At 51.2% G+C, this 230,686-nt stretch carries 222 protein-coding genes, 1 pseudogene, 3 riboswitches and 1 other annotated feature (1 of these 227 cut by a window edge); of the genes and pseudogenes, 70 read left to right on the top strand and 153 right to left on the bottom strand.

All coding sequences use genetic code 11. The annotated features are described in order from the left end of the window. Window positions 1-191: 191 nt before the first annotated feature. Window positions 192-695: a ferritin gene (locus AC4G46_RS15150; protein ID WP_068726194.1), complete on the bottom strand. Its 504-nt coding sequence runs from the start codon at window positions 693-695 to the stop codon at window positions 192-194. 116 nt (window positions 696-811) lie between these two features. Between AC4G46_RS15150 and nagZ the strand changes: the two genes are divergently transcribed. After that, complete coding sequence (nagZ, locus tag AC4G46_RS15145) at window positions 812-2,170, top strand: beta-N-acetylhexosaminidase (RefSeq protein WP_491128655.1); 1,359 nt, start codon at window positions 812-814, stop codon at window positions 2,168-2,170. Window positions 2,171-2,241: 71 nt separating this feature from the next. Here nagZ and AC4G46_RS15140 read toward each other — a convergent pair whose 3' ends face one another. The 5 genes from AC4G46_RS15140 to AC4G46_RS15120 all read right to left on the bottom strand — a co-directional run bounded on the left by AC4G46_RS15140 (window position 2,242) and on the right by AC4G46_RS15120 (window position 9,106). Next, the gene (locus AC4G46_RS15140; protein ID WP_491128654.1) at window positions 2,242-3,339 is read right to left on the bottom strand and encodes an efflux RND transporter periplasmic adaptor subunit; all 1,098 of its coding nucleotides are present in this window, start codon (window positions 3,337-3,339) and stop codon (window positions 2,242-2,244) included. Between the two features lie 47 nt (window positions 3,340-3,386). Continuing rightward, window positions 3,387-4,766, bottom strand: coding sequence for an ABC transporter permease (locus AC4G46_RS15135; RefSeq protein WP_491128653.1), 1,380 nt, complete (start codon window positions 4,764-4,766; stop codon window positions 3,387-3,389). Beyond that, window positions 4,763-5,476 (bottom strand): ABC transporter ATP-binding protein, encoded by a 714-nt coding sequence (locus AC4G46_RS15130; protein ID WP_491128652.1) that lies wholly within the window; start codon window positions 5,474-5,476, stop codon window positions 4,763-4,765. The genes AC4G46_RS15135 and AC4G46_RS15130 overlap by 4 nt, the downstream gene beginning before the upstream one ends. 34 nt (window positions 5,477-5,510) lie before the next feature. Further along, window positions 5,511-8,084, bottom strand: a complete 2,574-nt coding sequence (locus tag AC4G46_RS15125) for a hypothetical protein (RefSeq protein WP_491128651.1) — start codon at window positions 8,082-8,084, stop codon at window positions 5,511-5,513. 188 nt (window positions 8,085-8,272) lie between these two features. Next, window positions 8,273-9,106 (bottom strand): helix-turn-helix transcriptional regulator, encoded by an 834-nt coding sequence (locus AC4G46_RS15120; RefSeq protein WP_491128650.1) that lies wholly within the window; start codon window positions 9,104-9,106, stop codon window positions 8,273-8,275. A 144-nt stretch (window positions 9,107-9,250) separates the two neighbouring features. Between AC4G46_RS15120 and AC4G46_RS15115 the strand changes: the two genes are divergently transcribed. The 4 genes from AC4G46_RS15115 to AC4G46_RS15100 all read left to right on the top strand — a co-directional run bounded on the left by AC4G46_RS15115 (window position 9,251) and on the right by AC4G46_RS15100 (window position 14,537). Continuing rightward, window positions 9,251-11,305: a beta-galactosidase gene (locus AC4G46_RS15115; protein ID WP_491128886.1), complete on the top strand. Its 2,055-nt coding sequence runs from the start codon at window positions 9,251-9,253 to the stop codon at window positions 11,303-11,305. A gap of 450 nt (window positions 11,306-11,755) precedes the next feature. Continuing rightward, entirely contained in the window at window positions 11,756-12,946 is a 1,191-nt protein-coding gene (locus AC4G46_RS15110) for an IS256 family transposase (RefSeq protein ID WP_491125291.1), read from the top strand. A gap of 536 nt (window positions 12,947-13,482) precedes the next feature. Beyond that, window positions 13,483-14,220: an AzlC family ABC transporter permease gene (locus tag AC4G46_RS15105; RefSeq protein WP_491128649.1), complete on the top strand. Its 738-nt coding sequence runs from the start codon at window positions 13,483-13,485 to the stop codon at window positions 14,218-14,220. Further along, window positions 14,211-14,537, top strand: coding sequence for an AzlD domain-containing protein (locus tag AC4G46_RS15100; RefSeq protein WP_221799892.1), 327 nt, complete (start codon window positions 14,211-14,213; stop codon window positions 14,535-14,537). The genes AC4G46_RS15105 and AC4G46_RS15100 overlap by 10 nt, the downstream gene beginning before the upstream one ends. A gap of 57 nt (window positions 14,538-14,594) precedes the next feature. On the opposite strand, the gene AC4G46_RS15095 is transcribed toward AC4G46_RS15100, so the two are convergent. From AC4G46_RS15095 to AC4G46_RS15065, 7 genes are all read right to left on the bottom strand, one after another. Further along, a complete protein-coding gene (locus AC4G46_RS15095; RefSeq protein ID WP_491128648.1) occupies window positions 14,595-15,938 on the bottom strand; it encodes a DUF4129 domain-containing protein in 1,344 nt (447 codons plus the stop codon). Continuing rightward, window positions 15,935-17,017 (bottom strand): DUF58 domain-containing protein, encoded by a 1,083-nt coding sequence (locus AC4G46_RS15090; protein WP_491128647.1) that lies wholly within the window; start codon window positions 17,015-17,017, stop codon window positions 15,935-15,937. Before AC4G46_RS15090 ends, AC4G46_RS15095 begins: the two co-directional genes overlap by 4 nt. Window positions 17,018-17,020: 3 nt before the next feature. Then, entirely contained in the window at window positions 17,021-17,998 is a 978-nt protein-coding gene (locus tag AC4G46_RS15085; protein WP_491128646.1) for an AAA family ATPase, read from the bottom strand. Window positions 17,999-18,092: 94 nt separating this feature from the next. After that, window positions 18,093-19,184, bottom strand: a complete 1,092-nt coding sequence (locus tag AC4G46_RS15080; protein ID WP_491128645.1) for a GerAB/ArcD/ProY family transporter — start codon at window positions 19,182-19,184, stop codon at window positions 18,093-18,095. 22 nt (window positions 19,185-19,206) lie between these two features. Then, complete coding sequence (locus tag AC4G46_RS15075) at window positions 19,207-20,364, bottom strand: Ger(x)C family spore germination protein (RefSeq protein ID WP_491128644.1); 1,158 nt, start codon at window positions 20,362-20,364, stop codon at window positions 19,207-19,209. Further along, entirely contained in the window at window positions 20,361-21,809 is a 1,449-nt protein-coding gene (locus AC4G46_RS15070) for a spore germination protein (protein WP_491128643.1), read from the bottom strand. Before AC4G46_RS15070 ends, AC4G46_RS15075 begins: the two co-directional genes overlap by 4 nt. Window positions 21,810-21,846: 37 nt before the next feature. Next, window positions 21,847-22,710: a DUF421 domain-containing protein gene (locus AC4G46_RS15065; protein WP_491128642.1), complete on the bottom strand. Its 864-nt coding sequence runs from the start codon at window positions 22,708-22,710 to the stop codon at window positions 21,847-21,849. A 218-nt stretch (window positions 22,711-22,928) separates the two neighbouring features. On the opposite strand from AC4G46_RS15065, the gene AC4G46_RS15060 reads away from it, so the two are divergent. Continuing rightward, window positions 22,929-23,135 (top strand): DUF1657 domain-containing protein, encoded by a 207-nt coding sequence (locus AC4G46_RS15060; RefSeq protein ID WP_491128641.1) that lies wholly within the window; start codon window positions 22,929-22,931, stop codon window positions 23,133-23,135. Window positions 23,136-23,219: 84 nt separating this feature from the next. On the opposite strand, the gene AC4G46_RS15055 is transcribed toward AC4G46_RS15060, so the two are convergent. Continuing rightward, window positions 23,220-24,293, bottom strand: coding sequence for a Gfo/Idh/MocA family protein (locus AC4G46_RS15055; protein ID WP_491128640.1), 1,074 nt, complete (start codon window positions 24,291-24,293; stop codon window positions 23,220-23,222). A 12-nt stretch (window positions 24,294-24,305) separates the two neighbouring features. Further along, on the bottom strand, window positions 24,306-25,193 hold the full coding sequence (locus AC4G46_RS15050) for a sugar phosphate isomerase/epimerase family protein (RefSeq protein WP_491128639.1): 888 nt from the start codon (window positions 25,191-25,193) through the stop codon (window positions 24,306-24,308). Between the two features lie 124 nt (window positions 25,194-25,317). On the opposite strand from AC4G46_RS15050, the gene AC4G46_RS15045 reads away from it, so the two are divergent. Beyond that, window positions 25,318-26,205 carry a helix-turn-helix domain-containing protein gene (locus tag AC4G46_RS15045; protein WP_491128638.1) on the top strand — a complete coding sequence of 296 codons (888 nt, stop codon included), beginning with the start codon at window positions 25,318-25,320 and terminating at the stop codon, window positions 26,203-26,205. A 72-nt stretch (window positions 26,206-26,277) separates the two neighbouring features. Here the strand turns inward: AC4G46_RS15045 and AC4G46_RS15040 are convergent, their stop codons facing one another. From AC4G46_RS15040 to AC4G46_RS15030, 3 genes are all read right to left on the bottom strand, one after another. Then, window positions 26,278-27,075, bottom strand: a complete 798-nt coding sequence (locus tag AC4G46_RS15040) for a DUF3221 domain-containing protein (protein ID WP_491128637.1) — start codon at window positions 27,073-27,075, stop codon at window positions 26,278-26,280. A 101-nt stretch (window positions 27,076-27,176) separates the two neighbouring features. Continuing rightward, complete coding sequence (locus tag AC4G46_RS15035; protein ID WP_491128636.1) at window positions 27,177-28,337, bottom strand: Gfo/Idh/MocA family protein; 1,161 nt, start codon at window positions 28,335-28,337, stop codon at window positions 27,177-27,179. 74 nt (window positions 28,338-28,411) lie between these two features. Beyond that, window positions 28,412-29,290, bottom strand: coding sequence for a LysR family transcriptional regulator (locus AC4G46_RS15030; RefSeq protein ID WP_491128635.1), 879 nt, complete (start codon window positions 29,288-29,290; stop codon window positions 28,412-28,414). 127 nt (window positions 29,291-29,417) lie between these two features. Between AC4G46_RS15030 and AC4G46_RS15025 the strand changes: the two genes are divergently transcribed. After that, a complete protein-coding gene (locus AC4G46_RS15025) occupies window positions 29,418-30,320 on the top strand; it encodes a DMT family transporter (RefSeq protein WP_491128634.1) in 903 nt (300 codons plus the stop codon). A 75-nt stretch (window positions 30,321-30,395) separates the two neighbouring features. On the opposite strand, the gene AC4G46_RS15020 is transcribed toward AC4G46_RS15025, so the two are convergent. Then, complete coding sequence (locus AC4G46_RS15020; protein WP_491128633.1) at window positions 30,396-31,166, bottom strand: stalk domain-containing protein; 771 nt, start codon at window positions 31,164-31,166, stop codon at window positions 30,396-30,398. Between the two features lie 235 nt (window positions 31,167-31,401). On the opposite strand from AC4G46_RS15020, the gene AC4G46_RS15015 reads away from it, so the two are divergent. Next, the gene (locus tag AC4G46_RS15015) at window positions 31,402-32,412 is read left to right on the top strand and encodes an ABC transporter substrate-binding protein (protein WP_491128632.1); all 1,011 of its coding nucleotides are present in this window, start codon (window positions 31,402-31,404) and stop codon (window positions 32,410-32,412) included. Window positions 32,413-32,437: 25 nt separating this feature from the next. Here AC4G46_RS15015 and AC4G46_RS15010 read toward each other — a convergent pair whose 3' ends face one another. From AC4G46_RS15010 to AC4G46_RS14995, 4 genes are all read right to left on the bottom strand, one after another. Further along, on the bottom strand, window positions 32,438-33,208 hold the full coding sequence (locus AC4G46_RS15010) for a M15 family metallopeptidase (protein WP_491128631.1): 771 nt from the start codon (window positions 33,206-33,208) through the stop codon (window positions 32,438-32,440). Window positions 33,209-33,228: 20 nt separating this feature from the next. Next, entirely contained in the window at window positions 33,229-34,179 is a 951-nt protein-coding gene (locus AC4G46_RS15005) for a hypothetical protein (RefSeq protein ID WP_491128630.1), read from the bottom strand. A gap of 122 nt (window positions 34,180-34,301) precedes the next feature. After that, entirely contained in the window at window positions 34,302-35,756 is a 1,455-nt protein-coding gene (locus AC4G46_RS15000; protein ID WP_491128885.1) for a DHA2 family efflux MFS transporter permease subunit, read from the bottom strand. Window positions 35,757-35,817: 61 nt separating this feature from the next. Next, window positions 35,818-36,387 (bottom strand): TetR/AcrR family transcriptional regulator, encoded by a 570-nt coding sequence (locus tag AC4G46_RS14995; protein WP_491128629.1) that lies wholly within the window; start codon window positions 36,385-36,387, stop codon window positions 35,818-35,820. A gap of 206 nt (window positions 36,388-36,593) precedes the next feature. On the opposite strand from AC4G46_RS14995, the gene AC4G46_RS14990 reads away from it, so the two are divergent. Continuing rightward, window positions 36,594-37,037: a DUF4395 domain-containing protein gene (locus AC4G46_RS14990; RefSeq protein ID WP_491128628.1), complete on the top strand. Its 444-nt coding sequence runs from the start codon at window positions 36,594-36,596 to the stop codon at window positions 37,035-37,037. Between the two features lie 27 nt (window positions 37,038-37,064). Here AC4G46_RS14990 and AC4G46_RS14985 read toward each other — a convergent pair whose 3' ends face one another. The 7 genes from AC4G46_RS14985 to AC4G46_RS14955 all read right to left on the bottom strand — a co-directional run bounded on the left by AC4G46_RS14985 (window position 37,065) and on the right by AC4G46_RS14955 (window position 42,756). Beyond that, on the bottom strand, window positions 37,065-37,403 hold the full coding sequence (locus AC4G46_RS14985; protein WP_491128627.1) for a DUF6054 family protein: 339 nt from the start codon (window positions 37,401-37,403) through the stop codon (window positions 37,065-37,067). 49 nt (window positions 37,404-37,452) lie between these two features. Next, window positions 37,453-37,989 (bottom strand): hypothetical protein, encoded by a 537-nt coding sequence (locus AC4G46_RS14980; protein ID WP_491128626.1) that lies wholly within the window; start codon window positions 37,987-37,989, stop codon window positions 37,453-37,455. A gap of 25 nt (window positions 37,990-38,014) precedes the next feature. After that, window positions 38,015-39,013 (bottom strand): ROK family protein, encoded by a 999-nt coding sequence (locus AC4G46_RS14975; protein ID WP_491128625.1) that lies wholly within the window; start codon window positions 39,011-39,013, stop codon window positions 38,015-38,017. Between the two features lie 202 nt (window positions 39,014-39,215). After that, window positions 39,216-40,001 carry an ABC transporter permease gene (locus AC4G46_RS14970; RefSeq protein ID WP_221799849.1) on the bottom strand — a complete coding sequence of 262 codons (786 nt, stop codon included), beginning with the start codon at window positions 39,999-40,001 and terminating at the stop codon, window positions 39,216-39,218. A 4-nt stretch (window positions 40,002-40,005) separates the two neighbouring features. After that, window positions 40,006-40,800 (bottom strand): ABC transporter permease, encoded by a 795-nt coding sequence (locus AC4G46_RS14965; protein ID WP_491128884.1) that lies wholly within the window; start codon window positions 40,798-40,800, stop codon window positions 40,006-40,008. A gap of 43 nt (window positions 40,801-40,843) precedes the next feature. After that, window positions 40,844-41,899, bottom strand: coding sequence for an ABC transporter ATP-binding protein (locus tag AC4G46_RS14960; protein ID WP_491128624.1), 1,056 nt, complete (start codon window positions 41,897-41,899; stop codon window positions 40,844-40,846). A gap of 74 nt (window positions 41,900-41,973) precedes the next feature. Next, window positions 41,974-42,756, bottom strand: a complete 783-nt coding sequence (locus tag AC4G46_RS14955) for a GTP cyclohydrolase II (protein WP_491128623.1) — start codon at window positions 42,754-42,756, stop codon at window positions 41,974-41,976. Between the two features lie 161 nt (window positions 42,757-42,917). Between AC4G46_RS14955 and catR the strand changes: the two genes are divergently transcribed. Beyond that, window positions 42,918-43,244 (top strand): catDE operon transcriptional regulator CatR, encoded by a 327-nt coding sequence (gene catR, locus AC4G46_RS14950; protein ID WP_090715774.1) that lies wholly within the window; start codon window positions 42,918-42,920, stop codon window positions 43,242-43,244. Window positions 43,245-43,399: 155 nt separating this feature from the next. On the opposite strand, the gene AC4G46_RS14945 is transcribed toward catR, so the two are convergent. Next, window positions 43,400-43,714, bottom strand: coding sequence for a hypothetical protein (locus AC4G46_RS14945; RefSeq protein WP_491128622.1), 315 nt, complete (start codon window positions 43,712-43,714; stop codon window positions 43,400-43,402). Between the two features lie 221 nt (window positions 43,715-43,935). On the opposite strand from AC4G46_RS14945, the gene AC4G46_RS14940 reads away from it, so the two are divergent. Further along, the gene (locus tag AC4G46_RS14940) at window positions 43,936-44,817 is read left to right on the top strand and encodes a glycosyltransferase family 2 protein (RefSeq protein ID WP_491128621.1); all 882 of its coding nucleotides are present in this window, start codon (window positions 43,936-43,938) and stop codon (window positions 44,815-44,817) included. 109 nt (window positions 44,818-44,926) lie between these two features. Here the strand turns inward: AC4G46_RS14940 and nagE are convergent, their stop codons facing one another. The 5 genes from nagE to AC4G46_RS14915 form a co-directional block, all read right to left on the bottom strand. Continuing rightward, window positions 44,927-46,381 (bottom strand): N-acetylglucosamine-specific PTS transporter subunit IIBC, encoded by a 1,455-nt coding sequence (gene nagE / locus AC4G46_RS14935; protein ID WP_491128620.1) that lies wholly within the window; start codon window positions 46,379-46,381, stop codon window positions 44,927-44,929. A 47-nt stretch (window positions 46,382-46,428) separates the two neighbouring features. Next, entirely contained in the window at window positions 46,429-46,935 is a 507-nt protein-coding gene (locus tag AC4G46_RS14930; protein ID WP_491128619.1) for a PTS sugar transporter subunit IIA, read from the bottom strand. A gap of 22 nt (window positions 46,936-46,957) precedes the next feature. After that, window positions 46,958-47,824: a PRD domain-containing protein gene (locus AC4G46_RS14925; RefSeq protein WP_491128618.1), complete on the bottom strand. Its 867-nt coding sequence runs from the start codon at window positions 47,822-47,824 to the stop codon at window positions 46,958-46,960. 204 nt (window positions 47,825-48,028) lie between these two features. Continuing rightward, a complete protein-coding gene (locus tag AC4G46_RS14920) occupies window positions 48,029-50,806 on the bottom strand; it encodes a CHASE3 domain-containing protein (protein ID WP_491128617.1) in 2,778 nt (925 codons plus the stop codon). Between the two features lie 114 nt (window positions 50,807-50,920). Further along, the gene (locus AC4G46_RS14915) at window positions 50,921-51,304 is read right to left on the bottom strand and encodes a DivIVA domain-containing protein (RefSeq protein ID WP_491128616.1); all 384 of its coding nucleotides are present in this window, start codon (window positions 51,302-51,304) and stop codon (window positions 50,921-50,923) included. A 188-nt stretch (window positions 51,305-51,492) separates the two neighbouring features. Here AC4G46_RS14915 and AC4G46_RS14910 point away from each other — a divergent pair, with 188 nt between their 5' ends. Further along, on the top strand, window positions 51,493-52,056 hold the full coding sequence (locus tag AC4G46_RS14910) for a TraR/DksA C4-type zinc finger protein (protein WP_491128615.1): 564 nt from the start codon (window positions 51,493-51,495) through the stop codon (window positions 52,054-52,056). A 2-nt stretch (window positions 52,057-52,058) separates the two neighbouring features. Here the strand turns inward: AC4G46_RS14910 and AC4G46_RS14905 are convergent, their stop codons facing one another. The 24 genes from AC4G46_RS14905 to AC4G46_RS14790 form a co-directional block, all read right to left on the bottom strand. After that, window positions 52,059-52,418 (bottom strand): replication termination protein, encoded by a 360-nt coding sequence (locus AC4G46_RS14905; RefSeq protein ID WP_068726179.1) that lies wholly within the window; start codon window positions 52,416-52,418, stop codon window positions 52,059-52,061. A 718-nt stretch (window positions 52,419-53,136) separates the two neighbouring features. Beyond that, a complete protein-coding gene (locus AC4G46_RS14900; protein WP_491128614.1) occupies window positions 53,137-53,796 on the bottom strand; it encodes a general stress protein in 660 nt (219 codons plus the stop codon). Between the two features lie 445 nt (window positions 53,797-54,241). Then, on the bottom strand, window positions 54,242-56,737 hold the full coding sequence (gene hrpB, locus AC4G46_RS14895) for an ATP-dependent helicase HrpB (protein ID WP_491128613.1): 2,496 nt from the start codon (window positions 56,735-56,737) through the stop codon (window positions 54,242-54,244). Window positions 56,738-56,826: 89 nt separating this feature from the next. Beyond that, complete coding sequence (locus tag AC4G46_RS14890; protein WP_491128612.1) at window positions 56,827-57,669, bottom strand: methyltransferase domain-containing protein; 843 nt, start codon at window positions 57,667-57,669, stop codon at window positions 56,827-56,829. Window positions 57,670-57,751: 82 nt separating this feature from the next. Then, window positions 57,752-58,141, bottom strand: coding sequence for a DnaJ family domain-containing protein (locus tag AC4G46_RS14885; protein WP_491128611.1), 390 nt, complete (start codon window positions 58,139-58,141; stop codon window positions 57,752-57,754). A gap of 27 nt (window positions 58,142-58,168) precedes the next feature. Further along, window positions 58,169-58,513 (bottom strand): DUF1801 domain-containing protein, encoded by a 345-nt coding sequence (locus AC4G46_RS14880; RefSeq protein ID WP_491128610.1) that lies wholly within the window; start codon window positions 58,511-58,513, stop codon window positions 58,169-58,171. 151 nt (window positions 58,514-58,664) lie between these two features. After that, the gene (locus tag AC4G46_RS14875) at window positions 58,665-59,474 is read right to left on the bottom strand and encodes an SDR family oxidoreductase (RefSeq protein ID WP_068725881.1); all 810 of its coding nucleotides are present in this window, start codon (window positions 59,472-59,474) and stop codon (window positions 58,665-58,667) included. A 294-nt stretch (window positions 59,475-59,768) separates the two neighbouring features. Then, on the bottom strand, window positions 59,769-60,959 hold the full coding sequence (locus AC4G46_RS14870; protein WP_491128609.1) for an IS256 family transposase: 1,191 nt from the start codon (window positions 60,957-60,959) through the stop codon (window positions 59,769-59,771). Between the two features lie 94 nt (window positions 60,960-61,053). After that, entirely contained in the window at window positions 61,054-61,416 is a 363-nt protein-coding gene (locus AC4G46_RS14865; protein WP_491128608.1) for a hypothetical protein, read from the bottom strand. Window positions 61,417-61,514: 98 nt separating this feature from the next. Continuing rightward, window positions 61,515-62,381 (bottom strand): transglutaminase family protein, encoded by an 867-nt coding sequence (locus tag AC4G46_RS14860; protein WP_221799817.1) that lies wholly within the window; start codon window positions 62,379-62,381, stop codon window positions 61,515-61,517. Further along, on the bottom strand, window positions 62,378-63,331 hold the full coding sequence (locus tag AC4G46_RS14855; RefSeq protein WP_491128607.1) for an alpha-E domain-containing protein: 954 nt from the start codon (window positions 63,329-63,331) through the stop codon (window positions 62,378-62,380). Before AC4G46_RS14855 ends, AC4G46_RS14860 begins: the two co-directional genes overlap by 4 nt. Before the next feature lie 72 nt (window positions 63,332-63,403). Next, entirely contained in the window at window positions 63,404-64,867 is a 1,464-nt protein-coding gene (locus tag AC4G46_RS14850) for a circularly permuted type 2 ATP-grasp protein (RefSeq protein WP_090715747.1), read from the bottom strand. Window positions 64,868-65,252: 385 nt separating this feature from the next. Beyond that, a complete protein-coding gene (gene ftsY, locus AC4G46_RS14845) occupies window positions 65,253-66,257 on the bottom strand; it encodes a signal recognition particle-docking protein FtsY (protein ID WP_491128606.1) in 1,005 nt (334 codons plus the stop codon). 29 nt (window positions 66,258-66,286) lie between these two features. Beyond that, a complete protein-coding gene (smc, locus tag AC4G46_RS14840) occupies window positions 66,287-69,856 on the bottom strand; it encodes a chromosome segregation protein SMC (protein WP_491128605.1) in 3,570 nt (1,189 codons plus the stop codon). Window positions 69,857-70,060: 204 nt separating this feature from the next. Further along, entirely contained in the window at window positions 70,061-70,765 is a 705-nt protein-coding gene (gene rnc / locus AC4G46_RS14835) for a ribonuclease III (RefSeq protein WP_491128604.1), read from the bottom strand. 15 nt (window positions 70,766-70,780) lie between these two features. Beyond that, complete coding sequence (gene fabF, locus AC4G46_RS14830; RefSeq protein WP_491128603.1) at window positions 70,781-72,019, bottom strand: beta-ketoacyl-ACP synthase II; 1,239 nt, start codon at window positions 72,017-72,019, stop codon at window positions 70,781-70,783. 223 nt (window positions 72,020-72,242) lie between these two features. Next, a complete protein-coding gene (locus AC4G46_RS14825; RefSeq protein ID WP_019911228.1) occupies window positions 72,243-72,476 on the bottom strand; it encodes an acyl carrier protein in 234 nt (77 codons plus the stop codon). A gap of 122 nt (window positions 72,477-72,598) precedes the next feature. Next, entirely contained in the window at window positions 72,599-73,348 is a 750-nt protein-coding gene (gene fabG / locus AC4G46_RS14820) for a 3-oxoacyl-[acyl-carrier-protein] reductase (protein WP_221799805.1), read from the bottom strand. Window positions 73,349-73,390: 42 nt separating this feature from the next. Beyond that, window positions 73,391-74,314, bottom strand: coding sequence for an ACP S-malonyltransferase (fabD, locus tag AC4G46_RS14815; protein WP_491128602.1), 924 nt, complete (start codon window positions 74,312-74,314; stop codon window positions 73,391-73,393). Window positions 74,315-74,387: 73 nt separating this feature from the next. Beyond that, window positions 74,388-75,377, bottom strand: coding sequence for a beta-ketoacyl-ACP synthase III (locus AC4G46_RS14810; protein ID WP_491128601.1), 990 nt, complete (start codon window positions 75,375-75,377; stop codon window positions 74,388-74,390). A gap of 8 nt (window positions 75,378-75,385) precedes the next feature. Continuing rightward, the gene (gene plsX / locus AC4G46_RS14805; protein WP_068725864.1) at window positions 75,386-76,375 is read right to left on the bottom strand and encodes a phosphate acyltransferase PlsX; all 990 of its coding nucleotides are present in this window, start codon (window positions 76,373-76,375) and stop codon (window positions 75,386-75,388) included. Further along, window positions 76,359-76,955, bottom strand: a complete 597-nt coding sequence (gene fapR, locus AC4G46_RS14800; RefSeq protein ID WP_221799799.1) for a transcription factor FapR — start codon at window positions 76,953-76,955, stop codon at window positions 76,359-76,361. Before fapR ends, plsX begins: the two co-directional genes overlap by 17 nt. 882 nt (window positions 76,956-77,837) lie before the next feature. Then, a complete protein-coding gene (gene rpmF / locus AC4G46_RS14795) occupies window positions 77,838-78,011 on the bottom strand; it encodes a 50S ribosomal protein L32 (protein WP_019911234.1) in 174 nt (57 codons plus the stop codon). Between the two features lie 53 nt (window positions 78,012-78,064). Further along, window positions 78,065-78,592: a YceD family protein gene (locus AC4G46_RS14790; protein WP_491128600.1), complete on the bottom strand. Its 528-nt coding sequence runs from the start codon at window positions 78,590-78,592 to the stop codon at window positions 78,065-78,067. A 144-nt stretch (window positions 78,593-78,736) separates the two neighbouring features. On the opposite strand from AC4G46_RS14790, the gene AC4G46_RS14785 reads away from it, so the two are divergent. Beyond that, window positions 78,737-79,975, top strand: a complete 1,239-nt coding sequence (locus AC4G46_RS14785; RefSeq protein WP_491128599.1) for a nucleotidyltransferase — start codon at window positions 78,737-78,739, stop codon at window positions 79,973-79,975. Here AC4G46_RS14785 and AC4G46_RS14780 read toward each other — a convergent pair. Further along, window positions 79,953-81,002: a SepM family pheromone-processing serine protease gene (locus tag AC4G46_RS14780; protein WP_491128598.1), complete on the bottom strand. Its 1,050-nt coding sequence runs from the start codon at window positions 81,000-81,002 to the stop codon at window positions 79,953-79,955. The two genes, AC4G46_RS14785 and AC4G46_RS14780, sit on opposite strands and share 23 nt — an antisense overlap. An 86-nt stretch (window positions 81,003-81,088) precedes the next feature. Between AC4G46_RS14780 and AC4G46_RS14775 the strand changes: the two genes are divergently transcribed. After that, the gene (locus tag AC4G46_RS14775) at window positions 81,089-82,369 is read left to right on the top strand and encodes a nucleoside recognition domain-containing protein (RefSeq protein ID WP_491128597.1); all 1,281 of its coding nucleotides are present in this window, start codon (window positions 81,089-81,091) and stop codon (window positions 82,367-82,369) included. On the opposite strand, the gene coaD is transcribed toward AC4G46_RS14775, so the two are convergent. The 14 genes and pseudogenes from coaD to AC4G46_RS14705 all read right to left on the bottom strand — a co-directional run bounded on the left by coaD (window position 82,341) and on the right by AC4G46_RS14705 (window position 91,551). After that, on the bottom strand, window positions 82,341-82,859 hold the full coding sequence (gene coaD / locus AC4G46_RS14770; protein WP_221799791.1) for a pantetheine-phosphate adenylyltransferase: 519 nt from the start codon (window positions 82,857-82,859) through the stop codon (window positions 82,341-82,343). The two genes, AC4G46_RS14775 and coaD, sit on opposite strands and share 29 nt — an antisense overlap. Further along, window positions 82,843-83,457, bottom strand: a pseudogene (rsmD, locus tag AC4G46_RS14765) (16S rRNA (guanine(966)-N(2))-methyltransferase RsmD); the annotation flags it as partial. The pseudogene rsmD and the gene coaD, both read right to left, overlap by 17 nt. A 433-nt stretch (window positions 83,458-83,890) precedes the next feature. Next, on the bottom strand, window positions 83,891-84,277 hold the full coding sequence (locus tag AC4G46_RS14760) for a hypothetical protein (RefSeq protein WP_491128596.1): 387 nt from the start codon (window positions 84,275-84,277) through the stop codon (window positions 83,891-83,893). A 535-nt stretch (window positions 84,278-84,812) separates the two neighbouring features. Beyond that, complete coding sequence (locus tag AC4G46_RS14755; RefSeq protein ID WP_491128595.1) at window positions 84,813-85,472, bottom strand: stalk domain-containing protein; 660 nt, start codon at window positions 85,470-85,472, stop codon at window positions 84,813-84,815. A gap of 13 nt (window positions 85,473-85,485) precedes the next feature. Beyond that, on the bottom strand, window positions 85,486-85,872 hold the full coding sequence (locus AC4G46_RS14750) for a LytTR family transcriptional regulator DNA-binding domain-containing protein (RefSeq protein WP_491128594.1): 387 nt from the start codon (window positions 85,870-85,872) through the stop codon (window positions 85,486-85,488). A gap of 26 nt (window positions 85,873-85,898) precedes the next feature. Beyond that, the gene (locus AC4G46_RS14745; RefSeq protein ID WP_491128593.1) at window positions 85,899-86,060 is read right to left on the bottom strand and encodes a cyclic lactone autoinducer peptide; all 162 of its coding nucleotides are present in this window, start codon (window positions 86,058-86,060) and stop codon (window positions 85,899-85,901) included. Then, a complete protein-coding gene (locus tag AC4G46_RS14740; protein ID WP_491128592.1) occupies window positions 86,002-86,550 on the bottom strand; it encodes an accessory gene regulator B family protein in 549 nt (182 codons plus the stop codon). The genes AC4G46_RS14745 and AC4G46_RS14740 overlap by 59 nt, the downstream gene beginning before the upstream one ends. Window positions 86,551-86,554: 4 nt before the next feature. Next, entirely contained in the window at window positions 86,555-87,067 is a 513-nt protein-coding gene (locus tag AC4G46_RS14735; protein WP_491128591.1) for a hypothetical protein, read from the bottom strand. Between the two features lie 243 nt (window positions 87,068-87,310). Further along, window positions 87,311-89,023 carry an alpha/beta fold hydrolase gene (locus AC4G46_RS14730; protein WP_491128590.1) on the bottom strand — a complete coding sequence of 571 codons (1,713 nt, stop codon included), beginning with the start codon at window positions 89,021-89,023 and terminating at the stop codon, window positions 87,311-87,313. Window positions 89,024-89,037: 14 nt separating this feature from the next. After that, complete coding sequence (locus AC4G46_RS14725) at window positions 89,038-89,496, bottom strand: GNAT family N-acetyltransferase (RefSeq protein ID WP_491128589.1); 459 nt, start codon at window positions 89,494-89,496, stop codon at window positions 89,038-89,040. A 147-nt stretch (window positions 89,497-89,643) separates the two neighbouring features. Beyond that, on the bottom strand, window positions 89,644-89,778 hold the full coding sequence (locus tag AC4G46_RS14720) for a sporulation protein YjcZ (protein ID WP_197071804.1): 135 nt from the start codon (window positions 89,776-89,778) through the stop codon (window positions 89,644-89,646). Between the two features lie 149 nt (window positions 89,779-89,927). Next, window positions 89,928-90,350: a hypothetical protein gene (locus AC4G46_RS14715; protein WP_491128588.1), complete on the bottom strand. Its 423-nt coding sequence runs from the start codon at window positions 90,348-90,350 to the stop codon at window positions 89,928-89,930. Window positions 90,351-90,466: 116 nt separating this feature from the next. After that, on the bottom strand, window positions 90,467-90,748 hold the full coding sequence (locus AC4G46_RS14710) for a holin (RefSeq protein ID WP_491128587.1): 282 nt from the start codon (window positions 90,746-90,748) through the stop codon (window positions 90,467-90,469). A 5-nt stretch (window positions 90,749-90,753) separates the two neighbouring features. After that, window positions 90,754-91,551 (bottom strand): glycoside hydrolase family 73 protein, encoded by a 798-nt coding sequence (locus AC4G46_RS14705; protein ID WP_491128586.1) that lies wholly within the window; start codon window positions 91,549-91,551, stop codon window positions 90,754-90,756. Window positions 91,552-91,803: 252 nt separating this feature from the next. Here AC4G46_RS14705 and AC4G46_RS14700 point away from each other — a divergent pair, with 252 nt between their 5' ends. Next, window positions 91,804-91,929 (top strand): hypothetical protein, encoded by a 126-nt coding sequence (locus tag AC4G46_RS14700; RefSeq protein WP_277815823.1) that lies wholly within the window; start codon window positions 91,804-91,806, stop codon window positions 91,927-91,929. Between the two features lie 125 nt (window positions 91,930-92,054). Here the strand turns inward: AC4G46_RS14700 and AC4G46_RS14695 are convergent, their stop codons facing one another. Then, window positions 92,055-93,686 (bottom strand): sensor domain-containing diguanylate cyclase, encoded by a 1,632-nt coding sequence (locus AC4G46_RS14695; protein ID WP_491128585.1) that lies wholly within the window; start codon window positions 93,684-93,686, stop codon window positions 92,055-92,057. Window positions 93,687-93,897: 211 nt separating this feature from the next. Between AC4G46_RS14695 and AC4G46_RS14690 the strand changes: the two genes are divergently transcribed. Beyond that, window positions 93,898-94,182, top strand: a complete 285-nt coding sequence (locus AC4G46_RS14690; RefSeq protein ID WP_491128584.1) for a hypothetical protein — start codon at window positions 93,898-93,900, stop codon at window positions 94,180-94,182. A gap of 87 nt (window positions 94,183-94,269) precedes the next feature. On the opposite strand, the gene AC4G46_RS14685 is transcribed toward AC4G46_RS14690, so the two are convergent. Then, on the bottom strand, window positions 94,270-94,875 hold the full coding sequence (locus AC4G46_RS14685; protein WP_491128583.1) for a pentapeptide repeat-containing protein: 606 nt from the start codon (window positions 94,873-94,875) through the stop codon (window positions 94,270-94,272). A gap of 126 nt (window positions 94,876-95,001) precedes the next feature. On the opposite strand from AC4G46_RS14685, the gene AC4G46_RS14680 reads away from it, so the two are divergent. Next, on the top strand, window positions 95,002-95,379 hold the full coding sequence (locus AC4G46_RS14680) for a PilZ domain-containing protein (RefSeq protein WP_491128582.1): 378 nt from the start codon (window positions 95,002-95,004) through the stop codon (window positions 95,377-95,379). Between the two features lie 84 nt (window positions 95,380-95,463). Here AC4G46_RS14680 and AC4G46_RS14675 read toward each other — a convergent pair whose 3' ends face one another. Genes AC4G46_RS14675 through AC4G46_RS14655 form a run of 5 tightly spaced genes read right to left on the bottom strand, consistent with a single transcriptional unit; the run spans window position 95,464 to window position 98,989 of the window. Further along, window positions 95,464-96,198, bottom strand: coding sequence for a hypothetical protein (locus tag AC4G46_RS14675; RefSeq protein ID WP_491128581.1), 735 nt, complete (start codon window positions 96,196-96,198; stop codon window positions 95,464-95,466). Continuing rightward, complete coding sequence (locus AC4G46_RS14670) at window positions 96,192-96,893, bottom strand: ABC transporter ATP-binding protein (protein WP_491128580.1); 702 nt, start codon at window positions 96,891-96,893, stop codon at window positions 96,192-96,194. The genes AC4G46_RS14675 and AC4G46_RS14670 overlap by 7 nt, the downstream gene beginning before the upstream one ends. Before the next feature lie 2 nt (window positions 96,894-96,895). After that, entirely contained in the window at window positions 96,896-97,276 is a 381-nt protein-coding gene (locus AC4G46_RS14665) for a GntR family transcriptional regulator (RefSeq protein ID WP_039872902.1), read from the bottom strand. Next, window positions 97,276-98,025, bottom strand: coding sequence for a DUF2705 family protein (locus AC4G46_RS14660; RefSeq protein WP_491128579.1), 750 nt, complete (start codon window positions 98,023-98,025; stop codon window positions 97,276-97,278). The genes AC4G46_RS14665 and AC4G46_RS14660 overlap by 1 nt, the downstream gene beginning before the upstream one ends. Further along, on the bottom strand, window positions 98,018-98,989 hold the full coding sequence (locus tag AC4G46_RS14655; protein WP_491128578.1) for an ABC transporter ATP-binding protein: 972 nt from the start codon (window positions 98,987-98,989) through the stop codon (window positions 98,018-98,020). Before AC4G46_RS14655 ends, AC4G46_RS14660 begins: the two co-directional genes overlap by 8 nt. A gap of 211 nt (window positions 98,990-99,200) precedes the next feature. Between AC4G46_RS14655 and AC4G46_RS14650 the strand changes: the two genes are divergently transcribed. Then, the gene (locus AC4G46_RS14650) at window positions 99,201-99,572 is read left to right on the top strand and encodes a hypothetical protein (protein WP_491128577.1); all 372 of its coding nucleotides are present in this window, start codon (window positions 99,201-99,203) and stop codon (window positions 99,570-99,572) included. A 100-nt stretch (window positions 99,573-99,672) separates the two neighbouring features. Continuing rightward, complete coding sequence (locus AC4G46_RS14645) at window positions 99,673-101,043, top strand: cryptochrome/photolyase family protein (RefSeq protein WP_491128576.1); 1,371 nt, start codon at window positions 99,673-99,675, stop codon at window positions 101,041-101,043. 371 nt (window positions 101,044-101,414) lie between these two features. Here AC4G46_RS14645 and AC4G46_RS14640 read toward each other — a convergent pair whose 3' ends face one another. Next, window positions 101,415-102,428, bottom strand: a complete 1,014-nt coding sequence (locus AC4G46_RS14640; RefSeq protein WP_491128575.1) for a phosphotransferase enzyme family protein — start codon at window positions 102,426-102,428, stop codon at window positions 101,415-101,417. 238 nt (window positions 102,429-102,666) lie between these two features. Between AC4G46_RS14640 and AC4G46_RS14635 the strand changes: the two genes are divergently transcribed. After that, a complete protein-coding gene (locus AC4G46_RS14635) occupies window positions 102,667-103,554 on the top strand; it encodes a sulfurtransferase (RefSeq protein WP_491128574.1) in 888 nt (295 codons plus the stop codon). A gap of 235 nt (window positions 103,555-103,789) precedes the next feature. On the opposite strand, the gene AC4G46_RS14630 is transcribed toward AC4G46_RS14635, so the two are convergent. The 5 genes from AC4G46_RS14630 to AC4G46_RS14610 are packed head-to-tail and all read right to left on the bottom strand — an operon-like array spanning window position 103,790 to window position 107,120. Beyond that, a complete protein-coding gene (locus AC4G46_RS14630) occupies window positions 103,790-104,224 on the bottom strand; it encodes an OsmC family protein (protein WP_491128573.1) in 435 nt (144 codons plus the stop codon). 16 nt (window positions 104,225-104,240) lie between these two features. Next, complete coding sequence (locus AC4G46_RS14625) at window positions 104,241-104,987, bottom strand: amino acid ABC transporter ATP-binding protein (RefSeq protein WP_491128572.1); 747 nt, start codon at window positions 104,985-104,987, stop codon at window positions 104,241-104,243. Between the two features lie 19 nt (window positions 104,988-105,006). Beyond that, on the bottom strand, window positions 105,007-105,651 hold the full coding sequence (locus AC4G46_RS14620; RefSeq protein WP_491128571.1) for an amino acid ABC transporter permease: 645 nt from the start codon (window positions 105,649-105,651) through the stop codon (window positions 105,007-105,009). A gap of 42 nt (window positions 105,652-105,693) precedes the next feature. Further along, window positions 105,694-106,515, bottom strand: a complete 822-nt coding sequence (locus AC4G46_RS14615; protein ID WP_491128570.1) for a substrate-binding periplasmic protein — start codon at window positions 106,513-106,515, stop codon at window positions 105,694-105,696. A 20-nt stretch (window positions 106,516-106,535) separates the two neighbouring features. Continuing rightward, complete coding sequence (locus tag AC4G46_RS14610) at window positions 106,536-107,120, bottom strand: TetR/AcrR family transcriptional regulator (RefSeq protein ID WP_491128883.1); 585 nt, start codon at window positions 107,118-107,120, stop codon at window positions 106,536-106,538. Between the two features lie 364 nt (window positions 107,121-107,484). On the opposite strand from AC4G46_RS14610, the gene AC4G46_RS14605 reads away from it, so the two are divergent. Both AC4G46_RS14605 and AC4G46_RS14600 read left to right on the top strand, forming a co-directional pair. Then, the gene (locus AC4G46_RS14605; protein WP_491128569.1) at window positions 107,485-107,862 is read left to right on the top strand and encodes a PilZ domain-containing protein; all 378 of its coding nucleotides are present in this window, start codon (window positions 107,485-107,487) and stop codon (window positions 107,860-107,862) included. Window positions 107,863-108,195: 333 nt separating this feature from the next. Beyond that, window positions 108,196-109,482 (top strand): hypothetical protein, encoded by a 1,287-nt coding sequence (locus tag AC4G46_RS14600; protein WP_491128568.1) that lies wholly within the window; start codon window positions 108,196-108,198, stop codon window positions 109,480-109,482. Between the two features lie 347 nt (window positions 109,483-109,829). Here the strand turns inward: AC4G46_RS14600 and AC4G46_RS14595 are convergent, their stop codons facing one another. The 5 genes from AC4G46_RS14595 to AC4G46_RS14575 all read right to left on the bottom strand — a co-directional run bounded on the left by AC4G46_RS14595 (window position 109,830) and on the right by AC4G46_RS14575 (window position 113,373). Then, window positions 109,830-110,099: a hypothetical protein gene (locus AC4G46_RS14595; RefSeq protein WP_491128567.1), complete on the bottom strand. Its 270-nt coding sequence runs from the start codon at window positions 110,097-110,099 to the stop codon at window positions 109,830-109,832. Window positions 110,100-110,266: 167 nt separating this feature from the next. Beyond that, on the bottom strand, window positions 110,267-111,094 hold the full coding sequence (locus AC4G46_RS14590) for a DUF2971 domain-containing protein (protein WP_491128566.1): 828 nt from the start codon (window positions 111,092-111,094) through the stop codon (window positions 110,267-110,269). Further along, on the bottom strand, window positions 111,095-111,499 hold the full coding sequence (locus AC4G46_RS14585) for a hypothetical protein (protein WP_491128565.1): 405 nt from the start codon (window positions 111,497-111,499) through the stop codon (window positions 111,095-111,097). A gap of 776 nt (window positions 111,500-112,275) precedes the next feature. Beyond that, entirely contained in the window at window positions 112,276-112,617 is a 342-nt protein-coding gene (locus tag AC4G46_RS14580) for a hypothetical protein (protein ID WP_491128564.1), read from the bottom strand. A 63-nt stretch (window positions 112,618-112,680) separates the two neighbouring features. Further along, on the bottom strand, window positions 112,681-113,373 hold the full coding sequence (locus AC4G46_RS14575) for a DUF4253 domain-containing protein (RefSeq protein ID WP_491128882.1): 693 nt from the start codon (window positions 113,371-113,373) through the stop codon (window positions 112,681-112,683). 45 nt (window positions 113,374-113,418) lie between these two features. On the opposite strand from AC4G46_RS14575, the gene AC4G46_RS14570 reads away from it, so the two are divergent. Next, complete coding sequence (locus AC4G46_RS14570; RefSeq protein ID WP_491128563.1) at window positions 113,419-115,476, top strand: methyl-accepting chemotaxis protein; 2,058 nt, start codon at window positions 113,419-113,421, stop codon at window positions 115,474-115,476. A gap of 7 nt (window positions 115,477-115,483) precedes the next feature. Here the strand turns inward: AC4G46_RS14570 and AC4G46_RS14565 are convergent, their stop codons facing one another. Then, the gene (locus AC4G46_RS14565; RefSeq protein WP_491128562.1) at window positions 115,484-117,325 is read right to left on the bottom strand and encodes a serine hydrolase domain-containing protein; all 1,842 of its coding nucleotides are present in this window, start codon (window positions 117,323-117,325) and stop codon (window positions 115,484-115,486) included. 408 nt (window positions 117,326-117,733) lie between these two features. Here AC4G46_RS14565 and AC4G46_RS14560 point away from each other — a divergent pair, with 408 nt between their 5' ends. The 3 genes from AC4G46_RS14560 (at window position 117,734) to AC4G46_RS14550 (ending at window position 120,705) form a co-directional block, all read left to right on the top strand. Continuing rightward, window positions 117,734-117,946, top strand: a complete 213-nt coding sequence (locus AC4G46_RS14560; protein WP_491128561.1) for a hypothetical protein — start codon at window positions 117,734-117,736, stop codon at window positions 117,944-117,946. A gap of 228 nt (window positions 117,947-118,174) precedes the next feature. Then, on the top strand, window positions 118,175-118,381 hold the full coding sequence (locus AC4G46_RS14555; RefSeq protein WP_491128560.1) for a helix-turn-helix transcriptional regulator: 207 nt from the start codon (window positions 118,175-118,177) through the stop codon (window positions 118,379-118,381). A gap of 35 nt (window positions 118,382-118,416) precedes the next feature. Then, window positions 118,417-120,705: a preprotein translocase subunit SecA gene (locus AC4G46_RS14550; protein ID WP_491128559.1), complete on the top strand. Its 2,289-nt coding sequence runs from the start codon at window positions 118,417-118,419 to the stop codon at window positions 120,703-120,705. Window positions 120,706-120,743: 38 nt separating this feature from the next. Here the strand turns inward: AC4G46_RS14550 and AC4G46_RS14545 are convergent, their stop codons facing one another. After that, complete coding sequence (locus AC4G46_RS14545; RefSeq protein ID WP_491128558.1) at window positions 120,744-121,736, bottom strand: amidohydrolase family protein; 993 nt, start codon at window positions 121,734-121,736, stop codon at window positions 120,744-120,746. A gap of 385 nt (window positions 121,737-122,121) precedes the next feature. Further along, window positions 122,122-124,098 (bottom strand): methyl-accepting chemotaxis protein, encoded by a 1,977-nt coding sequence (locus tag AC4G46_RS14540; protein ID WP_491128557.1) that lies wholly within the window; start codon window positions 124,096-124,098, stop codon window positions 122,122-122,124. Between the two features lie 255 nt (window positions 124,099-124,353). Between AC4G46_RS14540 and AC4G46_RS14535 the strand changes: the two genes are divergently transcribed. Beyond that, entirely contained in the window at window positions 124,354-125,115 is a 762-nt protein-coding gene (locus AC4G46_RS14535) for a DUF975 family protein (RefSeq protein ID WP_491128556.1), read from the top strand. 69 nt (window positions 125,116-125,184) lie between these two features. On the opposite strand, the gene AC4G46_RS14530 is transcribed toward AC4G46_RS14535, so the two are convergent. Next, on the bottom strand, window positions 125,185-126,288 hold the full coding sequence (locus AC4G46_RS14530) for a metallophosphoesterase (RefSeq protein WP_491128555.1): 1,104 nt from the start codon (window positions 126,286-126,288) through the stop codon (window positions 125,185-125,187). A 265-nt stretch (window positions 126,289-126,553) separates the two neighbouring features. Here AC4G46_RS14530 and AC4G46_RS14525 point away from each other — a divergent pair, with 265 nt between their 5' ends. Next, a complete protein-coding gene (locus AC4G46_RS14525; protein ID WP_491128554.1) occupies window positions 126,554-127,801 on the top strand; it encodes an MFS transporter in 1,248 nt (415 codons plus the stop codon). 108 nt (window positions 127,802-127,909) lie between these two features. On the opposite strand, the gene mnhG is transcribed toward AC4G46_RS14525, so the two are convergent. From mnhG to AC4G46_RS14490, 7 genes are all read right to left on the bottom strand, one after another. Next, window positions 127,910-128,290, bottom strand: coding sequence for a monovalent cation/H(+) antiporter subunit G (mnhG, locus tag AC4G46_RS14520; RefSeq protein ID WP_491128881.1), 381 nt, complete (start codon window positions 128,288-128,290; stop codon window positions 127,910-127,912). Continuing rightward, window positions 128,265-128,558 (bottom strand): Na(+)/H(+) antiporter subunit F1, encoded by a 294-nt coding sequence (locus AC4G46_RS14515; RefSeq protein WP_491128553.1) that lies wholly within the window; start codon window positions 128,556-128,558, stop codon window positions 128,265-128,267. The genes mnhG and AC4G46_RS14515 overlap by 26 nt, the downstream gene beginning before the upstream one ends. Next, entirely contained in the window at window positions 128,555-129,007 is a 453-nt protein-coding gene (locus AC4G46_RS14510) for a Na+/H+ antiporter subunit E (RefSeq protein ID WP_491128552.1), read from the bottom strand. Before AC4G46_RS14510 ends, AC4G46_RS14515 begins: the two co-directional genes overlap by 4 nt. Before the next feature lie 33 nt (window positions 129,008-129,040). Continuing rightward, window positions 129,041-130,519 (bottom strand): Na+/H+ antiporter subunit D, encoded by a 1,479-nt coding sequence (locus AC4G46_RS14505; RefSeq protein ID WP_491128551.1) that lies wholly within the window; start codon window positions 130,517-130,519, stop codon window positions 129,041-129,043. Continuing rightward, on the bottom strand, window positions 130,516-130,851 hold the full coding sequence (locus AC4G46_RS14500) for a Na(+)/H(+) antiporter subunit C (protein ID WP_342566002.1): 336 nt from the start codon (window positions 130,849-130,851) through the stop codon (window positions 130,516-130,518). The genes AC4G46_RS14505 and AC4G46_RS14500 overlap by 4 nt, the downstream gene beginning before the upstream one ends. Continuing rightward, window positions 130,851-133,721 carry a Na+/H+ antiporter subunit A gene (locus AC4G46_RS14495; protein ID WP_491128550.1) on the bottom strand — a complete coding sequence of 957 codons (2,871 nt, stop codon included), beginning with the start codon at window positions 133,719-133,721 and terminating at the stop codon, window positions 130,851-130,853. Before AC4G46_RS14495 ends, AC4G46_RS14500 begins: the two co-directional genes overlap by 1 nt. Window positions 133,722-133,788: 67 nt before the next feature. Continuing rightward, window positions 133,789-134,397 carry a universal stress protein gene (locus AC4G46_RS14490; protein ID WP_491128549.1) on the bottom strand — a complete coding sequence of 203 codons (609 nt, stop codon included), beginning with the start codon at window positions 134,395-134,397 and terminating at the stop codon, window positions 133,789-133,791. A gap of 192 nt (window positions 134,398-134,589) precedes the next feature. Between AC4G46_RS14490 and AC4G46_RS14485 the strand changes: the two genes are divergently transcribed. Continuing rightward, entirely contained in the window at window positions 134,590-135,144 is a 555-nt protein-coding gene (locus tag AC4G46_RS14485; protein WP_491128548.1) for a DUF1697 domain-containing protein, read from the top strand. Here the strand turns inward: AC4G46_RS14485 and AC4G46_RS14480 are convergent. Further along, complete coding sequence (locus tag AC4G46_RS14480) at window positions 135,141-136,067, bottom strand: dihydrodipicolinate synthase family protein (protein WP_491128547.1); 927 nt, start codon at window positions 136,065-136,067, stop codon at window positions 135,141-135,143. The genes AC4G46_RS14485 and AC4G46_RS14480 overlap by 4 nt on opposite strands. A gap of 187 nt (window positions 136,068-136,254) precedes the next feature. On the opposite strand from AC4G46_RS14480, the gene AC4G46_RS14475 reads away from it, so the two are divergent. Next, window positions 136,255-137,079, top strand: coding sequence for an AraC family transcriptional regulator (locus tag AC4G46_RS14475; protein WP_491128546.1), 825 nt, complete (start codon window positions 136,255-136,257; stop codon window positions 137,077-137,079). Window positions 137,080-137,218: 139 nt separating this feature from the next. Here the strand turns inward: AC4G46_RS14475 and AC4G46_RS14470 are convergent, their stop codons facing one another. Next, window positions 137,219-139,369: a M56 family metallopeptidase gene (locus tag AC4G46_RS14470; RefSeq protein ID WP_491128545.1), complete on the bottom strand. Its 2,151-nt coding sequence runs from the start codon at window positions 139,367-139,369 to the stop codon at window positions 137,219-137,221. Between the two features lie 2 nt (window positions 139,370-139,371). Then, window positions 139,372-139,734: a BlaI/MecI/CopY family transcriptional regulator gene (locus AC4G46_RS14465; RefSeq protein WP_491128544.1), complete on the bottom strand. Its 363-nt coding sequence runs from the start codon at window positions 139,732-139,734 to the stop codon at window positions 139,372-139,374. A 389-nt stretch (window positions 139,735-140,123) separates the two neighbouring features. On the opposite strand from AC4G46_RS14465, the gene nikA reads away from it, so the two are divergent. From nikA to AC4G46_RS14435, 6 genes are all read left to right on the top strand, one after another. Beyond that, entirely contained in the window at window positions 140,124-141,632 is a 1,509-nt protein-coding gene (gene nikA, locus AC4G46_RS14460) for a nickel ABC transporter substrate-binding protein (RefSeq protein ID WP_491128880.1), read from the top strand. Beyond that, the gene (gene nikB, locus AC4G46_RS14455) at window positions 141,632-142,573 is read left to right on the top strand and encodes a nickel ABC transporter permease (protein ID WP_491128543.1); all 942 of its coding nucleotides are present in this window, start codon (window positions 141,632-141,634) and stop codon (window positions 142,571-142,573) included. Before nikA ends, nikB begins: the two co-directional genes overlap by 1 nt. Window positions 142,574-142,575: 2 nt before the next feature. Then, window positions 142,576-143,424, top strand: a complete 849-nt coding sequence (gene nikC / locus AC4G46_RS14450) for a nickel transporter permease (RefSeq protein WP_491128542.1) — start codon at window positions 142,576-142,578, stop codon at window positions 143,422-143,424. Then, window positions 143,424-144,215, top strand: a complete 792-nt coding sequence (locus AC4G46_RS14445) for an ATP-binding cassette domain-containing protein (RefSeq protein WP_491128541.1) — start codon at window positions 143,424-143,426, stop codon at window positions 144,213-144,215. The genes nikC and AC4G46_RS14445 overlap by 1 nt, the downstream gene beginning before the upstream one ends. Beyond that, window positions 144,212-144,979 (top strand): ABC transporter ATP-binding protein, encoded by a 768-nt coding sequence (locus tag AC4G46_RS14440; protein WP_491128540.1) that lies wholly within the window; start codon window positions 144,212-144,214, stop codon window positions 144,977-144,979. Before AC4G46_RS14445 ends, AC4G46_RS14440 begins: the two co-directional genes overlap by 4 nt. Window positions 144,980-145,096: 117 nt before the next feature. After that, on the top strand, window positions 145,097-145,951 hold the full coding sequence (locus AC4G46_RS14435; protein WP_491128539.1) for an alpha/beta fold hydrolase: 855 nt from the start codon (window positions 145,097-145,099) through the stop codon (window positions 145,949-145,951). Between the two features lie 67 nt (window positions 145,952-146,018). On the opposite strand, the gene AC4G46_RS14430 is transcribed toward AC4G46_RS14435, so the two are convergent. Further along, window positions 146,019-148,412 carry a polyprenyl synthetase family protein gene (locus AC4G46_RS14430; protein ID WP_491128538.1) on the bottom strand — a complete coding sequence of 798 codons (2,394 nt, stop codon included), beginning with the start codon at window positions 148,410-148,412 and terminating at the stop codon, window positions 146,019-146,021. A gap of 276 nt (window positions 148,413-148,688) precedes the next feature. Here AC4G46_RS14430 and AC4G46_RS14425 point away from each other — a divergent pair. Then, window positions 148,689-150,049, top strand: a protein-coding gene (locus AC4G46_RS14425; protein WP_491123567.1) for an IS1182 family transposase whose coding sequence is annotated in 2 segments (ribosomal slippage) — window positions 148,689-149,259 and window positions 149,259-150,049 — 1,362 coding nt in all. Because the reading frame shifts where the segments join, the coding sequence is not laid out codon by codon here. A 120-nt stretch (window positions 150,050-150,169) separates the two neighbouring features. Here the strand turns inward: AC4G46_RS14425 and AC4G46_RS14420 are convergent. From AC4G46_RS14420 to AC4G46_RS14390, 7 genes are all read right to left on the bottom strand, one after another. Further along, window positions 150,170-150,529: a hypothetical protein gene (locus AC4G46_RS14420; RefSeq protein WP_491128537.1), complete on the bottom strand. Its 360-nt coding sequence runs from the start codon at window positions 150,527-150,529 to the stop codon at window positions 150,170-150,172. A 134-nt stretch (window positions 150,530-150,663) separates the two neighbouring features. Further along, a complete protein-coding gene (locus AC4G46_RS14415) occupies window positions 150,664-151,431 on the bottom strand; it encodes an SDR family NAD(P)-dependent oxidoreductase (protein ID WP_277467170.1) in 768 nt (255 codons plus the stop codon). 314 nt (window positions 151,432-151,745) lie between these two features. Then, window positions 151,746-152,705 carry an ABC transporter substrate-binding protein gene (locus AC4G46_RS14410; protein WP_491128536.1) on the bottom strand — a complete coding sequence of 320 codons (960 nt, stop codon included), beginning with the start codon at window positions 152,703-152,705 and terminating at the stop codon, window positions 151,746-151,748. A gap of 144 nt (window positions 152,706-152,849) precedes the next feature. After that, window positions 152,850-153,764 carry a class I SAM-dependent methyltransferase gene (locus AC4G46_RS14405; RefSeq protein WP_491128535.1) on the bottom strand — a complete coding sequence of 305 codons (915 nt, stop codon included), beginning with the start codon at window positions 153,762-153,764 and terminating at the stop codon, window positions 152,850-152,852. Window positions 153,765-153,990: 226 nt separating this feature from the next. Continuing rightward, window positions 153,991-154,500, bottom strand: a complete 510-nt coding sequence (locus tag AC4G46_RS14400; RefSeq protein WP_491128534.1) for a hypothetical protein — start codon at window positions 154,498-154,500, stop codon at window positions 153,991-153,993. A 188-nt stretch (window positions 154,501-154,688) separates the two neighbouring features. Next, on the bottom strand, window positions 154,689-155,621 hold the full coding sequence (locus AC4G46_RS14395) for a hypothetical protein (protein WP_491128533.1): 933 nt from the start codon (window positions 155,619-155,621) through the stop codon (window positions 154,689-154,691). Between the two features lie 78 nt (window positions 155,622-155,699). Continuing rightward, the gene (locus AC4G46_RS14390; RefSeq protein WP_491128532.1) at window positions 155,700-156,338 is read right to left on the bottom strand and encodes a Crp/Fnr family transcriptional regulator; all 639 of its coding nucleotides are present in this window, start codon (window positions 156,336-156,338) and stop codon (window positions 155,700-155,702) included. Between the two features lie 169 nt (window positions 156,339-156,507). Here AC4G46_RS14390 and AC4G46_RS14385 point away from each other — a divergent pair, with 169 nt between their 5' ends. The 3 genes from AC4G46_RS14385 to AC4G46_RS14375 are packed head-to-tail and all read left to right on the top strand — an operon-like array spanning window position 156,508 to window position 157,980. Then, window positions 156,508-156,846, top strand: coding sequence for a cupin domain-containing protein (locus AC4G46_RS14385; protein ID WP_491128531.1), 339 nt, complete (start codon window positions 156,508-156,510; stop codon window positions 156,844-156,846). 17 nt (window positions 156,847-156,863) lie between these two features. Then, window positions 156,864-157,247, top strand: coding sequence for a cupin domain-containing protein (locus AC4G46_RS14380; protein WP_068725763.1), 384 nt, complete (start codon window positions 156,864-156,866; stop codon window positions 157,245-157,247). Beyond that, the gene (locus tag AC4G46_RS14375; RefSeq protein ID WP_491128530.1) at window positions 157,225-157,980 is read left to right on the top strand and encodes a class I SAM-dependent methyltransferase; all 756 of its coding nucleotides are present in this window, start codon (window positions 157,225-157,227) and stop codon (window positions 157,978-157,980) included. Before AC4G46_RS14380 ends, AC4G46_RS14375 begins: the two co-directional genes overlap by 23 nt. A 79-nt stretch (window positions 157,981-158,059) precedes the next feature. On the opposite strand, the gene AC4G46_RS14370 is transcribed toward AC4G46_RS14375, so the two are convergent. Continuing rightward, entirely contained in the window at window positions 158,060-159,007 is a 948-nt protein-coding gene (locus AC4G46_RS14370; protein WP_491128879.1) for an EamA family transporter, read from the bottom strand. Window positions 159,008-159,104: 97 nt separating this feature from the next. Further along, a riboswitch (purine riboswitch) is annotated at window positions 159,105-159,216 on the bottom strand. A 154-nt stretch (window positions 159,217-159,370) separates the two neighbouring features. After that, a complete protein-coding gene (locus AC4G46_RS14365) occupies window positions 159,371-160,843 on the bottom strand; it encodes a stalk domain-containing protein (protein ID WP_491128529.1) in 1,473 nt (490 codons plus the stop codon). 261 nt (window positions 160,844-161,104) lie between these two features. Here AC4G46_RS14365 and AC4G46_RS14360 point away from each other — a divergent pair, with 261 nt between their 5' ends. Both AC4G46_RS14360 and gdhA read left to right on the top strand, forming a co-directional pair. Next, entirely contained in the window at window positions 161,105-162,292 is a 1,188-nt protein-coding gene (locus AC4G46_RS14360) for an L-threonylcarbamoyladenylate synthase (protein ID WP_491128528.1), read from the top strand. A gap of 245 nt (window positions 162,293-162,537) precedes the next feature. Continuing rightward, entirely contained in the window at window positions 162,538-163,917 is a 1,380-nt protein-coding gene (gdhA, locus tag AC4G46_RS14355; protein WP_491128527.1) for an NADP-specific glutamate dehydrogenase, read from the top strand. Between the two features lie 362 nt (window positions 163,918-164,279). Here gdhA and AC4G46_RS14350 read toward each other — a convergent pair whose 3' ends face one another. Further along, window positions 164,280-165,263 carry a diaminopimelate dehydrogenase gene (locus AC4G46_RS14350; RefSeq protein ID WP_491128526.1) on the bottom strand — a complete coding sequence of 328 codons (984 nt, stop codon included), beginning with the start codon at window positions 165,261-165,263 and terminating at the stop codon, window positions 164,280-164,282. A 183-nt stretch (window positions 165,264-165,446) separates the two neighbouring features. Here AC4G46_RS14350 and AC4G46_RS14345 point away from each other — a divergent pair, with 183 nt between their 5' ends. The 5 genes from AC4G46_RS14345 (at window position 165,447) to AC4G46_RS14325 (ending at window position 169,832) form a co-directional block, all read left to right on the top strand. Beyond that, a complete protein-coding gene (locus AC4G46_RS14345; protein WP_491128525.1) occupies window positions 165,447-166,196 on the top strand; it encodes a hypothetical protein in 750 nt (249 codons plus the stop codon). 13 nt (window positions 166,197-166,209) lie between these two features. Beyond that, a complete protein-coding gene (locus AC4G46_RS14340) occupies window positions 166,210-167,898 on the top strand; it encodes a VWA domain-containing protein (RefSeq protein ID WP_491128524.1) in 1,689 nt (562 codons plus the stop codon). 24 nt (window positions 167,899-167,922) lie between these two features. Then, the gene (locus tag AC4G46_RS14335; protein WP_491128523.1) at window positions 167,923-169,062 is read left to right on the top strand and encodes a toxic anion resistance protein; all 1,140 of its coding nucleotides are present in this window, start codon (window positions 167,923-167,925) and stop codon (window positions 169,060-169,062) included. Between the two features lie 62 nt (window positions 169,063-169,124). Next, complete coding sequence (locus AC4G46_RS14330; RefSeq protein ID WP_491128522.1) at window positions 169,125-169,658, top strand: hypothetical protein; 534 nt, start codon at window positions 169,125-169,127, stop codon at window positions 169,656-169,658. A gap of 15 nt (window positions 169,659-169,673) precedes the next feature. After that, on the top strand, window positions 169,674-169,832 hold the full coding sequence (locus tag AC4G46_RS14325; protein WP_491128521.1) for a hypothetical protein: 159 nt from the start codon (window positions 169,674-169,676) through the stop codon (window positions 169,830-169,832). 86 nt (window positions 169,833-169,918) lie between these two features. Here the strand turns inward: AC4G46_RS14325 and AC4G46_RS14320 are convergent, their stop codons facing one another. Both AC4G46_RS14320 and AC4G46_RS14315 read right to left on the bottom strand, forming a co-directional pair. Continuing rightward, on the bottom strand, window positions 169,919-170,917 hold the full coding sequence (locus AC4G46_RS14320) for a ketoacyl-ACP synthase III (protein ID WP_491128520.1): 999 nt from the start codon (window positions 170,915-170,917) through the stop codon (window positions 169,919-169,921). 79 nt (window positions 170,918-170,996) lie between these two features. After that, complete coding sequence (locus AC4G46_RS14315) at window positions 170,997-171,356, bottom strand: hypothetical protein (protein ID WP_491128519.1); 360 nt, start codon at window positions 171,354-171,356, stop codon at window positions 170,997-170,999. Window positions 171,357-171,404: 48 nt separating this feature from the next. On the opposite strand from AC4G46_RS14315, the gene AC4G46_RS14310 reads away from it, so the two are divergent. Together AC4G46_RS14310 and trpS are read left to right on the top strand one after the other, a co-directional pair. Next, window positions 171,405-171,587, top strand: coding sequence for a hypothetical protein (locus AC4G46_RS14310; protein WP_491128518.1), 183 nt, complete (start codon window positions 171,405-171,407; stop codon window positions 171,585-171,587). Beyond that, window positions 171,547-171,637, bottom strand: a riboswitch (cyclic di-GMP riboswitch). (Overlaps the previous gene by 41 nt.) A gap of 161 nt (window positions 171,638-171,798) precedes the next feature. Further along, window positions 171,799-172,086, top strand: a binding site (T-box leader). 96 nt (window positions 172,087-172,182) lie between these two features. Continuing rightward, the gene (trpS, locus tag AC4G46_RS14305) at window positions 172,183-173,181 is read left to right on the top strand and encodes a tryptophan--tRNA ligase (RefSeq protein ID WP_491128517.1); all 999 of its coding nucleotides are present in this window, start codon (window positions 172,183-172,185) and stop codon (window positions 173,179-173,181) included. 100 nt (window positions 173,182-173,281) lie between these two features. Here trpS and AC4G46_RS14300 read toward each other — a convergent pair whose 3' ends face one another. Further along, window positions 173,282-174,049: an SDR family NAD(P)-dependent oxidoreductase gene (locus AC4G46_RS14300; protein WP_491128516.1), complete on the bottom strand. Its 768-nt coding sequence runs from the start codon at window positions 174,047-174,049 to the stop codon at window positions 173,282-173,284. Window positions 174,050-174,328: 279 nt separating this feature from the next. On the opposite strand from AC4G46_RS14300, the gene AC4G46_RS14295 reads away from it, so the two are divergent. Continuing rightward, the gene (locus AC4G46_RS14295) at window positions 174,329-174,934 is read left to right on the top strand and encodes a TetR/AcrR family transcriptional regulator (RefSeq protein ID WP_491128515.1); all 606 of its coding nucleotides are present in this window, start codon (window positions 174,329-174,331) and stop codon (window positions 174,932-174,934) included. Window positions 174,935-175,011: 77 nt separating this feature from the next. Here the strand turns inward: AC4G46_RS14295 and AC4G46_RS14290 are convergent, their stop codons facing one another. The 9 genes from AC4G46_RS14290 to AC4G46_RS14250 all read right to left on the bottom strand — a co-directional run bounded on the left by AC4G46_RS14290 (window position 175,012) and on the right by AC4G46_RS14250 (window position 188,555). Further along, window positions 175,012-178,395 (bottom strand): GH36-type glycosyl hydrolase domain-containing protein, encoded by a 3,384-nt coding sequence (locus tag AC4G46_RS14290; protein ID WP_491128514.1) that lies wholly within the window; start codon window positions 178,393-178,395, stop codon window positions 175,012-175,014. A 54-nt stretch (window positions 178,396-178,449) separates the two neighbouring features. Continuing rightward, window positions 178,450-180,618 (bottom strand): beta-glucosidase BglX, encoded by a 2,169-nt coding sequence (gene bglX / locus AC4G46_RS14285; RefSeq protein WP_491128513.1) that lies wholly within the window; start codon window positions 180,616-180,618, stop codon window positions 178,450-178,452. A 157-nt stretch (window positions 180,619-180,775) separates the two neighbouring features. Continuing rightward, on the bottom strand, window positions 180,776-181,534 hold the full coding sequence (locus tag AC4G46_RS14280) for an alpha/beta hydrolase (protein WP_491128512.1): 759 nt from the start codon (window positions 181,532-181,534) through the stop codon (window positions 180,776-180,778). Between the two features lie 15 nt (window positions 181,535-181,549). After that, window positions 181,550-182,542 carry a LacI family DNA-binding transcriptional regulator gene (locus AC4G46_RS14275; RefSeq protein ID WP_491128511.1) on the bottom strand — a complete coding sequence of 331 codons (993 nt, stop codon included), beginning with the start codon at window positions 182,540-182,542 and terminating at the stop codon, window positions 181,550-181,552. Window positions 182,543-182,583: 41 nt separating this feature from the next. Continuing rightward, complete coding sequence (locus AC4G46_RS14270; protein WP_491128510.1) at window positions 182,584-183,408, bottom strand: carbohydrate ABC transporter permease; 825 nt, start codon at window positions 183,406-183,408, stop codon at window positions 182,584-182,586. Between the two features lie 41 nt (window positions 183,409-183,449). Further along, on the bottom strand, window positions 183,450-184,349 hold the full coding sequence (locus tag AC4G46_RS14265; RefSeq protein ID WP_221799655.1) for a carbohydrate ABC transporter permease: 900 nt from the start codon (window positions 184,347-184,349) through the stop codon (window positions 183,450-183,452). A gap of 121 nt (window positions 184,350-184,470) precedes the next feature. Beyond that, on the bottom strand, window positions 184,471-185,712 hold the full coding sequence (locus AC4G46_RS14260; protein ID WP_491128509.1) for a sugar ABC transporter substrate-binding protein: 1,242 nt from the start codon (window positions 185,710-185,712) through the stop codon (window positions 184,471-184,473). A gap of 415 nt (window positions 185,713-186,127) precedes the next feature. Next, on the bottom strand, window positions 186,128-188,077 hold the full coding sequence (locus AC4G46_RS14255; RefSeq protein ID WP_491128508.1) for a copper amine oxidase N-terminal domain-containing protein: 1,950 nt from the start codon (window positions 188,075-188,077) through the stop codon (window positions 186,128-186,130). 148 nt (window positions 188,078-188,225) lie between these two features. After that, window positions 188,226-188,555 carry an antibiotic biosynthesis monooxygenase gene (locus tag AC4G46_RS14250; RefSeq protein ID WP_491128507.1) on the bottom strand — a complete coding sequence of 110 codons (330 nt, stop codon included), beginning with the start codon at window positions 188,553-188,555 and terminating at the stop codon, window positions 188,226-188,228. A gap of 224 nt (window positions 188,556-188,779) precedes the next feature. Between AC4G46_RS14250 and AC4G46_RS14245 the strand changes: the two genes are divergently transcribed. Together AC4G46_RS14245 and AC4G46_RS14240 are read left to right on the top strand one after the other, a co-directional pair. After that, on the top strand, window positions 188,780-189,328 hold the full coding sequence (locus AC4G46_RS14245; RefSeq protein WP_491128506.1) for a hypothetical protein: 549 nt from the start codon (window positions 188,780-188,782) through the stop codon (window positions 189,326-189,328). Window positions 189,329-189,346: 18 nt separating this feature from the next. Beyond that, window positions 189,347-189,898, top strand: coding sequence for a GNAT family N-acetyltransferase (locus AC4G46_RS14240; protein ID WP_491128505.1), 552 nt, complete (start codon window positions 189,347-189,349; stop codon window positions 189,896-189,898). A gap of 332 nt (window positions 189,899-190,230) precedes the next feature. Here AC4G46_RS14240 and AC4G46_RS14235 read toward each other — a convergent pair whose 3' ends face one another. From AC4G46_RS14235 to AC4G46_RS14220, 4 genes are all read right to left on the bottom strand, one after another. Next, on the bottom strand, window positions 190,231-191,358 hold the full coding sequence (locus AC4G46_RS14235; protein ID WP_491128504.1) for a DUF4179 domain-containing protein: 1,128 nt from the start codon (window positions 191,356-191,358) through the stop codon (window positions 190,231-190,233). Further along, on the bottom strand, window positions 191,351-191,884 hold the full coding sequence (locus AC4G46_RS14230) for a sigma-70 family RNA polymerase sigma factor (protein ID WP_491128503.1): 534 nt from the start codon (window positions 191,882-191,884) through the stop codon (window positions 191,351-191,353). The genes AC4G46_RS14235 and AC4G46_RS14230 overlap by 8 nt, the downstream gene beginning before the upstream one ends. Before the next feature lie 169 nt (window positions 191,885-192,053). Further along, window positions 192,054-193,286 (bottom strand): aminopeptidase, encoded by a 1,233-nt coding sequence (locus AC4G46_RS14225; protein WP_491128502.1) that lies wholly within the window; start codon window positions 193,284-193,286, stop codon window positions 192,054-192,056. 196 nt (window positions 193,287-193,482) lie between these two features. Further along, window positions 193,483-193,830 carry a hypothetical protein gene (locus tag AC4G46_RS14220; protein ID WP_491128501.1) on the bottom strand — a complete coding sequence of 116 codons (348 nt, stop codon included), beginning with the start codon at window positions 193,828-193,830 and terminating at the stop codon, window positions 193,483-193,485. A gap of 323 nt (window positions 193,831-194,153) precedes the next feature. Between AC4G46_RS14220 and AC4G46_RS14215 the strand changes: the two genes are divergently transcribed. Genes AC4G46_RS14215 through AC4G46_RS14205 form a run of 3 tightly spaced genes read left to right on the top strand, consistent with a single transcriptional unit; the run spans window position 194,154 to window position 198,296 of the window. After that, on the top strand, window positions 194,154-195,248 hold the full coding sequence (locus AC4G46_RS14215; RefSeq protein ID WP_491128500.1) for a VanZ family protein: 1,095 nt from the start codon (window positions 194,154-194,156) through the stop codon (window positions 195,246-195,248). A 14-nt stretch (window positions 195,249-195,262) separates the two neighbouring features. Beyond that, entirely contained in the window at window positions 195,263-196,783 is a 1,521-nt protein-coding gene (locus tag AC4G46_RS14210; protein WP_491128499.1) for an amidase family protein, read from the top strand. A gap of 43 nt (window positions 196,784-196,826) precedes the next feature. Further along, window positions 196,827-198,296 (top strand): serine hydrolase domain-containing protein, encoded by a 1,470-nt coding sequence (locus tag AC4G46_RS14205; RefSeq protein WP_491128498.1) that lies wholly within the window; start codon window positions 196,827-196,829, stop codon window positions 198,294-198,296. Window positions 198,297-198,382: 86 nt separating this feature from the next. Here AC4G46_RS14205 and AC4G46_RS14200 read toward each other — a convergent pair whose 3' ends face one another. From AC4G46_RS14200 to AC4G46_RS14190, 3 genes are all read right to left on the bottom strand, one after another. Continuing rightward, entirely contained in the window at window positions 198,383-199,147 is a 765-nt protein-coding gene (locus AC4G46_RS14200) for an exodeoxyribonuclease III (protein WP_491128878.1), read from the bottom strand. A 341-nt stretch (window positions 199,148-199,488) separates the two neighbouring features. Next, complete coding sequence (locus tag AC4G46_RS14195; protein ID WP_491128497.1) at window positions 199,489-200,601, bottom strand: citrate/2-methylcitrate synthase; 1,113 nt, start codon at window positions 200,599-200,601, stop codon at window positions 199,489-199,491. Between the two features lie 129 nt (window positions 200,602-200,730). After that, window positions 200,731-201,567, bottom strand: coding sequence for a helix-turn-helix transcriptional regulator (locus tag AC4G46_RS14190; RefSeq protein WP_491128496.1), 837 nt, complete (start codon window positions 201,565-201,567; stop codon window positions 200,731-200,733). 147 nt (window positions 201,568-201,714) lie between these two features. Between AC4G46_RS14190 and fabF (AC4G46_RS14185) the strand changes: the two genes are divergently transcribed. Further along, on the top strand, window positions 201,715-202,950 hold the full coding sequence (gene fabF / locus AC4G46_RS14185) for a beta-ketoacyl-ACP synthase II (protein ID WP_491128495.1): 1,236 nt from the start codon (window positions 201,715-201,717) through the stop codon (window positions 202,948-202,950). A 97-nt stretch (window positions 202,951-203,047) separates the two neighbouring features. On the opposite strand, the gene abnB is transcribed toward fabF (AC4G46_RS14185), so the two are convergent. Continuing rightward, window positions 203,048-204,481 carry an arabinan endo-1,5-alpha-L-arabinosidase AbnB gene (abnB, locus tag AC4G46_RS14180; protein WP_491128494.1) on the bottom strand — a complete coding sequence of 478 codons (1,434 nt, stop codon included), beginning with the start codon at window positions 204,479-204,481 and terminating at the stop codon, window positions 203,048-203,050. Between the two features lie 221 nt (window positions 204,482-204,702). After that, the gene (locus AC4G46_RS14175; protein WP_068727342.1) at window positions 204,703-205,761 is read right to left on the bottom strand and encodes an ABC transporter ATP-binding protein; all 1,059 of its coding nucleotides are present in this window, start codon (window positions 205,759-205,761) and stop codon (window positions 204,703-204,705) included. A 315-nt stretch (window positions 205,762-206,076) separates the two neighbouring features. Here AC4G46_RS14175 and fabV point away from each other — a divergent pair, with 315 nt between their 5' ends. Then, window positions 206,077-207,267: an enoyl-ACP reductase FabV gene (gene fabV / locus AC4G46_RS14170; protein WP_491128493.1), complete on the top strand. Its 1,191-nt coding sequence runs from the start codon at window positions 206,077-206,079 to the stop codon at window positions 207,265-207,267. Window positions 207,268-207,342: 75 nt separating this feature from the next. Here fabV and AC4G46_RS14165 read toward each other — a convergent pair whose 3' ends face one another. From AC4G46_RS14165 to AC4G46_RS14145, 5 genes are all read right to left on the bottom strand, one after another. After that, window positions 207,343-208,326 carry a phosphotransferase family protein gene (locus AC4G46_RS14165; protein WP_491128492.1) on the bottom strand — a complete coding sequence of 328 codons (984 nt, stop codon included), beginning with the start codon at window positions 208,324-208,326 and terminating at the stop codon, window positions 207,343-207,345. A 6-nt stretch (window positions 208,327-208,332) separates the two neighbouring features. Beyond that, a complete protein-coding gene (locus AC4G46_RS14160; protein WP_491128491.1) occupies window positions 208,333-209,301 on the bottom strand; it encodes a sugar phosphate isomerase/epimerase family protein in 969 nt (322 codons plus the stop codon). A gap of 36 nt (window positions 209,302-209,337) precedes the next feature. Beyond that, a complete protein-coding gene (locus AC4G46_RS14155) occupies window positions 209,338-210,408 on the bottom strand; it encodes a Gfo/Idh/MocA family protein (RefSeq protein ID WP_491128490.1) in 1,071 nt (356 codons plus the stop codon). 86 nt (window positions 210,409-210,494) lie between these two features. Then, entirely contained in the window at window positions 210,495-211,598 is a 1,104-nt protein-coding gene (locus AC4G46_RS14150) for a Gfo/Idh/MocA family protein (protein WP_491128489.1), read from the bottom strand. After that, entirely contained in the window at window positions 211,591-212,358 is a 768-nt protein-coding gene (locus AC4G46_RS14145) for a sugar phosphate isomerase/epimerase family protein (protein ID WP_491128488.1), read from the bottom strand. Before AC4G46_RS14145 ends, AC4G46_RS14150 begins: the two co-directional genes overlap by 8 nt. A gap of 315 nt (window positions 212,359-212,673) precedes the next feature. On the opposite strand from AC4G46_RS14145, the gene AC4G46_RS14140 reads away from it, so the two are divergent. Further along, window positions 212,674-213,492 (top strand): AraC family transcriptional regulator, encoded by an 819-nt coding sequence (locus tag AC4G46_RS14140; protein ID WP_068727355.1) that lies wholly within the window; start codon window positions 212,674-212,676, stop codon window positions 213,490-213,492. Window positions 213,493-213,508: 16 nt separating this feature from the next. Here AC4G46_RS14140 and brfA read toward each other — a convergent pair whose 3' ends face one another. Then, a complete protein-coding gene (gene brfA / locus AC4G46_RS14135) occupies window positions 213,509-213,727 on the bottom strand; it encodes a ribosome rescue factor BrfA (protein WP_491128487.1) in 219 nt (72 codons plus the stop codon). Window positions 213,728-213,912: 185 nt separating this feature from the next. On the opposite strand from brfA, the gene AC4G46_RS14130 reads away from it, so the two are divergent. Further along, window positions 213,913-214,593, top strand: a complete 681-nt coding sequence (locus tag AC4G46_RS14130) for a TIGR00266 family protein (protein ID WP_068727359.1) — start codon at window positions 213,913-213,915, stop codon at window positions 214,591-214,593. Window positions 214,594-214,686: 93 nt separating this feature from the next. On the opposite strand, the gene AC4G46_RS14125 is transcribed toward AC4G46_RS14130, so the two are convergent. Beyond that, the gene (locus tag AC4G46_RS14125; protein ID WP_491128486.1) at window positions 214,687-215,160 is read right to left on the bottom strand and encodes a Fur family transcriptional regulator; all 474 of its coding nucleotides are present in this window, start codon (window positions 215,158-215,160) and stop codon (window positions 214,687-214,689) included. 279 nt (window positions 215,161-215,439) lie between these two features. On the opposite strand from AC4G46_RS14125, the gene AC4G46_RS14120 reads away from it, so the two are divergent. Both AC4G46_RS14120 and AC4G46_RS14115 read left to right on the top strand, forming a co-directional pair. Next, window positions 215,440-216,018, top strand: a complete 579-nt coding sequence (locus tag AC4G46_RS14120; protein ID WP_491128485.1) for a hypothetical protein — start codon at window positions 215,440-215,442, stop codon at window positions 216,016-216,018. A gap of 112 nt (window positions 216,019-216,130) precedes the next feature. Further along, on the top strand, window positions 216,131-216,796 hold the full coding sequence (locus AC4G46_RS14115) for an S-layer homology domain-containing protein (protein WP_491128877.1): 666 nt from the start codon (window positions 216,131-216,133) through the stop codon (window positions 216,794-216,796). Window positions 216,797-216,873: 77 nt separating this feature from the next. Here AC4G46_RS14115 and AC4G46_RS14110 read toward each other — a convergent pair whose 3' ends face one another. The 4 genes from AC4G46_RS14110 to AC4G46_RS14095 form a co-directional block, all read right to left on the bottom strand. Further along, on the bottom strand, window positions 216,874-217,626 hold the full coding sequence (locus tag AC4G46_RS14110) for an amino acid ABC transporter ATP-binding protein (RefSeq protein ID WP_491128484.1): 753 nt from the start codon (window positions 217,624-217,626) through the stop codon (window positions 216,874-216,876). A 13-nt stretch (window positions 217,627-217,639) separates the two neighbouring features. Beyond that, complete coding sequence (locus tag AC4G46_RS14105) at window positions 217,640-218,308, bottom strand: amino acid ABC transporter permease (protein WP_491128483.1); 669 nt, start codon at window positions 218,306-218,308, stop codon at window positions 217,640-217,642. 22 nt (window positions 218,309-218,330) lie between these two features. Then, window positions 218,331-219,164 (bottom strand): amino acid ABC transporter substrate-binding protein, encoded by an 834-nt coding sequence (locus AC4G46_RS14100; protein ID WP_491128482.1) that lies wholly within the window; start codon window positions 219,162-219,164, stop codon window positions 218,331-218,333. 154 nt (window positions 219,165-219,318) lie between these two features. Continuing rightward, window positions 219,319-220,833 (bottom strand): DHA2 family efflux MFS transporter permease subunit, encoded by a 1,515-nt coding sequence (locus tag AC4G46_RS14095; protein ID WP_491128481.1) that lies wholly within the window; start codon window positions 220,831-220,833, stop codon window positions 219,319-219,321. A 165-nt stretch (window positions 220,834-220,998) separates the two neighbouring features. On the opposite strand from AC4G46_RS14095, the gene AC4G46_RS14090 reads away from it, so the two are divergent. The 7 genes from AC4G46_RS14090 (at window position 220,999) to thiE (ending at window position 227,209) form a co-directional block, all read left to right on the top strand. Continuing rightward, window positions 220,999-221,634: a TetR/AcrR family transcriptional regulator gene (locus AC4G46_RS14090; protein ID WP_491128480.1), complete on the top strand. Its 636-nt coding sequence runs from the start codon at window positions 220,999-221,001 to the stop codon at window positions 221,632-221,634. Between the two features lie 66 nt (window positions 221,635-221,700). Further along, a riboswitch (TPP riboswitch) is annotated at window positions 221,701-221,802 on the top strand. 122 nt (window positions 221,803-221,924) lie between these two features. Beyond that, complete coding sequence (locus AC4G46_RS14085; RefSeq protein ID WP_491128479.1) at window positions 221,925-222,683, top strand: ABC transporter ATP-binding protein; 759 nt, start codon at window positions 221,925-221,927, stop codon at window positions 222,681-222,683. Then, entirely contained in the window at window positions 222,664-223,440 is a 777-nt protein-coding gene (locus tag AC4G46_RS14080; protein WP_491128478.1) for an ABC transporter permease, read from the top strand. Before AC4G46_RS14085 ends, AC4G46_RS14080 begins: the two co-directional genes overlap by 20 nt. Further along, window positions 223,437-224,495: an ABC transporter substrate-binding protein gene (locus tag AC4G46_RS14075; RefSeq protein WP_491128477.1), complete on the top strand. Its 1,059-nt coding sequence runs from the start codon at window positions 223,437-223,439 to the stop codon at window positions 224,493-224,495. Before AC4G46_RS14080 ends, AC4G46_RS14075 begins: the two co-directional genes overlap by 4 nt. Window positions 224,496-224,896: 401 nt before the next feature. Then, on the top strand, window positions 224,897-225,697 hold the full coding sequence (gene thiM, locus AC4G46_RS14070; protein WP_491128876.1) for a hydroxyethylthiazole kinase: 801 nt from the start codon (window positions 224,897-224,899) through the stop codon (window positions 225,695-225,697). A gap of 35 nt (window positions 225,698-225,732) precedes the next feature. Further along, window positions 225,733-226,551 carry a bifunctional hydroxymethylpyrimidine kinase/phosphomethylpyrimidine kinase gene (thiD, locus tag AC4G46_RS14065; RefSeq protein WP_491128875.1) on the top strand — a complete coding sequence of 273 codons (819 nt, stop codon included), beginning with the start codon at window positions 225,733-225,735 and terminating at the stop codon, window positions 226,549-226,551. Next, window positions 226,544-227,209 carry a thiamine phosphate synthase gene (gene thiE / locus AC4G46_RS14060; protein ID WP_491128476.1) on the top strand — a complete coding sequence of 222 codons (666 nt, stop codon included), beginning with the start codon at window positions 226,544-226,546 and terminating at the stop codon, window positions 227,207-227,209. The genes thiD and thiE overlap by 8 nt, the downstream gene beginning before the upstream one ends. 77 nt (window positions 227,210-227,286) lie before the next feature. Here thiE and AC4G46_RS14055 read toward each other — a convergent pair whose 3' ends face one another. Beyond that, entirely contained in the window at window positions 227,287-227,844 is a 558-nt protein-coding gene (locus AC4G46_RS14055; protein ID WP_491128475.1) for a GNAT family N-acetyltransferase, read from the bottom strand. 117 nt (window positions 227,845-227,961) lie between these two features. Here AC4G46_RS14055 and AC4G46_RS14050 point away from each other — a divergent pair, with 117 nt between their 5' ends. Further along, on the top strand, window positions 227,962-229,812 hold the full coding sequence (locus AC4G46_RS14050) for an ABC transporter ATP-binding protein (RefSeq protein WP_491128474.1): 1,851 nt from the start codon (window positions 227,962-227,964) through the stop codon (window positions 229,810-229,812). A gap of 92 nt (window positions 229,813-229,904) precedes the next feature. Here the strand turns inward: AC4G46_RS14050 and AC4G46_RS14045 are convergent, their stop codons facing one another. Beyond that, a complete protein-coding gene (locus AC4G46_RS14045; RefSeq protein ID WP_491128473.1) occupies window positions 229,905-230,600 on the bottom strand; it encodes a pseudouridine synthase in 696 nt (231 codons plus the stop codon). A gap of 9 nt (window positions 230,601-230,609) precedes the next feature. Continuing rightward, window positions 230,610-230,686, bottom strand: the 3' end of a protein-coding gene (locus tag AC4G46_RS14040) for a DUF3934 family protein (RefSeq protein ID WP_491128472.1). The gene runs 94 nt beyond the window's last position; the window shows 77 of its 171 coding nt (coding positions 95-171); the start codon falls outside the window, past its right edge; it ends in the stop codon at window positions 230,610-230,612.

Below are 230,686 nucleotides of genomic sequence, written 5' to 3'. Positions count from 1 at the left end.
GCTGCATGCAACAACCTTTGCATTAGATCAACTTTTAACGATTAGACAGGCTGCTGGATACGCTAACTAAGGCTGTACTGTAACTTTTTCATCTTGGCTGAGTCTATTACATATGTAAAAAACGGGACGTATTCTGTTAAAGAATACATCCCGCATATGGCTAGAGTATGGCGAAGCTTTGGTTCCGCAGCTTATTCCGCAGGCGGCGTAAAGGAACGGGCGGCAAATTCCGCATCCAGCATGTAGAAGGCGTTGCTGTCCGTCTCAATCCGTTTGAGCTTGGCGATAATATTGCTGAACAGCGCTTCTTCCTCCACCTGCTCATCAATGAACCACTTCAGGAAATAGATGGTTGCATGCTCACGCGCATCCAGCGCCAGGTCCGCGAGATGATAGAATTTCTTGGTATTCTGCTGCTCATGGGCATAGGCATGCTCAAAAGCATCCAGCATGGAGGTGTAGTTGTTGTTAGGCTCCGGCATTGCTGCCAGTGTGGCGCGGTAATCACGGTCATTGAGGAATTTGTAGATCTTCATGGCATGGAACCGTTCCTCCTCGGCCTGTACCAGGAAAAAGTTGGCGAAGCCGTCCAGGCTCTCACCGGAACAATATGCAGCCATTGCCAGATAGACATGAGCGGAATAAAACTCAAAATTCATCTGTTCATTAAGTGTCTTCATCAAATCTTCCTTCATGAACACGTCACCTCATCCTTGTAATATGAATTGCTTGTTAAGTCTATGTACTGCTTATTCCCATACATCTTATCATCCCGGGATGTGAATCTGCAAACGAAAGGAAGGCCCCCTATATGATCAATACCGGCCGATATACCTCGATAATTACAGCTATAACCTTGATGCTGCTAACCGGCTGCAGTACGGGTAACAGCGCAGCAGACGGCCCTCCGCCGTCACAAGCGTCTGCCGCCTCTGCCTCACCCGCAACAGCTGCAGGCGGCGGATCAGTTCCTGCAAAGCCCCCTACACCGCAGCCTGCCGCTCCTGAACCCTCTGTAACACCGGCAGCGGCTCCTTCAATTTCTCCGTCCGCAGAATCTGACGGCAGCAATGACATTCTTGCAGCGAAGATTGCCGGAATGTCGCTGGAGCAAAAAATCGGACAGATGCTGCTGGCCGGTATCGACGGTACCAGACTGGACAAAGAGGCCAAGCGGATGATTGCGGAAGACGAGATCGGCGGAATCATCCTCTATAAAGACAATATCAGCAGCCTAAAAAGCATGATCTCCCTGATCAACGCACTGAAGCAGAGCAATAGCACAAACAAAGTGCCGCTGTTTATAAGCGTCGATCAGGAAGGCGGCAAGGTGAGCCGGATGCCTGAAGAATATGCTGCTATTCCGGCAAACAGCAAGGTCGGAGCCGCCAACAAAACGGAAATCGCCGCGGAGATGGGCAGTCTGCTGGCAAGGGAAGTTCTGTCAGCCGGCTTTAATATGAATTTTGCCCCTGTGCTGGACATCAACAGCAATCCGGATAATCCGGTCATCGGTGAGCGTTCCTTCGGAAATAATGCTGAGCTTGTAACCCGTCTTGGCATTGCCGAGATGAAAGGTATCGCTTCAGAAGGCGCCATTCCGGTGATCAAGCATTTTCCCGGCCATGGCGATACCTCTGTGGACTCTCACCTTGAGCTGCCCGTCGTGAACAAAAGCGCCGCAGGGCTTGCTAAGCTGGAGTGGCTGCCGTTTCAGGCAGCGGTCAAGGAAGGTGCGGATGCTGTGATGGTGGCCCATATTCTTTATCCGCAGCTTGATCCGGACAAGCCGGCCTCCCTCTCTGCTGAAATTATTGGCGGGCTGCTCCGGAAGCAGATGGGCTTCGGCGGGGTTGTCATTACGGACGATCTGACAATGGGCGCGATTACGGATCACTATACGCTGCCTGCTGCAGCAGTAGATACTGTCCTAGCCGGCAGTGACATCCTGCTGATCGCCCACGAATATTCCAATGAACGGAAGGTGCGGGCCGCGCTGCTGAAGAGTGTCCGCAGCGGAGTGATCCCGGAATCACGGATCGACGAAAGCGTGTACCGTATTCTGGCACTTAAAGAAAAATATAAGCTTACCGATAAACCGGCTGCCATCCCCGATCTGACCGATCTGAACAACGATATCAAGGCATGGCGCAAGACGCTGGCAAAGTAAGTCCGACATAAGCAGATAATAGCAAAGGGAGCTGCGGCATCAACAGCCGCAGCTCCCTTGTTCATTGAAATCTATTGCAGAACGACCGTATCTCCGGCCTTCAGCCCGCTTAGAACTTCTGTTTTATCCGAAGTCTCCAGCCCGATCTTGATCTCCTGGCGTTCATAAACCCCGTCACCTTTATCCAGCATAACAAAGCTCTGTTCGCCTTCGTGTATTACTGCCATGCTGGATACCACCACCGCATTCTCCCGGCGCGAAGTCTCGATATCTCCGCTCAGGCTTAACCCGCCAATCAGATGCTCGTCAGGCTGCAGCGATATGACCACATCAAATTGCGGAACCTGGCCGGCCGAATTTTGTCCGGTCGTGTTGGTCGCAAACTTGGAGACCTCTGTCACTTCTCCGCTCAGAATCAGATCCTTCATTGCAGTCAATTTAACTTTAACTTTCATTCCCTGCTTAATCTTGAAAATGTCCTGCTCTCCGACTGAAGCAATGAACTCCAGCTTGTTCAAATCAACGATTTTGCCGATATACTGGTTGTCCGTCACCGTCTGGGGCCGTTCAGTGCTGCTGTCATACAGGAAAATCCCTGAAGCCGGCGCATGATATACAGCCGTGTTCAGCTTAGATTTTTTGTCCTTCAGCTCCTGCTGCTGGATTTCTGCGTTGACCTGATTCAGCTCATCGTTCAGCCGGGCAGCCTCTTCGGCAGCCAGCGCCTTCAAACGTTCTGCCTCCGTACCGATCGGAGCTGCACTCTCATCCTCCTGCTGGCTGACAAAAGCGTTAAGCTCCTTCTCCAGCTCAGCCTTGCGGATTGCCGCCTCTGTCTGTGCAATCTCATTTTTGAGTGTAGACTGGTCCAGGGTAAACAGCACATCCCCCTTTTTGACCTGCCCGCCGTTCTCCACCTTCCATCCGGTTACCTTGGAGGCAAACGGTGCATAGACCAGTGTTTCCTCCTGGTACTTGGATTTCCCCTTGACCTGAACTGAACTGGTCATTGTTTCCTGGGTCACCGGGAAGCTGATCACCTGCGGCGGCTCCATCACCATTTCCGCTTCCTCGCCCTTAAACATTTTGCCGTACAGCATATACCCTGCGCCTAGAATGATTGCTGCGATAATAATCCATTTCAGGCTCCGCTTGATTATTCTTTTCATTGTGGGCTTCCTTTCAGCTTGAAATACAATAACTATAGTGCTAACCGCTAATCCCGTTTAATCGCTGTAAGCGCGTCGGTTCTGGAGGCACTGATTGCCGGGTAAATCCCTGACAGCACGCCTGTCATAATGGCAAAGGCCAGTCCCACCGGAATGGTCGTTAACGGAATAAAGAAGTTCAGGCTGTCACCTGCTGTACCAACCAGCTTATTAAGCCCCATGATAATCAGATACGAGAAAAGCACACCCAGAAGTCCCCCGAGAAGTCCGAGCAAAGCCGCTTCCGTAATGAACATGTTGCGGATTTGCCCCATGTTGGCGCCCAGTACCTTCATAATGCCGATCTGCCGTCTGCGCTGATGCGTGGACATCGTCATGGCTACAATGATGGAGATTGATGCGATCACCAGAATGAATACCCCGATGCCGAGCGCAGCCATTTTTATCATATCGAACTGCTCCTTGAGCATCTCCTGCTGATACAGATTATCCGTGGCGTTCAAATTTAGCTTCTGGATCATGGCTTCCACTGATTTGATGTTGTCTGTGCTGTCCACCTTTACCGTAACGGTTTTGTAGCTGTTCTCTTCTACATTCGGTGTCATGCCGTTATTATTGCCAAAAGACAATTGCTCGGTCAGCTGGGCAGCTGTTTCAAGCGATACATACATGATCTTTTCGTAAGAGGCCCGCAGGTCATCTGTTCCTTCCGCCGTAGCCAGAATACCCCCCACCTGAAGCGCCGAGCTGAGCTTGACTTTGCCCTCAGTGGTTGAATAATCTGTAGCCTGAAGCTGCACCTGCTGTCTGTACATCTCTGAAGGAAGCACAGACATGCTGTTATACTGGTTCATCAGGTCCGAATTAAACGGGTCTGACCCCATTTGCTCGTACAGCTTCTGCCGTGTCTCATTGTCTATCAGGCCGAGAGTCGCCCCGTAATTGAGCACCACCATGCCCGGAAGATCGGTGACACCGCCTTGTTTGAACTTAAAGCCGAACTCCTTAAGCGTCCGCAGGTCTGTTGCCTTCACTTGAACATCAGCAATTTTATTATCGACCGTCAGCATCTGCATATAGCCGGCGTCTTCAAAAGGTGCAGCCGCCACAACATGATCCAGACTCTTTATAATTTCCAGCTTCTGGGCCGTGAGCTTGCCTGGGTCCAGGTTTTCATTGTTCTGTGCAGCACCTCCGCTGCCTCCGCCCCGGGATGGAATCCCGCCACCTGGAGTAACAGTGATTTCATCCATTTTAAAATTCCGGTTCACTTCGTCTGTTACATAGGTCTGGGCAGACTGGCCGATGCTTAGCGCGACAATAATGGACGCACAGCCGATGGAAATCCCTGTCATGCACAGACCGGTAACCACCTTCCGCCGTTTGACCTGATCCCAGGCCATCCGTGAAATATCCCTGATCTTCATCCCGTACCTCCTTCTGCGGACTCCGCATCTGCTGCTGCCGGAGGATTATTAATCAGATAGCCGTCACGCAGGGAGAATGTGCGCTGCATCTGCTCTGCAACCTCCAGTTCATGTGTGACGACAATAAAGGTCGTCTTCAGGGACTGGTTCAGCTTCAGCAGAATGGCAATAATCTCTTCCTCTGTCCGGGTATCCAGATTACCGGTCGGCTCATCCGCAAAGATAACGGAGGGCTCGGTAATCAGCGAACGGGCGATACTGACCCGCTGCTGCTGACCGCCTGAGAGCTGCGACGGGAACAAATCCGCTTTATCCGGGATGCCGACCTGATCCAGCAGATCCAGCGCTTTTTGCTTGCGCACCGAGGGGGATATAGACTGGAATACGAGCGGTAGCTCAACATTTTCTCGTACTGTAAGGCTTGTAATCAGCTCGTAAGCCTGAAAGATAAAGCCGATGTGCTTGCGGCGGAATTCCGCCAGCTTGTTCTCACCCATCTGGACTATATCATGATCGGCAATGTAAATATGGCCTTCCGTCGGTTTCATCAGCCCCGCCATCAGGTTCAACATGGTGGATTTACCCGAACCGGAGCTGCCGAGCAGCGCGACCATCTCACCTTTGTTGACTGTAAAATTGATATCGTGCAGAACCGTAGTCCATTCATTGCCGGTTTTGAATGAATGCTTGATATTTTCAACTCGCAACATGGAAGCTGCTCCTTTGTGGAATTAGAATAGACCGTTATTTCTCTGTCTCTTTCTCATCGTCTGCAGGCTTGGGCAGCGGTTCAAACCGCATAGTGAAGAGTTGGCTGCCCAGCTCCTGCCGCTCGCCCTGGAACTCATCGTAGACGGTCAGTTTGTAGGAGCCGCCGGTCAACTGCTTGTATTGATTGCGGGTAAAGGATAGGGAATAAGTATGGTTATTCCCTTCACTTAGCTCTGTACCGATTGCCAGTACTTTGTCCTGGATTTGGCCGAACGGATCGGTAATCCGCAGCACCAGCTTATGCTCGGAATCTCCTGCGTCATAGCTGTTTTCCCGCGTCAGATTATAGATGATATTCAGATTAACCGTATCGCTTGCTTCCACATGACGCCCATCGGAGCTGAGCACATTTAATGTATAAGGATAAAGGACAATATTTTGCAGATTGGCTGCCGGAACAACCGCTCTTGGAGTAAGCGGAAGCGAAGCTACATTAATAAATCCGGTCGGCTGTTCACTGCTTTCACTGAGCTTGCTGCCGGTCACGCCCGATCCGAGATAAGCTGATACATCCGTTGTCGCAACTGTTTTGGGCAGCTTGGCCCACAGTGTGATCAGCTGCTTGCCGCCCGGTGTCGCCAGATTGTCTGACTGGTTCACCTTGGCTTCATAAAATTGTCCGTCCGCTGTTTTGAAATACGCCTGCAGGCGGACCATCTTGCTCTGCCGTTTCTCGGCGCTGCTCATCAGAACCTCGGTGTACAGGATGTTGAAATTGCTGCCTTCATAGACTGTTGTTTTGTTTTCCTGAACGGCAGCATTTTTCCCTTTGCCTGTAATAACATAGCTGTCTCCGCGCTTAAGCTGGTTCACACTGCTTATGAAGCTGGTTGTGCTGAAGTCCAGGAACGGAATACTCTCGGTTTCCGATTTGACAGACAGATTAACACGCACATTGTTGAACTCATCCGTATACGGAATTTTGGTCAGCAAGGAAATGTCCGTATACTGGCCCGGTGCAAGCACCGCCGCATCCTTATCCATCAGCAGGTCGGTTGTTGCTGCCAGATTGTCAGTATCCAGCTTCAAGGCACCCTTGAGATCAGGAATTGTAAGATTAACGGACTGGTTATTGGTAATTCTCACTTTGGCCAGGACAATATCATCATCCTTCCACGGGTAACGCTGCAGCGACTGCAGGCTGTAGGAGAATGTTCCGTATTGGTTCGTAGTCCCGTACTCCTGACCGCTGCGTACATCGGCCCGCAAGGTATACGGAATTGTAAAATAGGCAACCGGAAAAACAAGCTTTGCCGACGTATCGCCTGCAGCCTCTCCTGCTCCCGCGCCTCCCGCATCTGTTCCGGCAGAGGTTGTAACGGCCTCTATCATCTGCAGCTGCAGTGAAGACTGCTCCACCTGAAGCGGAATTTCCGCAGACAGCGGAACGACCTTGGTCTCAAGCGGCTTCAGGGTAAGACCGCTCAGACCCTTGGCATTCACCGGGAACGCTGTACCCTTGGCCGATTTGACCGCAAGCTCATAAGCAGGCAGTGTCACCGCCTTGTTGCCGGTATTTTTGAGCTGCAGCTGGAAGGACCAGACTGCTTTGTCATCCTCTGAATAGACAGCGGCTCCGGTAAGCTTTGTATCTACAGTGTTGCTGTTTATGAGCATCTTTTTGACAGCACCGCTTGCCACTACAAGATCGGGAGTGGTCGCGGCCGGCAGTTTGAAGGAAGATTTGGCCAGTTCGAGCTTAAGGGTTTCATCCTTCTGGGTGAACTGCAGCTTCATATTCGCCGTATTCAGATAAGCCGGGATTTCGGTCAGATAATAAATAGTCCTTTTCTCCTGCGGCTGTATCTTATAGCCGTTCTGGGAACTGCTTAAGGCAAGATCAAAGGAGGTTCCGCTTGCTGTAACCAGATATGCCGAGTAACCCGTATCACCGAGTACTTTACTGCCCTTATTGGTAATGTTAATGCCCACCTTGGCGTAAACTTTGCCGCCGTACTTATATAGCTGCAGGGAGTCGGCGCTTGCCGAGACCGGGATGTCGTTCATCTTGGTATTGATACTTTTGCCCAAGCCCGCTGTTGCGGAATAAGCTGCAGGAATAGCGAAGGAACCGGCATGCTTCAGGTAGCCCTTGCTTTTGGTGTCCCACACATACATGGCAATCTTGACACCTGAGAGGGACTTGGTTTGTCCGATATTCACATAGTATGTAATACTCATGCTGTTCTTGGCAGCGATCTTTTTCTTCGTCGCATCTGCGGTTACCGGATTGCCTGGAATAATGGAACCGCCCGGTGTTACGACTCTTGAAAAGTAACGCTGAAGATTCACAGTCGAGCTGCTGTTATTGGTAATCTTCAGGGTGTAAGACAATATGTTACCGCCGGACTGCGTCCAAATATTCACATCTTCAAGTGCTGCGGTTACTCCCGCCGACATTGTAACCGGGCTTATCTTGACTGCAGCTGCGGCTGACGCTTGTGTACCTGCAGCCTGAACAGCAGGCACCGCCAGGCTTCCTGCCAGCTGGGCAACGGTCAAGGTGCCCAAGAGCAGGGCAACCGATCTTTTTCTGAACTGTCTCATTGATTTCCTCCCAGAAATATTTGCTAGAGTTATTATAGTTGCTAACACACAGGGATTTGTATCCAATTTGTAACTCTTCCAGTCACGTTGTAACCTTTTTTGCACAAACATGCCATTAAACAGCGCGGTCAGCGCTGTTTAATGAATAAGGTTTGTTAACATTTCATTCCGCTTAGCGCTTAGCAGGCCTATGAACGGAACGAGCGGCGGTATTGGCTGGGAGGCAGGCCTTCTGCTTCTTTGAATACCTTGATAAAATAGCTGGACTGCTGGAAGCCGCTCTGGAGCGCGATTCTCTCAACCGGAAATTCTGTAGAGACCAGCAGCAGCTTGGCTCTGGCCAGACGGCATTCACTCAAATAACGGTTAGGCGTCTTCCCCATGGTAGAGCGGAACAGCCGCAGAAAATGATAGCTGCTGTATCCTGCAAGCCGCGACATGCTTTCCAGCGTCCACGGCCGTTCACATTCATTATGGATAATATCAGCAGTACGGCGGATCGAATGGCGGATTTCCAGTGGAACTGATCCGTGCAGAGGCTCTGAGTTCTGCAGCAGGGTGACAAGAATTTCATAGAGCACAGCTGACAAGCGGGGCTCGTTCTGTGTCTCGTAGGCTGCACTGAGGCGGTACATCTCCTCAAACAAATTTTCAAGTCCGGCATTCAGGTCGAATGTGAAAAAGTATCCCTGTGACTGGTCAGCTTCCTCCAATAATGGCAGGGAAAGCGAGGTGCTGAAGTGGACCCAGCGCACCTCCCACGGCTGCACGGGATCTGAGCCATACTGCTGATACGCACCCCGGGGATAGAGAAAACCTCTGCCCATGCCCATCGGTATCCTTATTCCATTCTGAAACACATACCCCGAGCCGTCAAAAACCAGATGCAGATTGTAGCTGTTCAGCATCCCTTCGCTCCTTCGCTCCGCATGTTGCGGAAAATCGCTGTAATGCCCGATAAACTCCGGATAGCAGACATAATGAGCATAAGCCGGAGCAGGAAGTACCCGTTGTTTCATCATTGCCTTTCTCCTTTTCCCTTTGGATCTTCAGCACGCAATATAATCATATAATAGCAAGATTATGTTATATAAGACACCTTAGTGCGGCTATTACAATAGATTTATAGATTGTATAAAGCATCTTTTTACATTTTGGAGGTTATGATGAAGAAACCTGTTGCTGACCAGAAGTTTGAGCTTGGCGTTTGTTATTATCCGGAGCACTGGCCGGAGGAAATGTGGGATGACGATTACCGCCGCATGGTAGAGACAGGCTTTACCATTGTCCGGATGGGCGAGTTTGCCTGGTCCATCTTCGAACCGGAGGAAGGCCGCTTTCAGTTCGGGCTGTTCGATAGAGCCATAGATCTGGCGCATAGCCATGGACTCAAGGTGATCCTTGGAACGCCAACGGCTACACCTCCCGCCTGGCTGACAGAAAAATATCCTGAAGTGCTTAACGTAACTCAAGAAGGCGTAACCCTGCAGCATGGCATGCGCCGGCATTATAATTACAGCAGTCCGAAGTACCGTGAGCTGTGTGCCCGGATCGTGACTCAAATGGCTGAGCGTTACAGCAGCCATCCCGGTGTTGCAGGCTGGCAGATTGACAATGAACTGAATTGTGAAATTAACGTATTCTACTCTGAAAGCGATCACACTGCTTTCCGTGAATGGCTGCAGCAGAAATATGGCACGCTGGATAAGCTGAACGAAGCCTGGGGTGCGGTTTTCTGGAACCAGAGCTATACGAGCTGGTCCCAGGTTTTCCTTCCGCGTCCTACGCCAGTTCCCGGACAGCCCAATCCGCATCAGGCACTGGACGAGAAGCGTTTTATCTCCGACAATGCCATTTCATTTGCCAAAGTACAGGCTGACATCCTCCGTAAGAAGGCCCCTGGACAATGGGTGACTACCAACGGCTTATTCGGTCATCTCGACAGCCATGAGCTGAACGATGAAATGCTCGATTTCTTCAGCTATGATTCCTATCCGCAGTTCTCCAGCATCTCTAATGATTTGAATGAGCGGAATCCGCTTGCTGACCGCAGCTGGAGCTTATCGTTATCGGTAGTGCGTTCGGTCAGCCCTAACTATTGCATCATGGAGCAACAGTCCGGACCGGGCGGCTGGGTTAACCGGATGGATATGCCATCCCCTAAACCCGGGCAGATGCGGCTTTGGACATACCAGTCCATTGCCCACGGCGCCGATATGGTACTCTACTTCCGCTGGAGAACAGCTACCATGGGCAACGAGATTTACTGGCACGGCATCAACGACTATCATAATCTGCCGAACCGCAGAGTACGGGAAGCAGCAGAGATCGGCAAGGAGCTTGGCGCGGCGGGCAAGAGCATTATCGGCACAACAGCCAAGGCATCCATCGCCATCGTGCGCGATTACGATAATGAGTGGGACGGCGAATACGACATCTGGCACGGGCCGTTCATGTGGCAGAGCAACAAAGAGTGGTTCAAGGCGCTGCAGCATAAGCACATTCCAACAGACATTTTGTATATACGAAGTAAGACAACCGCTGAGGAATTGTCCCGCTATGAGGTGCTGGTCTATCCGCATCCCGCCATCATGACTGATGAAACAGCAGCTCTGCTGGATGAGTACGTGCAGCAGGGCGGCAAGCTGATCTTCGGCTGCCGGACTGGTTACAAGGATTCCCGGGGCCAATGCTATATGCGCGCTTTCCCGGGAGCAGCCAAAGAGCTGTGCGGTATTACCGTTGAAGAATTCACTATGGTCAAAGGCAGACGCCTTCCGACAGCCATTAAGTGGGCCCATGGAAGTGATGAGCTGACCGGCGCTGATTCCTTCAATGATATTCTGCATGTGGAAGCCGATACTGTAGAGGTGATGGGTACCTACGCCAGCGATTATTATGCCGGCAAACCTGCGGTTACACGAAACAAACGCGGACGCGGCGAGGTATGGTACTACGGGGCTGTATTCAATGAGGAAGCAGCTGTGAGAATAATAGACAGCCTGGAGCTGGCTTCTCCTGCTGCCGGATGGCTGGAGCTGCCGGCCGAGGTGGAGCTGCAGATCCGCAGCAGCGAGTCCTCCAGCCTGACCTTCCTGCTCAACTATAACGAGCTGCCTGTGGAAATCCTGCTCAAAGAGGCCCGTACAGATGTACTGACCGGCCGAACGCTGGAAGGTAAGTTCATTATGGACGGATTTGGCGTCCTGGTGCTGCAATAAACGGATGTCCAAACTGGGCAGCTGTAACTTAAAGCCAATCAACTGCAACAATAAACCAATCAGAACAAAATAATGAACCTCTCAGCCACAGTGCTCTTTACTTAAAATCGCACGGTGGCTGAGAGGCCTTCACGTTTAGGCAGCTGAGTGGCTTACACGTTTAGGCTGGACAATGGCTTACACGTTTAGCTTCACAGCGGCTCACTCATTTACGCTGGACAGTTACTCCCACGTATACGCTTCAATATTTAGTTGGATTTTCAACACCTAAATTCATCAAATCTCAGCATTTAAACTGTTTAGTTGGAAAATCAGCACTTAGTTAGCCCTAAATGTCCCCTTAAGTGATGGCGTAAAGTAAGTTGTGTACCAGGATTTGGAGCCTAGTCAGGCAACAAAAAAGTAGGGTATTCTCGGGATTACGACACCACCAAGAAGGGACCCTACTCGATGACTATTCTACCCGAAAACATGTTAAATAATCTATTTGAAAATCTTGTCACCCAATTTGTAAAAGACAATCTGGAGTCCATTATGAAGGCGGAAATCCAGCAATTCATGACCAGTGAGGAAGCCGGGAACCACAACAGTCGCAACGGATACTACACACGAAACCTGCACACCAAGTACGGCAATGTGGAGGAGTTAGAGGTCCCCCGCGACCGTCAGGGTCTGTTCCAAACGCAATTATTTGAGCCCTACCAAAGACGGGATGGATGGCTTGAGGAAGCTGTCATCCAGATGTACAAAAGTGGCATGGGAACGCGAGATGTGGCCCGGTTCATTGAAAGTATGTTCGGCAGCCACTACTCTCCCACGACCGTTAGCAACATTACAGCTACGGTACTTGACGACATTCATCAGTGGCAGAAACGCCCGTTAAACAAACGCTACTCCGTCATCTACCTGGACGGCTTATATGTGAAGCTCAAGCGCAGCACCGTGAGCGGAGAAGTCGTTTATTTCGCCATGGGGATCGACGAAGACGGTCACCGCCAGATCCTTGGCTTTTACGTAGGCGGCCAAGAGAGCGCAAACGGCTGGCGCGAGGTGCTCAAAGACCTCTACGACCGTGGTGTCCAGGAAGTCTTGCTGGGTGTGTTTGATGGACTGCCGGGACTGGGTGCAGCGTTCCGTGAAACCTATCCGAAGGCGGATGTGCAGCATTGTATCGTCCACAAAGTGCGTTCGACCTTTCCGAAAATTCGGGTTCAGCACAAAACGGAAGTCATTGAAGATCTGAAGACGATCTACACGGCTGCAGACCACGATCTGGCCCGGGCTGCGTTTGACACGGTGAAGGCCAAATGGGGCAAGCTCTACCCGAAAGAAATGCGGTCTTGGGAAGAACAGTTGCCCACGCTGTTGACCTTTTATAAGTATCCCGCGCTCATAAAAGAAGCCATCTACACGTCCAATCCAATTGAACGAATGAACAAGGAAATCCGAAAACGCCTGAAGCCGATGAACAGTCTCACCAATATGGATGCGGCAGAGAAAATTGTCTACCTGGATGTAATAGACTACAATGAACGTTTTGCCGAACGGGTCATTCGCGGCTTCGGTGATCTGGAGGTAAAGAAGAAACTGAACGAGATGTTTGAAGTGCGATACCCGGTGCGGGAAGGGCAAGAGAAGTAGTCCAATTCCCCTTGTTCTTTGGGGCGGGGTTCCCCCGCCCCAAAGAACACTTGCACTCACTAACGGACACCCGAGAAGTTACTTTCTACTCTCTTACACAAACTTCTTGACGCTACCCCTTAAGTCCGAAAATAGCTAAATTAAGTGTCGTTTTTCCAATTAGCTCTTCCTCTCCGGTCATTTTCCAAGGAAATAGATGACGAATGTCCACTTAGATTATATTTGGAAAGCCACGTATCCTCCTGAATAGTACTTCCCATCCTTGAGCAGCAGGATAGTTGTATCCGGTGCAGCTAAACAGGCGAACCCGCAGTTAGCCTCAGATCCCATTAGCTGCAGATCCCATTAGCCGCAGATCAAGCAAATACATAAAAGGTCCCGTCCGCATGAAACTATGCGGCGGGACCTTTTTACACTTATAGTTGAATAGCCAATGAAGATTCCCCTTGCCAACCAGTGCAATTTATAAGATATTTAGATAATGCGTTTTTCCTGCAATGCGTTAAATAAAGACAGGCTGAAAGGAGGCCGTTCTCATGAAAACCGATACTGTACAGGCGGAACTTGCTGCTGCTCCAGACGACAACGAAGAAAGCTTCCTCCAGGGAGTCAAGGATTGTATCCCTACTCTGCTGGGTTATCTGAGCATCGGCTTTGCCGCCGGTGTTGTCGAGAAAACTGCCGGACTCTCTCTGGCCGAAATCGCCTTGATTTCCATTATTCTGTACGCCGGGTCCGCCCAGTTTATTGCTGCCGGAATGATTGCTGCCGGCAGCACGGCGACCAGCATTATTATTACAATCCTGCTGGTCAATCTCCGGCATCTGCTGCTCAGTGCAGCCCTCTCACCATACTTCCGCCATCTGACACCGCTGCGCAATCTGCTGATCGGCACACTGCTGACGGATGAAACCTTTGGTGTTGCCATTCAGAGAAGTGCACGCAAGAAAGCAATCAGTGAGAAATGGATGCACGGCCTGAACATTACCGCTTACCTTAACTGGATCGTTGCTAATCTGGCCGGTGCGGTGCTTGGGCAATGGATTTCAAGTCCGGAGGAATGGGGCCTGGACTTTGCCCTTCCGGCCATGTTCATCGGACTGCTGGTGCTTACGCTTATCAGCAGAAGCAAATATGCCCTTGATATTACGGTCGGCCTCATTGCCATGATTATTGCAGTCGGCCTGTCCATCCTCTGGTCCCCCAGTATCGGGGTCATCGCCGCAGCGGTTATAGCCTCAACGATAGGAGCTGTGATGGAAAAATGGAAGTAAGACCTGATATATTCCTGATTATACTGGGAGCGGCTCTCGTTACATTTATTCCTCGTGTGCTCCCGCTGATGCTGCTCAGCCGGATAACCATCCCCGAATGGGGAATGCGCTGGCTGAATTACATGCCGATCGCCGTCATGTCCGCACTGGTCGCCCAGGAGCTGTTCATTGACGGCGGGCAGTTCTCGGCTCTGAACACGAATGTAGAGCTGATCGCCGCCCTGCCGGCTTTCTGGGTTGCCATCAAAACCCGCAGCCTGCTGGGCACCGTCCTAACCGGTGTATTGGCGCTGATGCTGCTCAGACTGCTGTTCTGATAATGATTCAATCGAAAGTCCTCAGCCCCGGAAGCGCTCAATGCCGCTCCGGGGCTATTAGAGCTTTAGCTGTTTTTTGAGCTGGTCCAACTGCCCGGGTTCCTTGCCGGAAGCAGATGCCGGAGACTGTCCGTATCTGGCCTCATTATACAATTGCAGCAATTCTGCAGCCTGAGCTTCACTACCGCTGCCTTCCCCCTTACGGGCCTGCTTCCGGTCTCCTGACCATTCCGCCACATCCGCTGCCGTCTCCCGGGGGGTCAGATGGCTTTTGATCTTGTAGCCTTCAGCCGCTCTGGCATTCAGCCAGTGGCGGTAGAGCCAGCGTACACGCTCATTGCTGCCGTCCATAGTCTCCCAGCGGTCGCTCCTCCCCCCCAGCTTCAGCCGGTTTTTTACAAACTTCCGGAGGCTTTCCATGGTCTGCTCCCAGGCAAAAACGCTCTCCTCTTCATCCTTGAATCCAGTCTGTTCCCGGGCGTTCTCCCTCCGCAGTATAGACAGGATAGAATCGACTGCACGGCGGAAGATGCCGCTGCTGTTTCTGTACAGCCAACGCCCGCCGAAATAGAGTACTGCAAGCGCAATACCCGCCGCAAGTCCATAAAACACCACATCAAGAATCGCAGACAACAGTCCCGGCTCTTTAATTTCGGTCTGAAGGAATTCCTGGGTTGCCGGCATGTCCTGCCCTCTGATGGGTATTTCTTCTGATTTCGAGAACAGCCTGGAAAGCAAACCAAAAATCAGGTAGAACACGCCCAATATCAGGGTTGCAATGGCCTTGAGCGCACCTGATGCAAGTAAGGCTGCTGCGGCAACAAACAGCACCAGGGACAGCCGGTTATACCGCTTCATCCCGAATGGCAGCCGTTCAGCTCCGGCTGCGAAGGAATTGTAACGCATAAAATTGAGGTTGGAATTCAGCAGGGCAAGGATAAGGCAGCCGCAGCCGCACCAGGTCAGCAGAGTCAGGCTATGCTGAAACTCAGGCATCCGTGCATATATAATGACCGCAGCGAAATACACTATAAGCCCTATGGCATAAGTCTTTATGCCAAGCTCCCGGTCTGCCGAATTCATTCCCAGATAGGCGAACAAGGCGCAGACCAGCATGATCGGTAATGTATTAAACTCTGCTCCCCCCAGAATAAATCCGGCAGCAGCCCCAATCGGCAGTGAAGCCAGAATCTGCATCCACCTGCGATTGACCATATGCCGCAATATCACCCCTGACAGGGATAATACAGGCAGAATCAAATACCATGGAAACGGAGCCTGCCCTGGCTGTAAATAAACCTCAAGGAAAATCCATAGCGGGAGAAACAGTAACCCCTCAATCAGGCACGCCATCCACAACCCAAGAGAAAACTTCAGCCCTTTGCCGAATTCGCTGTTCATGCGCTGTCCCTCCCTTCTCCGGGAATATCCAGCCAGGCAACACCATTGCCGAGCAGCCGCAGCTCCTCTGCCGCATGCATCAGCTCGGCTCCGCGGTGGCAGCTGATAATCAGGTAATCGTTATCGGCCGCCCCGTTCTCAGCCTCAAGCTCCAGCAGACGCGACATCGGCAGAGTACGGTCCAGTTGCAGACGTGCAAGCAGGCCCAGCAGATCCAGCAGGCTTCCCGCCTTGCCGGCGTTCACAGCATCCGACTCACCGTCCAGTCTTCCATTGGATATTAATCCGGTCTCCAGACCGTGTCCGTCTGCATACTCCGCCACCGTTGCCGCATAACGGATGCCAAGTTCAATCCGCTCCGTGTCCGTAATATTGCGCCACATGTTATCACTGTTCTCCACGTTCAGGCAAATGATCAGCCTGGCATCGGCGGTGTGATCCTTTTGATGCACCTGCATCACTCCGGTCCGGGCGGTGGCCTTCCAGTTCATCCCGCCGAGCGAATCTCCCGGCCTGTACTCCCGGGTACCTGCGGTCAGAAACGGGTCCTCCACGATCCAGCGTTTGACCGGAAGCTCACCAAGCCAGCTGTGGACGGGCAGCGGCAGCTCATAGATATCCACCATCTGCGGGTAGACCAGCAGCTCCAGCTGCAGCGGATACATTTTACTGTTCCGGCTCATTCCGAACAGATCACCGGTTGTCATCGTTACCGATTCCAGACGGAACAGGCCGCGCTGCGTACAGCGGATCTGATGCCGGCGTCTGATGTGCCGGTAAGACCGCAGATAGAACAGGCTGGTATGATTCTGATAAATCTCGCCGCTGCTGACACCTAGATTCTCCAGGCTGCCGAATTCAAGCCCCCGGGCAAGGCTGGATTCCAGCCTCAGCCAGGGGAGCGGCAGCAGCTTGCGGTTGACAATCTCCTCTACCATCTCTATCTGCTCCCCTTGATAGACGGCAGAGGCAGAGAAATAACGGGAATAGCTAAGGTTTTTTAATGCATTACGCTGGTAAATAACAGAGATAAACACGAGCAGCGCAAGCGTGCTCATAATAAACCAGGGAAGGGACATGAACTATGCTCCCCTTCCGCCTCTGGCAGCTGATACGGGCTCGGCCGGAACCTCCACTTCGCGCAGGATCTGCTGGACAGCTTCTGCAGCCTGTCCCTCACGCGCTCCCGGTCCGCGATGGAGGACCAGCCGGTGTGCCAATACCGGCCCGGCCACTGCCTTGATATCATCAGGGATGACATAATCCCTGCCTTTAATCAGGGCATAGCCCTGGGACGCACGCAGCAGTGCGAAGCCTGCACGCGGGCTGGCACCGAGCTTGACGGACGGCGCCTTGCGGGTTGCCTCCACAATCTGCATCAGATAAGCCAGCAAATCGTCGCTGATGTTCACTGCCGCTGCCAGGCGCTGTGCCTCCTGAATCTGCCGGGCATCCGCAACTGCGGCTGTGTCCTCCAGCGGATTGTTCAGGCGGAAACGCTGTAGAATCCGCACTCCTTCCTCAAAAGCGGGATATCCCGTCGTTATCCGCAGCAGGAACCGGTCCAGCTGGGCTTCCGGGAGCGGGAAGGTTCCCTGGCTGTCGACCGGATTCTGTGTGGCAATTACAAGAAAAGGAGCTTCCAGCCTATGGGTCACACCGTCGATGGTAATCTGGCGCTCCTCCATGCATTCCAGCAGACTGGATTGCGTCCGCGGAGTAGCACGGTTGATCTCGTCCGCCAGCAGAATGCTGGCAAATACCGGCCCCGGCCGGAATTCAAACTCTCCCGTTTTCTGATTGTAATAATTGATGCCGCTCAGATCAGAGGGCAATAAATCCGGGGTGAACTGGATCCGTTTGAACGGGCAGTCCAGGGAGCGTGCCAGAGTCTTGGCCAGCAGGGTTTTCCCCGTACCGGGCACATCCTCCAGCAGCACGTGGCCGTTGGCCAGCAGCGCTGTTAGCAGCAGGTCTACTCCGGCCTCTTTTCCAACTATAACCTTTGAGAGATTGTTTCGGATTGAGCTGATGAGCCCTCCAGCCTCTTGAATATTCATGAAGCATTCCACCATCCTATCGTCTATAAGGTATGTACTAAAGCTTAATCATACCAGAAAGCGCATCCAAAATATAATAAATAAGTCGCAGCATTCAGCTTGCGGGCTTATTTATCTTGGATTTAAAGAAGGCTGCCACAGAGTAATAGACGGGAATGCATTCAACAGCCAGCCAGAGGATCACCACAAGGTATGAGCTGAAATCCTCATGGTATCTGCTGATGCTGCGGGAATAGAGAAAGGCGATTAGGACCGAGCACAGCGTAAGGCCCGGAACCATCAGCTTCTTCCCCTTCTGCTTGGTCAAATACAGGGCGCATTTGCCGGCCACATAGATCAGGAATGAGCTGTGAATGAACATGGAAGCGGACCAGATACCGATCAGGATGGGGTCCAGATTTCCCAGAATATCATCATGGGATGAGCTGCGCACCATATCGAGGTAAGGATATTGCAGATCTTTTCCCAGATGCGGTCCGAAATTCAGAAGGGTGAGTGCCCACCCGGCCACCACAAGCACAGTCAAAACCACCTCGGAGAACAGCACCTTTTTCAACATATTGGTATTAATCTTTAGCTCCGGTGCCACAAACAGAAATACAACCCACTCTGCAAACCATGAGCTTACTGCAATGGAGCCCTTAAGGGTGGTACCCGGATCAAAGTAGTGGATGAACGCCGGAAGCATCTGGAAATTGGCATATGGCAAAAACAAATACAATGAAAAGAATGTGGTGAGAATCAGCAGCAGAAAAACACCGTCCGCCATATAGACTATCGTAGTTAAACCCTTGGCAGCTGTATAAGCAATGACCGTACCGATTACCAGTTGAATAAAGAGATGAGGGGTCCCCCGCATATAATTCGATCCGAAGAACAGCACAAAATTCTCAATATCATAAGAAGCATAGTAAACACACCAGCCTAACAGCAAAAACACCAGTATACTATGCATCCACTTCCCCATATAATGCTCCCCGAATTGGACCCAGGGCTGCCCGGGCTTCTGCTTCCCTACATAAATCATGAAGAGCAACAGGACAATCGAAAACGCACTGCCTATTAATATTGATGTCCAGCCCTGATATCCTGATTTTGAAACGATGATGGGTATCAGAAAAATGGAGGTTTGAGAGTTGAAATAGACCATGCTGAAACGGAACATCTGCCAGTTGGTTGTACGCATAGGCCCTCCTTATCCCGATCCTTTATTTGCTCGCCCCAAAATCTACAATCTTTAAATCTGATGTTACAACGATCTCGGCCTGGGTATAGTATTCCTTCCAGCGTTCTTTAAGCTTCATCCATTCCCTAGGGTGATTCCATTCCAGCAACATCCCGAGCTGAAGAACATCTGCTCCCGCTTCCTGGGTATGCTCTATTGCTTTTTTCACTTCAGAAGTGAGCCTCTCCTCAAGCTTGCGCCGAATCAGACTGTTATGATCCACTGCCTCGTCCGTAGTATTGTCATCAAAAAGAGTGACACTCGCCTTTCCCTTCAAGCTGATGTGGAAAACAGGCCCTTGTGCCGTCATCCGTACTTTTTTGTTTACAGTGTCACTATAGAAAAGAGCACTGGCCTTTCCTTTGCTTTCCTGCTCGTTCCATATTACAGTGTACATGGGAAGCGACAGATGCCCGGACAGATGTCCGGCGGCCCAGGACAGCGCCCTGCTCTCGTCGCTGTTCAGTGTTCCAGCCATTTTCATGCCGCTGAAAAGCATCACACCCTGGACACCTGCCCATTTCACCGGCTCGCCGAGCTCCTTCTCCTCCGGCTTCTCGCCAAACGAAAGATAGTTCATGGCATATCCCATATTGTTGGACTCCGCGAGCAGACAATCCCGGATGGTTGTGGCGTACGTCAGATTCAGCTCGGAAAAGTTTCTCAGCACCTGATCCGGCAGCTGCTCGAAGATCGCAGACAATCCGGCTATCTCCTTGGCCTTGCCGGGAGCTGCCATGATGTAGGTACCCATTGGAATCTCCGGCTGCCGCTTGCACCATTCAAGCAGCTCATGTATTCCGTTAGCCGCATACTCTTTGCCAATGACAACCGCTTTTATATGCGAAATTTCCAGCCGGCGGGACAGATCCTTTTGAATCAGAATAATAGCATCCGTAATGGTGTTGGCCGTTTTAGTGACGGTGGAATAGCTTTTACCTTGGGCCGTTCCGGTTTGTGTTCCGGAGACCAGGCGGTTGGGCAGCGGCGTGCTGATGGACAGTTCAACCGTTCCGGGCTCCGCTCCGGCATCCACATACATGCCGAAAATAAACGTCAGTTCATCCATCTCAAACTTGGACCAGCAGCCGGTCAGGCCAAGCATCAGCAGTAGTGCAAGTCCCAGCTTGAACAGCTTCATTTTGTTCTCTGCCTCCTGTCATTTCTACTGCCGGTAAAGGAGGTACTCCGTTTGGTCATGAACGGATTAGGCACACGCAGCAGGGTGTCCTTCCAGTCCTCCAGAATCAGCGGTGCTAACGGCTGCAGGTACGGGGTACCAAACGATTTTAAATGCGTCAGATGCCCGTAAATGATAAATACCGCTACGATAACCCCCAGCAGGCCCATAGTGCCTCCAAGCACCAGCAGCACAAACCGCAGCAGCCGGAAAGTCAGCCCCAGCTCCAGATGGGGAATAATGTACGACGCAATCCCGGTTATCGAGACGACAATAACCATCGGGGCAGACACTATGCCCGCCTGCACCGCCGCCTGCCCGATGACAATACCTCCGATAATGGAAACGGTCTGTCCGACAGGCTTCGGAATCCGTGTGCCGGCCTCTCTTAACGCCTCAAAGGTAAGCTCCATGATGAGGGCTTCCGTAAGGGCAGAGAAGGGAATGTTTTCACGTGCAGCCGCAATCGTCAGCAGTAAGTCGGACGGGATAATCTGCGAATGAAATGTAGTAACCGCGACGTAAAAGGCCGGCAGCACCATGGAAATCAGCGAGAAGAAAAAGCGGACAAGCCGGATCCAGCTTGCTGCGTAAAAGCTTTGATAGTAATCTTCCGACGACTGCAGCAGCGATAAAAGAGTCACCGGCGTCAGCAGCGCAGAAGGAGTACCGTCCTGCATAATGCCGACACGGCCCTCCATCAGCGAGGCAGCCACAGAGTCGGGACGCTCCGTATACTGGAATACCGGAAATGGCGAGAATTTGCCCTGTTTGATATGCTCAGCGATGTAGCTGATGCCTAGTACGCCGTCCATATTCAGATTAACCAGAACCTCCTCTATTTCAGCGAGGATTTCCGGCTTGTAGAGGCCTTCAATATAGACCAGGTACACGTCGGTCTTTGTGTATTTCCCGAGAGAAAAATGCTTGGTTTTCAGGTCAGCATGCTTGATCTTGTGGCGCAGCAGCGACAGATTGGTGGCCACATCCTCAATGAAGGCCTCCTGGGGACCGATTACGACCAGCTCATTCTGCGACTCGGAGACCGCTCTTTTCTGATAATGGGTGATCTCGAAGTAGTACAGAAACGGCAGCCCTTCAATGCAGAGCACGGCATTGCCGCTGACTGCCAGCTCCACCGCCCTGTCTATCTCATATACCTTGATATAGGGAATGGCAAAGGCTGAACCGTGATCCAGCCGCTTTAGAAAGCCGGACCAGTCCGGCTCTCCATTGGCCTCGGACTTCAGCGGGGAAGCGACAAATTCCTGCAGGCTGAGGGTATCCACGATAGACGGGATATAGACCAGCATGCAGGGATGCCCGTGAATGTTAATAGACTGGTATACAGCATCGCTGCAGCCATGCAGCTGCTCCTGTATGGCATCCAGAACGCTTTCCGCCATTTCTTCCCGCCTCCTCCGGATAAATGGTGAATCTGACTTAGTTTGCCTGAATATAAGGCTTTAATTCCTGCAGCAGCTCCTGCAGTCTGGCCGAGCTGTCCCCGTACATTTGCTTTGCCTCCTGATTGCTGGTAGACAGGCTGAACAGCTCCAGATCCGCTTCGCATTTTTTGAGGAGGGCATAGAGCTGCGGCTTGTCCTGGGGCTGCGGCACCTGCACCTTGTCGGCATACAGATCAACCGTCAGCTCCCCGTAGGAATCCACCTGCCCCAGAAAAACATTCTCCACCGTAAGACCCTGCTTTTCCAGCTCCCCCTTCAGCCAGTTGCGCGACAAATTGAGATCATCCAGCGGTTTATCCAGTATTTTGCCGTCCATGATGACTGCCTGCGTCTCCTTTTCAGGCGCCACCTTCATCCCCAAATCCTTGGGGGTCAGCGGTTGGTTTTCCTTTTTAAGCAGAACATTAACGGCACCGTCCGACTCCATAATCGCAAACTCCACATTGGCCACCGTAAAAACATCCTTCTTGCGCAGCTCCTCCAGCAGCTCATCCGTAGTCAGCTTTTCTTTACGCAGCGTATCCTCCATAATCTTGCCGTCCTTGATCAGTACGCTTGATTTGAAGTCAATGAAATCACGGGCCTTTTTGCTTTTAATCTGCAGATATTCGATCCCCAGAGAAAAGGCCACCCACACGATCAGGGCAATTATCCCCAGATGCCATGTCTTGTCCGTATCCAGCGAAATATAAGCTGCCACACTACCTATGGTAATTCCCGTAATATACTCAAAAAAAGAAAGCTGTGAAACCTGTCTTTTGCCAAGCAGCTTGGTCAAAAAGAACAAGACCACAACAGCAAATATAGTTCTTACAATGACCTCTAGCCATTCCGGCATGCTGATCCCCCCGTAAATTCCAGTTATGTTCGTGCTTGTGCTTATTCATTATTTGTCAAAAGAGGGGGGAATTACTCGCTTTCCATCCAACTTCTGATGATTCCTCAACCTTTTTTTACTGTACATGCTGCTTAAAATTACCTGAATTGCCTGCGGTCAGGCCGTTAATACTAGTTGACAGTCAATTGTAAATCTAGAGATGTGGAGGGAAACAAATTATGACTGTTGCTTCGCAAGTAAAAACCTGTCTGTCTTCGCTGAAGAGTGCCCAGGCCAGCCTCGAGCAGTTTGCAATGGAAACCCAGAATGAGGAAGCCAAAACCCTGTTTACCAGTGCAGCTGAACAGACCCAGCAGATTGTTACGCAGGTTGAAGGCCGGGTAGCCCAGCTGGAGAAGGAAGAGCCGCAGTACAGAGGCTTCTAACCTGATTCGGGTGTAAAAAAGAGGCCGTCCCCCCTGCAGCATCTGCAGAACACGGGACAGCCTCTTTGTCATTATCATTATCGCCTAGATTCCGGCTTCCTGCCGCAGCGCTTGGCCTGTGTGGTTCAACAAGCTGGCGATTTCCAGCTTGCGGCCCGTCCTGGCACTCTCCAGTGCACCGAAGACCATAGCCATACTGTAAATATTGTCGCGGCAGTCCGTTTCAGCCGGGCGCTGCTCCTGGAGCGACTGGAACATTTCGCGAAGGCAGCCGTGATGGAAAGTCTCTTCCATCGGTATCTCCGCCCCCTCAACCCGGTCATAATTACGCAGGAACTGATCAGCATCTCCGCTGTCCCGGACTACCTCGGCATAAGGCATTCCTGTCCCATCCCACAGGATAGCACCGCGTTCACCCTGCACCCGCCAGGAAGCCTCCCAGGAGGTCGGGGCCCCTTCGGCACACCATGATCCCTGATAACAAAAGACGGAGCCGTCCGACATCTCAAAAATACAGACAGCCGCGGCATTGCCGGCATACCAGGAGCCTGGAGGATTGAACTCCTGGCAGTACACGGTAACCGGGTCTGCTCCGCTGATGAACCGTGCCTGGTCAAAGGTATGAATCGCCATATCCAGCAGCAGCGGGCTGTCCATGGCATCCCGGAAACCGCCGAAATGCGGCGCCAGGAAAAAGCTTGCACCCACATAACCAATCCGGCCGATCGTACCGGCTTCAGCCAGCCCTTTAAGCGAGCGGATGCGCGGGTCATAGCGGCGGTTCTGCATAACCGCATGTGAGCGGCCGGTCCGTCCGGCAACCGCTACAATCTCGCTGCACTGCTCCAGCGATTCCGCCAGTGGCTTCTCACTGAACACGTTGCAGCCCAGCTCAAGCGCAGAAGAAGCAATTTGATAATGACTTGAGGGAACGGTCACATCAATTACCAGATTCGCTCCAGTCTCCAGTATTGCCTGCTTAATATCCGTAAACGCAGCTGCGGAAAGACCGTGCTTGCCGGCCATTGCTTCAGCTGCCTCCAGCCGGATATCCACCAGAGCTACAATTTCTGTATCCGGCCGCTTTAAAGCATAACTGATCCATTCATTAGACATGGCTCCGCAGCCGGCCACCGCCACCCGATATTGTGCTGTCATCTTAAGCCTCCTTTAGACCGGATTGGGGACAAAGCTGCCGCCCCGGCACGATTTCAGATAGTTCAGCGCATGAACCTGTCCGGTCATTTCCAGATGGTCACGGTAAACCGGGTCATGCCAGCCTTCAATGTCAATGGTGCCCTTGTATCCGGCCTGACGAAGGATGCTGATCACATCGGTCCAGTTGGTATCCCCGAAGCCCGGAGTGCGGTGCCACACATAGTCCTTGGGTCCGTGGATGCCATATTCCTTCACGATGTCCCAGGCAATTGTTGCGTCTTTTCCGTGTACATGGAATATCTTATCCGTCCATTTGCGCAGCTGCGGAATGGGATCAATCAGCTGTACCATCTGATGGCACGGCTCCCATTCCAGGCCGATATTGTCAGCCGGTACGGCATTGAACATCTTCTCCCAGGCGGTAGGGTTGTGTGCAATGTTCCAGTCGCCGGTCTTCCAGCTGCCGTCCATGGAACAATTTTCAAAAGCGATTCTGACTCCTTTATCTGCCGCTCTTTTGGTCAGCTCTCCGAATACTTCAGCAAATTTGGGCAGTGATTCATCTATGGACAGGCCGGTCAGACGTCCGGTGAAACCGTTTACGATATCGGTCCCGAATAAATGGGCATGATCAATCAGCCGTTCCCAGCTTGCCAGTGTATCTGCATTATCGCCGGTGCCGGTTAGCGGATTGCCGAATACCCCGATCGCTGAAATGACAAACTGGTGCTCCTCAGCCAGCTCCCGCACCCGCGCTGCCGTGTCTGCCAGATCCGTCTTGCCTGTAGTCTGCCAGAAGGTCAGGCTGTAGGATTCAAAGCCGTGACGTGCAATCTGAGGAATCACTCTTACTGCGTCTCCTCCTCCGACCAGTGTACCGATTCTCAATGTATCTTCCATCTTGTCTACCACTCCAATATTGGTTTATAGTTAACTGAATAAACCAAGTATAAGGCTCATTATAAGCAAAATCTCTCCTTATCTTGTGCTAATATAGCTGAATCTTGTGGGAGTTGATACTGGCGTGTCCTATCCGAAAGAGCTCAAGGAATACCCCCAGCTTGAAGAGAAAACCTATCCCTTCCGTGTATTCTTCAACGGTTGCAGGGATGCCCGGCCGGAGCAGAATATCCTGTTCCTGCACTGGCATGAGCATTTTGAAATTATTGTTATGCAAAAAGGCAGCGCTATCTTTCATGTTGACAGCAAGCCATATCATGCTTCGGCGGGCGACGTCATTATTGTGCCTTCCGGCGGGCTTCATGTCGGCTATAGTCTCACAGGCGGAGATATTGATTTTGTATCCATCGTGTTCCATGCCTCATTGTTCAAGGACAGGAACCAGGACTCCCAGCATGAGCAGTTTGTGGCTCCTTACCTGAATAACCGCTACCAGTTTCCTGTAAAGCCGGCGGATAATCTATCTGCCTGCTCTGCTTACTATACGCTGCTGGAATCAGTGATTCATGAAGTGCAGCTTAAGGGTCCGGCTTTTCAACTGGTGGTCAAGAACCAGCTGCATTTGTTCTTTACCCTGTTGGCCCGCTCCTTTCCCCCGCAGCAGGTGGAGGGCAGGCAGCAGAGTGAACGCTATTCGGTCAACCGGGAGCGCTTTAAGCCGCTGCTGGAGTATCTGGACAGCCATTATGACGAGAAAATCAGCATCGAATTTGCAGCAAAGTTCGTAAATCTTAACCCCTATCATTTCTGCAAAACATTCAAAAAGCTGACCGGCCGCACCTTCATCGATTACGTGAACCTGTGCAGGGTAAATGAGGCCGAACGTCTGCTGCTGGAGACGGATCATACCATTACTGAAATTGCCGGCAAAGTAGGCTGTGACAACCCCAATTATTTCACTAAGCTGTATAAGCAATATAAAGGGATAACGCCTTCTGCGGCGAGAAAATAATGGACTTTTCAGCTCAAAAAGAGCACCATTCGGCAGTTGTGAATGGTGCTCTTTCCTATTGCATATATGCGGTTACTCCATCAGTTCAATCCTCCGGACGGTGGCCTGGGCTGGCAGCGAATCCAGAACAGTTCCCGTCCCCCAGATGTGCACCTGCTGTCCCTTTTCTAGTCCGGCAAACTCTATTTTTTGCCCGGCAGCATCATACAGCTCCGAGCGGCCATTGAAGGAGAACCAGTAGGTCGGGTCCTCTTTACCCGGTTCCAGGATCAGAATACTGTCCACAGTCCCTGACTTCACTTCAACAATAGTTCCGGTTACACTCGGCTCCCCCAGTTCCTGCACCTCAAAGCGCAGCATTCCGGGATCAATCAGCTTATTCAGGGTCTGTTCGGCAGCCTCCAGGTAATCGTCGGGTACGGTAATGCCAAGCTTATTCTGCTTGACATCAATCCATGAACCGTAGAGATTAAGCTGATTATGCAAATCCTTGTCTGCCAGCAATTTCTGTGCTGCTTCAAGCTCACCGGCAGAATATTTCACATCGTGCAGAATATAGCTGCCGGAGGTGAATTTTTCGGCAAAATGCTGCTCAAGCCCGCTGTCGAGCCCCACAATATTTATATGGACCAGATTGTCCTCCAGATATATATCCCCGTTAAGTATGCTTTCCTCTGTCAGGAAGAGCTGTACCTTCTCGGGATCAGCCGCAACCGTTCCTGCGGATGGAGATAGTGCCCCTTGTGCCGGCGCCGGAGAAGAGCTTGCAGCAGGTGAAGCCGTGCTGGTCACATCCCCTGCATCTGTGCAGCCTGCAAGCAGCAGGCTAATCAGACCAAAGCCGATTCCTGCCATTTTCCATCTGGACATATTCAGCCGCCTTTCCATGATTTCTACTTCTCTAAACGCGCTGAATCATGGAAAGGTTGCTGCTGACAGGTAAACGCTGATTTGTCCCCAAGGTCTGCTGTCTACATCTCAGATACCTGAACCCAGCGCCGTTCCTCAATCGAGCGCTCTACTGCTTCCAGCACTGCCTGGCATTTCACGCCGTCATTAAAATTCGGCTCCGGCTGGCGGTCTTCGGCGATGGCCGAGGACAGCTCCAGCATTTCATGGATGAACGTATGCTCGAAGCCGATCGTATGGCCCGGCGGCCACCAGGCCTCCGCATAATCATGCGCCGGATCCGTAGCGAGCACACGGCGGAAGCCCTGTACATCCTCAGCGTCAGAAGTAAGATAGACCTCCAGCTCATTCATCCGCTCGAAGTCGAATTTCACGCTGCCCAGGCTGCCGTTGATTTCAAAAGCATTCGTCGAACGGTGCCCTGCAGCAAACCGTGTAGCCTCAAAGCTCCCGATAGCTCCGCCGTTGAAGCGGGCAAGAAACAGTGTCGCATCATCTACAGTGACAGGACCTCTCGGCGCATCCTTCCCGGCTCTCGCGCTGAGTCCGGTCATTTCTGAGGCCAGCGGGCGCTCCTTGACGAACGTTTCGCTCATCCCGATTACCTCCTGAACATCTCCAACCAGGAAATGCGCCAGATCAATCAGATGGGCGCCCAGATCCCCGTGTGAACCGGAGCCGGCTACCTCCTTCTGCAGCCTCCAGACGAGCGGAAATTCCGGATCCAGAATCCAATCCTGCAAAAACCAGGCGCGAAAATGATAGATTTGCCCGAGCCGTCCGCTCTCGATCAGCCTTTTCGCCAGCCGTACTGCAGGTGAGAAGCGGTAATTGAAGCCAATCATATGTTTAACACCGGCTGCGTCCGCTGCTTCCAGCATCTCACGTGAATCTGCCAGATTCAGCGCCAGCGGTTTTTCACAGAAAATATGCTTGCCCGCCTTAGCCGCTGCCAGAGCAATTTCCTTATGGGCGTTGCTTGGCGCATTGATATCAATAAGGTCGATATCTTCTCTTGCGACCAGCTCTTTCCAGTCAGTGACACTCTCGGACCATCCCAGCTGGCCGGCTGCCGCGGACACCGCCTCTTCATTGCGGCCACAAATGACTGCCATCTCAGGCTTCAGCGCCTGCGGAAAAAACATCGGCAGACTGCGGTACGCATTGCTGTGCGCCTTGCCCATAAACTTGTAACCGATCATTCCAATGCGAAGCTGTTTCATCTAACTCCTCCTTGAATGAATTCGCTTTCATATGAAACTTTTAATATTGTACCATATCCAGTCTGTCACAATCATCACCCCGGCTCTTGCCTCAGCCAATCCTGCGCATGCTTAAGAAATCTGCGGGTTGCAGGCGAAGCATATTTTAGTGAATGAACAGCTATTCCCAGCGAACGAAAGCTGCGCTCCTCCAGCTCCAGCATGGCTACATTATGGTTCTGGCGGGTGATGATCATTTCCGGCAGGATACTGATGCCCAGCCCGTTCTCCACCATGGCAATAATCGCCGAATCGTCGCCTACCGTAAATTTTATATTCGGCTTGATCCCCGCCTTGTCCAGCACCCGTCTCGCATCATAATCGGAGCCCGGCTTCTGGATGATAAAGTCTTCATGGGCGATCTGTGCAAGCGGCATATAGGGAGCATTCGACAGCGGGTGCTCCTTGGAGAGAACCGCGAGCATGCGGTCCTGCTTCAGCGGAAACACCTCGAATTTGTCCCGCGTCGGCAAAGAGATGAATCCGCAGTCAATCATTCCCGACTCGATCCACTGTTCAATTTCGTAGTACCCTCCTTCCATCAGCTTGAACTCGATATACGGATACTCCTTGCGGAATTCCTTAATCATACCCGGCAGCCAATATACAGACACGCTGGTGAAGGTACCGATCGTAATCGTCCCTGTCTCAAGGCCGTGAATATCGGCAACCTGCTGCTTAAGCTGCTCATTCCACTTGAGGATTTCCCGCATCGCCGGAACCACCTGCTCCCCACCCCCCGTCAGCCTTACACCGGAACGGCTTCTAAGCAGTAAAGGGAAACCAAACTCATTTTCCAGGCTGCTGATGGTGTGGCTGATTCCCGACTGCGTAAAACCCAGCACTTCAGCCGCTCTTGTTAAACTCCCCAGCTCCACTACGCTCAAGAAAACCTCATATTTGTTTAGACTCAAAAAAATCAGCTCCTGTACCATCTATGAATTTCTCTCATATATCCCATGATAAACATTCAGTTAACTTATGTATTTGGCAGTATTATACTATACTCACACGATAAGAAAAAGGATGCTGATGATACGAATGAAGCCGCTTAAGGCCGAGCTGCTGCTCATAATGGTAACGCTGATCTGGGGTTCCTCCTACATTTTTATGAAAATGGGCCTTGATTCTATGGGAGAGTTTAATCTGATCGCTCTGCGTTTCGGTCTCGCCTTCATACTGGCAGCAATTCTGTTTCATAAACGGCTGCGCAGCATCAATCTGCAGACGATAAAATACGGGGCATTATTAGGATTTCTGCTCCTCGGCGTGTTTACCTGCATCACCTTCGGGCTTCAGACAACCACAACCTCCAATGCCGGTTTCCTGGTTGCGCTGACCGTAGTGTTTGTACCGCTGTTAGAAGTCCTTGTTTTCCGCAAAAAAGTAGCCCCGCCGCAGATTTTTGGCGCTGTTCTTGCAATCGCAGGCATCGGGCTGCTCACGCTGAACGGCTCACTGCATATCCGGCCCGGTGATTTCCTCTGCATTCTGGCCGCCCTGTTCTATGCCGTGCAGATTCTGGTCACGTCCAAAGCCGTCAAGCGCTGTGACTCCCTGAATATCGGTATTCTTCAGCTAGGGTTTGCAGGCGGCTATGCGCTGGTATTATCCGCTATATTTGAAACACCTGCTCTGCCGTCCTCCATGCCCGGCTGGATTGCTATTCTGGCTCTCGGAATTCTCTGCAGCGCCTGCGGGTTCATTCTGCAGCCCGTTGCCCAGCAGTACACGACTCCGACACGCACCGGGCTCATCTTCTCACTGGAGCCGGTATTCGCCGCTTTCTTCGGCTACTGTTTCGCGGGGGAGCAGCTGTCGATGCAGGGCTATGCCGGCGCTGCTCTGGTAATGCTGGGTATAGTCGCTTCCGAGCTGCTGGGCAAAATGCCTGCAGCACCTCACCCGCTGCGCGGCTTCAAGAAGCGCAGGGCAGATTTATAGAATATTACACGAACAGCCCCGGCAGGAAACCTCCGGGGCTGTTTTTAATATCCAATTCGATCAGGGAATCTGCACTTACTGCTGACCTGCTACTGCCTTCTCAGCCGCAGCCGGTGCAAGCTTCAGCCCGGTTAATTTACCGGTACTGTCTACTATCAGCGTCAATACAGCCTCTGACGCAGAGAAGGTCAGTGTGCTCTGAATAATGAATGTACCCTCTTTCCACTCACTGACAGCTGATTTAACCCCGAGATAGTTCCCTGCAACGCCAGCAACCTGCTCCCAGTTCTGCCGGATCACCGGCAGGGCAAGAGCCTGACTGCTGCTGCCTCCGATATACCTTTTTTGCAGCTCCTCATACTGGCCTGTTGCAAGCAACGTAGTCACTGCTCCAGCTGTTACTTCAGGCGAATAAATCTCTACCCGATTATCTGCCGGATTGTATCCGGCAATCAGTCCGAGTGAGGTCAGAAAAGACAGCGGCACATACAGCCGTCCCTGTCTGGTTTCAATTGAGCCTTCGTAAGATACCTTTTGCTTGTCGGCCAGCAAGATTTCCCGGCTGCTTAGCTTAAATTCGATCACTTCGTTGACCCGGCTTAATTTTACCGTACCTGTACTTCCTTCATAAGTGATTTTGTACTTCAGCACCTCAGCGACTTCCCGCAAGGGTACCAATACATTCGCACCGTTCTTGTAGGTAGACGAATCTGCCAGCTGCAGGGCTTGTCCGTTAACAACAACACTCAGGCTTGCGGCTGCTTTTGCCTCATTTACCGTCCATAACCCTGTTCCTGCTGCCAATAACAGAATACTGAGGATAACGGCTGCGACTCTGCTCTTCATCCTGATCACACCTCTCCTGTATTAGAATTATTATGCACGCTGCCTGCAGGGAATAGTCTTATAGTTAACAATAACCGATTCCCCGGCAGTAGTAACCTGTTTCGTGTAAAACAAGCTCAGGTAGAGTATTAAAATTCTATTCTTTAAGGACGAGTGTATTGTACATAAGGGATAGATATGATAAATTCTTACTTAGTGATAATGATTATCATTATTAATTAGAAAGGGGTTCATCATGTCTACTTTGAAAAAATACAGTTCATTGCTGTGCACCGCGATTCTCATTGTTTTGCTGCTGGCCGCCTGCGGCAGTAATACCAATACCAGCTCGGAGGCTGCTAATGCATCAGCTACAGCAAATCCGGCACAATCTACAGAACCCGCTGCCACAACCACAGCCCAGACTGCCGGCACCGGCAAAATCCGGAGCTTTACAGATGCCAAGGACCGCCAGATTGAGATTCCGGCCGAGCCGCAGCGGATTGTCTATATCGGCAGTGATCCCGGTGATCTGCTCGCCCTGGATGTGAAGCCGGCCGGAGCCAGTCTCAGCGTTATCGGGTCACAGGTCGCCTACCCGGATCTGCTCGAAGGAATCGAGGATGTCGGTTATCCCCCGTCACTAGAGAAGATAGTGGCTTTGAATCCTGACCTGATCCTTTTTAATGACTGGGATGAATCGGCTATAGAATCGGTTTCTGCTATTGCTCCGACGGTAGTAATCGGTGAAGGAGGCACTTTTGAACGGCTGCGGCAGATAGCGGATGCACTCGGCAAACAGGAGCTGGCGGAGCAGAAAATAACGGAATATGAAACCAGGGCAGCGGCGGTCAAGGATCAGCTGAAGCTGGATCTCGGCTCCGGAGACACGGCTACCATCTATCTGCAGCTTGGCAAGACACTCTATGTTATGGGTCATCAGGGAATTTCAGTATCTCTGTATGATATGCTGGGCTTCAAGCCGTCCGCTAAAGTTCAGGAGATGATTGACAAAGACGAGCGGTTTGCGGAGATATCGGCTGAGGTTCTGGCTGAATATGCCGGAGACGAGGTGTTTGTACTCGGTGATGAGACTGCGGAGACCGCCGCCGCAATGCAGGAACTAACGGAGGGTCCGATTTGGAAGACCATTCCTGCGGTGAAGAATGGCCATGTGTATGTTACAGACAGCAAATGGAACTTTGATGATCTGATAACCCGGACACGCCTGCTTGAGGAGCTGCCCGTGTTGATGGCTAAACAATAATCCTGCTGAAATATAATGAGTTCTGTTACTCCACATTAAAATCAAAATAGGTTGCCGGATAAGGCTCATTAATCAGTGTAAAATGCCACCATTCCTTGGCATACGGCTTAAATCCCTGCCTCACCATGGCATCCTTCAGGTTTTTGCGGTTCTGATGCTGGGCAGTGCTGACCAATGTGGTATTGTAATAAGAAATGTCACCAAAGAAATCATACGGGCTGCCCATATCCACCAGGGTGCCCGTTTTTTTATCGGCCAGCGTCAGATCGATGGTACTGCCTCTCGAATGCCCCGATTTCCTGGAAATGAACCCCAGCTTGAACAGGTTACGCTTATCGAGCTCAGGATAATACAGGGCCTTATTCTTAACATCTGAAGTATCCAGGGACCAGGCAACAAAACGGTTTACTGCCTTTTGCGGACGGTACGCATCATAGATTCTTAGAATGTAACCTTTCGCAGAAAGATCATCACTTACCTTTTTCAGGGCATTTGCCGCTTTGGAGGTAGCGATAGCTAATGGAGCTTTATATCCGCTGACCGGTGCGCCGGTAAAGTTATATTTGCCGTAATAGCGGATTTGATATTGCGCTTCCGGAATAATCTCATCAAGATATACGAAGCCGGAGGGCAGCTTGTCCTTCTTGACAACATTGTTGATTGCCGGTTTCCACGCTGTATCCTGGCCGGCTGCGGCCTGTGCCGATGCCTGATTCGTAGTCAAAACTGATAGCAGCGCTGCAATGACAATCGGGCTTAACATACTAAGCTTTTTCCTGTAAAAAATCTGCTTCATGCCTGATGCTGCCCCTTCCTTTATTCCATTTCTAAATAACGGTCAATATATGATTGTACTTCCTCTGTTAGCTGGTTACCGCTGTTATCAAGCAGCTTCAGAAGCTGCTCAATCATTTGGAGAAGACCGCTGCTTCCTGTACCGTTGGCTACAGCGTCTTCATATGCTTGTCTAAGCTTGGGATCCAGAACAGACGGACCGCCGTACTCGGCATTGTCATAGGCCGGCGTATTGCTGGAACCATATAATAATCTGGCTTTTGCACCCCATAATTTGAGCTTAACCGCTTCGCGCCTGTTGGATACTTGATACCTATCTATAAACTTCTCCATTTCCGATGCTCTGCTTAACAGCTCCTTCCAGCTTATCGTAAGCGCAGCATCAGAAATAGTGCCTTTGTTGGATTCGGCAGCCATGATGCCGATGTAATCTGCAATGTCATTGCTTACATAAGGTTTGAACTGCTTGAAGCCCTCATAATGTATTACCGGGTAATAGACCCCTTCACTGGTTCTGATTGAATATCCCTGATCCCTGTATGTTACCAGTTGAATGTTAAGCTTTTTATTGGTTACATTTTTTAGTAATGCTGTATAGGTCAGTCCGCCTTTAAGGTAGGCAGTGTCCATTGCCTGACGGAATTCCTCTGTATACAGCCGCTCCCTGCTTCTATCCAGTTCGGCCTTTAGTGCATTCTCCAGCTGCAGGACCATCACCGTAGCGTGCCAGCGTCCGGCTTCATCAATATGGTTAATCAGGTATTTGCGGGCTTGCCCAAGAGTCGAAGGCTTCCGGATCAGGCTTTGAAAGTGATTGTAAACATTAGTTTGCTTCTCTGCTTGCAGGGCGTTCGCCTGCTGGGGCACTTCTACGGCAAGACCTGTACCTGTAACAAGCATGATGGAGCAGCCAAGAACTATAAACCGTTTCGCCTGCTTAATCGTTCTCTTACTAACATTCATAAGCCTCATTTTCATCCTCCCGGCTGATTAGTATACGATTTCATTATAAAGTTGGGCACTAAAAAAAGACATATCCATTTACGGATATGTCTTTAAAAATTGATTATTTTTGGATACTTGCCAATAAACGATTAGTGCATCGGTGCCTGTGTCTTATGCTGTACAACTACACGTTTAATGAAGAATGCTACGATCAGGCCGATAACGGCCATCACCATTCCGAATACAAAAGCATTTTGCACCCCGTGGGTGAAAGCAGCCAGCGCATTCAGCGGATTCGTAGTGTCTGTTACTGTCTCCATGTAGCTCTTCGTACCTGAAGTCATGATGCTTACAGCGAGCGCAGTACCGATTGCACCAGCTACCTGCTGCAGCGTGTTCATGATTGCCGTGCCGTCAGGATAATACTGCAGAGGCAACTGATTGATTCCGTTGGTCTGTGCAGGCATCATAATCATCGAAATACCGATCATCAGCGCGCTGTGCAGCACGATTACGAAAATCACGGTGGATGTAGCTGTAATGCTGGAGAAGAACCACAGCGTCACTGCAACAACGACCAGACCCGGAATGACAAGCCATTTCGGACCGTATTTATCGAATAGGCGGCCCATGATCGGAGACATCAGACCGTTAATGATTCCGCCCGGCAAAAGCAAAAGACCTGCCTTGAAGGCCGAGTAGCCCTGGCCCTGCTGGAGATACATCGGAAGAATCAGCATGGAGGACAGAATAATCATCATGCAGATAAAGATCATCAGTACAGCTACCGTAAACATCGGGAATTTAAAAGCACGCAGGTTAATCATCGGCTGTTTCATCGTCATCTGGCGGATGACGAACAGCACAAGTGCAATCACACCTACAGCAATTGCAGCAATAACCTTGGTACTGCCCCAGCCGCCTTCTTCACCGGCGCTGCTGAATCCGAATACGATACCGCCAAATCCGGCGGAAGACAGGATAATCGACAGTACATCAATCTTTGGCTTGGTAACCTCAGATACATTTTGCATAAAGAAAATACCGCAAATCAGGGAAATGACCAGGAACGGCAGGGACAGCCAGAAAATCCAGTGCCAGGTCAGGTTGGAAATCAGCAGACCGGCAATGGTTGGTCCGATCGCAGGCGCAACCATGATTACAAGACCGATAAGGCCCATCGCTCCGCCTCTTTTTTCAGGCGGGATAATAACCAGTATGGTGTTGAACATCAGCGGCAGCAGTAATGCTGTACCCATTGCCTGCACCACACGTGCAAGCAGCAGAACCTCAAAGGTCGGTGCCATTGCGGCAATAAAGGTTCCTAAGATCGAGAAGCATAACGCGGCTACAAACAGCTGTCTGGTTGTGAACCATTGAAGCAGCAGGCCCGAAATCGGAACGAGAATTCCCAGGGTCAGCAGGTAAGCGGTAGTCAGCCATTGTGCTGTCGACGGGGTAATTTGCAGTATAGTCATTAAATCGGACAGTGCTACATTCAACGCTGTTTCACTGAACATCCCGATAAAGCCGGCGAGCAGCAGAGAAACAAGAATCGGAATTGTTTTAAATTTCTTAACCTCAGGTTGTTGCTTGCCTTGCATTGTTGCTTCCACTCTTGTATCCTCCTGATTTAAATAGTTTCTCTCTCTATCTTTCTTTTTGTTAACCCAGTATGGCCGGTATAACCTGTACCGCCGCAAGCAGCGGCTGTGTACTCTTGTACGTCAGTGCCTGAAGCAGCGCACCCTCATACAGTGACACGACAACAGAAGCCTTATCCGAGGCAATCTGCTCATCAACGCCTTCTTCCAGCAGACGATGCATGATAACATCCCGCCAGTCCTTGAAGACAGATTGGCAGGCTGAGCGCAGTTCGTCACTGACACAGGAGGTTTCAACGGCGACCCAGAAGCTGAACGGAACAAAGCCTTCGAATGAAGTTTCCTCAGCCTTCCTGGCGACTTCCAGTATAAAATCCTGTATCATGGCGGTTGTGCTCGACTGTTTCTCAGCATAATGCCGGAGCAGCTCTGCAACAAATTCACTTGTCCGGCTGATGCAGGTCAATGCCAGCTCCTCTTTGCCGCGGGGAAAGTAATAATATAGCGATCCCTTAGGTGAGTCACTGTCCTTAATAATCTGATTCAGTCCGGTCGCGTGATAGCCCTGTGTAAAAAACAATCTTGAAGCGGTGTCCACAATCGCCTCACGCGTATTGTGCTTGTTCGACAAGCTCAACACTTCCTTTACCTTTTATAACAATCGGTCTATATAATAAAACCATAAATTTAAACAATCTGTCAACAGCAAAAACCTTCAAAATTTATATTTAACCGTCCGTTTACATACTTTGCAGATGCCTCATTAGGATTTACATTGCCAGCTGAGGATTGATCAAGTATAATTTTATTATTCCTATAAGAAAGGTGTGTATTAACGTGGCAGGATCAGCTAAGCCTAATGGAATTCCCCGGCCTTTAGTCAAAACCAATCAGGCTTTTATCGTTCTTTCTGTCGTATTGACCTGGCTGACAGGTGCTCACTGGATTCTCGCATTGCCGCTGGCCGCCGGCCTGTCCGGTCTGTTGTTCGGCTATAACCCGATAATTAAGCTTACAGGGCATTTTCTCCGCAAAGAACGCTCCTCTTATCTTCAAGAGGACTGGGATCAGCAGCAGTTCAATCAGAGTATCGCTGTTTTCTTCCTGGCCGGCGGATTAATCAGTTACCTGGCCGGCTGGACTGTCGCAGCAGTTATTTGCACTGCAATGGTAGCAGTGGCCGCTACAGTGGCCCTCCTCGGCTTTTGCATCGGCTGCTTTATCCATTATCAATGGAAAATGTATTCGTACAGACGCAAACAGGCAGCATCGCACAAATAAATCCGTGCACATGCTGCCTGTCTTTTTTTATTCAACCGTATAATCGGACAGAATCCTCGCTACAGATGAAGCAAAGCTTTTGCCTGCACCCCAGTCAACCTTGAAAATCATACTATTGGAGCTCCCCGCTGAAATTAGACGGATGTTGCATACTCCCTGCAGATTATCGGCAATAATCACCAGAGCCGCCTGATTGCCGGAGCGGAGAAAGTAACGTTCGTATACAAGCGTTCCAATCATCCGTCCATCCCCAAGGTCATTCAGCTCTTCGTGCAGCAGCTCGGCGCCCGGACCCATTCCATCCTTTATCAGCGCCATGGCCACAGCCGGATTTACTTTCACATTCAAGGTATACTTATCCGCCACTTCTGATCACTCTCCCCGAAGTAATCTGTTTATGGATTGTCTTAGCTGGTTACTCCTCCTGAACGGCACCGGCCTCATCCCAGCGGTGGCTGAACTTCGCAAGACGCGGGTGAAGCTGCTGCGGCTCAGCCGACAGTATCAGGCGCAGCTTGACAATCCACTCCTCAAAAGAAGAATACGAAGCAAACAGATTCGCTGTTTCAGGTGTCAGGTACAAAAAGTACGGCGGCTGATAGACATCGCTGATATGGCGTAACGCCGTATCAAGCGGCGTGTATTTCTTCCGTTTGCCTTCGAGAGTCTCGATGGTGATAAAGGAGCGTCCCTGGTCTCTTTTCCATTCATGCAGCCGGTCTTCACGTTTATAATAGGATTGGACCGGCTCTTTGCTCATCCGTCTCACCGTTTCCTCATGCAGCGGGTACAGAACGAGCTTGGTGAACTTGCGTTCTGCTGCTGTATTGGCTGCTGCTTCAAGCTCATGGTCGCTAATATGCTCAAACGAATCGTAGAAAATCAAAGTTCCTTTACGTTCTTTGGCCGGCGGCTCATAGCCGTAAGGCACGTGCTGAATGTCCCGTTTCATGATTACCCTCCTGCATATTCGTTACCTACAGCATACCATGCCGGGCGGCTGAATCAAAAACGGACATTCGCTGATGCGCATACGCCGCAGCACCCAAAGTACCCGCCCGGCTCCCCAGCTCAGCCTGCACAATGTCGCAGCTGCCGCCGGACAGCTTCAGGGCATGAGCTTTTACGGTCTCCCTAACCGTGCTAAGCAGCCGGTCGCCGGCCGCAGCCATACCTCCGCCAATAATAATACGCTGCGGGTTAAGCAGATTGATGACGTTAGACAGCCCGAAGCCCAGCAGCTCTCCCGTCTCGTGCATAACCTCCACTGCCAGCGGATCGTGAAGGTCATAAGCTTCCGAAATCATTTTAGCCGTAATAGCCGCTTCATCACCGTTCGTCCATTCCTGAATGATACTTCCTTTTCCGGCTGCCAGCTTTTCCTTGAATGTATTCACCATGCCCACGGCGGAGACGTAACGGCCCAGACAGCCGGAGCTGCCGCAGCGGCAAGGGCGCCCCTGCCTGTACATATTCATATGTCCGATTTCACCGGCGCTAAAGGTTGTTCCGTACAGGACTTTGCCGTCATGCACAATACCGGAGCCAAGCCCTGTCCCCAGTGTCAGCAGCACCAGATTGCTGCAGTCCCGTCCGGCTCCATGCAGCCATTCCCCGTACAAATTGACGCGCACATCATTGTCGATAAAGACCGGGAAGCTGTAGTGCTGCTTCATTTCGTTTATTATATGTACCTGCTCCCAGCCCGGAAAATTCGGAGAGAAGACCGAAATCCCTTCATACGGGTCCAGCAGACCGGGTATTCCCATGCCCATAGATACGACCTCCTGCAGAGGAATACCGCTTTTAACAGTCAGCATGTTTACTGCCAGCCTGATCCTTGCAAGCACATGTGCCGGCCCTTGCGCCGCTTCTGTTGATATAGATAATTCCATGACTGGTGCAAATTCAGTATCATACAAACCAGCCTTGATATTTGTCCCGCCCAAATCAACACCTATGATGTAACTGTTCATCTTAGCTCAGCCCGTCCTTTTTTGGCATAATGTCATTATTATGTATTACAACCTTTATTATGGGCTTTAACTTTTACGGCGGTTAGTATTTTTATCGCATCCCGGTAGTATGATCTGATGATTTTAGTTTAGTGGATTTTGTGCATACAAAAAAAGCAGACGGATAAGTTCTCATCCGCCTGCCTCCAAAGAAAATAGTGGATTAGGAGCCCGCTCCCTTATACCGCTTAACCCCGTAATTCCAGCATAAAAGCCCGATGCACAGGAATACGGCCCCGACAACCGGCGTCAGAATAGCCATCCCCCTCATCTCATCCCGCTGCAGGAACAGGGCTGCAGGATAAATCCCGACAAAAGCAAAAGGAATAATCCAGGTAAGCAGCACCTGAATCGCCCGGTTGTAGATGGTTACCGGATAACGTCCATAGTTCTGGATGTTATACATCAGCGGCAGAATGCCGGTTGGCGCATCGGAATAAAAAGACAAGGAAGTCAGTGCCGTATAAATCCCGGTATAGATCGCCACTGCACTTAACGTGAGCAGCAGAAGCACTGGAAGAGTCCACCATTCAAAAGGCAAACCAAGATTAGCGCCGCTTATAGCCATAATGACCAGTCCGATGAAGGAGCCGATCAGGGACGGCGGGTCTACATTTTCCAGCAGAATCTGAAACAGGTTATGTGCCGGACGGGTCAACACCCGGTCCATTTCACCTTTGACGATATAGCGCTCGCTGAAATTCCACATATTCACAAAACAGCTGAAAACACCGAAAGGAACCATAAAGAAGCCATAGACAAAGACCACTTCATTCTGATTCCAGCCGCCCAGGCTTTCTGTATGCATAAAGATAACCATGATAAAGATAAAGTTCGTCGCCTGGAACAGCAAATCCGAGATAACCTCTACCCAAAAATCAGCGCGGTAGGTTAACCGGGTTTTCATATAATTTTTGAGATATTCCCATAACAAGCCTAAATGATACATCTGTTTAGCCCCCCTGCACGAACAGCCGCTTGCGCGCCGCATAATAAAGCCAGACAATCGGAATCAGCAGCACCAGGAACCAGAAGACCTGAATCCCGAGCACATTCCAGATGCCTACCCCTTGTACGCGGCCTGTAAAAACAGAGCCGGGAAGGTATGTAATCGCCTGAAACGGCAATACATCCAGCACAGAGGACAACCAGCCCGGAAACAGGCTGATCGGCACGATCAGACCGGAGAAGAGGTCGACAATGACCCGCTTCATCCGCATCACACCCTCATTATTTTCCACAAAAAAAGCGCTCAGCCCGGTGATCACATTAATCTGTGAACTGATCAGGAAGCTGAAGAAGAGCATGACCAGAAACCCAACCCAAGCGGCGGAATCTGTCGGGAGCTCAACCGGAAAGAGCAGAATTGCTACAATCATCCCCGGAATCATCAGCATCAGGAAGCGGAACAGGCCTTCTCCGAATCCCTGCATCATTTTGACGAGTACATAGTTATACGGGCGGATGAACTGGATCGCGATGCTCCCGTCACGGATATCTGATGAAATCTCCCGGTCAAGGTTATTGAAATAAAAAGCTCTCGCCATCCAGGAGACGGCAACATAGGTGGTCATCTGCGCGCTGGTAAAGCCGCCCAAGGATTCTCCCCCGCCGTAAATGGCCTTCCAGGTGAAGTAATTGACTCCGATATTTAGCGTATAGATCAGGATACCTGAGTAATAATTAACGCGGTAAGCAAGCATGGTCAAAAAACGGATGCGGATAAAATCAAAATAGGCTCCCAGCAGCAGCAGTTTCCCGTTCTCCTGCGAACTGCCGGCCTCTAGAGACTTAGACATGTGCCGCCTCTTTCTCATCCTGCAGTGCCGCAATTTTGTCCTCCGGTTTGTCTGCAGAGCCGGACTGATAGATACTGCGTACAATCTCATCCGTATTGGTCTCGATAATTTTGATGTCGGTAATATCCGCCGCTCCGACCACACGGGCAAGCACATCCGATACGTTCAGCTCAAGCGGAATCCATACCTTGGCACCCAGATCATTCTCCGCCGTCCAGGTGACAGGCATTCCCTCTGTCCATTGTACGAGCTGAGCCAGCCTGGTAGCCGCGCCGAACTGGAACTGCACCTCACGCCCGGTTCCCCAGCGCTGCTTCAGCTCCTCAAGACCGCCATCATAAATAATCCGTCCGTCATCCAGCATAATGACCCGTGAGCAAAGGGCTTCAATATCCTGCAGATCATGGGTTGTCAGCAGAATGGTGGTGCCGTGCTCGCGGTTCATATCCTTAAGGAAATCGCGGATTTCCGACTTCACGACGATATCCAGGCCAATGGTCGGCTCGTCCAGAAACAGAATGGACGGGTTATGCAAAAGCGCGGCGACCAGCTCACAGCGCATCCGCTGTCCAAGACTCAGCTTGCGGACCGGCCGGTTGAGCAGCTCCTGCAGCTCCAGCCGCTCGACAAGCTCATCCAGCCGCTTTTTAAAATCGTGCTCCGATACTCTGTATACTTTACGCAGCAGCTGAAAGGACTCAATGACACCGATGTCCCACCAAAGCTGGCTACGCTGGCCAAATACAACACCGATGTTCTGAACGAACTTCTCGCGCTCCATGTAAGGAACAAATCCGCCTACTGACACTTGGCCTGAAGTCGGGACAAGAATGCCCGTGAGCATCTTGATCGTCGTCGACTTGCCTGCCCCGTTCTCCCCGATGTAGCCGCAGATTTCGCCCTCGGGAATCTTGAACGAAATATCTTTAACAGCGGTAACCTCGGAATACTGCCGTTTAAACAAATCAGCGAAGGCCCCTTTGAGGCCCTCGCGGTTTTTTTGGACTTTAAAGGTTTTGCGCAAGTCCTGCACTTCAATTGCGTTCATAGAGTACCTCGCTAACTATAAGTTGGGTTCAGTTCTCCATTATAATGGACAGAACCGAAAAGCACTCCCCCTCATTATTTAGCGACTCTTCCTTCAAAAAAATCAGCCGTCTTCACAGCCTCCAGATGCCCGGAACGGGTAACCTTGGTCCGCAGGTACTTTTCGTTAAAGACGGACACATCACCCCACAGCGGAATCCGTTTACCGGTATTCATTCCGGCCGCCTTCAAAGCCTCGAGCTTCTTCGGATTGTTCGTGATCAGAGTGACCGGTTTGCTGCGCAGGTGCTGCAGAACGCTGATCGCGTCGCTGTAATCACGTGAATCATCGGCAAAGCCCAATTCCAGGTTAGCTTCTACTGTATCATAGCCTTCCTCCTGAAGGATGTAGGCCATTGCTTTGCTGAACAGCCCGATACCTCTGCCTTCATGGTTAGCCAAATAGAACAGCGCCCCGGAGCCTTGCTGTGCGATCATCTTCATCGACTGGCGCAGCTGGAATCCGCAGTCGCAGCGCTTGCTTCCGAAGATATCGCCGGTATGGCAGATGCTGTGCATCCGGATCAGGGCCTCGTCCGAATGTTCAAAATCACCGTACACCAGTACACTCGACTGCTGCGAATCAGCAAGCTTCAGCGAAGACAGGCGGGAGATCAGCAGCTCTGTTGCTTCCTTGGTATCACCCTGCTGGAGATCTTCATCAGCTGCGTTAAGCCAGCTGTACCATTTAAAAGTAACCGTCTCTCCGTCCAGATTAACAGGCAAGGTAATCGGTCCGACGAGAATGTTTGTATTGTCATTGTTAGTAATCCACTTGATTTTATTCTGCAATATAGAAATGATATCCGGTTTAATCATAATTGCACCGTCCTAAAATTTAATTATTAAAATTTGCTGTAGTAACTATTTGTAAGTTAGTTTATCATTGTAATATAACTTCGTCAAGTTATAATATATATTTAAATATTTATAATTACTTATTGTAAGTTTATGATATAATGAATGCAGAGGTGAGCTAAATGAATGAGTTCGAGATGTGTCCCCGCTTTGAGAAGGCGGTAGATGTTCTAAGCAAACGCTGGGTTGCACTGATCGTATTTGTATTAATGCAGGGCCCCCGCCGTTTTGGTGAAATTGAAGGCTGCCTGTCTAATCTCAGCGGTAAGGTATTATCTGACCGCCTGAAGGAAATGGAGAATGAAGGAATCATTCAGCGGACAGTGTATCCCGAAATGCCGGTGCGCATTGAATATTCCCTGACGGCCAAAGGCAATGCCCTGGCTCCGATTCTGGGAGAGATCAGCAGCTGGTCCTCTGAATGGATTGAGCTTGGAGTCAAGCAGTGAGCCCCGCTTTTGAAGCAGATAAGCGCCCTTTTTGAACCGGATTCCGGCTCAAAAGGGCGCTTGTTTGTGTAGTCATGCATTTATCTTTGTCAGCAGCAAACTGTACACAGCGGTGTTAAGTATCCCCATAAATGCAATCTGCAAAATCTGAATATTTATCTAATGTTGGTATAACGCTCCTGAATCTGCTTGGCCAGGGTAATCCGCTCAAGCTTCAGCTCCCAAATCTGTTCTTTCCAGCGGTAGCTGTCCTCCGACGCTTCATCCTCCCTTAGCTTATCGAACAATTCCAGCAGCTGCAGATTAATATGATCGAACCGGCTCCACAGCTCACGGACATGCTCTTCTGTTGTTTGTGCTTCAGAGGCCGCGTTAAAATTCTTAAGACTTTCATTAATGTCAGCCTGCCACTGCCCATCGTTAATTGACTTGGCGTAGTTTAGCAGATCCAGATAATCATCAATTGACATGGGTACCGACTCCTTAATCCTTATATACCAAGTATTATACTCGGTATTATAGATTTTGCAATAGCTCTGACTAAAGAAACAGGTCCAGCCCGATTTGTTCATCTATGAATGGTATAGAAAAACAAGACCTTTAGGGAAATGCCTTTTTTGATTCCTCCTATCGCATCCCGGTGTTCCTCATCATAGTGTAATCGGAGACAAGTTTTTAGGAGGAATGCCAGGTGCCCAGAGTTTCAGTAGTTATGCCTGTCTATAATAATGCTATGTATTTACAGGATGCCGTTAATTCAATCTTGCTACAAACGTTGAGTGATCTTGAGCTGATCATTATTGATGACGGATCAACTGACGGATCGGCGGGAATACTTCATGAAATAAAAGATGCCAGAGTAAAAAAGATATTTCATTCTGTAAATATGGGAATTGTCACTTCACTGAATCAAGGGCTTGATCTGGCCCGGGGAGAATACATTGCCCGTATGGACAGCGATGATGTTGCAGCCCTAAACCGCTTGGAGGTTCAGGCTTACTTCATGGACCAGAATCCCCACATCGATATTTGCGGAACCGGATACACGACCAATTACGTCGGGCCAGTCAAGTTAAATCCTCAGCGCCATGAGGAAATTAAGGTCTGGCTGTTATTTCATTCCTGCCTGCTTCACCCTTCCGTGATGATGCGGCATAGTTCAATAGACCGTCTCGGAATCCGGTATGATCATAATTATCCTCATGCGGAGGATTATGAATTGTGGAACAGGCTCTCCTCAATCGCGCAGCTCGCGAATGTTCCTCATAATTTAATGTTCTATCGGCCACATGAAGGACAAATATCCAATAAACACCGCCTTGTACAAGACAATTCTGCACGAAGAATCCGTCTTAAAACCATTTCTCAGCTGGGTATTCAATTATCGGATGAGGAATACGAGCAATTGGCCAAACTAGCCGAGTTTAGAGTGAATTCTGAAGACTATGAGGAGTATCGGACAGCAGCAGGATTTGCAAACTGGCTGATTGATCAAAATCGGCAGTACCGGGTGTTCGACCAGGAGCTATTTCATATGGCCCTATCCAAATGCATTTCAAGAGTCCCATACTAAAAACATCAGCTCTGATAACAATAACCCGCCGGGCATAAGCCTGACGGGTTATTATATGGCCCCGGAAACAGCTGGGCCGGTATTATTTATCTTTCCTTTTGTACATTTATTACATCAGCTTTTTTATATCATCCTTAATCTGCTCGGATTGCGGACCGAATACAATCTGTACCGCACCCTGGCCGAGCCGCATAACCCCTGAAGCCCCCAGCTGTTTCAGGGCTGCATCCTTTACCGCCTTGTCATCATTAACATTCAGCCGCAGCCGGGTAATACAGGCATCAATTGTACGGATGTTGGAAGGTCCGCCGATATTCTCCAGAATCTTCGCTGCTCTGGAAGATGCCGGTACCGTACCGCTTCCGACAGCAACCTCCTGGAGATCATCTTCCAGATCATCTTCGCGTCCCGGTGTCTTCAGGTTAAACTTCACAATGATGAAGCGGAACAGCACATAATAGAGCACGAAGAAGGCAAGCCCTACCGGAATCAGAATCCAGGCGTTAGTTGACTGCTTCATATTCACCAGGTAATCGATCAGACCGGCGGAGAAGCCGAAGCCGAGCTTAACGTCGAGCACATACATCAGAAGTCCGGCGAGACCAGTCAGTACAGCATGCACTACATACAATACGGGTGCAACGAACATAAATGAGAATTCAAGCGGCTCAGTAATCCCTGTCAGGAAGGATGCGATTGCCGAACCGATAAAGATGGATGCAACTATCTTGCGTTTTTCAGGCTTGGCTGTATGGATGAAGGCTAAAGCCGCACCCGGTAGGGCGAACATCATAATCGGGAAGAAGCCTGTCATGAACATTCCGGCTGTTTTGTCTCCGGCAAAGAAACGGGTAAGGTCACCGTGCACGATTTCACCGGCTGCATTAGTAAAGTCCCCGATCTGGAACCAGGCAATGGTGTTAATAACATGATGCAGTCCGATAGGAATCAGCAGCCGGTTCGCAGTACCGAAGACAAATGCGCCAATTGCCCCCAGGCTGACTACCCAGTTCCCGAAATCACTGATTACATCCTGGACCGGGCTCCAGATCATACCGATGAACACTGCAAGCACCATCGTGGAGGCCGCAGTGATGATAGGTACAAACCGCTTACCTGCGAAGAAGCCAAGCCAGTCAGGCATTTTGACATTATGATATCTCTTGTACAAGAAAGCAGCCCAGGCACCGGCAAAAATCCCGCCCAGCACACCCATGTTCAATACGACATCATCATTAATGAAGGAGAACTGCAAAGGTACAATAGCCAGCACTTCGGTAAGCACCATATAGGCAATCAATGCCGACAGTGCAGCAACAGCATCACCGGCAAACCCGATCGCCACCCCGATAGCAAAAATGAGTGCCAGATTACCGAAGATTGCACCCGCACCAGCGTTCAGGAAGGGGGCTACATACTGGTTCAGAAACCCTCCGACCACACTGCCAAACGGCAGATCTTTTTCATAGTTAATAAGCCCGAACCCCTGCAGTATCGCAGCCGCCGGCATGGTAGCAACCGGAAGCATCAAAGATTTGCCTAACTTCTGTAGAAAAGCCAACATAATACAATCATCCCCTTAGATCATAGTTGGTACTGCTCTATATGTCGTTACTGTGCTGCAACTTTCAGGATCAGGTCTTTCCCTGCTGTAACCTGTCCGTGCAGGCACTCTACTGCCGGCGGTGTTTCCGCCATGGTGGTGATAATCACCGGAGAAATCGTGGCGAGTCCAGCTGAACGGATCGCTTCAAGATCAAACTCGATTAACAATTGCCCGGCTGTTACACTGTCGCCTGTAACAACGTGACTCTCAAAACCGCTGCCCTTCAGGCTGACTGTATCAATGCCGATATGTAGCAGCAGTTGCAGCCCGGAAGCGTGTTCAATAATCAGTGCATGGCCGGATTTAACGATATGGGCAATTCTTCCGTCAAAAGGTGCAAACAGCTTGCCTTCTGCAGGCTCAATCGCAATCCCGGTGCCCATATGTCCGCCTGCAAAGGTATCATCCGGCACCTTACTCAGGTCAACGGCCTGCCCGCTTAACGGGGCGTTAATTTGTATGAACTGCACAGTACGCTGCTCTTCTTTTTTGGATTTCCATCTGGAGAACATCCGCACCACTCCTCTCATGCTGCTATTTGTTTTTGTCTACGGTCTGGAACAGCCGGTGCAAATGCATTGCGAGGAAGCACAGCTCCTCTTCCGGAACCTGAACCTCCAGCCTGTTCTGGATTACTTTTCCCAGCTTTTGCGCCAGCTTGTATTCCGTTTTGTACTCTTTCTTAATATGCTTGACGAACGGATTATCAATGAGCGAGCCCTGCAGAATCCGTTCCAGTGAAAACCGCAGGTGGATCATCAGCCGCACATGATTCATGCTTCCGTGCTCAAAGGTGATCTTTTGTTCGGCCCGGATTTGCTCCAGCAGCTCATTCACCATATTGGATACCTTCACCAGCTGTCCAACCGGTACATTGCTGACCGCTGAATAGACATGATAAGTCAGAAAGCCGACTTCATCCTCCGGAATTTGTACATTGAACTCGGCACTGATTTTATCCGCTGCCCTGAAAGCGATCTCAAATTCCTTGGGGAACGTCATTTTGGTTTCCTGCAAGAAGGGATTAATGATATCCATACCGCTGCGCAGACGGTAGATGGTAAACTGGATATGGCTCGGGAGCGCCAAATAAATCTTGTCGTTTAACTTGCCGGGAAACTGACTGGTGATATCTCCGATAATCTCATCGGTGATCTTCATTACTTTCGGATCGATATCTTCCAGCAAAATCTGATACTGGCTCCATTCTTCCCGGTCTTCCAGGCGGAACAGCTTCTCAATCCGCTGATCATTAACCTCAATCACTCCGGTATCCTTGACTGCGAAACCGATGCCTTTGCCGATAATGACATATTCCTTGCCGTTCTTGCTTCCCTGCACCATAACAACATTGTTCCCGATTACCCGCTGCACTTGAAAGGTTTCGATATCCCGCGACAAGTTCTCCCTCCTTCCCCTAATCTTCAGAAATTTGGCAACAAAAAAAGCCAAGAACCGCCTCATATACAATGAAGACAATCCTTGGCTCATGCCCTTAAAAGGTAACACGCCGTTTGTTATAAATGATCATTTATGAGCTTATCATAAGTCATAGTCCATATTCCGTCAATGGTAATTTTAGAAAAGTCAAGCCGGGCTGCCGGGCTATATATCCCGGGGCTTAATCAGCCTGCACATCCGTGTGACAACATCCTGTATCATAACCGGTTTGCTTATGAAATCGGATGCCCCTGCAGCAAGGCATCTCTCCCGGTCTTCCTTCATGGTCTTGGCAGAGACCGCTATGATTGGAAGCTCCCTGAGCAGCAGCTCCTCACGGATAATGGACAGCGTATCATAGCCGTCGAGGTTCGGCATCATAATATCCAGCAGGACCATATCGACCTCAGGCTGTTCCCTGACGATCTGCAGGCATTCATAGCCGTTCTGTGCAGTCAGGATGTTCATCTCATAAGGACGCAGGCCGTTCTGAAGGGCATAAATATTACGCAGATCATCATCGACAATCAGCACAGTCCGGCCATGCAGCTTCTCATATTCTCTTTCAAACAGCATACTGTCATTCAGAACCTGCTCCTGTTCGCGGGAATCGGCTGTATTCCCCTCGATCGCGGCTGCGGCAGGATACCATGCTCCAAGCGGTATTGGTACAATATCAGAGTCCTCCTGAAGGTATGGAAGATACAGGGTAAATGTGCTGCCCTTCCCTTCCTCACTCTGCAAAGTAATATATCCGCCAAGCAGCTTAGCCAGCTGAAGGGAAATGGATAAGCCCAGTCCCGTACCGCCGAATTTTCGTGCAGTCGTGCCGTCTGCCTGCCGGAATGCTTCAAAGATAAGCTCCCGGTTAGCTTCCGATATTCCGATCCCGCTGTCGGTAACCGCAAAGGCCAGCATCTCCACCGGACCGCTGTCCGGCTCATCCGGCCGGTATTCGGTACAGCTGATTTCTACCCGGACAAACCCTTGCTCTGTGAATTTGAAGGCATTGGAGAGCAAATTGCGCAGAATCTGATGCATGCGCATTTCGTCCGTAAAGAATAGATCGGGCACATTGTCATCCAGGTGTACCGCAAACTCCAGCTGATGCTGGGCTGCCGTTTTTTCAAAATAGCCGGTAAGGAGCGCTGGCAATTCGGTCAGATTAACGGCATCCATTTCAACCATCATTTTACCGGCCTCCACCTTGGAGAGGTCAAGGATATCGTTGATCATGGCCAGCAGATCACTGCCGGAGGAATGGATAACCGAAGCATACTCCAGTTCCTCTTCCGTTAAAGAATTGTTGCGGTTCTCCACGAGCAGCTGGGAAAGGATCAGCATACTGTTAAGCGGCGTGCGAAGCTCGTGGGACATATTGGCCAGAAATTCACTTTTGTAACGCGAACTGAGCTCCAGCTGCTTGGTGTATTTTTCAAGTTCAACAGCAGCGTTCTCGGCTACAGATTTCTGGTTTTCCAGCTCTCTGTTGAGATCCATCAGTTCACTGGTGTGATTCTGCAGCTCTTCCGTCTGTACCTGAAGCTCTTCCGACTGCACCTGAAGCTCCTCGGACTGCACTTGAAGCTCCTCGTTCATACTCTGGGAATCCTGGTACAATGACTGTATTTCCATTCGGGTCATAACGGAATTAAGCGATACACCCAGGGCACTCAGCAGCTCATACAACAGCTCCACATGATGGGAAGCCCATTTGGTTAAGGAAGCGAACTCTACCACAGCAAGGGTCTTATTCTCAAAAACAACCGGGGCAATCACTGCAAACCTTGGTGCAATCCGGCCCAGCCCGGAGTTTATGGCGATATAATCCTCAGGAAGATCCCCAATGAACATAACCTCCCTGTCAACAGCGCACTGTCCGATAAGTCCTTCACCAGCCTGTATCTGTACAGCTCCGTAAGGAGTGTCCGCATCTGCACTTCCCGCATAGGAGTACATCCGCTTGTAAACGGCCCTCTTGTTTGCTTTCTCATTATGCAGGACATAAATGGCCCCGTACTGAATCTCAAAGGTCGTTGCCAGTTTATTGACAAAAGTTCTGCTCATAACGGAAAGGTCCGTTGTTTCCTGCAGAATGATAGAGGTTGAAGCAATCTGCTCCGTACACCATTGGTCAACCTGTACCTTGTCGAGCAGTCTGTTCGTAGCTTCGCCAAGGTCATAGACTTCATCCATGGTTTTGACTTTGAGCCTCTCGGACATATTGCCACCGTCAGCGATACTGTTGATAGCCTGAATGACATGCTGCAGCGGCCTCACGATACTCACAGAGAGCAAGTAGGTAATAAGTAAAGCCAGCAGCGCCACAAGTGCCCATAAAATATACATTGTGGTAATCAGCTTGTGGTTACTGTCTTTAAGCATATCAATCCGTTCATTGGTCAGCTTGCGCTCATTGTCACGAAAATAATCCGATTGGATGCGGATAGAATCAACCACCGACTTGCCGGAATCATTCTGAAAATACTCCGCAACTTCAGCATCACGGCCGAGCTGCTTCAGCTGAACCACATATTGCCCGGCTTCCTGAATCCATTTTTCAATATCACGTTTAATATTTTCCAGGTTTTCTATCTGGTTTGGGTTATCGATTATAAGAGCTTTAAGTCTAGAATAATTTACAGTCCATTCGGACAGCCCGCTGTTAAAAGGCTCAAGATAGCTGATGTTCCCTGTGAGTGCAAAGCCTCTTTGTCCCGTTTCCATATCCAGTACATTTTTTTCAATCCGGTATGTAAGCTCGTGTACTTCAATATCATGATCACTTAAATAAACGGTCTCCTGTTCCAGATCGGTGATCCGGCCGGAAACAATCACAAGGAACAGACCCAGCATAACAAGAATCACAGTATAACCGATGGCTATTTTACCGCGGATATTTAAACTCCTAGTCTGCTTGGTAAGCAAGAGTTCAACCTCCATTTGGCAGGATATAAATCTCTTTACCTGATAGTATACGCCGGAAGCAGCGTCAAACAAGCTAACGCCTGCTGACGCCGGTTTGCATGTAGAGGGTTGTATGTGAAAACACGGCGGCTACAAGTATTTCTCTGTGCGGGGGAGCTTGTCCTTTAACTGGCGGAGGTTGCCCTCAAGTCTGGCTACAATATCTTCGAGATCCTGCGGATCAATTCCCCGGATGACAGGCGGCGTTGCTGCTGCAGCCTTGCTCTGATCCTTCAATTCACGCAACTCCAGTTGCTGCTCCTGCCATTTATCCATCAAATCAGCGATGGTTGCATAGAACCGTTCGTAGTCCTTGATTACACTATCTAAAAAAGTATCCACCTCTTCAGCATCGTAACCGCGCAGCTTCATGCTGAATTCCTTTTCATGTATGGTGAGTGCATCGAGCGTAATACCAAGTTGGCTGAACAGCTTTCTTTGTTTATCCAGTCTGCGTTTCATATGTTCGTCCATTGCTGTGACCTCCATGCTTTGTCTATGTTCTTTTAGCAGTAATTATTATATCAGGCTGAAAGCTGTATGAAAATATCACTAAAGTTGCAGTTTCTGCTCTATTTCTCCAGCTGATTGCCTGCCTAGTGAATAGGGTAAGGAAGATTACACAATAACACTACTCTCAATGCCGAAAGGAAGATGGAACCATGAGTCACTTAACAGATCAGCAGCTGGCTGTACTCAAGAATACGCTGGATGAACGCAGACAGGAGCTGGAGCAGCATTTCAAAGATAATGATGAAGAAAACAGCCTGCTCGGCGACTCGCTCCGGGTATCAACCGGAGAATTGTCAACGGTAGACAATCATCCTGCGGATGCAGGCACCGAAACCTTTGAACGAAGCCGTGATCTCGGCATTAATAATGCGCTCAGAGATGAGCTGGATGATATCGAAGCTGCGCTGCAGCGGATGGAAGAAGGCACATATGGGATCTGTGTCATCAGTAAAGAGGAAATCCCGTATGAACGCCTTGAAGCCATTCCCTACACACCTTATGCAGTTGAGCATGTGCCCGGCCGGGAGTTTGCGGACGAACGCCCTGTTGAAGAACAGGTGATGACCCCACCGCCTTCCGGAGCGGGCGAGAGCCGCCAGGAGCATAGCGGCAGATTCGATGATGCCGGCGCCTGGGATTCTGTAGAGGATTACGGGAGTGCAAGCTCACCAGTACCGCCTCCCGGCCAAGATACGGATGATCAGGATTCCTGACGTTAGTAATTATCTGAGACCGCTTTGTTAAGGATACCCAGGCAGCGGTCCAAATCTGTCTTTACCTGTTTTTTGTACAGCCGGGCTTTCTCCTCCCCGTCAGCCGTAAAATGATAAAGGACGATTTCCTGAAAATCGACCTTGGGATCATTCCCCTTCAGCTGCTTGGTGCGGTACAATATCCCTTGCTGCACCAGCTCGTGCAGGGCACGGTATACCTCACTCTGGGGAGGCGAATAGCCATAGGCTTTGAAATCCCTCCGCAAATCCTCCAGCATCTGATAACCGTATCCCTTATGCTGCTCAACCATCGTAATCAGATACACCTTGATAAATGCCCGCTGGGCAATCATAAAAGCCATGTTATCCCTCCTGTTCATCTCCCGCCAGCCGTTATCTGTCAGCGGAAAATATTAACTCTAGTATATCGCCTATTTCTCTAATTTCATAATTTGAAAGAATCATTGTGCCGGTTGGAGTGACAAGGTATTACATGCGGCATTTACACCCACTCAAGAATGTGTGATAGACCACTTGGGTGATACGGGTTCACTTTTTCCGGCTTTACTTGTTTCTAAGGTGAGGTGAAAGAATAGGATAAGGGTCGCAGGTGTGGGGTGTAGATTTTTTTGATTTTAGTATTGTGAATTTTTCATATGTTGTAATATTAACATTAGTAGTAAAAATATATAGGGTTATACCCTAAAAAATGGCGTATTCCTCATTAATTCGCGATCCTTTGTTTAATTAGCAAAATTCCTCAATATGACGCTTGTGAATGGGTCCCAGCTTTAGAGCCACCTGAATCAGGTTCGTATCTTAGGTCGTTTATTTTAACTTCCTAATGATTGCTTAGTGTGCCTAGTATGTTTAGTATGAATTTTTCATATGTTTAAATTGTGTAATCAGTAAAATAAAACTTGCACTGCCAGTTTATCTTTTGCGCGGGACATCGGGGGCTTAAAAAATGAAAAGACTGCACCCCCGGATAAGCTCCGGAAGATGCAGTCTTGATTATCTCTTATTCATTTTGCCGGAATGGTTACTCCGGTCTGGTCACACCATATAGGCAGATCCAGGTTACATCCGGTTACGGTTGTAGAGATCCGGGTCGCTGCCGGCATTCATTGAACCTCTGTTGCCCAGCGTGTTCCCTACTGTGGAATCATCCGGAGTAAGATCAGGGTTGGTAGCCCCTCTGTCCGCCAGCGTATCTGAGGCAGTATTTGTATTGTAAATAGAGTCATACCGGCTGGCGTTCAATGAACGGTTGCCGCGGAAGACATCATGGATTGCATTCCCTCTTCCGTTGTCATCGACAAGAACCAGGATTTTCCCGCTGTCGACATAACCTTCATATTCACGCGCTTCGTCCTCCGGAATGCCCAGGCCAATTAGACCTCCGACAAGTCCGCCAGCGCCTGCACCGATAGCCGCACCTGTCAGTGTAGCCACAATCGGTCCGGCTGCGAGAATCGGTCCGATGCCCGGTATGGCAAGCGCACCGATTCCGGCAAGCAGTCCGGCAACCCCGCCGACTACACCGCCTGTGGCTGCTCCGGTTGCTACACCTTCCGGCGCCATGGTGCCTGTATCTTCAGAAATGCTTTGTAATTCATCACGGTCTCTGGTAATGATGGATATTTCATCGTTTCTGATGCCTTTGCTCTGCAGATCTTCAATTGCTCTGGTTGCTTCTTGTTCCGTATCAAAGATGCCTACGATTTTTTTGGTAGTCACTTGAAGCCCTCCTTCGTAATTGTCGTTCGCTACATTATTACCCTATAATCGTTCAGTCAAACAGTGTACAGGGATGGGATGACAATTATATGAGAACTACAAAATCCCCCTCCACCACGCTTCCCTTAGCTTAAATTGATGGGTTTAATCTATTTAGTTGGATTTTTGCTACTTAGTTCCTGTGTTTTCCTGCTTTTGCGTCTACTAATTGGAATAACATCATCTGATTCAGGCCATTCACCGCTCTGGGGCAATTTCGGCGAAACGAAGTGATTTTTATCCATATCGTTTTCGTAAAACAGGGTTTCTCGGAGAAATAGGGAGAATGGCTGTGGCTCCAGAAAAATTGATTGTTTACAGCAGTTCCAGCCGCTTGCCTGCACTTACACAGACAAACATCTACTGCTAATCGCAGCTGAATTCTGCAGAAGCTTCTGCTGTCAGATTACTTATTGTTAGGCCGAGTCCGGCTGGTAGGCACCGCCTGCAGCGGATCATCGGGCCAGTAGTGCTTCGGGTAACGTCCCTTGAGATCCTTTTTGACCTCGAAATATGTGCTCCGCCAGAAGCTTCCCAAATCTGCAGTGACCTGCATCGGCCGCCTTGCCGGCGAGAGCAGGTGCAGGAGCACGGGAACCTGCCCCATCCCGATCCGCGGGGTATCCACCTGGCCGAACATTTCCTGCAGCCTAACCGCCAGAACAGGAGTGCCAGGGTTGCTGTAATCAAGCGGCACACGGGACCCGCTGGGCACCGTGATGTGAGTGGGTGCTTCCCGGTCGAGCGTCTGCCGGCTGTTCCAGTCCAGCATCCCTTCAAGCGCTTTGGACAGCGGCAGACGCTGCAGCTCCCGCAAATTGCGCATGCCCTGCAGATAGGGGCGTAACCAGTCCCCTAATGTACTTAGCAACGCTTCATCCGAGACATCCGGCCAGTCTTTTCTGACCATATGCATAAAAGCCATCCGTTGACGCAGCTGAGCCGTACCTTTGTCCCACGGCAGCATATCCAGGCCCTCTTCAGCAATTACGGACAGCAGTACCTCCTCAATCTCCTCTGCATCCGGGCGCTCATGCGTCGTTTCCTTTAACACCAGTGCGCCGAACATCGTCCTGCGGTGTGCCTTCACGCTGCCGCTCTCTTTGTCCCAGAAGACAGCCCGTTCCTCGGTCAGGCTGTCTGCGTGATGCTGGAGCAGCTCCGCTTCGGACAGCTCCGCAGCCAGCAGTATCCGCCCCTGCCCGGCGCGGTCATCCACGCCGGCGGCAACGATGTAGGCCGAGCGGGCCAGCGGCTGCCCCTCGCGCATCGCCGCCCCCCGGCCGCCGGACAGCAGAAACGCGCCGTCGCCGCGTTTCTGCCCTACCCGGTCCGGGTAGGCGAACGACAACAGCAGGCCTATGCGGCTGAGGTCGCCGGGCACTGCCTCCGGCGCAGCCTGCAGCTGCGCCAGAAAGTTCCGGCTCTCGCGCTGCACCGCGCGCAGAGCCGCCGGGTCCGCGCTCCCGCTGGCGCCGGAGCGCTCAAAAGCAAGCAGCGCCTCCACGCGGAGCGTGATGTCGCTGCCCTGATCCGCGGGACCCTTGAACAGGTCCCGCTCCTGCAGCAGCGCCGCCAGCCGGCAGGCGAGCGGCGCTTCGCCAAGCGGAGCCGCGCGCAGCAGCATATGCGCGGCGCGCGGGTGTGCGCCGAGCGCGGCCATGCTGCGGCCGTGCGGCGTAATGGCGCCGCCGGCGTCCTGCGCGCCGAGCTGGCGCAGCAGCGCCGTGCCCTGCGCGTAAGGCGCAGCGGGCGGCGGGTCCAGCCAGGGCAGCGCGGCAGGATCCGCCACGCCCCACAGCGCCAGCTCAAGGGCAAGCTGCGCCAGGTCGGTCTCAAGCATTTCCGGCACGTTGTCCTCCGGAAGCCGGGCATGCTCCTCCCTGCTCCACAGCCTGTAGCAGACTCCGGGTGCCGTCCGGCCTGCCCGGCCGCGCCGCTGGTCGGCCGATGCCTTGGATACCGGTACGGTAGTGAGCCGCGGCATCCCGGTGCGCGGCGAAAATACCTGGGTGCGCCGCAGGCCGGTATCAATTACCGCGCGCACTCCTTCGATCGTCAGGCTCGTCTCGGCGATCGAGGTCGCCAGCACCACCTTGCGCTGGCCGGGCACAGCGGCAGCCACCGCAGCATCCTGCTGCGCCTGGGGAAGCTGGCCGTATAGCGGCCGCAGAACCGTGCCCGCAGAAAGGCTGCCACCGGCAAGCTCGCGTTCAGTCCGGCGGATCTCCCGCTCCCCGGGCAGGAACACCAGCACATCACCCGACTGCTCCGCCAGGGCGCGGCGTACAGCAGAAGCTGCAGATTGTTCAAGCGCAGCGTCATTACCGGCTGGTGCATAGATTGTCTCTACCGGGAACGTCCGCCCGGGACAATCGACGATGGCTGCCCCGCCGAGCAGAGCTGAAACCCGCTCTGCATCCAGAGTAGCCGACATGATCAGAATCCGCAGATCTTCGCGCAGCACAGACTGCGCCTCAAGCGCCAGCGCCAGGCCAAGATCAGCATGGAGGCTGCGCTCATGGAACTCGTCAAATATGACAAGTCCCACATCGCCAAGCGAGGGATCACTTTGCAGCATCCGTGTCAGGACGCCTTCGGTAACGACCGTAATACGTGTATGTCTGCTTACTTTGCTGTCCATCCGCATCCGGTAACCGACGCTCTGCCCCACTTGCTCCCCAAGGCAGGCAGCCATGTATACAGCAGCGGAACGGGCAGCCAGTCTTCTCGGCTCCAGCATTAATATCGTTTTGCCCGCCATCCACGGCTCATCCAGAAAAGCCGGCGGGGTTCCCGTCGTCTTACCCGCACCGGGTTCAGCAATAAGCACAGCTGCCGTGCTGACGGATAGTATTTTTTTCAGGTCAGGAAGCACCTGCATAATCGGAAGCTGTTTCATTCTGTATCTCCATAACTGTGTCTGTCTTATGTGCACTCTGTTTGAATTACCAGACGCCTCTTATAGCATGGGCGAAACGGTCCGGGATTTCAAGCGGTTCCTGAGTAAATCTCCGGCTTTTTGCCGCAGGCCATAACAAAGGTCATCATCGCGTAAGCATCCGGGGAGCTGTTCAAATGCTCGCATGCCTGCTTCAGCTGATTATATTCCTCTTTATTTATAATTCCTTTTTCAAAAAAAATCGTATACCGGTTGATGTCGAACTGCCGCCTGAAGCCTTCCCTGCCGTGCAGGTCACTATGCTGAATGACAGCATCCATATCAATATCCGTATAACCGCACTCTGCCAATAGCCGGGGAAGCGTCCGGCCGACATAACGGTTTCCTCCCTTGGCAGCCTGATGCGCCGCCAGCTTGCGGATCACTCCTGGCAAGGCATCACAATCCGGACTGACCGCGCCAAAAATACCGTCATCGATATCAATAATAACAAGCTTGCCGCCCGGCTTGAGCACCCTGTAAATTTCCCGTGCAGCATCCCCCGGATTGTGCAGATGAAGAAACAACAGTCTCGCTACAACAAAATCATATGTATGGTCAGGAAGCCCGGTCTCATAGACCGAGCCTTGTACAAACGTCAGCCTGGTTGAAGGAGGAGCAACAATCCGCCGCTGCGCTTCTTCCAGCAGATTTTTATCAATTTCGAGTGCAGTTACATGAATGTCCGGCAGGCTGTGAAGAAGCTGTTCGGTAACGAAACCGGGCCCGCTTCCCACTTCCAGCACATTCATTCCGCTGCGTAAACCAAACCACCGGAGATTACGGAATTCTTTTTCCCAGCCCATGACAGCCTGCAATTTTAACCGCTCAACCTCCGTTTGAAAGCCCGTAGCTACATTTCCGATATTATAAGTAGAATTACGGTCCTGCATCTGACACCTCCGCATTATTTCTGACCCTTAATCTATAAAAAGTGCACACAGTCCTGTGAACCATGCGCACTGAATGCAGCTATTAATCCTGATCTGACAGCCGCTGACGGATCTGATCCCCGTATTCCGTAATAATGCTGCTGTTTTCCAGACCGCGCTCACGCAGGAGCTGCTGCAGCCGCAATCTTTTTAAGGACAGCTTGGATTCGAGGGCTTTCTGCTCAGATGAATTAGCATTGCCGCTGTTACGGCAGGCTGCCAGTAATTCTTCCAAAGTCACACATTCCGCCCGTAAAGTAAGCTCTTCCGGCAGAATCCCGGCATTTTTCATAATTTTGAACGACATTCGCAGCTCTTCGGGAACGCCTGACAGGTCTTCGAGCTCCAGCGGTTTACCATGCCCCGGCAAATCTGCAAATTCCCCGTTTCTCATTGCCTCCTGAATCCGTTGCTCCGCCAGCCATGACAGCATCGGCTTATCCCCTCTCCTTTTGCATCCTTACAATTCAGCAGAAGCCTGCTTCAGCAGGCCAGCAAACAGCTCATAATCAACCGGCTTTCCCTCCAGCAGCTTGGCTGTTAACCGTTCCGGCTTTCCGGGCTCAAACACACCTTCCGGCACTTCAAGTCCTGCTGCATTAAAAATAGTAAAGGTAACCCATCCCTTCGCAGTTGTTATAACCGCAGCATACTTGCCGTTTTTGAGAAAATGCGGCTTGCCGTACTGTATACGTTCCTGCACATCCGGAATAGAATCATGAACGAGCTGGCGCAGCCTGTTGCAGATATCCATTTGCCAAGGCTGTTTTACACTATTGATAAAATCAGTAACTTCCTGATTCATAGGATCCTCCTCCAGATTCATAGTATGCACAGATTTTACCATACCCTGCTCACTTTACAACACTGCGCATCACAAACAGCCCTACTCCGGCTATATCTCCCGAAGTACGGCTGCCGCATAGACGTTATATTTTGCAACTTGCTCTACTGTCTTAGCTTAACAGTGACTCTGCACCATCAATGACAATCTGCGCCCCGGTAATATGAATGGATTCATCGGAAGCGAGGAAGGAGACCAGATCGGCAACATTCTCCGGCTTACCTGGGCCGTCAGCCAGCGGCTGGGCTCCTTCCGGGAATTCGATCGGGATGATGATTTCTTCTACCTCTTCATTGAATTCAGTTGATTCATCAATATTGGTAGAGATCGCACCCGGACAGATAACGTTGACGCGGATTTTAAATTTGGCCAGCTCCAGCGCAGCCATTTTGGCAAAAGCCACCTGACCCGCCTTGGTCGTGCTGTACGGTGACCAGCCAAAGCTCGTAAACCGTGTATTTCCGTTAATGGAGCTTGTAATAATGATACTGCCTTTACCTTTTTCCTTGAGATGCGGAATCGTATATTTGAGCGTCAGGAACGTTCCGGTCAGGTTGACGTTGATCGTATGCTGCCAATCCGTCAGGCTCAGCTCCTCGATCGGCCCGACCACACCATTAATTCCCGCGTTGGCAAAAACAATATCCAGACTGCCGAAGTGCTCGATCGTTCTGCGTACCGCTTCCTCCATCCGTTCAGCATCAGAGGTATCGACATCAATGGCCAGTGCGCAATCCTTGCGCAGCTTGTTCAGCTTCTGCTCCAGCACCGATGTTCGTTCATTAACCAGGTCAAAAAGAGCTACATTGGCGCCTTCCCGCGCCATCTGGATCGCTGCTGCTCTGCCGATCCCGGAGCCCGCACCTGTAATTATGGCTGTTTTACCGATAAACCGCTGTTTTTTAGCTATATTTGGGCTCATATGCACACTCTCCTTCCACATCATCCATATTCGTGATTCTGTTTCAAGATTACCCAATTGCGGCTCAATTATAATCACCCTTGTGCAAATTTTGCACAAACTTTGTGCAACCGTGCCAAAGCTGGCGTCCGATGCCGGCTTAATGCCCTAATACAAACTGTTCCTTTCGCCCATTCCGGTAGCGTCAAGAAGTTTGTGTAAGAGAGTAGAAAGTAACTTCTCGGGTGTCCGTTAGTGAGTGCAAGTGTTCTTTGGGGCGGGGGAACCCCGCCCCAAAGAACAAGGGGAATTGGACTACTTCTCTTGCCCTTCCCGCACCGGGTATCGCACTTCAAACATCTCGTTCAGTTTCTTCTTTACCTCCAGATCACCGAAGCCGCGAATGACCCGTTCGGCAAAACGTTCATTGTAGTCTATTACATCCAGGTAGACAATTTTCTCTGCCGCATCCATATTGGTGAGACTGTTCATCGGCTTCAGGCGTTTTCGGATTTCCTTGTTCATTCGTTCAATTGGATTGGACGTGTAGATGGCTTCTTTTATGAGCGCGGGATACTTATAAAAGGTCAACAGCGTGGGCAACTGTTCTTCCCAAGACCGCATTTCTTTCGGGTAGAGCTTGCCCCATTTGGCCTTCACCGTGTCAAACGCAGCCCGGGCCAGATCGTGGTCTGCAGCCGTGTAGATCGTCTTCAGATCTTCAATGACTTCCGTTTTGTGCTGAACCCGAATTTTCGGAAAGGTCGAACGCACTTTGTGGACGATACAATGCTGCACATCCGCCTTCGGATAGGTTTCACGGAACGCTGCACCCAGTCCCGGCAGTCCATCAAACACACCCAGCAAGACTTCCTGGACACCACGGTCGTAGAGGTCTTTGAGCACCTCGCGCCAGCCGTTTGCGCTCTCTTGGCCGCCTACGTAAAAGCCAAGGATCTGGCGGTGACCGTCTTCGTCGATCCCCATGGCGAAATAAACGACTTCTCCGCTCACGGTGCTGCGCTTGAGCTTCACATATAAGCCGTCCAGGTAGATGACGGAGTAGCGTTTGTTTAACGGGCGTTTCTGCCACTGATGAATGTCGTCAAGTACCGTAGCTGTAATGTTGCTAACGGTCGTGGGAGAGTAGTGGCTGCCGAACATACTTTCAATGAACCGGGCCACATCTCGCGTTCCCATGCCACTTTTGTACATCTGGATGACAGCTTCCTCAAGCCATCCATCCCGTCTTTGGTAGGGCTCAAATAATTGCGTTTGGAACAGACCCTGACGGTCGCGGGGGACCTCTAACTCCTCCACATTGCGGTACTTGGTGTGCAGGTTTCGTGTGTAGTATCCGTTGCGACTGTTGTGGTTCCCGGCTTCCTCACTGGTCATGAATTGCTGGATTTCCGCCTTCATAATGGACTCCAGATTGTCTTTTACAAATTGGGTGACAAGATTTTCAAATAGATTATTTAACATGTTTTCGGGTAGAATAGTCATCGAGTAGGGTCCCTTCTTGGTGGTGTCGTAATCCCGAGAATACCCTACTTTTTTGTTGCCTGACTAGGCTCCAAATCCTGGTACACAACTTACTTTACGCCATCCCCATTCCGCCTAATCCGGCGAAATCAAAGGCATTTTTGCCCTTCATTTCGCCCATTTCGCCCACTTTGGCGAAATCAAAGGCATTTTTGCCCTTCATTCCGTCCACTCCGCCCACTTCGGCGAAATCAGAGGCATTTTTGCCCTTCATTCCGTCCACTCCGCCCACTTCGGCGAAATCAAAGGCATTTTTGCCCTTCATTTCGTCCATTGCGCCTACTTTGGCGAAATCAAAGGCATTTTTGCCCTTCATTTCGTCCATTGCGCACACTTTGGCGAAATCAGAGGTATTTTTGCCCTTCATTTCGTCCATTGCGCACACTTTGGCGAAATCAGAGGTATTTTTGCCCTTCATTTCAGCCATCCCCTTCTCCCGATTGTATAAACTTAAAAGCCCCACAACGTGGGGCTTAACATTATCAGCGTCTTCCGTACCTGCCGCACTACTTGCGCTTAGCTGTCCAGCTTGCGCACATCTACCTTGACGCTTAGTGTCCCGGCTCCTCCGCGGTAAACACCTTTTACCGGTACAATATCCTTGTAATCCCGGCCATGGCCCAGCTTGATGTAGCGCCAGTTCACTTCCGCATTATTGGTCGGATCAAAGCCAAGCCAGCCTGTGCCGGGGATATGCGTTTCAACCCAGGCATGCGAGGCCTGCTCGAAATCGGCGTTACCGCCCTGCAGATCCCCGACAAAATGGTATCCGCTGACATACCGTGAAGGAAGCCCGACACTCCGGCAGACGGCGATCATCAGATGGGCATAATCCTGACAGACGCCGCGCTTGAGCTTGAGCGCTTTTTTGACCGTAGTATTAACACTCGTCGCTTCGGGATCATAGGTAAACTGCTCATAGATCGTCGAGGACAGCTTTTTGGTCCAGGCATACATATCATCCGCTGCATCAAAAGGGTGCTGTGACGCGAACTCCACCAGCTCCGGCGTAACCTCCGTGTAACGGGTCGGCAGAATGAATTCAATATACCGGTTCTGGAACTTTTCGTCGTTCAGCAGCTTAACCTGATCTGCGAGCGGGATATGCGGGAGGTCGGCACCCTGTGCTTTATCAAGTGTCACAACAGTCGCCTTGGTATGAATCACCATCTCTGTATGCGGCTTGTTTACCGAATAGGCGTGCACCCGGTTGCCGAAAAAATCCTCATACGTTAAAAGATTCGCCGCCGGAGTTACCTCCACCTCATGATGGTAGCAGGACTGCCGGTAATTGGTGCGCGGGGTCAGCCGGATTTCATTGACACTGTCCGTAACCGGCTCCGGATATGAATAGGTCGTTGTGTGGTTGATCTGAATTTTCATACAATGGCTCCTTCACGGCGAAAAAAGGCGCCCTCCATTGTCTTCCCTAACCGCTGGCACGAGATCATCAGGGAATGCAGGACATCATCGACTAGATCGCCGGACATCTCCTCTTTTTCCATATAATCCAGCTCGGCCTTAATCTTTCCTGCCTGACGGATCACCTTCTCATGCCCTGAGCCCTTTTCTGAGGAATCGAGCTCCAGTCTGGCCAGATGCTCCTCCAGCTTGTGGAACGAAAAGCGCACCGAACGAGGAAACCGAGCATTCACGATCAGAAATTCCAGTATGCACTCCGGTGACATATCATCGGCATAATAACGGCGGAAGGCCTGATAGCCGCTTACCGATTTCAGCACCGCCTGCAGCTGGGTATAGATGGTGCTGTTCTCTTTGGATTTGCATGATACTGTAACAGCTTGCAGAATCCGTGTTGTATTTTCGGCCCGTTCCAGAAACCGGCCGCTCTCGATAAAATGCCATTCATTTCCCCGCAGCATTACGGACTGCTCCGCACCGAGAAACATTGCCGCCCGCTCTTTGACCTGCTGGTAGAACTGATGCGGGCCGCTCATAATATCTGCTACGGACTGCTCCCCGAGCCAGAGATTAAAGCCGTTAACGATGTCCCACAGCTCGCTGGGCAGATGCTGGCGCAGCGTACGAAGGTTATTCCTCGCCTGGTGCACACAGGAGAATAAAGAATTGGCATTTCCCAGATCCAGTGTGATAAAAGACAGCACATCCTGCTCGGAAAAGCTCTCAAACTGCTTGAGGTACTCATTTCTTACCCCTAAGGCATCAATCAGCCTTGACCATTTATGCCCCTCCGACTGAAAATCCTCTTCCTGCTGAATATGATAATGGACATCGATCAGCCGCGCATGGTTCTCCGCTCGTTCAATATACCGTCCGATCCAAAACAAAGCTTCCGCATTGCGATTCAGCATCGTCACCACTCCTCCGCTCCCACATTTTGATGCCGCACTTTGTCTTTCAACTGCCTGCTGCCTTCTTACGCATCAGGCCATAACCCAGGTATCCTTAACTCCGCCGCCCTGTGAAGAGTTTACGACCAGAGAGTTTTCTTTCATGGCTACCCGGGTCAGCCCGCCGGGGATAACATGCGGCTTGCGGTCCGCTCCCATCAGCACAAATGCGCGCAGGTCGATATGGCGCGGTACCATTTCTGCACCGGATAATACCGGCGCCCGTGACAGGGACATGATCGGCTGGGCTATATAACGGGCCGGGTCGGCAAGAATCTTAAGCCTGAAGTCCATCAGCTCTTCCTTCGTCGCTTCACTGCCGATCAGCATCCCGTAGCCGCCGGAGAGCGAGGTTTCCTTAACTACCATTTCCGGTAAATGATCCAGCACATACTGGCGTTCCTGCGGGCGCGACAGCAGATAGGTCGGCACATTGCCGAGGATCGGCTCTTCGTTCAGGTAATAACGGATCATATCCGGAACATAGACATACATGGCTTTGTCATCAGCCACTCCGGTCCCGGGAGCATTAGCGATTGCAATATTGCCGGCCCGGTAAGCATTCATCAGACCTGCGACTCCGAGCAGTGAATTCGGCTGAAACGCGAGCGGATCAATATAATCATCGTCCAGGCGGCGGTACAGCACATCGACTCTGCGCAGGCTGTTCATTTCCCGCAAATAAATTTTATGGTCCTGAGCTACCAGATCCCGTCCTTCAACCAGATGAATGCCCATTTGCTGCGCCAGAAAAGCATGTTCATAATAAGCAGAATTGTATTGCCCGGGGGTCAGCAGGGCGATAACAGGATCTTTCGTTCTGGACGGAGACAGGCTGCGCAGGACTGAAAGAAAACGGTTGAGGCTGTGATCCACATCCCGTACCCGGCTGGCAAAGGCCAGTTCAGGGAACAGCTGGTTCATCAGTGACCTGCCTTTGAACAGGTACGAAAAACCGGAGGGAGTACGCAGATTATCTTCGAGCACATAATATTCCCCGTCATGATGACGGATCAGGTCGATACCTGATGTAGTCACGTAGGCTCCGCCGGGCACCCGCAGCCCGGACATCTCCGGCCGGAAATAGACATTGCTGATGATCATGCGCCGCGGTACGATCCCGTCTTTTACAATGTATTGTTCATGGTAGATGTCATGAATGAATAAGTTCAGTGCGGTAATCCGCTGGATAATTCCGGCCTCCAGCCGCTCCCATTCTCCCTTCGGGATAATCCGCGGAATCATATCGAAGGGAATCGTCCGCTCCATCGGCTGATCCTGGGCCGGATTATACAGTGTAAAGGTAATTCCTTCTTCCATCATCCTGCGCTGCATCAGCTTCTGCTTGGCATGCAGCTCTTCGGGGCTCATCCCGGAAAACATGCGGCTCACATGTCTGTAATGAGGCCGGATACTCCGTTCATCAGCGTACATTTCATCGTAAAAATGCTCCAGCGGATACGGAGAAATACCGGGCAAAGGATCTAATTTGGACATGAGCCCGACTCCTTTCGGATATTCAGATGTGTTAAGTTTGTTTACAAAATGTTTAAAATTTATAGATTTAATCACAAAAAACTTTGATTCTACTCTCATAATACGTAAATGATATTCTTGATGTCAATATATATAACAGCAAAATGGAGTTTATGAACCATTCCGCATAAATGGAATCGCTTCCTTTCTCCTGAGTGTATTTTCCCGGTGCTGTAACGTTAAGGATACAATGAATTGTATGCGGGAGCGTTGACAAGCAGTACTATTATGAATTTTTCATATGTTGATATTTAGATATAATATCCGTAAAAAAAGAACCCGTTCTCCAGCCTCTGCCGGTAAACGGGTTCTTTCCGATCATTTCAGATCAAAATCTATTAAATACCTATTCCTGCTCTTCTCCGGACTCAGCCGCTTCCTCGCTGATCATTCCGGCAAACAGGGCATGGACGAACTGGCTGGAATCAAAGGTCTGCAGATCCTCCATCTTCTCACCAAGGCCGACCAGCTTCACCGGCAGATTCATTTCCTGGCGGATCGCCACAACGATACCGCCCTTGGCTGTACCGTCCAGCTTGGTCAGTACAAGTCCGGTAACACCGCTTTTTTCACCGAACAGCTTGGCCTGGCTAAGCGCGTTCTGCCCGGTCGTTGCATCAAGCACCATCAGCACTTCGTGCGGCGCGCTTGGAATCTCACGCTGAATGACCCGGAAGATCTTATTCAGCTCTTCCATCAGGTTGGACTTATTCTGCAGACGGCCTGCCGTATCACAGATCAGCACATCCACATTCCGCTGCTTCGCTGCCTGTACGGCATCGAACATCACCGCTGCAGGATCAGAGCCCGCCTGCTGCTTGATTACGTCGACCCCTGCCCGTTGACCCCATACCTCAAGCTGCTCGATCGCTCCGGCACGGAATGTATCTCCTGCAGCCAGGAGAACCTTTTTGCCTTCCTGCTTGTAGCGGTGAGCCAGCTTGCCGATTGTCGTAGTCTTCCCGACCCCGTTGACGCCGACAAACAGAATAACGGTTATGCCGTCCGGGTTCTCCTTCAGGCTGTTGTCATCATCGCCGCGCAGCAGCTCCATCAGCTTGCGGGAGAGAATCGGCTGCAGCTCCGAAGCGTCCTCAATACGCTTCTGCTTCACTTCAGCGCGCAGCTCCTCAACCAGCGTCATGACTGTGTTAACACCTACGTCAGCACCGATCAGGATTTCTTCCAGTTCCTCATAGAATTCCTCATCGATTTTTTTGCGGCGGATAATCAGGTCAGAGACCTTCTCAACGAAGCCTTTACGCGTTTTTTCCAGCCCGTCGCGGAAGCTTTTGGTTACACTTTCCGTTTTGCCGGAAATGGTTTCTTTTAATTTCTTGAAAAAGCTCATTATGGTCCCCCTCTAAGTTTAAATCTATACTATGCGATTATCGCTTCCTCATCCTCCAGCTTCACGGAGACAAGCTTAGATACACCGCCTTCCTCCATGGTTACACCGTACAGCACATCCGCTTCCTCCATAGTGCCCTTGCGGTGGGTAACGACGATGAACTGGGTCTGCTCCGAGAATTCGCGCAGGTATTGGGCAAACCGGACAACGTTGGCTTCATCCAGTGCGGCCTCAACCTCATCCAGTACGCAGAACGGCACGGGCTTCACCTGCAGGATGGCAAACAGCAGCGCCATTGCCGTAAGAGCACGTTCTCCGCCGGAGAGCAGCTGCAGATTCTGCAGCTTTTTGCCCGGCGGCTGCGCAACGATATCAATGCCTGTCTCCAGCATATTCTCCGGATCAAGCAGCTGAAGATCAGCCCGTCCGCCGCCGAACAGCTTCGAGAACACCGTACCGAATTCCCGGCGGATGGCATCAAAGGTCTGTTTGAAGCGTTTGGACATTTCTTCTTCCATCTCATGGATGACATGGTACAGGGTTGTTTTGGCTTCAACGAGGTCATCCTTCTGGCTGCTCAGGAAGGTATAACGTTCATGCACACGCTGATATTCCTCAATGGCACCCAGACTGACTTCACCAAGTGCGGAAATACTGCGTTTCAGCCGCTGAACTTCCATTTGGGCTGCCGGAACATCCTCCGGAACCGGATAGCGCTGTTTGGCCAGCTCATAGCTCAGCTCGTAATCCTCACTAAGCTTGCGCAAAATATTGTCCAGCTCCACATCAAGCCGTCCGACGGACACCTCGGTTGTGCGAAGCTTGTCCTCAACCGCGCGAAGTGCCTGGCGCTGGTCTTTGGTTTCCCCTTCGGCCAGCTCAAGCCTGCGTGTCAGGGCAGCCCGGTCTGCCCGGGCAAGATCAAGCGCTGCCGCGCTTTCATCCCGCTTCAGCCGGTAGCTGTTCAGGTTCTCCTGCTGCTTCACTGCTTCGCGGACGTTCTCTTCCAGATCCTGCTCCATCGTAATGAGGAGGCTGCGGCTCTGGCGCAGCTCTTTATCCTGTGATCCGGCATCCTGGCGCATCCGGCGCAGCTGCTCTTCCAGCGAAAAAATCTCCTGGTCCAGCTTGCCTTCCGTTACCTTCATGCCGGTCAGTTTGCTCTGAAGCTCCTCCTTGACCGATTCGCTCGCTTTGCGTTCCGACTCGGCACTGCGGATCGCCTCATGCGCTGCCTGCTCTTCCTGTTCCAGCCGGGCTAGCTCAGCTACCGCCTGTGCCCGGCTTTCTTCCAGCGCCTTCACTTCAGCTTCAAAGCCGCTGCGCTCCGCACCGGCTCCATCCACCTGCTCCTGCACGTGGCGCAGCTCCTGCTCAAGCTGCTTCAGATCGCCGGCAACACGCTGCTCCTCCAGACGTTTCTCATCCCCGTCATGGCGAAGCTGCTCCAGCTTGCGCGAAGCACTCTCCTGCTCTTCCTTAAGCCGGCCGATACCCTGCTTCAGCTTGGCGATCTGACGCTCGCTCTCTTCAATCTCTTCGAACAGCTGATCCATCTGCCGTTTGCGGCTCAGCAGGCTGTTGTTCTTTTTGTGCTGGCTGCCTCCGGTCATCGAACCGCCGGCGTTTACGACATCCCCTTCAAGGGTTACAACCCGGTAACGGTACTGGCACCTGGCAGCAATCTTATTGGCCTGCTCCAGATTCTCGGCGATGACTACGTTGCCCAGCAGGCTTCCTATGATGCTGCTGTATTTCTCCTCGAAGCCAACCAGCTCGGCACCGATGCCGACGAAGCCGTCCGCTCCTTCAATCATGCTGCGGTCACTGCCGGTGATCTGGCGCGGCCGGATGACATCCAACGGAAGGAAGGTAGCCCGTCCCAGCTGACGCTGTTTCAGGAAGGCTATTGCCTGGCGCGACACCGCTTCATTCTCCATAACCACATGCTGCACCGAAGCACCCAGTGCAGTTTCCACTGCCATTTCCAGCCGCTCCGGTACGGAAATGAGCTCCGCCACAGCGCCGTGAACGCCGCTAAGCTGCCCTTTGCGGGCCCCCTTCAGCACTTCCTTGACGCCCAGCATGAAGCCGTCGTAGTCGTCCTGCATTTCCTTCATCGTATCATGTCTGGACACCTGCGCTTCGCGCTTTTGCTCCCATTTGCGCAGACCTGACTGGGTTTCTTCAATCAGCTTATGCCGTTTGTTGGTCTGCTCACTCTCGGTTATATAGCTGTTGCGAAGTTTGGAGATCTCATTGCCAAGCTGTGCAATTTTGTCCTTCAACGTTTTTTGGGAAAGGGACAGCTCCTCGAGACGGGCAGTCCATTTGCCGCTTTCTTCTCTGCTCCGGCTCATCCGCCGCTCCAGACTTTCTTTCTGCTGGTCCGCATAGCGGATCTCATTGCGGGCCTGGGCCATCAGGTTCATCAGTTCAAGTAATGCACTTTTGAGCTGCTCTTCCTTACTTTGGCTGATGCCGCCGGCGACGCCTTCCAGCCTGCTCTCTTCTTCGGCAATCTGTCTCCGGAGATCGTCCAGTGCCTGGCGGGCCTGCTGCAGCTTCTGCTCCAGCTCGGCCAGCTCACGCTGCCGGTCTGCCGAACGCTCACCTACAGAACCGAGCGTGGACAGCAGCTGCTCACGGTTGGCTTCCAGGTTCTTTTTGCGCTCCTTGAGCACTTCGCCATAGCCTTCGCTCTTTTCATATGCTTCACTGTATCGGAGCAGCTGCTCCTGCAGCTTCTCTACCTGCTCCTCTAAAGTCCGCAGCTCAGCCCGTCCGCTTTCCAGCTTGGCATCATGGGCAGATACAATGGTAGATAGCTCCAGCTGTTCCTTATTTAGAACCTCCAGCCGTGCATTGCCTTCCTTCCAGGCAGTATGAATCCCTTCGATCTGATGAACATAGACCGATATTTCCTGCTGTTTGAGCGCTTCCCGCAGCTCTTTATAACGGATCGCCTTCTCAGACTGCTCCTTCAGCGGACCAATCTGGTCCTCCAGCTCACTGAGCAGATCATGAATACGCAGCAGGTTCTGCTCCGTCTCATCCAGCTTGCGTCCGGCGTCTTTTTTACGCGATTTATATTTAACAATTCCTGATGCCTCTTCAAAAATCCCGCGCCGGTCTTCGGAACGGGTACTGAGAATTTCTTCAATCCGGCCCTGGCCGATAATGGAATACGCTTCACGCCCGATACCGGTATCCATAAACAGCTCTGTAATATCCTTCAGCCGGCACGATTGCTTATTGATCAGATATTCACTATCACCGCTGCGGTGCACTCTCCGGGTCACTGTTACCTCGCTGAAATCCAGCGGCAGCACGTGATCCTCATTATCAAGGGTCAGCGAAACCTCTCCATAGTTCACCGCTTTGCGGGCGTCGCTGCCGGCAAAGATAATATCCTCCATCTTGCCGCCGCGCAGTGATTTCGCGCTCTGTTCACCAAGCACCCAGCGGATCCCGTCGGATATATTACTTTTGCCGCTGCCGTTTGGCCCTACTACAGCGGTGATGCCGCGCACAAACTCCATTTCCGTTTTGTCGGCAAAAGATTTAAAGCCAGCCAATTCGATCCGTTTCAAAAACATAACTCGCCTATCACCTCTGACCTATTATAACATAGCGTTTCTGAAATAACCCCACAAAGTGGGCCCTTACTGGATGCTGTACCATAAGACGAAAAAGAGCAGCAAAGGTCTGACCTCCGCCTAGACGCCGGCATTCAGACCATTGCTGCTCTCCTCCGCTAATTGCTTGGGGTAGCCTTATCTTGTACGATTGCAACTATAGCTTCAAGCACCGTCTTCCTTCAACCGCAAAAGCGCCGCTGCCGCAGCCTGCTGTTCCGCTTCTTTCTTGGAACGGCCATTGCCTCTGCCTAGTGACTGGCTGGCCATATACACCTCAGAAACAAATTCACGCTCATGCGCCGGTCCACGCTCTTCAATAATCCGATATTCCAGCGTACCTAAACCGTGATGCTGTATCAGCTCCTGAAGCTCTGTCTTGAAATCGCTCATCTGCATTTGCAGCTTGCCGTCCGTCTCCACCAGCGGGAATACATGATTATCCAGAAAACGGCGCACTGTCTCCAGGCCCTGATCGAGATAAAGCGCTCCCACGAAGGATTCAAACACATCGGCCAGCAAGGCCGGGCGGGTACGTCCGCCCGTAAGTTCTTCCCCTTTGCCCAGCAGCACAAACCGGCCGAAGCCCAGGCTCTCGGCAAACTTGACCAGAGAAGGCTCACAGACAATTGCGGCTCTCAGCTTGGTCAATTCTCCCTCAGGCCTGTCCGGCAGCAGGTTGTACAAATATTCGGAAACCGTAAGCTCCAGCACGGCATCGCCCAGAAACTCCAGACGCTCATTGTCCTGATGCTGGTGGAAACGGTGTTCGTTCACATAAGATGCATGGGTAAAGGCCTGCTTCAGAAGTACAGGATCGTGAAATTGGATTTGAAGTTGGCTTTGTAACTGCTTCAGGTCTCCTTTCACTGCACTGTTCTCCCCTTACTGTTTGTATTTTTTGAGAATAACGGTAGCGTTATGTCCCCCGAATCCGAACGAGTTGGACATAACAATATTAAGATCAGCTTCACGAGGAACGTTCGGAACATAATCCAGGTCACATTCCGGGTCCTGGTTGTCCAGGTTGATCGTAGGTGCAATCATATTCTTCTGCAGGGAAAGACCGCAGATGATCGCTTCGACACCGCCGGCCGCACCCAGCAGATGCCCGGTCATCGACTTGGTCGAGCTGATAGCAACCTTATACGCATGGTCTCCAAGCGCCTTCTTCACGGCTGTCGTTTCGGACTTGTCGCCGGCAGGTGTGGATGTTCCGTGCGCATTGATATAATCGATATCCTCCGGATTAATTCCGGCGTCACGGATGGCCATCTTCATGCAGCGTGCTGCACCGTCAGGATCCGGATCGGTCATGTGGTGGGCATCCGCGCTCAGGCCGTAGCCGATAACTTCGGCATAGATCTTCGCCCCGCGCTTCTCGGCATGCTCAAGCGATTCCAGAATGAGAATGCCGGCGCCTTCACCCATTACAAAACCGTCGCGGTCTACGTCAAACGGGCGGCTTGCCTTCTCAGGCTCGTCGTTACGGGTGGACATTGCTCTCATTGCACAGAAGCCGGCCATACCTGTCGGACGGATTGTCGCTTCCGAACCGCCGCAGATCATCGCATCCGCATCTCCGCGCTGGATCAGCCGGAACGATTCACCGATGGAATGGCTTCCTGTAGCACAGGCGGTAACGGTTGTTGTATTAGGACCTTTGGCGCCGAGGTTAATCGACAGCTGTCCGGAACCCATATTGGCAATCATCATCGGGATAAAGAATGGACTCACACGCTTGGGCCCTTTTTCGAGCAGCAGGTTGTGATTGTCTTCCCATGTCCCCAGACCGCCGATGCCGGAGCCGACGGATACGCCGATCCGCTCTGCATCAATATCTTCACCGATCTTGAGTCCGCTGTCTTTCAGCGCATCCTCACCGGCTGCTACTGCAAACTGCACAAAACGGTCCATCTTGCGGGCTTCCTTGCGGCCGAAACGCTCCTCCGCATCAAAATCCTTAACAGAAGCTGCAATCTTAGTGGTGTAGTCACTTACATCAAATGAATCCACCGTCGATACTCCGGACTTGCCGTTCATCAGGCTATCCCAGAATGTATCCAAATCCTTGCCCAGGGACGTTATAACGCCCATACCGGTAACAACCACTCTATGACTCAAACGCAATCACCCCATCTGTAGGCTGTATACTTCATTTCTATCGAAGCACTGCTCTCTGATATCTCTATATAAACTGCAATCCCCGCAATAGCATGTCCTGCCTGCGGTTCTGTAATTTTCCCCGGATAAAGGTGCGCCTTCGGCAGCCTTTGGACTTGCAAATGATGTGTAAAATGAGGAGAAGTCCCGTCCCCAGGGGGGCGGGACCCTCAATCATATGACTCTAGGTATGAGATTGTATGTACTTCACAACTTCACCCACGGTCGTAATCTTCTCTGCATCTTCATCAGAGATTTCCATATCGAATTCATCTTCCAATTCCATAACCAATTCTACTACATCAAGAGAATCAGCACCCAAATCATCTTTGAAAGACGCTTCTAATGTTACCTCCGCTTCATCGGCACCCAAGCGGTCGATGACAATGCGTTTTACACGCTCCAATACATCGGACATCCGGTTCACCTCCTCTTTTGGTATTATACGAGATATGAAGTCAAAATACCATAGAGCATAAAAAACGCTTTCCGGCCGCCTCTTCCCGTTCCCTCCATAGCTGTTCCAAGCTTTCTTCAGGCTTACATGTACATGCCGCCGTCCACATGAAGTGTCTGGCCTGTCATATAAGCTGCCCCCTGCGAGGCCAAAAATACAGCCGTGTTAGCAATGTCCTCCGGCCGCCCAAGCTGGGCAAGGGGAATCCCCTTCAGCAGCTCGCTGCGGACTTCATCGGACAGCTCACGGGTCATGTCGGTATCAATGAACCCCGGAGCGATGCAATTCACGGTAATTCCGCGGGAAGCCAGCTCCCGCGCCGCCGATTTGGTCATACCGATTACGCCTGCCTTGGCAGCCGTATAGTTAACCTGGCCGGGATTTCCGGTTACCCCCACGACAGAGGAAATATTGATGATCCGGCCATAGCGCTGCTTCATCATCGGTCGTGTAACGGCCTTCAGACAGTTAAACACACCTTTGAGATTGGTTTCAATGACCTGATCGAATTCTTCTTCCTTCATGCGCATAATCAGATTGTCCCGGGTAATACCGGCGTTGTTAACCAGAATGTCGATTCTTCCCCAGGTGTTGATAACCTCTTTGACAAGATTCTCCGCCTGTTCGCTGCTTCCTACGTTCCCTTTAAGCGCGATGCCCTCAGAGCCCAGCTCGGCAATACGCGCTACAGTCTCCTGCGCTGCAGCCTCGCTTCCGGAATAGTTCACGGCCACCTTCACGCCATGCTCCGCCAGCGCCAGCGCAATGCTGCGTCCGATTCCGCGGGAGCCGCCGGTGACCAGGGCCGTCTGGCCTTTTAATGCTGAGAACATTCTATATTCCCCTTTCCATGTGCCCTGAATAAGTTCTGGCAGTTACAGTTCAGCCTGCACACTTTCCAGACTGTTAATGCCTATTACCTTAACCGTTTTGTCGATTTTGCGGATCAGGCCGGCCAGCACGCTGCCGGAGCCGATCTCAACAAAGGTGTCCACACCGTTAGCAATCAGCCATTCCACGCTATCCTGCCATAGCACCGGAGAATAAACCTGACGCACTAGCAGCTCACGGATTTCTTCAGGATCGGTTACGGGTGAGGCCGTTACATTAACCACAACCGGGACTGCAGGAGCATTAAAGGTTACGCGCTGCAGCTCGGCAGCCAGGCGCTCGGCCGCCTCCTTCATCATGGAGGAATGGAACGGACCGCTGACTTCCAGCGGAATCGCCCGCTTGCCGCCGGCTTCCTTAACCCGTTCTACAACAGCGCTAACGCCCGCCTGAGAGCCGGAAACGACGATCTGGCCCGGACAGTTCACATTAGCGAGCTCAACAGTATTGCCTTCCCCGGAAATACTGCGGCACAGCCCGGCAAGCGCTTCGCGTTCTGCTCCCAGCACTGCAGCCATTGCCCCTTGTCCGCCCGGCACCGCTTCTTCCATGAAACGACCGCGCAGCCGTACAAGCTGCACAGCATCCCCGAAGGAAAGCACGCCTGCGGCTACCAGGGCACTGTACTCGCCAAGGCTGTGTCCGGCAACATAATCCGGCTTCAGTCCCTTGCCGGCAAACGCTTCTAGGTACGCTACACTTGTCGCAACAAGAGCAGGCTGTGTATTTACAGTCTGTTTCAGATCGCTGTCCGGCCCCTCAAATACAAGCCGGCTCAAGGAAAATCCGAGCACCTCGTCGCCTTTATCAAATACGGCACGGCTCTGCGGCAGTGCGTCATATACATCCTTACCCATCCCGACTGCCTGCGCACCCTGCCCGGGAAAGACAAATGCAATTTTACCCATTGTACAGACTCCTTCACATAACCCGTGCACCGTCACGCTGTATCCAGCAGGTGGTACTGGGTCCATTATTCGTTTACCAGATTAATACGGAAGCTCCCCACGTAAGTCCGCCGCCGAAGCCAACCATCAGCACGGTATCGCCTTCCTTCATCCGGCCTTCCTCTGCCGCCTCTACCAGCGCAAGCGGAATCGATGCTGCGGAAGTGTTGGCATAACGGTCTACATTGACGACCACCTTCTCTTCCGGCAGATCCAGACGCTGCATCGCCGACTGAATGATCCGGATGTTCGCCTGGTGCGGAACAAACAGATCAATATTTTCCTTGCCGAGTCCAGCCTTGGACAGAACACGTTCTGTGGCTGTACCCATTACACGTACGGCGAACTTGAACACTTCACGGCCGTTCATATAAATGAAGTGCTTCTTGTCTTCAATAGTCTGGGCGGATGCCGGCAGGCGCGAGCCCCCTGCTTCAAGCTTCAGCAGACTGCCGCCTGCCCCCTCTGCTCCAAGGTCGAAGGACTGGAATCCGCGTCCTTCCGGAACCTCACCGAGAATCACCGCACCCGCACCATCGCCGAACAGGACGCAGGTGTTGCGGTCGGTATAATCCGTAATGCGTGAAAGAGTGTCTGCACCGATAACCAGTGCATTGTTATACATTCCGGTCTTAATAAAGTTTGTAGCTGTAGCAAGGCTATAGACAAAGCCGGAGCAGGCGGCAGACAAGTCAAATGCGGCTGCTCCCTTGGCTCCGAGCTTATCCTGCAGGATGCAGGCTGTAGACGGGAAGGATGTATCCGGAGTAATGGTGGCAATAATAATAAGCTCCAGATCTTCCGCCTTCATCCCTGCAGATGCCAGCGCTTTGAGCGCAGCTTCATAGGCAAGATCCGAGGTCGCCTCATGCGGTGCCGCAATATGCCGTTCCCGGATGCCTGTGCGGCTGACAATCCATTCATCATTGGTTTCGACTATCTTCTCAAGATCGCTGTTAGTCAATATTTGCTCAGGCACATATTTCCCTGTCCCGATTATCCCTACCGAACGCAACTGATTCATCTCGTCACTCACTTCCCGCTAATTTCCTTCGATATGCCGGACACCAGGCCCGCCTGCAGCGCAATCCGCGCCTGTCTGACCGCATTCTTCACCGCATTGCCGTCCGAAGAGCCGTGGCCCTTTACAACCAGGCCGCTAAGGCCCAGCAGCGGGGCACCACCGTGCTCCTTATAATCCATTTTGCCTTTGAGGCTTCTCAGCTCAGGCATCAGAATCGCTGCGCCGAGCTTTGTTTTGAGAGACTTGCTGAACTGCTCCTTGAGAAGGGAAAACATTGCTCCGGCCGTCCCCTCCAGTGTCTTGAGCAGAATATTTCCGGCAAAGCCGTCGCAGACAAGCACATCACAAGCGCCTGTAAGCACATCGCGCGCTTCCACATTGCCGACAAAATGAATGCCCGGCAGCGCTTCAAGCAGCGGATAGGCCTCTTTGGTCAGCTCATTGCCTTTACCCGGCTCTGTCCCCACATTCAGGAGGCCGACCCGGGGCCGCGCAATCCCATGCACCTTGCTGCGGTATATACTGCCCATCAGTGCATATTGGGCCAGATGCTGCGGTTTGGCGTCCATATTGGCTCCAAGATCCAGCGCCAGCACGCCGACATCATCAAGTGTCGGAATCATCGGGGCAAGTGCAGGGCGTTCTATACCGTCCATTCTTCCCACAACCAGCAGCCCGGTAGTCATCAGCGCTCCGGTATTCCCGGAAGAAATCATGGCATCGGCTTCACCCTCACGCACCATCCTTCCCGCTACGACCATGGATGAATCCTTTTTGCGGCGGACCGCCTTTACAGGCTCCTCATCGGAACCGATTACTTCCCCCGCATGACGCACTGTCACGTTCGAAGGCTTATTCTTCAGCAGCGGCTCCAGTCTGGCTTGGTCGCCAACCAGCACCAGCTGGGTATCGCTCCATTCTGCGGCCGCAGACAAAGCACCTTCCACATTACATTCGGGTGCGTTATCTCCGCCCATGGCATCAATGGCGATCAGCATTGCGGCTTCCCCCTTCGCTGTATTCTTCAACTGCAGAGCGGTACACTACGAAATGACCCTGAAACACAAGCTCTTCCCCGACATACGTAAACACGTCCACTTCGGCCTTGCCGCCCCGGCCGGCAAGTGAACGCACCTGCGCTTTGGCAATACACTTCTCTCCGAGCCGCACCATCCGAACAAACCGGATATCGGCGGAAGCCGTCAGTGCAATCTCGTCGTTGATCACAGCCACTGCCAGCGAATTCGCCTGACCAAACACATAATGGCCGCGGGCGATCCCATTTCTGGAGAAAACATGCTCTTCACGGATCTCAAAGATGGATATACCGCTCTTGTCCAGCTGCAGATCAACAATGTCACCGACCACTTCATCAGGCGGCAGTGAACGCACCTGATCATAGGAGTGCTCTGCCATCTGCTTCATCCGTTCGCGCAGCTCCGGTATTCCCAGCTCCAGCCTGTCCAGCCGGATCGTCTGGATGCTCACCTTGAGCTGCCGGGTCAGCTCCCGGTCCGTCACAAACGGATTGCCGTCGATGATCTGAAGCAGCTTCTGCTGGCGCTCTTTCTTGGACATCCGCTCTATGGCGGCTCACCTCCTGGCACATGCTCAGGCATAAAACGGCTCAACCATCCGGAAGCGGACGGTTTGCCGTAAACAGCCTGTAATATAAGGATGATTTATGGCGTTACGCCTTTAGTATTCTTATATCTGAACAAAGCATCCGGCCGCGGAAAGGCCGCTGTTATCACTTACGCTATGGTTAAAATTTCATTTTAGAACCAGGTACTAATATGTAGTATAAAGCATCAGCCGCCAAAAATAAAGCATTGACATGAAAGTTACATTCATAAGGCATCCACTGCCGGGGCAGTCCGGATCTGTTCCGGGATTCCGGCAAGTCTATTTTCCCGAAAAGGATCAAGCTCGAGTCCTGCCCAATGTTCCACCAGAGGGTAACAGACCGAGCAGCCCTTATTAGTGCTTGCAGCCCCTTCCCGGCAAGCTAACGGACCCCAGCGGCGGTAAATACTGACTTTGACCTGAAAAACGGCTTCAGGTTAGGTAATAAGTACAATAGGGGTCCGTTAGGATGTTGTGTAATCGAGCTAAGCAGAAAATAATCAGCTAAGTCTTGGATGAATACACTGAGAGGATGTTAGACAAATACACTGATAATTTTTTATTGGATAAACGTCACTTGATTCCACCATTTTTACGGAGAAACGGCTTTTGGTGTTAAAATAAGCTGCTATTCTGCAACCAAGCTTTCAGCATCAGATAAATTAGTGTAATGAAGTGACGATAATCCAATGCATTGTTATGGCCAGCAGGCAGACTCAAATGCACTTTCTTAGTCTCAAGTTCCCGACAACTGCCATGCAGCAAGTCTAAAATGCTTCAGCCCAAAAAAAATAGCACCCCACCCTAAGATGAAGTGCTATCTCTTATCACAAACTATTGTTTGATGATTTCTCTAGCTTTGTAAGTTCCGCAAACTTTGCATACGTGGTGAGCCAGCTTCAGCTCTCCGCATTGTTCACATTTCACCATACCTGGTACTACCAGTTTGAAGTGAGTGCGACGTTTGTCGCGGCGGGTCTTGGACGTTCTGCGTTGTGGTACTGCCATGATTATCAACCTCCTGAATTTGTTGTTGACCCGTTATAACACGGGATTTGTTCTTAGTCATCTTGCTTGGTAAAGAATCCTTTCAACGCAGCAAGCCGGGGATCGACTACTGTGTTGTCGCAACTGCAGGTGCCTTCGTTCAAATTTTGTCCACATGTCTGACAAAGACCAAGACAGTCTGCCTTGCACAATACCGAATCCGGTAAGTGCAGTACGAAGTTTTCTTCCACGTAAGGAACAAGATCTACAATCTCGTCCGTGGCGTAGATGAGTTCGTCATCTTCGTCTTCTGGAAGAAGCGGCTGCTTAAGCCATTTGAAAGTCTCAGCAAAAGGAATGTTCAATTTGCTGTTAACCTCGCTGAGGCAACGTGCACATAACATGTCCACATTCCCTTCCAATGTTCCCACCACGTTCACACTATCAGTTCCCGCGGGCAGCGCTTTAAGGTTCACTGTAAGCGGTGCAACAGAAAGTATATCCTTCCGCCCTTTGACAAGCTCATTGACATCCAGTGTCTCATGGAGATGCAGAGGCTCGTCGGCATTTGCCAATTTGCGAAAGTGAATCTTCATATTCATCACTCCAAACAAACAAAAATTATTATACCTAGAATTACCGAAGTTTGTCAACCATTTTTCCTTTATATTGTTTCGATAACCGGGACAACTTATGATATAACTATTAACCCAATATATCAAATACGATTTGGAGTGACACGACCAGTGACTACAGTCGGCATAATCGCTGAATATAATCCTTTACATAACGGCCATGTCCATCATTTTAACGAGGCCAAAAGACTGACCGGCGCGGACACGTCTATCGTCGTGATGAGCGGGCCGTTCACCCAGCGCGGCGAGCCGGCGGCGGTGAGCAAGCAGGCCCGCACGGAGATGGCGCTGCATATGGGCGCCGACCTCGTGCTTGAGCTGCCGGTCGGCTATGCCCTGCAGCCGGCCGAGTGGTTCGCCTTCGGAGCAGTCTCACTGCTGGAGGCGACGGGAGTCGTTGACAGCCTGTGCTTCGGCTCCGAAGCAGGCCGTTTGAGCGAGCTGCTCGGGCTGGCGGAGTTCCTGGCCGATGAGAGCAGCGAGCTGCAGGAAGAGCTCCGCCGCCGACTGGCGCTCGGAGCGAGCTTCCCGGCCGCCTTCAGCGCAGCTGCGGCGGCCGTCTGGTCCGGGACTCCCGCAGGGCACGGGAGTCCGCTAGAGGCCGAGGCGCTGCTGCGGCAGCCCAACAACAGCCTCGGCCTGCACTACCTGATTGCGCTGCGCCGGCTCGGCAGCGCGATCAGGCCCCTCACCGTGCCGCGCACCGGCGCGGGGTTCCACGACCCGCTGCAGCGCGGGTCGTCCATTGCCAGCGCGACGGCGATCCGCCGGCTGCTGCTGGAAGGCGGGTCTCCGGCGGCATACATGCCGGAATATAGCATGTCCATCCTGGAGAGGGAGCATGCGGCAGGCAGAGGCCCGGTAAGTCTGGAGGACTTCCGCAGCCAGCTGCGCCACGTCCTGATAACCCGGACCGCTGAAGAGCTGCGGGAGCTCCAGGATATGAATGAAGGGCTGGAGAACCGGCTGCTCAAGGTATTGCCGCAGCTGGATCAATTCACAGTCAGCGGGCTGCTGGATGCGCTAAAAAGCAAGCGCTACACGCATACTCGCCTGCAGCGCCTGCTTATCCATGCCTTATTAAATCACAGCAAGGCTGAAATGGCTCCGTCCGCATTAGCCGGCGGACCCGGATACATCCGCGTGTTAGGCTTCCGCGAGAGCGGGCGCACACTGCTCAAGAAAATGAAGCAGACGGCAGCCTGGCCGGTTGTTCTCTCACCTGCGCAGTTCACTCATCCCGGACTAGACCGTGACCTCCGGGCCGCTGCCGCCTACGCCGGAGCATTCAATGAGCCCCAGCGGGCTGATCTGTACGCTGACTATCTCAAGCCGCCGGTGATGCTGTAGCCGGCAGCTTCTCCATATAATCCAGCGCCTCGCCCAGCGTGGATACAGGCACCAGCTTCATCGGGGTGCCTATTTCATCTGCCTTCGCTTTGGCTTCATCATAGTTCTTGACCGGCACGAAGAACACCTCTGCCCGCTCACGGTCCGCAGCAACAATTTTATGCTTGACCCCGCCGATAGCTCCCACAGTGCCTTCGGCATTTATGGTACCCGTTCCGGCTATTCTGTGCCCTCCGGTCAAGTCGCCCGGAGTAAGCTGATTGTAGATTTCCATCGTGAACATAAGCCCCGCTGACGGTCCGCCGACATCGGTATCCGTAAAGCTGACTGATTTGCCCGCAACCTTGGGTTCCACCTTCTGGACAGCCCCGATAACTACACCTAATCCCGGTTTTCCTTTTCCGGTATCCGCATCTATTACCTCAACCAATGCTACCTGCTCTGTAATTTCCTTCCCGTCTCGCTGCAGCACCGCCTTAACCCGGTCTCCAATGTTTCTGGATGACAGCAGCGCTGACAGAGCCTGCGGATCAGGGATATGCTGTCCCTCAACACTGACTATCCGGTCTCCCGGACGGAACTGACCAGAATTAGCCGTACCCGGCACAGAGAACACATACAGGTAGTCCACTACGTCCTCATAAGGGATACCCGCCGCATGATAAGCGGCCTGTACGGCGAAAGACTGCGAGCTGTTCATATAGTATACCTGCTCCGCCGCGTATTCCTGCTCAGTTTTGTTCCCAAGCCTCGTCTCTTTCAGCACAACCTCACTGTTGGAATTAAAGACTGAAGCGATAAGCAGTGCCACATTGGCATAGCTTGCTGATACTGTGGTCATCATGAAGGTGCCCTTTTCATCCTTGTCTGCATTCTCCACCTTGATCATCGGTGCCACCTCAGAGGCTCTCCCCGGCTGATACACAATATAAGGAGTATTCATAAAAACAGTAACATAGAGTATAACCACAAAAGTAAACAAGTAGGCGATCGCGCGGAATCCTACCCGGCGTTTTTGCTGCCTCAATGCTATTCCCTTCTTTCCTGCGGCTCTCTGCCTGCTTCAGGCGGCTTGTGACAGCTATGGCATGATGGTTGTCTGCTGTGCATAAATTGATAACAGTCGTAAGCCATGTCTTAACCTATGAAGAGGTGAAGCTCAAAATGAATAACGTTAAAATACGGAGAATAACTTCAGCATCGGCACCTTTTCTGACCGGAGCAGCGGCCATCCTGCTTGCAGCGGCCATCATCTCGTCTCCGGAATCGTCCTTTGCGGCTTCACTGCAGGGCCTTAAGCTCTGGTGGACGCTGATATTTCCGGCGCTGCTGCCGTTCCTTATCCTCTCGGAGATGCTGACAGCCTCAGGCTTCGTACACGGCTTCGGTGTATTGCTGGGGCCGCTAATGACCCGGGTGTTCCGGCTGCCGGGCGCCGGAGGCTGGACGCTGGCACTCGGCATGACGGCCGGGTTCCCCGCAGGGGCAGGCGGTGTACAGCAGCTTCATAAGCAGGGCGGCATTTCGGACAAGGATGCCAGCCGCCTAGCTTCACTGGCCCATTTTGCCAGTCCTGTAACTTTAGTAATTGTAGTCGGTGCAGCTTTCCTGCACAGTCCGGCAGCAGGCTATGCCCTGTTAGCCATTCACTGGGTATCCGGTCTAGCTGCAGGATTCACGGCAGCACTGTTCTCGGGCAGGAACCGTTCAATCGCCGGCAGCCCCGAACCTCCGGCTGTCAAGCCGGCATCATTGCCGTCAAGGGTCCGCCAGGCCATGCTTCGGGCACGCGAACAGGACGGGCGCAGCTTCGGCAGACTGCTGGGCGATTCAGTATCTACCGCAGTGCAGAGCCTGATGGTAATCGGCGGTTATATGATCATGTTCTCCGTTGTTATCAACATTATCACCGCCTGGTTCCCGCAGCTGTCGCCGGGATTTGCCGCCAGTGTACTCGAGATTCATCTGGGCGCCAATGCCGTGACTTCGCAGGTAACAGAACCGTTTGCCTTTGGAGAAACAGGTGTAACCAGCTTTGCACTCCTGTCCGCAGTGCTCGGGTGGAGCGGAATCTGCGGACAGCTGCAGGCACTCACTGCCCTGAAGCAGGCCAAAGCACGGTTTCTTCCATACGCCGCCGGACGTCTGCTGCACAGCCTGTATGCTCTCGGCTTGACCTTTGTGCTCTGGCAGCCGCTGAAGCATATGCCTGTTGCTGTTCTTCCCGCCTTAAGCAGCACAGAAACGGCAGGCGATGCCGGAATAACCGGTCCGCTTGCCGTCTGGAATATGGTTCCACAGCTGCTGAGCCTGCAGACTCTTCTTCTGCTGCTATTATCTGCCTTGTCAGCAGTTGTATATATGGTTACCTGGTTCCGGCGTCCAGCTGGCTGAATTTGAGCTTCATCGCCTGCTCGACCTCGGGGGTGACAAATTCGGATACATTTCCGCCGAAATGGGCCAGCTCCTTCACTACACTTGAGCTTAGGTAGGAATATTTGGGGTTAGTCATCATGAAGATGGTTTCCACTTCAGGGTCCAGGCTGTGATTAATCGAAGCGGTCTGCAGCTCATACTCGAAGTCGGTAACCGTACGGATTCCGCGCACGATGACCTGGGCGTTCTTTTGGCGGAGATAATTCACCAGCAAATCCCGGAAGCTGTCCACCTCCACATTAGGAAGATCCGCCGTTGCCTGCCGCAGCAGCTCTGTGCGCTCTTCCACGGTAAACATCGGTTTTTTGCTGAGATTATTCAGCACGGTAACTATAAGCCTGTCAAACTGTTTGGCAGCGCGCCGGATAATATCGATATGCCCCATCGTAACCGGATCAAAGCTTCCCGGATAGATGGCAACACGTTCTTTTCTAATTTGCAGACTCATCGTTACCCTCCCTGCCGCTCTCAACAGCTTCTTCTGAAGCAGCTTCGTACTGATAGATGGAAATCGCCGTCTCACCATATATAGCCTGTCTTGTCCGGTAGAACCCCGGAATCTCTTCAGGGTAGGCGTAGCCTGATTCATGTTCCAGAACAATGACCGCATCAGGGTTAAGCAAGCCTTTGCCGGCCATGGCCAGCATTAATTCATCGCCATGCTTCAGCCTGTAAGGGGGGTCCAGAAACACAAGATCAAAAGCCCGTCCCCGCTTCTCCAGCGCACCAAGAGCCCGTCCGGCATCGTTACGGTATACCTCTGCCTGCCCCTCCAGCTTTGCCGCCTTCAGATTGGCCCTCACCGTATCAATGCTTTTCTGCTCCATGTCTACAAACACCGCGCGTTCCATCCCTCTGCTCAGCGCTTCAATTCCAAGACCGCCGGTGCCAGCGAACAAATCCAGCGCATTGCCGCCTTCAAAATAAGGGCCAATCATGCTGAACAGCGCCTCCTTCACCTTGTCGGTCGTTGGACGCGTCCCGTTACCCGGAACACTTTTCAGGGGTCTCCCCTTGGCACTTCCCGATACAACTCTCACCGATTCACCTGCTCTATGTCTCTGTTTATTATGCCGTTAGGGGCATAAGTCCAAGCCTATAGTACCACAATTAACCGTTTAAATAAAAAGTTTGTCTATTGGTGTACCTTTGGAATAAAGCAAAAAAATAATCAAACACCATGTATAGAACCTTTCAATCCCGGACATCATGTAACTATCGACATCACAAAATGTCGTAGACAACCGCGGAGCAGGCTTACGTTTCCCCATAAGCTCTTCGTCCGGTTTCTCCTCTCCCATGAAAGAGGCCCTAGCAATAGGGCCTCGATTTTTTTGTGTAAAGCCCCATGTACCAAAGCTATAAAACTAATTTTGGAATACAATGGTTGATCTACCCAGACCTCACCCCAGCCACTTCAGTGCCAATAAAAACCCGCCAGGCATAGCCCGGCGGGTTAAATAAATATAAATATTTAATTTAAGTAAGTAAACACTTTTGAAGATGCAGTTCATTCCTGGCAACTTCGGCAGCTGCTTCTAGAGATAGTACCTTTATCGGAGCAGTAGAATCCTGCCTTATATATCTAAGCACCATTTCACGGCTCCGGTCAAAATCCGTTATGTACCTACTATGAATATGTTCTAGCCTCTGTCTGGCTAGTTCTGAAACAGTTATATAATCAAGCCTGAGTTGAGCTTGTAGAACCTTGTCATCTGAACTTAGTACGGCCCAGGTCAATGCCTCGCCTTGCACAATATCTCCAGATTTTTTTGCATACACAACACCTGAATGTTCAGTTATAAAGCTCAAAATTCTGTCTTCGATCAACTGATAATTTTTCATTAACGCTTCAACATTTCTCATCTAACACCTCTCTCTAACTTAGAAATGCAAGAAGGGTGTTCCTACGCATTGCCTTAGCACAGCGCACTGGAACACCCTAATTGATGGGAATTACACTAATAAGTTAATCCAAGTATATATCATATAAAATAGATTGTATACTTCACCTGTCACTAAATGTTAAATTGTATATATGATTACGGATTAGTGTTCCTGTAAATGTTGACAAACTCAAAAAACTGGACGGTGCTTATAATGTACTCAGCAATAATTGAACACTCAATAACACAAAACGCATCAGTCCAGATACACCTGATAAGTGATGAACTATTTTCGGGTGTATGCAAAAACAGTTTTAACAGAAAAATTATTCATTTGGATACTGGTGTTGGTATTATTGGCATTCCAGTAACGTCTGTAAAATGCATTATAGAAAAATAGGAATCTTGAGTTATAACCGCAGCAATCCAGTTTAACAGGTTTTTCCGCAAAAAAAAGGCCACCCTCTACGAGCAGCCCGCCATCAAGCATTCATACCATTTGCATAGTAATCACTTTACTTATAATACGAAGTAGTCAGCGGAACAAACATGGACGCGCCGTCTTTAACCTGGCCGGTTACGTAAATTTTGCTAACTCCGGCAATGTTGGCCTCAATGGTGACGAGCCCCTGCTCGGCTGTAATGGTCTGTTTTTTGAGAACGGTATCCGTATCGCTGTCCTGAATGGTAAAGTCTTTAATGTCGCCGCCGATGGCTGCCACCTGGATGTACAGCTTCTGATATTTTTTATCCGGGTATAGCATGAAGGAGCTGCCGCGTGAGCCGCTGCCGTTATCGAAATGAACATCCTTGTAGTCCTTATCCAGATAGACCGTTTTATCAGGATCTTTAGTGTGATAGCTTGAATCAAAACCCGCGGCAATGGACACGCCCTCAATCTGTTCGCCCAAAGAAATGGTGCTGGATGCAGCATCAAAATTAACCGTTACCCCCAGCAGGTCGGAGATGGCTCTTACCGGAAGGTAGGTAGTATTGTTATATGTTATTGGAGCTACCACCGCACCGCTGCTGTTCTTCAGCTGGACAGGCTGACCGTCCACTTTAAATTTGATACCCGGGTTCAGAAATGCCTTAATCGCCTGCAGGTCAGCACCGGCTGCAACCCCTGCACCCATCCCGCCGAGAACAGCAAAAGCTGTTAACGCAGCTGTCATTCAAAAAAAAGAACTACCAAAGCGGCAGCTCAATAAACGTAATATTCGGCTGCGTGATTCTGACTTCCTTAACGACTTCCTTATAGCCCTTTTCGGACAGGAAGCATTTCTGCTCTATGCCCTTGCGGTTCTCACCGAAATAGGCGATATGGAAGGTTTTGTCCAGCTGGGTGATATTAGTGACATTGATCAGGGTATTGCGGTCTGCCAGGACAAATTTGTAGCCGGAGCTCTTCAGGGTGGTTACCCAATATTTCAGGGTCCCGACTGTGTAAAACACTTCATCTTTGGTATGGATCACAATCCGGTACAGACTGCGTTCAAACTCCATATACGTGATTTCCGTGATTTCGAGGGCAACTAATCCGGAATCCCCCTTGGCGTCACGGGTTACTGACATACTGCTCAATAAAACCAGCTCCAATACTATTTCAGTAATTCTTCCGGAATCTCCGGCTGGTGGATGTAAAGTATACTAGGTACAGCCTCTGCTATAAAAGCAGCAAAAGTAAACAGGATTGACGCCAGCTTATAGACGGCCTTGTGCTGAAATGTTCTGATGATTTCCGCTCCCCTTTCTCCAAGCAAGTACCAAGCTTATGGACTGGGCTGTATAAGCAGCCGCAATAACCGGAGATGCCATATAGAAATTAACAGTTACGAGCACAGCCGCTATGATCTTGAGCCCCGGCCAGTGCCGACGCGGGATCCGGGTCTGTTGGTCGATTCCGACAGGGGCAAGCAGCAGGACGAGCAGCAGGCTTAGTCCGTTCATCATCTGGACGCAGAGCTGCCCGGCCTGCACATAGGATAAAGCGGTAAATAAAGCTGTTGTAAACAGCACACAGGCGATGCCTGACTTCAGGTGGACTCCGCCGGAGACCTGCCGCAGCAGCGCAAAAAAAATCAGAATCAGCACAGCTTCCGCCGTATGGCCGGTAGCCAGCGAAACCAGCAAAGTACAGCTTATTACGAGTACAATATTAAGAAGCACTGCAAGAGCAAACTTGAGAACGGCATACGATGCCGGATGTTCCGGGACAATCTGTTTGATTCTGGCCGCAGACCATCCTGCCATTCGTTCAAGCATCCTCATGCTCCTTCTTAGTGGAATAGTACAGTAGAAATACTGACATCACGATGAAGAACACAATATTAAATAGAAGGTTATTATAAAATAGAACCACAGAGATCGCCATCAGGAATACGATGATCATCACAGTAAGCACAATATCCTCAAGCTTGAACCTGAGCTTGTCCAGATCGAAAGTGAAACCTCTTCCTCTACGGTACAGGAACCAAAAGCTGGTTACTACTACAGCTGCGGTAGCGGACTGCAGCAAATACCCTCTCGACAGATCCGCATTTACAGCATCAAGTGATCCGAATAGAACAAAGACCAACACTGTCTGAATGGCCGCAAAAATGACATACCCCGACACCGTAGCCATAACCGCCAGCACCACCGGCATCCGGACAACTGCAGCGAACAGCAGGATAAATACAATGACCGTTATCAGCGGAGAGAGATTATCCATGTTAAGCTCATTACGCAGCAGATAGCTCTGGATATTATTAAGCAGAATGATGACCATGGCGGGCCACAGATGCCTTCTCCATTTAAATCGGAATAAACACATAATTAAATAATACAGGGATAAACCTTCAATGGTTGAAAAAAACATGAATCCTGCTACTTCCAACAGCAACACATACACCGCCCGGCCACATTATCATTACAAAAAGATCAACTCTATAATATAACTTTAGTCCTATATTCGTATAGATGATAAATGTGAAAAATTTGAAACAATCAAAATCAAAATACAGCTCTGCGTCTACTGCTTCTGCCTGCCGATCCAGGCTCCTATATCTGTAATTACCTGATCACTCACTCTCCCGGGTACATAATATTCCTCCAGCGTTCCAGCACCTTTCCCGTCATAATCGACAAAAAAGTGATTCAGCCCCGGATACAGCTTAAACTCTGCCGACGGATTAAGCTTCAGCACTTCTTTCCACTGCACAAAGTCCTTATCAGCATACACCTGAAAATCGTCCGCTCCCTGCAGCACCAGTACCGGCTTGGTCAGCTTCCCGGCGAGCGCTGCCGTATCCTGCTGCTGCATTTCAAGCAGATAAGACGCCGGCAACCCGAATACCGTCTCTGCCTGGGCAGCCTGCTGAGCGGACATGGAAGCCAGAGCCTTGGCCTTTTGGAGCTCCGCGTCAACAAGCGCAGCATTCTGTGCTTTGCGCGGATCACTGTCATTCATAGCCTGGATACCCGCCATGTTCTGGTCATAGACAATCTCCCATAGCTTGCGCGGAGAACCGGCCAGCAGAATGAGTCCGGCAACATCACCGCCTGCGGCATCAATCCGCGGTGCCAGCATGCCGCCCAGGCTGTGCCCGGCCAGATACACCCGCTCAGGGTCCAGACGCGCATCCTGCTTCAGCAGCTTGGCTGCCAGCACAGCATCCTCTACCGTTTCTTCCTTGACCGTCAGGCCTGCTGACGCTTCCCCGGCATATTGCTGCGCATAAGTATAGGTTCTTTTGTCATATCGCAGAACTGCAATCCCCTGTCTGGCAAGCCCCCAGGCTATATCGCGGAAGGTTTTGTACCCAAAGGCGCTTCCGTCCCGGTCAGACGGGCCTGATCCGTGTACCAGCACCACCGACGGAAGGAGGCCTGATGCATTCTCGGGTACGGTCAACGTTCCCTTTAGGGGATGTGCAGTTCCGGTACCGACTATGGTCTCCTCTTCTTTTAGGCCCGCCGGAAGCTCCATATCATCCGCCGGCGCTATTGGTGTGAACAATAGACCGGCCAAACGGCCGGAGCCGTCAACCGTAACGGACATTTTCAGGCTGCTTTGTGCAAATACAATCGGCGCCTGGATAACCGTGTATCCGTCTGCAGACGATGCGGCGGCGGTCTCCAGCCGGACAAACGCGCCATAGGTTCCGGTCAGCATCTCCCAGACAGACTGCATTTTTAATACCGGAAACGCCTGCTGGACCTCTTTATTGAACATCGACCGCCACAGCTCCATATATTGCCCTGTGCTAAGCAGGCCTGCTACATGATCCGCATACTTTTGCGGAGTGCTGACAGCAGCCAGATTCGCAGCGGAATCATACGAGGTTATCATTCCAAGTGCGCTGAAGTAAGCTAACGGAACATAAATACGGTCATTTTTTAAAACAGCCTTGCCGTCAATAGCCAGCTCGTCTTTGCCGTCAACCGTAATTGTGCTTTCATCCAGCTTCAAAACGTAGGTGTGTTCATTACCTGTCAGCTGCAGACTATTCTGCGCTTTTATGTAGCTTACTTCATAGCCAAGACCTTCTCCCGTCAGCCGGACGGGCATCATCACTATTTTCCCGGCAAGATAAGGCCGTACCTCATCAGTCAGTTTGAGCGTCACATTATTCAGAATAACAGCAGGCTGAGTAGCCGCCCCGTATACCGGTGCCGGTGTGATCCCTCCGCCCTGAAGCAGCAGGAGACTGCAGATAGACACTGTTATGATTTTTTTTCGCATAAATGATCTCTCCTTTAGTGGTGTAGTTCTCTTGTCAGCCTAAGCATGTCCCTGCACAGTATCCCGTTCTCATAGATAGCCTCAGGATAATGTCTTGTAAAAAAATCAAAATCCACGCCAACGATCCGGAAACCGCATTTCTGGTACAGTGCCAGCTGATTTATACTTGAGTTTCCGGTACCAACCTCCATCGTCCGGAAGCCCGCACCGGCAGCTGTCTGCACTGCATGCTGTACCAGCTTTTTGCCCAGACCATGTCCTTGATACTGCTCAGCAACCGCAACATTAACCAGCTCGACCATGTCAGGCCTTGTCGGAAGAAGCACATAAACGCCTAAGATTACTTCCCCTGTAAATGCTGCAAAACATTCACCTCTTCTCAGATAAGCCTCTACTTTTTCGCGCGAGGGGTCTGCCGAAAGCAGAAGCTCCATGGGCGGCTTGTCGTGTTCCAGCAATTGTCTGATGATCATTAGCTCCTCCTTATATCCCATCCATTATTCTCCATTATACCTTAACCTTGCGTTTATTCCCCGCTTTCTGTGAGAAAACATAGATCCTGAAGCAGCAAAAAAGGCGTGCTCCCGGTTTAACCGGAAACACGCCTGAGGGGCCCCCCTTTAGATGAAGCAGGCACTCAAGATAATAACAAGCAGGATATAAAGAACCAGAATCGCACCAGTGGAAGTCCAAGGACCTACAGGACCTACATTAGCGCCGCCAACATTACCGCCGTATCCGCAATCTGCACCCATGAGATAACCTCCTTCAAGATAATGACTACAGAATAGAATATGTACGAATACATTGCGCAGTTTGGGCAAAACGGATTTTTTTAGGCTGAACAGAAGATGTGCATCTTGCCACACCCTCTTACAGGCAGGACAAGATGCACGGCTTGCCGTTAGTCTGAAACCAGTATGCCATCGAAGCTTTCCGGTCCCACACGGACCGTACCAAGCAGGTTGGAGGATACAAAAGCTGTATAAGTCAGCTGCGGGGTTACCGGCGGATTGTAGTCGGCAGCCGAGAACGCAATGACCTGCGGAGCAAGGAGACTGAGACTGAATGTAGAAGTGGCGGAATAGACGACCGGATCTGTCGGCAGCGTTCCCCTTACAATCGTTATGGTTACACCGACCAGCGCAAGCGGCAGCTGTACCGAGATTGTTCCTTTTAACAGCACACGCGGGTTGGTCGTAACCCCCTCACTTAACAAGCCGATCTGGCCGAACAGCTGGGGCGTATTGATGAGCAGAATCGGAATCGCGATAGAGTTCCCCGTACTGGCATTCTGAGAGGTTCTGGCATCAAGATAAGTTCCCATATGAAGCACCTCCTTCCTTTAGTGCATAGTTCATCATATTAGCTGCATCCTGCAATTGTTTAATCATATTACCTACAGGCAGGAGCATATCCTTGCCGCGTGGTCTCCTGCATATGCTATTTGTCCTTTGTGTTCCCGTCCCGCCTGTTAAAAGCAAGCTCAAACAGTCCGGTGGCCGACAGTCCGGCCAGACCTCCGGCCCACAGCCGGAGCACAAGCGTCATATCGGTGAAGGGATAAGACACAGCTCCGACTATAAGACCGATTGCCAGGCCAACCGCCGGAACAAGCTGCTTCGGAAGACTTACACTGTTTTTGACCAGCTGGACAAGCGCCATGACAAATACAGCGAGTACAGATGCGAACGCGAGTACATTGCTCAGCGCCTCGTTAACCATCAGATTCACCTCCCGGTCACCAGCAGTCCCGCCCGTTGAAGCACTGTAAGCAGACGGTAAAAGTCATAGCTCCCCCCCGTCGGCGTATCCAGCAGCCCTGCAGCCACCGCCGCGTTAACCGCCGGCTCCGCCCAGGAAGGAACATTCATAACCGCCCTCCCTTCAATGACGGCAAGCCGGTCTGTGACATTTTTGACCGCCTGGCCCTGCTCCTGCACTCCGGTTTTGAGTGTATCCCGGCTGACCGTAAGTCCGGCCAGCAGTACGCGAAGGTCTTTAAGTTCCGTCTCCAAATTCGCGAGCTTCTGTCTATCCTCGGCTGACATCTCATCATCCTCCTTGATCTCGTCATATTGGTACAGATTGAAGGTATCCATAATCTGTATCAGCTTGGCTGTATAATTAGGGTCAGTGGCATATCCGGCAGCAGCAATTTCCCGGGCGGCGGTCTGGCCATCCACACCGATAACCTTGCTGTACAGATTACGGTTCCATGAGACGCCCCCGACGATAAGCGCAGAATGGTCCGCTACGGATTCACCCCAGTCATTATAAGCGCGAAAGGCTGCAGTTACCTGAACCGGTTTGCCGTTCAAGTATTCCGTTGTCCGGACAGCAACGCTTCCTGCAGGTCCGCTGCCTTTGATCCCGAAGAGGTTATTTGCCTTTACCGTTAATCCGCTGTTCCCCCAGCCCGATTCCAACGCAGCCTGGGCTATAGTAAGTGAAGCGGGAATGTGGCTGCGCTGCATATCTGCTATGGCAAAGGGCACAATCCGCGCGATAAATTCGGCATTGGTCATGCTCTCACATCCTTTCTCTATATTAAATGCACCTTCTGCTGAAAGGCTTGTGCTTATCCCTAAAAGCCCCGGCAGCATGCACTTTTTACTGCAGCGCAAACAAACGCCGGAGCTATGCTCCCGCGTCCCCTGTACAAACTAAAACTCTAATTTAAATATAAATTTTTAAATTTATATCAGCTTGTCTTGTTAAATCCAAAATTTAGGCGTATTATATAGTAAAATTTAACTAGAAGGAGGGTATAATAGACTATGCCTTCATATTATTTTAAAGAGGTGTGGACACCTCTGAAGTGGATTGGAATCAAGTTCTTTCATGACGATGAAAACAATCTGTGGATCAAATGGTGGTCTAACCCGCGTAAAAGACTGCGTTAATGGTTTCTAGCAGCTTTTATAATACTCCACTACATATATACAAAAGCTCTTTTGAGCTGCAGGGCGTTTAGAACGCTGCAGGCCAAAAGAGCTTTCTTCTGTTCAGGACGGCAGGGTGCGGAGCATCAGCTTGCCGCCTCAAAGGTTATCCGGTTTTTACCGCTGCGTTTGGAAATATAGAGCGCCTCATCCGCCAGCCGCATCACTTCGGCAGGCTCCCCTGCATCCGGATACCATACCGCTGCACCTACACTGCAGCCGACATGAAGACTCTCGCCTCCGATCAGGAACGGAAGATTAATTTTGTTGATGATCCGTGTAGCCACAATCTCCGACTCCTGCATCGGCTTGCCGGCGGAGGTATGCAGAATGACAACGAACTCATCCCCTCCCAGCCGGGCAACGATCTCGTGATCACGCGTGGACTCCAGCAGTCTGCCCGCAACCTGCTGGAGCAGCACGTCGCCTGTCGCATGGCCGTATGTATCGTTCACCCTTTTGAATCCGTCCAGATCCAGATACAGAATGCTGAGTGTAGTCTGATTCTGCTTGGCCTTGCTGACCGCATGGGCCATAAATTCATCCAGTGCCGCACGGTTAGGCAGCCCGGTCAGCGAATCATGCATGGCCATATCTGACATATAGCTGAGCTTGCTCTCTGTCTTGGTCAGGTTATCCACCAGGTTCTGTAAGGAAGCGGAGAGGACCGCCACGTCTGTGATTCTGGTCGAAGTCGGAATGTCTACGCATGCGCCGGAGCTGAGCAAATCCGCTGTCCTGGAAATGGCATTCAGCGGCCGGGAAATCCATCCCGCCAGGAACCAGCCGATAACACCGAACACAACTGCAGCAGCCAGGCCGCTCAGAATAATGAACCGCTCCAGCTGATGAACGGAGGCAAAAGCAATTTCTGCAGGTTGGCGGATAATGACCGACCAGCCGAGACCGGGATAATTCAGATAGCCGTCACCATAGGCATATCCGGTCAGGTAAACGTCACTTCCCGCCTCACGCTCCACCATCCAGGAATTCTGCCCCGCTCTTACCTTCTGCAGCACTTGATCTGAAAACTTCGTTCCGGTAAGATTGTCCGGCCCTAGCAGTATGGTGTCATCTTTCCGGCTGATAACCAGCACCTCTACACCGTTCAGCCGTTCTTTGAGCGGATCGACAATCGACATCTCCACCTCACGTGACCACTCCCAGCTGAGATGAGCTGCCAGCCCTCCTGTTGTCTGTCCTTGTTTATTGTAGATAGGCACGCTGACATCAACAAACTGCAGAGGTTCACCGCCGGGATTTGGCAGCAGTTTGGACAATAGCACGGCATCATGGACATCACCGATGAACAAACCTTTCATTCCTTCCTGAAAAACAGGACGCTGGCTGATATTTTGGCCTGCCAGAATATTGTCCGTGGACGACAATACATTACCATCCGGATCCAGAAATCCCACCCAGGTGAACACCGGCAGGCTGCTTTTCAGCTCCTTTAGCAGACCGCTGATTTCAGCCTTGTCATAAGGCTCCTGAAAAGCAGAAAGCTTACTGAGCACCTGAACTTCACCGGAACGTGACCACATGAAATGATCCAGCTTCTCGGCCATCTGGTTCGCTTCCCCGGCCAGCGAGCCGCCAATGCTCTTTTCCACAGATTTCGTTGACTCACTGCCGATAATCCAGATCAGCAGGGCCGTAAGCAGAATAATAAGGACAGCGAATGCGCCTGAAAAAAAAGTGCGCAGGTTAAATGACATACACATGTCTCCTTGTCGAAGTAAGTCGATAATTATATATCGGATAGAACCGTATTGATAATAAGCAGGGCTGCTATTATGTACTTTTCTTGATTAAGCTGATACGTTGTATCAAAATAATACTGAGTTCTTTCGGGGCTAGTGCTACCACAAGGACGCTGTAGTATACTCTGCACAGCAGCACATGCCCAAACCAAGGAGTGGTAGTCCCGTGAGCGAACAATTCGAAATGTATGATGACCCTTTCAAGATGCTGATTCTACTGGCAACACTGGTCTGCGAGAAGCAGGGTACCGAGCTTAGCTATGAGCAAGTCCCCTCTTACGAGAATGACACCTTTTCAATCCGGCATGAGAGATTTGTTTATAAAAAAGACGGCACTGAAATTACCTGGTTCGAGTTCCTTGGCCGCGATATAGCCTCAACTCATGACCTTCCCCGTTCAGGGTACAACAAAATGTTTGTTGACTGCATGGCATCGCTCTACAAGCCCTGATCCGTTAACAGAAGATGAATGTCCGCACAAAAAAGCAGCTCCGCCTCTTCGTAAGAGCGGGGCTGCAGCCCTGTTCCGGCCTATCCTTCAGCCTACCTTGGCCCCCAGTGAGCGGGCCAGCAGCACAGCCTGTTCCACGTCAATCCTTACATTCTTCAGGTCAAGGCTCTTCAGATCAATCCCCTCCAGCTTTGCATCCCGCAAATCGGCTCCCTCAAGCTTGCACTGGCTTAGCCGCACACGGCTCAGATCCGCACCCCGAAGGTCACATTTCTGCAGATTGCAGCCCAGCATGTCCGCCTCCGTAAACCGGATGCCCCGCAAATCCTGGCGCGCCAGATTAATATGCCGCAGATTTGTGTATGACCAGTCCCCGCCGTCCAGAGTAATGCCGTCCATGGAAGCATTAGCAAAATCAGAACCGGTCATTTTACAGTCCTGAAATTTTGCAACAAACAGATTGGCCCCTGTAAATTTGCAGTTCGTAAAGGCTGCTCCCCGGTGCAGCGATGCATTTAGCTGTGCCCCTGAAAAATCGCAGTCGATGAATCTGCAGCCGCTGGAGTTCATCTCCTCCATCGACGCCCCCCTGAACGAACAGCGTTCAAAGGTACAGCCGTTCAGCTCTCCGTCCTGCAGAGATGCGTAATCAAATTTCTGCTCCAGAAAGCTTTTATTATCATACTGATACAAGACCTGCACGCCCCTTTTATCCCCTGCTGAAATAAATAAATGAAAATTTCACTTAAAAATAGCACTATAGTAGATTGTTCTCATCCTGTCATTCCGCTATAATAGCAAAAAAACAGGCGGAGGTAAATGATGGACGACTCCAGCAGAAAAGAACCATTCCGATATGTAATGAACCAGCCGATCCAGTGCTGGCTTGAAGTTCCTGCAGGCAATACCGGTCCTGGCGCCGGTAAATTAACCGAGGGCGTGCTGCTTGATCTCAGCCGCTCGGGCTGCAAGGTGCGCACTTCACTGAACCTCCGCTTTACATCAGGCGATACCAAGCTGATCATCCATTTCAGGCTGGCCGAAGAGAATCTGCAGTTTGAGGGCAGCGTGCGCTGGGGCTGGATGTTTGGTATAGGACAATTCCAATACGGAATTAGGCTTGAGCTGAACGAACAGGAAGAAGAGCAGCTGGTACGCGAACTGGAATTGTGGACAAATTCGCGAACGGCACTGTAATATCCCCGGGAACAATATCATCCCCCATGATGACAAAGAAGCAGAGCTGCCGGACAGCTCTGCTTTTGTGACCGTTGTATGTGTTTAAATTTCCGTTCTTTTCCTGATCATCAAGGTCATCGCATAGACCAGCAATACAGCAACCCCGGCTTCAAAGACCAGTACCCCTAACAAATTCGAGCCGGTATAGACAAGCTCTAGCCCGCTGGGGAGCTCCGAGGCTTGTGTAATCTCGAACCGGAACGCATTGTCAAGCCCGACAAAATAGTTGTTAAACAGCAGCTTCTCGAGGTAAGCCACCCCATTTTCTAACACAAAGAGAACAGCAAGTGTAATCCAAACCCTTCCTTTTAACGGAATACTGCGCGCCACCGTGCAGGCGAACATTACCATCAGCAGAATTAATCCTGCAGACCAGGTGCACTGCAGTGCGCTGCGTACCGCAACAGGCCAAAAGTTCGCGGGTAGGAAATCAGCCGAATAGAACAGCAAATACAGGCCAAGATGAATCAGTCCGATCAGCAGCAGAGAGACCAGAAGCAGCCAATACAGCAGGAGCGGAGAGAGCACTGTATATATTGCTTTAACAGGAATCAGCCTGCGCGTATAGGACTTCAGGTTACGGTTGTAGCTGAAGACTGCAAAGAGCAGGAAGACGATCCCCACCATAAAATAGATGACGAAATGAATAGAGATTGTCTCTTCAATCGTTGTACCGGAAGAAAACCAGACCCCGATTTGAAACAGGATCATTATTACCAGTACCGCAAGGATCCGGTCGCGGCCGCGCCGGAAATCGTAGGAAATCAGCTTCAGCATTCCGCAAACACCTCTCTGAACAGCTCATCTATGCTCTTGCCGCGCTTTAGCCGCAGTTCCTCAACATCGCTATGCAAGACAATTGCACCTTCTTTAATAAAAATCACCTCATCGAAAATCCGCTCAATATCAGATACTAAATGGGTAGAGATCAGAATCGTACTGTCCTCCTCATAGAATTCCATCAGCGCATTGAGGATTTTGGTCCGGGCTACCGGATCGACGCCGCCAATCGGCTCATCCAGCATATACAGCCTGGCCCTGCGGGACAGGGCAAGTGTAAGCTGCAGGCGCTCGTTCATCCCTTTGGACAGCGAGGATACTTTACTTTTTTCACTCAGCTTCATGAAGTCCAGCATGCGGCGGGCTTTTTCCGGATCAAAATCAGGATAGAAGTCTCTCATAAATTTCAGTGCATCGCCTACCTTCATCCATTTTTCTGTCAGCGGACGGTCCGGCATGAACGATACCAGCGACTTGCTTTCTTCCCCAACAGGTGTGTCCAGTACCGAGATGCTGCCGGCGGAAGGCTGTGCAAGCCCTGCGATTATCTTCATCATTGTGCTTTTTCCGCTTCCGTTGCTGCCGAGCAGTCCGGCAATTTTGCCGGGGCCCAGTTCAAAAGAAACATTGTTCAGCACCTGTTTGGAGCCGTATGTTTTGGATACCTGCCGAACCTGAAGTATACTGTCCACCCTTACATCCCCCTGCTTTCTTTTGCCGCAATATTGTCAGCCACAGCCTTTACGATCTCTTCACTCTGGAAGCCAAGCTCCTGCATGCCGCGGACGAACCGGTCAAGAATGTCCTGGGCCATTTCACGTTTGATCTTCATAATGGTCTCTTCCCTCCCCGTTACGTATCTCCCCATGCCGCGCCGCGTCTCCACGATCTCTTCACGCTCCAGTTCCTGAAAGGTTCTTTGCACCGTGTTCGGATTAATCTGCAGTTCTGCAGCAAGCTCGCGTACGGAGGGGATTTTGTCACCGGGCTTCAGCTTGCCTGTGATGATCTCGCCTTTGAGATAGTTCATAATCTGTAAGTAAATCGGCTGGTTGTTGTCAAATTCGATCGTCATCAAGCAACGTCCCTTCGTCTGAACACCAGAAAGCCCGCCAGCAGGAATATTGCCATATATACGGCCAGCATAAGGACCGAGAAGCCGAGTGTCATGCCGGGCATTGGCGGCTGCTGACCGCTTCCATACACGGATAAGTCAAGGTTGGGAAACAGAAAATACTTATAGAAGCTGCGGTAGATCACGATTTTGTCCATTGTTAACAGGAACATAGATAGACCGATAGCAACACCTGTCGAGTGGGTCAGCACACCCAGCATAAAGGCAAGAGTCACATATACAAAAGAATAGATGCATCCGTACAGCAGCGATAGCAGTATATCCGCTATTCCCGTGTCTCCGCCTCCTGTGTTAAACCAGATCATGCCGCTAAGAAAAATCGCCGCTGCCGCCACTAAGGTCAGACTCAGGACATAGAGCAGAACAGTCACATACTTCGACGCCAGGATGGCTGTGCGGCTGCGGGCGCGGATCAGCAGAAACTTGATCGTTCCCCGGCTATGCTCCTTGGCGACAATCCCCGCCGTTCCAATAATAGACAGAATCGTCATCACCTGCCCCATTCCGGTCGGCAGCAGCATTCCCCCCGTGAAATCCGCAGCTGAAGCAATAGAGTCAGGCGATACGGAATGAATAATGTATCCCAGCAGCTGCGGAAAAAGCAAAAGAATCAGATAAGGTACAACAAAGGAGCGCTTCTTGGCCATTTTCACCCATTCATTAACAACCAGCAGATTAAATTTACGCAATCTGGTTCCCTCCAGTCCATTTCAGGAAATCATCTTCCAGGCTCTGTTTATGCTCAGTAATCCGGTAGAGGCCGACCTTGGCCGCACTGAACGAAGCAACCAGCTCAGGCACTTTACGGTCATGCAGGCTAATAATCAGCTCGGAATGCTGTTCATCCGTGCCGGCCAGCCGAACGCCTTCAGCTGCCTGGATCACTGCTGCCGCTGCTGCAAGATTATCGACTCTGACGCTCAGTGACACCTCATTCTCTGTGCTGTCTTGTGCTCCAAGCCGGGTAACTTTGACTAATGTGCCGTTTTGGATAACGACCGCCTGGTGGCAGATCTGCTCGATTTCACCCAGCATATGGCTGGAGATCAGAATGGAGATCCCTTCCACCTCGGCGATTTTCCGCATATACTCCCGCATCTCCCGGATCCCCGCCGGATCAAGTCCATTGGTCGGCTCATCCAGAATCAGCAGCTTTGGCGAGTGCAGCAGAGCCTGGGCAATACCCAGCCGCTGGCGCATGCCGAGCGAGTAGGCTTTTACCTTTTTATTCATCGCATTCTGCAGCCCTACCAGCTCTACCACCTGGGCGATCCGCGTTTCGGTAATCCCGTCGCTCATCCGCACATATTGCTTCAGATTATCAAGGCCGGTCATATGGGAATAAAACTCAGGGTTCTCGATAATGGCCCCGATATGGGCAATTGCCTGCTGAAAATCATGGCGGATGCTGTGCCCATGAACCAGGACATCACCTTCTGTCATCCTGATCAGTCCAGTCATCAGACGGATTGCTGTTGTTTTGCCAGCACCGTTTGGTCCGAGCAGCCCGACAATCTCCCCTTTACGGATTTCAAAAGACAGCTGGTTGACAATCGCCTTCCCTTTGATCATCTTCGTAACACTTTTCATTTGCAGAACCGGCAGATCGCCTGCGGGCGCTGACTGCGTCCGGTTAACTGAAGTCCGCTCCATTTCCTTTGTACCCCCTGTACTGGTGTGTTAGTTACATAGTACACTAGGTAAATGGTAAAGTAAAGCCCAAACTTCCGGATTATTCCGACTCCGATTCGTTGTCCGGTTTTGGTGCCCTATTAACGGACTGCTAGTCTATCAACCACACCAAAATGTTGACCATACATAAAATAGAATTGCATCAGAGTTGACAACCTTAGGAGGAATGACGATGAAGCCAAACGTTCATGTATCCCAGACCTACCCCCGTCTGAGAGTCTATGAGGAAGAAAATTACCGGGGCCGCAGAAGAACCTATACCGGCAACCTTGGCATCCGCAACACGGATAATATCCTTGATGGGATCGAAAGCCTGCGCTTCTTCTCCACCAGCAGCAATGCAACCCTGGTCCTGTTCAGCAGAACCCGGTTCAGAGGCAGCTTCCGCGTGCTCCGCGGCAACACTAATATCCGTGATCTGGATGACTTCATCCGCGGTAATGATGTAGAATCCATAATATCAACCAATCAGCGGCTCACCCTCGTGCAAATCCGGGAAATCCGCAGAACCGGTGACCTGCCTTCGGGGTACAGGCTGATCTAGCTGGACGGATAAGAATCATTTATTCGCTGCCATAGTTCATTGCCCGGTTTACAGTTTAATAATGAGTAAACCTTTTTGTCTGTGAAAGGAAGCTGCCCATATGATTCTATTCATCCACCGCAAGGATCTGCGGACTTATGATCTGCCGGCGTTTGATCTCATTCAAGCCGCCGGAGATCGTTCGCTGCATGTAATGATCCTCGAACCTTTTCTTCTGCGCAACGGTCGCCATCTTGAACACAGCGGCATCAACTTCCTTACACATGTAGCCAGGTTACAGGAGGAGTATGCCAGGGAAGGCAAGCTGCTTCACCTTCTGTACGGCGAGCCTGATGTCATTTTGGGCAGGCTGTCCCAGATCCACCCGATTGATCTCGTACTAACCCATACCGACTATACTCCTTACGCGATAAAAAGAGACAGCCTGCTGAGTGACACCGCAACGGGTCTTGGCATCCGCTTTCTCTCCTGTCAGGACAGTATGCTCTGTGACCACAATGATTTTATGGAGTGGAGCGGCCGGAACGAACCGTTCAAGGTGTTCACTCCCTTTTACCGCCGCTGGCGCAGCTTTCTCGCTGAACGCTTCCGCCCGCCCTACACTGCCCGTCTGCAGCAGCTGGACACCGCATCACTCGATGCCGAAGCCGTTTCAGCATTCAAGCTTCCTGAGGAAATCACCCGGCAGCTCTCTCAGCTGACCTTATCTGCACGCAGCGTGAGTCCCGGACTTATCCTGGATGATTTCCTGCAGTCCGAGCTGCAGTACTACCAGGTGGCACGAGACAAATATGCGCAGCAGGGAACCAGCATGATCAGCCGTCACCTCAACACCGGAGCCATCTCGGTGCGGACGATTTACAGCCGGCTGACGGAGGACGGCAGAAGCGGGGAAGACTGGCTGAGGCAGCTGGGCTGGAGGGATTTCTACCTGTATCAGGCCCGGCTGGACCCGGATTTCTTCAGTTACGAAAAGGTTTATGACCTGTCAGCGCTTAGTACAGATCATTTCGCAGCCTGGTCCAGCGGCAATACCGGTATTCCGGTAATAGATGCAGCCATGCGCCAGCTGAACGAGACCGGCTGGATGCCAAACAGGCTGCGGATGATTACCGCCATGTTCCTGACCAAAAACCTGGGCTGTCCGTTTATTTACGGGGAACGGTACTTCCGCCTGAAGCTGAAGGATTACGATAATGTGCTGAACCGCGGCGGCTGGCTGTGGAGCTCCTCGCTCGGATACGATGCCTCACCGTACTTCAGAGTGATGAATCCGGTCACGCAATCGCAGACCCATGATCCGGATGGCAGCTATATCCGGGCCTGGCTGCCGGAGCTGTCCGGGCTGTCCGACAAGGAGATCCATCTGCCCCGCCCGGAGGCCATTGTCGATCTGAAGCGTTCACGGGCCTTGGCAATTGAGACCTATAAGGAAATACTAAGAGGTACACCGGATGTGATCAGCGGATAAACCAAACAGCTGCAGCAAGAGCCCCAGACTTACTTCCAGGGGTTCTATGCTGCAGCTGTTTAGTTTGCTGAGGGAGTCAGAGCTTCCTCAACGGCGGACTTATTGAGATTAGGCTGAGGCTCCAAAACATTTAGTTGGATTTTTGCTGCTTAATCTCATCCAAGCTCAACTTTTCCAGTAATTAGTTGCAAAAATGCTACTTAATTAAGGCTGCCACCCTCATTTTGGGTAGAAAGTAGATTATTAAGTGCCGTTTTTCCAACTAGATTTCTCTAACCGCGAGTTTACACGGAATTAGTTGGCGATTTTCCACTTAGTTCGCTCAAGAATCTCCTGAAGCTGATTTAGCTGCACAAAATTCAATTCCCGCGCTAACTTCTGCCGGTTCTACCCTGCTCTTCCCGCAAAAGCTCCACAATCGCTGCTGTTCCTGCCGACAGCTGGATCAGATCAGCGGATAGCAGCCTCGTCTGCTCGTGTAGCACGCTGATTTCGTCCGTCCCTTCCAGATAACGGGAGGCAAAATGCAGAAACACATCGATTTTGCGCAGCAGCATCAAGACCGGGATCGCTGTCAGCTCTTCATCGGTCAGCGTTACGCTCCGGCTGAAGCCTCTGCAGAAATCACGGACTGCCTGTTGCTGCTCCGGATGGCCCAGCAGACCTGACAGAATAACTGCAGGGTCCATGGCCCGCAAATCATAGGTGCAAAATTCAAAATCGAGAAGTGCCGCAACCCGGCAGTGATCACCCGTATCCACCAGCAGATTAGAAGCATTGAGATCTCCGTGAACCAGCTGATGCGGGAGCGTTTCCAGTTCTTTTAGCGAGTCTGCAATATTTACATAGGCCTCATATATCCTGCCAAGCTCTACCTTCAGCCCAGCCAGCGCCTCCGGCGGATTCAAGCACAGCTCCCGGACCGTCTCGTCTGTACATAGCGGATACGCCTGCCGGAGCTCGTAATAGGGACGGTAAACCGGCTTCGGGCCGGGTGTTAATGCTGACAGAACGGACGACAGCTGTCCCGCAGACGCACCGAACGACTCATAGTAACCGGTAACCTCCTCCCCGGAAGAATCACCGTCAATATAGCTGAACAGGCAGGCAAATTTGCCATTTCCCTCTTCAAGCTGTACCAGTGTGTCACCAAATACAGTCTGAACCGGCAGCGGAGTACTGAACGGTAATGACAGCTTACTCAGCTCAAGCAGCACATAATGTTCGAATTCTATTTTCCCCCTGTCACGATGGGTATCATAAATCCGCAGAACGCCCTTCCGGCCGTTTCCGTTTACTATATAGGTTGTATTGTTCCAGCCTCCGCTGCGCTTCTTGAGCGTTCCGCCCCATTCCGGCCAAAGCTCCCTCACTATTGTTTCCACAGGCTCATGCCTCTCTCTCATGAATTTCGAACCCTTTTTAGTTCAAAAGCAATACTATAGCTGTCACCCCACTGTGTCAAACCTCTTTTCCAAAATGACTAATGAAATAATACAGCAGGATAAGATACAAGGGTAACCAAGGCAATTGAATAGATGGATCAGGAGCGTGTATGCGTCCCTGTAATTTTTCCGTTATAATAATGCAATACATATCATAGCGCAAAGGATGGGATTCGTAATGGAAGCAACTGTATCCAAACGCTGGCTGCTGGCCAGATTGTATGACCCGGAGCAGACGATTGTAGACTGCCGGTTCACACTAGGCAAGCCTCAGGCCGGCCGGGAGAGCTATGAGCAAGAGCATATTCCGGGAGCGGTCTATCTCGACCTGGAGCTGGACCTGTCCAGCGCGGTCACAGAGCACGGCGGACGCCATCCGCTGCCCGATTCGCAGGTGTTAGCGGCACGCCTCTCAAAGCTGGGGATCAGCAACAATACACGCATTGTAGCCTACGATGATGAAAGCGGCATGAACGCTGCCCGGCTCTGGTGGCTGCTGCGCTACCTGGGACATGAGCAGGTCTTTATTCTGGAGGACAGCTTCAGTGCCTGGAAAGAAGCGAAATATCCGGTGACGGATCATCAGCCGGTGCGTGTTCCGAGCACCTTCACTGCAAATGTGCAGCCGCAGATGCTGGCTGGTGTGGATGAAGTCCGGAAGGTGTCTGAACAGACTGTTGCCGCTAAGACTGATACGGTGGATAGTGACGCCTCAACGCCTTCCCCCGCTCTGCCGATACTGATTGATTCCCGTGCGGGCGACCGCTTCCAGGGCCAGAACGAAACCCTGGACAAGAAAGCCGGCCATATCCCCGGCGCGATCAACTACTTCTGGAAAAACACACAGAATGCTGATGGCAGCTACAAGAGCGCCGAACAGCTTGCGGAGCATTTCACCGGCCTTGACAAGGATCGTGAGATCATCGTCTACTGCGGCTCCGGTGTAACCGCATGCCCGAATGTGCTGGCGCTGGAGAAGGCCGGATTCAAGAACGTGCGGCTGTATGCGGGGAGCTGGAGTGACTGGATTAGTTATGAGGAGAATCCGGTGGCTACTGGGGAATAGTCAACATGAAAAGCCCGCGTCGGACGCGGGCTTTTTGTGCTGGAGTAATATCAATGTAGGGTTCGTACAGAATGCCAAGAGGTACCTCAAGTCAACAATCGTCTCACAAATGAGCCGAAGAGCGGATCGGAAAGTAGTTACAGCGCGGCTTCGGGTGATGCCTCTCGCTTTACAGGATTTAGGCATGGAAGACTGAGAGGACACATAACGCTCCTGGTTCAGTCCAATCCTAGCATTAGCTTGTTTTCTCAGGTTTCTCTACTTCTACTCCATTGAGAATTAGACGCGGGTTAATCTCTGCCTTAAGCGAATCTGAGACGGCACAGTACTTCTCCTCAGCCATCAGGATGGCTTTCCAGAGCCGGTAATCGGGGACACTCCCATCAATATGGAAAAATAGATCAATTGCTGTAAATCCGGAAGGATTCGATTCCTTGCGGGTTCCTTCTGCTACAATTTCGAGTCGTGTGATTTCTGGCAGGAACCGGTCCAAAATCATGGTAATATCGATGCCCATGCAGCCTCCCAACCCGGCAAGCAGCAATTCCATCGGTGTCATGCCTTCGCCGTTCCCCCCGTATTTAGGAGTTGCATCCATCCCCACGGAATAACCGGATGGACCTGTTGAATCAAACATCCGTTTACCTTTCCAAATGGTCGATACTTTCATATTATTACCTTCTCCCTTAAATTTCGTTGATTTGACGCAAGAATCTGCGTGTCCGTTCCTCTTGGGGATCTTCAAAAAACCGCTGCGGAGCCGCTTCTTCTACAATATTACCATCTGCCATTAAAATGATTTTGGTCGCCACTTCACGGGCAAACTTCATCTCATGTGACACAACCAGCATTGTCATTCCCTCTTGAGCCAGCTCACGCATCACGCTCAGCACCTCACCCACAAGCTCAGGATCAAGCGCAGAAGTGGGTTCATCGAATAACATTACTGCGGGTTCCATCGCTAGAGAACGGGCAATCGCCACTCTTTGTTGTTGCCCGCCGGAGAGCCGGGAAGGGTAATATTCTTCACGATCTGCCAGTCCAACGCGGTCCAGAAGCTTCCGGCCTATATCTACAGCCTGTTCCTTCGGCAGCTTCTTCACGGTGATCAGACCCTCAATCACATTGCCGAGCGCTGTTTTGTGTGGATATAGATTAAATTGCTGGAACACCATCCCGCTCTGCTTACGGATATTCCGTGTGGCCTGCTGACGCAAACGTCTGGAGGCAGTGGCATCTACCACAATCCCATTTACTTCAAAGCTGCCGCCTGAGATGTCCTCCAAACCATTTAAGCAGCGAAGTAATGTGCTTTTGCCTGAACCGCTCGGTCCCAGGACAACGACAATATCCTGTGCTGCCACCTGTATATTAATGCCCTTCAGCACTTCATGATCCTGAAAATGCTTCGATAAGCCTGTAGTCGTTATCATGTTAACGTCATCTCCATGTTCAATAAGCTTTGGCCAATCTGCGTTCGAACCGCTCCAGGATGAAGGCCAGTCCTGTACTCATAATCCAATACATCACACCGATCCCCAGATAAAAAGGCATATATTGATAATACTGGGCAATGAGGAGCTGTGCTTGACGCAGGAGTTCGCTGACCGTGATTACTGAAACGAGTGAGGTCTCCTTCAGCATACCAATGAACGTATTTCCCATAGGTGGAATAGCAATACGCATGGCCTGCGGCAGCACAATTCTGCGCATCGCCTGCCATGGCGTCATTCCGGTTGAATAAGCAGCCTCCAGTTGTCCCTTCGGAACCGACATTATGGCTCCACGGAACGTCTCAGACAAGTAAGCCCCGGCATTTACGCTGAGCGCAATATAGGCTGCTGTCAGGGAGCCAAGCGTAATCCCATAATCTACAAGCCCATAATAGATGATAACAATCTGTACAAGGAGCGGTGTCCCGCGGATGACCGATACATAGAAACGGGCAATCCACCGAATCGACGGATTCCCTTTGAGACGGGCGATTGCCACTACTAGTCCGATGATCAGACCGAAGAACATAGAAACAATCGTCAACAGTAAAGTATAACCGGCGCCCTTCAGCAAGAAGGGCAGATTGTCGAACACGAGTTGCATAAATACTACCCCCTTCCCGCCATAGGGCGCATGTTCCAATATTTATTTTGCAGGTGTCTCATTGAACCATTTCTGAAAAAGAGTGTCGTATGTGCCGTCTGCCTTCATGTCTGCCAATGCTTTATTCATGGCATCCCGAAGCTCTGCATTATCCTGGCGAAGAGCAACACCCGCCATATCGGATTTGATCGGTTCACCCACCGCTTTAATCTGGAAGCCATTCTCATCCACAATCGGCTTCAAGGCATACAGATTATTAATGGTCGCATCAATCCGTCCTGCATCCAGATCCTTGAGTGAGGTAATGACATCATCATACGTCTTGATCTTGAAATCACCTACTTTTGGCAGCACTTCGGTACGCAGGTAGGTTTCATCGTTCGTTCCGAGCCCCACCCCAATCGTTTTCCCTTTGAAGTCTTCCAGCTTCGTGATATCTGTATTTTTAGTATTTACAATGATTTTAACATTGTTCGTGATGTAAGGATCCGTGAAATCAATTTGCTTCTTACGTTCATCAGTAATTGTAACCTGGCTAATCACGATGTCGAATTTCTCCGCTTGCAGACTTGGGATCAGCCCGGAGAAATCCTGAGTCGTGAATTCTGCTGTCACACCAAGACGTTTGGCAATTTCCTTGGCGATATCAGGGTCAAAACCGTCTACCTCTTTGTTATCATTTAAAAAGGTATACGGCGGATAGGTTCCCATGGTACCGACCTTAATCACACCCGTTTTTTTAATTTGTTCCAGTTCATTCGCAGCCGTAGTTCCCGAGTCTGAGTTCCCTCCGCAAGCGCTTAGCACCAGACCGAATACTGCCAGTGCTGTTATTGTAACCATAGCAAATTTACGTTTTATCATTATTGTTTCTCTCCCTTTATCTATATTTTTCCCATCAATCCGTAAAACTCGAAATTAGCCAATTCACTCGCTAATTGCTGTGCCGAGGCCTCTGCAACCTTAGAATGAACGTCCTCGGAGCCAAATAACCAGCGTGAGAGCAAGCCGTCACACATACTCATCAACAGAGCAGCGCGAAGCTCAACCTCTATACCCTCAGGCAGCATTTGCAGCTCTATCGCTCTTTCTATATTGCGCCGAAAAGCTTGCTCCATCGCATTCCGGGTAGCCGAAATACGCTTCCTTATTGTTTGATCGGCTCCATTTCCCATCAGGAGGATCTCCATAAGATGGCGGTTCTCTGCGGCGAAATTGAACAACCGGTGGAACAGTGCTTCTGAAGCTTTTACCATATCCACTATATCCCCCGGATCTTGACGATACCCTTGGGCAATCACCTGCAGCAGCTGTTCCTTGCCCGTTTCGATAATCTCCAGCGCAATGGCTTCCTTACTCTTAAAGTGCCAGTAAAAGGTTCCTTGTGCTACACCCGCTTCCTGAACGATGTCCGATATTTTCGTCTGATGATATCCCAGCCTGGCAAACTTCTCCAAAGCGATCTGCATCAGCTGAGTTCTGCGGTCTATGTTTTCGTTGTTTTCATCTATAGGCAATCCATCTCCCCCTCCCGATTGATTAGTCAGTCAGTTGTCTTTTTTTAAATCCTATAGGATAACTATGCTATTGTCAATAGATTCTTAAAATTTCTTCCTTCTGTCAGCTACATTCTAAGAAAAACGAATACATTCTTAGCGTTGGCATATTCCTTAGCCCATCGGCTATTGCAGACCCAAAACATGGTTGAGTCGCTAATCAGCCGGCCTGTTGCATGACGACTTATACTTGGAACCACCGGGATTATAGCTCTTCACTAATCCTGCTTCCGTGTCGATAAATTTTAAATACACATGGAAAAGTATGGAGGAGCATATGAATAGTAACCGCAGAACTGAACCTTTTCGCTACACTCTAAAAGAACCTGCTACATTTGATCTATATATTCTTACCATTAAAGGAATCCCTGTTCCCCCCAAACCCGTAAGTGCCTTACTGTACGACATTAGCCGTTCGGGATGCCGGCTATCGATTCCTTTGAACATTAATCCGGACGCTAACCTGGTACGTGTAGGCATGGAGATGGCCCTCTCCTCAGAATCTATTTACTTAGAAGGATCACTGAAATGGTATAAGGAGGAATCTGACACCTTTCACTACGGTATTCAATTGGACATTCCTGAAGCTGACAAGGATCGCCTTCCAAAGATGCTGCGCACATTGGCTGGTGAAGGTAAAATATTGGTTCGTTGAGAGATACAAAAAAAGGAGTATTCCCCGTAAGGGAGTGCTCCTTTTACATTCTCTTATCTTAAATTTTGAAGCAACTTTCTACAATGAATTTCAATTGTGCCTCCAAAGAAATCGGCCTGATTGCAAAGATATCACATCCTATACCGGCAAAAAACGGTCCGCTTTCAAGCAAATGAAAGTAGATATTACGTTATGATTCTCATCCCTCGCCCCTTTCCAGCCGCTCCTCCCTCTCTATTTCTGACATTCCTTTCCTTGTCTATTCCGGTTCTGCACGCTTACAATAAGAGTCTGGAATGCAAGGACAATACATAGAAAAAGAGGTATAGGAGTATGAGTACAAGACGATTCAAATGTTTTACAGCAATGCTGGCTATTTTGCTTGCCGCCCAGCTGCTGGCGCCAGGCAGAACCTTCGCAGCTTACAAAACCCAGCAGCTGCCGGAGCCGGAATGGAGCTACAAGCTGCCCGAGGGCTACACCACTTTTAACACCTACGACAGTTTACAGAGCAAGAACCGTGTGTTTTTCCAGCTGCGCAAGAAAGTGGCTGTTTCATCATCGCAAACCAAGTCCACCCTCTTAACCTACGCAGCCGCAGACCGCAAAACGGGCACTGCCAACTGGGTCTATGACTACTATGATATTGCCAATGACAAAATTTTCAGCGGATCGAACCCTTACTACAGCAAGGATGGCAACAGCTATTTTTATAAAAGGAACGACAACGGAACAAAAGTCCTCCTCTCCGCAGTCAATGAGAACGGCAAGCTGAAATGGACCAAAACGTTCAATAGTACGTTCGAACTGGTTGTGCTGGATACCGGAAATCTTCTACTGTATTACACCACCTATAACTATTCAAGCAAGACCTCTACCCGCCATTTCGAGGAGTTCAGCAGTGACGGGAAGCAGGTCCGAAATCTGGCAATAACCAAAGGTGCATTAACAACAGGTACATTGGAGATACTCCCGAACGGCTATATTGTGCACAATTCTGACCAGTCCAGCGTGAATGTCTACCGTAGTCTGGATTCCCTTAAAACGCCTTTCGTCAAATACACAGCCCCTAAAGAATTGGTTGACGTCAATGTAGGGGTACAACCCTTCAGCGGCGGGTCCGTATTAGTCTCCTTATACAGCAAGACTGACTACAAACTAATCGGATTCGGTGCAGATGGCAAAAAGAAATGGGTACACACACTTAACCCTAAAGACCGTGTCCTCGGCATTACCGGCAATAACTATCTGGTCCAGAGCAACAGTGCCGTGTACCGGCTGTACAGCAAGGACAACCAGCTTCTCGGCAAGCAGCAAATTGGCGAGCTAGGTGATACCGGTTGGAATTCCCGCATAACGCCTTCGGGCGAAATTACTGTAGAGAAGCAGTACCAGTGGCAAGAACGTCCGGCAGTAATTGATCCGGAGACTTTCGAGGGGGATGTAGCCAGAGAGGATTTCTATGTGCTTGATCCGGGGAATTTGCAGATTAAATACCATCTCGCCACATTCTGGAACGACTATCACGCCGGACACCAATACATCTACGCCGGAAAAGGCGAGCTTTATCTATCAGACAACTGGTTCAGTAATACTTTGACAAAATATATTTTGAAGTAGTGCTTGGCGGCAGTACTTATGCGCTCATCAGTTTAAGTACTATATAGATTGAACTAATAATATTGCTGTTTGGGATTGCATGTGACTCCAGAGAATATTTGGACTTCCAGCCGCTGCCCTTCTGCAGATTTCTTGATTTGTACCGTTTTTAACGGTTGAAATCCGCAGACAGCTTATGCTTCCGATGCTAGCTTTTCTGCGAAAAGCTTTCAGGCGGTCGCTACCGCTCCTCCAGTTCCAAAATTCTCCTCCGCCACTCTTCCCTTAACATAAATTCTTAAGTTCAATCTATATAGTTAAAAAACCGGCGTGGAATCTCATTCCAGGCCGGTTTTTTTATGGGATCCTCATTTTTTTATAGCCTGGGCCAGTATTTTCCCCGCCTCCAGCTTATTCAGCTTCTCCCCATATGAGTTACCGGTGTTTTTCTCCAGTTCAGCGATCGCTTTTAGCTGCGTTTCAGTTGCCGGCTGCGCTTGAATCAGGTTAAAAAGGTTGTCCCTGGCGACCATTTGTGCGATCTGCGGGTCGTCTAACAGATCAAGCATCCTGTACATGGCCTCTATTGCTTTCTTTTCGCCGCCGTCGAGTCCATAAGCTAAAATTACCTTCAACATTAATATAATTATTCACTTATAAAGAAATTACTTCCATATATAATTCATTTTAATTTATAAAAAGGCGCCTGTTCGCTTAAAAGCGGACAGACGCGATCAATATTTTCATTCGAATTGTTTCTTATTGCATATAGCCAGATTATATCAACCGCTAACATTATGTATCCTCAATATCTAGAAGGAATTGAGGACGTCATTACATCACTATCTTGAATAACCCCCTCATATCGGCGATTCACCAAATATAGTACACTTTGCCTAGTAAGATCCATTGTTAAATAAGGACTTAACTTTATTTTTTTTATTGGTATTGTGAAGCCAGGAGATTCTTCCTTATTAAAAATAATATAAGGAATAAATGACCCATTTAGCACTCTAAACTCTTCATTTTGTGTTAATAGACTATCTTTCTTACATACAACAACTATCCGAATTTCTTGCTCTGCAGCATAAGCTCTGTGCTTCATTGATAATGCAAGATTTGCTAATTCAAGAGCTAATTCATCTAGAAGATCTTTTTTAGTATCAAGATCATTATCAGAGAACAAGGATACAGGCAATAACCTTTCTTTGATTACGGAATCGTCTCCCTCTGTTATATATACTACTTCAGCCGTCATAACTTTAATTTCAGGATCAATACCTTGGAAATATCTTTCAAATAAATCAATTAGTTCTTTAACGTCTAGTCCCACACTATATCCTTCTGACTGGGAATAATAATTCCATAGTGGTAGAGAATCATCAGAAGATGAACAGGATAGGATATAATAATTGTATTGATTTTGATAGTAATCCAGTCTTTGTGTAAGGTAATTCTGAACATTTTTCCCCATTTTAGTACTTTGCTTAAAAAATTTGTTGAGCAATGGCTTTATACCGTGCAATTCTGTTTTGTCATTAAGGTAATCACTTTTAGTTATCCAAAAAGTCTGGCTTAATATTATACTCTTTAATGCGTTTGCTCCAGTAAAATGATATACAAGTCCTTCCATTTACCACTCACCATCTTCCATCCTAAGAAAATCTTCCAGCGCTTCCATTTCACCTTCTTCTTCCGCCAGTCTATTAGATATATTTAAAAGAATTATCTTAAGCGTCTCTAATGGAAGTTTCGCTTCACTTTCATCACTTTCATCATATAAATATACAAATTTATCTTCTTCACTTCTATAAATTTGTAAATCATTACTATAAAATTCAGGATTTCGATCAGTGTTCTTTAGATCTTCGCTTATACATGTTATAGTCTCATAACTCGATAACTGTTTCTTCAACTCAGATATTTTCTTCTTTACAATTGCATTTAAATCATACATAATACTCACCTCAAATATATTGTATAGGAACTGAGACTCATTATAAAACAAATAAACCCTCATTTCCACAATTTTCTCCATTTGGAACAAATTCATTACCGAATCTATTCTCTGGTTCTAAAGTGCCTTCAAATACACGTCTATTTAAAAGCACTATCAGATTATCTAGCACGAGAATCTGATAGCTACAAAAGAGGAATAAAAACTGTGAGGAATTCAAGTAGTTGGTTTTATAGACGGGGGAGGAGTAACAAGTCAGCTAAACTCTTCGCCGTTTAGTCATTTAGAAGTCTTATTACAAACAACTTATAAGAATATCGTGAAAACAGGTTCAATCTAATATTAAAATCCAATTTTTATTCAAGTAATAATATGAATTTTTTGACTTATTCTCATATAATTTCTTTGTGCAATAGTGCCAAAACTCAAGTAAATAATACATTATTGCTCATTAAAGATTGAGAGGTCTATCATTGTCTATATTTTTTTGTGCAACAACAAATTCGTTATGGGAGGCACCCGGTGGCGACGGATGATGAGTAGGCTTCACTATCAAAAATACAGGTACATCCCGGCAAAGTTGTAGCTTTTAGCAAAAAAAGCTTTCGGCAGTGCTTTCTCCTGCCAGCAGAGTCAAAGTACCTGGGCATGGGCATTACTTATTTTCGCCTAGAGTGACGATTCGTGAATCTATTTGAATTCTTATATTTCTTAATAATTTAGCTCTCCCATGCAATTTCAATATTACAGCTATTATCAAAATAAATCGTCAGCAATTGGTCATAACCTAAAGTGAAATCAACATTATACCGCTGCTCTACACCGCTTCCGTGTGTACCCATATGGCTTAGCTGCAACTATTTGACCATATTTGCAAGCGATAAGTCTGGAACATTTCCTTCCCCAAAAACTTCCGGGGCCTCCTCTTTATAAGAGCTGAAATACTCCATTATTGTTTCAAATACTTCGCTTTTCTGTTCAGCAGACATTAAGGCATTTCTGCAAAAGTCATTCCATTCATGTAATCTGTCAAAAAAAGCAGCGGCTTTAACAATCGATTTATCATCTTTAACAACTTCACTGCTTATATACAATGAAACAATATGATTGAAACCTTCAGGGGTAATATCATAAAAGCCAGCGTCCTCATCTGATGTAAACGAGCAGTCGGGAAATAGCTTACTTGGTAATGTTTTCATACTGAGTTCTTCATTATTTTTTATTCTATAATGTATAGATTAAACTGGTGATTTTCCTGTTGCTCAATCCCACCACAAATAGAGCGTTCTCCCGGCTTCCATTTCCTTCTCCAGCGCTTCAACCGACCCTGTTCCCTGATCAACCACATCCGGACAAAATTCATATACCTGCTGAGCCAGCTCAGATAAATCCTGCCCCTTATCTATTAACCTCGTTTCCAGCCAATCAAGGCTGGCACCAGTGATTTCGAAAGGATACCGTTCTTCCCATTCCTTCAACTTAGCAATGATATCCTCCGGCGAAAGATCATAATTAGCTCCATCCGTGCCGCTGTACCGTAAAATATCATACTGGTCATCACTTTTAATTAAGCTAAACTGCTCGGGTTCGTATCCAAAATTCATTTGACTCCGGAAGAGTAAAAATCCTTCTTCACGCAGCTGATTGCGCAAACCAAAAATTTCCGGTACTTTACGCTCCTCAGTATTAAATGAGATCCCCGCTAAATCCGAAGTATTCCAACCGTTATCAGGCTCGGCTAAGGGCAATAATGCTTTGGGTTCTGCATAGGTTTTAAGCTTTAGAGCTTGCTGTTCACTAATTCCTAAGGTTTCAACTAAAGAAACTTCCTCTTGGCTTAACTGGACCTTGCTACATGAACTAAGGAAAAATGCAGACAGTAAAACAACTATTTTCTTTATCATTTTGCTCACCTCTTTAATTCCTCTAAAAGAAATTCGACATAATTCCGACATATTATTCAAGGGTATTCACCCTAATATGGTTCCGGGAGATGTCATATGTCACAGCTTATTAAGAAAAGGTCAATTCGCTCATCCAGCATTGCCAACACATTGGCCATTGTATTGTTAGTCATTATTGTTGTCGTCTTCTCGGCCCTTTGCACCTTCATTTATTCCAACACCCGGGACATTCTGGTCACTCAGCAGGAATCCATCCTAATGACTAAGACACAGGGTATAGTGAGCCAATTTGATGCATTGTTTAAAGAAAAGGGCTCATTAGTCAAACAAATGTCCACGAACGATCTTTTTAAGCGATATATTGAGAGCACAACTCCAGACAAGGTGAGTACCTCTCCTCTAGCCGCCGCTACAGTAGCGACCTTGGCGGAAATTGTAAAGAAAGAGCCGTCCTTTGCCGATGTCTGGGTTGCCGGAATATCCGGGAAGGGCTATTTCCTGCAAAACGACGGTGCCACTTCCAATGCTGATTTTGATATCCGCTCGCGTCCTTACTTCAAGCCTGCCTCAGAAGCTGACGGCCTGTATTATTCCGAACCATACGCTGACGTCAACACGGGCACTCTGCTTATGGGTATTTTTTACCCTATCAAAAATGACAGCAACCAGCTGATCGGTTTTATCGCCGCAGATATTGCTTTTAATGACATCCCGGCCATTATGCAGAGCTACTCTCTGGGAAGCACCGGCTATTCCATTCTGGCTACCCGATCAGGAGATATTCTGTATCATCCGGACGAAGATAAAGTGTTAAAGGAAAAAATCAATGAGAGCTCAGGGGATCTCGGCAAAATCGGCACAAAAATGCTAAACGGCGATACCGGCGTAGAGCTGATTAATGATAATGGGGAACCCCGCTATATCGGTTATGCTACCAGTAAAGATACCGGCTGGTCTGTAGGCCTGACCATTACCCGGCAAGAAGCGCTTAGCGAACTGAAAGCTTTTACCTGGATTACGATCGGCAGCTTCGCAGCAGCAGCCCTCCTGCTGGTATTAATCTGTTACATCACGCTCCGCTACCTGTTAAGATCGATACCGAAACTGCTTACAACCATCAAGCGGATTGAAAACGGGGATTTGACGGTGCAAATCAAAGAACATTCTAATAATGAAATCGGGCAAATTGCCCAAGGTATTTCTGCGATGGTCCAGAAGATTCAAGGCATGTTACAAGTGATCAGTAATACCACCCAGGTGCTGACTCAGTCTTCCCATCATTTGCAGGATATTTCTGCCAAAACAGCAATAACCATGAACGAAACAGCGACGGCCATCACTGAGATCGCAAACGCCACAAACTATCAATCAATAGAATCAGAAAGTATTCTGCGCAAAACCGGTGCACTGTCGGATCAGATTAACGAAATCACCAGTGACGCACAAGCCGTAGAGTCGATGGCGCAAATTTCTGCACAGCTTAGTGAATCGGGTCTAAGCCTAGTTGAGCAGTTATCCCAATCGGCAGAGGACAATCACAAGTCAACACAGGCAGTTTCGTCTATTATAGAAGCCATTGATCTGAGCCGCCATGAGATCTCAGGCATCGTGAACACCGTTAATCAAATTGCCACCCAGACCAACCTTTTGGCGCTCAACGCTTCTATAGAAGCTGCACGTGCTGGTGAACATGGCAGAGGTTTTGCCGTGGTTGCCGGAGAGGTACGCAAGCTTGCTGAGCAGACAGCACTCGCGACTCAGGAAATCCACAAAAAAGTCAGTGCAATCGAAGAGAAAACTATCATTTCAGTAGAACACACCAGCAACGGCTTGAAGATTGCCGAGGAAAACGCCAGGTACGTAGATACAGCGAAGCAACTCTTCTTTAATCTGAACAAAGACTTGGAAGAATTAAAGCTGCGGATGATTCAGATCAGCAATAACACTTCCATCGTATACACGCATAAGGATGAGATTTTACAGGCTATCGAGATTATTTCTTCGACCACTGAGGAGAATTCCGCCTCCACCCAGGAGGTTAGTGCCAATACACAGGAACAACTCAGCAGTATTGACCAGGTCGCCGAATTATCCAGAGAGCTAAGCCAAATCTCCTTAAAGCTGGAGGAAGAGTTAAAACAGTTCAAGGTCTAGTGCCGGGTTAACTGTAAAATTGCCAGAATCCAAGCAGTCCCGCCAGAACAGCAATCATTAGCATAGGCAGAATGGCGGTCCGCCTGTCACGCACTTTTAAGGCGGACCGTTGATTTCTCCAGGATAACAACAGTGCTGCGATTAATAACACAGCCAATCCTGTCAAGCCATAGTTGATAACAAGCTGCGGATATACTTCAGAGTAGGCACGTTCATTGTTGCTGAGCATCCGCAGAGCCAGAATCAGATTGTTAGCCACAATGCCTGTACCTGTCAGGATAATGCCCGTTACCAGTCTGCGGCTGCCGCCACGGGATACAGGGCGTGTTCTGGCTCTGCGTTTATTCAAAACCGCCTGCACCAGCAATACAAAAGGAGAAATGATAAAATAGAGGACTGCCAGCACGGCCAATGCCGCATTTAAAATAAGCACCGGCAGCGATTTACCGGCAGGCAGCGGCAAATAATCAGAGGTATATACCGAGACTGCCTCTACTTTTCCATCCCCCATCTTAGCGTACAGCATCGGCCAGATATCAAGCGCCGGGTCTCCGCTCACTTTCTGATAAAGGTAAGGCTCAACCTGCTGATAGCTTGCGGTCATGCCTGCAAGGGAGACCTTAAGCCGATTCTCACCCTCCGGCTTAAGCTTCATCAGCGTAAGATAAGGAAATAGATTCATGAAGCCATACCCCGGGCGGCGCGCAGCCATGAACTCGCCCTGTACCTCTTCAGTATCGGGCAGATTCACAGCATCTGTCAGCTCGCGCATGCCCACAATCTCTTTGGTTAAGCCATGAACGATATTAGATTCACCCGCCTGATTGGTCATAATGACAATGGCAAACCGGTCTTCAGGCACAATCTGCAGATTGGTAGCAAAAGCAATCGTATTTCCGCCATGTCCCAGCGTCCGCTGCGCACCTGGATACTCCCAGAAGCCATGGGCAATGCCTGGCATTCCCGCTGCTGCAGAATAGCTCCGGGACAGCATTGTGTCCAGCGTTTCGCGCTTTTCGAACAGAGGCGATTGTTCTCCTTCCTCAGGCATGAATGCCATTGCGAATTTGGCCAGGTCTTCCGCCGTTCCGTTATTTCCGCCGTTCGGATACATGGACATATAATTCCATGATCCTTGTGCAAAGTCCCCTTCACCCTTGAAGAAATACCCCTTGGCTTTATGCTCCAGAAGCTCCGGGCGTTCCTCTACAACGGAATGTGCAATGGAATTCTTCATGCCCAGCGGCTCAAAAATATGCTGCCGGACGTATTCATAGAAAGGCTGGCCGCTGATCCGTTCCACAATATAAGCAGCCAGTGAATTGCCGTAGTTGGAATAAGCCACTGTCTCACCAGGCCTGAAAATCTGCGCCGGCTCGGCCAGCTGCAGCCCCTTTTCCAGTGACTGTACTTCTTCAGGAGACTGGTAAGCCATATCAAACATATATTCTTCGAATCCGGCATTATGGTTCATCAGATTGAGCATCGTGACCGGCTCGTTGTATTTCAGCCTGGTCAGGAAACCCGGAGGCAAATAGCTGCGGATGTCCTGATTCAGATCCATTTCTCCTTGCTCTGCAAGCTGCATCACTGCAGTCCATACGGCAAGCTTACTGATTGATCCCCATTCCATAACGGTATCCGCCGAGACAGGAATCTGCTGCTCCACATCTGCGTAGCCGTAACCTTTGGACAATACCACCCGGCCATCCTTCACCATAACTATGGATGCACCTACAGTTTGCAGTCCTATGTACTCTTTTACATATTCGTCGACAAAAGCTTCCAGCCCGGCGAGCGGAATCCCAGAAGGCGTTGCTTCCCCTCCCGTTTTTTCTGCCGCAAACACTGTAACACTACTGGAAAAAAGCAATACTATCGATAAAACAAATATCATTCCTTTTTTTAACAATGAGACCGCCCCTTATATTCTGGTAAATTCCTGCAGCCTCCCTATTCTACCAAAATTCCTCATCGATAACCCGATTATGTAAAATAAAAGAGATCTAACATTTTATGCAGAAGCAGCATACCGGAGTATATGGCCGTACAATTACGAGGAAGCGCGGCAGAGTTCCCCACTTCCATTCTGAGCATTACTCACCCCATATAAGGACGGCTAATACAAATTGGGCACCTCCAGGCTTTCCTGTATAATGATAAACATTACGCCGGGTGTAAAGTTAAGCTAACGGATCACCCGATATCCAGGCTCAATATGGAGTCTGAAAATGTAAACCGGAAAGGATGAAGAAGATTGAGTTATACAGAACTGCTGGAGCGAAAAAGCGAAATTCTGAAAAAAACGGTCGAGGGCTGGGTTTTAAAAGAAAACCGTGACGGGCTGAACCATCAGGAGGCTCATATTTACCGTAATATGCTCAAGGAATTTCATCAGAACGAACATGAATTGAACGCGGTACGCGATGAAGAAGCGCTGAAACGTCAGGATTATGGATCAGCAGATTAATCAGATAATCAAATTAAAGCCAGCCGGACTGGAATTCGTGACTCTTATGCCGCGGATGATCAGTCCGGCTTTTACATATAAGGAACTTGTCAGTATCCCCGCAATAGGATATGATCCGCTCCCATCCCTATAATGACTAATAAACCTTCCAAAATGCAATACATCATTTACATTTCCATCAGCAAAGGTTACAATTATCCCCAATATTAGCCGGAAAGGAACCGCACAATGCTAGTTAACAACGTCCGCGAACTCAGAGCGCGCTTCAGATGGTCACAGCAGGACCTGGCTGATGCCATTGGTGCCACACGCCAGACCATAGGGCTGATTGAAAAAGGCGACTACTCCCCTTCCGTTACCCTCGCTCTTAAAATCGCCGCCGCCTTTCATTTGAATGTTGAGGATGTATTCTATTTGAAAGAAGATGCTGAATAAGGTCAAGTGATTTTCCTTGAGAGGGGATCGGTCCAATGAATTTTGCAGGAAGATTATTCCGTTCTTTTAAAGACTACGATAACCAGAGTAAACTGAAAGGCCTGCAGCAGAGAACAGAGCTTATTAGAGCAAGAAATCTGACTAACATGGACGACAGACAGCTTCAGCAGGAATCGCTCCGGCTGCAGGCAGCAGCACAGTCCGGCACACCCTTGGACGAGCTGCTGGTTGATGCATATGCTTTAGTCTGTGAAGCGGCGAAGCGGACCCTCGGATTACTGCCTTACGATGTACAGATCATGGCTGGTATTGCCCTGCACGAACGATATTTGATCGAACAGCATACCGGCGAAGGAAAAACACTCTCCGCAGTCATGCCCGCCTATCTGAACGCGCTGACCGGAAAAGGTGTGCATGTGCTGACGTTTAACGACTATCTGGCTAACAGGGATGCGCAGTGGATGGGACCGGTCTATCGTTTCCTTGGATTATCCGTAAGCGCGGTTCAAGCAGGCATGAGTCTGCCCCTGAAGCGGGAAGCATACGCCAGTGATATAACCTATGTTACCGCAAAAGAAGCCGGATTCGATTATCTGCGCGACTCTATCGTATTAAATGAAGCCGATACCGTACATCATCCCTTCCACTATGTCATTGTAGATGAGGCGGATTCACTTCTTCTCGATGAGGCGCGGGTGCCGCTGGTCATCAGCGGGGACACAAGCGCTTCGGCAAGCGCTGGCCTGCAATTCGCAGAAGTAGCCCGACAGCTGCAGCCGGCAGCCCATTACAACTTCGACGATTTCAAACGGAACGTCTACCTGAATGAAGCAGGCGCTGTACAAGCGGAGCTGCTGCTGGGATGCGGCAATTTGTACGACAGCCATAACAGCCATCTTTTAACCTCGCTGAATTGCGCACTGCATGTGGAAGCATTAATGAAAAAAGACATCGATTACATCGTGCGGAACGGCAGCATCGAGCTGATCGAGGAATATACGGGGCGTGTGGCGGAGAACAGGTATTTACCCGAAGGCTTGCAGGCTGCACTTGTTGCTAAAGAAGGACTGCAGCACGTAGCCGGCGGGAAAGTCCTCGGAACGATCACCATCCAGCACTTTATCAGCCTTTATCCGAAAATTTGCGGCATGACGGCAACCGCCCGTGCATCAGCAATGGAATTCGATAAGCTCTATAGTCTGCAGGTCGTGCAGATCCCGCCGAACCGTTCTAACATACGGCTTGACCTTCCGTACAGGATTTATACCCATAAGGAAGCCAAACTTAAGGCGCTTGTGCAGGACATTTCGTCTGTCCATACTACAGGACGGCCAATTCTTATAGGCACTTCAAGCGTCGAGGAATCAGATCTGCTGGCAGAAGCACTGACAGCCGCCGGTGTGCCCTGTCATGTCCTGAATGCAAAGAATGACGCTGAGGAAGCCGGCATTATCGCCAAAGCGGGAGAGCTTGGAGCCGTGACCGTATCTACGAACATGGCAGGACGCGGTGTCGATATCCGGCTCGGAGGCGGCAGCCTGGAGCAGGCTGAAGCTGTGGCCCGGCTGGGAGGATTATATGTGATCGGTACCCATGTGAATGAAAGTGTGCGGATCGACAATCAGCTGCGCGGGCGTTCCGGACGCCAGGGAGACCCGGGAGCCTCGGTGTTTTTTGTAAGCCTGGAGGATGAGCTTATGCTGCGCTTTGGCAACAATGGGGCGATCAGCACGTCCAGACAGGATGAAGCGCTCGAAGATCCGGCACTCCGCAGCACAATCACGCATATTCAGCGCGTTATCATGGGCCAAAACTTTGAAATCCACCAGGAGCTGAACCAATATTCAGATATGGTTGAGGATCAGAGGCGGATTCTATACAGTGAACGGCTGGATATTTTAAAAGGCAAGATAGAGATGAGCCCCTCGGAGCAGCGGGTCCGGCTCTTTTATATCGATGAATTTTGGGCCGACCATCTGGCATACATCTCTTACCTTCGTGAAAGTATTCATTTGGAGAGCCTTGCCAACCGCAATCCGATTCACGAATTTCATGAGCAAATCAGCCAAGCCTACGAGCAGCTTCACACCAAAGTAGATAAAGCGGCAGCAGCTATGCTTGCTAAGCTCGGAGGCTCGAATGATCCGGCGGATTGGGAAAAGCTCGGCCTGAACAGCCCTCCTTCCACCCGGACTTACATTATCAACGATCAGTACATTCAGGATAAGCGCAGCTCGTGGACCGCCGCCACCGTAATGTCCTACTGGCTCCGCAAGCCTTTAAAGTGGATATTGTCTCCGGTTGTCAAGCTGCCGAAATATTGATGCAGTCCGGCTTTCATTAATTGTGGAAGATACGATCATCAACCCTTACCAGCCTGCGCCAGTATTTTCCCTGCTTCCAGCTTGTTTAGGTTATTCCCGTAAGACTTGCCTGTGCTTTTTTCCAGTTCTGCAATTGCCTTAAGCTGTGTCTCTGTCGCCGGTTGCGCCTGGATCAGACTCATGAGGTTGTCCCGGCCGATCTTCCTGGCTGTAAGCGGATCATCTAACAGATACAGCATCCTGTACATGGCTTCAATTGCTTTCCATTCGCCGCCTTCGAGTCCATATCCGGAATCCGTGCTGAGCATAAAACGGTCAGCATATTTTTTAATCACAGGTACGAATATTTCCGGCTGCAGCCCTCCCTCAGGGTTATAAACAGAGAAACCGGCAAAAAAATCAGCGTAAAGGTTCGGATATTTGCCCATCAAACGGTCAATCTCTTCAGGTGTATTGTAGGCATTTATATGTGCAAAAATGAAAGTAGTGTCTGGATGCTCACTCAAGGCTTGTTCCAGCTTGGCTACAGGCTCTCCATTCGGCGGATCGATATGTAATAGAATGGGAGCTTTGTATTTCGCAATCAGGTCGTAGATTTCAGGGAAGTACCCATCCATAGGATCGATGGCTTTCCAGGCGACATTTGCAAGCGCAGGGGAATAACTTGAAGCCGCTGCTATCTCGCCCAAACCGAAATAACCCTTTTCCAGATTGTCTTTGATTACATTCAGACATTCCGGATCATGAAGATCAAAGCCTGAAAAATACGGTATGTAGAGATCCGGATTGCTCTGATAAGCGTACCAGCTAAAGGAATCCGTCATAATGGCACTGTGATCGGAAACGTCTCCAAAAAGCACGATATTGCGTACCTTAAAGCGCGACCAGCTTTCTTCCATTCTTTGATACTGCTTACCCGATGCATCATGGTTATGTGCGTCAACCAGCCCCAGATCCCCGTATGTATCCACTAACTGAGCAAAGTCCGGCAGCTCTGCCGATCTTTCCGCAGCCGGTGCTTCTGTGCTCACTGTAGGTTCAGCGGTTGCTGCTTCGGCAGTAGCAGTAGCTGCTGCTCTTTTTTCTAACTCAGTGTCAGATTGTTCTGCATTACAACCCGATGCAGTCGCTACGGCACAACATACAGCCATAATCAACAAGGACTTTTTATAGCACCCCAACATCCATTACCTCCCATAAATAATATATATTTCATTCACATTGTAACATGGAAGTTAAACTTTAACATTGAGATAAACTCATTCATTTTTTAATCATTTTCGTGCTAACTCTAAGGCATCTTCGGCATTATTTCGGGAATTGGAGTGCTGCTGTATCCGCGAACTGATTTACACTTATAACTAAAAACAGCAGCTGTCCCCGTTAACCGGAAGAAGCTGCTGTTTGTTTTTCCAACTACAATTGTGTTTTAAATTTATTAATTTCCTGCAGTAACTGTTCCGCATTCTCGGTCAGTTCCCTGGCTGTATCGGAGATATTGCTGATTGTTGCAGTCTGCTCTGTTGTTGAGGAAGCAGCCTCTTCCGTAGAGGCAGCGCTTTGCTCGGCGACAGCCGCCAGACCCGTGATTACGTCGGATACCTGTCCCGAACCGGATTTCAGCTCCATCATGCCATCCGTGATGAAATTAATTTTGGCTATGATCTGTTCAATCGCTTCACGGATGCGGGTAAATGCTTCTGAGGTTTCTTCCATTGAGCTTAGCTGGTCTGTGCTATTTATCCGGAGCTCATCCAGTTCAGCAGCACTTTGCCGGCCTGCTTCCTGCAGATCCTTCAGCAGCTGGTCAATCCCGGTCACGGAATGGGAGGACTGTTCAGCCAGCTTACGCACTTCTCCGGCAACTACAGCGAACCCTCTGCCGTGTTCTCCGGCCCGCGCTGCTTCAATTGAAGCATTCAGTGCCAGCAAATTGGTCTGGGCTGCAATCGCCTGTATGCTTCCGGTAATGAGCGAAATCTCGTCAATCTTGTTCTGGAGCAGCCCGTTAGCGGCTTCAACCCGTCCGGTATTCAGTTTACCGGCCTGTACCAGATCATTCTGGCGATTGATGGCCCCCACACCGCTCTCCATTGCCTGATTAACATCCATGATACTGGTTGACGCGTTCCTGGCCTCATCAACGATCTGATCAATAACCTCATTAATACCGCTGACCATTTCAGCCCCGGATTGAATTGACTCGGCTTGCTCGGAAGCACCATTGGCAATATCATCAATGACAGCCGAGATTTGCCCGGCAATTTCATTGCTGCCCAGAGCATCCTTATACATGTCCCTGGAGGAAGTCTGGACTACCTGTGCCGATTGATATACTTGTGCGATCAAGCCCCTCAGTGAGGCCGCCATGGCGTTAAATGAATATCCGAGCTGAGCGATTTCGTCTTTCCCCTTCACCGGCACCTGAACCGTCAAATCGCCTGCTGCGAGCAGCTCGGCACTCTTTTTCATATTAAGCAAAGGCTTTAGCGCTTTTAATGCGAAGAAATAGGCACCAGCAGCCAATGCAAGAGTAAACAATACAACTAAAGTTATTAAAAGCTGACGGGTGGATACAAGCTCGGCAAAGGCTGTTTTTTCCGAAATAGAGGTTCCTATGACCCAGCCGGTGTTCGGGATGGTTTCGTAATAAATCAATTGATCATCATTATTGTATACATACTCCGTATGGCCCGATGACTGCTTGAGCATTTGCTCAACAAGTCCGGAATAACCGGGCTGTTCAGCCAGCGGCTTGTTCAGCAGCTCCTGATCCGGATGGGACAGAACAACTCCTGTGCGGTCCAGCAAAAAAGTAAAGCCGTCTGCCGTTTCAATGGAACTGATCCGCTGCTTAATGGAATCCAGGGAGATATTTTCCGAGATCGCTCCTTGAAAAGCACCGTTCTGATCATGAAGCGGAACGCCTATGTAGATAGATTGTACTCCTGCTTTCGTTATGTAAGCATCACTGATGGTCAGCTTGTCTGCTTCCTTAATCGCCAGGTACCAGGGCCGCTGCCGGGCATCAAAAGAGCTGTCTGGGATAAAGCCCGCCCCGTCCATATAGGTGCCATCCTCCAGGCCAAAATAGATAGTGGCTATATCAGCTTTATTCTCAGGCAGCTGAAAAGCCTGCAAATGCTCCATACCAATCTGATTAAACGGAACCGTCTGTTCAATGACCGTGCCGAGCGTTTCAATTACTTTAGCTTTAATCTGGACCCAGCCGTCGATTTCGGCAACCGCTTTTTGGACTGTGCTTTTGAGCTGTTCATCAATAGATTCATGCGTTTGCTTTTGAATCAGGTACAAGGAAAAATAACTTAGCGGAACCGCCAGAATAATACAAATTGAGGTTACCAGGATTATTACTTTCGTTTTCAAATTCACGTATATGCTCCTTTTCATATCACATTTGTCACAACATATATCGGTATTTTCAGAAAAAACATTACATTTACATTTAAAAATAACATTTATCTAAAAAAGCTGAGAATACTCCACCCTCGATAGGGTGGGGATGAATCAGCGGTTTTCAACTTTAATCTGAACGTACGTGCTATAATACTTTTTGGAAACATGGAATCAAAGCTATGCAGAAAGTAAGGTGAAGAGAATAAATACATACCAGAAAGAGGTTTTATTATGTGGGGACGCGTAGAACTCAAACAAAGGGCCAAGGGCGTACTGCGGACATCATATTGGAAAGCTTTTGTCGTAAGCCTGCTGCTGATCATTCTTGGAGAAGGCACGGGAATTCCCAGCTTTGACAGGTTTTTCGATTCATCAAACCGGACAGAGCTGCAAAATTCGGGACTGGATATGAACTGGGGCATCTTAGGTCCGATCCTGCTTGTTGCCTTTGTGCTCATCGTTATTTTTGCAATTATCGGTCTCGCTTTTTACACTCTGATTGCCACTCCCCTCATCGTTGGCTCACAGCGCTATTTCAAGCAGTCGGCTGAAGGTGAAGTCAATATGGGCAATATCGGCTATGCATTCAGGAAAGACCGGTATTGGGCTGTAGTGTTAACCATGCTATGGAAGAACTTTTTGAATTTCTTATGGTTCCTGCTGCTGATTATTCCAGGGATCGTCAAATCCTACGCCTACAGTCAGGTTCCGTTCATCCTGGCAGACAACCCGAACATCGGCTACAACCGTGCAGTCGATTTAAGCAAGCAGATGACACACGGTCATAAATTCCGCATGTTTGTGCTCGATCTGAGCTTTATCGGCTGGATTCTGCTAGGTCTGTTGGCTCTGGGCATCGGCATTTTATTCGTTCAGCCTTATGTGAATGCGACAAAAGCAGAGCTGTATCTGGCCCTGCGTCATAATGCGCTTGCGGGCGGATTGACTAACGAGTATGAACTGCGGCTAAATGAGAAGCCGTTCTTTGGTTAAACAGAAAACAGGCGGCAGCCGGGTAGCTGTCGCCTGTTTTTTTTGTAATATCATCGATAAGCTTAATCGTCAGTCAGCAAACGTCACTTGTATAGACACAATCTCCGACCGCGATCCGATACGGATCGGCGGTCCCCAGAAGCCGTATCCGGAGGATACGATGGAGTGCATCTTCCCTTTTTGCAGATAACCCCAGTCATTCTCAAAAATCCGTGAGGTAATCAGATTAGCAGGCGCGATCTGCCCGCGATGGGTATGGCCGGACAGTATCAGATCAATGCCCTGCTCCTCTGCGGCGGCGAATTCAACCGGCTGATGCTCCAGCATCACAACGGGCTTGGTGCGGTCTGCAGCTTTCATAAGCTCAGCCAGCCCCGCTCTCTCCTTGTCGCTATAATCCTTCCGCCCTACCAGTGTCAGCCAGTCTCCAATCTGGACTGTCTCGTCATACAGCACCTGCATTCCGCTCTCCTCCAGCAGGCTGATCAGCTCCTCTGTCTCCCCTTCGAACCGGTCATGGTTCCCCAAGGAGGCATACACTCCCAGCGGCGCTTCTATTCCGGATAAAATATCCCCGATCCCCTTATTTTTGTAAGGCATAATGTCATCATCCACAATATCTCCGGGCAGAAGCACGATATCAGGTTTAAGTGCGTTGATCTCTTGGACCATCCGCTCTGCATGGCTTTTGCCCGACAGGTATCCAAAATGCATATCTGATGCCATCACAATATGCAGCTTGCCGCTCTCCGGGCCGGGCTTATCGATGGTGATGTCATAGGAACGTGTAACCGGGCTGAAAGCATTATAACTGCCGAACCCGATCAGACCAGCCAGCAGCAGCAAAGTAATTATTCCTGACCATTTCTGGACAGCATGGCGCGGCAGCCTAAACAGCTTCGTTAACCAGACGATCAGATGAATGACAGGCAGCACCAGCACAGATAAACTGAACAGGGCCAGCCAGTAGCTGCCGATTACGCTCAGAACAGCTGATCCGGCAACAACTCTGGACAGAATCAGCGAGCTTGCCAGAAAAACAAGCAGAATGATATAGACCAGACGGAATCTGGCCGATACCGCGGGTTTAATCCAGCTCCAGCCGCTCCAGCCAATATAGAATACAATTGCAGCATATAACACAATAAATACGAGTCCGAGAATTATAAACATGTTAACCACCTTGTTCGTTGGAGTGAGCTCAGCATTAATTATCGTTTCGGGAGTTCTGCTGTTGCTATAACTTAGTCTACTGTAACTTCAAACCCCGCTGCAACTTCCGCGGTTACCGCACCAGATAAGAGTTCTAAATAGAAGCGGTTTCTGCCTCAGCCGGTTACATGCCCCCTCTATCAGCCCTTATATTGACATTATCTTATAATTATCATTTAATAGTTTGGACTTCATAATCTCTTTCTACTATCCGGAGGACTTCTTCATGGCAAAAACCTTTTTTCCGCGGCTGCAGGGAAACAGCCGGGGCTGCCTGACCTTTGAGCCCTTTTTCCTGATTCCGTACAGCATGTTCTCCACCTACGCTACCCTGTACATGTATGAGCTTGGACTGACCGAGCTGAACATCGGCTGGATTACAACCATCGGTCTGATTGTGCAGGTACTCTCCTCTTTGCTGAGCGGATATTTAACCGACCGCATGGGCCGCAAACGGGCGATCCTGTATTTTGACCTGCTCAGCTGGAGTCTGGCTACCTTGTTGTGGGCCTTTTCGCAAAACCTGTGGTTTTTTGTGATGGCTGCCATCATCAACGGCTTCCAGCGTGTACCGCATATCGCATTTTATTGTCTGATTGTTGAGGATACCCGTCCCTCAGACCGGACCTATGTATTCACCCTGCTGCAGATCATCGGTGTGATCGGCGGATTATTCGCACCGCTGGGCGGCCTCCTGGTGAATCAGTACGGTATGGTCACTGGCATGCGGATTATGTACGTGATCGCCTTTCTGTTCATGACCTTTCAGTTTGTCGGGCGCCAGCTGACGACACGTGAGACAGAGGCAGGAATCAGAAAGCGCGAGGAGACCCGTGAGCTTGGACTCAGAGAGAGCATGGCCATATATGGCGGCGCTTTCCGGGAGCTGGGAACGGACCGCAATCTGCTGCTGATCTTTGGCGTGTATATTCTGTTCAATTTCCAGGCAACGCTCAAGACGACTTATCTCTCGCTTTATATGGCTGACTACTTACGGATTGACAGCGGCATCATCTCCCTGTTCCCGGCGGTTTCTTCTATTATTATGCTGGTGACGTTATGGCTGCTTATGCCCAAGATTCCCGATCAGGCCGCTCACCGTGCCATGATGGCCGGCTTTGGACTGTCTGCAATCTCGAATGTCATGCTGGTCATTTACCCTTCCTCCAGCCTGCTGTGGATCGGTCTGAGCACCATTCTGGCAGCTGTAGGACTGATGATCAGCTCGCCCTATCTGGAAGCCGCCGTACAGAACGCCATTGATGATGACAAACGGGCCAAGGTATTTTCCATGCTGTCCGTGCTGATCCTGCTGTTCACCGCACCTGCGGGCATCATCGGCGGCTGGGCTTACAAGCTGGACCCGCGGATTCCGCTATGGCTTGTAACAGCAGCATTTGTCCTCTCGTATGTCATGCTGTATGTATACCGCAGACGCACTGCTCAGCCTAGCAGTGTTTCGCTAACGGATTAATGGCATCTTCTCTAACCGCAAGAAACTGCAACCCAGCATTTAAGCATAAAAACAGGGATGCTTCTCAGCCAGCACTGGCCAGAAGACATCCCTGCTTCAATTCTGAACCTATGCAGTCGGGTCAGAATTGACCCGCTCCTTCTCCAGGACCTCTTTCAAATCGTCCTGGATACGCCGGTTCCATAACGGAACCCCGGTCCGGTATGCAGCACGCCCGGTCAGATGAGCCGACAAAGGCGAGGTCATGAATACGAACACAATTCCAAGCAGCAGCTTGGCGCTGATGAAATCAAGGAAAAAGGCAAAGTAGAGAAATGCGCCGCTGAGCACACACAGAACGCCAAGCGTGGCACTTTTGGCTGCGGCATGTGATCTCAGATACACATCAGGCAGACGGATCAGCCCGAACGAGCTGACCGCACTAAGCAGCGCCCCTGTCAGAATAAGCAGTGCAAAAAGCACTTCAATTATCGTTTTGATCACTTCCATGTTCAAACACCACTCTCCTTTCGATATATCTGGCAAAGGCCATCGTTCCGATAAAAGAGAGGATTCCGATCAGCAGAATATATTCAATGAAGGATTGCGTTTTAAAGAGTACCGAGAGTACCGCCACCATTGCCAGCAGATTAATGCCGATCGTATCCAGCGCAGCAATCCGGTCAGGCAGTGACGGCCCCTTCACCAGTCTCCAGGCACAGATGCCGATTGAGATGACCATAATGGAAATCGCCAGCATGAGTATATAGTGAATCATGAACGGGACACCTCCAGAATCGCGCGTTCAAACGTATTGCGGATATTGTCTCTGAATTGTTCAGCATCTTTGATATCCATTGCATGAATATACAGAGTCCGGTTATCCTTGGAAACCTCCAGCACAACCGATCCCGGAGTCAGGCAGAGCAGCGTGATCAGCACGGCAACCTCCCAGTCTGCCTTCAGTTCCGTAGTGTACATCAGAATGGCCGGGCGGATGTTGAGATTCGGTCTCAGCACGGCCTTAACCACCACATAACTGGATACCACCAGTTCCCGCAGCAGCAGCGCAGCCAGCTTAAGAATCGCCCAGCCCCTGCCGAGATACAGGCGGCCGCCAAAGAAACGCCGGAGGCCGAACAATACCAGGATACCAAGCACATAGCCGACAATGAAGCCGGAAGCTGTCCAGTCATTATTCAGGAACATCCACAGAAACGTTATCATGAAATTTAACAATATTTGAAAAGCCATCCGCATCTACTCCTTCATGACAGCGTTAATGTATTGTGCCGGATCAGCAAGCACAGCTCCGGCCTGGAGAACATATTCGTTCACCGTCTCGGCACCGACACCCATCAGAATCACGAGGACAAACAGCACAGCAGCCGGCGCCATCATCGCTTTGTAGCGCAGGGGATGAATTTCCTCATCGCTTCTCTCACCGCCCCAGAATACCTCCTGGAACACTTTGATCAGCGAGTACAGGACAACGAAGCTTGAGGCCAGCGCAATCAGTGAAAGTGCTACATGTAATTCACCGAACCCGCTGCGGATCATCATTACCTTCCCGGCAAAGCCGCTAAGCGGCGGTACACCCACCAGGGCAAGCGTGAGTATAAAGAACATCCACCCTGTATAGGGGTATCTGCGGATCAGACCGCCCATCTGTTTCAGCTGCTCTGTTCCTGAAGCGGCCAGAATCATTCCTCCCAGGAAGAAGAGCAGCGCCTTGGCAATCATGTCGTGCATGAGATAGAACACGGCCCCGCTGAGCGAATCCTCGGTCAGGACTGATATGCCGAAGGCAACGAAGCCCACGCTGATTACAATATTATAGTTGAAAATACGGCTCAGATCATTGTACGCCAGTGCTCCGATCGCTCCCAGAATCATTGTTGCTCCCGCCATCCAGGCCATCAGCGAATGCGTCAGATCCGGATTATGGATAAAGATCAGCGTAAACACACGGGTGATGGCATACAGTCCTACTTTGGTCAGCAATGCGCCGAACAATGCCCTTACCGCCAGCGGAGGAGCGCTGTAGGAATCCGGAAGCCAGAAGAAGAGCAGCAGACCCGCCTTGAGCGAGAATACGAGCAGCAGCAGCACAGCGATAACATTCATGACGCCGCCCTGTCCGGCCTCTGCGACACGCATTGCCAGATGCGCCATGTTAAGCGTGCCTATCGCACCATACAGATAAGCAATTGCGGCTACAAACAGAGCAGAGGAAATGACATTGACCAGTATATATTTCAGTGTCTCGCGCAGCTGGACTCTCGTACCGCCCAGCACAATCATGGAATAGGAAGCAACCAGCAGTACTTCAAAGCAAACGAACAGGTTAAACAGGTCACCGGTCAGGAAGGATCCAAACACACCGGTCAGCAGGAAATGGAAAAACGTATAGTAATAAAAACGTTCCCGCTCCTCGCCGATACTGGCAAAGGAAAAGAACAGGCATGCTGCACCTACGATTGCCGTTATCAAAACGAGCAGCGCCGCAAACATATCAGCAACAAAGACAATGCCGTGCGGCGGCAGCCATCCTCCCATATACAGCGTTTGAATCCCGTCTGTTTTGACCTGATATACAATCGTTACAGCAACGGCAATATTCAGAAACACACTGGCCGCACTGATAATACGCTGCAGGCCAATCTGCTCTTTAAGAAAAATCAGGATCACCGCTGTAAAAGCCGGGATCAGCAGTGGCATTACCAGCAGATTGTTCATTGTCTCTCCCCCTTGCTGCCTTCCACATCATCCATACCAGCCGAGCGGTATGCCCGGTAGGCAAGGACGATAAAGAAAGCCGACACCCCGAAGCTAATGACGATCGAGGTGAGGATAAGCGCCTGCGGCAAGGGATCGACATAAGAATCCGCCTTCTCGCCAAGCAACGGGGCAGCGCCGGTCTTCAGTCCGGCCATGGTCAGCAGCAGCAGATGAACCCCGTGAGTGATCAGTGTCGTCCCCAGAAGGATACGAAGCAGGCTTTTGGAGAGAACCAGATACACACCTACAGTAAACAAGACACCGATCGCCAGGGCAATAAGGAGCTCCATCAGTTATCCCTCCCGATCGTGAAGATGATATTCATAGTGACACCGATAACCGCCAGATAGACGCCGAGATCGAACAGCATCGCTGTAGTCAGCTCGGTCTTGCCCATCACCGGCAGTTCAAAATAGCCGAAGGCCTGACTGAGGAAGGGTACATCATATACAAACGACCCTATACCGGTAAGGAAAGCCAGAATGATACCGACTGCTATCAGCTTGCGGTAATTCACCGGAAGAACCTTTTCGACAAAATCCATACCGAACGCGATAGCCAGCAGTATAAGCGCTGCTGCAGCCATCAACGCTCCGATAAAGCCGCCTCCGGGATTATTATGGCCGGCAAAGAACAGATACAGCGAAAAGGTTATGATGATTACGAATGCAACCTTTGCCACCGACTGAAGCAGCACATCGTTGCTGCGGGAGTAGCGGGGCTTCTCATCGTCAAACATGCTTTTTACGGCAGCAGGCTTGTTGTCCGGCTCCACCTTCAGCTTGATCATGGAATAGATGGCCAGTGAGGCCAGTCCCAGCACCGTAATTTCAAACATCGTATCAAAGCCGCGGAAATCCACGAGCAGAACGTTAACAATGTTTTTACCGCCGCCCAGCTTATAGCTGTTCTCCGTATAGAAGGTTGATATAGATTCGAACGGGCTGCTGTCAAGTGCCGCCAGAGCGACCAGCGTCATGGTTGCACCGAACCCGATGGATATAATCAGCTTCGGAAGTTTCAAACGGAACTTGACCTTATCCCGTCCAAGCCTTGGCAGATGCCGGAAGCAGAGCAGGAACAGCGTGACCGACACTACCTCGACAATCATCTGGGTAAGTGCCAGATCAGGTGCACGGAACAGGATAAAGAGCAGCGTTACCATATAGCCCACCATGCCTGTCAGCAGAATCGCTGACACCCTGGACTTGGCGAACGGAATGGCCAGTGTACCGGTCAGCATGACCAGTACGGCAACAACTTCAAAGAAGGATATCGGGGCATACTCGCCCTGACCCAGGGTAATGCCGTCTGTATACAGCATGGAGCCGCCTACAACCACAATGATCAATGTAAAAATATACATCAGATAATGTCGCATGGAGCCCGTCATATACAGTCCGGTAATCGAACGTGAAGTCCGCTCAACCAGCCGGATACTGCCGTCATATACCTGGTTGAGCGTGTAGCCTCTGCCCCTGCCCCAATCTTTATCCACGAGGCTAAGCCGGCCATAGATCCGGTATACAACAATCCCCAGAAGAATAACACCCAGCGTCATCCAGACTTCGGTAGTGAAGCCGTGCCAGAAATAAATATTGACGTAAAAAGGGGAGCCCGCTGCTATCTGCGGATGGATCGCATTCATACCCGGTACAATCAGCGATTTGGACAGCATATTCGGGAACAGGCCGGTCACTATTGCCAGCAAAGCCAGCAGGATCGGCGACAGCAGCAGCCCGAACGGCGCCTCGTGCGGTTTCTTATCCAGCTTCTCAGGCTGGTACTTTCCGAAGAAGGTATGGAAAACCATAATCATGCTGTACGCAAAGGTAAAGATGCTTGCAATCCAGGCTACAACCGGAACGATTGTAAACAGGGATTGCACACTCAGGATATCGAGCTCCCTGATATTCAGAACTGCAGTGAAAAACATTTCCTTGCTAAGGAATCCGGCAAACGGCGGCAGACCCGCCATTGAGAAGCTGCCGATCAGCGCGACTGTAAAGGTAACCGGCATCAGGGATACCAGTCCGCCCAGCTTGCGCAGATCACGGGTATTCGTCTCATGGTCGACGATTCCGACAACCATGAACAGTGAACCTTTAAATATGGCATGATTGAATAAATGGAACAGCGCTGCCGTTGTTGCGGCGGTATAGTATACAGCTTCTTCACCCGTATAGAATGAAGCTGCCGATCCCATACCTAGTAATCCCATAATCAGTCCGAGCTGACTGATTGTGGAGTAGGCTAACAGAGCCTTCAGGTCCGTCTGCTTCATCGCCTGGATCGATCCATAGATCAAGGTGATCAGGCCGACACCCGACACAATCCAAAACCACTCATGTTGCCCCGCAAACACCGGGCTAAAACGCGCCACCAGATACAGGCCGGCTTTGACCATGGTTGCCGAATGCAGGTAAGCACTGACCGGAGTCGGCGCTTCCATTGCATCAGGAAGCCAGATGTGAAACGGAAACTGGGCTGACTTGGTGAAGGCACCCAGCAGAATAAGCAGCATCGCAGGTATAAATAGCGTTTGTCCGCTAATATCGCCCGCCTGGCTCCAGATTTCCCGGATGCTGAATGTCCCGGTCATGACATACAGCATCAGGAAGCCTGCAAACATCGCCAGACCGCCGAAGACGGTAATCAGCATCGACTTGAGCGCACCGTAACGTGACTTCTGTCTGCGGTGCCAAAAAGCAATCAGCAGGAATGAGGAGACACTGGTCAGCTCCCAGAAGCCGTACAGCACCATCAGATTATCCGACAGTACGACTCCAAGCATTGCCCCCATAAATAACAGCAAATACACATAAAACGGGGTCAGCTCTTCCTTGCGTTTGTCCAGATAGTAAATGGAATAGGTGATGACGAGCGTCCCCATCCCTGTAATCAGCAATGCAAACAGCAAACTTAATCCATCCAGGTGGAACACCAGATCAATGCCAAGTGACGGAATCCATGATACAGTCTCGTATCCGGAGTCCCCTCCCTTGATGACCGGTATGCGGGTCAAAAAATAAACGAACAACGCCAGCGGTCCGGCAAGCACCATCCACCCTCTATGGAGTTTTGGCAGCTTCCCGCGTAGAAGCGCTATCATTAGGGCCAGCAGAAACGGAACAAGAACGGTTATATGAAGCAAAGGCAAGCCTCCTTTTCCACCCTGTATTTTTAAGTTGTGAACAATGGTACTTACTCCCAGAAGTAAAAACCGGCTACAACGGGTCGGTCAAAACCCCCTCGCAGATATGCAAATATCTCGCCTTACCATCTTGCTCAATTCTGAACAAGCCATTCTCAAATTCGGTATGCAATTCATGAAAATATTTACCTTTAATAAAATCTGTTCCCTCCGGCTCATCGCTAAGCTGATAAACACCGCCGTTTTTGACCAGATAAGAAACAACGCCTTCCTCATGCGTTTCCTCAAGACCCGCGCGCATCCGCTGGACAGCCACAACATGCAGATCCATCATCTTCATTTTGCTGATCAGCTCATTGACAAAATTACGCTTGGTCAGCTCCTGCCACAGCGTCTGTGCGGACTGTCCGATAATGATCTGGGTTACTTCTTTTTCTTCAGCTGCTTCAACGATAACATCTGTAGTCTTGCGGCCCCGGCGTTTGCGGACCATGAACTCAGCTCCGGCTTCCTCGGCCAGACGTTTCCAGACAGCCATAAACATTTCCTTGCTCTGATTGTATTCATCCGTATCCGAACTATCGACATTAAGCACATACAGCGGTGCCCCGATAAGCTCGGACAGCTGGACACCGCGCCGGATTAAACGCTCTCCGTGGGGACCATAATGAACACATACCATAATCTTTTCCTTGTGAATGACCTTCGCCCTCCTGTTTGAATTGGGTTAGAAATACAAAAGGAGCCTACTGGCGTAAGCCCCTTTCTGTTGTTCTGAACCCTGAAATGTTATATTTAAAGTATATCGATTAAGATACTGTTTGTAAAGTTTACGGACATGGAAAAGTCAAGATTACAGGAAGCAGGGATTAGGATGATCTTTGTTGCACTACTTAGAGGGATCAATGTGGGCGGTAACAACATTATTAATATGAAGCTGCTCAAGCAGACGTTTGAACAGGCCGGTATGACCTCTGTAACCACCTATATCAATTCCGGGAATATCATCTTTGCGGCTGATCATCCGCGGGAGGATTTACCGGAACTGCTCGAACAGGCTATTCAAAAAGACTTCAGCCTTAACATTAAAGTACTGGTCCGGAGCCTGGATGAGCTTCGCACAGTCATGGAGGCCCTTCCTGACTCCTGGAGCAACGACGACAAGCTCCGGAGCGATGTCATGTTCCTGTGGGATGAGGCAGACGATGCATCCGTACTGGACAAGCTGCCGCTGAAGCCAGGAATCGGTACCCTTCTCTACGTTCCCGGCGCAGTATTATATTCCGTGGAGCGCGAGAATGTGGTCAAAAGTGCAATGGCCAAGCTCATCGGCAGCAGTGTCTACAAGCTGATGACCGTCCGCAATGTGAACACGACCCGCAAAATCTATCAGCTGATGCTGGCGGCGGAAGCGCAGCAGAGCGGCTAGTCAGCCAGGAAGGATTGCCGGAACAGCTGGCTGAGCTTCAGGAACTGTTTTACCTCCAGCCGGTGGACCGGTCTGAGTGCCTCATGGCTCAAGGATCTGGAATGAAGGTTCAGACTAAGCCCCTTCTGCTGCAGCAAGTATTTGGCATTCACCGGGTAATGGCGGCCCTCAAATAAATGAAGCGGTCCAAGAAGCAGCTGCAGCTGCTCGGCCCGGGCCGGCTCCTGCTGCCAGTTGTCAGCAATCCATACATACAGGTCAGGATGAAAGTTGGTCAATATCCCGCTGTAGCCGTGCGCACCTGCCTGCAGGGAACCCAGATAGGAGGTGCCGTTGGCGTTGTAGATTTTGAGCGGCGTTCCCTGAACAGCTGCAACCTTCGCCCCTATCTGCTCCAGATCACAGCTCGTTTCCTTAAGGAAGAAAAAGCGCCCGGTCTGTGCACACCATTGCAGCAGCTCAGGAGACAGCAGCCGGTGATACGGCACCGGACATTCATACAGGCCAAGCTTGACATCGGGCAGACGTTCCATAATAACGCTCAGATTCCGCTTCCATACCTCATCGTCATCATCAGGACCCGCTATCCTGCTGGTTACAAGGATTACAGCATCCACGCCTGTCTCCGCCATAGCCGATACTTCGGCGATCTGCTCCTCAAGATCATCTGAATTATGCCCGGAAGCAACGACCGGAACCATCCCGGCTGTCTTTTCCGCAACAAATCTTGCAAGATCGGCCCTCTCTTCAAGCGACAAATAGAGCATTTCACTGGACAAGCAGACTGCGAATAAGCCGTGTACCCCCTGATCCAGATACCATTCAATCAGTTCCTCGAGTGCAGCATAGTCTATCTTGTTATCCTCGGTGAACGGAGTAAGCATAACCGGCCATACTCCGTCCGGCAATAAGTTATCGTCCAACACAATACCTCCTCACAGCTGCTTATCCCGTTTCTCAGACAAGACAGCCTACTGTATAATAAGCTTATGAACTAGCCTCATTATAGGCGTGAAAACGCTACAGCTGAATGACATAATAACACCAATTCATGACATCATGTCGCTATCGCCATGTTTGTCTTGCAGAAGAGAGTGAAGGTGCAGCCGGATGGATATTGTACAATACCAGTTTTCTAATTATCCCAACATTCATAATGTCGATCTGGAATTATATTATTGCGGAACAGAGCAGTGTTCCCCGGCCCATGAGGTCGGTCCTATGGTCCGCGATTATTACAAAATCCACTATATTCATAGCGGCAAAGGAGAATTCCGGACTGGCGGAAGGACATACAGGCTCGGGAAAGGACAGGGGTTTCTGATCAGTCCGGAGAATCTGTCATACTACAAGGCAGACGATAAAGATCCGTGGACCTACTCCTGGATTGCATTCAACGGAATACAGGTGGATTACTATCTCAAGCGCTCGCTTTTATCGGATCAACAGCCCATCTTCTGCTCAAGCCGGGACGAATATATTCAGTCCTGCTTTCTGGAAATGTTTAAGGCGACAGAGCATTCGCTAACGGACGAGCTCAGGCTGCTCGGTGCGCTTTATTCCTTCCTGTCCGTCATACTGGACCCGGCGTCTGTGCCGGCTGGATCAACCGGAGCCAAAGGCCAATATGTCGAGCAGACGATTACATTCATAGAGCGGGAATATGCAACGGACCTGACCGTCGCACAGCTGGCTGAGCGGCTGAAGATTAACCGTAAATATTTATCCAAAATATTTAAGGATGCTACAGGAATTACCCCTCAGCAATATATGATTTTGTACCGGATGAACCGGGCCGGCGAGCTGATCCGCAAGTCCGTTCTTTCCATGAGCGAAATCGCCTGCAGTGTCGGCTACAATGACCAGTTCCAGTTCTCCCGTATGTTCAAAAAAGTAATGGGAGCATCCCCCCGGGACTACCGGAATTCCTGCTGAATGGACGTGTGTTCCCGGCGCTGCTCCCTGCCATCCGGAGTACCGGGAGCTTGCAGGCAGGCTATATGTTTCTCTGAAGCATCAAGGCCGCACCTAAGGCTTATAGCTGTAAGCTCTCAGGTACGGCCTCTTTTTAACGTTATGGCAGATATCTTTCGGCTAACCGGATTACTTTGCCATCCTGAGTTGTAACGGTGCACAGCATCCCGAAATCGGTCATTAAATCCAGCCGCTCTACAAACTCCGCCCTGCTGACTGCTTTTGGCGTTGCGCCGTCTATAATAGCAAACTCCGCTTCATCCGACAGCTCCAGCGGATCCTTAATCGCAAGTTTATTCAGGATGTAGAAGCCACCCGGCATATCTTGTTCCGGGTCAATGCCCAGCCTCCGCAGCCTGGCCGGATCTTCATCCTCCGTCAGCCACTCCGCGTTATCGAATTTAAACCCTGGCTCCGCCAGAGTCATACCGCTAACGTAGCCGAGCAGCTCACTTATGGGAGATATAGTGAAATCTGCAGCTGTTGCCGGAATCTGCAGGTCTATCTTCTCCTTGGCTATATTCCAGCCAAGCTCCTCCTGCACGAACCTGGCTGCGACCTGCTGAGGGTCCAGCCGTTCAGCCGCCTGCTGCCCCTGGCCTGCCTCTGCCTGCAGTCCGGCAAAATACTCCGCTGAAGGGAGGGCTGTATCCGGAGTCTCGTAATACTCATAGCCGTTGCCGTCTTTCCAGCGCTCGACAACCCAGATGCCGGAATCGCCCTGCACAGCCGGCTGGGACAGCAGCAGGTGGGCTGTCGTTCCGTCCGACATTACAAACTTTGCAATCGCATGATTACCGCTGTATGTTTCATGCTCTAACAGTCCTTTGCCCTCGAAAAAGACCTGCAGGGCCGTTTCACGTCCGGCCGGAATGTCCAGATCATACGCTCCGGTCCAGATTACACCCTCGTATCGAGGTGTATTTCCTTCATAGGCGAACACAAGCACCGGCTTGCCCATTCCGCTGTCCTCGGTAATTTTCCCGTCAATCTCGTTCATTCCGCCGGCCAGCGGCAGCCTGCTGATGTCCTCCGGCTCCAGCCGGTATTCCAGCCGCCACAACCCGAGCGGCTCAGGCAGCAGCCCTTCTACCCGGCCCGCCTGCTCGAACATAGTTATCTCGCTGTCTGTAATGGCAGGACCGTTTATCAAGTTCTCTATCCCCGCTATCTGCTCCGCGATATATTGCTTGGCATAATCTTCCTCAGTCATCTTGTGTGTCCGCAGATTTCCCGTTAAACCGGCAACTGCAACAGTTATAATGACTAATGCTGCCGCTGACGTAACCGCCCAGAAGGACGGCTTACGGTAATTCAGAATATTTTTGATCCGGCCTTTTGTGCTGTTCTCGCCGAAGGCAAGCGGAGTGCGGCCTGTGAAGGTTCTGCCAGTGGACAGCGAGAGCAGTGAGGTAGAATAGTCCTTCTTGATTCCGCTGCCCAGCTGCCGGATGACCGCCTCATCACAGGATTTCTCCATATCCTCATCCATGAACCGGACGGCCAGCCAGACCAGCGGATTAATCCAGTGCAGGCAGAGCGCGGCAAAAGCGGCCAGCTTCACCAGATGGTCCAGCCGGCTGATATGGACCTGCTCATGCCGGATGATATAGCCGCGTTCATGCTCCCCAAGCCCTGCAGGCAAAATGATGCGGGGCTTCAGCAGCCCGAACACGAACGGAGTCTTTGCCCCGCCCCACTCATAAATATTTTCAGCTTGATGCCGAGCCGCCTTCAATTGTCGGTTTAACCGAATGGCTGAGAGAAGACCGCCGGCCAGCATAACGGACAAACCGCCGAGCCAGACATACCCCGCAGCTGTCTGCCAGCGTTCTGCCGCCGAAGGATGAGCGTCTGCTTCCAAAGGTGCGCCAGCCCTTTCCGGTACAGCAGAATCCGCCATAATGCCGTTTTCATCCGCAGTAGTACCTCCAGAAGTGCCTGCTGTTGTTCCGTTTGCCGGTCTTGAAGCATCTCCCCCTGAATCCACAGGCGGCTGCACTATAGGCTGCACTACTGTCTGTTCGCCGCCTCCGGCTGTCTGCAGATTGCCCTTTCCCAATTCAGGCAGCAGACTGTAAGGCGTTTCAAAAAACAAAGGGCATAGCAGCCGGAACAGCACCGCGAACCAGAGAATATAGGAAAGTATTTTTGGTGCTTTTCTAAGCAGAAGCCTAGCCACCAGTACAAGCAGGATAACATAGCTTCCGGCAACGCTCATCTGCAGCACGGTCTGAAAAATAGCCGTCATGACTATTCCTCCTCTTTCTCGTTAATCAGCTTCAGCAGCTCGTCAATCTCCTTCTTCTCCAGCTTCCGGCTGCGCGTAAATGCAGCGAGAAACCGCGGCAGCGATCCCCCGAACGTCTCTTCCACGAACTGCTTGCTTCTCTCAGCATGGAAATCCTCCTTGCTGATCAGTGACACCACCGTCCCGTCTTCATTATGAAACAGCCCTTTAGCCTCCAGCCGTTTCAGCATGGTATAGGTAGTCGATTTCTTCCAGCCCAGCTCGGCTTCGCACAGCCTCACCAGTTCCCCGGAGGGCAGCGGCTCACCCTTCCAGATCAGCTCTGCCAGTCTGGCCTCCGTTTCCGTCAGCTTTACTGCTTTCAATATATTCATCCCCTCACGGTTTACAATTCGTAGACCTCCTGTTTTTTTCCAGTTTACAACTTGTAGACCGATTTGTCGATACTTAAGCATATAAAAAATAGCCTGCACACCTGCTGCTTGATATGAAAAAAGGAGGCCGGTCAACAAATCATCCTGCTACAGCTATACCTTTCAGATTGAAGACCGGATCACCGCTCTCTCAGAGCCGCTGATTCGGTCTTTTTCCGTATCTGAAAGATTTCTTGTTGATTAATCGTAATATTTACGATAATATCTTTATTCGTAACTATTACTAATTAAGAGGGTGCATCATGAAAAAGAGTAAACGACCATCTCCGCTGCGTTTTTTCTCCTCCCGTACAGCCTTCCGGCTCTGCCTGAGTCTGCCCATGCTCGTTATATTGACACTATTAAGCGCATGTTCAGAGCGTCCGCAAAGTGCCTCAGACGAAAGCACAGATAAAAAGCATATCCACTTCCTCTATAATTTTTCTACCCGTTCACTCGATCCTCATGTCGATTCCAGCTACGTCCCGCTGCGCGCCGGCATTACCGAAACGCTGGTCAAGCTGGACGAAGAACAGCTGAAGGTCGTCCCCTGGCTTGCTGAATCCTGGGAAGGAACGGACGGTATCCACTGGACTATTAACCTGCGGGAAGGCATCACGTTCCACAACGGCAAAGCAATGGACGGCCCTGCTGTAAAAGCATCGCTGGAGCGGGCCATGACCGAGAATGTCGCCATCCGCAATGCGCTCAACATCGGGCAGATTGAAGCGGAAGGCTATCAGCTGCGGATTTCGACAACCCGGCCTTTCCCGGAATTCATCAGTGAACTGGTCAACCCGAACGTGTCCATCATTGATGTGACGGAGGGTGATTTCAACCAGCGGCTCACCGGCACCGGACCGTTCCGGCTTGCCTCCTTCGCTCCGGGCAGCAAGCTGGAACTTGCGCGCTATGATGCATACTGGGACGGTGCGTCCAAACTTGATTCCGTCACCTTTTCCTTTAACGAGGATGCCAATGCCCGCACGCTCGCTCTGCAGTCCGGCCAGGTAGACATTGTCTACCGTCCCGAAGTAGAAAGCCTGGAGGTACTGCGGGCACAAAAAGGTATCGAAGTTGAGGCTACCTCTACCTTCCGTGTGCATCAGATGACGATGAACATGGAGCGCAACAGCATGCAGGATGTCCGGGTCCGCCGCGCGGTGGATGCGCTGATTAACCGGCAGGAGATCGTGGATACGATCCTCCTTGGCTATGGTGAAGCTGCAAAAGGCCCTTTCCTGCCCTCCCTGCCGTTCGCCCCTTCCTTTGAACCGGGGCCAAGCGGTGAAGCAGCGGCTGTCCAATATTTGAATGAAGCAGGTTACACCCTTCAGGACGGGGTCATGCAGAAGAACGGCAAGCCGCTTCAGCTTGTACTGCTTACATACAGCGCCCGCGCTGACCTTCCGCTGATAGCCCAGGTCTTCCAGTCAGATGCGAAACGGATCGGGGTAGCGGTTGAAATCCGCCAGATTGATACGCCCGAGGATTATATGGCCTCGAACCGGGACTGGGATCTGGCCACCTACAGCAATTTGACCGCTCCCCGCGGAGATGCCGGCTATTATCTGAATGCCACCTATCATCCGGACGGAGCCCTTAATTTCAGCGGCGCCGAACAGCCGGAGCTGACCGCTATTATTGATAAGCTGAATCAGACCGTGGGTGCAGAAGAACGTGCAACATTAGCAGAACAGGCTGCGAGCTATGTCCACGAGCAGATGATCAACTCCTTTATCCTTCATCCGTCCACCATTGTTGCTTATAACAAAGAGAAGGTTAAGAACTGGGTGACTACCCGGAGTGAGTATTACATGATTACGAATGAACTGGATGTTCAGGAATAATGCTGCGTCTTATTGCCCGCAAGTTTCTTGAAGTTGTCCTGTTTCTGCTCTTTATAACCTTTATCAGCTTCCTGTTCATCCGGCTTGCTCCCGGAGATCCCGCGCTGACCATCCTGAACGTTGACGAGCTCTCGGTAAGCCAGGAGCAGATTGAAGCCCTGCGCGAAGAAATGGGCTTCAATGATCCGCTCCTTATTCAGTATGGTCAGTGGCTGGGGCGCTTTCTGCAGCTGGATTTCGGTAACTCTTATGCCACAGGCGAGCCGGCCTTTGAGCTGATTACTGACAGCCTGCCGGCTACTCTGGAGCTGACATTAGGCTCATTGGCAGTCATGATCATGCTCACCCTGCCGCTTGCCTCTTTGTCCGCGCTTTACCGTGACAGCTGGCTCGACAAGCTCAGCCGATCCCTGTCCGTGATAGGTGCAGCCGTGCCCAGCTTCTGGCTCGGCCTGATCCTGATTGATCTGTTCGCCGTCCAGCTGGGCTGGCTCCCCACAATGGGGCGCAGCGGCCTTTCTTCGATGATCCTGCCCTCCCTCACCCTCGGACTTGCGATTTCCAGCGTCTATCTCCGGCTGCTCCGTTCCAGCCTGCTGGACTCGCTGGGGGAGGAATTCATCGTCTCCGGCAGAGCCCGGGGCATTCCGGAGTGGCGCATCTTCTGGACTTACGCTTTCCGTCACAGCCTGCCGCCTGTCATTACGGTGTTTGGCGTCAGTCTGGGCAGCCTGATCGGCGGAGTCGTCGTCATCGAGGTGTTGTTCGCTTATCCCGGCATCGGCAAACTGATTGTCGATTCCATCCGCCAGCGTGATTACCCGGTTATCCAGGGCTATATTCTCGTTATGGCTATTACTGTATTTGCTGTGAATACTGGGGTTGATCTACTGAACCGTTATTTGAAGCCTGAGCTCAGATTAAAAGGAGGCGGGGTGTAGAAATGCTACGCTTGCTAAAAGAGACTCAGACAAGTCTTGCCAGGAAGCTTCAGTTGGGCGCAGCCGTTATATCCGCTGCACTACTGCTTCTTGTATATCTCTATACAGCTTTTGTTCTGCGGCATGACCAGACGCTGACGGATCTGGGCATCCGCCTGCAGGGGCCAAGCCTTGAACACCCGCTGGGAACGGACCATCTGGGCCGTGATGTGCTGACCCGGCTGATGCTCGGCGGACAGCAGACCATCGGATACAGCCTGCTTGCTCTCGCCGCCGCACTGTTGATCGGCACCACGGCAGGCATGGTAGCCGGTTACCGCGGCGGATGGCTGGACCGCGTCTTCATGCGTATTGCCGACGGCTTCCTGGCCTTCCCGGACATGATCGTCGTCATTGTGCTGAGCGGGCTGCTCGGACCCGGTCTGCACAGCATGATCATTGCCATTGTAATGGTAAAATGGGTCAGCTATGCCCGGGTAGTACGAACCACCGTTATAACCGAATCTAAGCAGGATTACATGCTCGCTGCGCGTACCAACGGTCTGTCTCCGGCCAGAATGCTCACCAGGCATCTGCTACCGCATATTGCCGGACAGGTACTGGTCCTGGCCAGTCTTGATCTGGGAAAGGTTATTCTGCTGATCTCCTCGCTGTCGTATATCGGACTTGGTGTACAGCCGCCGACACCGGAATGGGGAGCGATGCTGAACGACTCAAGGCCCTATTTCCAGCTTGCTCCCGAGCTGATGCTTTTCCCTGGACTGGCAATTGTACTAGTCGTCCTGTGCTTTACGGTATTGGGAGATTCAATCCGGGATCTCTACGACGTTAAAAAGGAGGTGAGCGAATAATGCTGCATTTTGATGAGATTACGATACGTAACCGTTCACGGGTGCTCGTTGACGGTGTGTCTTTGAATGTCCTGCCGGGAGAATGGCACGCCCTGGTCGGGCAGAGCGGCAGCGGCAAAAGCCTGCTCTCCCGCAGTGCCGGCCTTCTGCTTCCGCCCAACCTGTCAGCCGAAGGCAGCATCCGTTTAGGTGATACTGAGCTGACGGGAATGAACCGGCGAAACATCAGACAGGTGTTAGGCCGGAGGCTGGCTTACATCTTCCAGGATTATCAGGCTGCCTTCGCCCCCTTCCGTACCATCGGCCAGCATTTTAGCGAGGCAATAGCCATCCATGATAAAGAAAATCTCAAAGAAGCCCGGAGCCGTACCGCTATTGCCCTGGAATCCGTTGGACTGGAAGGCAGCCTTGCGGGGAGGTATCCCTTTCAGCTGAGCGGTGGCCAGTTACAGCGCGCCTCCATCGCGCTTGCCCTGTTGTTCACACCGGATGTGCTTATTGCGGATGAAGTCACTACAGCTCTTGACAGTGTAAGCGGACACCGTGTGCTGAGCCTGCTGAACAGGCTACGGCTGGACACCGGCTGCTCCATCCTGTTTATCACCCACGACTGGCGGCATGTCCGGCGGCATACCGACCGGATTGCCGTCATGAAGGAAGGCCGGATTGTGGAGGCCGGAGGAACGCACAGGGTGCTCGATCACCCGCGTCACGATTATACGCGCCAGCTGATCGCTGCTGCCCCTGTGCTGACCCGCCTGCCGTCCGGACTGCAGGAGGTGGGCGGGTGAGTACATCTCTGCTGTCCGTAGAACAGCTGACTAAAGAATACAAGAATGGCAGACACGCTATCCGTGGCGTAAGCTTCAGCCTGGAACAGGGCGAATGCCTGGGCCTTGTCGGAGAGAGCGGCTGCGGAAAAAGCACATTGGCACGCTGTCTGCTGCGGCTTGAGCCGGTAACAGGCGGAACCATAACCTTCAGGGGGCAGCATATCCAGCAGCTGAATGAAAAGCAGCTGAACCCCTGCCGGCGGGACATGCAAATCGTGTTCCAGAATCCTGCTGCGGCTCTTAATCCGCGGCTGCGCATCAGAGATAGCCTGCTGGACCCGTATAACCAGTACGGCCGCCATATGCAGCACAACTATTTCAGCTGCGCTTCCCGCTCCGCCTTTGTTGATGAGCTGCTGGAAGCAGTAGAGCTGCCCTCTTCCCTCGCCGGCCGTTACCCCCATGAGCTGAGCGGCGGCCAGAAACAGCGGGTAACCATAGCCAGGGCGATCAGCATAGAGCCGGCGATGATTGTGCTCGATGAGCCGACAGCGAGTCTGGATGTGTTATCCCAAGGGTCCATTCTCACACTCCTGGAGCAGCTGCAGCGCCAGCTGAATCTGGCCTATCTGTTTATTTCCCATGATCTGGCTGCAGTCAGCCGGATGAGCAGCCGCCTGCTGGTAATGCGTGAAGGGCAATTCGTTGACGAATTTGCCAGGCACGAGATGTTCGCAGAGGACAGGCATGAATATACGAAAGAGCTAATCGCCATCTATTGAACAAAACAGAGCCCCTGCTCTGTTTTTTCTATATTCGCAGCAAGGCTTGTCCATCCCCTCCCCTTCGCTTACAATAAATCCAATTGATAATCATTCTTAATTGATGGAGGAGAGAGATTGCCGGACACACAAACACATCCATTTGGAGTCAGCCATTATATTGAAACTCCTGACGGCCGTAAGCTTCATTATATGGAAAGAGGAAGCGGAGAAGTCACTGTCGTGTTCGAATCAGGCATGGGCATGTCCCGCTCATGCTGGGGGCTTGTGCAGCCGCTGATCGGGGAAGCAACGCGTGCTGTTGTTTACGACCGGGCAGGCATCGGCCGCAGCGAAGCCGACTCTGCTCCACGGACGCTCGCCCGAATTGCCGGAGATCTGAGCTTTCTGCTGCAGCAGCTTGGCAGCGGACCGTTCATTCTGGTCGGCCACAGCTGGGGCGGGCCGGTTGTCCGGACTGTGGCAGCCTCACTTGGCCCCGGCCTGATCCGCGGGCTGATTCTGGTCGATCCGACGGATGAAAACTGCAGCATGTATTTTGACGAGGCTGCAGCGAAACATTACGGCAGAATGGACTTCATTATTCCGCTGATGATAAAGAGCGGCCTGTACAAGCTGATCGGGAGCAGGGCCGGCAGGGTTCAGCCTGCCGGGATCTATGCTGATCACAAGCGAGAGGACTTTACGATGCAGGCAGGCCGGACCATACTTGCAGAGGGCAGGGATTTCATACGGGATCTGAAGGGACTGCTGGACCAGCCGGTGCCGCTCGGCAGTATCCCCCTGACCATCATCTCCGGCACCCATATTTCGCGGATGGAGAAGAAGACCAGACCTGCACTGCTTGAAGCCCACCGGAAAACAGCAGCAGGCCACCCGGACAGCAGGCTCGTCGAAGCCAGCCGTTCCGGGCATATGATCATGTATACTGAGCCCCAGCTGATTGTGGACGAAATTAAACGGATGGTTTGATAAACCGCAAACTCACCAAAAAGCACAAATAAGCCCGCATCTTATGCGGGCTTATTTGCTTACTCCTTTACCGCTCCCGGTTCACCACATAATTAAGCAGATGCTTCAGGAAAGGGATATTGCGGGGAATTTCTTGCAGCGCGTCACTTGCCAGACAGTAATGCTGCCACATTTCCTTTCCGGCACCATCCTGCCCGAGGATCGAGACGAAATTGGACTGATTATTAAGTGCATCGTTGCCTGCGGGCTTGCCGAGCACATGGGCTTCCCCTTCCACATCCAATAGATCATCCCTGATCTGAAAAGCAATCCCCAGATGGTATGCAAACCGCTTTAATGCTTCAATCTCCGCTTCTTCCGCTTCAGCCAGCATCGCAGGCATCACCAGACAAGCCTCAAATGCGACTCCCGTCTTGTAAAAGCATATCCTGTCCAGCTGCTCCAGGGTCAGGGATTTGCCTTTGGAATCGAGATCCATCATCTGTCCCATGCACATATCTGCTGCCTTTTGCGTCGAATAACGGATCAGGGCCAGCACGGTCTCCGGCTTGAAGCGGATCAGGGACGCCTGCTGGAAGGTCGCCTGCTGGATCAGGTACAGGCCGGTTAATTCGGCTACCGCGCTGCTCTGAACCTGGTGCAGGGTCTCGCGTCCTCTGCGGGTCGGGGCGTTGTCCTGCGAAGGCAAATCATCAAAGATCAACGATGCCGTATGCATATACTCCAGTGATCGCAGCAGAGGCATGACCGCCGGCGCGTCAAGCCCGTATCCGTTCACACCCATAACCCAAGTCAGGATGGGACGCACCCGCTTCCCGTCCCCTTCCAGACTATAATTGGCGGCATGGATCAGCCGTTCCTGCATGGCCGGAAGGCTCTCCGGGCTGCTGAACCTCAATTCATTGTTGATCAGGGAACGGACATTTTGCAGGGTGCCGGAGAATTCCTCCTGATCCCGGGCATCCTGTTTGAGCTGATCGATTAACCCGTCACGCAGCAGCTTGTCAAAAAAGTCCACGTCATCCGCCTTGCTGACCATTTTCTGCAGTAACCGGCCCAACTCCCCTAAGCCGCCGGCAAAAAGCTTCATCGTCTCATTGTATTTGACGGCTCCCGCACGTTCCCTGTAACGTTTAAGACCGTTGACCGCCCGGTCCAGTATCACTTCACGCGCTTTGGAATCAGAATGGTAGACACTGTGAATCAGGTTGGCTACAACCGCCCAGTAGACTTCAAAAGGATTGATCAGATCAGGCCTTTCCTGATGATACTTTAAATAATAAGTATACGGGGTGACAGCCCCGTCTTTCAGATCTTGCTCCATATCGGCAAAATCATCCGCCAGCTGATTGTAAATGCCGAAGAAAAAGGTCCGCTCCTCAAAGCCTTCATCCGGGGGAGCACTGATCACTGAACGGGCAATCAGCCGGGATGAGGACGATTTCAGAATGACGGGGATATACAGCTCCTCATTGGTGTATCCCTTATAGGAAAGAAGCTTGACACGGTCAATATCCTGAGCCCGAAAAAAGACATGGGACTGGGCAAAAAAGGTCTGCCGGCTGTCCGCATCCTGATGATCCCTGATATAGACAAATGCTTCTGTAAGCTCCTTATGGATGTACTGAATCAGCTGTCTGTTCTGACCGGTCCATACGTCCAGCTCCGGCACTTCCCCGGACAGCAGTGCGCTGCCGATTAATGCGGAATACTGCTCCTTTTCAAGGGGAGTCAGAATACTCGAATCCAGCAGATCATCGACAAACGGATAGGTCAGGCCATAGGAATAACCGAGCCTCACAGCGGCGTCCAGTCTGCGGGAGCGCTCCGCCGGCGCTGCATCCTCCCCCATTTCCTCAATGACATGCAGGATAACCCCGATAATAATCTTAATCAGCTTGCGCTGGGCATGCTCTGCGCTCATTCCCTCGGGAATATGGGCAGCTACGGCCCTCAGCTTCTTGAACAGCCAGATGATTGCCGTTTCTATGCCTTCCTTCCGGGCCCATCGGTATACCTCCGCCAGATTCATAAACTCCGGTCCTGTTGCCCCGTTTCTGCCGGGGGGGTTTGACAGAAGCCGGTTCATGTCATCAGCCATGCGCTGTATCCGCCGCTGCGTCTCCGGGGCATTCAAATCCTTGCCTAAATCTCTCATGTACATATAGGAGATGCTGCGGTTAAGATATTCTGTCAGCTTACCTGTAACTTTAAGCCATTGAATGTACCGGTAAAAATCCCGTGTATCCGGTTTACGGCCTGCTCTTTGGAAAACGGATAATCCGCTGAAGCGCCGGAGATGATTTCTTTTCCATATCTGAATGTCTTCGGTCAGGACCCGGATTTGCGATTTGTTTGTTACCTGGTAATGGAGTGCCGTGAAGTATTTGAGCGCCTTCTGTTCCGCATTGCCATACTCCTCTGTTGCTGTCTTCCTGAAGTTATCTTTCATTCGATGCACAACCCTTGGCTCTTATTTGTACTGTAAACAACTGGATTTGTCCTGTTGAACAAACACGGTGCAGGCTTTTTCTCCTCCTTATACGGACTGCGGGCATGAAGGTTACGCTCAATCTACCGTACATCTGAACTTATGTATAAAAAAAAGGCCCCGAAGGGCCTTCAGGCTGTCGAGAAAGTCTCGACAGCCTTCTTCATGTGATTTAGATTTCATACGACACCGCGTTAATGTTGTATAATATAGGTAACTAATTATAAAACGGATGGTGTGTCAAAGATGCTGCGTTCCAATCGAGAAAAACAACAAGCTTTCGAATTTGTTTCCATTGAAGATTTGGTTCCCCAAGACCACTTGCTTCGCAAGGTGGATAAATATATAGATTTTTCGTTTATTGATGAGAAGGTTAGACCCCTGTACTGCTCGGATAACGGGCGCCCTGCGATTGATCCAGTCGTGCTGTTCAAGATGATTTTCCTAGGGTACTTCTACGGCATTCGTTCCGAACGTCAGTTAGAACGTGAGGTCCAAACAAACTTAGCTTACCGTTGGTTTCTTGGACTGGGGTTAAGCGACAAGGTTCCAGACCACTCCACGATTAGTTGGAATCGGCGAACCCGATTTAAAGATACGAACATTTTTCAGGATATTTTCGATGAGATTGTGCTTCAGGCCATTTCGCACAGGATGGTGGGGGGACGGGTTCTTGTCTCAGATTCTACTCACGTTAAAGCGAATGCGAATAAACACCAGTACACGAAACAACAGGTACTGCAAAACACCAAGGATTATGTGGATGAGCTCAACGCTGCCGTAGAGGCAGACCGGAAGAACCATGGAAAAAAGCCTTAAAACCTAGAGAGGAAGTGAAAGAAGAAAAAGAAATTAAAGTGAGCAAGACCGACCCCGACAGCGGATACATGATCCGCGACGGTAAACCGGAAGGCTTTTTTTATCTGGACCACCGGACGGTAGATCTGAAATACAATCTCATTACGGATGTCCATGTCACGCCCGGAAATGTCCATGATTCCGTGCCGTATTTGTCGCGTCTGGACCGCCAGCAGGAACGTTTTGGATTTGAAGTGGAGGCCATTGCACTAGATTCAGGTTATTTAACAACGCCGATTTGCCGCGGTCTGCAAGACCGAAAGATCTTTGCCGTTATTGCTCACCGGAGATTTCATTCCAAGCAAGGGCTGTTTCCCAAATGGAAGTTTACTTTTGACGCTGAGCAAGAGATGTACATCTGTCCAACCGGCCAAGGACTGAAGTACCGCACAACGGACCGCAAAGGCTACCAGCAGTATGCGTCCGATCCGGAACAATGCAAAAGTTGTCCGTTTTTAAACCAGTGTACGCAGTCCAAAAACCACCGAAAAGTGGTAACCCGGCATGTCTGGGAGGACAGCAAGGATTGGGTCCGGAACAACCGGCTCAGCAAGTCAGGCAAGCAGTTGTATCGCAAACGAAAAGAAACCATTGAGCGAAGCTTCGCGGATGCTAAAGAGCTCCATGGGTTTCGCTATTGCCGGTTGCGCGGACTACCAAATGTCAGGGAACAAGCGCTGATGACGGCAGCTGTGCAGAACATGAAGAAGATGGCGATCCACCTGGATCGCCGGGAAAAACGGGGTTAATCCCCTCATTTTCCCGTTTGCAGGTCGTTATTGAAATACAAAAGAAACCCATGTCATTTAAAGACCTGGGTTTCTCGACAATCTGAAGGCCCCGAAGGGCCTTTCCTGTAATGCTGCAGCTTATTTCTTCAGGCTTAGCAGGTAAGCATCTGCTTCCTCATAAGTTGGAAAGTGTACAGCAAAGCTTCCGAACAGTCTCTTCATCTGCATTTTCCAGATTGGAGAGTTAGCGACATATACCCAGCCGCCAAGGCCGTTGGCAACCGCCATTTCACCTGTAGGAGCCAGCATTGCAGCAACCTCAGGGGACAGAATGGTCGGGGAACCTGTTACATCAGTAATCCCGGTGAAGCCCGGTTTGAGCTGTTTCATTGCTTTTTCGAAATCGGAGATGTAAGAAGGCACATCTGCTTCGGTAAGACCCATTGCTTTTACAACCACTTGATTTTTTGCCGAGTTAACTTCCATTGTGTAAGGCATGCTGATTCCTCCAAGTATAATATTAAATCATATGTACATATGATTTATATCGGTTTTTGTTTACGCTTTGTTGAGAGAAAAAGGAATATAATTAATGTATTTAATAATATACAGTTCCCTGTCAGGAAGAGCTATTATTTGGTAGCTGAATAGCCACCGTCAATCAAATGAACAGTACCTGTAATGAAACCGGCCTCTTCACTCAACAGGAAGCAGACAAAGTTCGCCACTTCTTCCGGAGTCCCATACCGCTTAAGTGCCGTACCGGAGGCAATTGCCGACTGCAGACCTTCCACATCATCGGACAGCAGACGCTCATAACGGCCCATCATCACAGTCGGAACCGGTCCCGGTGCAAGCACATTTGCACGAATGTTGAGGTGACCCACCTCAGCCGCTACTGATTTGGTCAAGCCGATAATGGCGTGCTTGCTTGCGGAGTATGCAGCATCGCCGGCCATGCCGATTGTACCATGCAGGGAAGCGCAGTTCAGAATGGATGAACCTGATGTCATGTGCGGAAGCGCATATTTCATCATCATGAACTGGCTGTACAGATTTGTTTCGATAACGCGGTTGAACGTTTCGAGCGGATAGTCGACTACAAGCGTGTTGTCACCGGTGATGGCTGCGTTGTTATACAGGCAGTCAATTTTACCGTAGCGTTCGATGGTTTCTTGGATAACGCCCTGTACAACAGGCTCTTTAGAAACGTCGCCCTGGATAAAAAGCGCCTCTCCGCCTTGTTCAGTGATTTCACGGACCGTAGCTTTTCCCGATTCGGAAATGGTCACACAGACTACTGATGCACCTTCACTGGCAAGCTTGAGGGCTGTAGCCCGTCCGATACCGCTTCCTGCTCCGGTTACGATTGCTACTTTCCCATTAAATCTGCTACTCATCTAAACACCGCTTTCTTGTTGTAATTTGCTGGCTTTGCCGTTTGAATCCGGCGAATGACCAGCCGGGGAATGGCCCCGGAGGTATTCACAGGGAATCTGGTAATGAAGCGGCAGCATCCCCGCTCTGTTACAATCCGCCCTCATGCGAGCTTTTTCGACAAATTAGTTAAATTGTACCATAGAAATACTTGATCGAATACTCCTTTTTGTAAAAAAACACACTGTTATCTGATTTTTTTATTTATAACAATTAAAAAAAAGAGAGCCATTCTGCGGCTCCCTGCATTTTTATGAAAATTATATGTGAATTCTCTTTATTTACCTGTGTACAGCTTGGTCTTCATCAAAGCTTCAAGGAAGGAGAATTTGCTGTAGGCTGTTCCGCCTTGAGCGAGCGGGTCTACCAGATTAACATAGACATTTCCGCTCTTCACTGCTTTCAGACTCTTCCAGATGGCGTTCTTCTGCAGCTCTTCCAGTGCCTTAGGGTTGTCTGCATTCTCATCCGTTGAGAATTGCACAAACAGGTAGTCCGGATTGATTGCAGCGAAGGCTTCCAGGGAAATATTCTGCTGTGCCTTTACCGACAGTACTTCTTTAGGCACGGCTGCGCCGAGATCCGCATACAGGGAACGGTTGAAGAAGACATCCTTAGGATACAGGAACAGGTTGCCGCTGCGGATACGTACCGCGACTACTGTCTTATCTTTAAATTTAGGGGCAAGCTTGGCCTTAGCTACCTTCAGCTCATTCTGGTATTTAACAATGGCCTGGGTGGATTCCTTCTGCTTACCGGTCAGCGCCGCGAGCAGCTTCAGGTTGTCCATCCAGTCAGTTGCAATATGGGATACAGGGATCGTTGTCGCGATTTTCGCCAGCTTTTCATTGGTTTCAGCCGGGAATTTGGTGCTGCTGAGAATTACGGCAGGCTTGAGCTTCAGAATGGCTTCGAAGTCAGGCTCTGTTTTTTCGCCGATTCCCTTAACCCCGGTTGAAATTTTAGAGAACAATGTTGGGAATTTACCCCCGACAGTAATCATGCCTTTTGGTTTAAAGTTCAATACCAGCGCGTCTTCCATTGCTTCCAGCGCCCCGGTAATGACGATATTATCTGTCTTGGCCGGTACGGTATATACCTTGCCTTTATAAGTGATCTTCTGCGTGGCCGTTGTGGCTTTTGCAACGTTGACTGGAGCTGCACTCACGCTTGCTGCAGAACCGATACCCAGTGCCATAACCCCGGCAAGTACCATACCCATAATTCTCTTTTTCATAGCCTACTACCACTCTCCAAAATATGATTTTGTTAATAATGATAATCATTATCATAGTAGTTATGATAGAGAAATCCGCAGGCTTTGAACATGGACTTTTCGGGCAAATAACATGGACGAACTGCTAAAGGGGCGGTTTGCACATTACCTTTTTACTGCCAGGCAATAGTTCACATTATCAAAAGCGCTAAGAGGATGTTCCGGCTGCTTGTCATTGTACGCCTGAAACAGCTCCCTGGTTATTTCCGGCGGCGTCAGATGCCTGTAGATCAGGAGCCCGCAATCCTCCAGCAGCTGCTCCAGCTCCGGATAAGTATAGCTCGCCTTCATCGGCTCGCCTGACCGTGCGGCAATGATAAGCTGCTTTTGTGTCCGCTCCCCGGCTTCCGCAGTAAATGTAAGTCCGTCGGGATAATCAAAAGCAACGCTGCTTCCGGCAGGAAGCATGTCTGCAAGGACAGACAGAAGCTGCTTAAACTCAGTCTTGGTCAGATAGTAGCTGATGCCTAGCAGGCTGCTGAAGCTGATGCGGGACGGATCAAATTCCGGAGCTGCCAGGAGGAGCTTCTCCCACCCGGCTTCTGTCAAATCGGCAGGCACCTCATGTACATTGACTGGCTGGCCGGAAAAAAGTCCGGCAGTCCGAAGCCGCTTGTCCTCTGCAGTTGCAGGATGATCGATCTCGTAGATCTGCAGGTTATTTGCCCACTCCGGCTGGCGGTAAGCAAACGTGTCATATCCGGCCGCAACAATCAGATACTGGCCGGCTCCCAGCATAACCGCATTATGCAGTGCCTGCTCGGTAAAGGCTGCCCGGCCAAGCGGAGTCGGAGACAGCTGGAAGTCAACAACCGCCCTCAGCCCTTCCTCCTGTGAACCTCTGAAATCCGGCAGGAAGAACCCGGTTCCTTGTGACATATTAAATCCGATGTCATGGTACTCTTCATCCGTCAGTATTGCCCTGGCAAGACTGTCGTTAAATACGGGATGCTGGTTCTGCTCTGCATGATAGGCTCTGGCAAACGCGCTGACAAGAGCGGTCAAGCTTCTGTTCTTCATCTTTAATCACCTCACTCCAGTTGTAACATCCGGCTGGCCGGGCAAACAATACTTGATTTTTTTGTTATTTTATGGTATAATAGAGGTACAAAATTTATATGTTTCACATTTTCGCCATAAATAAGGCGTTTTTTTTATGCAAAAAGGACTGAACACTTCCCTGTCCGGGGATGCTGTTCAGTCCTTTTTCTAGTGATTATGTCCTTAAGGATTAGACCAAATCTGTCTATTTCAGACCACTCTGCGCCTTATTAAGCAGCTTGCCGTCAGAAAAGGTGAGCACGGCATTGCCTCCCGTATAGGAGGACCCCAAGTAGGAGTAGACGATCATCCCTGCAGATTCACTCAGCGCCTGGCCGTCTCCGCCGATGATTGCCCGCACCTCATCATAGGTCATGCCTATGGTGAGCTGCTGATATTGCGCAAAAGTAATCCTTACGCCATCACCTTGACCTGCCGGCCCATTTCCGGAAGTTTCGGCAGATGGACTGTTTGCAGGAGAAGGCTGAGGGGCTGCGCTTCCCTCTGCCTGCAGCGCAGTAATCCGCTGCTCAAGTTCCGTAATCTGCTGCTTTTGCATAGCAAGCTCCTGTTCCAGTATAGCGGTTCGTTTCTGCAGGCTGTCTAAACCGGACTGCTCCGGTTCGTCGGCGGAACCGCAGGCGGTTAATGCCAACATCAGAACCCCGGCGAGAAGCGGCTTTCGGGCTTTACGTAAATAAGTATGTACAGTCACTGACCAATACCTCCTGTTTCTTTCATTCAAAAACTGCCGGGACATTAAACAATGTAATACCCTCGTCAACGCTGGCTGAAACAATCCAAGTCTATAATTAAAGCATAAAGCGGGACTTCACTCATGCCCGCTTCATAACAAGAGGCTGTTCGTTATCGGACAGCCTCTTTTTAGCAGCTTTTAACGCATCAGCTTTCAGAATAGCGGTCTACCACCTGCTCCAGATAAGCTGAAACCTCCTCTGTACGCTTATTGGCGGAAGCATCAATCAGCGGAATCAGCTTGGCGATGATATTCAGCAGTTCATTGTTACCTGGACCCTCCAGCAGGACATCGTCGTAGGCCCGGCGGAGCTCCGGGTCAAGCTCATTGGTATCGTAATCATAGGCCGGGGTATTATCTGCTCCAAGCAGCACCATGGGAACAGCATAGGATAGCTCTTCCCTTACAGCGGCATTACGGTTTGATTTTGAATAATCCTGTACAAAATCACTCATGATTGCCGCTCTGCCGATCAGCTCATCCCAGCTTATTACGACAGCAGCATCAAAAGTTGCCGGCTTATTACTCTCTGCTGCCATGATATCAATATAGGCCGAGATGTCTTTGCCGATATACGGCTTAAACACCTTAAATCCTTCATAATGCATTACCGGATAATACATGCCCTCACTGCTCTCCAGCTTATACCCTTTATCCCAGGTCTCTTTAATAAGCTGGCGGACTCCAGTATCCTTTATCCGCTGCAGCAGCTGTGTATAGGTCAGATTATTAGTGATGTCAGCTTCCATCAGCACCTTCTGAACACGCTCAGGATAGATTTTTTCCGAAAAGCGTCCCAGCTCCGCCTTCTGGGCATTTTCCAGCTGCAGCGTCATTACGGTCGCATACCAGGATCCGGCTTCATCAATATGGTTGATCAGGTATTTGCGTGCCTGAGCCAGGCTTGACGGATTGCTGACATATTTTCGGAACTGGTTGTAGACGGCCTGGGCATCAGCTGCTGAAGCCGCAGAGACCGGTTGTGCGCCTGCCGCAAGCGTCCCTCCAGCCAGAGTCAAAGCTGTTCCCAGCAGTACAGCCCTGCCTGTTTTCGCCAATGTCTTCTGTAGTCGTTTCATGTCTTAGCCTCCTGTAGTGTGAATGATTTGGCCTATTATGACTACTTGGACAAATATGGAATTGATGAATCACAAGCTTCAGGCTTCCGCTAACAGCAGCTCAAACCGGTTACGGGAAAAGGCGATCAGCCCGTCCTGTGCCATCCGCTGCAGCTCTCTGGATAAAGCGCTGCGGTCCACTGTCAGATAATCGGCCAGGTCGCTGCGGCTGAACGGAATTTCGAAGCTGGATGAATTGTTCTTCTGCGCCTGCAGGCTTAAATAATGAAGCACTCTTTCCCGCAGTGATTTATGGGAGACCAGATCCAGCTTCTGATACACGGCCCGGTTGTTCTCCAGCAGCAGCAACATCATATTCTCGATAATTCGTGCCCTCAGCTGGCAGGTCTGGCTGCCCGGGCGGATGATTTTATTTATACGAATGAACAGAATCTTGCAGTCCGAGCCTGCTACCGCCTCATAGCCGCTGGGCTCCTGCGCCAGGCGCAGTGCTGTCTCCCCGAATATATCCCCGCTCTCCAGCTCAGAAAAGATAAAGCGTGTTCCCGATACATTTTCCTTACACAGCAGTACATTGCCGCAGAGAATAATGCCTGCAGAATCCAGCAGCTCCTCCTGTTCGAAAATGATATCCTTTTTGGCGTAATTCTTAATAGTCCCCTGGAGACAGCTCAAAGCAGCCCCTATTTCAAATTCAGTGAAATTTTTAAATAACACAGTGCTCTGTAAGTTATTCATATATTCCTGCACTTTATTTTCCTCCTGTTGCCATGGCAACAGAGTCGTGAAGTAAACTCTGCTACAATTCAATAAATGAGAACGATTCTCATATTTGTATCCATTATATCAAACGCAGGTAATCTATCAACTGAAACAGGAGGACCCTATGAACGGAATCACAGCTGGTACCGTATTCTCGTTTAAAGATATGATTCACATCAAGCCTTACCGGATCGCCAGCAGGCCCTTGAGCTTTGCCGGTCTGCCCGGCGGGGATGAAGCGGCACCCGGCTGGGTGTTGTATGCCATGGACCGGGATGAAACGATCAGCGCTGAAACCTCGCCGTTCTCCAAGCTTATCCAAGTACTTGAAGGCGGGCTGGAGATGCTCGTGGACGGGCAGCCCTGCAGCCTCCCCGAAGGCTCCTCACTCTGGATTCAGGCAGATACGTGGCATGAATTCTCTGCACCCGCAGGCTGTAAATTTTTGCAGATCAAACTCTAATCAGGAGGTTTTATTTTATGGAACAAGGCGGATTTATTAAAAAGCTGCCGCAGGCAGAAGTAATAGACCTGCGGGATATTATCACAGTTGAAGAACAGCAGGTGTCCAGCCTGACACTGGTGCAGCGTCCCAGTCTGGCTATGACACTCCTGTCGCTGGACAAAGGCTCCTCGATTGGCGGACACTCCTCCCCGGGCGATGCCATGGTTAATATTTTGTCCGGACATGCCCGCATCACTATTGCAGACAAGGAATACAACGTGATGGCCGGTGAGACCATCATTCTGCCGGCCAATATTCCCCACGCCCTGTATGCAGAGGAAGCCTTTCAGATGCTGCTCACGGTCGTAAAGCCTGACAAGAAGGAGGTCCGGATCAGTGAAAAAGGAAGTCGGGCATAATTTTCTGGCCAAACTGGGCAAAAAACGGCTGCGTCCCGGTGGTGTAGCCGCTACAAACTGGCTGATCGGACATGCGGGCTTAAGCAAGGACAGCAAGGTGCTGGAGGTAGCATGTAATATGTGCACAACCTCCATTCAGCTGGCACGGCAATACCAATGCCGCATTACCGGCATTGACATGGATAACCGGGCGCTGGACAAAGCCAGAAGCAATATCAAGGCTGCCGGGCTTACAGATTATATTCAGGTCATGCAGGGAAATGCGATGAAGCTGCCTTTTGAGGATAACAGCTTTGACGTCGTCATCAACGAGGCGATGCTGACGATGCTGGCCCAAAGCGCCAAGCAAAAGGCCGTTGCCGAGTACTTCCGGGTGCTGAAGCCCGGCGGCGTACTGCTCACCCATGATATCACATTTACCAAAGACAACATGGCCGATGAGCTGGCCGAGCTGCGCAGAACGATTAATGTTAACGTGGAACCGCTGCCTGTCGCCCATTGGGAAGGGCTCTTCTACTCTGCCGGTTTCAAGAAGGTAGATAATGCGACCGGACAAATGTCTCTTATGAGTATCAAAGGCATGCTCCGTGATGAAGGCTTAGCAGGTACGCTGCGTATTTTCCGGAATGCCATGAAAAAGGAAAACCGCGCCCAGTTCAAAAAGATGTACAGCTTCTTCAATACAACAGGCAAGGATCTGAACTATATCGCTGTATGCAGCAGCAAGCAATAAATATTGCCCGAACTAGCAAAAAGAGGTGTCCCAATCCGCCGGCAGCGGCTTTTGGGACACCTCTTTTAATTGGCAATGCTTAAGAAGCAACGGCCTCTGAATTGCTCCAGCGCAGCTTATACAGCTCTGGCAGTACAACTCCCAGAAGGACCAGTACAACCCCGATCCACTGCAGCCCGCTGACATGCTCATTCAGCACGAAGGACGACATCAGAATGGCTACCGGCAGCTCGGCTGCACCCAGTATTCCGGCCATCCCTCCGCCGATATGCGGCACCCCGATCGCGAACATAACCGGGGGAATGAACGCGCCGAACAATCCCAGCAGGAAGCCGAACAGCAGCAGCGGTCCCCACAGGAGCCCGTTAAAGAGGAAGTGCGGCGGGAACATAATGAACAGCAGAACCATGCCGCCGGTGACCATCCATGCGCTGCGGTATGCCGGATGCGCTGCCGGAACGGCTTTGCCGCTGAAAATAATGAACAGAGAATAGCTGACGGCTGACAGCAGCCCGAGTGCGACCCCAAGCAGGTTGAACTGGGAGGTTCCCTGGCCCAGAATCCCTGCTGCCAGCAGAGTGCCGCCGAACAGCAGCAGCAAGGTCAGCATGGTGATTTTATCCGGACGCTGCCGTCTGCTGACAGACTGGATCAGCACGCTGATCCAGGTGAACTGGAACAGCAGAATGATCGCCAGCGATGCCGGAATGTAGCGCAGGGACTGGTAGTAGAGCAGACCTGTAACTACAGTCGGTGCTCCGGCCAGCATCAGCAGCAGCCGGCGCTTCCAGGTAAGCGCCTGAAATGCGGGTGTATCCGCAGGCGCTGTGGTACCGCCGCTGCTCAGCTTGCGGTTTGCCCTCACCTTGGTGAAGGCAGCCAGCAGCCAGGCAAGTATACAGCCGGTCAGCAGCTGTGTTCCTACCACTTCACCAAGCTTGTAACCCTGGCCGTATGCCAGTACAACAATGGTTGACAGAATGCCGTAGCTCATCGCTCCGATCAGCACGGAAATCAGGTATTTCATATCTTTCATGTTAAATAGGCCTCCTGAATCTTCTGAACTTCTTAATCTATGGATTGCCGCAGCACGCAAAAAATCCTAACTCCGAGATAAGGACCGGTTAACCGGTCTTTATCATCGTAGTTAGGAAGAATAGGCTTCCTGTAGAAACCCCCGCCCTATCCATGCCTTAACGGCTGCGGGGTTATACGAGAAATATTGAAGTTATTAGCATGACGACTTTTCATATGTTACACGGCAAGTCAGGTGGTGTCAACCCTCAAATGATTTAAATTTAAGCAAAACTTCTTTTACACTGTATAAGAGTAGGCTTGTATTGCGGTTATAAAAGAGCATGACAGCGACTAAGAGTTTCTTTTGACCCGATCAGCCCTCCAGCCGCACTTCACCGGTTGCCGGATTCCAGTTCACACGTATACCGAGCAGCTCACTGAGCTGCTGTAGCGGGAATAGGGTGGTGTCAGAATATTTATGCAGCGTAACCGCCTGTCCTGACTTTTTGCCGTTAATGAACAGCTGTGCCGGATCTGTAGTTTTGATGTGCACGGTGGTATCCCCATAGGCAAACGACCATACGGTGAACCGGTAGTTGTTGTATTTCGGATCAGGATTGGACAGGCTCATATTCGCCTTCACTCCAAGGGCCTTAAGCACGCTGGTATAAGGGACATACAGCTTGCCTCCGACCACCGCCGAAGTCCCGTAAAAATCAACGGCCTGCCCGTTCACCGAATATTGGAGCGGTTGCTGAACCGGTAAGGCTGCTATGGTATCGTCATTGGTTACAGTACCGCTGCCCGTTGCAAGACCGCCGTAAAACCCTTCCCCCCAGCCCAGCAGCGTGCCGTCCTTGCGCTGGGCAAAGCCGAAGGTTCCCGTGGTGCCCCATACTTCAGTGATGCTCTGGGCATTTGGGATCTGAAACGGCCTGGATGCTCCACCGGCGTTATAATTCCACTGCCAGAGCGTCCCGTTCATCTTCACCGCAAACAGCTTGTTGCTGCCTGTCTGAAGCTTGTAGCTGCTGCCCAGACCTGTAACCTCAGACGGTGTCTGCAGCGTACGGTTCCAGCGCAGTACCCGGCCGTCTGTGCGCAGCAGGAAGGCATCATTGTCACCCGAGGCGGCGATTTGTCTGATCCCCGAAACGGCAACTGTGTTCACAGTGAGGGGATCACTGGCCCAGCGGACTCTGCCGTATACGCTGTTATAAATGCTCAGCTGTTTTACAGCACCGTCTCCGGTAAGAAACAGCGCATCGTTACCGGCAATAACAGCCGATTTGATACCGGAAACACCGGGCAGCGGCAGGTAACGCACGATCATACGCATCGGGCTGTTATCCGCTGATTCGTAAGACGGGTACCACATCGTTGCTGTGCCGTCCTTTTTTATTGCCAGGCCTGTATAGCCATTCGTGACGATTGAAGCCACATTCTGCAGCCCCTCGAGCTTGAGCGGTCTGCTTCTTTGTACAGGTGACAATGGATCAAGGCTCGTATATGTCCCGTAGGTTGAGCCCCAGCCCCATACTTCTCCTGCTGCGCTCAGGGCAAAGGAATTGTTGGCTCCGGCGGCCACTTGAACAATATCTGTGAGTCCGGAAATTCGCCGCGGGATGTATTGATCGATTGTCGTTCCGTCACCAACCTGGCCAAACTTGTTATACCCCCAGCCGGTAACCGTTCCGTCGCTCCATGCGGCCAATCCGTGTGCAGTTCCTCCTGCCACACTGACCGCACGAACCGCGGCCGCAGCTTCAATTTCCTGTGCACCAGCCGGTACAAATAAAACTGCGGTCATAATGACTGCCATAAACCGTACTGCCATTTTGCGCATATCCGTGTCTCCTCCCGTTGTCACTGGCTTTTTGCGCAGTGCATTCCCCGCAAAATCATTTCTTGAATCTTCCATCTCAAGTAATGTACCCCATTTCGTGGCCTGTGCCTATTCAGACGGCAAATCTGTTTCTGCTGCAGCTGTGAGAACGCCGGTTATCCCTGTAAATTAACGAACAGGTGTGTTACTATTTACAGGATCAGCTGAATCCCGTTTCAGTCCGCTGCATAGAAATTCCAACAGAAAGTTCGTGATGCAACTATGATGTCCGACCCTTATTCCTTTGCTGTCCAGCATAGGACACAACCATACAGCGAAACCCGTTACTGGCGGCTGGAGCCGGCCGGAAGCAGTGCTGCTGAGCGGCAATATTCCGCTGCAGACCAGCAGTCGCTTGACGAAGCTGCCGCCATACTGGCCGGCGGGGGAACGGTCGCTTTCCCGACGGAAACCGTCTATGGCCTTGGCGCGGATGCGCGGAATACCGCTGCCGTTGAGGCCGTATTCGCCGCCAAGGGCCGTCCCTCCGACAATCCGCTGATTGTGCATATTGCCCGTCGGGAGCAGCTCGGCGGACTTGTCTCCGACATCCATCCGGCCGCCGCCGCCCTGATGGATGCCTTCTGGCCCGGCCCGCTGTCCCTGGTGCTGCCGGTACGCCCCGGTGTCCTGTCCCCGCGTGTAACAGCGGGACTGGACACCGTTGCCGTACGCATGCCGGATCATCCGGCTGCGCTGGCCCTGCTTGAGCGCTCCGGCTGCCCCGTGGCAGCGCCGAGCGCCAACCGCTCCGGGCGGCCGAGCCCCACGGCGGCCGCCCATGTGATGGAGGACCTCGCCGGTTACATCGGCGGGGTCCTCGATGACGGGCCTACCGGAGTCGGCGTTGAATCGACGGTAGTCCAGGTACAGCCGGACGGGACCGCCGTCATCCTCCGTCCGGGCGGGATTACTGCCGAGCAGCTGTCGGCAGTAGCCGGTGCCGTTGCTGCCCCGCCTTCCGGGGAACCCGGCGGGGCAGCGCAGGCCGGCGGAGCTGACGCCGGCGCGGACAGCAGCCCGGCGCCGCGCTCGCCGGGCATGAAATACACGCATTATGCGCCGCAGGGCTCGCTCTCCATTATAAGCGGCACATCGCCGCAGCGGGCGGCGGATACTGCAGCCGCACTGCTGCTGGAAGCACGCGGACGCGGCGAGAAGACCGGACTGCTGCTGTTCGAGGAGCACCGCGTCTTGTATTCTGACGACGCCGCAGACTATATTGTTTCACTCGGCCCGTTAGCCGCACTGGAAGAAGGGGCGCGCAGTCTCTACAGCGCCCTCCGGTACTTTGATGAAGTCTCGGCAGACTACATCATTGCCGAGGCTTGTCCGGACTCCGGACTGGGCTCCGCCATTATGAACCGGCTGCGCAAAGCTGCCGGCGGAGCGGTTGTCCGCACAGATTGAAGAAACGCTATTAGAGATATTCCATACGCCTGAACAGGCGTTGTGGGATATCTTTTTTTCTTTTTCATTGCATAAATATAACACTGTTTGTTAGTTTTATAGAATTTATTAATTGGCCATCAAAAAAGAATTGATTGGTAATTTCATGTCAGGTTTTAGTAAAATTCTTTTAAATTCTTAATAATATCGTGCCGTCCGCAGCAAGCTAACTTTACAAAATACATAAACAGGGAGTGTTGGTTCAAGTGTCTACTATTTCATCAACAGCTTCAGCAACAGCTTCAGCTGAAGAATATGTGCAACGCGTATACAGTGAGGTTACCCGCCGTGACCCGCTGGAGCAGGAATTTCATCAGGCGGTAAAAGAGATTCTGGAATGTCTGGTCCCTGTGCTGGCACGCCATCCGCAATATCAGGCGAATGCCGTTCTGGAGCGGCTTGTTGAGCCGGAACGTACGATTTCCTTCCGGGTGCCCTGGACGGATGATGCCGGAGCGGTCCGGGTCAACCGCGGCTACAGGGTGCAGTTTAACAGCGCAATCGGCCCCTATAAAGGCGGCCTCCGTTTCCACCCTTCCGTCTACTCGGGAATTATCAAATTTCTCGGCTTTGAGCAAATTTTCAAAAATGCCCTGACCGGACTGCCGATCGGCGGCGGCAAAGGCGGTTCAGATTTTGACCCCAAGGGTAAATCCGACCGCGAAGTAATGGCGTTTACCCAGAGCTTTATGACCGAGCTCTACCGCCATATCGGCCAGGATACCGATATTCCGGCAGGAGATATCGGTGTAGGCGCCCGGGAGATCGGCTACATGTTCGGACAGTACAAGCGTATCCACGGCGGCCATGAGGCCGGAGTGCTGACCGGCAAAGGCCTGCTGTACGGCGGAAGCCTGGCACGCAAGGAAGCAACCGGATATGGCCTGGTCTATTTCGTCCAGGAGATGCTGGCGGCGCAGGGACAGGATTTTGAAGGCCAGACCGTCGTTGTCTCCGGCTCGGGAAATGTGTCTATCTATGCCATCGAGAAGCTCCAGCAGCTCGGGGCGCTGGTTGTGGCCTGCAGTGATTCGGGCGGTTACATTTATGATCCGCAGGGCATCAATCTGGAAACAGTGAAGCGGCTGAAGGAGCAGGAGCGCGCACGGATCAGCGAATATGTTACGGCGCATCCGCATGCTGAATATACGGAAGGCAGCACGGGAATCTGGACAATCCCCTGCCAAATTGCCCTTCCCTGCGCCACGCAGAATGAGCTCGATGAGGATGCGGCGCGTGCGCTTGTATCCGGCGGCGTAATCGCGGTTGGAGAAGGCGCCAATATGCCTTCCACCCTGCCGGCCATCAATTACTTCCTGCAGCAGGGAATCCTCTTTGCACCGGCTAAGGCTGCCAATGCCGGCGGCGTCGCGGTCTCGGGACTGGAGATGAGCCAGAACGGCATGAGGCTCGCCTGGTCGTTTGAAGAGGTGGATGAGCGGCTGCGGATGATTATGAAGAACATTTACCGCAGCAGTGTCCGGGCTGCCGAGGAATACGATATGCCGGGCAATCTTGTTGCAGGCTCTAACATCGCAGGCTTCCTGAAGGTCGCAGATGCCATGCTGGCCCAGGGTGTGGTGTAATGAAACGCCTCATGCTTGTCGATATCAGTGATTTCTGCAGGCCGGAGAAGTGCTGCTGTTAAAGCTAAATGGAAAAACGCCATCTATTTCGATGATCAGCCGTCAGTTTGAGCAGGCTAGTTGGAAAAACGCCACTTAATTCCGCTGTTTTTCCTCCAACGGGGTTAAGCGTCTAAAATAAGTGTTACTTTTCCATCTAATTACTAGAGATATTGAAACTTCATTAAATTAGATGTGCAAAATCCAACTAAATGTCTTGGACAACCTGGACTGTTCCTAAACGGAACTTCAACATAAAAAACGCGCCTCAGATTTTTCTGACGGCGCGTTTTTTTGCTGCTTTTTAATCAGCTTTTATGTTACTACAGCAGATCACGGCGCAGCTCTTCCGGCGATTTAGGCGAAAGATAACCAAGCGGAATATCAAACACCGTTTTGGCACCGGCAGCTCCTTCCGCGCTGAGCCGGGCAGCGGCTCTGGTGTAGGCGATCAGTACGCTGGCGGTGAATTCCGGATTGCTGTCCAGCTTCAGCCCGAATTCGGCGATCTGTCTGTTGCCGCTTCCGGTCACCCCGCTGCGGATAACGAATCCGCCATGCGGCATTCCGGAATGCTCGCTGGCCAGCTCCTCTTCCGTTATAAACGTCACCGTCGTATCGTAATCGGCAAAATAATCCGGCATGTTAACAATGGTTTCGCGGATCGCAGCCTGATCAGCACCAGCTTCAGCCACGACATAACAGTTGCGGCGGTGCTTCTCACGGGTTGCCAGCTCCGGCGTTTCACCGGAACGGATGCGCTCAATGACTTCCTCAACCGGAACCGTGTACTGCACACCGGCTTTCACTCCCGGTACCCGGCGGATTGCATCGGAATGCCCCTGGCTGACTCCCTTACCCCAGAAGGTGTAATCATGCCCCTCTGCGAGCACGGATTGCATCAGCAGGCGGTTCATGGAGAACAGGCCCGGGTCCCAGCCGGTTGAAATCACGCTGACCTTGCCGCCTTCCAGCGCAGCTGCATTTACTTTTTCATAAAACTCCGGAATCTTGGCATGTGTATCAAAGCTGTCTACGGTATTGAACAGCTTAGCCAGCTGCGGAGTCTGCTCAGGCAGATCAGTAGCTGAGCCGCCGCACAGAATCATAACATCAATTCTATCTATGTATTCCTTGGCATCAGCAAGACGCTCCACCTTAAGGCCAGTCTCCTTGGCAAGACCTTCCGGATCTCTGCGCGTAAATACAGCAACCAGCTCCATATCCGGATTCTGCCTGATCACCTGTTCTACACCCTTTCCGAGATTTCCATAGCCTGCAATACCTACTCTAATACGTCTGTTCATGTTGTTCCTCCCTTGCCGGAAGCTTCCGGGTTATTTTTATTGTCTTAAATTACAAGTATATATACATTACATGAAATGTAAACATTTTATTTGCTGTTTCCTGTTTTTTCCTCATTTCTCCCGCATCAGCCAAGGATTATATGAATCAAATAAGGCTATAGCCAAATATACTCATACAGTGAGGTGATTGAGCTGAACAGATACAGGTTCGTCAAGCTGCTGGCCGTGATAGCCGGCGTTGTCATTATTAACATTGCTGTTTTGTCTCCAGGGCTTATGGCTGTAGAAATCGGAGGGGCTGACGCCATAGAAACCGCTGCAGCCGTTACCCTGCTGGTCATCAGTCTGCTCATTGTGCTTTATGCCAGCTATACATTACTGCTCAAACCTCCGGTAGGTAAAGTGGAACGCCCTTCAGCCTTGCCTGACGATTACACAGAACAGCTCGAACAGTATAAAAAGATAAAGGTACTGAAAAGTGATGCCGCCCTTGCCCTCGACCAGCTGGACCGGATGGATAAGAAAAAAAACGCACTGACCCGTCTGCTTGCTCAAAGATTTGATTCCGAAGAGCTTAGCTACCGGAAATTCCAAACCGTCATTAATGAAGTTGAAAAGCTCCTCTACCTCAATATCAGGGGAATTCTCGGCAAGCTCCGTTTATTTGAACCCTCCGAGTTTTCCCTTTTCGCCGGCTCCCGCACACCCGCCCAGTTCACCGACAAGCTTATTCAAAGGAAAACCGCACTGTATAACGATTTTTTCGCCTCCATTAAAGCATTCCTGGGTGCAAATGAAGAAATTCTGCTTAAGCTGGATCAGCTGCTGCTGGAAATCTCTGAGCTGGACGGTACCAGTGATCTGCCCGTTGAAGAAATCCCCTGCATGCAGGAGCTGAGCGCACTGATTACTCAGACGAAACTCTATCAATAGAGGAGGATGATTTATGTCCGGTAAAGGCAAAACGTTCATGATACTAGCACTGATCGCAGCGGCTGTATTTGCTTTAGTCTATTTCGGAATCACACTTACCTCGAATCTGGGCAAATCTACCAAGGAAATTACGGCGGAGGACGCAGATAAGAAGCTGGGTAAGCTCTACAGGGAGATTAAGGTAAACCTTGCAGACCCGGTTAAAGGCCAGATCGATCTTGATCCGGCGGATGTGGGGGATTCGCTGCCTGACATCTCCAAATTTGCGGTTTCCGTAGAGAATACCACAGATCATTATGTTGAAATCTTCTCCTCTACAGAAAAATCCGGCACTGGCAATGACGGCTGGCTGAATGAGGTGGCCTCGGCTTTTAATGAAGCAAATATTATGGTGGACGGCACAGCGGCATCGGTAAAAATCCGCAATATCGCCTCCGGTACTGCGGCCGATTACATAAGATCGGGCAAGTCTATTCCGGATGCTTATACCCCATCCAACGAACTGTGGGGTGAAATGATAAAAGCTGGAGGAATTAAGGCGGAGCTCGTAACCGAACGTCTGGCCGGAAATGTCGCAGGTGTGGTTACCTCCCAAAAGAAATATGACGAGCTGATTGCGAAATACGGCGCTTTGAACGTTAAAACGATCACGGATGCCATCGCGGCGAATGAGCTGTCTATGGGATACACCGATCCTTTTGCCAGCTCGACCGGGCTTAACTTTCTGATTACAGCCCTTGGGACGTTTGACAGCTCAAATCTGCTTGGAGACCAGGCGGTGCAGGGCTTTGAAAAATTCCAGGCCAACGTGCCTTTTACCGCCTCAACCACACTGCAGATGCGGGATGCGGCCAAGACCGGCATGCTGGATGCTTTTGTGCTGGAATACCAGACCTTTGTTAATGCCGCTGACCTCAAAAACGGTTACGTCTTCACCCCGTTCGGCGTCAGACACGACAGCCCGCTCTATGCACTCGGCGATCTGCCCGGGCAGAAGCAGGACATTCTCCGTGAATTCGCAGCATTCGCCGCACAGGATACATTTCAGCAGCTGGCATCGGCTAAGGGCTTTAACGGCTTGAATGATTACATCTCCGAGCTGGCTCCGGTTGACGGCTCCCTGCTATCTTCTGCCCAGAAGCTGTGGAAGGAAAAGAAAAACGGCAGCACCCCGCTTGCAGCGGTGTTCGTTGCCGACGTCTCGGGCAGCATGGCCGGAGAGCCGCTGAACCGGCTGAAGGAATCTCTTTTGAAGGGCCAGAAGAATCTCGGAAAGGACAACAGCATCGGCTTTGTCTCCTACTCCAGTGACGTTACGATCAACCTGCCAATCGGCAAATATGACACTAATCAGCAATCCATGTTTGTCGGGGCGGTCAACAGCCTGCAGGCTGCCGGGGGAACGGCTACTTTTGACGGAATGGTGGTCGCGATGAAAATGCTGCAGGATGAGCTGGCCGCAAATCCCGGGGTGAAGCCGGTCATGTTCCTGCTCAGCGACGGGGAGACCAACGAAGGCCATTCCCTGGCTGAGATCCGCAGCCTGATTGAAACCTACAAAATCCCGGTCTACACCATCGGCTATAACGCCAACATCAAAGCGCTGGAAAGTATTTCCGGAATCAACGAGGCTGCGAGCATCAATGCAGATACGGACGATGTGGTCTACAAAATCGGCAATCTGCTGAATGTTCAGATGTAAGACTACTATACAAGGAGGTCTGTCATGTCTTTTACTATGGAAATCCCCAGCACAGAGCAGCTGAGGGCTGTCATTGCCGAGGAAGCAAAACCTGAGCCTGAAGAGCTTACCCGGCTTAAGGAGCTGGCCAAAAGCAATGTTACCAGCATTTTGGGGCTTGATCTGGAGTCCCTGGAGAAACGCCAAGCGGTACTGCAATCCATTGACAGCTTCGGTATGGGCACCATGCGCTCCTCTTCGGATAAAAACGCCCTTCTGCAGGTATCCGTGGGCAATCTCTCCAAGACCGGGGATGAAGGCGGCCAGGTCGCCAAAGGCTTGACGGAGCTGCATCTGCAGCTGAAGGACCTCGACCCGAGTGCCGTTGATTTTGCCAAAAGTGGGCTGCTGGGCAGGTTCTTCAATCCGCTGCGCCACTATTTTGCCAAGTACCAGAAAGCCGACGCGGTCATCTCCGATATTATTGTGTCGCTGGATAAAGGCAAGACCATCCTCAAAAATGATAATACGACACTGCAAATTGAGCAGCAGACGCTGCGTGAGCTAACCCGGAAACTGCAAAAGGAAATTGAGCTCGGCCTGCTGATGGACCAGGAGATCGAAACGCAGATTGAAGCAGCCAGGGTGCGCGGAGAAGAGGAAGAGAAAGTGCGGTTTATTACCGAGGAGGTGCTGTTCCCGCTCCGCCAGCGGGTCATGGATCTGCAGCAGATGCTGGTGGTTAACCAGCAGGGAATTATGGCGATCGAGGTGGTCATCCGCAACAACAAGGAGCTGATCCGCGGCGTGGACAGAGCCAGAAACGTGACCGTCTCGGCCCTCAAAATATCAGTTACAGTCGCAAGCGCCCTATACAACCAGAAGATTGTCCTGAAAAAAATTGAGCTATTGAACCAGACCACAGACACCCTGATCAGCGGCACGTCAAGAATGCTGAGAGAACAAGGCGCAGCCATTCACAAGCAGTCGCTGGAAACCAGTATCTCTGCCGATACATTAAAGCAGGCATTCACCGACGTATTAACCGCCCTCGACTCCATAAGCACCTACAAGCAGGAGGCTCTGCCCAAGATGCGTGAGACGATCAGCCAGTTCCGCGAATTGGCCGACAATGGAGAGAAACAGATTCTCCGGCTGGAAAAAGGCTCGACACTCGGCTTGTAATGCATGAACTCAGCGATTCCTCCCTGCCTCCCTGAGGTAATAAGCCTTAGGGAGGTGTACATATGCACAAATCAACCCGTAGACATATCCTGCTAGCTGTCATGTGTCTTTTTTTGCCGCCTGTTCTGGTGCTGGTCTCCTTAACCCCTGAGGCAGCAGCTGCCGGGTTTGCGGCTTCCTGGCCGTATAAGGCCGACCGCCTGGAGTCCAGTCAGATGGTTGTCGTAACGGCCTCTTCTTCACGCTCCACTACAGGAGTCCTTTCATTACGCGAGAATCGTAGCGGAAGCTGGAAGACGGTGCTATCAGGCATACCGGTAACGCTGGGTGCAGGCGGCATCGGCAAAACAAAAGAAGGCGACAAGCGCACGCCCTCAGGGGTCTTCAGGCTCGGGGAGGCTTTCGGCTCCGCTGCTGGTCCGGAAGGCCTCAAACTCCCGTACAGCAAAGTCGGCAGCCGGGACTACTGGATTGATGACCCCGGCTCTGCCGAATACAATAAGCGGGTCACCTTTACCGGAGATCCCGGGAGCCGCTGGGCGTCCTACGAACGTCTCCTGCACCCGCTGTATAAGTATGCCGTCGTCGTAAGGTAAAATGATGAACCGGTCGTGCCCGGCAAGGGCAGTGCAATCTTTTTGCATATCTGGAGAGGAGCCGGCCAGCCAACTGCCGGCTGCATCGCCATGTCTGAGAGCAATCTGCTGAAGCTGATGAAGCAGCTGGATCCTGAGCTGTCACCCGCGATTGCCATCGGAATCGCAAACTGATATAGTCCCGTCACTGCGGGGAAAAGAATGAAGCCTGCGCAGTCTGCGCAGGCTTCTTAATGGTTCTGCTATAGTAATAATCCGGGTTAGAGTCTCCACAGTGTAGCACAGCTTGTAATCCCTGCACCGACCGACCACATGAAGAACAAATCACCGGGTACGAGTGTCCCGTCCTTGATGGCATGATGCAGGGTAATGAACGGGCTGCTGGTCCCTGTATACCCGTAAATATCACCTATATAAGGAAATTTGGCTTCATCCTCCTGCAGCTTGCCGGCAATCTCTTTGATCACTGAAAGGTTCAGCTGGCTGAGAATGTAGTGCTTAACCTCTCTTTTGGCATATCCGTGTTTATGGAGCAGGCTTTCAATATTGGTCACTGCTGTAGGGAATGCCACATTGACATTATACTCGGGATGCAGATAGATCTTTTTTTCCTCAAGCGTAAGATGCTCTCCGAACATCTGGGTCATACCGGCAGACGGAAACAGCATGTCTTCCGCCTTTTGCGTATTGGTATAATAAGCGGAATCAATCAGTCCGGAGTCCCCTTCCTCTACCCGTTCCAGCAGAACCGCGCAGGCAGCATCCCCGCAAAGTCCTTTTGAAGCCAGATCCCCTTCTTTATAAAAGCGGGCGATCTGCTCAGAGCCGACAACCAGCGCATACCTTACTCCGGGATTGGTCATCATCGAACGGGCTGCCTGGTCTGCGGCGACTACCATTCCCACGCAGTTCGCATTGCTGTCGTATACAATACAGGACTGTTTCCCCCCGATTGCCTGGTGCAGCAGGGCAGCGTCAGTCGGCGCACTGTATTCATGGGTGCCCGAGGAGACAACGATCATATCGAGATCCTCTCCGCCAAGCCCGCTGCCCGCAAGCAGCGCTTTAGAGGCTTGAATGGCCATATACAGCGTGCTTTCTTCATAGGTGGTCGCATAATAACGATCCTTACGGCCAAAATACTCCCAAATACCAATAAGCTTGTCTGCAGCTTCGCCAGCCTGTTCAGCCAATTGTGCATTGCTAACTTTGAATGGCGGATGGTACACTTCAGTTCCTGCAATCCTTACGTTAACCATATCGGCCCACCTTTGTTAGTGTATTTGTTATTTTGTCAGCATGATACGTTAGAGCCGTCCGGTCTCTTGCGGGTCTGAGCTAGCCTTTTACAATAGCCCACGCTTCGTCCACAGTATCTACAAAATGGCCGTTAAAGCTGGCTTTTGGCGCTACTCGCTGCAATTGCGACTTGGCCACCACTTTAACCGGATTGACGAGAACGGCATGCTTGAAGCTGTTATACATCACGTAGCAGCGTTCAAGCACCGGCAGAATTTCTGCTTTGAAGGGTGCCATGTCCGTGCAGTCAATGATCAGCGACATCTCCTTCAGCGGCAGATGCGGCATCTGGGCTTCGAAAATATCCACCTCTTTAATGGTCTCTTCGAGGTCGGCAAACCCGTGCAGGCTGATAAAAATTGTATTCCATTCAGGGTGCATAGTTGTTTCTGCTATCATCTTAAGGACATCTCCAGTTCTGTTTGTTTGATAAAAGGAAGCAAAGGTATGAATCTTTCAGAATGTGTTCAACAGTTTTCAATAGTGATCAAAACAGGTCAAAGCGCTCCTGCCGGGCAGGCTGTTTCTGTATTACAGCATGATTGCAACTCTCCCTTGTTGTATTTAGACAACAAAAAAACCAAACTATATGAGCGTCCCCGCTGTCATGCCGCTGTTTCTGCGGTTTAGACCGGTGGCTTTGCGTCTTCCGCCTTTCGGCGGAGTTGCCTTTGTTCATCAGCTGGCGCCTCTGAATTACAAACATATTTGGTATTAAGTGTCTAGCTTTATTTATAATTCTACATTCAAATTCCCTAATCCTGCTTGTAATAACCGAAAAATTCCCAAAGGAACAGATTGACTCCACCTGCTTCTTAAGTTAATATTATCCACAATATCAGTAACAACGTTGACAAAGGGTAAGTAACCCTGTATTAAGGACTTCAGAGAGCCGGTGGACGCTGCGAACCGGTGTCCGGCACAGGTGTGAATGGACTTTGTAGTTGCTTTTCCGAACCGTCTGCAAGGATGCAGTAGGGAAATGCCGGGAATCCCGCCGTTATCACGGGAGCGGTATCGAGCTTCACATCTTTTGTGGACTCCGCACCGTATTGACCAGACCGGATACCTGCAGATCAAGCAGCGAAGCGGTTAATTAAGGTGGCATAACGATAACTTCGTCCTTAGCGGACGGAGTTTTTTTATTTGCTGAAGGGGGTGATGGCCATGGAGGATGGCTGGTGGTGGCGACGGATTATCACAAAATATACCAGGAGGAATTGGAATGAACAAAGAACGTATGCTCACAGGGGACCGCGTTACCGGCAAGCTGCACCTTGGCCATTACTCGGGCAGTCTCAAGAACAGGGTAATGCTGCAGGATCAATATGAATCGTTTGTATTTTTAGCGGATGTGCAGGCGCTGACGACCCATTTTGAACGGCCGGACTATATCCGCCGCCATATCAGTGAGATCACACTCGATTATCTGGCCGCAGGAATTGATCCTGAGCGGACTACCCTTTATATCCAGTCGCTGATCCCGGAAATTGCCGAACTGACTATCTATTTTTCCATGTTTGTTACGGTAAATCTGCTGCGGCATAACCCTACAGTGAAGGCGGAAGCGAAAAGCAGCCATTTTGATGAAATGTATTACGGATTTCTCGGTTATCCCGTCAGCCAGGCAGCGGATATTACATTCTGCAAAGCAACCGTCATTCCGGTCGGAGAGGATCAGCTGCCTCATCTGGAGCTTACACGCAAAATCGTACGCCGTTTCAATGAGCTGTATAAGCCTGTATTTGCCGAACCGCAAGCGTTGCTGAGTGAAACGCCGCGGCTGATCGGTACAGACGGCAACGCTAAAATGAGCAAAAGCCTCGGCAATGCCATCACCCTAGATTCTTCGACTGAAGAAGTCACGCGGACAATCAAAAGAGCGGTGACCGATCCTGCCCGTTTACGCAAAAATGATCCCGGCCATCCGGAGATCTGCCCGATTTACGCTTATCACCAGGCCTTTAACCCGCTGGAATCGGCAGAGATTAGGGAAGCCTGTGAACGCGGAAGCATCGGTTGTGCCGCTTGCAAGGAGCGGATCACCGCAAGTTTAGAGGAACTGTTCACGCCTATGCGGGAACGCCGGGCTTATTATGCGGCCAGACCCAAGCTGGTGGATGAGATTCTGATAAGCGGAACACAGCGTACACGAGCCATTGCCAAGGAAACAATGCGTGAAGTACGGGATGCGATGAGCCTGAACTATTTTGATAGAACCTAAAGTTGATTTTGCAAACCAAAATAAAATAGTGCCCTTTGCGGGGCACTATTTTTAAGCCTATATTCATTTAGATTAGCAGTTCATTCTATCGCCCGGCCAGTTACTGCCCCATCATCCCGCCGTCAACGGTGTAGAGCGAAGCGGTAACGAACGAAGCTTCTTCGGAGAGCAGGAAGTTCATGACAGCCGCAACCTCCTGCGGTTCACCGTAGCGTCCCATAGGTGTAGCTGCCTCATTAGCTGCTTTGAAGTCATCGGCGCTGCCTGAATTCTTCTCGATCTTGCGCATCATCTGCGTGTTGATGGTTCCCGGCAGTACGGCGTTGACACGGATACCGAACGGAGCCAGCTCATTGGCAGTAACTCTGGTCAGGCCGATCACCGCGTGTTTGGACATAATATAAGGAGACATTCCCGGAGCACCCATGAGACCTGCCAGTGAGGAGGTGTTAAGGATGGCGCCGGATTTTTGTTTTTTCATGACAGGAATGACGTACTGCAGCCCCAGAAATACGCCGCGGACATTGACGTTATACACCAGGTCGAGTGACTTCACATTCAGCTCTTCCACTAGCCCGGACGGGCCTTCAATCCCGGCATTGTTGGCAAAATAGTCAATCTTACCGAATTTCGCCACCGCCTGGTTAACATAATTCTGCACATCTTCTTCTTTGGAGACATCGGCTGTAACAGCCAGTGAGTTGGAGTCGTCCAAGCCAAGCTCCTGAATGACTGCATGAATAGCTTCCTCATTTAAATCGACCAGAACCAGATTCAGCTTGCGCTCGGCGAGACGGCGGGCAAGCTCTTTTCCGATACCGCCTGCGGCACCTGTGATAACAGCTGTTTTGACTTGTGATTGACTCATTATGATTCGCTTCCTTTGTTTTGTAGTGGGTGAGTAAGAGGACTTTGTAACAAAATCGCCTTATCTCTTGAGACAAGCTTACACCTGTATTACTTGTTGTGACAATAATCAAAATATAAGATATTGTCGGCTAGGCGACACTGGAAGATGATATGTTACTCCCTAAGCAGTATTTTGAACATTTTGCAGTCATTTGTTTATTTTAAATTTTAAGCGTCGTCTCTTTTTCTATAATGCCCTTGTGGTTATAATAATACGATACAACCGTTGTGGAGGCAGATGGCATTGGAACGTGAAGAGGATTTGAACCGGAGGGTCAGACGTACCCGGCAGGCACTTAAGACAGCCTTTGTTGAACTGATTCTGGAAAAAGGCTATGAGGCAGTGACCATTATGGATATCGCCGAGCGTGCGGACTATAACCGCGGAACCTTTTATAAGCATTTTGTAAGTAAAGAAGACCTGCTCCGGGATATTCATGACGATTTTTTGCAAAATGTCTCGGAGGTATTGTTGCAGCCTTATGAAGGTATGGAGCAGATTGAGGCTACGGGGGTTTATCCTTCCCTGCTGCAGCTTTTTCAGCATATTGACCGTCATAAAAGCGAATATCTCGCCTTAAGCTCAGCCCAGCGCGGGAAAACTTCGGTCGAGCTCTACGATACACTGCGGAGATCCATGCGTGAGGATATGCATATCGAGATGGAGGATAACAGTCCCCCGCTCGATTATGAAATTCTGCTCAGCTACCAGCTGTCAGCCGCTGTAGGGGTCATTGATTATTGGGCCGAAACCGGCTTCAAATACTCTGCGGAATATATGGCCGGGCAATTAATGGCGCTCATTAACAGCAGAATGGATCATATTGTGTTTAAAAGAAACTGAGTTGCTGCATTAAAAAGCGGCTCAGGCCGCTTGTACCCAATCCGGACACAAGCAGGCTTGAGCCGCTTATTCTATAGTTACATATAAATATCAATGACTGTTCTCTCTGAACCTGCGTAGCGCTGAACCTCTTCACGGGAAATCCGCAGTCCGCCAAGCCGGTAAGGGTTAGCGAGCCGCACAGCTTCTACTTCCCGGCCGTTCACTTCTGCTGAGCGCAGAACGCCCTCTTGGCAGTGATAAACAAAGGTCACAGGAGAGCCGCCGTATTCAAAATCAAACCGGGTGCCGTCCAGCTCGGCAGGCAGTACCGGGTCCAGGATCAGGTCGCCGCCTGCTTCACGGATACCCAGCACATTCGAGATCAGCTGGTTCATGTAGATTCCCGGACCGCTGGAATAGATTCTCCAGCCGCCCTTGACCGCAACCGAACCGTCACGCAGTTCGTGGAAACGGTCCTGCGCTTCATAGCGGTTGGCAAATTTGCCGTCGGAGCTGCTGAAGTAGGCATTGCTCTGGCGCAGCTCGGCATTCGGCACGCTATCACGGATTCCGACCGGATTGATGGTGGCGAGGCCCTTCCAGACCTGATCGGTTGCACCGATCTTGGCCATCGCTTCCACGAAGCGGATGTGGGCATGCACGTACTGCAGGCCAATTTCGCGGCCGAAGTTGGCTGCCTGCTCCGCACGTTTAAAGTGTGTGCTTACCCCGCCGGCATACTGTGCCGGATGGTTCATCAAGCGCACACCGTCCGGGCACAGGAACTGCTCCTGGATCAGCTTGTAGTGTGCCTCCATCTGCTCAGGAGTAAGCAGCTCGCCGATCACGCTGCGGGTCATAGGCAGCAGACGGTACTGGATGCCTGTTTCCTTGTCTTCCGGATGCAGCATCAGCTTGGCCTGCTCCGGATCTTCAAAGTACAGGAAGCCCGGAATAACTTCGGTGCCCAGCATATAACGGTTAAAGTCGGCTTTGATGCCTTCAGCCAGCTGCTTCAGCTCTTCCGACCAGCCTGCGTCTGTATCTTGAAGCACCGTGGCCAGGCCCAGAACCGTCTGGTAGGTCAAAGCTACGGTCCAGCTGCTGACCATATACTGCTTGAGCTGGGCGTTCGCCGGCTGCAGCGTATCATCCCAGTCTCCGTCTCCATAGGAGGACAAGAAAGTATCATGCAGGAAGTGGGATTTGATATAATCCAGCTCCTTGACGGCATGCTCCCTTAGCGTGTAGGCAGCCTCAGTGAAGTCGAAGCTGTGTTTGCGGGTATACGGAATCCGTTCATCCAGCACCGCATAATCCCGGGTTGCCCGCAGATAGTCGCCAAGTACCTTGAGCGGCCAGACAATGATATCCCCATGGCTCTCTTCCTGCTGAACAGAAGTATACTTGTCAAACATGAACCATTGCGGCCAGTTGCCGTCATCCTCATACTGATGGGCAAATACGGTCAGCAAAATTTCCCGTACCTGTTCATATTTATGCGTGGCAAGGAAGTACTCCACAGGCCCCTGGCATACATCCCGTGTACCCCAGGCTGCTCCGCCATACTGCTCCAGTCCGTGAGGCACGGAATAGTGAACCAGCATATTGTGCGTGTACCACCAGGCCAGAGCATTTACTTTGAACAGCTCTGCCTGCTGCCCGTCCTCTTTTTTCAATTGAAAGCCGTTCATGACGCCTGCCAGGAAATCACGGTAACCGCTTCTCTCCGCTTCAAATCCGGATACCGCCGGAGTGCGGGATTGTCCGTCCAGCATTCCCTGGAAGGTAAGCGTCCATTCGCTGCTTGCATCCAGTACAAGTACGGCCAGTGAAGCACTGCCCGGCGCAGCTCCGGCTGCCAGCAGGGATTCATCCCCTGTGCTGTAAGCTGCCCCTTCCACTGTGATTCTGTAGGCCAGCTCAGGATAGACAGATGCACTCAGGCCACTTTCGGAAGCCCGGAACACCAGTCCGCCGTCATTATCCTGTGACATATGGTAAGGCAGCTCATATTCAGCCACGTTCATCGTAATCTGATTGCTGACGAGGAAACGGTAGGCTTTTCCGCTTGCCGAAGTGACATGCAGTCTGATCGCTGGCGCGTTCACCGCTGTATAGTTTGTAATAATAAAGGTATCTTCAGCCGTTTTGTAGTGCCACCGTGCGTAGTTAAAGCCGATTTCGAACAGCGACGGCATGGTCAGCAGACGGAATTGTCCATCCAGCTCGATATAAATCCGCTGGCCTGACGTTTTATTGACGTTCAGCGCATTGCGGGCATTCGACAGCATTTTGTTGAAATTGGTATTGCCGACGACGACCTGGGAATTGAAGATCCCGTACATATAAGAAGTAGTCGTCATCACCTCAGCGTTCAGCCGCGCATTGTCTCCGCTCATCAGAATATGCCCGTGCGGCCGTTCTACGAGCAGCTCTTTGCGTTTAAGAACAACATGCTCATAGGTGCCGGTAAAGAAGGCCAGCAGCTTCCCGTCTTCATGTTCCTCCTGGAACCGATGCGGGAAAAGGCTATCCAGCTCTTCTTCGGACAGCTCCTGTGTCTGCACAGGAGTTCCGATCCGGGCAGATGCGGCTTTCCGTTCTGCCCGGCTGCTCTCCGGCTTCACAGACGCAAGCTGTTGAACACTGCTCCAGGCAGCCCGCAGCTGGTCAGCAAATTCAAGGCCGGTCACAGCTGCTGGATGATCCTCCCGGAATAAGCCGTAGAAGGTAAAGGCGGCTTCGCCTTTAAGCTCCGTCTTTGGAGACTGCAGTGCAGTATAAGCAAATTCAAATTGATACACTTCATTGGCCAGATGCTCACTGTACAGTGCTTCCGGTCTGTCCGTCTCTTTGTAGGACAAGCCGAAGAACTGGAAGCCGTCGGTGGAATATCCTGCTGCCCCGCCGAGCAGCCCCTGCTGCAGATACGGGAACTTTCCGCCCTGCGGCTGGTTCTGGCGGGAACAGACGACATAACCGCCTGCCTGATCCGTGAAAACGGAGTGGTCGATATATTGGGACAAATAGGCCTCATTACTGGTAACGGCACCCGGTGATGCAATACCTACATCCTGGGTATAAATAACATCCAGCAGGGCCGAATTGCCTTTTACCCGCACATCCCAGAACCAGGTATCCTCCTCTGCCAGAGTTAAAGTGACCTGATACCCCAGCTTATCCGGGCTGTCCTGAGCTCCGGTACCGGCAGGAATCTCCCCCTGCCACACAAGCCGCTCCCCGTCCCGGCTGAAGGTGCTTCCCGATTTGACGCCGAGCAGAGGAAATGCCTGAATACCGTCCGGATGGTACAGGCGTACATACAGATTTCCCGCAGCACCGTCTACGCGGTTAGCCAGCAGCTGGTTAATCATCATCTGGCCGCCTGTCGCCTGATAAAGATCCCCGCTCTCCAGAAATGTAAAAGTAAGACCGCCTTTTTGCAGTGTAAGCTTGGAGCCGGTTGCAGTTGTCATTTCTCTTCACTTCCTTATCTGTTACGGCTAAACACCGTTATTATGTCTGTTAGTTTACTTGAGTAAAACGAACCCGGCAGACAGCACATCACGGCTGTTAGCCCCTACATATACATTAAACCTGCCGCTGTCGCTGGTGACACTGAGGTCACTGTGATGATAGCGGAGCTGCACCTCAGCGATGGTAAATGCTACCTCTGTGGTTTCGCCCGGGGCCAGTTCGATCTGCCGGAAGGCTTTCAGCTCCTTGACTGGACGGACTACTTCACCGGAGATATCACCTACATATAGCTGGACAGTCTCAGTTCCCGTTACGCTGCCGATATTAGTGAGCGTCACCTTTACCTCAAGCGGCTGACCTGTTGTCATCGTGTCAGAGGAAAGTGTCAGGTCTTCATAAGCAAAGGCTGTATAGCTAAGTCCGAACCCGAACGGCAGCAGCGGTTCGTTCGGAGCGTCGATATATTTGGAGATATAACGGTTGCCGTCCTCTACCTCCGGCTTTGGCCTGCCGGTATTGAAATGGTTGTAATAGACCGGAATCTGCCCTGCTGAATCCGGGAATGACATGGTCAGCCTGCCGGAAGGATTCACCTGTCCGTACAGCAGGCCGGCCAGTGCGGCCCCGCCTTCACTGCCCGGGAACCAGGCTTCCAGTACGGCATCCGCCTGGTCGTACACCCCATGCAGGTCAAGCGGACGGCCGTTGAAGAGTACCGTTACCAACGGTTTGCCGAGCCCCTTCATAAGTGAGATCAACTCCAGCTGCGCCTCGGGCAGCCTGATGTTGGTACGGCTGCCGCCCTCGCCGCTCATGTCGGAGGCTTCACCGAGGGCCAGCACAATTACATCGGCCCCCTCAGCTGCACTCAAGGCTTCAGCTTTCTGCTCTGCGGTTATCATCTCAATACCTGAGCCTTCGGCTACTGTAATAAGAGCAGGATTGCCAATTACTGAGCGCATGGCATCACTGAGCTTCACTGCATGCTCCTTGGAGCCGGTCCACGACCACCAGCCCAGAATATCGCCGCTGGATGCAAAAGGACCGATCAGCGCCACCCGCTGCTCCGGCCGGAGCGGCAATACCCCTTCATTCTTCAGCAGCACACTCGACTTCTCTGCCAGCTCGCGTGCCGCCTGACGGTGTTCAGCGGAGAATACGATTTCCTTCTCCAGCACCGGGTCAGCTCCGCGCATCGGGCTTGCGAACAAGCCGAGCTTTTCTTTGAGCTGCAGGATACGCAGCACGGCTTCATCAATCAGGGCTTCATCGACAAGCCCTTCCTCCACCAACTGAGGCAGATGATGCAGATAGCTGGTTGTCATCATGTCAATATCCACACCGGCCCGGATCGCTTTGAAGGCTGCTTCCTTATCATCCTCTGCCGCACCATGCGCGACCATTTCCTTGATGGATGCCCAATCTGAAATGATGACTCCGTCAAAGCCCCATTCTGTTCGCAGCGTATCTCGCAGCAGCTTACGGTTACCGGTTGCCGGGATCCCGTCAACGATGTTGAACGAGGTCATGACCATTTCAGCTCCTGCATCAACTGCTGCTTTGTAGGCAGGCAGATAATATTCACGCAGCTGCCGTTCAGACAGGTCCACAGTGTTATAGTCCCTGCCGCCCTCAGCAGCGCCATAAGCGGCAAAGTGCTTGACGCATGCAGCTACACGTGAATGATCACCTGCAAGATCATCACCCTGGAAGCCCTTCACAAACGCTTCCGCGAATACACCGTTCAGGTACGGGTCTTCGCCGGTCGATTCCATCACCCGGCCCCAGCGCGGATCACGGGTCAAATCGACCATAGGGGCAAAGGTTACGTGCAGACCGGAGACAGCCGCTTCCCTTGCTGCAATCTCGGCGCTCTTCTCCGCAAGCTCCGGATTCCAGGAGCTGCCGATAGCCAGAGGGATCGGGAATATGGTCTTAAAGCCATGGACAATATCGGCCATGAACAACAGCGGAATGCCAAGTCGGTTATTCTCCAGATGTGCTTTCTGCACCGCCATCATTTTGGCGGCACCGGCTACCCCGAGCACTGAACCGGCATTGCGGACCGCCTCACTGCCGATGCCAAGCTCTTCCATCGGACCGGTAATTTCCGATTCGTCACCCGGCTCATCATAGAACGGAGCTGCCAGCTGCAGAAGCTGTGCAACTTTTTCTTCAAGGGTCATTTGCTTCACATATTTGTTGTATAAGTGCTCAGTCATGGCTGTATTCCCCCTACCAAAACAATTCAATTCGAATCGTTTTTCCCTATTTATTTCTTTTAAAATAAGGTTTTGTTTGAAATTAAATATCATTAAATCATAAACGTTTCTATCCGTTTCGACAGAAAGCCGTGTTCTTGGCAAATCGGCAAAGGTGCTATAAAGGAAGCCAATCCAGCATTCTTGTCAGTTGCCGGTCCCAATAGTCCCATTCATGGCCTCCCGGACCTTCGTCATAGGTGATATCGAGGCCGGCTGACACCGCCTGGTCAAGAAAAGCACGGTTCGCATCATACAGAAAGTCCTCTGTGCCGCAGCACTGGTACAATCTGGGCGGATCTTCAGCCGCTGCTGCCTTGGCGGCAAGCGCGAACAGATCCTCTCCGCTGCCGCGCAGCTCATCCGCTGAACCGAATATCCGGCCGGCTTCACCTGCTTGAAAGCCGTTTGGTCCGGTTACGCGCCGGACAATATCAAGGCCCCCGGACAGGCTCACGGCAGCCGCATAACGCTCCGGATGGCGCATAGCCAGCTTGAAGGCACCGTAACCGCCCATGGAGATGCCGGCCGCAAATGTATCCTCCCTGCGGCCTGAAATGGCAAAAGCACGTTGGACAAGCCCGGGCAGTTCCTCGCTTAAATAAGTAAAGTAGGCACCGCCCTGCTTCATATCCGTATAATAGCTGCGGTCGGCCCGCGGCAATACGAGTGCCAGGCCTCTGTTCTCGGCGTAACGCTCAATTGCCGAGCTTCGTGTCCACTCCGTATGGTCGCCGCCAAGCCCGTGCAGCAGATACAGCACCGGGTATTTCCCGCCCCGCTCCGCAGACGGAGGAGCATTAAGCGGAAGCACGACTCCAGCTTCTGTTGACATTCCGAGTGTTTCGGAATATAACGACATCTGCATATAAGCCACCGTTATTCACTCCGATTACCCCTGTATTTTAACCGATTTCCGCTCCATCAGCTCGATCTTAAGCTTGTAAAAATCATTAACCGCATCTCCGTTAAGCATCTGGAAGAGCAAATGGCCGGCGAGCGAGCCCGATTCATACATCGGCTGGCGGATCGTCGTCAGTGGAGGATGAATATATTCGGCCAGCTGAATATCGTCGAATCCGATGACTGAAATATCCTCCGGCACAGAAATTTTAGCTTCTTCGAAGGCTTTCATCCCGCCCACGGCCATTTCATCGTTAGCAAAGAATACTGCTGTCGGCAGCTCGCCCTGCATCAGCATCATTTTGGTGGCTTTATAGCCGCCTTCACGGATGAAATTGCCGCTGAGCTTCCATTTGGCTTTTTCGGCAAGACCGGCCTCATGCATCGCACGCAGATACCCCTGATAACGCAGCGCATTGTCATAGGAATCGGCCGGCCCGCTGATATAAGCGATTGAGCTATGTCCGTTCTCGATAAGGTGACGGGTAGCACTGTAACCGCCCTGCTCTCCGTCAACCACTACATTAATCAGTCCTTCACCCGCAATTAGCCGATCCATTACGATAATCGGAAAACGCGGTCCGGCAGCTGCATGCAGAATCTCATCTGTTATGTTATGGGCAAGTACAATTGCCCCGTCAACCCGCTTTTCCATCATGTAGCGGACAGCTGTCGAGCCTTTCCCGCCCATGGAGCTGCAGGCAATCAGATCATAAGAGTTCGATAAGGCTACGTCCTGAATGCTGCGGATCAGTTCCGAATAATAAGGGCCGGATAAATCCCGCAATATAAGGGCTATTGTATTGGTCCGGCTCCGCTTCAAATCCATAGCAAAACCGTTCTTCTGATAATTAAGCTGCCGTGCCGCTTCCAGCACCTTTTCTCTCGTCTTTGCGCTGACTTTGCTGTCTCCGCTCATCGCATAGGAGGCTGTTGAGAGCGCCACGCCGGCCAGCTTCGCCACGTCCTTGATTGTTGCCATCTGATTCAATCCTTCCTGAGCCTAGCAATTGGTTACTTATACTATTTTATGCCGGAGATCGTATATCCTTCTATGATATGCTTTTGGAAGAAGATAAATATAATAATGATAGGAATAACCATAAAGGCGGCGCCGGCCATCTGCAGCCCGAACTCCGTTCCGTATTGTCCCTTCAGCAGCGACAACCCGACAGACAGCGTATATAGCCGTTCGTCGTTTGCAATAATCAGCGGCCACAGGAAGCTGTTCCAGGCACCGATAAAGGTCAGAATTCCCTGAACGGCAAATACCGGTTTGACAATCGGCACAATCAGCTGGAAAAAGATCCGGAGTTCGCCCGCACCGTCAAGCCTTGCCGCCTCCAGCAGATCGATCGGAATCGTCGTCATAAACTGGCGGAACAGGAAAATCGCGAATGCGCCAACCAGCCCCGGCAGCACGATTCCCGCCATGGTATTCACCAGCCCCATCTGATTGATGATCAGATAGGTCGGAATCATCGTCACCTGGCCGGGGATCATCATGGTTGCCAGGATAATATAGAAGAACTTGTTTCTGCCCGGAAAATCAAATTTGGCAAAAGCATATCCGGCCATTGCATTCAGGAACAGCCCGACAAAGGAACACAGAACGATAATCAGCGTGTTCTTCAAATATACAAGAAAGTCCATTTTAACGAACAGATCCCGGTAATTATTAAACGTGGGATGGTTCGGGAACAGCGTCGGCGGGATAACCGTAAATTCATTTTCAGGCTTAAAGGATGATCCGATCATCCAGATAAACGGTACCATCATCAGAAGTCCTCCGAGGATGAGCAGCGTAATCATAATTCCTTTTTCCACTCTCTTCATTCTAAGAGCCATGCCAGTTTCCTCCTTCTTAAGCCGGCGGCGTCAGCCGGAGCTTAATATTCCACTTCTTTCTTTTTGACCGCGAATTGGATCAGTGTCGCAATAATGATAATGATGAACAGAACGAATGAGCCGGAGGCCGCGTAACCGAATTTGCTGAGCTGGAACCCGTTATTGTAAATAAAGAGCGCCATCGACATCGTGGCATTCAGCGGTCCGCCCTTGGTCATTACCAGCGGTTCTTCGAAGAATTGAATCCAGCCGATCAAGGTCGTAATGGTCACAAAGAAAGTAGCGAATCCCAGCAGGGGAACTGTAATGTAGCGAAGCTTTTTCCAGCCGGTCGCACCGTCAATTTCAGCCGCTTCGTAATAGGAACGCGGAATTCCCTGCAATGCTGCCAGGAAGATGATCATATTCAGACCGATTGATTTCCAAAACGCCAGCAGAATCAGCGAAAACTTAGCCAGAACAGGGTCCTGAAGCCACTGCTGCGCCGGTAAACCAAACCAGGAGAGTACATAGTTAAATAATCCGTAAGACCCGTTATACAGATAGCCCCATACCACTGCTACCGCCACAATGTTCGTGATGGAGGGCATGTAATAGATAACCCGGAAGCTTTTGAACAGCCAGCCGGTACCATAGTTAAGCAGCAAAGCGACGGCCATGGAGGCAATGACAACCATCGGTACTCCAATCACTACATAAATCAAGGTATTATACATCGATTTCAAAAAAATCGGATCTTTAAAAATATCAATATAGTTGCTGAAGCCGATCCCGCTGATATTCGAATAATCCGCAAGGCCGACCAGATCCATATCCGTAAAGCTGATTACAAGTGCAATGATGATCGGAATGATCGAAAACAGCGTCAGCAGGATGACTGCCGGAGCGATAAACAAATATGGAACCTTATGCTTGTTCAGTTGCTTCACCAATGAGCTCACTTGCCTCACACCCTTTCCCTTTCTATCCACTCTCTCCCGTCAGGAAGAGAAACAAGCTGACTGCCGGAACCTCAGCCTCAGGGCGAGATCCCGGCAGTCCGCCTGTTGGCATTAAGCCTGTTTATTTGTTACCGAGCAGTTCATTAGCCTTGTCGTTCAGCTTATCCAGCTCAGTCTGTGTATCAGCACCGCCGATTGTAATTTGTTCGAAGGCAGCCATCGCCGCCTGGGCAATTTCTTCGTACTCTTTAACGGTAGGGGCAGGACGTGAATTTTCCAGCTGCTTACCGAATGCGGCAATCATCGGATCACTAAGCGCTTCGTTGGACCAGGCAGCCTTCAGGGCCGGCATGGAGTTCGAAGTTTCATAATATTTCAGCTGTGCTTCCTGCTCAGCCATGAACGCAATGAACTTGGCGGCTTCGTCAGGGTTTTTGCTGTAATTGAAGATGGACAGATCCGCACCGCCGATGGAGGAAGTATTGGTTACTTTTGCAGGGAGTGTAGTTACAGCCCATTTGCCATCAATCTCGGGCGCTTTATCTTTAACGGTCTGAATCATCCACGGGCCGCTGATGAACATGGCCATTTTTCCGTCTTTAAAAGCTGCAACTGTATCAAGGTCTGTGCCTTTTGGCGATAACCCTTCATCATAGAAGCTTTTCAGGAAGTCAACCGTTTCAACATAAGCCGGCTGATTGAACTGCGGCTGGCGGTTAGCGTCAATAATGTCACTGCCGTTCTGCCAGGCAAAAATGACAGGGTAGATAGAGTCTTTACCTTCAATCGGCAGGGCATAATGACCGGCTCCGCCCTTTTCGACCAGCTTTCTGCTGGCATCCTTCAGCTCATCCCAGGTCTTGGGACCCTCAGGATAGCCTACTTCACTGAGCAGATCCGTCCGGTAATACATAGCACGTGTCTCTACATAGAACGGAATACCTACCGTCTGATCTTCATACTTTGTAGTTTCAACAGCACCTTCAAAGAAGTTTTCCGCTTTCATGCTTGGATATTGTTCGATATAAGGGGTCAAGTCCTTCAGGGCACCGGCAGCTGCAAATTCAGGAACCCAGGTTGTACCCATCTGAACAACGTCAGGGCCGTTTTTGGATGCTACTGCTGTCAGCAGCTTATCATGCGCCGTATCCCAAGGGATTGCTTGAACATCTACTTTAATGCCGGGATTCGCCGCTTCATACATTTCAGCAATCGGTTTGACTGTATCCGCTGTACCCATAAACCATACCTTCAACGTTTTGTTGTCTCCGTTAGCAGAATTGTTTGAATTGCCGCAGCCTGCTGCAACCAAGGAAAAGCTCATCAGTAGTGCCGCAATCTTAACTCCGGTTTTCTTTTTCATTCTTCTTTCACCCCTGTTGTAGTGTGTGCCAAACTTGAAACCGCTATGAAATAAAGCCCTTACATCGAAACGTTTCGATTAATATCGAAAAAAAATTCGAGTCGCCGCACATCAATTCTCGCCCAAACAAGGTATTCAGGATATTATTAACCCGATTTTCAGTCGTTGAAACGAGATTAATAACGCTTTCACTCCAGTTTGTCCGGTTCAGGCTTACAGACACTAGTTGTTCTTTCTTCTTTTACTCGAATCGTTTCGATAACCATATTATAAAACTATGTGTTAGCGATTTCAAGTACCTTACACAAAAAACTTTTCCGTGGTCAGCTTTGTATAGCCGTCTACAAAAAAGCCGGAAGCTGCTCCATTTGCGGTTTACGCACTTGAAACAGTCTCCGGCCTTAGTCTACTTAAATCAGCTGGTATAAATAAACGAAACTACCCCGTTGGTGAAGGTAACGTAATCATAGCCTACATACTGCCAGGTCTCTACGCGGATGCCGCCTCCTACGGCAGCAGACTTGCTCTCCGGTGTCCCCCAGCTTAACTCGACCTGCTGCTTCGTCATGCCAATGCTTACGTATCCTGCCTTAATATCTTCCCATACTTTACTTGACCACTTGTAGGTTTTGTAAGGATCAGCTGTCAGAAACTCTTCTTTATCAGCCAGCGTACTTATAATCTCCGCTCCGCTCATCTCATACGTTTTCAGTACTTTTCCTGAAGCAAGCTTCATGGCAAGAGCGAAGTTCCCGTTATAATCAGGAAGTACATCAACAATGGTTACTTTTTGAAACCGGTAATTGACATCAAAAAAGTTAACCCAATAGCTTTTGCCGATCAGCTTCGCCAGGTTTCCCTGAGCCTTTTTCTTATAGATAAGGGCTGTTTGCTTGGTCTGTACCTGCATTTCAGCCTTGCCGAAGGTTATCGTCATGCTCTGAATAGAAGAATTCCAATCAAGCCCGGCTCCGAACGCCGACTTTAGCAGCGCTGCCGGAAACACCGTTACGCCATCTATAGTCTGTACTTTACCGCTCATTTTAACCTTCTTGCCGTTCACCATTGCCGTATCACTGCCGAGCTGAAGCTGAACTGGTGTAGAATTCAGTTTAATGCTGAAGCTTTTGGTACCGGTATTGTATTGAACCGAAGCACCGAGCTGCTGGAACACCTCCTGAACCGGCAGATACATTGAGCCGCCGATCAGCGCTCCGGTTGTGATGATATCGTCTGAACTGATGGATACCTCCAGCGTTTTGGAGACTGATCCTGATTTCACAGTAACTTTGGTAACTCCGACCGCCAGTGCCTTTAAGGTTCCATCGTTCAGCTTCTGCAAAAGCGCCGGTTTTTCAACCGTCAAATCTGCATCCTTCAGCGGTACTTTTCGTGTAGTTCCGCCTGTCCAGGTCTCAGTAATCTGCACGGGAACCTTGTCCCCGACTGTAAGGCTGGTCTTGTCCATCGTGAAGGTTACCTCGGAGACACCTGGCAGAGTGAGCTTCTCCATACGGTCCGCCTGCACATCATAATCCGCTACGCTTCCGTCCTGCATTTTTACATACATGCCTTGACTATAGACAGAGATTAGTCCAGTTACACCTTTAAGACCCGGGAATGATTTCGTGAGCTTATAGCGGTCAGCTTCAGAAGACCCCGTTCTCCAGACGGTACCGTCATTCATTCGTACAACCAGGTTACCTTGGTCATCGAATCTGGCTTCTGCTGCATTTTCGGTGATGGTTACGGGGATATATTTATCAGTGTCATTCTTGTCAAAGTTAAACCGGCTGTACAACAGCACTTTTCCAGATTGCAAGACCACTGCTACATCGTCGACAGCATTATATAGATCAGAATAACTATCTATGGCCATAACCTCTGCGCTGCTGCCGAATTGATCAATTTTGTCGCTGAACCCCTCTGCCTTCAAGACTCCGGACCGGGTTAGCAATGCCAAGCCTTTTTCGGAATCATCAAATTTCACAATATCTGTATAATCCGTGCTATCACCATAGCCGAGGTAACGAATGGTTCCTGTATTATCCAAGTAATAGTTCCCGGAAATGTGTACCACCCCGGTCATGTTCTTCAATATTTGGGGAGCTCCCTTCCCCTGCAATCGAACCAGAGTACCTGACGCGGTAATCCCGTAGCCTTCCTCAATCTCGGTCAGATCAAAATCAAGCTGTATATATCCTCCGTTGTCAACATCCTGCTTCCATACTGTACCGTCACTAAGCAGGTAACTCCCCCTGTCAAAATCAATGATCGCCGGTCCAGCCGCATGCAGCACACCCCCGGTTTGACCAAATATGCCGGCGGAGACTGCCGCTGCAAGCACCCATTTTAAACCTTTCATCTTCCAAAATCCCCCTTTGTGTAAGACACATTCATTAATGTATCACAAATTCAAAGTTATTCCAGAGGAATTTTGATAAGCCGGAATACACAAAAAAACTGCCTGCAATCCGCAAAGATCGCCGGCAGTTCTTAGTAGCACAGCAGCTCTATTTTTCAGAAACCTTGCCCTCTTTAACCTTTTGTACCTCATACATATTTACGGTTGTGCTCAGAATGTAGGCCGGTTTCTCCTGGCCTCTGCTGTTACGGTGTCCCTGGATGTGCGCGTCACTCTTCTCCCAGTTTTTCCAGGCGTCTTCGGACTCCCAGCGGATCAGGAGCAGTACCTCTTCACTGTCCTTGCCCTTCTTGTTGAGCGCGATGCTGATATCGATCAGGCCGGGCATTTCCTCAAGCGCTCCGGGTCCGCTGAATCTCTCGATCACCTTGTCACTATGTCCTTTTTCTACAACTATGGATCTTGTCTGGATTAACATAATCATTCCTCCTGTGTATAGGGAACTGCAAAAAGCCACACAGACTTCCCTGCCTGATATAGTTGAATGCGCAACTAACACTATTCTAATTGATAATCGTTATCATTTCCAGCAAAGCTTTTTCCAGTAGCCTTTATTCTAAACCAAACTTTACCTTGCGCTGATCAGCTACAAGTTATTAAGGTTGGTATTAATTAACTATACAGAATGAAAGCAGGTCTATTATGAATCTTACTGTCGAGCTCGCCGCCCCCCATGAAGCGTATATTATCAAAAATCTCTACCCGCTTTATCTGCACGATCTTTCGGGCCACTATGGACTTCAGGACGGCCCCGTCCTGAATGAACACGGAATCTATGAAGAAGAGGCGGAAATCCAGACTTTGGCCCAGCAATACGATGTCCAGAATATCTGGTGGGAAAAGCCGGGCTGCCTATATCCCTTTTTGTTTAAGGCCGGCTCCCGTCCAGCCGGATTTACGCTTATTGCTACGCCGCCCCACTGTGCACCAGGCGTTGATTTTTTTGTTAATGAGTTCTTTGTGCTTCAGCCCTTCCGCGGAACGGGCCTAGCCCGGCAGGCTGCCGTCTCTGTATTTGAGCGCTTCAAGGGCGTCTGGGAGCTGCACACGAACCCGGGCTCCAAAAATATTATCGGGCAAACCTTCTGGCGCAAAACGGTAGCGGGCTACACAAATCAAAACTATCATGAGGCGGTTGAAGAAACGTTTGACGGGAACAAGCTGGTATTCCGCTTCAGTAACAACATTTAGATAGGCGGGGATTAAACAATGGAGCTTGCCGGTGAACGTGTACTATTAAGAGATTTATGTGAAGAGGACCGGGGATTTTTCGCAGAGCTTGAGGGGCATGAGCTGACTTCCAAATTTGAAAATAACCATCCTGATGCTGTGCAGATCGAGGATGACTTCAATATTGCACTATTGCATCCGGCAAATGTGCCGCGCGAACATTTCAAGCTGATGGTATGCCGTGCAGAAGATCGAACACAGTTGGGTATTATCAGCATCAAGCTGAACTGGGAGGACATCCGGGAATGGGAGATCGGCTGGGCGCTGCACCCGGAGTACTGGAGACACGGATATGCAACCGAAGCAGTCCGGCTCCTGATCGGTTATGCCTTCAAAGAGCTGAACGCGCACCGGATCGTCGCCTATGCCAATGCCGGCAACGGACGCTCCGAGCGCCTCATGCAGCGGGCCGGCATGACCAAAGACGGCGTACTGCGCGAGACCAGATACTGCAACCGGGAATGGTGCGATGAGCTGATCTATTCGGTACTTGAGAGGGAATGGCCGAAAAAGATGGCAGCGGGTAAGTAAGTGGCATTACAGGGGAATTTCCCTTTAGAGAGGCTGTTCGACAGGCCATTGTTCCGATTTAGGGGGAAATTTCCCTTTATTGAGCTGCTGGGAGGGTCATTTTACTGATTTAAAGGGATTTTTCCCTTTAATGGAGCTGTTCGACAGGCCATTGTTCCGATTTAAGGGGAAATTTCCCTTTATTGGACTGCTGGGAGGGTCATATTACTTACTTAAAGGGATTTTTCCCTTTAATGAGATCACCAGCAGGCTATCCCTATTTTTCAGCGGCCACGCACAAGCCCCGCTAATAGTTTAGCGGGGCTCTGCCAAGCTCTACTCTAGCTATTTATCTATTTTAACAAATCAAACTCTATTATAGACTGGCTATCGCCAGTCCTCGCCGTAAACTCCAGAGCAAGCGACTCCGGATCATCCAGCAGAGTGCTGGCGAACATCTCCTCAAAGCCATTCTCTGTCCCTGATGCGGACAGCCGAGGCAGCTGCACCGTGCCGTTACGGAATTCAGCTGAAACCTTGCCGGAGCCGGCTTCAAAAATCTTCCGCCTTACCTCCCAATCATTATCCGCTTCATTCTTCAGGGCATACCGGGCCCGGATCATTAACGGTGACAGCTCAACCTGGCTCAGCACAACTTCATGACCGGCGAGCAAAAACGTTGCATCCGGATGGATAACTTTTGTCACGGTTCCCTTGAAGCTCTGGTCCAGATCGAATGTTATTTTAATCCTCGGAGAGTAATGGATATCCGCCATAATAGTTCCTGTCTTAGGGTCATCCATTTTACCCGGATCGACGGAAGCAATCAGGAAATCTGCCTCCAGCCGGGTCGGGAAAGGTTTGCTGCGGTCCAGCTCGAAGACGCTTTTGCCATAATATTTGTGATAGTTGTCTTCCCCGTTTGTTTTGGCATGTGCGCCGATTCCCCCGTTACGGGTCAACTGGCTTCCGGTCTGGACATCTATCATTCTGCTGCTGCTAAAGCCATAAATCTCTTGGTCAGACGCCGTTTCCGCCGTATAGATAAGAATAATCCGGTTCTCGTCCGCTGTTACCGCATTCAGAGTCACCATGTATCCTTCTACCTCCACCCCCCGGTCCAGAAGCTGAACGTAATCATTGCGGACCGCAGATTCAAAGGTTGCAGAATTGATATCATAGGAATTAAATTCCCTGAACGGCTCAAGCACACCCCAGTCCATCGGCTCGGATTTGGCAGTAGCCTGATGTCTATCATGCAGCACCGGGATGATGAACAGCAGGACAGCAATCATTGCGGCTGCAGCCAGCCCGAAGATCGAACCTTTCATCATCGCAACGCGCTTCGAGCGGTTCACCCCGCGTTCCAGGCCATTTTGAACCGCCAGCCTGATGTAGTGGTTGTCCGGTTCCGCCTGAATCTCACGCTGCATCCGTGCAGCATCCGTCGTTATTACCTTCTCTTCCCTGCTGTTAATCATTCCATTCACCCCGATCCTTCAGTATGGTTCTGAGCTGCTTCAGCCCTTTATGCTGCCATGTTTTGATGGTCCCTTCAGGCTTGTCCAGCAGCTCCGCAATATCCGCAAGAGTCATGTCATTATAATATTTAAGCAGCAGCACATGCCTGTATTTCGGCTTGACCTGTTCCAGCGCCCAGCGCATTTCCATCCGTCCCGTGTCCTGCTCCATGACCGGCTCCCGCATACGTTCGTCCGGTGTCGGCACACTCCGTTTTCTTCTCCGCTGTTCATCAATGCACACATAGATTAAAATCCGGATCATCCAGGCCTTAAAAGCCCGCTGATCCTTCAGAGTCCTCCTTTTGATCCACGCCCGGCAGGTTGCCTCCTGCACAGCCTCCAGCGCATCATTGCGGTTACCCAGATAACTGTAGGCAATCTGATACAGCCGGTCACTATGCTCCATCACCGCTTCATAGAACCGTGACTCCTCACTGGAGGCAGCGCCGGTTAATCTTTTCATCTCCACACCAGTCATCGTCATCCAGTCCCCCCCTCTCTCTATCCTTACATAGTATAAGACGGAGAGCAGCAGCAAACAGTTTTCCTTAGTCATTCTTTTTTCAAGTTCTTTTCAACTATATGTACATTCAAAAGAGCCCCCGGTATGGAGGCTCTTCTGAACATTATCTTAGATTATGCCAAAGTCTGCGTTACAGCACCCAATTCCCTTTACGGAATACCGGCTCGATCGTGCCGTCAGCCTGTTCGCCGTCGATCTCCAGCTCAGCCGAGCCGATCATAAAATCGACGTGGGTCAGGCTCACATTGGCGCCCCGCTTGATCAGCTCTTCGCTGCTGAGGCCGACGCCGCCTTCGATATTAACCGGATATGCGCTGCCCAGCGCAAAATGGCAGGAGGCATTTTCGTCAATACCCGTGTTGTAAAATACTCTGTTCAGGCGGGAGATCGGCGAGTCATGCTGCACCAGAGCCACTTCACCCAGATAAGATGCACCATCATCCGTTTCCAGCAGGGAGGTCAGATGTTCGCGGCCTGAAGCAGCGTCGTAGGCGGTAACCTTACCGTCTGTAAAAGTAAACGTAATCCCGTCCACAAGACGGCCGTTCAGGTTCAGCGGAAGCGTACTGGATACCGTGCCGTTGACACCGGTGCGCAGCGGCATTGTATAGATCTCCTCAGTAGGCATATTCGCCACAAAATAAACCCCGCTGCCGTTCTCGCCGCCGCCGCCGCGCCACAGATGGCCTTCCGGCAGCTCAACACGGAGGTCGGTGCCCGGGGCCCGGTAATGAAGGCTCTTGTAGCGTTTGGCATTCATCCGGTCCTGGCTCAGCTTCAGCTGGGCTATATGCTCGCGCCAGGCAGCCACCGGGTCTTCAGCGCCTACGCGGTTCATCTGGAATACCGCTTCCCACATGGCATCAATCCGCTGCTCCTCCGGCAGATCCGCAAATACTTTATCAGCCCAGGCGCGTGTCGGCGCCTTGATCAGCGACCAGCTGATTTTGCTGCTGCGGGTATAGTTCTGATATTTCTTGCGGGCGATTGCCGCCGCTTTGACTGCGGTAGACACCTTGGCTGAATCAATGCCGCGCAGCAGCTCCGGATCAGGCACCTTTATATGTAAAATCGCTCCGCCTTCCTCCGCGAAGCCTTCCAGCATATCGGCATGCCACTGCGGATAATAGCTGAATGAGTCTTCAGGCGCCTTTTCGTAGCGGATACGTGTGACAGCCTCGTCATCCCAGTCCACCATCACATATTTGGCACCGGCTTCATAGGCTTTGCCTACGATCAGTCGGGTAAGCTCAGCCGTTTCGAGCGGCGCATGAACCATCAGCACCTGCCCGGGCTGTACATTCACTCCCACCTTAACGACCAGATCGGCATATTTCTCCAGCATCAGTTCAAAATCCTTCATGATTGCTCTTCCTCCATATCTGACTATATTTCTGTAAGCCTCAGTAATGCTCCAGTTGTTATTTTAACGCAAAATGGACATGATGGCGATTATTGTTCCCGCAGGCGGACTTGCAGCAGCCCTGCTGAGGGGCCGGAATAGCCCAAAAAGGCAGCTCCTGCGCAGGAGCCGCCTCTTTTGAACGCTGTCTATGCCACTATTGTTTTTCCACCTGCAGCAAAGTAACCTCTTTTACTGTGTAAGTATCCGTAAGCTTATCCTCCGCAATGACTTTCAGCTTGGCGAGACTGGCTACCTTGGCCGGATCAGCCCTGGACAGCAGCCGCCATACCTGGGGGTCAGCCAGGGTATTGTACAGCTTTTCATCATCATATTCCTTGCGGTTCTGTGTAACCAGCTTGACCCTGTAGCTTCCGATTACAGTATCCGTATCTCCCTGCCCGGCACAGTAAGCCACGATTTCCTGCCTGAGCTCTGCCAGCTCCTTCTCGATCTCCTTATGCTTGGCTTTCAGCTTATAGTAATGCTGCACTTTCTTTTCCATATAGCTCACGCTCCTCTCCTGACCAATGTATGCCAAGCCGGAAAGATTCATTATAATGATTAAATCCATTGAGGACGCTTTCAACAAATTCTATAATGGAAAAGCCTGGCTGCAGGGTTTCTGCCCGGTTAGATCGTCTAACAGCCAGCGGAGCTTGCCGGGATGTTCACGGAGCCCTGTACATTCTTATGCCAGCCGGTATTCCTGAAGGTCAGCCGCTGTTTCCTTCATACGCGAGACTGGTAAATATAAGGAGCGATCAATTTTTTTACGGCAGGTGAACTATGTTTGAATCCTATCTTTTCCCTATTTCCTATGCGTTTATGTCTTTTCCAGTTGCGGCACTGCTGTTTACTTTGCCCTTCCTGATTATCCAGTACCGGCGTTACGGTTACATCCATAAGCTGCGGGCACTGATTCTTTATCTTCTGCTGCTCTATCTGTTAAATGTCTTCTATCTGATCATGCTGCCTTTTCCGGCAACCAGGCACAATCTGCCGCCTGCAGGAGGCAGTCTGCAGCTTGTCCCGCTGCAGTTCATCGAGGAAATACTGCACAGCAGCCGTTTCACTGCGGATACCCCGTCTACCTATGTAATGCTGCTGAGTGAGCCTCCTTTTTACCAGGCTGTATTTAATGTGCTGCTGACGGTGCCGTTCGGCATGTTTCTGGGTTATTACTTCCGGACGAGATGGGTGGTCTGCATCCTGCTCTCCTTCTGCCTGTCTCTGCTGTTCGAGATAACGCAGATCACGGGCATTTACGGCTTCTTCGATCATCCGTACCGGGTATTCGATGTTGATGACCTGATCACCAATACGCTTGGCGGGATTGCCGGGTACAGAATCGCCCTTTGGATATCCGCGGCGCTTCCGCAGATTGAACGGCTGGATGCCAATGAGGATTTAAGCGCCAAACGGGTCACCTACACCCGCCGCGGGATTGCATTTATGCTGGATGCCTGTGTTTGGCTGCCAGCTGCCGGATTGTTAAGCCTGTCTCCCGTTCCTTATCCTGTCTGGATAACCCTGGCCGTTTACTTTCTGCTCCTTCCGCGCTTGACCAGGGGCAAGACACCGGGGAAATGGGTCGTACGCATCCGGGTACAAGGTAGATCCGGCAGGCCGAAGCTCTGGAGGCTGACCGTCAGATACGGAATACTATATGCTGTTATGCCTGGAATGAATATTTTGCTGTTTGATTCGGCATATGCTGAGGCCTTGAATCCCGAGCTGGCCGCTTCAGCCCGGGGCGTGGTGCTGCTGGCAGATCTCCTGTTTCTTATTCATATCGTCATTAGTATATTCAGGAAAAAAGAGCTTTTCTACGAAAGGTTAAGCGGTACCCGGAATCTGATTACCTGGCCGGAGAAGATACAGCAGGCTGCTGATGATGAACTGCCGCAAATAGCCCGATAACAAGGAGAGTGTATATGCAAGAATCTTCACCTAAAACGATACTCAATGATGACGATCACCTGCATTGGCAGAAATGGATCATTGAAGCCGATATCACAGCAATGCAGACAAAAATGGCCAGCGGTTCTTTAACCTCAGTGCAGCTGGTGCAGCTCTATCTTGACAGGATCAGCAGATTTGATATTGTCATTAATTCTGTCCTGGAGCTTAATCCTGATGCGCTTGAAATAGCTGCAGGGCTGGACCGGGAGCGGTTAACCTCGGGAGCACGCAGCATCCTGCACGGCATTCCGCTGCTTGTTAAAGACAACATTGACACTGCGGATAAGCTGCATACGAGCGCTGGCTCAATCGCTTTGGCAGAATCGACTGCCGCAAGCGATGCCGTGCTGATCCGGCATTTACGTGACGCCGGGGCCATTATCCTTGGCAAGGCGAATATGACGGAATGGGCCAATTTCATGGCTCCCGGCATGTGGGCCGGATACAACTCGCGCGGCGGGCTCGTTCTGAATCCCTATGGTCCCGGCGAGCTGTTTGTCGGAGGCTCCAGCTCAGGCAGCGCCGCTTCTGTTGCAGCCAATCTTGTGGCTGCGGCAATAGGAACCGAGACCTCCGGTTCCATTATCGGCCCGGCCAGCCAGAACAGCGTGGTCGGAATCAAGCCGACGGCAGGCCTGGTCAGCACAGCCGGGATTATCCCCGGCATCGGTACCCAGGACACAGCCGGACCGCTGGCACGGACGGTCTCAGATGCAGCTATTCTGCTGGGTGCAATGACAGGAGCAGCCCCTCCGGAGCAGCCGGACCAGAAGGCTGCCGGATTGCCATCCTCCCCGGACTACACAGCTTATCTGGATCCGCAGGGTCTGCAAGGTGTCCGCATAGGCATCCCCAGATCTGTCTACCAGGAGCTGGATATAAATGCTTTGGCAATTATGGAGGAGGCCATCAGACTGCTCAAAGACAACGGCGCGATCATAGTTGATCCTGTTGAGCTGCCTTGTATGGGGGCCGAATGGAGCCCGGTTATGCTTCAATACGAGTTTAAAAGAGGGCTTGACCGTTATCTGGCTGGACTCTCCGAATCCATACCTGTACATAACCTTGGTGAGCTGATTACCTACAACGCTCAGCATAGTGACATAGCTTTGAAATACGGCCAGGGTACCTTGGAATGGCTGGAGCAGTCCGGAGACGGAATACCGGAGGAGGAGTATCTTGCTGCTCTTCAAAAATCCAGAGAGCTCGCGAGGGATCAGGGCATAGACTACGCCTTGCGTGAACACCGGCTTGATGCCCTGATGTTTCCCGGATTTCACGGAACTGACCTTGCAGCCAGGGCTGGCTACCCGTTAATTACAGTACCTGCAGGATATGCTTCTGACGGGATCATTACTCCGGGCGGCTACACTACAAAAGGCCCGCACGGCGTTACCTTTTCCGGTACCGCTTTCAGCGAGCCTGTACTGCTAAGGATTGCTTACGGGTTTGAACAGGCATCCAGGCGGCGTATTCCGCCCTGCCTGTCTTAAATAATGCACTCTTATCCCATTTATCCAGTGAGGAGCGGTAATGATGAACAAGACTAGTATTCCTGTACCTCAATTGCCTAGAAGTATGCCGGAGGAGCAGGGGATTCAATCCAGCGCAATTTCCGCATTTTTGAACCGGATTAAGGAGTATCAGCTCGCACTTCACAGCTTTATGCTGCTGCGGCACGGCCATGTAGTCGCTGAGGGCTGGTGGGCTCCTTATAGTCCGGAGCGCAAGCACATGTTATTTTCACTCAGCAAAAGCTTCACGGCCACTGCCATCGGCCTCGCAGCAGCTGAGCAGCTGCTGAAGCTGGAGGACAAGGTCATCTCCTTCTTCCCGGAGGAAGCCCCCGGGGACCCCGGCCCCCATCTGGCCGCAATGAATATCCGGCATCTGTTGATGATGGGCACCGGCCACACCTCGGATACCATGGGGGAAATGATGAATGAGGCCGAGGGCAACTGGGTCAGAGCCTTTCTGCAGCTTCCGGTCGACCGGGAGCCGGGCAGCCATTTCCTGTATAATACCGGAGCAACTTATATGCTATCTGCCATTCTCCAGAAAGTAACCGGACAGACGCTGCTGGATTTTCTTCATCCCCGGCTATTTGACCCGCTTGGCATAACGGATCCTGTATGGGACTCCTGTCCCCGCGGCATCAACACCGGCGGTTTCGGGCTCAGCATCACTACTGAAGATATCGCCAGATTCGGACAGCTGTATCTGCAAAAGGGCTTGTGGAACGGCAAGCAGCTGCTTCCGCAGGAATGGGTGGCTGAAGCTAGTGCGCTGCAGATTCAGAACGGGGACGGCAAGCCGGACAGCGGTGACTGGTCCCAGGGCTACGGCTATCAGTTCTGGAGATGCCGGCATGGCCTTTACCGCGGCGACGGGGCTTTCGGCCAATTCTGTATCGTCATACCGGAACAGGATGCAGTCGTAGCGATCACCAGCGGAACTCATCAGATGCAGGAGATAATGGATGCAGTATGGGAGCTGCTGCCGGCATTTAAGGATACACAGCCGGAGCTGGAGCAGCAGGCTTCAGCGCCAGAGCATTTAGCGGACCAGCTCCGCTCGCTGTCGATCATGCCCCCGAATATCAGGTCTTTGTCAGCAGTGGAGTCAGCAGTAAACGGCCAGAACTACCGGCTTGAGTCCAATGACCTGCAGATTGATTCACTCGCCATTGCCTTTGGTGACAATGAAGCCCGGCTGACAATACAAGGGCAGCATGACGAATACCAGGTGATTATCCTGGGCCGCGGACAATGGGCGGCTAGTCAGGTGCGGCTGATGCCCAGTCCGGCAGCAGCCGCCGCTATGATGTCCAGCTTCACCTGGACGACTGAAGATGTGCTGCAGCTGACACTCTTGATGGTTGAACAGCCGTTCATATTTACGCTTGAAATTACGTTCAGTGAACAATCCTTAACACTGATCCAGTCTGCAAATGTAGGCATGGGAGAGCAGGAGCCTGTAACGATCAAAGGCATGATTCAGGCGTAACCCGGCGGGCGTCAGCCCGCTGAACTGACAAGCGGCCATTACAGCTCCTTCCGGGCTGTATGGCCGCTTGTCTGCATGTTATCCGGTTATACTGCAGGTTCGTTTATCTTGAGAATGACCGGACAATGGTCGCTGCCCAGTATATTGCAGTCAATCGCCGCATCGGCCAGCTGCGGAGCCAGCCGGGAAGAGGCCAGGAAATAATCAATCCGCCAGCCCACGTTCCGCTCCCGGACCTTGGGCATGTAAGACCACCAGGTATATGCACCTTCCATCTCCGGATAAAAGAATCTAAAGGTATCAATGAAGCCGGAGTCCAGCAGCGTTGTCATTTTGGCGCGCTCTTCATCGGTGAATCCCGAATTGCCGCGGTTGGATTTGGCATTTTTCAGGTCGATATCGGCGTGGGCCACGTTAAGATCGCCGCAGACCAGCACCGGCTTGTGCTCGTCCAGCGCAAGAAGATAGCTGCGGAAACGGTCTTCCCATTCCATTCTGTAGTCGAGCCTTGTCAGATCACGTTTGGCGTTTGGAGTGTAGACATTTACCAGGTAAAAGCCGTCAAATTCCAGGGTTATCACCCGGCCCTCCGGCTCAGAATCCTCCTCCAGCCCGTATCTTACCGAAAGCGGCTTGATTCTGGTGAAGACAGCTGTTCCGGAGTATCCCTTCTTCTGTGCGTAATTCCAGAACTGGTAGTACTCCTCCCCGTGATCCAGCGTAATCTGCCCCTCCTGCAGCTTTGTCTCCTGTACACAAAAGATATCTGCCGCACTCTCCTTGAAATAATCATTAAAGCCTTTGCCCACGCACGCTCTGAGGCCGTTGACGTTCCACGATACCAGCTTGATCATAAGCATTCTCCTTATATTTTCACTCTATATCATTTAAGCTCAATCTATATAGTCTACCATACAATGGCCTGCCAGAGAGTAAGGCGGCGTGACGCATTCATTTGTGTGAATCTCCTAAGCCATCTGTAACAGCATTAATAGAAACATTGAATATAATAATCTATCAAAAGCAAAGGAGGTCTGAATGCCCTGATTGCAACAACAGATTATTAATCTGACTGTACAAAATGTGAGACCAGAGTATCCGCCGTACTCGCTCATAAACCCTCCTCCTTCAACAAAAGACCCCTGGCCGCTTAACCGGCCAGGGGTTTCGTATGATTATGGAATCCGATCCGTTATACCGTCTCAGCTTCTGTCTCCGGCATAGGACCTGTATACACCGACTGCGGACGGAAAATCCGGTTGCTCTCCGCCTGCTCCAGAATATGCGAGGTCCAGCCGACGATTCTGCCCGCCGTAAAGGTCGGTGTAAAAATGTCCGGGTCCAGCTGCAGTGCCTTGAGAATAGCTGCAGCATAAAATTCAACATTTGTGAACAGCCGGCGGCCGGGCTTGTATTCCTCCAGCAGCCGGATGGCTGTGTGCTCCACATGAATCGCAAGATCAAAGGAAGGATCCTTGCCGATCATGGCTTCCGTGGCAATCATCAGCGCTTCCGCACGCGGGTCCTTCGTCTTATAAATCCGGTGGCCGAAGCCCATGATTTTGCCGCCGTTCTCCAGAACCCCGCGGATCCACGGCTCAGCACGGTCCATCGTGCCGATCTCCTCCAGCATGGAGATAACCTCTGATGGCGCACCGCCGTGCAGCGGGCCTTTCATCGCCCCGATCGCACCGCAGACGGCTGCACATATATCTGATTCAGTCGACAGGACAACCCGTGAAGCAAAGGTGGAAGCATTCATGCCATGCTCCATGCACAGAATTTGATAGGCGCTTAGCGCCTGCACATGCGCTTCTTCGGGAATGCTTCCGGTCAGCATGTACAGGTAATTCGCGGCATGCCCCAGCTCTGCCAGCGGCTCAACTTCAGGCAGATTGTTTACTTTGCGGTATCTGTAGGCAATGATCGTCGGCAGAACCGATGTCAGCCGGATCGCCTGCTTCAGGGTTGGCGGCCACGTCGCGTTGTCCTTGTCGCCTAAGGCTGCTACCGCACTCTGCAGGACAAGCATCATCGGGATCGACGGCGGCAGCAGATCAATCATTTGCTTCAAATACTCCGGTATCGTCCGCGCTGCTGCCATCTCCTGCTTGAGCTGTGCCAGCTCATCCGCTTCCGGCAGACGGCGGTTCCAGAGCAGATACGCAACCTCCTCATAGCTTTTGCTTACAGCAAGCTCCTTCGCCCAATATCCGCGGTAGACCAGATAGCCCTTCTCGCCATCCACCAGCCCAATATCTGTTTCACCTGCAACTACGCCTTCCAATCCGGTTACCTTCGCCATTGTTACATACTCCTTTTCCGTTCGCAATAAAGTTAACATCTTATAAGAAGTATATGCCGGATTTGAGATATTGCATATTTATTGTTTTTTATGAATACATAAATATTTTTTATCAGCGTAGGAATCAGCTTACTTCATCAGCTGCTGCAGCTTGGATTCTGTACCGGATTCTGCAGCCGGAGTATAGATGCTGCAGCGTAAATCGGCAGTGCCGTGTACCTGCAGAGAGGTGAGGTGGAAGAGCATTTTTCCTGCTTTGGCATGGCGGAATTCCAGGACTACATCCGGCGCACTGCTGACCCTGCTCTCCTCCCACAGCTCCGAAAAACGGGGATGCTGCCTCTTCATTTCCGCGATAAAATCATCATACCAGCGGTCTTCAACATACTGTCCGTAATAGGCACGGAAAATAGACAGATACCCCCGCACAAATTGTTCCCAGTTCACAGCCAGGCGCTGGAATTCCTTGCGGACGAACAAGAGAGAGATCATATTCCGCCCCTCTGCCGGGAGCCGCGCAAAATCCAGAAATACATGGGCAGCCGCTTCGTTCCAGCCCACGATATTACAGTGACGGTCTGAAATAATGGTCGGACAGGTAGTAAGCTCCTGCAGTATTTTTTGCAGGGAGGGGCTGATTACGGTAACCTCCTCCTGCTGGTAGGCTGCCGGGCCGGGGCCGTTGTCCAGTGCCAGAGCAAACAGATACTTCCGCTCATCCTTGGTCAGTCTGAGCGCCGCAGCAATGCATTCAAGCACCGAGGGCGACACCTTGATGTCCCTGCCTTGCTCAAGCCATGTATACCATGTACTGCTTACCCCAGCAAGCTGCGCTACCTCCTCACGCCTCAGTCCGGGAGTCCGTCTGCGCGTCCCTTCCGGCAGCCCGACGGAAGCCGGCGTAAGCGAGGCTCTGCGTGATTTGAGAAACCCCGACAAAGCCTGCAATCTAGTCTCATTTGACATATTGAATACCTGCCTTATCCAGATTCGATATTACACTAGTAGTAATTATACTAGTATAAACCACAACTTGTAATAGGATAAGCAAAGTGGAAAAATAGGGTTTGTACCCTTTGGGAGAATAAACAGCCTGAGTATAGGAGGATTTATATGGAACGTGTAGTTATCACCGGCATGGGAGTCATTTCACCGCTCGGCAATACTGTTGAGCAATTCTGGAGACGTCTTAGCGCCGGAGAATCTGGTATTTCGCCCATTACATCATTTGATACAGCCCGCTATAAGAGCAAAATCGCCGGACAGGTCAGAAACTTCGATCCGGAGGGCCGGTTCGGCCGCAAGGAAGCCCGACGGATGGACCGGTTCACCCAGTTTGCGCTGGCTGCAGCCGAGGATGCCTGGGCCGATTCCGGCCTGCAGCTGGAGCAGATTGACCGGGAGCGGCTCGGTGTATATGTCGGTTCAGGCGTCGGCGGCATTCACACCCTGATGGAGCAGGCTGAGCTGCTCAGAACCCGCGGGCCGGAAAGAGTCAGCCCGACACTCATCCCCATGCTGATCTCTAATATGGCTGCAGCTGCAATCAGTATAAGGTTCGGCGCACTTGGCCCTGCCCTCTCGCCTGTTACCGCCTGCTCAATCGGCAACACCGCCATCGGTGAGGCTTTCCGGCTAATCCGTTACGGAGGTGCCGATTGCATAATTGCCGGCGGTGCGGAAGCTGCCGTTACTGAGATCTCGCTGGCCAGCTTCGGCAATGCCACTTCGCTCTCTACCCGAAATGAAGAACCGGAGAAGGCCAGCCGTCCATTTGACGGCAGCCGGGACGGCTTCGTGATCGGCGAAGGCGGCGCCATCCTCATTCTGGAGTCACTGTCACATGCGCTGCGCCGGAGCGCAACTATTTATGCCGAAGTTACCGGCTACGGGGCCAGCTCAGATGCATATCATATGGTTGCAACCCACCCTGAGGGTACAGGTGCCTATCTGGCTATGAAGCTGGCTTTGGGTGAAGCGGGAATCCAGCCTGAAGAAGTAGACCTGATCAGTGCCCATGCCACCAGCACTCTGATTGGCGACCGTTCGGAAACAGCAGCGATCAAGAAACTGTTCGGGGAAGCGGCATACCGTATTCCGGTCACAGCCAATAAATCAATGACCGGTCACGCACTGGGGGCGGCCGGCGGCCTGGAGGCGGTCGCTCTGGTCAAGAGTATTGAACAGGGTCTAATACCGCCTACAATCAACCAGGAGACGCCAGATGAAGTCTGCGATCTGGATTATGTGCCGAATACTGCCCGGAAGGCAGAGCTGGATACCGGCATATCCAATTCGTTCGGCTTCGGCGGGCACAACGCCGTGATCGTGCTCCGGAAGTACCGGTAATTCATATATCCTCCACATCCTCAGCATAGCAGCAGCCCGCTCAGCGCATTGAATACGCCAGGCGGGCTGCCCGTTGCCTAATCAGCCTTTCGCTAAGTTAATTCGTGCTTCCTTCAGATACATGACTTCCCCAAACCGCAGTTCCGTCTCCGGACAACGCGGTAAAGGTCATCACATTCCCGTTCACCGCCTCGTTCCATTCCCGTAAGAACACGCCTTTGTATTCTACGCCTTCTACTGTAATCTTAGCGGTATGCTCACCGTCCAGGCTCCATGTACCTGTTACTGCTCCGGTTATCTTGCCGTCCGCGGTCAGCTCAATCACCTCAGATTCGACAGTCTCTGCGCTGATATCCCTGCCGTGATTAATATATTTGTACTCCCCGGTAATATCTTTTGCCTTGTAGCTGCCGATGGTCTCCCCGCCGTAACGGTGGGGTGCGACTACAGGCCAGCCGTCCTCATTCATGAACATCTGATGTACACGCACCTCATGCTCTTCACCGCGATACGGGAAGCGTGTGTGGAAAATCAGGAAATAACGGCCGCTTTTCTCATCGTAATAAGCTGAATTATGTCCAGGCGATACATACCCCTCCCCCGTGGCTTCCGGCTCGGATGCACTGTTCAGAAATTCGAAATTCCCCATCAGCTTGACGCCGTAAGGTGCATATACGGGATCATCAAACAGCTTGTCCGGATTTCCGACGGCATCCAGCATCGCTTTGCCTTCAGAGTCCTCAAACGGACCGTCCGGATTCTTGGAGCGGGCTACACGGATATTATATCCGCCGTTCGCATCAAGCCCACCGTAAGAGAGGAACAGATAGTAGTAATCGGTCTCAGGACTATACAGCATATAAGGGCCTTCAATCCGGGCATGATTGGCTCCGAGCAGTTTTTTGCCGTAGCCCTGGTCCGGGAGCGGGAAGCCGCTGGCAGGATCAAGCTCCAGGATGAAAATACCGCCCGAGTACGAACCGTAGACCATCCACAATTTTCCGTCCTTATCAAAAAAGACATCCGGGTCAACAACATTCGGCTTCTGGGTGGCATCATAAACCTCACCGTCATCGCCGATCCCGGCCATACCGGATTTCAGGATAATTCCCAGGTCCTTATATGGCCCTTCAATCTTATCCGAAACAGCGATTCCCATCGCCGACAGCGGTGAATCCCCGCGGCAGGCATCATAATACATGTAAAACTTGCCGTCTGCGAGCTGAATGACATCCGGCGCCCAGAGCGTGTCCGACTGTGCCCAGCTGAAGGTCTCGCTAAGCTCCTCAGTCACATTGGGAATGAGCACATTCCCGTCCTCCACCACGGAAGAAATTTGTTCCCAGGCCATCAGATCCTTGGATTTGGCTGAAGCCAGGTGGGAGCCAAAAACATAATAGGTCCCGTCTGCCTTGATAACGGAAGGGTCATGGACAGAGACATTTTCAAACTTGGGCACACTACCGCCGCTGCCGCCGCAGCCTGATAATACGGTTAACAATAATAATGTGGTTACAGCACGTTTTTTCATGACTATACCTCCTATGTATACCCTTACATTTTGCTGCGGAAAGGTAAAATAGTCAATAGTTTTATTTAAATATATAAATACTATTTCATAATTATATAAAATAAAATTAATCCAGCGTGGTTCTGTGGCGTATAAAAGGGCACAAAAAAGCGCCAAGCCGTAAAACGGCCTGACGCTAATCTTACCAGTATGCAGCTCCAGTGCGTAATTAATACAACCTATTACCCTTCAACCAGAACCGGCTGCGGATAAGCATTAGGCAATACACGTTGTCTCTTCTTCACAACCGCAGGAGGCTCAACAGCCGGAGCCATCGGATGCATCAGCCAGGACTTCACCAGATGAGAGTCCGAAACCTTGTACATCGGAGGTTCCTTCTCCATGTCAATCGCCATGGCATAAGTGCTGCGCAGGGCAAAAGCATCGCCCTTAGGCGGCTTGATCAGATCCGGAGGCGTTCCCGGAATAGCTGTCAGCATGGAGCCCTTGCTGTCAAGGCTTGGCATGGAAGCAAGCAGCCCCCAGGTATATGGATGTCTAGGATCGTAGAAGATCTCTTCTGCTGTTCCCATTTCCACAATCTGTCCGGCATACATAACCGCAACACGGTCAGCCATTCTGGCTACAACACCGAGGTCATGGGTAATGAAGATAATCGCAGTATCAATCTTCTTCTGCAGATCCTTCATCAGATCCAGAATCTGGGCCTGAATAGTTACGTCAAGCGCTGTTGTCGGCTCATCGGCAATCAGCAGCTTAGGATTGGCCGCAAGCGCCATAGCGATTACGACACGCTGACGCATACCGCCGGAGAACTCATGCGGGTACTGCTGAAAACGGCGTTCCGGGGAAGGAATACCCACCAGGCCCAGCAGCTCGACGGCACGCTTGTAAGCAGCGTCTTTGCTGATCTTTTCGTGCTTGAACAATACCTCGGTAATCTGCTTCCCGACCTTCATCATCGGATTCAGGGAAGTCATCGGGTCCTGGAAGATCATGCCGATCTCTTTACCGCGGATTTTTTGCATCTGCTTTTCGGTCTTATGAATCAGGTCTTGCCCGTCGAACAAAATCTGTCCGCGTTTGTATTGTCCCTGCGGCTGCGGTACAAGCTTCATAACCGCCTGGGAGGTTACACTTTTACCGGAACCGGATTCGCCGACAATCGCCAGTGTTTCACCTTTATTCACATGAAAGTTAACACCACGGATTGCTTGTACTTCTCCGCCGCGTGTCTTGAATGAAATTGCTAGGTCCTTTACCTCTAAAAGGCGCTCCATCCTGTCACCCTCTCTGCTCTTTTCAAAAGTACGAAATAGTTCTCATTATATAGAATAGGCAATAAGTAATATTTTATCTAGCATTATGCCTCTTAGTCAAGTGCTTTTCAGAAAATGAATCATACAATACATGTCAGCTTTGCAGTTCTGATAGTAAATACTCTGTCCCAAACGGTTAAAAACATGCACCAAAAGCATTCTGCGGGTCCCTGGCGTACAAGCTGACGCTTCAAACCGTATACGCACTATTATACTGCTATCAGTTGTGTCATACTAAGAATTATTTCACAGTCCCCCGAAAGGAATGATCCCAAGGTGATTATCAAGCCAAGAACACGGGGCTTTATATGTACAACCGCCCATCCCGCAGGCTGCGCACGGCAGGTGCAGAAGCAGATCGGGTATATTCGTACCCGACCAGCAATAAAGGGTCCGCGCAACGTCCTGGTGATTGGAGCCTCAACCGGCTACGGGCTCGCGTCCAGAATCGCCGCCGCCTTTGGTGCGGGAGCCGCAACTGTCGGCGTCTACCGCCCAAGTACAGCCACCGAGACACGAACCGCATCTGCAGGCTGGTATAACTCGGCAGCCTTTGAACAGGCGGCTCTTGAGGCAGGCCTGCGCTCCTACAGCGTATGCGGAGATGCCTTCACCCGGGAGACCAAGGAGCGTACCGCCGACCTGATCAGGCGTGAGCTCGGCCAGGTGGATCTGGTTATTTACAGCGTTGCTACCGGCCGCAGGACAGACCCTCTAACCGGACAGGTTTATATTTCCGTGCTTAAGCCCATCGGCGAGCCTTATACCAATAAAACGGTCAATTTTCACAACGGGGAGGTGTCACAGGTTACCGTTGACCCAGCCTCTGAACCGGAAACCAGGGATATTGTTCATGTTATGGGCGGTGAAGACTGGCAGCTATGGATTGACAGCCTGAGAGCTGCCGGAGTCCTGGCCGACAATGCCGTAACGCTGGCATTCTCCTATATCGGTCCGGAGCTTACACAGGAGATCTACCGCAAGGGCACCATAGGCCGGGCTAAAGACCACCTGGAGGCGACCGCCCGGCTGCTGGACAGCCAGCTTGCCCCCGGCGGCGGACGGGCTTATGTGGCAGTCAGCAAAGGCCTGGTTACGCAGTCCAGCTCAGCCTTGCCCGTAGTCCCGCTCTACATCTCACTTCTGTACAAAATTATGAAGGAAGAGGGCACACACGAAGGCTGCATTGAGCAGGCTTACCGGCTGTTTAATGAACGCTTGTATGCTGCCGGAGGCATTCCGGTTGATGAGGCAGGGCGTATCCGGATCGACGACTGGGAGCTGGAGCCCTCCGTACAGGCGGAAGTTGACCGGCTCTGGCCGCTTTTGACTACGGAGACCATGGATGAGCTGTCCGATCTGCGCAGCTACCGGGAGGAGTTCTTCCAGCTGTTCGGCTTTGAGACTGACGGAATCGACTATGAGGCAGATATAGACCCTGTTGTCATTGTTCCGAACCAGTATTAGGCTGTCAATCTGGTAGATCTGGTTATCCACACAAGAAGGCCGGGTTCCGCGGATGGCGGACCGGCCTTCTTGCGCTTACGTTATGGGACCACTGCCCAATGTGCTAAAGGATTTCCAGCTCTCTGCAAGATTATCCGCAGCCCAGCGGATATGATTCCCGTCTTTATACTGCCGTGAGTCACATTCGATTCTCATAATCAGATCCAGATAGAAATCATAGAGCTTGATACGCAGACGCTCTCCCGGACTGCCGAAGGTCTGGCCGTAACCTTCATAAAAGGGCACCGAATGCTCAAAATGCCGGAAATAATATTCCATCAGCACATCGCCCCACAGGGCCCGCTCCCAGTCAATGATAGAGACAATTTTCCCGTCCTGCACAAACAGATTGCCGTTCCACAGATCCCAATGGATCAGCCGCGGTTCTGTTACTTCATCCAGGGCTGGCAGATAATGCTCCAGCACCTTCCAGATTACTTCATCCTCTGCCGGCAAAATCACCCCCAGCTCCCTGGCGTCCTCCAGCAGTGTGCGAAGCATTCCGGTGAACGACTCCCGCCATGTCAGCGCTTCTGCCCCTGCAGCCTGTGTGAACAGCCCGAACCTTGTCCCGGTAATCCCGTTAATCAGGCGCTGATACCGACCCAGCTCGCTCTCAACCTCAGTCCGCTCAGCGGCTGAATAGCTTTCTTTCGCCTCACTGTACGGCTGGCCATACACCTTTTCCATAAAAAAATAAGGGCAAGGCAGAACACTACGGCTGTTATCATAGCTGTACACCGCCGGAACGGGAATTCGTCCGTCTGCTGCAACAAGGCGGAGCGCTTCCACCTCAGCGGCCATAATATTGTTCTCATAGCTTAGCGTTCTGGCTTCGTCAGACGGGGCAACCTTCAAAATCACCTGTTTCCCGTCATTAAGCTCCAGATCATAAGCCGTATTAAAAAATCCGCCGGTCAGCTCTGTAGATGAGAGAACAGTATAACTTTCACCAAAAGCGGCTTGCACCGCAGCCCTCAGCTGGCTGTCATCCAGCTTGACCTTAGTAAAGCTCTCCACCGGTGTTTACACCCACCACATCTCGCCAAGCGGCTCCTCAATCAGCACTTGGCGGAGATTGTCGACAGCCTTGGAAAAGCCTTCTTCAATCGACATCAGGCCGTCTTCATGCTCAATGCTGACTACGTAATCATAGCCGACCAGACGCAGCGCACTGATGATATCCGCCCAGGTTTTTACATCGTGCCCGTAGCCCACGGAGCGGAACTGCCAGGCGCGGTCAAGCATATTGGTGTACGGCTGCATATCGGTAAGCCCGTGCTTATTGACATTCACCGGATCAATCACTGTATCTTTGGCATGGAAGTGATGAATTGCTCCCGCTCTGCCGAGAAAGTGAATCGCCTGCACCGGATCAATGCCCTGCCACCACATATGGCTCGGATCAAGGTTGGCGCCGATGGCATCCCCGGCGGCTTCTCTCAGCCGCAGCAGGGTTGCAGGAGTGTGAACGGAGAAGCCGCCATGCAGCTCGAGACCGATCTTCACGCCATGCTCTGTGGCGAATTCCGCCATTTCCTTCCAATAAGGAATAACCTTATTCTCCCACTGCCAGGCCAGAATTTCCTGGTAATCGTTCGGCCATGGAGCTACCGGCCAGTTCGGATACTTCGCTCCTTCATGATCTCCCGGACAGCCGGAGAAGGTGTTAACCACCTGAACCCCCAGCTTCTGGGCCAGCTTGACGGAGTTAACGAACGCCTCATGATCCTTCTGCGCCAGTTCCTTCTGCGGATGCAGGGGATTACCATGGCAGCTTAGCGCGCTGATGATCAGCCCGCGGGATTCGATCTGGTGCTTGAACTCCTGCAGTGCTGACTCGTTCTCCAGCAGCAGCGCTGCATCACAGTGGCTGTTCCCCGGATAGCCGCCGGTACCGATCTCTACCGCCTTAAGCCCTTTCGAAACCACATAGTCCAGTGCATCCTCCAGCTTGCGACCGCCGAAAAGCACCATAAATACTCCAAGTTTCATTGACCTGCCGCCTCTCATCCATTTAATTGTCCGTTTTTAAACTCCGTAAGAATCAAAATCCTTGATAACCTCGTTCTTCTCAGCAGCTGCAAAAATCGCTTCAATCAGATTCTGCACACGCAGCACTTCTTGGTTTTTGACGATTGGTTCTGCTGTACCCTCGATTACCGCCACGAAATTGCTGTAGAACCCGTCCGGCAGCTCGGCGGCCATCGGCAATTCGGCAGTGATCGTAGAACCCTCCGACGGAGGTGCCATCGTCTTGGTGAGGCCTACACCGGCGCGGATCGGCGTCGGCTCGCGGTGCTCGGATTCGCGATTGCGGGTCACGATCCGTCCGGTAAGTGACCAGTCTTCAATAACCGCAGATCCTTCCAGCCCTTTAACATACCAGCGCGGCAGTGTAATGAAGTTGGTTGTGCCTACCTCAACAATGGCCTTGATGCCGTTCTCGAACTGCAGCACCGCTTCAAAGCCGTCGTCCACATCATTGCCGAGGATAAAGCTCAAGGTGCTGGAGACACTGGTTACTTTGCTGTCAATCATGAACAGCAGCTGGTCCAGCAGATGCACGCCCCAGTCCAGCAGCATGCCGCCGCCCTGTGCTTTGACATGCCGCCAGTCACCCGGAATGCCGTTCGCTCCGTGTACACGGGACTCAATCTGGAACAGGCTTCCGATCGTCTCCGTCTCGTACATTTGCTTGATGATCCGGAAATCCTCATCCCAGCGTCTGTTCTGGTGCACCATTAGCACCCGGCCGGATTCTTCCGCAGCAGCAATCATCTCCTTCAGCTCTGAAGAAGACATTGCCACAGGCTTCTCGCAGACAACATGCTTGCCGGCCTGCAGCGCCCGGACGGCAATCTCCTTATGCACATCATTAGGGGTAGCAATCAGCACTACCTCAACTGCCGGATCTGCGAGCACCTCCTCATAACTCTCATAGGCTTTGTATCCGGCCTCGGCAGACGCTTTCCGGCGTCCTTCCAGCAGGTCAAACGTTCCTGCGACCTCAAGATTGGGGTTCTCGCTGATCAACTGGCCATGATAGCTTCCCATGCCGCCGTATCCGACGATGACTACAGTATGTTTATTAGAACTCATGAATTTCCACTCCTGTTTGTCTAATGTTTCCTTATCATAGCCGAAAACCCTGCACATTTCTTCCAGGGTTTCCGGCTAATTTTATTCTATTCGTTGTCCGAGCTGCCGTCAAAATATACGGCCCGGCCGGTACGCGCAGATTCATATACCGCTTCAAGGATCTGGGTGACGACAAGCGCCTGCTCAGGCAGAACAACCGGGTCCTTGTCTTCTCTTACCGCTTCCAGCCACAGGCGGGCTTCACGGTCAGCTTCGGATTCTGCAGAACCGCTGTAGAAGGCTACACCTCCGGAAGAGAGATCGACCTTGGTTTCGAACAGGCGTCCGGCCCGTTCACCGTTGATGCGCAGGCCGTCCTTCATGTCGGCTCCGCCTTCAGTACCGGCCAGCAATGTCTTAGCTTCCCCGAACTCGGAGACATTAAGCGCCCAGCTGGATTCCAGCGAGATGGTTGCGCCATTTTCCATAGTAATAAAACCAAAAGCAGAATCCTCAACCTTGAACTGTTCCGGGTCCCACGGTCCGAAGGCATTAGCGGCATTCTTGCGCTGCCCCAGCTTGTGGAAGGTCGAACCTACCACCATACGCGGCTTGTAGTTGTCCATCAGCCACAGCGTCAGGTCGAGGGCATGCGTACCGATGTCGATCAGCGGGCCTCCGCCCTGCTTCTCTTCATCCAGGAATACGCCCCAGGTAGGAACTGCACGGCGGCGCAGAGCAATCGCCTTACCGTAATAGATGTCGCCGAGCTCTCCGGCTTCGCACATCCCCTTGAGGTATTCACTGTCTGCACGGAAGCGGTTCTGGTAGGCGATCGAAAGCTTTTTGCCGGTACGGCGTGCAGCCTCCAGCATCTCCTGAGCCTGGGCCGCAGTCTTCGCCATCGGCTTCTCGCACATAACATGGTTGCCGGCTTCGAGCGCTGCTACGGTAATTTCGGAATGGCTGTCGTTCGGTGTACATACATGCACGATGTCAAATCCGCCAGCTGCCAGCATCTCACGGAAATCGGTATATACTGCAGCGCCTTCAGCACCGTATTTATCGGCGGCTTCCTGTGCGCGTTCTTCAATAATATCGCAGAAGGCTACCATTTCGGCATCCGCCTGACGGGATAAGCTCGGCATATGTTTACCGTTTGCGATACCTCCGCAGCCGATAATAGCAATTTTGTGTTTGTTGTTAGACATGAACTTTTCCCCCTTGATTAGCATATGCTTTTACCCAGTTTAAACTGTCCTCTACACTTGCCAGCGGTGAACGGCTGCAGAAATCCTGCTCAACAACAGCCCACTCTACGCCGGCTTCAGCCGCAGCTTCCAGGATAGCCTGAAGATTCACTTCCCCTTCTCCCAAAACAACCGTTTCCGGTGAACCGTCTTCGTTTTTCTTCACATCCTTAAGATGGATGATCGGCAGGCGGCCTGCATACTTCTGAATGTAAGCTACCGGATCAAACCCGGCGAAGTGTACCCAGCACGTATCCATTTCCACCTGAAGCAGGTCTGCCGGCACTTCTTCAAAGATACCGTCAAAAGCGGTGCGCTCCCCATAGGAATCCGTGAATTCAAAATCATGATTGTGGTAAGAGAGGACTGCCCCCTGATCACGGCACTTTTCACCGATAACCCGCAGGTTGGCTGCTACTTCAGCATAGTTGCGCTGCTCTTCCGTCAAAAAAGGAATGATCAGATTCCGGTTGCCGATGGCCAGATTGTAACGAATCTCTTCTGCAGTATCATTCAGCATGGCATCATACGGACGGTGTGCTCCAAGCACAGCAAGTCCGGTCTCCTCCAGCAGTGCCTTTACTTCCTCTGCGCTCCGGCCAAAATAATGAAAAAATTCCACGCCGGTGTATCCCAGCTCCGCAACCTTGCGCAGCGTACCTTCAAAATCCTGCTCCAGTTCTTCTCTAAGTGTATACAGCTGAAGACCCAGTTTTAACATTGCTACCACTCCTAATCCGTATCGTGTTAATGTGCGTACCGCTAATGGTGTCCTCTATGAGACAAGCTCAGGCCAGCCTAACGGGTCACCTGAACAAAAGGGCTGCTATTTAATTCCACCCTGTATACTCCGCTTCAGTACTCTCCATTTCTGCCAACTGCTTATGTAGCTCCAAGAGCTGCAGCACAGCCTCCTTTGCATTCTGTATATGTTTTTGCATAGCTACATGGTAATATGAAAGCGTATATAATAAAATGAATAATATGATTCAAACATGAACAATCTGGCTCTCATTTCTGTCACTCAGGAGGACTCATGACCTACACCGCACCATGCCACGTTTATACAGCCGGATTTTCCTTTCACCGCAAGCCTTTTCACATGTCCCGGGCGGACGGCGTGCAGAATTATCTGCTGCGCCTGCAGACCGAAGGACGGAGCCGGACCCGGATTGACGGTGAGCTGTCTGCTGTTGAAGCAGGCGATTTGATGCTGTTTGCTCCTAATGACCCTTATTATCTGAGCATCGATAAAGAAACGTATGCTGCCGGCAAGCCGCGGGTAGAGAGCGGGGATTACCATATTTTTTGCGGCGGACCCTGGATTGAGGACTGGTGGGGCCGCAAGCCGCGTCCGGCTGTGCTCCGCTTGCCGCTTACCGAGCACTTTCTCGGCCTGTTCCGACAGCTCGTTCTGGAGCAGCGCCGGCTCTCCGAGTCCTCACCGGAGATTACTGCCTGTTATCTGCAGATTCTATGTATGGAAATCGACAGGCTGATGACGCAGCAGCGGGCGATTTCACCCAAGGGGTATCTTGCCTACCGGATGAAGCAATACGTAGAGGAGCATGCCGCAATCCCCTTCCGGCTTGAGGATGTGGCAGCCTATGCCGATATTTCTGTTTCGCGGGCGGTTCATCTGTTCAAGGAGGCTTTCGGAACCAGCATTGTAAAATATGTCAACGATGTGCGGCTGGAAATGGCCCGGGAACGGATTACCTTCAGCCCAATGCCGCTGGAGCATGTATCCGAAACCTGCGGCTTCGCCAATTATACCTATTTCCACCGGTTGTTCCGCGGAAGATTCGGGATGTCGCCCAAGCAGTACCGTACATACAGCCGGGAGCAAATGTAACCTGATGTTATCCTGATCAGCCGGCTAACCCTGCATACAAAGCAAAAGGAGCGCCATCCTGAAAGATCCGCTCCTTGTGTTTGACCTTATTTAGTTTCTCTCTTTTGCCCGGGGTGATCCGCACATGCTGTGAGATTGCGCCATAATCTGCGGCGGTTCTCCGGTTATTCTCTGCGCACCATGTTCCGGCCCGCTCTGCTCTGCGCAGTGCCTTCTGTGTTTTTGTACGTGCCATTCAGCAACACTCCTTTATTGTTCGCAAATATAATTCAATTTTAACATATTCCCGCTGCCGTTTCCCGGTACAGTTTTTGTTAACTTTTCTTTACCTTCTCTTGTTCCATCAGCTTGATGCACCAGAAAATGGTATGATATAAAAGAATTTAGCAGGACAAGCGGTTGAACCGGAGGAGGATAACGATGAAATACGATGTACTATATGACGGTGCGTTCGCAATGCTCAAGGTAGAACTGAATCCGGGCGAGAGCGTGAAGGCGGAAATGGGTGCAATGGTTGCCATGTCGCCGGGCATTGAATTAAGAGGGACGGTGGACGGAGGGCTCATGCGGGGCCTGGGCCGGATGCTCAGCGGGGAAAAGTTCTTCTTTCAGGAGCTGACCGCAACACGCGGCCAATGCGAGGTGCTGCTTGCACCGGGAGCGCTCGGTGACATCCAGTCAATCGAGCTCGACGGCTCCTATAACCTGTATGTGCAAAAAGACGGCTTCCTGGCCGGCACGCAGGGCATTCAGGTCAACACCAAAATGCAGAACCTGGCCAGAGGTTTGTTCTCGGGCGAAGGCTTTTTCATTGTGGAGATCAGCGGACGCGGGACCGTCTTCCTCTCCTCGTTCGGTGCTATCCATGCAATCAACCTCGCCCCTGGCGAAGAAATGATTGTTGACAACGGGCATCTGGTCGCATGGCCGAGCTACATGGACTACAAGATTGAAAAGGCCGCATCAGGCTGGCTGAACAGCTTGACCAGCGGTGAAGCCATCGTCTGCCGGTTCCGCGGCGAGGGTGTAATTCTCGTACAGTCCCGTAATCCCGGCAGCTTCGGCAGCTGGATCCGGTCATTTGTTCCCAGCAAATCCTGACCTCTTACCGAACTTTTAATGTGCTTACCGCAAAAAGAAGCAACGCCGCGTTATCGCCGCCTTGCTTCTTTTTGTATTGAAGAGATTCCGCCGTCAGGAGACAGCCTTGCGTTCCTTGTCAGCTTTACAGCCGGTCTGCCTGCAGTTGTTATAGGTGCCTTTGAAATCAAGCCGGTGATCCGTTACACTGAAGCCGTATTCCGCCTCCAGCCGCTGCTCCAGCTCCAGCAGCCAGTCATCCTTGATTTCTTCAAGCCGGCCGCAGACGCTGCAGATCAGATGATGGTGCATATGATCATGGCCGTCACCGCGGAGGTCATACCGTGCCACACCGTCGCCGAAATTCATTTTTTCAACGATATGCAGCTCACACAGCAGCTCAAGGGTCCGGTACACAGTGGCCAGCCCCAGATGCGGATAGCTGTTTTTTACTCTCATATAGACTTCTTCTACGCTTAAATGCTCCTCTTCGTTGTCGAGCAGCACCTTCACGATCGCTTCACGCTGGGGGGTCAATTTATAGTTATGCGCGGCAAACTGCTGGCTGATATTTGCAATCGGGTTCATTCTGGTTCTACCACCTTTCCGTTTAACAAGTCTGCCTGTCACTAGCTGGTAATCAGTAATCATTACGATATAAGCATAGCAAAATGTACTAAAAATGAAAAGCACCTGACATTATTATAACATTATTGCCGGAATTTCCGAATGACTGATCCAAAATAACAACAAAATTTATAATGGGGGCAATTATATCCCCCAGAGTGAGCAGCAGCCCATCCGCAAGAGGTTATTCAACCATATCATTTAGAGACTGTATAACTTCTATAAGTGAGGATGGTCCGTATGGCACAGCCTAACCGAAGACAGCAAGCCCAGCCCCTTGTAACCGCCCGCGTCCTGCGCCAGGTAGCTAAGGCCATGCTGCCCTTCTACCGGAAAATCGCCGGAAACCGCACCTTTGCGCAGCAATGGTCCGCAGCCGTTACAGGCGCAGACCTTGGACTCATGGGCTCATTGCTGGCTCAAATCCCCTCCCTGGCCGGCGTTCAGAATTACGGGACAAACGGTATCGGTTACTTTATATCTTTTCCGTATCCGCCTCCGGTAGTCTTCTACACCAACGGAACGACTATCCCGCCGGGCACGGTACAGTTTACCTTTAATACCCGGGTCCACCGTGCCGTAGCAATCGCGGTTATCCCTTTTTACCGGAGACTGGCCGCTTCAGCGGCTTATGCTGACGAACTCGCTTCAGCCATTAACCGTAATGATGCCAAGCGTGTGGATACATTGGTCCGGAGGCTGGTCATGACAAAGGCACTTCAGACCGTAACGATTGAGGATCACGGGGTAGCCCTGCGCTTCAAAACCCGTTACAGCAAGTATCCGTATCGCAATCTGCTTTTCCAGGAAAATATGTAGAAAAAATTCTGCCGGCTGCAGGGTTTCGCCGCAACCTTTCCGTCCATTGCTGCGTCACAATAGGTAATAACGGCCAAGCGGCCCAACCTATGTACAGAGGTGAACAACAATGATGAAAAAGCGTGCTTTCGCAGTGATTACAACCGTTTCACTCCTCTCCTTCTCGCTCGGGAGTCCCCTCTTTGCGGCCGGCGGCACCTTTAAGGATATCGATAATGTGACCGGCAAAGACAAGATCAATTCCCTGAAGTCGAAGGGGCTGATCAAGGGGCTGTCGGATACCCAGTTTCTGCCCGGCTCTATTGTTACCAATGCTCAGGCCGTGCAGTTTATTTCCGGCGGCCTTCAGTTAAGTCTTGCGGCCATTGATTTCAACAAGGCTCCGGTAGCCAGTGCCATCTTCAGCAAAGTCAAAGATAACGCCTGGTATGCCGAGGCCTTCATCAATGCCCACTATAACGGCGTGGAGATTCCGGCAGACATTGACCCGTCCAAGCCGGTGACCAAGGAATTGTTCACCAGTCTGCTGATTCAGGGCATGGAAAAGGCCGGCAATCTGCCGATGATCAACATCGTGCCTGCTAAGATTGCCGATGAGGAACAGATGACCCCGTCCTATCAGGGCAGTATTCAGCGTTCGCTCAAATACAACATCAATGCCCTTGATGCCAAAGGCAATTTTAATCCAAAGAGCGAAATTACCCGTGCCGAAGCCGCCGTTATGCTCTATAATGCATTGGAATATCTTAATAGCCGCACAGCGGCATCTGGAGATTGACCGCGTAATCTAATCATTCCCGTAAAACGGGATGCCCAGGCGTAAAAAAGCAGTCCGGATTCTCCCGGACTGCTTTTTTATTGTTCCTCTCCGCTCAGCCTGTTCAGGAACTGGCGGACACGCGGATTCTGCGATTGCTCCAGCACCTGCTGCGGTGTACCCTGTTCCAGAATGATTCCCTGATCCATCAGTACAATCAGATCGGCAACATCCGCAGCAAATTTCATTTCATGGGTCACAATGACCATCGTCATCCCTTCAGAAGCAAGCTGCCTGATCACCTTCAGCACCTCACCGACCAGCTCCGGATCAAGTGCCGAGGTCGGCTCATCAAAGAGAAGAACCTCCGGCTGCACCGCCATTGCCCGTGCGATAGCTACCCGCTGCTGCTGCCCGCCGGACAGCTGATGGGGATAAGCCTCCGCCTTGTCCGACAATCCCACCTTGCCCAGAAGCTCAAGCCCCCGGCTTCGCGCTTCCTCCCGGGAACGCCCCTGCACAGTAATCTGTCCCTCCATCACATTGCCGAGAGCAGTCATATGCGGAAACAGGTTATAGGACTGGAAGACCATGCCTGTCTTTTGACGCAGCCCCAGGACCGTCTTGCGGGGAATTTTGGCTTTTTCGGCGAAACGGATCTCTGTTCCGGCTATGGTAAGAATGCCCTGATCTGGCAGCTCCAGCAGATTGAAGCAGCGCAGCAGGGTTGTTTTGCCGGATCCTGAAGGACCGATGATTACAAGCACTTTACCGTGCTCCAGCCGGAGGTTAATGCCTTTAAGCACCTCCAGCGGGCCAAAGCTCTTATGAAGATCCCTGATTTCGATCATATGGACGGTCCCCCTATCTTGCCGTGTAGCGGTCAAAGCGTTTTTCGAGCACATTCTGCAGCCCTGACAGCACGGAGCAGAACAGCAGGTAGAATAGCGCAGCTTCGCAATAGAGCAGCAGCGGCTCATAGGTTGTTGCAGTGATCTGCTGGGCTGTCCGGAACATCTCAACATAGGTGATGCCGGCCGCAAGCGATGTATCTTTTACCAGGCTGATAAAAGAATTAGCAAGCGGCGGAACCGACACCCGCGCCGCCTGGGGCAGGATGATTCTGCGCAGGGCCTGTCCCCGGGTCATCCCCACGGAGTACGCAGCCTCCCATTGCCCTTTAGGAATCGACAAAATGGCCGCACGGACAATCTCGGAGGAGTAGGCCCCAACACTCAAGGTAAAGCCGATAACGGCAGCAATAAACGGATCAAGCACAATGCCTGCTGACGGCAGCCCGTAAAAGATGATGAACAGCTGCACCAGCAGCGGCGTTCCGCGGATAATCCAGACATAGAATCTGGCAATCAGCTCCGGTATGCGCCATGAAGAAAGCCTTACCAGCGCTGTAGCAACCGCAAGCAGCAGGCCCAGCACGAATGAGACCAGCGCCAGCGGGATCGTATAAGCCACACCGGCCTTGAACAGGGGCAGCAGCGAATCCATAAAAATTTGCAGCTTACGGTCATCCATCGCTTAGAAGCTCCTCCGGCCTTTATTTGGAGACGTCTGCACCGAAATATTTCTCGGAAATCGCCAGATACGTTCCATCCTGCTTCATCTCTGCCAGAGCCCCATTCACCGCCTCCACCAGTTCTTCATTCCCCTTCAGGAATACGGCAGCGCTCTGCGAGCCTTCGGCGATCTCGTCCACCTGCTTGATTTGGACATCCGGCTTCTGCTTTTTTAGATCCAGAAAAGAGAGCCCGTCATTTACCGTTGCATCAATCCGTCCGGAAACGAGCAGATCAATAGCCTGATTGAAGCCTTCCACGGCCACGATTTCAGCGCCGTTCTGACGGGCGATGTCGGACAGGTTGCTGGTCAGCGACTGGCCGGATTTTTTGCCTTTCAGATCCGCAAAGCTCTTGATGTCGGTATTCTTTTCGCTGACAATCAGCACGGCTTTGGACATGACATAGGGCTCGGAGAAGTCATATTTGACCTTGCGCTCATCTGTGACGGACACCTCGTTAAATATGGCATCGAAGCGTTTTGCATCCATCCCGGCAAAAATTCCGTCCCACTGGGTCTCGATAAACTCGGCCTCCACCCCGATCCGTTTGGCTATCTCCCGGGCGATGTCCACATCGAAGCCTGTCAGCGTTCCGTCAGCAGCATGATAAGTGAACGGGGAATAGGTACCTTCGGTACCGATTCTCAGCTTGCCGGAGGCCTTTATCGTCTCCAGACTGTTCTGCTTCTCAGGGGCCGCCGTCACATCGGCGCCTCCTGTTGTTCCTTCAGCTGTATCTGAATTGTTGCCGGTTCCGCAGGCTGCAAGCAGTATTCCCAGCAGCAGCAGCGGGGCCAGAGCCCATTTTTTCATTGTTTGTTCCTCCTCAGGCTGGATTTGTCGGTAATACAGTGTGAAGTTATCATGCCCCAAAAAAGCGTTCTTCTCCCTCTCCGGCGTCAGAGGCGCAAAAAATCCCCGCCTACCTATCCAGGTAAGCAGGGATTTCCAGTCAAAGCCTATTTAGTTAACCGTGCATCATTTCTGCCTGCGGTCTGGATTCACCATCTCCGCCTTTACGCCCTCTGCGCAGCAGCAGTCCGAGCACGGCTCCCCCCAACGCGACAAAAATCATGATGTGGAAGGTATCGGCAAAGCCCTGTGCCATAACCGTCTGTGTGGCCTGCTTCAGCACTTCAGGTGAAGCTTTGGCAGGATCAACTCCGGAGGCGGCAGCAGCTGCCTGCATTTCGGCACCGCGGGACGCTGCTCTAGAGGTAAGAATGGTAACCAGCGTGGATACCGCAAGCGAGTTGATCACCTGCTGCATGGAGTTCGTCAGCGAAGTCACCCGGTTGACCAGATGAATGGGCGCTTTATTCAGCAGGTGGGTATTCATCGGCATCATCATCATCCCGATGCCTGCTCCGCACATGATCAGCGGTACGATCAGATCCCGGCTCTCTGTAGTCAGATCCACATGGGAATATTGATACAGCGCACCGGAGACAAGGCTGAGGCCGCAGACGACGAGCCAGCGCACCCCGATTTTGTCAAAAAGAATACCGGCTACCGGCATCATCAGGCCGGAGGCAATCGCCTGCGGGAGCAGAGTCAATCCGGTGTCAAAAGCACCGAAGCCGCGGGCCTGCTGCAGAAACTGCGGAAGCAGGAACAAGGCTCCGTACAAGCCGAATTGGGCGATCCACTGGACCAGAATGCCTGTGGTGAAATCAGCCGAGCGCAGGATGCGCAGCTCCAGCAGCGGTGTTCTGGAACGCAGCTCGGCGATGACAAAAGCAATCAGCGCCGCCAGTCCCAACGCAAGTCCGGCCAGTGTTTTATTGGAGGACCAGCTTTCTGCTCCCTGACTGACCCCGTAGGTCAGAGAGGCAAAGGCCAGCGGCCCGAGGATCATCCCCAGCTTGTCCATTCCCGGTACCTGTCCCCGCTTAGCATTAGGCAGCTTGCGCAGGCCAATCAGCAGGCAGATGATTCCAATGGGGATATTGATCAGAAAGATCCATCTCCATGAATGATACTGGACCAGCCAGCCGGACAGGACCGGCCCGATGGCCGGAGCGAACAGCACCGGAATACCCATAATGCCCATTACAATGCCGACCTTGCTCTTGGGCGCGAGCCTGTACACATATGCCATGCCTACCGGCAAAACGCAGCCGCCGCCGAGTCCCTGCAGCACCCGGAAAGCAATCAGCCATTCTGCACTGTTTGGCGTAGCACATAAAATGGAACCTATTGTGAATACCACTACTGCAGTCAGAAAGACGGTTTTGGCCCCGAAGCGGTCGGACAGCCAGCCGGACAGCGGAATGACAGAAGCCTGTGCCAGCATATAGCCGGTTACGATCCACTGCAGTGTGGTCAGATTGGTATGAAAGTCTTCAACCAGCGTAGATAACGCCACATTCATCGCCGTGCTGTCGAGGACGACCATAAATACACCGAATATGATCGCCAGCAGCGGCACCAGAATTCCGGACAACCGGAACTCTGCATCCTCCCTGATTACTCCTTGCATCTTATTTCTCCTCCTATGCCAGTGCAGGTTCAACGCCGTTGACCGCTGCACCCTTCTCTTTATATAATATGTTTGCGGACAACTGTCCGTATAATCCATTAACAGTCTACGGACAATTGTCCGCTGTGTCAATACATTCTTGTTTATCTACGCTAAACACTACCTATGCCGAAAGGAACAGCCATGACCACTTCTAAACCTATTGTCCCATCTGCCGCACCCGACCCGTATAAGGAGCGTATCCTGGAGGCTGCACACGAGCTGTTCACCGCTAACGGGCTGGAGGCCGTCAGTATGCACGCCATCGCCAAGCGGGCCGGTATCGGCCAAGGCTCATTGTACCGCCGGTTTTCTGATAAAGGCGAAATCTGTTCATTGCTGCTGCGCGACAGCACGGACCGGTTTCTGCTCAGTCTGGAAAATGAACTGGCACTGCCGCAGGCAGATAAGCCTGCTCTCGATCACCTGCGAAGCAGCATCAGCCGGATTGTCGGTTTTATCGAACAGCACGCCGAGCTGCTGCAGCTGATCAAATCAGAGTTTACCGGCAAGAAGCAGCTCACCCAGTTTGAACACCCTTTTTTCCGCAGGCTGAACGAGTTTCTGACCCAGCTGCTCAGACGTGCTGCCGCCGGCGGTGAGATCAGTCCGGTTGATCCGCAGTTTACAGCCACGGCTCTGATTGCCGTGCTAAGCCCGGATCTGTACCTGTATCAGATGAAGCAGCATGGCTCAACTAAGGAGCAGATTACCGACGGTATTCTAGCCCTGTTCGTATCCGGCATTCAAAAAGGGCAGTAAGCCTCTCTTTACAAACCGCCAGGTTATGGTATATTAATTAGCAATTACGAATTGAATAAGCATCTTTTATTTCACTAGGGGAGTCGGCCGACTGAGACGGAGCTAAGCTCCGGACCCTTGGAACCTGATCTGGATCATACCAGCGGAGGGAAGTGGAGCAGGAACGATCAGCATTGTCTGTTTTCAGCGGAACAGACTGTATCTTTCAGACCTCTTTATTTCCTCCGGAAATGAAGAGGTCTTTTTGCGTTCAATGTCTTTCGTAATTCAAGGAGGTAAAGTAGACTGCTATGCTCTCAATTACTAATCTTAGCTATTCCTATGGCGCCGGGTCAGGCGGGCCTGTTATCGAAGGGCTGTCTCTGAACGTGCAGCAGGGAGAATTCATCTCCCTGGTCGGGGCCAGCGGCTGCGGTAAAAGCACCCTTCTCCGCATCATCGCCGGTCTGCTTGAACCTTCTGGCGGGGGCATTTCATTCGGCGGCAGGCTTGCAGCCGGCAGCACTGCCCGGCTTGGAAAGATCGGGTATATGCCGCAGCAGGATCTGCTGCTGCCGTGGAGAACCGTGCTGGACAATTGCCTGCTGGCATGGGAGCTGAAGCGGAGCGGCAGCAAAGCGGCTGCCGTAGAGCAGATCCGCAGCCTGCTGCACAGTCTCGGCCTTGCCGGCACGGAGACTGCTTATCCGGAGGAGCTGTCCGGCGGCATGCGCCAGCGGATTGCCCTTGCCCGGACGCTATCCGCCGGTAGTGAGCTGCTGCTGCTAGATGAACCTTTCGGAGCGCTTGATGCCCTGACCAAGCGCGGACTGCACCGCTGGCTGCTGCAGCTGTGGAGCAGCCTCGGCCGGACGGTACTGTTCATTACCCATGATCTGGAAGAGGCACTGCTGCTCAGTGACCGGATCTGCCTCATGCATAACGGGAGCCTGCAGGAGATTGCTGTGCCGCTGCCGCGGCCAAGGCACGGGGAGCTGATCTATCAGCCGCAGTTTATGCAGCTGCGGGAAGAGCTGGAACGGAGGCTGTATGAGAGCATTGCACATTAAACGGCTTCTTCACGCCTATGCCCCTGCCGCCCTGCTGGTGCTGGTGATTATCGCGGGTTGGGAAGGCGGTGTGCGGTTCGGTGAGGTTCCCGGGTTCATCCTGCCTGCACCTTCCTCCGTCTGGGCCGCACTGCTGGAACAGCGGACTTTGCTGCTAGGTGTGCATTTGCCGGCCACCTTACAGGAAATCCTGCTAGGATTCCTGTTATCCGCAGGCTGCGGCACCCTGCTGGGACTGGGGATGCATCTGTTCCGGCCGCTGGCCAAAGCGGTGTATCCGCTGCTGATTGTCAGCCAGACCATTCCGCTGATTGCGCTCTCCCCCATCCTGATTATGTGGTTCGGCTATTCACTCGGGGGCAAAATTGCAGTTGTTTTTCTGACCGCTTTCTTTCCGGTTGTAGTCGGTACTTACGACGGACTGTATAAAAGCGGGGAGCAGTACAAGGAGCTCCTGCTGACTCTTGGTGCCAGCCGCAGGCAGCTGCTGGTCAAAACGCAGGTTCCGCTGGCGCTGCCCGCCTATTTCTCCGGGCTGAAGCTGTCGATTGTCTATTGCGTCATCGGAGCCACCATCGGCGAGTGGCTTGGAGGCAGCCGGGGCCTCGGTTATTACAGCCGCCGGATGGCCGGCAATCTGCACAGCGCAGAGCTGTTCGCCGCTGTCTTCCTGCTCTCTGTTCTGGGAGTTCTGCTGTTCCTGAGCGTCTGCGCTGCTGAACAAATTCTTGTAAAGAAAAGAGGTTTACGACGATGAGCCCTAATCCCATCTGTAACAAATCATCCAAAAGAAATCTGCGCGTAAGAGCCGCGCTGCTGGTCCTGACCAGCCTGCTTGCTGTAATCAGCGGCTGCAGTGGTTCAAAGGCTGCTGATCCCTCCACGAATGCTGCTTCAGGGAAAGCCACCGGACAGCTGCACAAGATGACAGTCATGCTGGACTGGTATCCGAATGCTGTGCATTCTTTTCTGTATGCTGCTCAAGAAAAAGGGTATTTTGCCGAGGAAGGACTTGAAGTGGTGCTGCAGATGCCTGCCGACAGCAACGATGCCCTGAAGCTGGCCGCCGCAGGTAAGGTTGATCTTGCCCTCAGCTATCAGCCCCAGGTACTGATGGCCCGTTCTGAGGAAATCCCCGTCATATCCATCGCTGCGCTTGTGCGTCATCCGCTCAATCATCTGCTTGTTCCGGCAGACAGCGGTATCAAGAGTCCCAAGGAGCTTTCCGGTAAAACCGCAGGTTACTCCTCCATTCCACTCTATGAAGCTATGCTGCGGACCATGGTGGAGCATGACGGCGGTGATCCGCAGTCGATTACGATGGTCGATGTCGGCTTTGACCTGATTCCTGCCATTACTGCAGGCCGTGTTGACGCTATTATCGGCGGCTTCATCAATCACGAGCAGCTGATACTGGACAAGGAGAACCATCCTGTTACTTCCATCGACCCTACAGCCTTCGGAGTGCCTGATTATTACGAGCTGGTGCTGGTTGCCGGTGAGCAAGGGCTTAAGGAATCCAAGGACTACTACAGCAAATTCATGAACGCGGCCCGCAAAGGACAGCAGTTTGTGCAGGACCATCCGAAGGAAGCTTTGGATATTTTGCTGGCCCATGAGGACAGCACGGCCCCGCTTGACCCGCAGATCGAGAGCCAAAGCCTGGACATCCTGCTGCCGCTGATGGATGCAGGAGACGAGCCTTTCGGATACCAGACTTCAGAGTCGTGGAACGGGGTCGCAGACTGGCTGTCCGGAAGCGGGCTGCTGTCAGGCGAAACGGAAAGTGATAAGGCTTTTGTTAATTTGTGAGAATAAGGCCAATGTGGTGCTTCTATTGCAGGGTTTGAGGTATTGCTCAGAGTGAAGGTACGGCTGTGGCGGGGTGAGACGGACGCGACGGGCTCCAGGAATGTGGTTAGGTTTGAGAACTAGATGAGCGGTTCCCCTGCCGTTTCAACTTTAACTGCACTTTGTACACCTATGTCGGGGCAAATTCACCGTTTTTCAGGTTTAACTGTACTTTGTGCAATTAAACTTTGACAAAATCACGTTTTTCCTTCCTTTTGCTAATGTTAGCTGCACAGAGTGCAGTTATTCCAGGCATCAGAGCTTAAATCGGACTTTTAACTGCACAAAGTACAACTATCCCGGCCGTCTGCTATCCGGACACTCTTTTATTTAATCTTTTATCCTAATGTTCTGGAGGAATAATCATGTCCTATTTAGCCAAGGTACGCGAGCTTAATCCGCTCGTACATAACATTACAAACATTGTGGTGGCCAACTTCTCCGCCAACGGGCTGCTGGCGCTGGGTGCCTCCCCTTTTATGGCCGATGCGCGCGAAGAGGTTGCGGATGTTGCCGCCATGTCCGGAGCAGTGGTGCTGAATATCGGCACTTTGAATGAACAGGCCATCAGCTCCATGATCCTCGCCGGACAGTCCGCCAACACGCACGGCGTACCGCTGGTGCTTGATCCGGTGGGCGCCGGAGCGACTGCTTACCGCAGCGAGGTCACGCAAAAGCTGATTCAGTCCATGCAGCTGACCGCGCTGCGCGGGAATGTGGCCGAAGTGGCCAATGTAGCCGGTGAGAGCTGGGCCAGCAAAGGCGTGGATGCCGGTGCAGGCGAAGGCGATGTGCTTGCACTGGCCAAAAAGGCTGCCCAAAAGCTCGGCTGTGTAGTCATCGTTACCGGCCGGGAGGATGTCATTACCGACGGCAGCCGTACCTTTGTTGCCAGTAACGGCCATCCGGTTCTGACCCGGGTGACCGGAACCGGGTGCCTGCTCAGCGCAGTGACCGGTGCATTTCTTGCCGCAAGCGAAGGCGCATGGCTGGAAGCGGCAGCTGAAGCAATATCCTTTTACGGCGTCGCCGCTGAGATCGCCGCAGAGCGGACTGAAGGCCAGGGTCCGGGAGCGTTCCAGATTGAATTTCTGAACCAGCTGTCCGCAGTGACCCCGGAAATCTACAGCCAAAGATCGCGGATCGAACAGCTTAACCACTAACAACCTGCAGGCAAAAAGGAGAATGCGGTATGACCATAGTAGTAAAAGCACTTACCATTGCCGGTTCGGACAGCGGCGGCGGTGCCGGTATCCAGGCTGACCTCAAGACCTTTCAGGAGCTGGGCGTGTACGGCATGTCGGCACTCACGGCAGTCACGGCACAGAATACGCTGGGCGTTCAGGCTGTCTATCCCCTGACAGAAGAGGCTGTGGCTGCCCAGCTCGATTCAGTCGGAGCAGATTTGCCGCCGGATGCCGTGAAGACGGGCATGCTCTTCAGCAGTGCGATCATAAGTAGCACAGCCGCCAAGATCAGGGAATACGGCTGGGAACGGCTTGTAGTCGATCCGGTGATGGTCGCTAAGGGCGGCTCTCCTCTCCTGCTGCAGGAGGCGGTGGCTGCATTGGTGAGCGAGCTGCTGCCGCTGTCTCTGGTCGTCACCCCCAACATTCCCGAAGCTGAAATATTAACCGGCATGACCATCACCGGGCTCAAAGAGCGTGAACAGGCTGCCAAGCTGATTCACTCGATGGGCCCAGGGTATGTTGTGCTCAAGGGGGGCCATGATGACGGAACGGACGGTGTGCGGGATCTGATCTATGACGGGCAGGCTATAACGTACCTGAGCAGCCCCCGCATAGATACCCGGCATACGCACGGCACCGGCTGTACCTTCTCGGCAGCCATTACCGCCGGACTTGCTGCAGGAGATAATGTTAATAAGGCTATACAGACAGCCAAAGCCTTTATTCACGCGGCCATAGAACACAGCCTTGGCATTGGCAGCGGCCATGGCCCGACCAACCATTTTGCGTACCGGCGCAGTCAAAGAGAGGGGCAGCAGAATGCTTAGCCGCAGCGGACATATCAGGGAATTGCTGAAGCTGTATTTTATTATGGGCAGTGTGAACTGCCGCCTGTCTCCGGCCGACACACTGCTGCAGGCAGTTAACGGCGGCATTACACTGTTCCAGTTCCGGGAAAAGGGTCCCGGTGCGCTGGGCGGCGCTGCAGCTGTTGATCTGGCCCGCCAGCTCCAGGCCATCTGCCGGCAGCGCGGCATCCCCTTTATCGTCAACGACGATATCGGGCTTGCTGAAATGCTGGGTGCCGACGGTGTCCATGTCGGCCAGGAGGATGAGCCGGCCGCTGCCATCCGCCGCAGGCTCGGTGCTGACAAGATCGTCGGCGTATCCGCACATTCGCTGGAAGAAGCACAGCAGGCGGTAGCGGATGGTGCAGATTATCTCGGTGTAGGCCCGGTTTACCCTACCTCCTCCAAGGAGGATGCCCGAGCAGTACAGGGAACGCAGGTGATCGAACAGCTAAGACGCAGCGGGCTCAGCATACCGCTGGTTGGAATCGGCGGTATTACTGCAGACAATGTGACACCTGTGATACGCGCAGGTGCGGATGGGATCTCGGTGATCTCAGCGGTTGCGCAAGCCCCGGATATCACCGGTGCAGCAAGGCATCTACTGCACAAGGTCATCACAAGCAGCAGGACTTAAAGAAGATACAAACAGGGCGGGCAGCATCTTTCGGATGCCGCCCGCCCTGTTTTGCCACAAAAAAATTGCTGTTATTCCTAATCCGTTAGCGGATCCTTAAATCTGCCCATAACCAGCGTGTTATAGTATGTACCGTCTGCAAGCAGCTTGTCTTTTTTCAGGATGCCCTCAGCTTCGAATCCGAACCTGCGGTAGAGCGAGATAGCCCCGGTATTGGTCTCCAGCACCGTCAGCCCCATCTTGACGATCTCCTGGCTGTCCGCCCAGGAAGTGGCCTGCTGCATCAGACTGTAGCCGATCCCGTATCCCCAGAACGCCCGCAGAATGCAGATTCCGAATTCCACCTTATGCGCACTCCTGGACAGCACGCTTCCCTCACATCTGGCGAATCCGGCGAGCTTCCCTTCTACTTCCGCTACAAGAAACAAATTTCGGTCTGCTTCCGTATCCTTGCGGATAATCTCCTCAAACCCCGGGGCGTCGATAAACGCTTCTCCCTGGCGCCGCTCCATATTCTCCGTCTCCCCGTCAATCTGCAGCCTTACTGCGGACAGCTCCGCGGCATCCTCACGGACAGCTGATCTGATCATATAAAAGATTCCGTTCCGTTCAACCTGCCGATGGCCAATGATCATAAGATATGTGTCCCCCTCTTTTCTAGCGAATGTTAATTATAGCATTTACCCCCTTCCCTTTCAGGTGTAAAATTACCCGGACCTCTCTATTAAATTCAAGTAAAGCTGGTGAGCATAATGGCTAGAGATTTTAGTCCCGGCGGGTTCGGCGGAGGACCGGGGCACGGAAAGTTTAAATTCGAAGAAGCGGGCGGGAGGCCGGATCTTTCCCGGGCGCTGCTGCTGCGGATCAGCAAATATTTTATCCCCTACTGGAAACAGACGCTCGTTGTGGTGCTTGTATTATCCGTATCTGCGCTGCTGGGGCTGCTGCCCCCGATTCTGATTCAGCAGATTATTGACCATGCGCTGCCGGATAAAAATTTGCGTCTGCTTGTTCTGCTCGTCCTGGCTTCGCTGGGCACCACTGTTATCTCCGGCCTGCTGGGCGTGCTGCAGAATTATTTGAATTCTTTTATCTCCCTGAATATTGTGCATGATATGAAAAACCAGATGTACCGCCACCTTCAGCAGATGCCCCTGCAGTTCTTCTCGGAAGTGAAGCAGGGAGAGGTCATTACCAGAATGACCAGTGACATCGCGGGAGTGCAGAGCGTGTTCAACAACACAATCGTCAATTTTGCAAGCAACCTGTTTATTCTCGTCTCCACCGCAGCAGCGCTGTTCATTATGAACTGGAAGCTGGCTTTGCTTGGCATTCTTGTCGTGCCGCTGTTTATCGTGCCAACCCGCAAAATGGGCAATGTACGCTGGAAGCTGGCCAGAGAGACGCAGGAAAAGGTCTCGGAGCAGAACCGGATTATCCAGGAGACGATGAGCATCAGCGGCTATCTTTTGATGAAGCTTTTTACGAGAGAGTCTGCTGAGTACAGAACCTTCACAACCATTAACGCAGAGGCTACACGCCTGCAAATCCGCGAATCTATGGCCGGCCGCTGGTTCATCATGTTCCTCTCCACCTTTACGAGTATCGGCCCGATGCTGATCTACCTGTACGGCGGCATTCTTTTTATTCAGGGAGAGCTGACCATTGGTACCATCATCACCTTCGTTGCGCTGCTCGGCAGACTGTACGGGCCTGTCATGCAAATGACGAATTTGTATGTGGATATTAAGCGGTCAGTGGCGCTGTTTGAGCGGATTTTTGATTATTTTGATATGGAGCCTGTCATTACAGATCAGCCGGAAGCAACACCAATCAGTGCCGCCGGAAAAAGCATTCTGTTCGACAATGTTCATTTCGCCTATCAGCCGGATAAGCCTGCACTGCGCGGGATCAGCTTTACTGCTGCCGCAGGCACCGTAACTGCACTCGTCGGACCAAGCGGAGCAGGCAAAACAACCATTACCAGCCTCATCCCCAGGCTCTATGAGATTCATTCCGGCACCATCAGCATCGGCGGTACAAGCATCCGCAAATTCACACTGGAGTCACTCCGCTCCCAGATTGGCCTGGTGACACAGGACACCTATCTGTTCAACGGCACGATCCGGGACAATCTGCTGTACGCCCGTCCCGATGCGGCTGAAGCCGAGATGATTGAAGCCTGCCGTGCTGCGTATATCCATGATTTTATTATGGGGCTGCCGGAACAATATGAGACCTTCGTCGGCAACCGCGGGATCAAGCTCTCAGGCGGGGAACAGCAGCGGCTATCGATTGCCCGTGTGCTTTTGAAGAATCCGCCGGTCATTATTATGGATGAAGCGACTTCTTCCCTTGATACCGTCTCGGAATACTACATTCAGCAGGCCATGCATTCCCTTTTAGCGAATAAAACCGGAATTGTCATCGCCCACAGGCTCTCCACGATTGTAGCTGCCGATCAGATTCTGGTGGTTAAGGATGGAACGATTGCTGAAAAAGGTACGCATGACGGGCTGCTGCAACAAAACGGGGTTTATAAAGCGTTGTATGATAAGCAGTTTGAGCCGAAAGTATTCTCTGACCCTCCGGCAGCTGAATAGCCCTCTTTTGTTTGTATAAAAAAACCGTATCCTGCCGCTAATACAGCCGGGGTACGGTTTTTCACTTATGTGCAAAATGGTTCATCCGGGTCTCATCCGTTCAGCGTCTGCATCAGCCGGTCCAGCTCCTCCCCGGTCAGATGCCGCCATGCTCCTCTTTCCAGACCGTCCAGTGTAATATTCATAATCCGGGTCCGTTCCAGACGGAGTACTCTTTGGCCCAGCTCCTTGCACATCCGGCGGATCTGCAGATTAAGCCCCTGGGTGAGTATAATCCCGAATTGCTGCTCTGCTATGGGATAGGTAACACAAGGCTTCGTGACGGTTCCGAGAATGGTGACACCGGCGGACATGGCCTCCAGAAATGCTGCGGTTACCGGCTTGTCCACGGTTACATGGTATTCCTTCTCATGCTGATTTTCTGAACGCATCATTTTGTTTACGATATCGCCGTCGTTCGTGAGCAGAATCAGGCCTTCCGAATGCTTGTCCAGCCGTCCCACAGCAAAGATGCGGGAAGGATAGTTAATATAATCTATGATGTTGCCCTCAACCCCGCGCGCAGCGGTGCAGGTAATGCCAACCGGCTTGTTCAGGGCCAGATAAACATGTTCCTGTGCAGTCAAGCTGACCGGGCTGCCGTCAACAGCGACCAGATCCTCCGGCTGCAAAAGGGTATTTTTGCCGCAGACCTCACCGTTAACCGTAATCCGGCCGGCTGCAAGCAGTCTGGCCGTTTCCCGGCGAGGGTAAATGCCGGTCATACTCATGTATTTATCGATTCTCATCTCCAGATCCTATTTACTGCCGCCCTTTTTAGTATCACTTCCGGCTTTAACTGCACCTTTTGGCCCCTGGCTGCCTGCCGGTCCTT

The organism is Paenibacillus sp. fava2, assembly GCF_058313675.1.
The sequence above is the reverse complement of the archived record's forward strand: the minus strand, read 5'-3'. Positions and strand labels throughout refer to the sequence as shown.

Excerpts from the sequence above, each read along its gene's own strand:
- AC4G46_RS14755 (WP_491128595.1), bottom strand. The coding sequence starts at position 85,472 with ATGACAGCTGCGTTAACAGCTTTTGCTGTTCTCGGCGGGATGGGTGCA.
- AC4G46_RS14860 (WP_221799817.1), bottom strand. The coding sequence starts at position 62,381 with ATGAAAATTCAGATCAACCACACAACGACCTATTCATATCCGGAGCCG.
- AC4G46_RS14855 (WP_491128607.1), bottom strand. The coding sequence starts at position 63,331 with ATGCTGAATCGCAATGCGGAAGCTTTGTTTTGGATCGGACGGTATATT.
- AC4G46_RS14360 (WP_491128528.1), top strand. The coding sequence starts at position 161,105 with ATGATGTCCGACCCTTATTCCTTTGCTGTCCAGCATAGGACACAACCA.
- AC4G46_RS14970 (WP_221799849.1), bottom strand. The coding sequence starts at position 40,001 with ATGTATCATTTAGGCTTGTTATGGGAATATCTCAAAAATTATATGAAA.
- AC4G46_RS14115 (WP_491128877.1), top strand. The coding sequence starts at position 216,131 with ATGAAAAAGCGTGCTTTCGCAGTGATTACAACCGTTTCACTCCTCTCC.
- AC4G46_RS15090 (WP_491128647.1), bottom strand. The coding sequence starts at position 17,017 with ATGTCCCTTCCCTGGTTTATTATGAGCACGCTTGCGCTGCTCGTGTTT.
- AC4G46_RS15130 (WP_491128652.1), bottom strand. The coding sequence starts at position 5,476 with ATGTTGCGAGTTGAAAATATCAAGCATTCATTCAAAACCGGCAATGAA.
- AC4G46_RS14945 (WP_491128622.1), bottom strand. The coding sequence starts at position 43,714 with ATGTCAATTGATGATTATCTGGATCTGCTAAACTACGCCAAGTCAATT.
- AC4G46_RS15025 (WP_491128634.1), top strand. The coding sequence starts at position 29,418 with ATGAAGCCGCTTAAGGCCGAGCTGCTGCTCATAATGGTAACGCTGATC.
- AC4G46_RS14245 (WP_491128506.1), top strand. The coding sequence starts at position 188,780 with ATGAATCTTACTGTCGAGCTCGCCGCCCCCCATGAAGCGTATATTATC.
- AC4G46_RS14720 (WP_197071804.1), bottom strand. The coding sequence starts at position 89,778 with ATGGGTGCAGATTGCGGATACGGCGGTAATGTTGGCGGCGCTAATGTA.
- AC4G46_RS14850 (WP_090715747.1), bottom strand. The coding sequence starts at position 64,867 with ATGTCCAAATTAGATCCTTTGCCCGGTATTTCTCCGTATCCGCTGGAG.
- AC4G46_RS14585 (WP_491128565.1), bottom strand. The coding sequence starts at position 111,499 with ATGGAGAAAATTGTGGAAATGAGGGTTTATTTGTTTTATAATGAGTCT.
- AC4G46_RS14525 (WP_491128554.1), top strand. The coding sequence starts at position 126,554 with ATGGCAAAAACCTTTTTTCCGCGGCTGCAGGGAAACAGCCGGGGCTGC.
- AC4G46_RS14890 (WP_491128612.1), bottom strand. The coding sequence starts at position 57,669 with ATGCAGGACCGTAATTCTACTTATAATATCGGAAATGTAGCTACGGGC.
- smc (WP_491128605.1), bottom strand. The coding sequence starts at position 69,856 with ATGTTTTTGAAACGGATCGAATTGGCTGGCTTTAAATCTTTTGCCGAC.
- AC4G46_RS14370 (WP_491128879.1), bottom strand. The coding sequence starts at position 159,007 with ATGAAATACCTGATTTCCGTGCTGATCGGAGCGATGAGCTACGGCATT.
- AC4G46_RS15070 (WP_491128643.1), bottom strand. The coding sequence starts at position 21,809 with ATGGCGGAAAGCGTTCTGGATGCCATACAGGAGCAGCTGCATGGCTGC.
- AC4G46_RS14590 (WP_491128566.1), bottom strand. The coding sequence starts at position 111,094 with ATGGAAGGACTTGTATATCATTTTACTGGAGCAAACGCATTAAAGAGT.
- AC4G46_RS15110 (WP_491125291.1), top strand. The coding sequence starts at position 11,756 with ATGACTATTCTACCCGAAAACATGTTAAATAATCTATTTGAAAATCTT.
- AC4G46_RS14630 (WP_491128573.1), bottom strand. The coding sequence starts at position 104,224 with ATGAAAGTATCGACCATTTGGAAAGGTAAACGGATGTTTGATTCAACA.
- nikB (WP_491128543.1), top strand. The coding sequence starts at position 141,632 with ATGCTGCGTCTTATTGCCCGCAAGTTTCTTGAAGTTGTCCTGTTTCTG.
- AC4G46_RS14655 (WP_491128578.1), bottom strand. The coding sequence starts at position 98,989 with ATGGAGCGGACTTCAGTTAACCGGACGCAGTCAGCGCCCGCAGGCGAT.
- AC4G46_RS14085 (WP_491128479.1), top strand. The coding sequence starts at position 221,925 with ATGCTCTCAATTACTAATCTTAGCTATTCCTATGGCGCCGGGTCAGGC.
- AC4G46_RS14175 (WP_068727342.1), bottom strand. The coding sequence starts at position 205,761 with ATGGAGCGCCTTTTAGAGGTAAAGGACCTAGCAATTTCATTCAAGACA.
- AC4G46_RS14475 (WP_491128546.1), top strand. The coding sequence starts at position 136,255 with ATGGATATTGTACAATACCAGTTTTCTAATTATCCCAACATTCATAAT.
- AC4G46_RS15020 (WP_491128633.1), bottom strand. The coding sequence starts at position 31,166 with ATGAAGAGCAGAGTCGCAGCCGTTATCCTCAGTATTCTGTTATTGGCA.
- trpS (WP_491128517.1), top strand. The coding sequence starts at position 172,183 with ATGAACAAAGAACGTATGCTCACAGGGGACCGCGTTACCGGCAAGCTG.
- fapR (WP_221799799.1), bottom strand. The coding sequence starts at position 76,955 with ATGTCCAAGAAAGAGCGCCAGCAGAAGCTGCTTCAGATCATCGACGGC.
- AC4G46_RS14605 (WP_491128569.1), top strand. The coding sequence starts at position 107,485 with ATGAATAGTAACCGCAGAACTGAACCTTTTCGCTACACTCTAAAAGAA.
- AC4G46_RS14110 (WP_491128484.1), bottom strand. The coding sequence starts at position 217,626 with ATGATCGAAATCAGGGATCTTCATAAGAGCTTTGGCCCGCTGGAGGTG.
- AC4G46_RS14580 (WP_491128564.1), bottom strand. The coding sequence starts at position 112,617 with ATGAAAACATTACCAAGTAAGCTATTTCCCGACTGCTCGTTTACATCA.
- AC4G46_RS14665 (WP_039872902.1), bottom strand. The coding sequence starts at position 97,276 with ATGACGATCGAATTTGACAACAACCAGCCGATTTACTTACAGATTATG.
- AC4G46_RS14120 (WP_491128485.1), top strand. The coding sequence starts at position 215,440 with ATGGCACAGCCTAACCGAAGACAGCAAGCCCAGCCCCTTGTAACCGCC.
- AC4G46_RS14570 (WP_491128563.1), top strand. The coding sequence starts at position 113,419 with ATGTCACAGCTTATTAAGAAAAGGTCAATTCGCTCATCCAGCATTGCC.
- AC4G46_RS14105 (WP_491128483.1), bottom strand. The coding sequence starts at position 218,308 with ATGGATGACCGTAAGCTGCAAATTTTTATGGATTCGCTGCTGCCCCTG.
- AC4G46_RS14760 (WP_491128596.1), bottom strand. The coding sequence starts at position 84,277 with ATGAGAAATGTTGAAGCGTTAATGAAAAATTATCAGTTGATCGAAGAC.
- AC4G46_RS14700 (WP_277815823.1), top strand. The coding sequence starts at position 91,804 with ATGCCTTCATATTATTTTAAAGAGGTGTGGACACCTCTGAAGTGGATT.
- AC4G46_RS14140 (WP_068727355.1), top strand. The coding sequence starts at position 212,674 with ATGACCTACACCGCACCATGCCACGTTTATACAGCCGGATTTTCCTTT.
- AC4G46_RS14275 (WP_491128511.1), bottom strand. The coding sequence starts at position 182,542 with ATGGCAACAATCAAGGACGTGGCGAAGCTGGCCGGCGTGGCGCTCTCA.
- AC4G46_RS14555 (WP_491128560.1), top strand. The coding sequence starts at position 118,175 with ATGCTAGTTAACAACGTCCGCGAACTCAGAGCGCGCTTCAGATGGTCA.
- AC4G46_RS14610 (WP_491128883.1), bottom strand. The coding sequence starts at position 107,120 with ATGCAGATCGCTTTGGAGAAGTTTGCCAGGCTGGGATATCATCAGACG.
- AC4G46_RS14255 (WP_491128508.1), bottom strand. The coding sequence starts at position 188,077 with ATGAAAGGTTTAAAATGGGTGCTTGCAGCGGCAGTCTCCGCCGGCATA.
- AC4G46_RS14595 (WP_491128567.1), bottom strand. The coding sequence starts at position 110,099 with ATGTTGAAGGTAATTTTAGCTTATGGACTCGACGGCGGCGAAAAGAAA.
- AC4G46_RS14150 (WP_491128489.1), bottom strand. The coding sequence starts at position 211,598 with ATGTCTAACAACAAACACAAAATTGCTATTATCGGCTGCGGAGGTATC.
- AC4G46_RS15150 (WP_068726194.1), bottom strand. The coding sequence starts at position 695 with ATGAAGGAAGATTTGATGAAGACACTTAATGAACAGATGAATTTTGAG.
- AC4G46_RS15115 (WP_491128886.1), top strand. The coding sequence starts at position 9,251 with ATGAAGAAACCTGTTGCTGACCAGAAGTTTGAGCTTGGCGTTTGTTAT.
- AC4G46_RS14340 (WP_491128524.1), top strand. The coding sequence starts at position 166,210 with ATGTCCGGTAAAGGCAAAACGTTCATGATACTAGCACTGATCGCAGCG.
- AC4G46_RS15135 (WP_491128653.1), bottom strand. The coding sequence starts at position 4,766 with ATGAAGATCAGGGATATTTCACGGATGGCCTGGGATCAGGTCAAACGG.
- AC4G46_RS14500 (WP_342566002.1), bottom strand. The coding sequence starts at position 130,851 with ATGGAGCTCCTTATTGCCCTGGCGATCGGTGTCTTGTTTACTGTAGGT.
- AC4G46_RS14235 (WP_491128504.1), bottom strand. The coding sequence starts at position 191,358 with ATGATTAACAGCAGGGAAGAGAAGGTAATAACGACGGATGCTGCACGG.
- coaD (WP_221799791.1), bottom strand. The coding sequence starts at position 82,859 with ATGAGTCTGCAAATTAGAAAAGAACGTGTTGCCATCTATCCGGGAAGC.
- AC4G46_RS14600 (WP_491128568.1), top strand. The coding sequence starts at position 108,196 with ATGAGTACAAGACGATTCAAATGTTTTACAGCAATGCTGGCTATTTTG.
- AC4G46_RS14395 (WP_491128533.1), bottom strand. The coding sequence starts at position 155,621 with ATGAAACGACTACAGAAGACATTGGCGAAAACAGGCAGGGCTGTACTG.
- AC4G46_RS15065 (WP_491128642.1), bottom strand. The coding sequence starts at position 22,710 with ATGCCGGAATGGCTAGAGGTCATTGTAAGAACTATATTTGCTGTTGTG.
- AC4G46_RS15125 (WP_491128651.1), bottom strand. The coding sequence starts at position 8,084 with ATGAGACAGTTCAGAAAAAGATCGGTTGCCCTGCTCTTGGGCACCTTG.
- AC4G46_RS14915 (WP_491128616.1), bottom strand. The coding sequence starts at position 51,304 with ATGGACGAACATATGAAACGCAGACTGGATAAACAAAGAAAGCTGTTC.
- AC4G46_RS15075 (WP_491128644.1), bottom strand. The coding sequence starts at position 20,364 with ATGAAGCTGTTCAAGCTGGGACTTGCACTACTGCTGATGCTTGGCCTG.
- AC4G46_RS14615 (WP_491128570.1), bottom strand. The coding sequence starts at position 106,515 with ATGATAAAACGTAAATTTGCTATGGTTACAATAACAGCACTGGCAGTA.
- AC4G46_RS15105 (WP_491128649.1), top strand. The coding sequence starts at position 13,483 with ATGAAAACCGATACTGTACAGGCGGAACTTGCTGCTGCTCCAGACGAC.
- AC4G46_RS15015 (WP_491128632.1), top strand. The coding sequence starts at position 31,402 with ATGTCTACTTTGAAAAAATACAGTTCATTGCTGTGCACCGCGATTCTC.
- AC4G46_RS14315 (WP_491128519.1), bottom strand. The coding sequence starts at position 171,356 with ATGATAGCAGAAACAACTATGCACCCTGAATGGAATACAATTTTTATC.
- AC4G46_RS14910 (WP_491128615.1), top strand. The coding sequence starts at position 51,493 with ATGAGTCACTTAACAGATCAGCAGCTGGCTGTACTCAAGAATACGCTG.
- AC4G46_RS14290 (WP_491128514.1), bottom strand. The coding sequence starts at position 178,395 with ATGACAACTGCAACCGGCTCCAAGCTTACACTGCAAAAAGGCGGTCTT.
- AC4G46_RS15010 (WP_491128631.1), bottom strand. The coding sequence starts at position 33,208 with ATGAAGCAGATTTTTTACAGGAAAAAGCTTAGTATGTTAAGCCCGATT.
- AC4G46_RS14645 (WP_491128576.1), top strand. The coding sequence starts at position 99,673 with ATGATTCTATTCATCCACCGCAAGGATCTGCGGACTTATGATCTGCCG.
- AC4G46_RS14715 (WP_491128588.1), bottom strand. The coding sequence starts at position 90,350 with ATGGGAACTTATCTTGATGCCAGAACCTCTCAGAATGCCAGTACGGGG.
- hrpB (WP_491128613.1), bottom strand. The coding sequence starts at position 56,737 with ATGAAACAGCTTCCGATTATGCAGGTGCTTCCTGACCTGAAAAAAATA.
- AC4G46_RS14125 (WP_491128486.1), bottom strand. The coding sequence starts at position 215,160 with ATGAACCCGATTGCAAATATCAGCCAGCAGTTTGCCGCGCATAACTAT.
- AC4G46_RS14055 (WP_491128475.1), bottom strand. The coding sequence starts at position 227,844 with ATGATCATTGGCCATCGGCAGGTTGAACGGAACGGAATCTTTTATATG.
- fabG (WP_221799805.1), bottom strand. The coding sequence starts at position 73,348 with ATGTTCTCAGCATTAAAAGGCCAGACGGCCCTGGTCACCGGCGGCTCC.
- AC4G46_RS14980 (WP_491128626.1), bottom strand. The coding sequence starts at position 37,989 with ATGAAACGGGACATTCAGCACGTGCCTTACGGCTATGAGCCGCCGGCC.
- ftsY (WP_491128606.1), bottom strand. The coding sequence starts at position 66,257 with ATGAGCTTTTTCAAGAAATTAAAAGAAACCATTTCCGGCAAAACGGAA.
- AC4G46_RS14865 (WP_491128608.1), bottom strand. The coding sequence starts at position 61,416 with ATGAAGGGCAAAAATACCTCTGATTTCGCCAAAGTGTGCGCAATGGAC.
- AC4G46_RS14225 (WP_491128502.1), bottom strand. The coding sequence starts at position 193,286 with ATGAAGGATTTTGAACTGATGCTGGAGAAATATGCCGATCTGGTCGTT.
- AC4G46_RS15080 (WP_491128645.1), bottom strand. The coding sequence starts at position 19,184 with ATGCGTACAACCAACTGGCAGATGTTCCGTTTCAGCATGGTCTATTTC.
- AC4G46_RS14220 (WP_491128501.1), bottom strand. The coding sequence starts at position 193,830 with ATGGAAAAGAAAGTGCAGCATTACTATAAGCTGAAAGCCAAGCATAAG.
- AC4G46_RS14960 (WP_491128624.1), bottom strand. The coding sequence starts at position 41,899 with ATGAACGCAATTGAAGTGCAGGACTTGCGCAAAACCTTTAAAGTCCAA.
- AC4G46_RS14575 (WP_491128882.1), bottom strand. The coding sequence starts at position 113,373 with ATGTCGGAATTATGTCGAATTTCTTTTAGAGGAATTAAAGAGGTGAGC.
- AC4G46_RS14750 (WP_491128594.1), bottom strand. The coding sequence starts at position 85,872 with ATGTCAGTAACCCGTGACGCCAAGGGGGATTCCGGATTAGTTGCCCTC.
- abnB (WP_491128494.1), bottom strand. The coding sequence starts at position 204,481 with ATGAAAAAACGTGCTGTAACCACATTATTATTGTTAACCGTATTATCA.
- AC4G46_RS14975 (WP_491128625.1), bottom strand. The coding sequence starts at position 39,013 with ATGAACAGTTACATCATAGGTGTTGATTTGGGCGGGACAAATATCAAG.
- AC4G46_RS14675 (WP_491128581.1), bottom strand. The coding sequence starts at position 96,198 with ATGCTGAAGCTGATTTCCTACGATTTCCGGCGCGGCCGCGACCGGATC.
- AC4G46_RS14410 (WP_491128536.1), bottom strand. The coding sequence starts at position 152,705 with ATGAAAAAGAGAATTATGGGTATGGTACTTGCCGGGGTTATGGCACTG.
- AC4G46_RS14445 (WP_491128541.1), top strand. The coding sequence starts at position 143,424 with ATGCTGCATTTTGATGAGATTACGATACGTAACCGTTCACGGGTGCTC.
- AC4G46_RS15005 (WP_491128630.1), bottom strand. The coding sequence starts at position 34,179 with ATGAGGCTTATGAATGTTAGTAAGAGAACGATTAAGCAGGCGAAACGG.
- AC4G46_RS14090 (WP_491128480.1), top strand. The coding sequence starts at position 220,999 with ATGCCGAAAGGAACAGCCATGACCACTTCTAAACCTATTGTCCCATCT.
- brfA (WP_491128487.1), bottom strand. The coding sequence starts at position 213,727 with ATGGCACGTACAAAAACACAGAAGGCACTGCGCAGAGCAGAGCGGGCC.
- AC4G46_RS14075 (WP_491128477.1), top strand. The coding sequence starts at position 223,437 with ATGAGCCCTAATCCCATCTGTAACAAATCATCCAAAAGAAATCTGCGC.
- AC4G46_RS14405 (WP_491128535.1), bottom strand. The coding sequence starts at position 153,764 with ATGAAGAACAGAAGCTTGACCGCTCTTGTCAGCGCGTTTGCCAGAGCC.
- AC4G46_RS14295 (WP_491128515.1), top strand. The coding sequence starts at position 174,329 with ATGGCATTGGAACGTGAAGAGGATTTGAACCGGAGGGTCAGACGTACC.
- thiE (WP_491128476.1), top strand. The coding sequence starts at position 226,544 with ATGCTTAGCCGCAGCGGACATATCAGGGAATTGCTGAAGCTGTATTTT.
- AC4G46_RS14470 (WP_491128545.1), bottom strand. The coding sequence starts at position 139,369 with ATGACGGCTATTTTTCAGACCGTGCTGCAGATGAGCGTTGCCGGAAGC.
- nikA (WP_491128880.1), top strand. The coding sequence starts at position 140,124 with ATGCTCGTTATATTGACACTATTAAGCGCATGTTCAGAGCGTCCGCAA.
- AC4G46_RS14695 (WP_491128585.1), bottom strand. The coding sequence starts at position 93,686 with ATGTCATTTAACCTGCGCACTTTTTTTTCAGGCGCATTCGCTGTCCTT.
- AC4G46_RS14550 (WP_491128559.1), top strand. The coding sequence starts at position 118,417 with ATGAATTTTGCAGGAAGATTATTCCGTTCTTTTAAAGACTACGATAAC.
- AC4G46_RS14955 (WP_491128623.1), bottom strand. The coding sequence starts at position 42,756 with ATGATTAAACCGGATATCATTTCTATATTGCAGAATAAAATCAAGTGG.
- bglX (WP_491128513.1), bottom strand. The coding sequence starts at position 180,618 with ATGACTGAGCACTTATACAACAAATATGTGAAGCAAATGACCCTTGAA.
- AC4G46_RS14210 (WP_491128499.1), top strand. The coding sequence starts at position 195,263 with ATGCAAGAATCTTCACCTAAAACGATACTCAATGATGACGATCACCTG.
- AC4G46_RS14155 (WP_491128490.1), bottom strand. The coding sequence starts at position 210,408 with ATGAGTTCTAATAAACATACTGTAGTCATCGTCGGATACGGCGGCATG.
- AC4G46_RS14240 (WP_491128505.1), top strand. The coding sequence starts at position 189,347 with ATGGAGCTTGCCGGTGAACGTGTACTATTAAGAGATTTATGTGAAGAG.
- AC4G46_RS14825 (WP_019911228.1), bottom strand. The coding sequence starts at position 72,476 with ATGTCCGATGTATTGGAGCGTGTAAAACGCATTGTCATCGACCGCTTG.
- AC4G46_RS14625 (WP_491128572.1), bottom strand. The coding sequence starts at position 104,987 with ATGATAACGACTACAGGCTTATCGAAGCATTTTCAGGATCATGAAGTG.
- nikC (WP_491128542.1), top strand. The coding sequence starts at position 142,576 with ATGCTACGCTTGCTAAAAGAGACTCAGACAAGTCTTGCCAGGAAGCTT.
- AC4G46_RS14310 (WP_491128518.1), top strand. The coding sequence starts at position 171,405 with ATGAATCTTTCAGAATGTGTTCAACAGTTTTCAATAGTGATCAAAACA.
- AC4G46_RS14330 (WP_491128522.1), top strand. The coding sequence starts at position 169,125 with ATGCACAAATCAACCCGTAGACATATCCTGCTAGCTGTCATGTGTCTT.
- AC4G46_RS14205 (WP_491128498.1), top strand. The coding sequence starts at position 196,827 with ATGAACAAGACTAGTATTCCTGTACCTCAATTGCCTAGAAGTATGCCG.
- AC4G46_RS14365 (WP_491128529.1), bottom strand. The coding sequence starts at position 160,843 with ATGCGCAAAATGGCAGTACGGTTTATGGCAGTCATTATGACCGCAGTT.
- fabF (WP_491128495.1), top strand. The coding sequence starts at position 201,715 with ATGGAACGTGTAGTTATCACCGGCATGGGAGTCATTTCACCGCTCGGC.
- AC4G46_RS14735 (WP_491128591.1), bottom strand. The coding sequence starts at position 87,067 with ATGGTCATCATTCTGCTTAATAATATCCAGAGCTATCTGCTGCGTAAT.
- AC4G46_RS14350 (WP_491128526.1), bottom strand. The coding sequence starts at position 165,263 with ATGAACAGACGTATTAGAGTAGGTATTGCAGGCTATGGAAATCTCGGA.
- AC4G46_RS14530 (WP_491128555.1), bottom strand. The coding sequence starts at position 126,288 with ATGTTTATAATTCTCGGACTCGTATTTATTGTGTTATATGCTGCAATT.
- AC4G46_RS14260 (WP_491128509.1), bottom strand. The coding sequence starts at position 185,712 with ATGAAAAAGAAAACCGGAGTTAAGATTGCGGCACTACTGATGAGCTTT.
- AC4G46_RS14320 (WP_491128520.1), bottom strand. The coding sequence starts at position 170,917 with ATGGTTAACGTAAGGATTGCAGGAACTGAAGTGTACCATCCGCCATTC.
- AC4G46_RS14250 (WP_491128507.1), bottom strand. The coding sequence starts at position 188,555 with ATGTTAATCCAGACAAGATCCATAGTTGTAGAAAAAGGACATAGTGAC.
- AC4G46_RS15120 (WP_491128650.1), bottom strand. The coding sequence starts at position 9,106 with ATGATGAAACAACGGGTACTTCCTGCTCCGGCTTATGCTCATTATGTC.
- AC4G46_RS15040 (WP_491128637.1), bottom strand. The coding sequence starts at position 27,075 with ATGTCCAGATGGAAAATGGCAGGAATCGGCTTTGGTCTGATTAGCCTG.
- mnhG (WP_491128881.1), bottom strand. The coding sequence starts at position 128,290 with ATGGAAGTGATCAAAACGATAATTGAAGTGCTTTTTGCACTGCTTATT.
- AC4G46_RS14050 (WP_491128474.1), top strand. The coding sequence starts at position 227,962 with ATGGCTAGAGATTTTAGTCCCGGCGGGTTCGGCGGAGGACCGGGGCAC.
- nagE (WP_491128620.1), bottom strand. The coding sequence starts at position 46,381 with ATGTTGGCTTTTCTACAGAAGTTAGGCAAATCTTTGATGCTTCCGGTT.
- AC4G46_RS14905 (WP_068726179.1), bottom strand. The coding sequence starts at position 52,418 with ATGGCTTTTATGATTGCCCAGCGGGCATTTATCAAGGTGTATCTGATT.
- AC4G46_RS14930 (WP_491128619.1), bottom strand. The coding sequence starts at position 46,935 with ATGTTCTCCAGATGGAAATCCAAAAAAGAAGAGCAGCGTACTGTGCAG.
- AC4G46_RS14420 (WP_491128537.1), bottom strand. The coding sequence starts at position 150,529 with ATGCCTTACACAATGGAAGTTAACTCGGCAAAAAATCAAGTGGTTGTA.
- AC4G46_RS14790 (WP_491128600.1), bottom strand. The coding sequence starts at position 78,592 with ATGAATATGAAGATTCACTTTCGCAAATTGGCAAATGCCGACGAGCCT.
- AC4G46_RS14725 (WP_491128589.1), bottom strand. The coding sequence starts at position 89,496 with ATGATCATCAGACAATTGCTGGAACACGACAAGCCGCCCATGGAGCTT.
- AC4G46_RS14300 (WP_491128516.1), bottom strand. The coding sequence starts at position 174,049 with ATGAGTCAATCACAAGTCAAAACAGCTGTTATCACAGGTGCCGCAGGC.
- AC4G46_RS14190 (WP_491128496.1), bottom strand. The coding sequence starts at position 201,567 with ATGTCAAATGAGACTAGATTGCAGGCTTTGTCGGGGTTTCTCAAATCA.
- AC4G46_RS14505 (WP_491128551.1), bottom strand. The coding sequence starts at position 130,519 with ATGAACAATCTGCTGGTAATGCCACTGCTGATCCCGGCTTTTACAGCG.
- AC4G46_RS14080 (WP_491128478.1), top strand. The coding sequence starts at position 222,664 with ATGAGAGCATTGCACATTAAACGGCTTCTTCACGCCTATGCCCCTGCC.
- AC4G46_RS14385 (WP_491128531.1), top strand. The coding sequence starts at position 156,508 with ATGAACGGAATCACAGCTGGTACCGTATTCTCGTTTAAAGATATGATT.
- plsX (WP_068725864.1), bottom strand. The coding sequence starts at position 76,375 with ATGCTGATCGCCATTGATGCCATGGGCGGAGATAACGCACCCGAATGT.
- AC4G46_RS14415 (WP_277467170.1), bottom strand. The coding sequence starts at position 151,431 with ATGAGTAGCAGATTTAATGGGAAAGTAGCAATCGTAACCGGAGCAGGA.
- AC4G46_RS14215 (WP_491128500.1), top strand. The coding sequence starts at position 194,154 with ATGTCTTTTCCAGTTGCGGCACTGCTGTTTACTTTGCCCTTCCTGATT.
- AC4G46_RS15100 (WP_221799892.1), top strand. The coding sequence starts at position 14,211 with ATGGAAGTAAGACCTGATATATTCCTGATTATACTGGGAGCGGCTCTC.
- AC4G46_RS14195 (WP_491128497.1), bottom strand. The coding sequence starts at position 200,601 with ATGGCGAAGGTAACCGGATTGGAAGGCGTAGTTGCAGGTGAAACAGAT.
- AC4G46_RS14515 (WP_491128553.1), bottom strand. The coding sequence starts at position 128,558 with ATGATTCACTATATACTCATGCTGGCGATTTCCATTATGGTCATCTCA.
- nagZ (WP_491128655.1), top strand. The coding sequence starts at position 812 with ATGATCAATACCGGCCGATATACCTCGATAATTACAGCTATAACCTTG.
- AC4G46_RS14380 (WP_068725763.1), top strand. The coding sequence starts at position 156,864 with ATGGAACAAGGCGGATTTATTAAAAAGCTGCCGCAGGCAGAAGTAATA.
- rpmF (WP_019911234.1), bottom strand. The coding sequence starts at position 78,011 with ATGGCAGTACCACAACGCAGAACGTCCAAGACCCGCCGCGACAAACGT.
- AC4G46_RS14885 (WP_491128611.1), bottom strand. The coding sequence starts at position 58,141 with ATGCTGTCATGGCTGGCGGAGCAACGGATTCAGGAGGCAATGAGAAAC.
- AC4G46_RS14145 (WP_491128488.1), bottom strand. The coding sequence starts at position 212,358 with ATGTTAAAACTGGGTCTTCAGCTGTATACACTTAGAGAAGAACTGGAG.
- fabD (WP_491128602.1), bottom strand. The coding sequence starts at position 74,314 with ATGGGTAAAATTGCATTTGTCTTTCCCGGGCAGGGTGCGCAGGCAGTC.
- AC4G46_RS14130 (WP_068727359.1), top strand. The coding sequence starts at position 213,913 with ATGAAATACGATGTACTATATGACGGTGCGTTCGCAATGCTCAAGGTA.
- AC4G46_RS14680 (WP_491128582.1), top strand. The coding sequence starts at position 95,002 with ATGATGGACGACTCCAGCAGAAAAGAACCATTCCGATATGTAATGAAC.
- AC4G46_RS14650 (WP_491128577.1), top strand. The coding sequence starts at position 99,201 with ATGAAGCCAAACGTTCATGTATCCCAGACCTACCCCCGTCTGAGAGTC.
- AC4G46_RS15060 (WP_491128641.1), top strand. The coding sequence starts at position 22,929 with ATGACTGTTGCTTCGCAAGTAAAAACCTGTCTGTCTTCGCTGAAGAGT.
- AC4G46_RS14705 (WP_491128586.1), bottom strand. The coding sequence starts at position 91,551 with ATGACCAATGCCGAATTTATCGCGCGGATTGTGCCCTTTGCCATAGCA.
- AC4G46_RS14160 (WP_491128491.1), bottom strand. The coding sequence starts at position 209,301 with ATGAAACTTGGAGTATTTATGGTGCTTTTCGGCGGTCGCAAGCTGGAG.
- AC4G46_RS15035 (WP_491128636.1), bottom strand. The coding sequence starts at position 28,337 with ATGAAACAGCTTCGCATTGGAATGATCGGTTACAAGTTTATGGGCAAG.
- AC4G46_RS14810 (WP_491128601.1), bottom strand. The coding sequence starts at position 75,377 with ATGAATCAGTTGCGTTCGGTAGGGATAATCGGGACAGGGAAATATGTG.
- AC4G46_RS14870 (WP_491128609.1), bottom strand. The coding sequence starts at position 60,959 with ATGACTATTCTACCCGAAAACATGTTAAATAATCTATTTGAAAATCTT.
- AC4G46_RS14620 (WP_491128571.1), bottom strand. The coding sequence starts at position 105,651 with ATGCAACTCGTGTTCGACAATCTGCCCTTCTTGCTGAAGGGCGCCGGT.
- AC4G46_RS14045 (WP_491128473.1), bottom strand. The coding sequence starts at position 230,600 with ATGAGAATCGATAAATACATGAGTATGACCGGCATTTACCCTCGCCGG.
- AC4G46_RS14230 (WP_491128503.1), bottom strand. The coding sequence starts at position 191,884 with ATGACGATGACTGGTGTGGAGATGAAAAGATTAACCGGCGCTGCCTCC.
- AC4G46_RS15095 (WP_491128648.1), bottom strand. The coding sequence starts at position 15,938 with ATGAACAGCGAATTCGGCAAAGGGCTGAAGTTTTCTCTTGGGTTGTGG.
- AC4G46_RS14920 (WP_491128617.1), bottom strand. The coding sequence starts at position 50,806 with ATGGAGGTTGAACTCTTGCTTACCAAGCAGACTAGGAGTTTAAATATC.
- catR (WP_090715774.1), top strand. The coding sequence starts at position 42,918 with ATGAATGAGTTCGAGATGTGTCCCCGCTTTGAGAAGGCGGTAGATGTT.
- AC4G46_RS14270 (WP_491128510.1), bottom strand. The coding sequence starts at position 183,408 with ATGGCTCTTAGAATGAAGAGAGTGGAAAAAGGAATTATGATTACGCTG.
- AC4G46_RS14095 (WP_491128481.1), bottom strand. The coding sequence starts at position 220,833 with ATGCAAGGAGTAATCAGGGAGGATGCAGAGTTCCGGTTGTCCGGAATT.
- AC4G46_RS14100 (WP_491128482.1), bottom strand. The coding sequence starts at position 219,164 with ATGAAAAAATGGGCTCTGGCCCCGCTGCTGCTGCTGGGAATACTGCTT.
- AC4G46_RS14740 (WP_491128592.1), bottom strand. The coding sequence starts at position 86,550 with ATGGCAGGATGGTCTGCGGCCAGAATCAAACAGATTGTCCCGGAACAT.
- AC4G46_RS14875 (WP_068725881.1), bottom strand. The coding sequence starts at position 59,474 with ATGAGCCCAAATATAGCTAAAAAACAGCGGTTTATCGGTAAAACAGCC.
- AC4G46_RS14535 (WP_491128556.1), top strand. The coding sequence starts at position 124,354 with ATGTGGGGACGCGTAGAACTCAAACAAAGGGCCAAGGGCGTACTGCGG.
- AC4G46_RS14490 (WP_491128549.1), bottom strand. The coding sequence starts at position 134,397 with ATGGTATGTGTTCATTATGGTCCCCACGGAGAGCGTTTAATCCGGCGC.
- AC4G46_RS15050 (WP_491128639.1), bottom strand. The coding sequence starts at position 25,193 with ATGGAAGATACATTGAGAATCGGTACACTGGTCGGAGGAGGAGACGCA.
- AC4G46_RS15000 (WP_491128885.1), bottom strand. The coding sequence starts at position 35,756 with ATGCAAGGCAAGCAACAACCTGAGGTTAAGAAATTTAAAACAATTCCG.
- AC4G46_RS15085 (WP_491128646.1), bottom strand. The coding sequence starts at position 17,998 with ATGAATATTCAAGAGGCTGGAGGGCTCATCAGCTCAATCCGAAACAAT.
- AC4G46_RS14880 (WP_491128610.1), bottom strand. The coding sequence starts at position 58,513 with ATGAATCAGGAAGTTACTGATTTTATCAATAGTGTAAAACAGCCTTGG.
- AC4G46_RS15140 (WP_491128654.1), bottom strand. The coding sequence starts at position 3,339 with ATGAAAAGAATAATCAAGCGGAGCCTGAAATGGATTATTATCGCAGCA.
- AC4G46_RS14635 (WP_491128574.1), top strand. The coding sequence starts at position 102,667 with ATGGAAGCAACTGTATCCAAACGCTGGCTGCTGGCCAGATTGTATGAC.
- AC4G46_RS14485 (WP_491128548.1), top strand. The coding sequence starts at position 134,590 with ATGATCTTTGTTGCACTACTTAGAGGGATCAATGTGGGCGGTAACAAC.
- AC4G46_RS14710 (WP_491128587.1), bottom strand. The coding sequence starts at position 90,748 with ATGGTTAACGAGGCGCTGAGCAATGTACTCGCGTTCGCATCTGTACTC.
- AC4G46_RS15055 (WP_491128640.1), bottom strand. The coding sequence starts at position 24,293 with ATGACAGCACAATATCGGGTGGCGGTGGCCGGCTGCGGAGCCATGTCT.
- AC4G46_RS14510 (WP_491128552.1), bottom strand. The coding sequence starts at position 129,007 with ATGATAACGTTTCTGTGGATGTTCCTGAATAATGACTGGACAGCTTCC.
- AC4G46_RS14730 (WP_491128590.1), bottom strand. The coding sequence starts at position 89,023 with ATGCGAAAAAAAATCATAACAGTGTCTATCTGCAGTCTCCTGCTGCTT.
- AC4G46_RS14335 (WP_491128523.1), top strand. The coding sequence starts at position 167,923 with ATGTCTTTTACTATGGAAATCCCCAGCACAGAGCAGCTGAGGGCTGTC.